Raw genomic sequence first — 226,782 nt, forward strand, 5'->3', positions numbered from 1 at the left:
GTTGGCGCGGTCGAGCAGGAAGGAGAAGTAGTACTCCTCGGCGATGTCGGACGCGGGGGTCACCAGCACGCGGTGAACGACGTGCCCCTTGATGTCCAAGCCGAGGATCGCGTCGGCCTTGACCTCGGTCTCGGCCGGGGTCTCGGCGAGCTTGACGCCGCCCGCCTTGCCGCGGCCACCGGTCTTGACCTGGGCCTTGACGACGACGGTCTGCCCGAAGCGCTCGGCGATGGCCTTGGCTTCGGCGGGGGTGCTGGCCACGTCGCCCGGCAGCACCGGGACATCGTGGGCGGCGAAGAGGTCCTTCGCCTGGTACTCGTACAGGTCCACTCGGGTCTCCTGCGACGTCGGTGTCGGACGCCGCGTCCTGGTGCGGTCCTCGATAGGTCCGGCGCTCCAGGCCGGAGCCTGGTGCCCACACGTACCAGGCATCACCTGGAACGCCGGCACAGCCGTGGGGGGACCGGCTCGACGCGGCTGCGCAGAACACTATCGACCTGCGTGGACCAGTCCGCACCCCCTACCCGTGAGGTCGGTCATAAAGGTGGTGAGGTCGATCACCACACCGATTCAGCCTCACCCGTTCCGGCGAGCGTTTCGCACCCTCCCGTGATCGTGGCGACGACTCCGGCACCATTCATTCCGCTGTTTCGACGGAAGGCGAATCGCAATGGTGTGGCGTTCCGCCGATCCGCCGAAAGGGATCAGGAGCGGGAGGTGCGGGCGACCGCGGCGATCAGCAGGGCGGCGGTGGTGGCCAGGGCCAGCCACAGGCCGGGGCCGGGCGCGGTGCCGGCCACCCGGGACTCGCTCAGCGGGTACTCCAGCGCCCGGGTCGCGGTCACGCAGGCCGCGCCGAGCAGCAGCGCCGCGCCCCGGCCGGGCCGGGAGACCAGGGCGAGCCAGACCGCGCCGAGCACGGTCACCAGCGCGATCAGCAGCCCCCAGGACCCGACCCGCAGCCCGAACGCGGTGATCGGCACGAAGTCCGGGGCCTTGAGCACCGGCAGCGCGAACGCGCCGAGCGCGAGCAGCCCGGCCACCAGGCCCGCCGCGAGCAGCGGCAACGGCGGCGTGGCGCGTTCCACGCCCTCCTCGTCCCGCTCCACGGCCCCGGCCAGCGCGGCGGCGACCGCCGCGGCCGCCGCGAGCAGCACGGCCAGCGCGGTGAACCAGACGCCGGCGGCGGGTTCGACCGACGGGACGCGGGTCGCGTTGAGCGCGGCGTCCAGCGCCGGCCCGGCGGCCAGTGGCACGGTCGCGGTGGCCACGATGAACGCGGGCCGGGCCTTCGGGAGCAGCGCGAGCAGGGTCACCGCGATCGCGGCCGGCCACAGCAGGCGGGCGGCGTAGTCGGTGGGCGCGGCGACGCCGGGGACGTGCAGGTGGTCGACCAGGGCGCCGAGCGCGGCGGCGACACCGGTCGCGACGCCCAGCGAGGCGGCGATCAGGTGCAGCCGGCGGCGGCCGGGCAGTTCGAGGTCGTGCTCCTTCTTGTCCGTCGTGGACCACGCGAGCGCCGCGGCGGCGGCCAGCACCAGGAACGGGCCCGGTGCCACGTCCACCTTGTCCACGGCGATCGCGGTCGCCAGGCCGGGCACGGCGAGCGCGACCAGCACGGCGGCGATGCCGAGCAGACCGCCCCGGCGCGCCTCGGGGTCGCCGGTGCTCGCCGCGAGCACCGCCAGGACCGGCACGGCCAGCAGCACCAGCAGGCCGCCGAGCAGCGGCAGCGGCGGGGCGTCCAGCGGGCCGGCGGCCGGGATGAAGGCGTCGGTGGAGGAGTAGGGGGCGCTGAACAGGCCCACGGCCGCGACCACGCCCGCCGTGGTGGGCAGCCCGAACCGCTGGGACCGGTCGCCGTCCTGGTCCGCTCGGCCGGCCGCGACGACACCGGCGGCCAGCGCCAGGGCGTGCCCGGCGAGCAGCAGCCACGCGCCGGCGGTCGGCGTCGGCGGGACGAGGCTGTCCGGCCGGAACAGCTCGGGGCGCGCGGCGACCAGCGGGTCGCGCACGACCTGGAGGTCGATCAGGAACCGGCCGACCGCGAACACCCCGGCGGGCACCAGCACGGCGGCGGCGGTGATTTCCCGGCCGCGGCGCAGGAAGTAGCCGGACACCGCCGCGGGGAGCAGCGCCAGGACGGCCAGCAGGGGCCACGCGGTGTACGCGGGCGGGGCGCTGCCGTCCACGACGGAGATGGCGGGTCCGACCGCGCCGCACAGGCCGCCTGCCGCGGCGAGCCCGACCGCGAGGCGGAGCCTGGTGTGCGCGGGGGAGGTCAGGTCAGCGGTTCGCGTCATCGGGGGCGACGCTAGCAGGGCGCGCACCGGCCACCGGGGGTGTCCGCCGGCCCGCAGCGGGTAGTCCACTTTCGTGGAGCTTTCACCTACCTTCGGCCCCATGGGTGAAGTCGGGACGCGGCCGACCGGCTGGGCGGGGTTCGGCCTGGACGCGGTCCGGGCCGGGGTCGACGCGGTGCGCACCGCCGTCGACGCGGGCGTGGACCGGGTCGGTGTCGCGTTGCGTGACGTCGCCGGGGCCGGTGCCGGGCTGGTCGAGAGCGCGGGTGACGCACTGCGCACGGCGACCGGGACGGGTGCGGGGCTGGTCGGCGGCGTGCTGCGGGACGTGGCCGGGACCGGGGCCGGGTTGGCCGGCGGCGTGGCCGGGGTGGCGCGCGCGGTGGCGACGCCGGGCGGCGCGCGCGGGGTCGTGGTCGAGGCGGCCTGGCTGACCGCGCACACCGTCCTGTACCCGTGGGGTGCGATCGAGCAGCAGTTCCGGCCCGAGGGGCACCTGCGGCACTACCGGACCGACCGGCTCCCGCTCCGCCGGCGCGGCTTGGTTGTTTCGGCGATGGACGCCGCGGGCACCCCGATCGTGCTGGTGCACGGCATCGGGGACAACCGATCCACCTTCGCAGTGCTGTCGGGGGCGCTGCGCAGGCGCGGGTTCGGAGTCGTGCACGCGGTGAACTACAGCGTCCTCACGGCGCTGACCGGCGACGTCAGGCGCTCGGCCGCCCTGCTGGGCGAGCACGTGGAGCGGATCTGCGAGCAGACCGGGTCCGACCGCGTGCACGTGATCGGGCATTCGCTGGGCGGGCTGATCGCCCGTTACTACGTGCAGCGGCTGCACGGGGACGCCCGCGTCAAGACCCTGGTCACGCTGGGCACGCCGCACGGCGGGACGCTCGCCGCCTACCTGTTCCCCACCTCGCTGACCCGCCAGCTGCGCCCCGGATCGGACCTGCTGGCCGAGCTGTCCGAACCGTGCCGGCCGTGCCGCACGAAGTTCGTGGTGGTGTGGAGCGGGATGGACCAGGTGGTGATCCCGCAGCGGCACGCCCGGTTGGAGCACCCCTCGTTGCGCGTGGAGGAGTACCGGATACGTGATTCAGGTCACCTTTCGCTATCGGTCGACACTCGCGCTCTGCAGGTGGTTGTGACTGCCGTCACTCGAACGGATGACGCTACAGACCACCCCATCGTGCCTGTACGTGAGGGGTTTAGTAGCTCCGAAGTGACGTAGCGTCACCGCTCTCACGGCGGGTCCGCGCGCCGACCGCTAATCGGTAGACAAGCTCGCCGGGGATTGCCTACGAGGCTTCCGCGCCGTTACTGTCCCCGGGTCCGTTGTCACGGTCTGGTCACAAGCAAGAGAACGAGCCGGTACCCCGACTGGCTCAACCGGGATCCCCCGCCCGGTGTCGACCGGACTCCCCGAAGACGGAAGGCCAGGTTTTGTCTTCTCGACACCGCTCCCCCGGCGGCCACAGCAGTACCGACGTGCTCGAAAAAGCGGTCGACCGCGCCTCCACGCGTGACGTGGGGTCGCACCGGCTGCCGCCACCGCCCTCGGCGCTGCGCGGCCGGATCGTCGTCGCCGCCGTCGCGGTCGGCGCGTTCGCCGCCGCCGGCGCGGGCCAGACGCTGCACGCACTGGGCTCCGGCTCGGACAGCCCCGCCCAGGACGAGGTGACGCCGCTCGCGGCGGCCTCCGAGGGCGCGGCCGCGTTCGGAGTCGGCGGCAGCGGTCCCGCCGCGCCGCACGTCCTGCCGGTCTCCAAGACCACCGACCCCGCCGCCGAGGCCCAGAAGCTCACCAAGAGCGCCCGGATCTCCGAGGACCGCGAGGCGGCCGAGGCCGAGTCCAAGCGCCCCAAGTACGCCCGTCCCGCCGCCGGTGACTTCACCTCCGGCTTCGGCGGTCGCTGGGGCGAGATGCACTACGGCATCGACATCGCGGGCCCGATCGGCACCCCGATCCTGTCCGCCGCCGACGGCGTCGTGATCGAGGCCGGCCCGGCCAGCGGCTTCGGCCTGTGGGTCAAGGTCGAGCACTCCGACGGCACGGTGACCGTCTACGGCCACGTGGACACCTACTCGGTGCGCAAGGGCCAGCAGGTCCGGGCCGGCGAGCAGATCGCCCGGATGGGCAACCGAGGCTTCTCCACCGGTCCCCACCTGCACTTCGAGGTCTGGAACCCGGGCGGGATGAAGATCAACCCGCTGAGCTGGCTGAACGCCAAGGGCATCAGCGTCTGATCCGGCCCGGCGCCCGACCCGGCCCGCCGGACCCGCGACGCACCGACGCCGCACGCCTCGACGTGCCGTCTGGCGGTGTCGCCGGGCCCTGTCGCCGGGCCCTGTCGCCGGGCGCGGTCCCGTCCTGGGCGCGCGGTGCCGTCACGTGGACGTCCGCCACCGGTGAGCCGACCGCTGCCCGCGCCGCGCGGTCGTGGTGCCGCCGGTTCGCGAACGAAGAGAAAAGGGCGGGTCGCGTGTGCGACCCGCCCTTCTGCAACTACCCCCTGGACCGCCCCCGCGGTGTTTCCCCTCGCGCTTCCGCCGCCCCCGAAGCGGCTTCCGCGTGCTGCCCGCAAGCGGTCCCTCTGCCCGGATCACCCCGAATGCCCCGGTCATCCCGCTTGTGACACCCCTTAAGACGCCCATCGCGGGTTCGGGTTGCGCACGGGTTCGGGATGACTTCGAACGGGTGAGATCTCAGGCCGCGCCGGCCCGCTCGTCGAACGCCGCGCGCGCCGCCGCGATCTCCGCCTCGTGCTCCTCGGCCCAGGTCACGAGGCCGCGCAGGGTCACGTGCAGGGTCTCGCCGAGCGGGGTCAGCGCGTAGTCGACGCGGGGCGGCACGGTCGGGTGGACGGTGCGCAGCACCAGGCCGTCCCGCTCCAGCTGCCGAAGTGTGACGGTGAGCACCCGGCGGCTGACGCCGTCGATCCGGCGCCAGAGCTCGCCGAACCGGTGCCCCCGCTCGGCGAGGTAGGCGAGCACGAGCACCGACCACTTGTCGCCGATCCGATCGGCGACCTTGCGGACCGCGCAGTCCGAGCGCGCGTCCCACTGCCGCGCGTCCTCGTCGGTTTCGTCGCAGTAACCCGGTGACTTGAAAGTGCCGTCTTCCACGGTTCCGCATCCTCCCGCAGGATTGCATGCACATGCAAGAAGAAAGGTGGGGTTGTGGCGACAACGGAAACCACCGCGCGGTTCAGCGGGCGCGAGTGGAGCCTCCTGCTGGTGCTGTGCGGCGCGATCTTCCTGGAGGGCATCGACGTCGCGATGATGGGCGTGGCGCTGCCGTCCATCCAGGCGGAGCTGGGCATGTCCGCCGGCGCCCTCCAGTGGGTGGTGAGCGCGTACGTGCTCGGCTACGGCGGCTTCATGCTGCTGGGCGGCCGGGCCGCGGACCTGCTCGGCCGGCGGCGGGTGTTCCTGTTCTGGCTGGCGGTGTTCGTGGTGTTCTCCGGGCTGGGCGGGCTCGCCCAGGACGGCTGGGTGCTGATCACCGCCCGCTTCGTGACGGGCCTGAGCGCCGCGTTCCTCACGCCGGCGGGTCTTTCCATCATCACCACCACCTTCACCGGCCCACGGCGCGATCAGGCGCTCCTGGTGTACGGCGGGATCGGGGCGGCCGGCTTCTCGCTCGGCATGGTGGTCGGCGGGCTGCTCACCGTCGTGGGCTGGCGGTGGGTGTTCTTCGCGCCCGTCGTGCTCGCGCTGCTGATCCTGGTGGCCTCCCTGAAGGCCATCCCGAAGAGCGCCGACCGGGCGACCGGGCGGTTCGACCTGGCGGGCGCGGTCACCGTCACCGGCGGCATGGTGCTGCTGGTGCTGGCCATCGCCGAGGGCGTCTGGCCCGCGCTGGTCGGCGGCGTGGCGCTGCTCGCGGCGTTCGTGGTGATCGAGCGGCGGACCGCGGACCCGCTGGTGCGCCTGGGCATCCTGCGCTCGGGCCCCCTGCTGCGGGCCAACGTCTCGGCGCTGCTGCTCGCGGCCGCGTTCTTCGGGTTCCAGCTCGTCGCCGTGCTGTACCTGCAACAGGTGCTCGGCTGGTCGGCGTTGGAGACCGGCCTGGCCCTGCTCGTGGTGGGCATCGACTCGGTGCTCGCGCCGACGCTCACCCCGCGGCTGGTCGCCCGGTTCGGCCTGGCCCCGGTGGTCACCGCCGGGCTGCTGCTGGCCACCGCCTCGTTCACGCTGTTCCTGCGGATCGACCACGGCTGGGGCTACTGGCAGCTCTTCCCGACCGTGCTGCTGCTCGGGCTCGCGTTCGCGCTCGCCTACGGGCCGCTGACGATCATCGCCACCGACGGGATCGCCGACGCCGAGCAGGGCCTCGCGGGCGGGCTGCTCAACACGTCGTTCCAGTTCGGCGCGGCGCTCGGGGTGGCCGGCGTGACCGCCGTGGCGGCGCTGGGCGACACGCCGCTGGAGGGCTACCGGCTGGCGGTGCTGTTCCCGGTCGCCGCCGCGCTGGTCGCCGCCCTCACAGCTTCACGAGGGGCACGCCGCCGATCAGCATGAGCCGGACCTTCCCCGCGCTGCCGAAGTCGATCGTGGCGGTGGCGCGGGGACCCGACCCGTCCACCGCGACCACGTTGCCCAGCCCGTACTTGTCGTGGCTGACCCGGTCGCCCACGTCGAGCTTGAGCGAGGGCGTGTCCTTCCACTGGTTGTTCACCGGCGCGGGCCGCGCGGGGCCGTCCGAGCGGCGGCTGCCCCACGTGGTCGCGGTGGACGGGCCGGAGCGCTGCGGCTCCACCCGCCGCCACTCGACCAGCTCGGCCGGGATCTCGTCCAGGAACCGCGACGCCGGGTTCGCCGAGGGCTGGCCCCACGCCGAGCGCACCAGCGCCCGCGACAGGTACAGCCGCTGCTGCGCGCGGGTGATGCCGACGTACGCGAGCCGGCGCTCCTCGGCCAGCTCGACCGGGTCGCCCAGGGCCCGCAGGTGCGGGAAGACGCCGTCCTCCCAGCCGGTGCCGAACACCACCGGGTACTCCAGGCCCTTCGCGGTGTGCAGCGTCATCAGGGTGACCACGCCGTCGGACTCCGCGTCCGGCACCTGGTCGGCGTCGGCGACCAGCGCCACCCGCTCCAGGAACGCGGCCAGCGAGCCCTCGGCGGGCAGCCCCTCGTCCTCGGTCGGGCCCTGCGCCGCCGCGCCCAGGTCGGTGAACTCGCGGGCCACCGTGACCAGCTCGTTGAGGTTCTCCACCCGGGTGTGGTCCTGCGGGTCCTCGCTGGCCTCCAGCTCCGCGCGGTAGGCGGTGCGGTCCAGCACGGCCTCCAGCACGTCGGCCACGTCGTCGCCGCGCTCGACCAGCGCGCCCAGCTCGTCGAGCAGCTCGACGAACCCGGCGATCGCCCTCTGCGAGCGGGGGTTGAGCAGCGGCACCTTGCCGCGCACGGCCTCCCGCAGCGCCGCCGCGAAGCTGATCCGCTCCCGCTCGGCGTAGGTCGACACGCACGCCTCGGCGCGGTCGCCGATGCCGCGCTTGGGCACGTTGAGGATCCGCCGCAGCGAGACCGTGTCGTCCGGGTTGGCCAGCGTGCGCAGGTAGGCCAGTGCGTCGCGCACCTCGCGCCGCTCGTAGAACCGCACGCCGCCGACCACCCGGTAGGGCAGGCCCAGCCGGATGAAGATCTCCTCGAACACCCGGGACTGGTTGTTGGTGCGGTAGAACACCGCGATCTCGCCGTTGGTCGCGTCGCCGCCGTCGACCAGCCGGTCGATCTCGCGCGCCACGAACGCGGCCTCGTCGTGCTCGTTGTCCGCGACGTAGCCGACGATCTTCTCGCCGTCGCCCAGGTCGCTCCACAGCCGCTTGTCCCGGCGGTTCGGGTTGCGCGAGATGACCGCGTTCGCGGCGGTCAGGATCCGCTGCGTGGAGCGGTAGTTCTGCTCCAGCAGGATGGTCGTCGCCTGCGGGTAGTCGCGCTCGAACTCCACGATGTTGCGGATCGTCGCGCCGCGGAAGGCGTAGATCGACTGGTCGGCGTCGCCCACGACGCACAGCTCGGCCGGCGGGACGCCGCCCTCGCCGGTGCCGACCAGCTCGCGGACCAGCGTGTACTGCGCGTGGTTGGTGTCCTGGTACTCGTCCACCAGCACGTGCCGGAAGCGCCGGCGGTAGTGCTCGGCCACCGCCGGGAAGTTCTGCAGCAGCTCGACCGTGCGCATGATCAGGTCGTCGAAGTCCAGCGAGTTCGACTCGGTGAGCCGGCGCTGGTAGCTCTCGTAGACCTCGGCGACCCGGCGCTCCAGGTCGTTGCCCGCCTGGGCCTTCGCCGTCTCGACGTCCACCAGCTCGTTCTTCAGGTTCGAGATGTGGATGGCCAGCGTGCGGGCCGGGTAGCGCTTCGGGTCCAGGTCGAGGTCGCGCGCCACCAGCGTGATGAGCCGCCGGGTGTCGTCGGAGTCGTAGATGGAGAAGCTCGACGACAGGCCGAGGGTCTTGCCGTCGCGGCGCATCACCCGGACGCACATCGAGTGGAACGTCGACACCCACATCGACCGGGCGCGCGCGCCCACCAGGTCGGCGACCCGCTCCTTCATCTCGGCCGCGGCCTTGTTGGTGAAGGTGATGGCCATGATCTCGCCGGGGTGCACCTTGCGCTCACCGAGCAGGTAGGCGATCCGGCGGGTGAGCACGCGGGTCTTGCCCGAGCCCGCCCCCGCGACGACCAGCAGCGGCGAACCGGCGTGCTCGACGGCCCGGCGCTGGGCCGGGTTGAGGTCGTCCAGCAGGCGGGAGGACCGGGAATCGGGGGGACTTGGCGGCAAGTCGAACAAGGCGCTCATCGTGGATCCACGTTACCCGGTGGCACCGACACTCCCCCGCGCGATCCGCCGGCTGTGGCATGATGGGCCCATGCGCTCGGTCACCTTCGAGTTTTTCTACGGGACCCGGACTCCGGCTCCCGTGGACCGCTAGCGCGTCAAGCCACCCACGAAGCCCCGGAGTCCTCGGATTCCGGGGCTTCGACGCTTCCGGACCGGGACTCACCAGCCAGAGTCGAGAGGTCACCCGCGATGAACAGCACCGACACCGCACCCGCCAACGAGGACATCGACGCGCTGCGCCAGGAGATCGACTTCCTGGACGCGGAGATCCTGCGCCTGGTCAAGCGGCGGGTGGAGATCTCCCGGACGATCGGCGCCGCCCGGATGGCCGCCGGCGGCACGAAGATCGTGCACAACCGGGAGATCGACGTGCTCAACCGCTACAAGGAGCTCGGGCCGGAGGGGCGCGACCTGGCGATGATCCTGCTCAAGCTGGGCCGCGGGCCGCTCGGCCGCTAGCCGCGCGGGCCAGGTCGCGGTCCACCGGCCGCGCGTCGTCGGGCAGGTACGCGAGGGGGTCGTCCAGCAGCGGCCCGACCCCCACCAGCCCCTCCACCAGGGCGTGCAGGCACAGCGCGGAGTAGCCGCGCAGGTAGCCGCCCTCCTGGGTCAGCACGGTCGGGAGGTCCAGCGCCGCCACCTTCCGGCCGATGTCCCGGTACCCGGCGGCGGTCAGGTTGTGCCGCCCGTTCGGGTCGAACGCCGAGCCGTCGAACCCGGACGCGCAGACCAGGAAGTCCGCGCCGTGCGCGCGGATGGCGGGCACCGCCAGCTCGTCGAGCGCGCGCCGGTACGCGGTGTCGCCCGCGCCCAGCGACAGCTCGACGTTGAGGTTGCCGGGGCCGCTCTCCTCCGGGCCGCCGGTCTGGACGTGGTTCGCGCCCCACGGGCCGTGCCGCATGTGCACGGAGATCGTCAGCACCTCGTCCACGTCCCGGAACACGTCCTGGGTGCCGTTGCCGTGGTGCACGTCCCAGTCCAGCACCGCGACCCGCCGCCCGGCGCGCCGGGCCGTCTCGGCGACCAGCGCGGCGTTGTTGACCATGCAGTAGCCGTCCGGCAGGTCCCGCTGGGCGTGGTGACCGGGCGGGCGGACCAGCGCGTAAGCCATGCGGGTGCGGCCCTCAGCGACCGCTTCCGCCGCGGCCAGCGCGGTGCCGGCCGCGGCGCGGATCGCGTCCCACGAGCCGGGACCGACGACCGTGTTCGTCTCCAACGAGACCTGACGGCCCGCGTGACAGTCCTTATATAGAGAAGACAGGTAAGCGGGCGCGTGGACGCGCGCCAGCTCCTCGTCGGTGGCGAACCGGCCCTGCGACCACGTGAGGTGCGGGGCGATCGGGCCATGCGTCAGGGCGTGCCGGAACGTGCGCAGTCGGGCGGCGTTCTCGGGGTGCGGCTCGGCCGCGTCTAGCCACTCCGGGGTGCCCGGCAGCTCCCACAGCCCTTCGCCGGTGTCGTGCTCCAGGCAGGCGTCGTGCCAGAAAAACTCCACCCCAGGGGGATATCAGGGCGATCACCCATGGGCCAAACCGAAAAAGCCCAGGCACACTGGACACATGGGCGGAGTCATCGGTCTCATCACGGGCCTCATCGCAATCCTCGGCGTGCTCGCCACGCTCGCACACGACGGCTACCTGGCCATGCTGGGTTCGGCCGCCAAGTCCAAGCGGGCGGCCGGCGCGCCGATCGCGCAGTACGTGCGCAGCCGCTGGACGGTCGCCGGCGTGACCACGGTCGTGGGACTGGTCGGTCTGCTGATCACGTCCGGTGAGAGCGTCTCGGGCGACGTCATCGGCGCGCTGATCGCCGGCGGCGCGGGCCTGGCCGCGACGAACGCGCTGCAGAGCAGCCGCAAGAAGCTCAACAGCGGGAACTGAAGCGGTAATCGAGAGGTTCACCCGGCCGTGTGGCACGTGGTGCCATCCGGCTGATCCGTCCAGCCACTCCCGAACCCTGCACCTACCCTGGGGTAGGCGCAGGGTTTTCGTCGTCCCACCCCCGGTTTCCCTGCCCCTGAACAGGTGAACTGCGGCCTGACCGACGTCAGGCCCGGGGGTGTGAGGGATCACAACAGGTATGGACATCCGGGAATCGGAGCGGTCGGGCAGGCACCGGCTGGAGCACGAGGGCGGGGCCATCTGGCTGCCGCTGGACGGGGGTCCCGAGCGCACCCCGGCACCGCACGTCAAGCCGGCCCTGGGGCCCGGCGCGCTCCCGGCCCAGCGCACCCGCGACCCGCTGGTCGACACCGACGCGGTCGGCCTGCGCAAGTTCAACATCGGCCTGGTGCCCGCCTCGGTGACGCCGCCCCGCACGTGGAAGCGGGCCGCCTGGTTCGCCGTCGTGTCGTCGGCCGCCGTGCTGGTGGGCCTGGCGTACGCGGCGGCCAAGCTGGTCGGTGCGGACTCGCCGGAGGACCGGATCGGGATGCCCGGCTACCCCACCGCGAGCCCGCTGATCACCGGCTTCGGCACCACCTCCGCGACCCCGCCGCCGAGCGGCGCGGACCGGCCCGAGCAGCGGCGCGCCGACCAGGCCGCGGCGATCCGGGCGGGCGGCGAGGGCCGCACCGGCACCGGGGGCGCGGCCACCGACCCGACGTCGGCCGGGAGCACCGGCGGCACGTCGACCGGCGGCGACACCGGCGGGAAGCCGAGCGGGAAGCCGGGTGGGAAGCCCGGCCGGTCGACCACCACCACCACCGGCCCGTCCTCGTCGCCGACCGTGACCACGGTGCCCGGCGAGTCGGCGCCGCTGGTGGACGCGGCCGCGATCGCGTTGCGCACCGAGCAGTTCTTCGAGGAGGCGGTGGCCGACGCGGACAAGGCGATGGCGATGGTGGCCGACGTGTTCCGGTCGGACGCCGAGGCGCTGCTGGAGCGGCGCTTCTCGGACGTGTCGCTGGTCCAGGTCACCGCGATCACGGTGGACCCGGCCTCGGGGGTGACGGTGAGCACGCTGAACGTGACGAAGGACGACGGCAGCACGACCACCGAGCGGCGCGAGCTCGTCTTCACCACGGCGGGCGAGCCGTTGATCAACGCCGAGCGGCTCGTCGGCGGCGCCTGACCGGCGACCCGCCCGGCCACCGCCCACCCGGCCACCTCCCGCCCGCCTGGCGGGTCCGGTGGGCGACGCCGAACGGCCCGCCGGCGACGCCCAACGGTCGTTCGCAAACGTACAGCCGGATGCCTCTCCGTACTTGATCACCTGAACGAGGGACAGCGACACACCGCTGAACGCCACGAAAGGGTGAACCCGGCGGTTCCACTGGCTTTTCGCTGGTGAAGCACGGTACGAGTTCTCGCTGACGACACAGGTGCGAGGGAGTCGCCAGTGCAACGCCCTACGACGAGCGGTCGCCGGCACAGCCGCGCGGGGTCGGTCTCGGTGGCCGAACTCATCCGCAGGCAGCGCACCCCGCTGCGCTCCCCGACCCGGGAGCAGACCGCGGCCGGACCGGTCGCCGAACCGCTCGGCGAGCCCGGCCACCAGGCACCACCCCGACCGTCCAACCGGGCGGCCCGGATCGCGAGCCTGAGCACCGGCGCGCTCGTGCTGCTGGTGTCGATCGCGGCGGCCTCGATCATGGTCGGCAACCGGGACAGCGGCCCCCTCCGGCCGACGCCCGCCCCGCCCGCCGAGATAGCCGGGTCCGCCGCGCTGCGCCCGGACGTGCTGTCCGCGCAGCTGGCCGGGCCGCGCGACGCGCCGGCCACCCCCGTTCCGGAGCCCTCGCCGATGGGGATCGACCTGCCGCTGGACGTCGCGGCGGAGCCGGACAGCCACGTGGTGCCACCCAGGGAGGCCGCGACCCGGTCCAAGCCGCAGGTCGACGTGGTGCGCCACTTCTACGAGCTGCTGCCCGCCAAGCCCGCGGAGGCGGTGCTGCTGCTGACGCCGGGCCTGGTCGGCGGGAACGCGCGGGACTTCGTCACCTCGTGGGGCGGGGTCCAGGCCATCACCATCGAGTCGACGACCCTGCGGCCGGACGGCACGGTGCTCGCCGCGGTGTCGATGCAGGAGCGCTCCGGGCGGTGGTTGCGGGTCGAGCAGCGGTTCTGGCTCAGCGACACCAGCCCACCGCGCATCGTCCGGACAGACGTCCTTTCGGCCCAACGTGGTTGACACTGAGTGACTACCTTCGGGTCGAATCTCACTCAGCGTCGATGAGTAAAGTTCTTGACGAGGAAAGTTCCCCCAAAGGGGTTACGCAGTCGGTCACGATTCGGTATCCATGTTCCCGGTTGGTAGCTCAACGCACACTTCCGGGAAAGGTGAACTCCGGTGTCGAACGACGACAACCGCCGTCGACAGGATGGCTCGACGGCCAAGCTGTCGGTCGCCGACCTGCTCGCCAGGCGCGAGGCGGAGACGCAGCCGATCCCGCGGATCACCGACGAGGAGACGATCCGGTTCACGCCGGCGACGAACCTCTCGGGTCGCGAGCTGCACATCACCGAGCTGCTGCGCCGCGAAGGCCGCGCCGGCGAGGAGGAGCGCGGCGGCGGGCTGTCCGTGCCGAAGCTGGTCGCGATGGCCAGTGGTGGTGTGGTGCTGGCCGGCGCGGTCGCCTTCACCGCCACCAACCTGCTGTCCTCGCCGGACGAGCGCCCGCTGGCCGAGGTGCGGTACGACAACCGCCAGGCCGCCCGCAGCACCAACACCATCGGCAACGACCTGGCCGCGGCCGCCGCGAAGCAGCAGCAGGCCCAGCCCGCGGCCGACGAGACCACCGAGGCGCCGACCACCGCCGCGCCCACCCAGACCACCACCCAGCGCCCGCGGGCCACCCAGCAGCCGGCCCCGCCGCCCACGACCACCACGACCGAGCAGGCACCGCCGCCGGTCGAGCAGCCGCCCACCACGACGGTCCCGCCGACCACCGAGGTGCCGCCGCCGCCCACCACCACCCCGCCCACGACGTCCGCGGCCCCGCCGCCGGCGTCCGGCAGCACCACCCCGGCCCCGTCCTCCGGCGAGAGCACGACTCCCACCACGCCCACGACCCCCACCGCGCCCACCACTCCCGGCGTGGACCTCGGGCTCGACCTCGGCGGCATCCTCGACCCGCTGGGCGGGTTCGACTTCTTCTCGCCCGCCGCGTAGTCCCGCCCGGTCCGGCACGCCCACCCGGTCCGGCACGCCCGGCCGTGCTTCGGCGTGCGAGCCCCGTCCGGCCGGTACCGGCCGGACGGGCACCCCGTCCGGTGCGGAGGCGTTTCGCAATGCGGAGCCGCTCGGTGCGCCCGGAATGGGCCGTTCGGACCCAAATGGCGCGATCTTCACCCGAACAGGTGGCTTCACCGAGCGGATTCAGGTATCCCTTCCCGGTCCGGACGTAGCTCGCGTGACCTGCGCAACGGTCCGAAAGCCGTAGTCACCGCCGGGGTAGTCTGTCCGCGCACCGATCCGCACGACGAGGAGCCCGAGCGTGAGACCTGCTGCCCTTGCCGCGGTCCCGCAGCGCCCCAGCGAGGTCGCCCGGTGAGCTCCGACGAACGGCTGATCGCCGAGCGCTACCGCTTCCTGGACCGGATCGGCAGCGGTGCCATGGGCATCGTCTGGCGGGCCCAGGACGAGCGCCTGGGCCGGATCGTCGCGATCAAGGAGCTGCTGCTCCAGCCCAGCCTCGACGCCACCGAGCGGGACGAGGCGATCCAGCGCGCCATGCGCGAGGGCCGGATCGCGGCCAAGCTGCACCACCCCAACGCCATCGCGGTCTACGACGTGGTGGAGGAGAACGGCGCTCCGTGCCTGGTCATGGAGTACCTGCCGTCCAGCAGCCTGGCCGACACGATGGCCGAGCACGGCCCGCTCGAACCGGTCGAGGTCGCCCAGATCGGCGCGCAGGCCGCCGCCGCGCTGGCCGCCGCCCACGCGGCCGGGATCGTGCACCGGGACGTGAAGCCGGGCAACGTGCTGCTCGCCGACAACGGCCTGGTCAAGATCACCGACTTCGGCATCTCGCGGGCCAGCGACGACGTCACGGTCACCAAGACCGGCCTGATCGCCGGCACGCCCGCCTACCTCGCGCCGGAGATCGCGCGCGGCCAGGACCCGACGCCCGCCTCGGACGTGTTCTCGCTGGGCTCGACGCTGTTCGCGGCCGCCGAGGGCGAGCCGCCGTTCGGGCTGAGCGAGAACACCCTGGGCGTGCTGCACGCCGTCGCGGCCGGCCGGATCAACCCGCCGACCATCGACGGCCCGCTGGCCGACGTCCTGCTGGTGCTGCTCAACTACGACCCGGCGGACCGGCCGACCATGGCCCAGGCCCGCGACATGCTCAACGCGGTGGCCCACGGCCGCAACCCCAGCCTCGGCGGCATCGCGCCCGCGCCGATGCCCCTGGCCGGCGCGACGACCGTGCTGGACGCCGACCGCACCCGGGTGGTCCGGCCCGGACCGCGCACGGTCGGCCCGACCGCACCGGTGGCCCCGCCGGCCGAGCCGAGCAACACCCGGCCGCTGGTGATCGCGGCCGTGGTGCTGGGCGGGCTGCTGCTGATCGGTTTCCTGATGGTGCTGCTCGGCGTGTTCAAGGCCAAGGAGCCGACGGTGCCGCCGGTCACCAACAGCACCTCCACCACGGCGCCCACGACGACCACGACGCCTCCTGTGACGACTACCACAGAGCCGCCGCGCACCACCACCGAAGAACCGACGACCACCACCACGACCACCACGACGACAACGACCACGACGACCACCACGACGACGACTACCACCACGCCGAAGCCGACGACGACGCCGCCGACCACGACGACGCCGCCGGTCACGAGTACGACGATGCCGGCCCAAGGCGGGTAGCAAACCTCGTAAGGTGGACGACGAACCCGATCGGGTGACGAAACGTCCTGGAGTCGTAGTGGGCGCTGTCACCGGTGTTCGCCCCTGACCAGCCCGAGCTAGCTTTGGAGCACCTGTGACCGACGATGGCCGCCTGGTTGCCGGCCGCTACCGACTGGGCCACCGGATCGGCAGCGGAGCGATGGGCATCGTCTGGCAGGCGCACGACGAGCGCCTGCACCGCACCGTCGCGGTGAAGCAGCTGCTGCTCCAGCCGGGCCTCGCCGAGGCGGACACCGACGAGGCGAAGCGGCGGGCGATGCGCGAGGGCCGGATCGCGGCCCGCCTCCAGCACCCGCACGCCATCGCGGTCTACGACGTGGCCGAAGACGACGGCCAGCCGTGGCTGGTGATGGAGTACCTGCCGTCCAAGAGCCTGTCGACGGTGCTGTCCGAGCGCGGCACGCTGCCGCCGCGCGACGTGGCGTCGATCGGCTCCCAGGTGGCGTCGGCGCTGGCCGCCGCGCACATCGCGGGCATCGTGCACCGCGACATCAAGCCCGGCAACGTGCTGCTCGGCAACGAGGGCACGGTCAAGATCACCGACTTCGGCATCTCCCGGGCGACCGGCGACGTCACGGTCACCGCGACCGGGATGCTCGCGGGCACGCCCGCCTACCTGGCCCCCGAGGTCGCGAAGGGCTACGACCCGGGCCCGCCCTCGGACGTGTTCTCGCTGGGTTCGACGCTGTACGCGGCGATCGAGGGGATGCCCCCGTTCGGCCTGAACGAGAACACCATCGCGCTGCTGCACCAGGTCGCGTCGGGCAAGGTCACGCCGCCCAAGCAGGCCGGCCCGCTGACCGCGCTGCTGATGCGCCTGCTGCGCGCCGAGCCGGAGGACCGGCCGACCATGGCCGAGGCCAAGGAGGCCCTGGCGGCGGTGGCCGCCGGCCGGGCCGCGCCGGAGTTCCCGGTGGCGCTGCCGCAGACGCACCCGCCGTCGTGGCAGGGCGCGCCCGTGCAGCAGCAGGCCGCGGCGACCCGGTCGCACGCGCCCGCACCGGCCGCGACCCGGGTGGCACCGCCGGTGTCGACCCCGCCGCGCCCGGCCAACGCGCTGCCGCCGCCCCAGCGCCCGGCCGCCGCGCCGCGCCGCGACCCCAAGCCGCCGGGGCGCGGGCCGATGAAGAGCAAGCGCTCGACCGTGGTGACGGCGCTGGCGATCGCGGCCGCGGCCGTCGTCGGCATCCTGCTGGCGAGCATGTTGACCAACGGCAAGGCCAACGACCAGGCCGGCCAGACCACGACGGTCACGCAGCCCGCGGCGGGCGGCGAGCCGTCGGTGTCGACCACCAAGAAGGCGTCCACCCCGCCGCCGAAGATCACCACCGACCCGACGCCGCAGCAGCAGGAGCAGGCGATCCGCGACTACTTCGCGCTGATGCCCGGCAACGTCGAGGACGGCTTCAACCGGCTGACCGCCGAGATGAAGAACGGCAACGGCGGGTTCGAGGGCTACAAGGGCTGGTGGAGCCAGATCAAGTCGATCGAGCTGGACAGCGTGAAGATCAACGAGCCGTACGCCTACGAGATCGAGATCACCTACACGCTGAAGGCCGGCTCGGTGTCCCGCGAGCGCAAGCTGATCGTGCTCAAGTGGGAGAACCAGGGCCTGTTCATCGCCAAGGACCAGTCGCTGGGCAAGGCCTAGACCGCCGGTCCCACCCGAATCCACGTCCCGGGGCCCACGTCGTCCCGGGGCCCACGACGTCCCGCGGCTCACGTCCTGCGATTCACGCCTTGCGGCCCACGACGTCTTGCGGCCCACATCTTGCGGCTCACGACGTCTTGCGGCTCACGTCCTGCGGCTCACGTCCCGGAGCCCGGCCGGGTACCGGCTCGGACTCCGCCGCCGACCGCCCGGCAGCCGCCGGGGCCGGCCTGACCGCGTCCTCGCGCCGATCAGCGCGGGGACGGTGTGACGTCCCGCCGCGGCGACCCCGGTCGTCCTCGACCCCCGTCGAAGACCGCGATCACGCGCGGGTGGTGCGTGTGGGCCGCGTGGCACACCTCGCGCGGCCCCGGCCCCCCGGTCGTGCGCCCGCCGGGCGACGCCTGTCGCGCCGCCGCCGGTGCGCCCGGCCGGTACCGGTCGCCCGCCGTCCCCCGGGACCCCCGTCGACCCTGGTGGAGGGCAAGCGACCGGGTCAGTTGGTGGAGACCAGCTTGGCCAGCTCGCGGTCGAAGTCGATCCACAGGTCCTCCTCGCCGGGCTGGACCACGTCGTAGGTGAGGTCCAGGAACTCGGCGATGTCCTCGGCCTGGGCCGACAGGATCGCGAACCCGGTGGGCGCGTTCAGCTCCAGCAGGACCCGCTCCGGGTCGTCGGCCGCCGGCCGGACCAGGATGTCGCCCTCGCCGGAGGGCGTGAGCAGGCCGTCGGCCAGCAGGTCCCGGGCGAAGATCCACTCGACCTTGCCCTGCCCGGTGTGGAAGAGCACGGCGACCGCGTACGGGTCCTCCGGCTCGTAGTGCAGCTCCGCTTCCACCGGTGCCGGCGCGACCCCCGGAACCAGGAGGTGGAACGTGGTACTCGCGGTGATGCTCTCGGCGCTCATGGTTGTGGTCCTTCCCGTGTTCATCCCTCTCTTGGAGAGGAGACGTCCGAGAAGGCCGAACGGGACGTGGTTCGGGCCAATACCACGCTATCGGGGGAGACCTGGGTCTCAGGTCCACCCGTTTGCCCAGTTCGGCTGTCTCAGTTGGCCGATACCGGCGGGTAACCCAGCGTTATCGCAGGTCACTTGTGCGTAGTCGCCGGCTCCGGGTCGACCGGGATGATCGCCGTCGCGGGCTGCCGGCGGGTCAGCGCGACCCCCACCAGCACCACCACCATGCCCGCCACGACCCTCAGGTTGAGGTCCTCGCCGAGGAACGCCGCGCCCAGCAGCACCGACACCACGGGCAGCAGGTAGCCGACCGTCGTGGCGTTGGTGGGGCCCTCGTCCTCGATCAGCCGGTAGTTGAGGACGAAGGCCGCGCCGGTGCCGAAGACGCCCAGGATCCCGACCGCCACCAGGGCCTGCCAGCTCAGGTGGGTCTCGTCCAGCCCGCCCGCCGGCAGCACCAGCACGGTGAGGCCGGTCGCGGTGACCAGCTGCGCGGAGGAGAGCTGGATGGACGACAGGCCGCGCCCGGAGATCGTGCGGCCGATGTAGGTGTAGCTGACCGCGTACGAGGCCGCAGCGGCCAGGCACGCCAGCGCGCCCCAGCTCGCCAGACCGGCCTTCTCCCACGGCGCGAAGATCAGCAGGGTGCCCGCGAAGCCCAGCACGAGCCCGACCAGCCGGGCGCTGTTGCGCCGCCGCTCGAAGCCCAGCAGCAGGCCCAGGGCGAGCGCCCACAGCGGTGTCGTGGCGTTCAGCACGCCCGCGACGCCCGAGTCGACGGTCTGCTCCCCGATCGCGAACAGCACGAACGGGATGACGTTGCCGAACACCGCGGCGACCGCCAGGTGGCCCCAGATGCCCTTGCCGGCCGGCAGCCGCTGACCCCTCGTGTAGAGCAGCACGACCAGCACCGCCGCGCCCAGCAGCGTGCGGACCAGGGCGATCTGGACCGGGGAGAGCCCGGTGAGGGCGATCTTGATCCACAGGAAGCTGGAACCCCAGAGCAGCGCGAGGACACCCATCCTGACCAGCGTGCCGGGTCTGTTCACGGACATACTCTGCGCTACCCGAAGCATCAGGACAAGTGAATAGAACTGCACGACGCTTAAGCTGAGCTGTACGATCGGGCGATGTTGGACGTGCGACGCATGCAGGTGCTCCGGGCCGTGGTCAGCACCGGTTCCATCACCGCCGCCGCGGTGAACCTCGGCTACACCCCGTCCGCGATCAGCCAGCAGGTGGCGGCCCTGGAGAAGCAGGCCGGGCTGCCGCTGCTGGACCGGGTCGGGCGGGGCGTGCGGCCCACCGCGGCGGGCCGGATGCTCACCGAGCACGCCGCCCACATCACCGACCGGCTGGTGGAGGCGGAAGCGGCGCTGGCCGACCTCCGGGAGGGCCGCACCGGGCGCCTGCGGGTCCGGTACTTCGCCACGGCGGGCGCGGCCCTCGTGCCGCCGGCCGTCGCCGCGTTCAAGGCCCGGCACGCCGACGTGCAGCTGGACCTGAAGCTGATCGAGCCGGACGACCCGATGGTCGAGGTCGAGGCGGGCCGCGCGGACGTGGCGCTGTCGGTGTCCGCGCGGGTGTCCGAGGCACCGCGCGGCGTGCACCTGGTCCACCTGCTCGACGACCCGTACCTGGCCGTCCTGCCGCGCGGCCACGACCTGGCCCGCAAGCGGGTGCTCGACCTGGCCGACCTGGCCGACGAGCCGTGGGTCGACGCGGTGAACCCGCCCGGCCCGTGCCGCGACATCGTGCTCAACGGCTGCGCGGCGGCCGGGTTCGCGCCGAACTTCGTGCTGGAGTCCGACGACTACCCGACCGCGCAGGGCTTCGTGGCGGCGGGCCTGGGCGTGACCATCGTGCCGAAGCTGGGCCTGGGCGTGATCCACCCGGGCGTGGTGGTCCGCAAGCTCCGCCACCCCGAACCGACCCGCGCCATCTGCGCGGCGATCCGCGAGGACGGCATCACCTCGCCGGCCGTGCAAACCCTGCTCAACGCCCTCAAGGCCGCCATCGCCTGACCTGGGCCCCACGCCGACCCGTCCCGACCCCGGCGACACGCCTGGTGCGCTCGGGCCGCGCGGTGTGGCGGGTCGACGGCCCTTTGCGGCGGCCTGAGGGCGCGCCTGAGCCCTTCCGGCCACGCGGCAGTGCAGCGCACCCGCTCCGGCGGCGTGCTTGCGTCAGGCGGCCGGTTCCGGCGGCGCAGCGGGGCGTCCCAGGGCGGTGGTGGTCAGACCAGGCGGCGGTCGGAGGCCCAGCGGGAGAGTTCGTAGCGGTTGGAGAGCTGGGTCTTGCGCAGCACGCTCGACACGTGCGTCTCGACCGTCTTCACCGAGATGAACAGCTCGGACGCGATCTCCTTGTACGCGTACCCGCGCGCCAGCAGGCGCAGCACGTCGCGCTCCCTGGGCGTGAGCAGGTCCAGCTCCGGGTCGCTGATCGGGGCCGCGCCGGGGCGGTCGGCGAACGCGTCGAGCACGAAACCGGCCAGCCGGGGGCTGAACACCGCGTCGCCGTCGGAGACCCGGACCACCGCGCGCACCAGCTCCTGGCTGGAGATGGTCTTGGTCACGTACCCGCGCGCGCCCGCCCGGATGACCGCGATCACGTCCTCCGCCGCGTCCGACACCGACAGCGCCAGGAACACCACGTCCGGCAGCGCCGTGCGGACCTGCCGCAGCACCTCCGCGCCGCCGCCGTCGGGCATGTGCACGTCGAGCAGCACCACGTCCGGCTTCAGGTGGCCGATGCCGACGACGGCCTCGGCCACCGAGCCCGCCTCGCCGACCACGTCCACCTCCGCGGTGATCGAGTCCAGCTCGGCGCGCACCCCCGCCCGGAACAGCGCGTGGTCGTCCACCAGGAACACCCGCACCGGCGCCTTCTCGGTTGTCACGTCCTGGCCTCCGTCTTCTGGTTTCCGGCGGTCTTCCTCGGCATGTACAGCTGCACCTCGGTGCCCTCGCCGGGCGTGGTGCGCAGCCGGACCTCCCCGCCGTGCCGGTCCATCCTCCCCCGGATCGAGTCGGCCAGACCATGCCGGTCCTCCGGGACCAGGTCGGGGTCGAAGCCCTTGCCCCGGTCGCGCACGAACACGGTGACCCGCTCGGGCTCGACCTCGCCGTACACGCTGATCTCGCCGACGCCCGCGTGCTTGGCCGCGTTGACCATCGCCTCGCGGGCCGCCTGCACCAGCGCCAGCAGGTTGTGGTCCAGCGCGCAGTCGCCCACCACGACCTGCTGGACGGCGATGGCGAACTGGTCCTCGACCTCGCCGGACGCCTTGGCGATCGCGGCGGACATCATCGTCGGCTGGCCGTCCTCGCCCATCGCGGGCCCGTACAGCCAGTCCCGCAGCTGCCGCTCCTGGCCGCGCGCCAGCCGCTTGACCTCGCGCTGGTTGTCCGACTGCTTCTGGATCAGCGCCAACGTCTGGAGCACCGAGTCGTGCAGGTGCGCGGCGATCTCGGCGCGCTCCTCGGTGCGGATGCGGACCCGGCGCTCCTCGCCCAGGTCGTTGATCAGCTTGATCCACAGCGGCACGGTGAGCACCGCCACGCCACCCAGCGTGGCCACCACCGCAAGCAGCGCGAACCGCAGCTGGTCGATGCCGTAGCTGCTGATCAGCAGCACGCCGATGCCGATCGCGACCAGCGCCACCCCGGACAGCACCCGGACCAGCGCGGCCCGGCCGGTGCCGAACAGGCCGGACCGGGCACCGTCGCGCCACCGCCTGCGCTGCGCCTCGTCGGCCTCCCGCCACACCACGGCCGCGCCGACCAGGGCGACCGCGAGCGGACCCACGATCCAGCCGCTGACCGGCCCGGACAGCAGCCCGCTGATCACCGCCGCGGCGATGCCCAGCGCCACCAGGCCGAGCGCCTGCTGACGCTCCTGGGGCTTCGGCGGCTTCTCCGGGGTGTCCACCGCGCGTTGCGGCACGAACAGCCACAGCAGGCCGTACGCCACGATCCCCACGCCATTGAGGGCGGTGAGCGCGGCGAACACGGCGCGCACCCAGAACACCTCGATCCCGAGGTGGTCGGCGACACCGCCCGCGACGCCCGCGACGACCCGCCCGGCCCGCCGCCGGCGCACCGGCTCGGCCCCGCGCCCGGCCTTGGCCGCCAGGGTCGCGGTCGACAACGCCGGGTGCGCGCCCGTCGACTGCGCGCCCGCGGGCTGTGCCGCCGTCGGGTGTGCCGTCGTCGGGAGTGCCACCGTTGGGCGTGCCACCGCCGGGTCGGACGCGGTCTGGTCGGGCGTGGCCGGTTTGGGCGTGGAATCCACCTGCGAGCTCACCTCCTGATGGTCACACGTGCGGGTGGCCCTTCCATCAGGGTTCCACCCGATGCGCGGATCAGGGTGGGTCCCCGATGTGCATCGTCCCCCGGACAACCATGCTCGACATCGTGAGCGGGAACCTGAGCACAGCCGGCGTCGAAGAGACGCTGAAGGACTTCTGGGTCAGCCGACCCAGGCGGCCGCACGAGGGGCGGAAGATCGCCGGCGTCGCCGCCGGTATCGCGCAGCGGTACCAGATCGACCCGGTCGTCGTCCGAGTCGCGTTCGTGGCCATGGCCCTGTGCAACGGCGCGGGCTTCCTGATCTACCTGCTGGGCTGGCTGTGGCTGGCGCAGGACAACGACGAGGTGTCCGCCGCCGAGGCCCTGATCGGCCGCGGCCGCAGCTCCACCCCGGTGCCGCTGACCATCCTGCTGGGCCTCGCGGTGCTGCCCGCGACCGGCTTCTTCGTGGACGGCGGCTTCACCATGGTGGGCGGCGTGCTGCTCTCCGTCGGGGCGGTCTACCTGCTGCACCGCGGCCGGGGCTCGCTCAACCGTCCGCCCTCCGCACCCGAGGTGAGGCCCGTGGATACCGCCGAGTCCCCCACCACCCGCGTGACGCCGCCCGCGTGGGACCCGCTGGGCGCCGCGCCCTTCGCGTGGGACCTGCCCGAACCGACGCCCACGACCGCGGTGCCGGCCGAGCAGCCGTCCCGGCCGCCGCACCGGCGGCGCAGGTCCCGGGTGGGCGCGGCGACGTTCGGGCTGTCGCTGGTGGTGCTCGCGGGCGCCCTGGTGGCGTCCTCGTACAGCGCCTGGTTCACCGCCCAGCACATCATCGGGCTGGTCGTGGCGACCCTGGGCCTGGGGCTGCTGGTGGGCGCGTTCCGCGGCGGCGGACGCGGGCTGATCGGCCTTGTCGTGCCGCTGAGCCTGGCGGGCGCGGTGCTGACCAGCGCGGACTTCTCGACCTTCGACGGCTCGGAGCACGTCGGTGACGTGGACGCGCGGCCGGTCACGATCGAGCAGTTGCAGTCGCGGTACGACACCAACGCGGGCACCGTCGACCTGGACCTGACCGGCCTGCCGGCGTCCGGCACGGCGACGACCGCGGTGGAGGTGGGAGTGGGCAGCGTGAAGGTGCGGGTGCCGGCCTCCGCCGACGTGACCGTGACCTGTCACACCGGGCTGGGCTCGGTCGAGTGCCTCGGCCCCGAGAAGGGCGGCCGGAACAACACCGCGACGGTGACCGACGGGGGCACCGGCGAGGGTGGTCTGAAGTTGGAGCTCGATGTCCGTGCGGGAGTGGGAGAGGTGGTGGTGCGCCGTGGCTGACCAGGGATCGATCGAGAAGCGAGGGGTGGACGTCGTGGGCCTGGTGTTCGGGGCGGCAGCCCTGGTCGCCGCCGCCTACATGCTCTCCGACGGGGCGTCGTGGCCGGCGTTCCTGGACGTGCGGTGGGTCCTGGCGGGCGGGGCGATGCTGATCGGCCTGGGCCTGCTCGCCGGCTCGGCCCGCCGGAGGCGCTAGCCGGAGGGGGGCCCAGGGAAAGGGCACCGGGAACGGGCCCAGGTCAGGGGAACGGGGAAGAGCGGGGAACCGGGGGTCGGGGAACCGCAGGGGGAGATCGGGGAGAAGCGCCGGCAGGGGTGTAGGCGCTGGGGGAAGTCCGGGGGTCGGAAAGGCCACCTCGCGGTCCGCGAGGTGGCCTTTTCGCGTGCCTGTGCCGCCGTGGGGCGGGTCAGGCCGGGGTCACTCCCACTCGATGGTGCCCGGCGGCTTGCTCGTCACGTCGAGCACCACGCGGTTGACCTCCGCCACCTCGTTGGTGATCCGGGTCGAGATGCGCTCCAGCACGTCGTAGGGCAGACGGGTCCAGTCGGCGGTCATCGCGTCCTCGCTGGACACCGGCCGCAGCACCACCGGGTGGCCGTACGTCCGGCCGTCGCCCTGCACGCCCACGCTGCGCACGTCGGCCAGCAGCACCACCGGGCACTGCCAGATCGTCCGGTCCAGGCCGGCGCTGGTCAGCTCCTCGCGGGCGATCGCGTCGGCCTTGCGCAGGATCTCCAGCCGCTCGGCGTCGACCGCGCCGATGATCCGGATGCCCAGCCCCGGCCCGGGGAACGGCTGGCGCTGCACGATCGTCTCCGGCAGCCCCAGCTCGGTGCCGACCCGGCGGACCTCGTCCTTGAACAGCGCGCGCAGCGGCTCGACCAGGGTGAACTGGAGGTCGTCGGGCAGGCCGCCGACGTTGTGGTGGCTCTTGATGTTCGCCGTGCCGGCGCCGCCGCCGGACTCGACCACGTCCGGGTAGAGCGTGCCCTGCACCAGGAACTCGTAGTCGCCCTCGGCCTTGAGGTCCCGCTCGGCCTGCTCGAAGACCCGGATGAACTCCCGGCCGATGATCTTGCGCTTCTCCTCCGGGTCGGTGACGCCGGCCAGCGCGCCGAGGAACCGCTCGCGCGCGTCGACGGTCACCAGGCGCACGCCGGTCGCCGCCACGTAGTCCCGCTCGACCTGGGCCCGCTCGCCCGCGCGCAGCAGCCCGTGGTCGACGAACACGCAGGTCAGCCGGTCACCGATGGCGCGCTGCACGAGGGCCGCGGCGACCGCCGAGTCGACGCCGCCGGACAGGCCGCAGATCGCCTTGCCGTCGCCGACCTGCTCGCGGATCCGCGCGACCTGCTCGTCCACGATGGACGACGTGGTCCACTGCGGCCGGATGCCCGCGATCTCGTGCAGGAACCGGCGCAGCACCTCCTGGCCGTGCGGCGAGTGGCCGACCTCGGGGTGGTACTGGACGCCGGCGAAGCGGCGCTCGCGGTCCTCGAAGGCGGCCACCGGCGCGCCGTCGCTGGACGCGGTCACCGTGAAGCCCTCGGGGGCGGCGGTGACGCAGTCGCCGTGGCTCATCCACACCGGGTGGGTGCCGGGCAGCTCCTCGTGCAGCAGGCCGGACTCGGTCACGGCCAGGTCGGTGCGGCCGTACTCGCGGGTGCCGGTGTGCTCCACGGTGCCGCCCAGCACGCCCGCCATCGCCTGGAAGCCGTAGCAGATGCCGAACACCGGGACGCCGAGCTCGAACACCTTCGGGTCGACCTGGGGCGCGCCCGGCTCGTACACGCTCGACGGCCCGCCGGACAGCACGATGGCCGCCGGGTCCCGCTCCACCAGCTCCGCCACCGACGTGGTGTGCGGCACGACCTCGGAGTACACCTGCGCCTCGCGGACCCGGCGGGCGATCAGCTGCGCGTACTGCGCCCCGAAGTCGACTACCAGAACTGGGCGGTTGCTGCTCTCAGACACGGCCGACATCGTCTCAGACCTGCACCGGGTGCGCGGAACGGCCTAGGTTGGGCGCATGGACGCGACCACCCCGCAGCCACGTCCCTGCTGGATCGCCGGACACGCCGAGCAGGGCACGCAGGCCATCACCGTGTACCACCCGTTCGACGGCACGGAGGTGGCGTCGGTCGCGGTACCGGGCCCCGAGCAGGTGGAACGGGCGATCGCGACGGCGGCCGCGGTCGCCAAGGAGTTCCGCCGCACCCCGGCGCACGTGCGCGCGGAGGCGTTGCTGGCGGTGTCCCGGGCGCTGGCCGACCGCGCCGAGGAGATCGCCGAGACGATCACCGCCGAGAACGGCAAACCGCTCAAGTGGGCGAACATCGAGGTCACCCGGGCGGTGAACACCTTCCGGTTCGCCGCCGAGGAGGCCCGGCGGTTCACCGGGGACCTCCAGCGGCTGGACACCGACGCCACCGGCGAGGGCCGGCTCGCGCTGGTCCGCCGGGTGCCGCGCGGTCCGGTGCTGGCCGTCGCGCCGTTCAACTTCCCGCTGAACCTGGTGGCCCACAAGGTGGCCCCGGCGCTCGCGGTGGGCGCCCCGGTGATCGTCAAGCCCGCGTCGGCCACGCCGCTGTCGGCGCTGCTGCTGGGCGAGCTGCTGGCCGAGACCGACCTGCCCGAGGGCGTGTTCTCGGTGCTGCCGGTGCGCGGCGCGGACATGAAGGCGCTGGTCACCGACGAGCGGCTGCCGGTGATCTCGTTCACCGGGTCGACCTCGGTGGGCTGGTCGCTGACCGACGACGCGCCGCGCAAGCACGTGCTGATGGAGCTGGGCTCGAACTCGGCCGCGATCGTCTGCCCGGACTGGCCGGACCTGGACCGGGCGGCGTCCCGGATCGCCACGTTCGGCAACTACCAGGCCGGCCAGTCCTGCATCGCGGTGCAGCGGGTGATCGTGCACCAGGACGTGGCGGAGGAGTTCGTGCCCAAGCTGGTGGCCGCCGTGCGCGCGCTGCGGACCGGCGACCCGCACGACCCGGAGGTCGAGGTCGGGCCGCTGATCGACGAGGACAACGCGCGCCGGGTCGAGCAGTGGGTGGCCGAGGCGGTCTCCGCCGGGGCGACGCTGCTGGTGGGCGGCGGGCGGGACGGGACGACGGTGCAGCCGACCGTGGTGCGGGACGTGCCGGCGTCGGCGAACCTGTGGCGCGACGAGGTGTTCGGGCCGGTGCTGACGGTGTCCGTGGTGGCGTCCACGGCGGAGGCGTTCGAGCTGGCCAACGCCACCGACTACGGCTTGCAGGCCGGGGTGTTCACCCGGGACGTGGCGGTGGCGTTCCAGGCGGCGGCCGAGCTGGAGGTCGGCGGCGTGATCATCGGCGACGTGCCGTCCTACCGGGCCGACCAGATGCCCTACGGCGGGGTGAAGGGGTCCGGGACGGGCCGCGAGGGCGTGCGGTCGGCGATGGACGACTTCACCGAGGAGCGCACGATGGTGCTCACCGGCATCACCCTCTAGCCGGGCTCCCCCGCCGGCCGGACGGGCTCGCCCGCCGCCGACCCGGCACCGCCGGCCGGCTCGGCACCCCGGGTCAGCATGAGCAGGGCGTCCACCAGGTGCTCGGCGTCGGAGCCGGTCGCCAGGGCCCGCAGCTTCAGGCCCATCACCAGGCCGACCACGGCACTGGCGACCTTCTCCGGCTCCGCCACGCCGAGCGCGGTCAGCACGGTGGCCGCGAGCCGGTCGTAGGCGGCGAAGCACTCGGCGGCGGCGGTCCGCAGCTCCGGGTCCCGGCCCGCGTGCAGGTAGAGCTCGTAGGGCGCGATCCGCTCGCTGTCCGGCGGCATCGCGCCGGCGACCTCGCCGACCAGCCGGACGACCTGCCGGAGGTCGGCGAACTCGCCCTCCGTGCGCCGGGCCAGTTCACCGATGTGCCGGGTCTCCTCGCTGACGAAGTGCAGCAGGCTCTCCCTGAGCAGGTCCTGCTGGGTGGCGAAGTGGTAGGTCACCGACCCGAGCGAGACGCCCGCCTGCTGCGCGATGCGCCGATTGGTCACGCCCGCCACGCCGTCGTCGCCGATGATCCGCAGCACGGCCGCGATGATCCGCTGCCGGGTCTCGGCGGGTCTGGTCATGCCGCCATTGTCCCCTGCCTGCCGAGGGCGACCTCCACCCGTGCGACCAGGCGCGACGGTGCGAGGCCGAACGGCCGCACGCCGGGCAGCGCCGGCCGCTCCCGGTGGACGGCGGCGTCGGCTTGGTCCGGTCTCGACGTGAGACTCCCTCGATACGGTACTGTTCGTTCGAACGAACAACTACCCGGCCGACCACGGTCACGGGTATCCGTTGATCACACCTGGGAAGCGTCCATGCAGGTCAGAGGAGCAACCGTGTTGTTGACCAGCGCGACCGGCGGCCTCGGGCACGCCATCGCCCGCGCGCTGCACCGGCGCGGCGCGAAGCTCGTGCTCACCGGCCGCAAGGTCGCCGAGCTGGAGGCGCTCACCGCCGAGACCGGGGCCCGCGCGATCGTCGCCGACCTGGCCGACCCGGACGACCTGCACCGGCTGGCCGGCGAGGCCGGCGAGGTGGACGTGCTGGTCGCCAACGCCGCCCTGCCCGCCAACGGCGAGCTACTCGACTTCACCGCCGAGCAGGTCCGCCGCGCACTCGCGGTCAACCTCGACGCGCCCATCGCCCTCACCCACGCGCTGCTGCCCGCGATGCTCGACCGGGGGCGCGGGCACGTGGTGCTGATGGGCTCGCTCGCGGGCAAGGTCACCTCGGCCCACGCCTCACTCTACAACGCCACCAAGTTCGGCCTGCGCGGTTTCGGGCTGGCCCTGCGGCAGGACCTGACCGGCACCGGCGTGGGCGTGTCCGTGGTGCAGCCGGGGTTCGTCCGGGACGCCGGCATGTTCGCCGAGACCGGCCAGAAACCGCCCTCCGGGTTGCGGACGGTCTCGCCCGGCCAGGTCGCGGCGGACGTGCTGGACGCCGTCGAGCGCGACCGCGGCGAGGTCGACGTGGCTCCCGTCGAGCTGCGCGTGGCGAGCACCCTGGGCAGCGCGTTCCCGGGCTTCGCGGCGGCGTTGCAGCGCAGGCTCGCCACCGAGGACGTGATGGGGCGGATGTCGGCCGCGAACCGCGCCAAGCGCTGAGGTCCGCGCCCGACCAGGTCAAGGCCAGCCCGCGGACCCCTACCGGCTGCGGATCGCCGAGGTGCTCACGCCCGAGCCCCGGGGGCCCCGGCTCGCGCCACGCCGGCGGTGAACCCCTTGGCGCGGCGCAGCGCGGCGTCCGGGTCGCTCGGGGCGACCGCCGCGAGGTGGCCGTCCGGGCGGATCAGGACGCCGTCGACCACGGTGAAGTCCGGGCCGAGCCGGGCGCTGTCGGCGACCAGCTCACCGGTGCAGCCGGGGCTGGTCAGCGGCGAGTCGCGGTAGGCGAACGGCTCGAACAGCCGCCCCGAGTCGATCTCGGCGGTGCGGCCGTGCTCCAGCACCTCCCGGCGGCGCTCGCGCTCCTGCTCGGTGCGCGGCACCAGGAACCGCATGGTGTCGCCGGTGACCCGGAGGTTCTCGTCGGCCGCCGCCGCGCGTTCGCGCTCGTAGGAGGGCAGCAGGTCCGGGCCCGCCTCGCCGCGGCGGTCCAGCACGACCTTCCACACCGCGTTGTCGGCGTCGCAGATCCCGGAGTTCAGGCCGCGCGCGCCGAACGGGCTCATCACGTGCGCCGCGTCGCCCACCAGCAGCACCCGGCCGTCCCGCAACGCCGTGGCCCGGCGCTGGTGGAACCGGTAGGTGGACTGCCAGCGCACCTCGTACGGGCGGTCGCCGGTGATCTCCCGGATGTGCCCGTCGGTCAGCCGGAAGCCCTCGGGCACCTGCCAGTCGATCCGGTAGACGCCGCCGGGCTGCGGGTGCAGCAGCACCTGGCGGCCGGGGTTCCAGTGCGGGTCGAAGTAGAACAGCCGCTCGGGCTCCGGGAGGCCCAGGTCGACCGCGATGTCCGCGATGACGAACAGGTCGTCGAACGAGTGGCCGGGAAAGCCGATCCCGAGCAGGTCTCGCACCGCCGAGCGGGATCCGTCGGCGGCCAGGCAGTGCGTGCCGCGGAACGTGTCGGTGTCCGTGGTCAGCTCGACGTGGTCGCCCTGCGAGAGGGCCACCACCCGCTGCCCGCAGCGCAGGTCGATCAGCGGCTCTTGGCGGACCCGGTCCTCCAGGATGCGCTCGACGTCGGTCTGCGGCGTGTTCACGAACGGCGGGAACCCCTGGCGGCGCGGCAGTTCCATGGTGGCGATCTCGCGGCCCCGGTAGAACGTCCGACCCCGGTACCAGGTGACGCCCGCGTCCGCGACGGCCCGGCCCGCGCCGACCCGCTCCAGGATGTTGAGCACGTCGTGCTGGAGGCAGATGGCCCGGCTGCCCACGGCCGTGCGCCGCCCGGCGGCCTCCAGCACCACGCTCGGCACGCCGGCCCGCGCCAGCAGCAGCGCCGCCGTCATGCCGACCGGTCCCGCGCCCACCACCAGCACCGGGTCTTCGCGGCCCGAGCGGCGCGCCCGCCGTCCCGGCCACGACCCCGCCGCGGCGGTCACCGGCTCCGGGCCCAGGGCGGCACGGGCGAGCGCGTCCGGGTAGGGCCGGCCGCCGGGAGCCCGGACCGAGGTGACCTCGCCGCCGATGGGAGCGGGGCTCACGTCAGCGCCGCCCACACCTCGCGGTCCCGTTCGGCCGTCCAGACCCTCGGCCAGTCCACGCCCGAGCACTCGTCCCAGTACCGCTGCACGTCGAAGGGCAGGCAGTGCTCGAAGATCGGCCAACGCCCGTAGCGCGGGGCCAACGCCTTGTGCGCGGCCGCGAACGCCTGCGCCACCGTGCCGCCGCCGACGTGCACCGAGCCGACCGTGCGGCGCAGCTCGTCCAGGAAGTGCCGGGACTGCGCGATCGCCGCGTCCACCTCGGCCCGGTCCCGCGCCACCGCGCCCCGCCCGCCGACCAGCTGCTCCGCGCCCAGCGCACGCACGTTGTCCAAAGTGGACGTCGCCCAGTCGTCGTGGAACGCGTCGCCGGTGTAGAGCGCGGCCTGCGACTCCACCAGGTCGCCGGCGAACAGGATGCGCTGGTGCGGCAGCCACGCCACGATGTCGCCCGCGGTGTGCCCGCGCCCGCAGTAGCGCAGCTCCAACTCGCCCCGGTCGCCGCCGAGCGGGATGGTGAGGCGGTCGGAGAAGGTGAGCGTCGGCCAGGTCAGGCCGGGGATCGAGGCGGGTTCCTCGAACAGCCGCGGCATCCGCCCGTACTCGCTGGCCCAGTCCTGTTCGCCGCGCTCGGCGATCAGCGTCCTGGTCAGCTCGTGGGCGATGACCTCCTGCGCGCCGAACGCGCTCGCGCCCAGCGTGCGCACCGCGTGGTAGTGGCTCAGGACCAGGTAGCGCACGGGTTTGTCGGTGCGCTCGCGGAGCAGGTCGAGCCAGCGCCGGGCGGCCACCGGGGTGGCTCTGGCCTCGATGCAGACCAGGAAGTCCTCGCCCTCGACGGCGCCCACGTTCGGGTCGCCCTCCGCGGTCAGGGCGTAGACGCCCTCCGCGAGTTCGACGAACACCTCGTCCTTCGGAGCGAGGTCGGCACTGGACGCAAACGGCTTCGCTGCCACGACCCCACCATAGGACCGGCACGGCGAGAGCGCGCCCACCAGCTTTTGACCTCAACACATATGCACCCCATGAGGAATGTGGCAGGGGAATGTGGCAGCGGTGCGCGGCAGCGGTGCGCAGAGGTGCGCACGACCGAAGGCCCGGAAGCTCTGCTCCGCGCCGACGTCGGCACGGGCCTGCGCGACCTGCTCCGCCGACCCGCCGGACTAGGAGTTCCTGACCTCCACGATCGGCAGCCGGAGCGCGCCCGGCGCGGACGTCGGCACGGCGGGCTTCGCCGGGGCCACCGCCGGCACCCGCCGGTAGCCCGCGCCCTGCTCCGGCCGGCCGTCGGCCTCGCCCTTGTTGGGCCACAACGAGAACGCCCGCTCGGCCTGCGCGGCGATGGTCAGCGACGGGTTCACCCCGAGGTTCGCCGAGATCGCCGCGCCGTCCACCACCGACAGGCCCGGGTAGCCGTAGACCCGGTGGTAGGGGTCGATCACGCCGGCCGCCGGGTCCGAGCCGATCGGGCAGCCGCCGATGAAGTGCGCGGTCAGCGGGATGTCGAACAGCTCGCCCCAGGTCCCGCCGGCGACGCCGCCGATGTGCTTGGCCGCCGACTGGTTCGCCGCGTGGCCCGCCGGGATGAACGCCGGGTTCGGCTCGCCGTGGCCCTGCTTCGAGGACAGCTTGCGGCCGAACAACCCCTTGCGGCTGAACGTGGTGATGGAGTTGTCGAGGCTCTGCATCACCAGCAGGATCACCGTCCGCTCGCTCCACCGGTGCACCGACAAGATCCGGAAGAACCGCACCGGGTGCCGCACCGCCTGCGCCAGGAACTGCACCACCCGCGGCGTGCTCTTCGCGCCGTCGGTGGACAGCGTCTGGAGCAGGCCCATGGCGTTGCTGCCCCGGCCGTAGCGCACCGGCTCGATGTGGGTCTGCTCGTCGGGGTGGATCGACGACGTGATCGCCACGCCCTGGCTGAAGTTGCGGCTCTCGTCCACGGTGAACCGGCCCGCGCCGATGATCGACTCGGAGTTGGTCCGGGTCAGCTCGCCGAGCTTGGCCGACAGCCGGGGCAGCACGCCCTCGGCCTTCATCCGGTGCAGCAGCTGCTGGGTGCCCCACGTGCCGGCGGCCAGCACGACCTGGCCCGCGGTGATCGTGCGCTGGCCCTTGCGCAGCCGGCCGCCGGTGCGCCGGGTGGCCACCGCCCACGTGCCGTCCGGGGCCTGCCGCAGGTCGGTGACGGTGGTCAGCGGCAGGACCTCCGCGCCGTTCCGCTCGGCCAGGTACAGGTAGTTCTTGACCAGGGTGTTCTTCGCGCCGACCCGGCAGCCGGTCATGCACTCGCCGCACTCCACGCAGCCGGTGCGGTGCGGGCCCGCGCCGCCGAAGTACGGGTCCTCGGCGGTCTTGCCCGGCTCGCCGAAGAACACGCCGACCGGCGTCGCGCGGTAGGAGTCAGCGACGCCCAGGTCCGCCGCGACTTGCCTCATGACCTCGTCGGACGGCGTGGTCGTGGGGTTGTCCACCACGCCCAGCATCCGGCTGGCCTGGTCGTAGAACGGCGCCAGCTCGGCTTCCCAGTCGGTGATGTGCGCCCACTGCCGGTCGTTGTAGAACGGCTTGAGCGGCCGGTAGAGGGTGTTCGCGTAGACCAGGGACCCGCCGCCGACGCCCGCGCCGGCCAGGATCATCACGTTGCGCAGGGCGTGGATGCGCTGGATGCCGTAGCAGCCCAGGGCCGGTGCCCACAGGTAGCGCCGCAGGTCCCACGAGGTCTTGGCGAACTCGTCGTCGGCGAACCGCCGACCCGCCTCGACCACCGCGACGCGGTAGCCCTTCTCGGTGAGCCGGAGGGCCGCGACGCTGCCGCCGAAGCCCGAACCCACGACCACGACGTCGTAATCGGTCTTGTTACCGACGAGTTCACCCATGCAGCGAGATTAGGCGTAACTTCGAGTAACAGCTAGGGGCTGTCGGGCTGTTGTCCCGGATGGCCGGACTCCGACGAGGCCGACCGGCGGCACGCACCACGCGTGGCCACGTCGGAGCCTGGCGATCCGACTCAACCCCGTACGGTCAGGCCGACCTTCTGGAACTCCTTGATGTCGGAGTAACCGGTCTTGGCCATGGCGCGGCGCAGCGAGCCGAACAGGTTCGTCACGCCGCGCGGGTCCACCGACGGGCCGAACAGCAGGCTGCGCAGGTCCACCACCTGGTCCACGCCGGTCGAGACGTGGCTGCGCGGCACCGACGGGTGCGCCGACGACGACGTCCAGTACAGGCCCTGGCCCGGCGCCTCGGAGGCGGCGGCCAGCGGCTCGCCGAGCATCACCGCGTCCGCGCCGCAGGCGATCGACTTCGCCACGTCGCCGCTGGTCAGCACGCCACCGTCGGCGATCACGTGCACGTACCGGCCGCCGGTCTCGTCCAGGTAGTCCCGGCGGGCCGCCGCCGCGTCGGAGATGGCCGTGGCCATCGGCACGCCGATGCCCAGCACCGCGTCGGTCGTGGTGACGCCCGGCGTGTAGCCGTAGCCGACGATCACGCCCGCCGCGCCGGTGCGCATCAGGTGCATCGCCGTCCGGTAGTCGCCGACGCCGCCCGCGATGACCGGGATGTCCAGGTCCGCGATGAACGACTTCAGGTTGAGCGGCTCGCCGTCGCGCGACACGTGCTCGGCGGAGATGATCGTGCCCTGCACGACCAGGATCTCCACCCCCGCCGCGATCAGGTCCGGGGCCAGCTCGGCGGCCCGCTGCGGGCTGACCCGCACCGCGACCGTCACGCCCGACTCGCGCACCTGCTTGATCGCCTCGGCGACCAGGTCCAGCCGGACCGGCGCGGAGTGCAGCTCCTGGAGCACCTTGACCGGCGCGGCCGGGTCGTCGGTGTCCTCCACCGACTGCACCAGCCGGAACAGCGCCTCGTCCACGTCGCCGTGCCGCGCCCACAGGCCCTCGGCGTTGAGCACGCCCAGCCCGCCCAGCTCGCCGACCGCCACCGCCGTGCCGGGCGAGACGATCGCGTCCGTCGGGTGGGTGATCAGCGGGATCTCGAACCGGTAGGCGTCGATCTGCCAGGCCGTCGAGACGTCCTTGGACGACCGGGTCCTGCGGGACGGGATGATCTCGACGTCGTCCAGCTCGTAGGCCCGCCTCGCGGTCCGGCCCATGCCGATCTCGACCAGATCGCGCACCTTGTTACGTCCTCTCGTGGAGCGGGCTTACCCGTGGAACCTAGCTCAGCGCGTGGTGTAGTTCGGCGCTTCCACGGTCATCGTGATGTCGTGCGGGTGACTTTCCTTCAGCCCGGCTGCGGTGATCCGAACGAGCTGCTTGAGCTGGAGGTCCGAGATCGTCTTCGAGCCGGTGTAGCCCATCGCCGCGCGCAGGCCGCCGACGAGCTGGTGCACCACCGACGACAGCGGCCCGCGGAACGGCGTGCGGCCCTCGATGCCCTCGGGCACGAGCTTGTCCTCGGAGAGCACGTCGTCCTGGAAGTAGCGGTCCTTCGAGTACGACTTCGCCTCGCCCCGGCCCTGCAGCGCGGCCAGCGAGCCCATGCCCCGGTAGGTCTTGAACTGCTTGCCGTTGACCAGGACCAGCTCGCCCGGCGCCTCGGCGGTGCCCGCCAGCAGGCTGCCGAGCATGACCGCGCTCGCGCCCGCGGCGATCGCCTTCGCGATGTCGCCGGAGTACTGGATGCCGCCGTCGCCGATCACCGGCACGCCCGCCGGCGTGCAGGCCAGCGACGCCTCGTAGATGGCCGAGATCTGCGGCACGCCCACGCCCGCGACCACCCGGGTGGTGCAGATCGAGCCGGGGCCGACGCCGACCTTCACGCCGTCCGCGCCCGCGTCGACCAGCGCCTGCGCGCCGGCCCGGGTCGCGACGTTGCCGCCGACCACGTCGACCTCGTCGCCGAGCTCCTTCTTCACCCGGGCGACCATCTCCAGCACGTTGCGCTGGTGGCCGTGCGCGGTGTCGACCATGATCACGTCGATGCCGGCCTCGGCCAGCGTCATCGCGCGGGTGAAGCTGTCCGCGCCGACGCCGATCGCGGCCGCGCACAGCAGCCGGCCGTCCGGGTCCTTGGACGCGTTGGGGTACTGCTCGGTCTTGACGAAGTCCTTGACCGTGATCAGCCCGCGCAGCCGGTTGTCGCCGTCCACGATCGGCAGCTTCTCGATCTTGTGCCGGCGCAGCAGGCCCAGCGCCGCGTCGGCCGAGACGCCGACCTGGGCGGTGACCAGCGGGCCCTTGGTCATGACCTCGCTCACCTTGCGGGAGTGGTCCACCTCGAACCGCATGTCCCGGTTGGTGATGATGCCGACGAGCTTGCCCTGCGCGTCGGTCACCGGCACGCCGGAGATCCGGTAGCGGGCGCACAGGTCGTCCACGTGCTTGATGGTGTCGTCCGGGGTGCAGGTCACCGGGTCGCTCACCATGCCCGCCTCGGACCGCTTCACGGTCTCCGCCTGGCGGGCCTGCTCCTCGACCGACAGGTTGCGGTGCAGGACGCCGATGCCGCCCTGGCGGGCCATCGAGATGGCCATCCGGCCCTCGGTCACGGTGTCCATCGCGGCGGAGGCCAGCGGGACCCGGAGGGTGGTGTTGCGGGAGATCCTGGTGCTGGTGTCCACGCCGCTGGGCACGATCTCGGATTCGGCGGGCAGCAGCAGGACGTCGTCGAAGGTCAGTCCCAGCATGGCGAACTTGGGCGGGACTCCGTCAGCGTTGAGCTCGCTGGTCATGGCGGCTGGCTTGCCTTCCGTCGTGCGGTGATCCCGCCGCGCGCGGAGGGGGTTTTCCGCAGGCGGCGATGGGTTCAGCCCATGGTATCTGGACGTGGTCGGGGGTCTGCCCGGTACCGTGCGTGGTCGTGCCGCACGACGCGTTGCCACCAGACCCGTTCGCGGGCGACCCCGAGGACCCGGCGCGGGCCCTCGGTCAGCCCGACGACGACCACGACCACCCCCCGATGGACGACGTCGAGCGGGCCGAGTTGGTCGGCGACCTGAGCGACCTCGCCGTCTACCAGGCGCTGCTCGAACCCCGCGGGGTCAGAGGGATCGTGGTGGACTGCGGCGAGTGCCAGGAGCCGCACTACCACGACTGGGCGCTGCTGCGGTCGAGCCTGGAGCAGCTGCTGGCGGACGGCCGGATGCGCCCGCACGAGCCGGCCTACGACCCGGACCCGGGCTCCTACGTCAGCTGGGAGTACTGCCGCGGGTACGCCGACGGCGTGACGGCGACCGAGAGCGCCCGCTGACCCGATCGCCGCAGATGTGACGGATCACTCGTCACACCCGCCGCGCGGAACCGGACTTCCACCCCGTTCCGGACACCCGGGCACCCCGACCCCGGCCGCACCGACCGGCGCGAGTGCCGAGCGGATCGTCAGGCGGCACCTGGTCGGCCCGGCCCGGCCCGTCAACGGCGGATGCCGCTGGCCGCCCGCACCGACCGGGGCGGGTCGCCAGGCGAACACCCGGCCGGTCGGCCCGACAACGGCGGATGCCCGCCGCCTCGGGTGAGGTGACGGGCATCCGGTGCGGTCGAGCCGGGGTCAGTTGCCCCCGGTCGTCACCGGGTCGAGGGTGCCGGGTTCGGCGGCGGTGGTGCCGGCGTTGCCCGGGTCGTTGCGGGGCTCGCTGCCGCTGGGCGCCTCGCCGCTGCCGGTCGGCGGCGGCGCGACCGAGCCGCCCGTGGTCGGCGGCGGTTCGGTGGTCGTCGTGGTGGTCGTCGTGGTCGTCGTCGGCTGCGTCGTGGTCGTCGACTGCGTCGTGGTCGACGGGACCGGCGGCGTGGTCGTCTGCGTCGTCGTGGCCGGCGGGGTCGACGCGGCCGGCGTGTTCGTCGGCGACGGCGTGGTGCTGGTCAACTCGCGCATCAGCGAGTCGTGCCGCTCCTTGAGGTCGGCCTTGCCGTCGTCCACCGAGATGGAGGGCAGCACCTCGCTCGCGCGGTTGAGCAGGTCGCGGGCCTCGTTGTACCGGCCGGCGCTCAGCGCGGCGCGCGCGGTCTCCAGGTCGGTGCGGACCGTCACGGCGGCTTCCACCGACCGGGCGTGGTCGGAGTAGAGCACCCTGGTCAGACCCCAGAGGGCGTCGCCCGGCTGGGCGTCGCGGGCGACCAGGCTGACCCCGGTGAACGCGATGGCCAGCACGGCGGCGGCACTCGCCAGGGGGATCAGGAAGCGGTGGCGCCCCCGCTGTTGGGGGCGGGCCGCGGCGATCGTCGCCACGGCGGTGTCGGTGTCTACCAGCTCACCCATCGGACGACTGTCGACTTCGCGCCGCCACGCCAGCAGCAGCGCGTTCAGCTCGTCGTCGACCAACGCGTCGGTCTGGCCACGCCCGCCGAGCGCGTCCAGCAACACGTCATCCGCCCGGATGCCGGCGAGGTCGTCGCCGGGCTCAACCAGGGGGTCATCCGAGGTGAGCGGGGTTCTCTCGTCTCGTCCGCGCACGACTTGTCCATCGCCCTTCTCGTGCTGGTCAGCCACTCAGACCACCTCCTCCGCTGCCAAGGTCTTGCGGAGGCGGGCCAAGGCGCGGTGTTGCGCCACCCGTACCGCGCCCGGCGTGGAGCCGACCGCGTCGGCGGTCTCTTCGGCCGACAGGCCGACGACCACTCGGAGCAGCAGGATTTCCCGCTGCTTCTCCGGCAGGATCTTCAGGAGCTGGGCCATCCGCCCGGACAGCTCGCCCTGCATGGCGCGCTGCTCCGGTCCGGCTTCGGTCTCCGGGGCGTCCGGCACCTCCGGGACCGGTTCGGACCGGTTCCGGGCGGCTGAGCGATGCGCGTCGGCGACCTTGTGCGCTGCGATTCCGTAGACGAACGCCAAGAACGGCCGACCCTGGTCGCGATAGCTGGGCAGGGCCGTCAGCACCGCGAGACACACCTCCTGGGCCACGTCGTCCGCCGAAGCGAAAGACCTCTCCTGCCTTCCGACTCGGGCGCGGCAGTACCGCACCACCAGGGGACGTACAGACGCCAGCAGTCGCTCGATCGCGTGGCGGTCGCCATCGACGGCTGCGCCCACTTCGGCGTCCAGTCCGTCCCCCAAGTTGGTCATCGCAGACAACAGCCCTGGTGTTACGTGTAGGCGTACCGACAACGAACGGCACGGGACGATCGACGTCGCCCGTACCGGTGACACTCACCGTACCGGTCCGGGGACCGGATGTTCGCAAAAGGGGCCGAAAGACCCGCCCCGACCTGCCGACACGCCCAGCACGACGAACCAGCCCGGCGACGATTGCGTCACCGGGCTGACCGGAGGAAGGAGTGCCGGTTGGGGTGACCGGCGTTACGACACGAGGCCGCGCCGGAAGCCGTGCGCGACGGCCTGGGCGCGGTCACGAACGCCGAGCTTGCGGAACAGCCGGCGGGCGTGGGTCTTGACGGTGTCCTCCGACAGGTAGAGCTCGCGCCCGATCTGCCCGTTGCTCTTGCCCTGGCTCATCCCGCGCAGCACCTGGAGCTCCCGCTCCGTGAGCTGGACGCCCGGGTCGGACGGTTGCCGCGGTGCGGGCACCGAGGTGCTCGCCAACGTGTGCGCGAGCGCGGCCACCAGTTCCGGGCGCGAGGCGTCCCAGCGGAGTTAGCCCCGGGCGCCGCCGGCGATCGCCGCGGCGATGCTGCCCGCGTCGTCCGGTGCGCCGAACACGATGACGTTTGCCTGCGGGTTGGCCGAGACGAGTCGCCGGGTCGCTTCGACCCCGGTCGGGACGGCGCGCTGGGTTCCCACCAGCACCACGTCGACCGGCTGCCGAGAGAACCGTGCCAACAACTCGTCACCGTGCGCTACGCAGTCGATGCGGCTGACCCCTGGGACAGCCGACATCACGCGGGTGAGACCCTCCCGCACACTGCGCCGGTCGTCGCAAATAAGGACCGTGGTCACGGGGACTCCTTCCTGCAGCCGAGTGACGTTCCACTTCCCCTATCGGACGCTAGGGGCCGAACCTTGACACGATCCGGTGCTTAATCCGTCAAGAAGTTCGGCTGGGCGTCTGCGTTCGGGGGTTCCCCGGAACGGAGCAGCGCCGTCGGGATCCACGGAGAGTGGGCCGCGAGTCGTCGGCTGATCGGATCAGCTCTGCGTAACACGCAGCTCAGAGCGTTGACGGCGGATTTCCGGATCCGCTCGGTCTCCGCATCATTGCGGACAACAGGGCTGGTCAGGAGCACAAGTGCCGTCGGCCAGGACAACGAGAGAAGCCCGTGGCGGTCAGTGTGAGTTAGGTCACACTGTAGCAAACGGACGCCCCGATCGACGCTTTCGGGTGTCCCCCACACCACTGAGGCAGTCCCCAGGACGAGGCCGGACTTGAGGATGTGTCGCGTTGCACCGACCGCCTCGGCGTGCTCCAGCGCCCGTTCGGCGGGCTCGACCGCTCGCTGCGGGTAACCGGCCGCGAGTTCGATCTCGGCCGCCACCCAGTGCTTGCGGACGGTGCCGCGCCAACTCGGCGTGACCACCCGGGCGTGCAGCCGGCGGGCCTCCCGGAGCCGGCCCGCGCCCAGCGCGTCCGCCGCCAGGCCCAGCAGGGCGTCCGCCCGCGCCCCCGCCGCGTCGACCCCGTCGTGGTCCGGGGCGGAGTCCGCCGGCGCGGCGGCCAGCGCCAGCGCGTCGAAGCGGCGGGCGGTGGCGTGCGAGCCGAGCTGGCGGCGGTGCGAGGCGAGCGTCGAGGCGGCCAGCGACGCGATCAGTCGATCACCGGACCGGACGAGCGGGTGCAGGAGGGTGGCGGCGGCGGCGTAGTGGCCCTGGCCGCCCAGCGCGACCGCCGCGAACCAGCGCTCCCGGGGCGGGCCGGCCGCCGCGCGCCGGACGTCCGCCCCGGGCCGGTCGCCGAACGCCGCCGCGCGCGCTGTGTCCACCCGGCCATTGTCCGCCCGGTCGCGGCGGTGCTCGACGGCGCGGTGGCGGCGATCAGCGGCCGGTGGCGGTGCTCGGCGGCGCGGTGGCGGTGATCAGCGGCGGTGCTCGGCGGCGCGGTGGCGGGGCTCGGCGGCGGGGCGCTCAGCAGACGGCGCGCTCGATCACGTCGGCCGCGTCGGCGAGGTCGTTGATCCGCTCGGCGGGCGAGGGCACCACACCACGCGCCCAACCCGGCCCCCCGACGAACACCCGCACCTGCTGGCGCGTCCGGGGCAGGGCGGACACCGCGCCCGGATCGGCGTAGCGCGGGAGCTGCGCCCACAGCACGACGGCGGCCGGCGCGGTCCGGCGGACGGCGGCGGCCAGGGCGTCCAGCGGGAGGGCCGCGCCCAGCTGCCGGATCCCCACCCCGCGCCCGGCGAGCACCGCGGCCAACGGGTAGAGCGCCAGGTTGTGCCGCTCCTCGGGCATGCACGCCAGCAGCACCGGCCGGTGGTTGCGCGGCTGCGTGACGACCGGCGTCGCCCGCACCATCGCGGCCAGCACGCACTCGTCGAGCAGGTGCGACACCTCGACCCCGGCGCCGGAGTGCTCCCAGCGGGCGGCGATCGCGGTGAGCACCGGGCGGACCACGTCGTCCCAGGTGGCGATCACGCCGTCCTGCGCGATCGAGTCGGCCAGCAGCAGCTGGACGGCGGCCGAGTCCATCGCCAGCGCGGCCCGCCCCACCCCGCGCGCGAGCCGGCTCGCCCCCGGCAGCTTGAGCCCGCGCCCGCCCGCGGGCGGTGCCGAGACGTCGAACTCGCCCCCGGTGAGCACCGGCGGCCGGACCGGGGTGGCGCTGACCAACCGCGGCTGCGGGACGGGCGCGGACAGCGCGTACTTGGCCGCCTCGGCGCTCGACGCGCCCCGCAGCAGGGCCCGCTGCATCAGTTCGAGCCGGGCCACGTCCTTCGGGCCGTACTTCCGGTGTCGCCCGGTGGTGTGATCACTGGGTCCGAGGCCGTAGCGGCGGTCCCACGTCCGCAAAGTGGCGGGCGCGACGCCCAGCCGGCGAGCCACCGCGGCCACCGACAAGGTCACGATATGCGCAGGATCATCTTCTGCCGCAACGGTTTCCCGCTCGCCGTCCGGCGTCGCCGCAGTGTGCTCGGGGGGCGTCATCACGCTGACATCGTCCGTTCACCAGCCGTCACCGGCAACTCCTGAGGTGTCCTCGACTGATCACCCATCGAATGAATTGGCATCTTTCTGAGGTCGACCCCCTTGAACAAGTTTTGGCGCGGTTCTACGGTGGATCATCGTTAAGCCGAATGGAGCAGTTCACGTCAGTGGGCCAAGGAGGCGGTCTCGATGGCGGACACCCGAAGGCTTCCCGGTCCCAACGCCGATCTCTGGGACTGGCAGATGCGCGGCTCCTGCCGCGGGATGGACAGTGCGTTCTTCTTCCACCCGGATGGAGAGCGAGGACCTGCGCGGGCGAGGCGGGAGGCACGGGCAAAAGCCGTGTGCCTGTCCTGTCCCGTGCTGGAGATGTGCCGGCGGCACGCGCTGGCGGTACAGGAGCCGTACGGAATCTGGGGCGGGCTCTCGGAATCCGAACGCGACAGCATCATCAAGGCCCGCAAGCGACAGCCGGTGCCGGCCTGACCCGAGCAGGTCTCGGGGCTCTCGGCGAAGGGGCGGCATCCTCCGCAGGTGCCGCCCCTTCGCCGTGCTCCGGCCCAGGTCAGCACGCCGGCGACGGCGGTCGACGGCCCGACACCGGACGGCGGCCGGGAGCCGGTCGGGAGCCGGCCGGGAGCCGGGGAGAGGTCCCGGGGACGCGGAGAGGGGCGGTGCCGTGGCACCGCCCCTCCCGACGTGCGTCGGCGTGCGGTCCCCGCTCGGGTTACCCCGGTCGGGGGGATCGACGCCGGATCCCGCTCGACCTCAGTGGCCGTGCCCGTGGCCGTGGCCGTGACCGGCCGAGGCGGACTCCTCTTCCCTCTTCTCCACGACGGCGCTCTCCGTGGTGAGCACCATGCGGGCGATGGAAGCGGCGTTCGAGACGGCCGACCGGGTGACCTTGACCGGGTCGATGATCCCGGCTTCCAGCAGGTCGCCGTAGACCAGCGTGGCCGCGTTGAGGCCGAAGCCCCACTCGCCCTCGCGGACCTTGTTCACCACGACCGCGCCTTCCAGGCCCGCGTTCGCGGCGATCCAGAACAGCGCCGAGCCCAGGGCCTCGCGGACGATCGCGACACCGGTCGCCTCGTCGCCGGACAGGCCGAGCCCGCCGTCGAGCACCTTGGCGGCGTGGATCAGCGCCGAGCCGCCGCCGGGGACGATGCCCTCCTCGACCGCGGCCTTGGTGGCGGCGACCGCGTCCTCGATGCGGTGCTTGCGCTCCTTGAGCTCGGTCTCGGTGGCCGCGCCGACCTTGATCACCGCGATGCCGCCGGAGAGCTTCGCCAGCCGCTCCTGGAGCTTCTCGCGGTCCCAGTCGGAGTCGGTGGCCTCGATCTCGCGGCGCAGCTGCTCCGCGCGACCCGCCACGTCGGCCTTCGCGCCGCCGCCGTCGACGATGGTCGTGTTGTCCTTGGACACCACGATCCGCCGCGCCGAGCCCAGCACGTCGAGGTTGGCCTCGGACAGCTTCAGGCCCACCTCGGCGGCGATGACCTGGGCGCCGGTGACGACACCGAGGTCGTCCAGGAACGCCTTGCGGCGGTCGCCGAAGTACGGGGCCTTGACGGCCACGACGCGCAGCGTCTTGCGCAGGGCGTTGACCACCAGGGTGGACAGCGCCTCGCCCTCGACGTCCTCGGCGATGATGACCAGCGGCTTGCCGGCCTCGGCCACCTTCTCCAGCAGCGGGAGCAGGTCGGCCAGGGCGCTGATCTTCTCGCGGTGCAGCAGGATGCGGGCGTCCTCGAACACCGTCTCCTGGGCCTCCAGGTCGGTCGCGAAGTGCGCCGAGATGTAGCCCTTGTCGAACTGCACGCCCTCGGTGATCTGGAGCTCGGTGGCCAGCGTCGAGGACTCCTCGACGGTGATCACACCGTCCTCGCCGACCTTCTCGATGGCCTCGCCGAGCAGCGCGCCGATCGACTCGTCCCGGGACGAGACGGTGCCGACCTGGGCGATGTTGTCGCGGCCCTTGACCGGGGTGGCCTTGCCCTTGAGCGCGTCCACGACGGCGTCGGCGGCGGCCTGGATGCCCCGGCCCAGCGACGTCGGGTTGGCGCCCGCGGCGACGTTGCGCAGACCGACCCGCACCATGGCCTGGGCCAGCACGGTCGCGGTCGTGGTGCCGTCGCCGGCCACGTCGTTGGTCTTGGTCGCGACGCTCTTGGCGAGCTGCGCGCCCAGGTTCTCGAACGCGTCTTCCAGCTCGATCTCGCGGGCGATGGTCACACCGTCGTTGGTGACCGTCGGGCCGCCGAACTTCTTGTCGAGCACGACGTGCCGGCCGCGCGGACCGAGGGTCACCTTGACCGTGTCCGCCAGCTTGTTCACGCCGCGCTCAAGGGCCCGACGAGCGTCCTCGTCGAAGCTGATCTGCTTGGGCATTGCCTGAGCCTCTCCTCATGATGCGCGAAACGCCCCGGAACCCCCGGTGTCGGTGGGTTCGCCGGGGCGTCTTGCGTGTCGGCCGAAAGTCAGTTGATGACGGCCAGCACGTCGCGGGCGGAGAGGATCAGGTACTCCTCGCCGTTGTACTTGACCTCGGTGCCGCCGTACTTGGAGTAGATGACGACATCGCCGACAGCCACGTCCACGGGGACGCGGTTGCCCTTGTCGTCGATCCGGCCGGGGCCGACCGCGATGACCTTGCCCTCCTGGGGCTTCTCCTTCGCGGTGTCCGGGATCACAAGGCCGGAAGCCGTCGTGGTCTCGGCCTCACTGGCCTGCACGACGATCTTGTCCTCGAGCGGCTTGATGTTCACGCTCACCGGGCTGACCTCCACGGTCGTCGAAAGCGTTGGCAGGTTGCGTTACGGCTCCTGCCACCCCGCCGTCGCGGGGGTCGGGGCGGTTGCTGGTGCCGTGCAGCTAGCACTCTACCCATGCGAGTGCCAACGCTTCAACGAACCCCCGCCCACTCGTCCCGGACGGTGAGCAGCGCCACTTCCCGGAGCCCGCCCACGCCCCCTTCCACCGCCCGCGAGCCCAGCCGCGATGACGCCCGACGGGCGTGATGACCGGCCACGCAAGGAGTCCCCGCCGAAGGGCTTCAGCACCACAACGCCGATCCGGGCACGCCGACCACCCGCGCGTGCAACAACCGGGCCGCCACAGCACGCGGGTCCCGCAACGCCCGGGAACACCGGCGTTGCACTCGCCTTTTTCCGGTACTCCCGAGTTCACCCGGAGGCCACCCGGGTCCGCGACGGTGACCGACCATGACCTCCCTGACCCGACGGACCCTGTTGATCGGCGGCGCGGCGGCCGGTGCCGTCCTGGCCACCACCGGGGCCGGCTCCCCCCGCCTCGACAACCCCTTCACGCTCGGCGTGGCCTCCGGCGACCCGAGCCACGACGGCCTGGTCCTGTGGACGCGCCTCGCGCCGAAGCCGCTGACCGAGGACGGCCTGGGCGGCATGCCGAACCGCGTGGTGCCGGTGCACTGGGAACTCGCCGAGGACGAGCGGTTCCGGCGGGTGGTGCGGCGCGGCGTGGAGATCGCCCGCCCGCAGTCCGGGCACAGCGTGCACGTCGAGCCGTTCGGGCTGCGCCCCGGTCGCGAGTACTTCTACCGCTTCCGGGTCGACGGCCACGTGTCGCCGACCGGCCGCACCCGCACCGCGCCCGAGCCGTGGTCGATCGGCCAGGACCTGACCATGTGCTTCGTGTCCTGCGCGCACTACGGCGAGGGCTACTTCACCGCCTACCGCCGGCTGGCCGAGGACGACCCGGGCCTGGTCCTGCACCTGGGCGACTACCAGTACGAGTACGCGGCGAAGGCGGCCGACGTGCGGACCGTCGTCGGCCCGGAGACCCGCACGCTGGCCGACTACCGGCTGCGGCACGCCCTGTACAAGACCGACCCGGACCTCCAGCTCGCGCACGCCGTCGCGCCCTGGGCCGTCGTCTGGGATGATCATGAAATCGAGAACAACTGGGCCGACGAGGTGCCCGAGCAGCCCGACCCCGACTTCCTCCAGCGGCGCGCGGCGGCGTTCCAGGCGTACTACGAGAACATGCCGCTGCGGCGCGGTGCCCGGCCCAACGGCGTCGACCTTCAGCTCTACCGCCGGCTCCGGTGGGGCAACCTGGCCACGTTCCACCTGCTCGACACCCGCCAGTACCGCGACGACCAGGCGTGCGGCGACGGCTGGAAGACCTGCGCGGAGGCCGGCACGCCGACCCGCACCATCACCGGCGCGGAGCAGGAGCGGTGGCTGCTCGACGGGTTCCGCCGGTCCCGGTCGCGCTGGGACGTGCTGGGGCAGCAGGTGTTCTTCGCCGAGCGCGACCGCAAGGAGGGCCCGGACAAGGAGCTGTCCATGGACTCGTGGGACGGCTACCTGGCCTCGCGGGACCGGATCACCCGGGGCTGGGTGGACGCGCGGGTGCGCAACACCGTCGTGCTGACCGGTGACGTGCACGCCGCCTACGCGGCCGACGTGAAGGCCGACTGGAACGACCCGGCGTCGCGGACCGTCGGCACCGAGCTGGTGTGCTCGTCGGTCACCTCCGGCGGCGATGGCAACGACACCGTCGACGAGGTGCAGTTGCGGCTCAACCCGCACATCAAGCTGCACAGCCGGCGACGCGGGTACGTGCGCACCCGGTTCTCCGCCCGGCAGCTGCGGGCCGACTTCCGCGCGCTGCCGCACGTGCGGACGCCGGGCGCGCAGGCCACCACGCTGAAGTCGTTCGTGGTCGAGGACCGCAACCCGGGCCTGAACCCGGTCTGACGGCCGAGGCGGGGGCGGACCGGCGGACCGCCCCCGTCGCCCGGCTACTTCGCGGGCTTGATCACCTCGTAGAGCGCGGTCCAGCTCTCCTGCCCGTGCCCGGCCTCGATCGCCCGCCGGTACATGTCCTGCACGGCCCTGGGCAGCCCGGCGTCCACCCCGGTCGCCTCGCTCGCGCCGACGACGTGGTCGGCGGTCGCGCCCATCATCACGATGTTGGCCAGGTCGCCGGGGTGCTCGCCGCGGTCGACGGCGGTGATCGTCTCCTCCAGGTACATCCAGATCGACTCGGCGTTGTCCTTCAGGTACGGCGCGAACTGCGCGGCGGTCACGCCGGCCGTGCGGACCAGGGCGACGCTGTGCAGCGTGGCGGCCAGCGTGGTCAGGAAGAAGTCCAGCTGGGCCTGGTAGAACAGCTGCGCCAGCGCGTGGTCCTCGCCGAGGTACTCGGTGCGGCCGATCACCGCCAGGACCTCCGCGTGCTGCTCGAACACGGCCTTCGGGCCGCTGTAGAAGACGTACGCGGCTTCCTCGCCGACCAGCGGCGCGGGCACCATCACGCCGCCGACCACCAGTTCCGCGCCCCGTTCGGCGAGCCACGCGGCGGCCTTGAGGGTCTTGTCGGGGGTGTCGGAGCTGAGGTTGACGACCGTCTTCCCGGCCAGTTCGGCGTCGCCCAGGACGTCGTACATGGCCTGGTAGTCGGTCAGGCTCAGCACGACCAGGCGGTTGGCGGCCACGGCGTCACGCGGGGTGTCGGCGCGCACCGCGCCCCGGGCCACCAGGTCGTCGGCGCGGCTCGCGGTCCGGTTCCACACCGTGACCGGGTGGCCGTGCTCCAGGTACTTCGCGACCATGGCCTGCCCCATCGGGCCCAGGCCGATCAGCGTCAGCGGCGTGCTCATCAGTGGTTTCTCGCTTTCCTCGAATCAGCTGTGGCCGAGGTTGCCGGCGGCCGCTGCGGGTTCGCTGCGGGTCGGCTGCGGGTGGCCGGCTAACGTCGTGGTGTGCGATTCGGCGTGTTGGGGCCCTTGGCGGTGTGGGCGGCGGACGGGACCCCGGTCCGGGTGCCGGAGGCGAAGGTCCGGTTGCTGCTCGCGCACCTGCTGGTCGCCGAGGGCCGGCCGGTGCCGGTGCAGCGGCTGGGCGCGGCGCTGTGGGGCGAGCGGCCGCCGGGCAACCCCGGGAACACGTTGCAGACCAAGGTGTCCGCGCTGCGCCGGGTGCTCGGCCGGGACGTGGTGACGTGGCAGCCGCCGGGCTACGCGCTGCGGGTCGACGCGGCGTCGTCGGACCTGCTGGACTTCCGGGCCCGGGTGGCGGCGGGCGACCGCGCCGGCGCGCTGGCGCTGTGGCGCGGCGAACCGCTGGCCGAGTTCGCCGACGAGCCGTTCGCGGTCGGGTTCGCGCGGCGGCTGGAGGACGAGCGGCTGGCCGTCGTGGAGGACTGGGCGCAGGCCCGGCTCGCCGCCGGGCAGCCGGTGTCGCTGGCCGACGAGGTGGCCCGGCACCCGCTGCGGGAGCGGCTGCGCGGCCTGCACATGCGAGCGCTGTTCCTGGCCGGGCGGCAGGTTGAGGCGCTGGAGAGCTACGCCGGGCTGCGCCGCCTGCTCGCCGAGGAGCAGGGCCTGGAGCCCGGCCCGGACCTGGTCGAGGTGCACCGCGAACTGCTCAGCCACGAGGTGGCGCGACCGCGCACGAACCTGCCCGCGCCGGTGACCGAACTGCTCGGCCGGGCCGACGCGGTGCGCGCGGTCCGGGCCCTGCTGGGCACGTCCCGGCTGGTCACGCTGACCGGGCCGGGCGGGGTCGGCAAGACCCGGCTGGCCGTGGCGACCGCCCGCGCGGTGACCGCCGCGGACTGCGTGTGGCTGGTGGAACTGGCCGGTCTGGAGCGCGCCGACCGGTCCGGGCGGGCCACCGTCACCGACGCGGTGGCCGACGTGCTCGGGCTGCGCGAGGACGCCGCCGAGGACCCCGTCGAACGGCTGGTGGCCGCGGTGCGGGGCCGGGACGTCCTGCTCGTGCTGGACAACTGCGAGCGCCTGGTCGAGCCGGTCGCCCGGCTGGTGTCGGACCTGCTGCGCGCCGCGCCGGGCGTGCGGGTGCTGGCCACCAGCCAGGAGCCGCTGGGGCTGGCCGCCGAGACCGTGTGGTCGGTGCCGCCGCTGGACCTGCCCGACGCGGTCCGCCTGTTCGCCGCCCGCGCCGCGGCCGCCGCGCCGGGCTTCGCGCTGACCCCGGACAACGCGGACACCGTGGCCGCCGTGTGCCGCCGGCTCGACGGCCTGCCGCTCGCCCTCGAACTGGCCGCCACCCGCGTCCGCGCCCTGGGCGTGCGGGCCCTGCTGGCCCGGCTGGACGACCGGTTCCGGCTGCTCGCGGGCGGCCACCGGGACGCGCCGGCCCGGCAGCGCACGCTGCGCGCCATGATCGACTGGAGCTGGGAGCTGCTCACCGACGCCGAGCGGATCATCCTGCGCCGGCTGTCCGTGGTGGTCGAGGGCTGCGACCTGGCCGCCGCCGAGGCGATCTGCGGCGGCGGGGACGTGCCGCCGCACGACGTCGCGGACGTGCTCGCGGGATTGGTGAACCGCTCGCTCGTGGTCGCCCCCGACCAGACCGGCCCGGCCCGCTACCGGCTGCTCGAATCGGTGTCGGACTACGGCCGGGAACGGCTGCGCGAGGCCGGTGAGTCGGCCGAGGTCCGCCGCCGGCACGCCGCGCACTACCGATCGCTGGCCGAGCGCGCCGACCCCGGGCTGCGCGGCCACGACCAGCTCGACTGGCTGGCCCGGCTGGACGCCGACACGGCGAACCTGCGCGCGGCCCTCGACCTCGACCCCGGCCTGGCCCCGCACCTGGCCTGGTACTGGTTCCTGCGCGGGCGCATCCAGGAGGCCCGGCGGCACCTGACCGGGGCGTGGCAGGCCGCGTTCACCGTGCTCGCCGGGCACGCGGCCCAGGTCGTGGAACCGGTGGACGACCCGCGCGCCGACTGGTTCCTCGGGTACGTGCTGTCCACGGTCGGCGACATGGCGACCGGCGAGCGCCACACCGAGCGCGCCTACACCCAGGCCAAGGCGCGCGGCGACGACTGGGGCATGGCGGCGGCGCTGAGCGACCGGGTCAGCCAGGCCATGCACCGGGGCGACCTGGACCGGGCCCGCGACGCCGCCGAACGCGCCCAAGAGCTGTTCACCGCGCTCGGCGACCGCTGGGGCCTGCTCCAGTCGTCGTTCGCCCTGGGCACGCTCGCGCAGCTGCTGGGCGACTACCCGCAGGCCACCCGGCTGCACACCGGCGGCCTGCGGTTGGCCGAGGAGCTCGAATCGTGGCCGGAGGTGTCGTTCACGCTGTCCTGGCTGGGCCGGGTGGCCTTGCTGACCAAGGACTTCACGGCCGCGCGGGCGTACCACGAGAAGGCCCGCCGGCTCGCCGCCGACCGGGGCTTCTCCCCCGGCGAGATGTACGCCGAGACCGGCCTGGCGCTCGGCGCGCGCCAGGAGGGCGACCTGGCCGAGGCGGAGCGGATCCTGTTGCGCATCCAGGACTGGCACCGGCAGGTCGGCTTCGAGGCGGGCGCGACCCTGGTGCTCGCCGAACGCGGGTTCGTCGCCGAGCTGCGGGGAGATGTCGACAAAGCGCTCAAGCTCCAGGAGGAGGGCCTGCGCCTGGCCCGGCAGACCGGCGACCCCCGAGCCGTCGCGCTCGGGCAGGAGGGGCTGGCCGGGGCGCGGGCGCTCGCGGGCGACCACGAGGAAGCCGCCCGCCTGCTCGGCCGGGCCGCCGCCAACCGCCTGTCGGTCGGCGTCCCGCTGCCCGCCGCGCAGCGCTACGACGTGGACCGGATCACCGCCGCGGCCCGCGAAGCGCTGGGCGCGGACCGGTTCGAGCGGTCCTTCGCCGAAGGTCTCGCCGACCGGGACGCGTCCTAGCTCCCCAGACCGGGAGCCGGACCCGGGGAGCCAGGACCGGGGGCTCAGACGATCTGGATGGTGCCGACCGGCAGGCCGGGCGTCGTGGACAGGTCCATCCGGGACGGTTCCGCGCCCGCCGCCACCAGGTGCGCGCCCAGCGCGGCGATCATCGCGCCGTTGTCCGTGCACAGCCGGGGCCTGGGCACCCGCAGCTCGATCCCCGCCTCCGCGCACCGCTGCGCCGCGAGCCCGGAGAGCCGCGAGTTCGCCGCCACCCCGCCGGAGATCACCAGGGTGTCCACGCCGAGGTCCTTGCACGCCCGGATCGCCTTGGCGGTCAGCACGTCGGCCACCGCCTCCTGGAACGACGCGGCCACGTCCGCCAGCGGGACCTCCTCGCCGGCCCGCTCCTTGCGCTCCACCCACCGCGCCACGGACGTCTTCAACCCGGAGAACGAGAAGTCGTACTTCGAGTCCCTCGGCCCGGTCAGCCCGCGCGGGAACGCGATGGCGCACCCGTTGCCCCGCTTGGCGAGCTTGTCGATCGGCGGGCCGCCCGGGTACGGCAGGTCCAGCAGGCGGGCCACCTTGTCGTAGGCCTCGCCCGCCGCGTCGTCCACCGTGGACCCGATCTCGGTGATCTTGTCCGCCAGCCCCTCGATCAGCAGCAGCTGCGAGTGCCCGCCGGACACCAGCAGCGCCACGCACCGCTGCGGCAGCGGGCCGTGCTGGAGGGTGTCCGCGGCCACGTGCCCGGCCAGGTGGTTCACGCCGTAGAGCGGCTTGCCCAGCGCCGCCGCGTACGCCTTGGCCGCCGACACGCCGACCAGCAGCGCGCCCGCGAGCCCCGGACCGGCGGTGACCGCGATCGAGTGCACGTCCGACAGCTCGATCCCGGCCTGCTCCACGGCCCGGCGCATGGTCGGCACCATCGCCTCCAGGTGCGCCCGCGACGCCACCTCGGGCACCACGCCGCCGAACCGGGCGTGCTCCTCCACGCTGGAGGCGACCTCGTCGGCGAGCAGTTCCAGCGCGCCGTCCGGGCCGAGCCGGACGATGCCGACGCCGGTCTCGTCGCACGAGCTCTCGATACCGAGGATGAGCCGGTCAGTCACGGTTCGCGGGCCTTCCCATCGTGTACGCGTCGGCACCCGACGGCTGGTAGTAGCGGCGGCGCAGGCCCAGGTGCTCGAAACCGTGCGCGAGGTAGAGCGAGATCGCGGGCACGTTGTCCGTGCGGACCTCCAGGAACACCGGCAGGCCCAGCTCGTCGGCCTTGGCCAGCAGGGTCCGCAGCAGGGTCTTGCCGACCCCGCCGCGCTGGTGCCCGGAGACCACGGCGATGGTGTGCACGCTCGACTCGAAGTCCGTCAGGCCCAGCCCGGCGTACCCGATCAGCTCGCCGTTGACGTGCGCGCCGACGTAGAAGTTGCCGCCGTCGAGCTCGCTGTGGAACGAGTTCTCGCTCCACGGGTCGTCACCGGGGAACAGCTCGTGCTCGATCTCGGCGCACCGCGCGACGTCCTCGTGCCGCAACGGCCCCACGGTCAGCTCGCTGGGCCTCACCTGATCACCCGCTTGCGCCCGGTGGGCTCCACGGCGTCCGGCCGGCGCAGGTAGAGCGGGGTGAGCGCGGCCGGACGGGCACCCGCGAGCAGCTCCTCGGCGGCCGCGGCGACCAGCGACACCGGCGACGGGTGCACCGCGTCCACCAGCGGCAGCTCCAGCACGTCGGCGTAGATCCGGGCCCCCTCGCCGGCCGCCTGCCGGGGCCGGTTCGGCAGCTTCGCGAGCACTTCGGCGGGCCGGTCCACGTGCGGCCCGTCGGTACGGCGGCCGGCGGCGTCGTAAGCGGCCCAGTAGACCTCTTTGCGCCGCGCGTCCGTCGCGACCAACAACGGCGCTCCGGTGTTCGCGTCCAACGCGATCGCATCAGGCGTCGGGACGGGGTACACAGGCCGGTTCAACGCCTGGCCCAGCGCAGCGGCGGTGACCAGCCCAACTCTCAGGCCGGTGAACGGCCCCGGGCCCGCTCCACAGACGATCGCGTCCAGATCGGACAACGAGTAGCCGGCTTCGGCCATGGCTTCCTGCACGTGGGGCGTCAGCAACTCGCCGTGGGCTTTGGCGTTCACCGTCACCCGCTGCGCCAACAAGCGCGGGGGCGAATCAGCGGTCAGTTCGACCACCCCGGCGGTCACGGCGGGCGTAGCGGTGTCCAATGCGAGCACGAGCACAATCGTCAAGAGTACGGCGTTGAACGGCCTCGACTCCGTCGAGGCGGCTCGCCGCCCGGAAGTCGGTCGGTCGTGCCCGCGGTCACACTGGACTTGACGTCGACGTCAAGTCGGAGGATCTGCATCGTGCGCATCGGTGAACTGGCTCAGCGGGGTGGGACGACCACCAGGGCGCTGCGCTACTACGAGTCCCTGGGTCTGATCACCGCGCGGCGGACCGCCAACGGGCAGCGCGAGTACGACGAGGACGACCTGCGGCTGGTCGCCGAGATCCGGTCGCTGGCCGACATCGGCTTCGCGCTGGAGGACACCCGGCCGTTCGTCGAGTGCCTCCGCGACGGCCACACCAGCGGCGACGCGTGCCCCGCCTCGGTGGCGGTGTACCGGCGCAAGCTGGCCGAGCTGGACGAGTGCATCGCCCGGCTGGCGACCGCCCGCGACCGCGTGCGCACGCAACTGGAGCAGGCCGAGCAGAGGAGACGCCCGTGCGCACGCTGACCGACGAGACGTTCACCGAGGGGGTCCGCTCCGGGGCGGTGCTGGTGGAGTTCACCGCGAGCTGGTGCCCGCCGTGCCGGATGATCGAACCGGTCCTGGCCGAGCTGGACCGGGAGCTGGCCGCGGTCGACTTCGCCAAGATCGACACCGACGCGAACCCGCGCACCGCCCGTGACCTCGGGGTGATGGGGATGCCGACGCTACAGCTCTACCAGGACGGCGAGCTGCGCGCCCAGATCGTCGGCGCGCGGCCGAAGCAGCAGCTCCTGGCGTGGCTCGAAGCACACTTGTGATGCGCGTCGCGGGCGGTCCGGCCAAGGTGGGCGGATGCTGCTGCCCGCCCTGGCGACGACGCCCGCGAAAGTGGCCCTGCGCTTCCCCGGCCAGGAACTGACCTACGCCGAACTGGCCGACCGGGCCCGTGCCGTCGCCGCCGGCCTGGTGGGCGTGCGGCGGGTCGCGGTGTGGGCACGGCCGGACGTGCGGACCTGTCTGGCGGTGGTGGGCGCGCTGCTCGCCGGGGTGCCGGTGGTGCCGCTCAACCCGAAGCTCGGGGAGCGCGAGCTGGCGCACATCCTCACCGACAGCGCGCCCGACCTCGTCGTGGACGACGTGCTGCCGTCCGGAACACCGGTCGACCTGCCCGAGCCGGACGGCGAAGCGCCCGCGCTGATCGTCTACACCTCGGGCACGACCGGGCCGCCGAAGGGCGTCGTGCTGCCGCGCCGGGCGCTGGCGTCGAACCTCGACGCGCTGGCCGCGGCGTGGGAGTGGACCGCCGACGACGTGGTGGTGCACGGCCTGCCGCTGTTCCACGTGCACGGTCTGGGCGTGGGCGTGATCGGGCCGCTGCGGCGCGGCGGCACGGTGCACCACCTCGGGTCGTTCAGCGTGGCGGCGGCGGCCGAGGCGCTGGACACCGTCGGCACGATGATGTTCGGCGTCCCGACCATGTACCACCGGATCGCCGCCGCGCCCGAGCACGCGCCGGCGTTCGCGAAGGCCCGGCTGCTGGTGTCGGGCTCGGCGCCGCTGCCGGTGACCGTGCACCGGCGGCTGGAGGAGCTGACCGGGCAGCGCGTGGTCGAGCGGTACGGCCTGACCGAGACCCTGATGAACACCAGCGTCCGCGCGGCCGGCGACCGCCGCCCCGGCACGGTCGGCCCGCCGCTGGACGGCGTCGAGGTCCGGGTGGTGGGCGACGAGCCGGGCGAGGTCGAGGTGCGCGGCCCGAACCTGTTCCTGGAGTACCTCAACCGCCCGGACGCGACCCGCGAGGCGTTCGCCGACGGCTGGTTCCGCACCGGCGACCTGGCCGTGGTGGAGCCGGACGGCGCGCTGCGGATCGTCGGCCGGCGGGCCACCGACCTGATCAAGAGCGGCGGCTACAAGATCGGCGCGGGCGAGGTCGAGAACGCCCTGCTGGAGCACCCCGGCGTGGCCGAGGTGGCGGTGACCGGCGAACCGGACGAGGACCTGGGCGAACGGGTCGTCGCGTGGGTGGTGCCGACCGCGACCCCGGCCACCGAACGGGACCTGGCCGACCACGTGGCCCGCCTGCTCACCCCGCACAAGCGACCGCGGGTGGTGCGCTTCCTCGACGCGTTGCCGCGCAACGACATGGGCAAGGTGCTCAAGCGCGAACTGCGGTGACCCCGCCGAACCACCGACCACCCCGCGCCGAACCACCGGCCGCCCCGCCAGGCCACCAACCGCCGCGCACCGAACCACCGGCCACCGCGCCAGGCCATCACCCGCCGCGCCGACTACCGAGCGACGCGCCGAACTACCGAGGGACGCGCCGGGCACCGGGGGACGCCCGGTGCGGCGACCGGGCGCTTCAGACCGGCAGTTCGCGCTCCGACCACGTCCCGTGCGGCTCCAGGCGGGCGGTGCGCACGTCGTCGTCGTGCCGTTCCAGCGTGATCAGCAGGTGGTCCTCGGACAGCCGCTCGGCGACGCCCTCGCCCCACTCCACCGCCACCACCGCGTCCACCAGGTCGGTGTCCAGGTCGAGGTCGTCCAGCTGGTCCAGGTCGCCGCCCAGCCGGTAGGCGTCGACGTGCACCAGCGGCACGCCGCGACCGCCGGGCGCGGGGTCGTGCACGCGCGCGATCACGAACGTCGGCGAGCTCACCCGCCCGCGCACGCCCAGGCCGGCCGCGAGCCCGCGCACCAGGGCCGTCTTGCCGGCGCCCAGCGGGCCGGCCAGCAGCAGCAGGTCGCCGCCGCGCACCAGCCCGCCCAGCCTGCGCCCGAACTCCTCGGTGTCCTCCACCCTGGGGAGGGTCACGCTCGTCGCCACCACCGCCGCCTGTTCTCCGTCCGTTCCACGGCACTGCGCCGGAGCAGGCCCACCAGGTGCCCGGTGACCAGGTCCGGCTGTTCCATCATCACCATGTGCCCCGCGCCGGGTGCCCGGACCAGCTCGCCGTGCGGCATCTCCTCGGCCATCCGCTCGGCGTGCGAGAACGGGGTCAGCTTGTCGGCGTCGCCGCTGATCACCAGCACCTCGCAGTGCCGCAGGCCGACCAGCGCCTTGTACCGGTTGTGGGTGCCGAGCGTCTCCAGGAACTCGGTGAGCACCTGCACGGTCGTGCCGTTGATCATCTGCTCCATCAGGTCGACCAGCGACGTGCTGGCCTTGCCGTCGCCGAACGCCAGTGCCCGGATCCCGGTCCAGGTCAACGTGTTCGCCCGCCGCCGCACCCACTCCACGAACCCCGGCTGGAGGCCGGCGAGCCGACCCACGCCCAGGGTGACCGGGTTGTACCGGGACAGCACCGAGCGGGGCAGCCCGGCACCGCCGACCGCGCCCGCCGCCGTGCCGACCAGCGCCACGCCGCGCACCCGGTCGGCGAACAGCTCCGGCTGCTCCTCGGCCAGCGCCATGATCGTCATGCCGCCCATCGAGTGCCCGACCAGCACCACCGGCCCGTCGGGCACCACGGCCCGCAGCACCGAGTCCAGGTCGTGCGCGAGCTGCTCGATCGTGCTCGACTCGACCGCGCCGCGACCGGACCGGCCGTGACCGCGCTGGTCGTAGAGCACCAGGCGGACCCTCGGCCCGGTCAGCGCGGCCAGGTCGCGCCGCTGGAAGTGCCAGCACCGCCGGTCCAGCGCGAAGCCGTGCACCAGCACGACGGTCAGCTCGGGCTCGCCGCCGTCGGCCGGGTCGACCTCCTCGACCGAGAGCGGCACGCCGTCCTCGGCGGCCACGGTCGACTCGCGGGTGGGCGTGAGCCGGCCCAGCGGCTCGTCGGCCAGCGGGTCGTCGGCCTGGCGGTCGTCGGCGACCTTCTTCTGGTTCGCGGCCACGCCGACCGCGACGCCGGTGGCCGCCGCGCCCAGGATCCCGCCGGCCCAGCCGACGGCCTTCCACAGCGTGTTCACCGGTAGGTCCTGGTCACCCGGGGCCGGTACATGCCGGTGACGATCTCGTAGTCGATGGTCCCGGTGATGTCGGCCCACTCCCGGGCGGTCGGCTCGCCGTGCGTGCCCGCGCCGAACAGCACCACCTCGTCGCCCTCGGCCACCGGGTCGTCGCCGCAGTCCACCACCACCTGGTCCATGCACACCCGGCCGACCACGGGCCGTCGCGCGCCGGCCAGCCACACGTGCATCCGGTTGGACAGGGTGCGCGGCACGCCGTCGGCGTACCCGACGGGCACCAGCGCCACGGTCGTCCCGGTCTTGGCCGTCCAGCTCATCCCGTAGGACACCGACTCGCCGGCCGGGATGCGCTTGGCCAGCGCCACCGACGAGCGGAACGTCATCACCGGCCGCAGGTCGAACGGCTCCGGCACCGGGTTCAGCCCGTACGCCGCGATCCCCGGCCGGACCAGGTCGAAGTGCAGGTCGGGGCGGGTCAGCACGGCCGCCGAGTTGGCCAGGTGCCGGATCGGGTCCAACCCGGCCGCCACCGCCTCGCGGTAGGCGTCGTCGAACCGCTCGGCCTGCGCGTCGGTCGCCGGGTGCCCGATCTCGTCGGCGACCGCCAGGTGCGACCACACCGCGTGCACCCGCACCTCGGGCGTGGCCGCGGCCTTCTCCACCAGCGCGCCCCACTCGTCGGGCCGGGACCCGTTGCGGGACAGCCCGGTGTCGATCTTGAGGTGGACCCGGGCCGGCCGGCCGACCCCCCGCGCCGCCTCGGCCACGGCGGCCAGCTGCCGCAGCGAGGACACCGACAGGTCGACGCCCGCCTCGACGCCCGGCGCGTAGTCCGTGCCCGCCGGGTCCAGCCAGGACAGCACCGGCGCGGAGATCCCGGCGGCGCGCAGCACCAGCGCCTCGGCCAGCGAGCACGAGCCCAGCCAGGTCGCGCCCGCCTCCAGGGCGGCTCTGGCCACCTCCACGGCACCGTGGCCGTACCCGTCGGCCTTGACCACGACCATCGTCTCGGCGCGGGACGCCAAGCGGGCCAGGTACTCGACGTTGTGCCGGAGGTTGTCGAGGTCGATCACGACCTCAGCGCGAGGAGCGGCCATAACACCGTTCATGGTGACACAGGGTGGGTGCGGCGGGCGCGCGCGGGCGCGGGTCAGGACGCCTCCCGCCGCGCGGCGCGGATCGCGTCCGGCACCGCCGACAGCAGCGCCGACGCCGGGATCGGCGCGCCGTCGGCGGCCAGCTCGGCCGCCAGGACGTGCACCCGGGCGGCGCAACCGGCCGCGAGCAACGGGTCCAGCCCGGCCGCCAGCAGCGAGCCGATCAGGCCGGAGAGGACGTCGCCGGAGCCCGCCGTGGCGGCCCACGACGTGCGGGCGCGGTTGACCAGGACCCGGCCGTCCGGCGCGGCGACGACCGTGGCGTGCCCCTTGAGCAGGACCACGGCGTCGAACTTCCCGGCGGCGCGCCGGGCCGCCGCCACCCGGTCCGGCCCCACCTCGCCGGCCAGCCGCTCGAACTCGCGGTCGTGCGGGGTGAGCACGACCGGGGTGTCCGGGTCGCGGGCGTCCCACAGGTCCGGGTTGTTGGCCAGCATGGTGATCGCGTCGGCGTCCGCGCACACCGGCACCCCGGCCTCCAGCACCGTGCGCAGCACGTCCTCCGCACCGAGCCCGGTGCCCAGGCCCGGCCCGACCACCCAGGACTGCACGCGGCCCGCGTCGGTGATCGACCCGGTGCAGATCGCCTCCGGCCACTGCGCCCGGACGCCCTCGGCCGCCGCGCCCGCGTACCGGACCATCCCGGAGGTGGCCAGCAGCGCCGACCCGGTCGCCAGCACGGCCGCGCCGGGGTAGGTCGCCGAACCGGCGGCGACGCCGGTGACCCCCTGGGTGTACTTGTCGTCGTCCCGACCGGGCACCGGCCAGGCCGCGCCGACGTCCGCGAGGTCGAGCTCGACCAGGTCCGGCCCGCCGAGCTCGGGCTCCAGCCCGAGGTCGACCAGGCGCACCTCGCCGCAGTCGGCCAGCGCGTGCACGGGTTTGAGGCAGCCGAACGTAACGGTGACGTCGGCCCGCACGGCGGGCCCGTCGACCGCCCCGGTGTCCGGGTCGACGCCGCTGGGCGAGTCGACCGCGAGCACCGGCGCGTCGAGGTGGGCGACGTGCTCGGCCGCGGCGGGCCGCAGCGGGCCGCGCCCGGAGAGCCCCACGATCCCGTCCACCACCAGGTCGACGTCGCGCAGCCGGTCGACCACCCGCCCGCCGGCCCGGCGGAACGCGGCGAGCCCCTCGGCGTGCGCCCGAGCCGGGTCGAGCAGCACCGCGGACACCGCGATCCCGCGCCGCAGCAGGTAGTACCCGGCCCACAGCGCGTCGCCGCCGTTGTTGCCCGCGCCGACCAGCAGCCCGACCCGCCGCCGGCCGTCGAGCAGGTCCACCGCGGCGACGGCCACGCCGAACGCCGCCCGCCGCATCAACGACCCGGCGGGCACCCGCGCCAGCACGCGCTCCTCGGCCGCCCGAACCCGATCAGTGGTCCACAGTCCCCGCATAGCGCGACAGCCTGCCTCCTCGCCGCGGTCGGCGCACCGCCAGGGGGCGGGCTGATCGCCGCGGGCTGATCCGCCGGGTGGCGGACTACTCGACCGTCACGGACTTGGCCAGGTTGCGCGGCTTGTCCACGTCGTAGCCCCGGCTGCGGGCGATCTCGGCGGCCAGCACCTGCAACGGCACGGTGGAGATCAGCGGCTGGAGCAGCGTCGGCACCGCGGGCACCTCGATGAGGTGGTCGGCGAACGGCCGGACCGTCTCGTCGCCCTCCTCGGCGATCACGATGGTCCGCGCGCCGCGCGCCTGGATCTCGCTGATGTTGGACACCAGCTTGGAGTGCAGCACCGCGCGGCCCTTGGGCGAGGGCATGACCACCACGACCGGCAGCCCCTCCTCGATCAGCGCGATCGGCCCGTGCTTGAGCTCGCCCGCCGCGAAGCCCTCGGCGTGCATGTAGGCCAGTTCCTTGAGCTTGAGCGCGCCTTCCAGCGCCACCGGGTAGCCGACGTGGCGGCCCAGGAACAGCACGGCCTTCGAGTCGGCCAGCTCACGGCCGAGCGCGCGCACCTGCCCGACGGTCTCCAGCACCCGCTGCACGGCGTGCGGCATGGCCTCCAGCTCGTGGAACTCGCGGGCCACCTCGTCCGGGTACTTGGTGCCGCGCGCCTGCGCCAGCGCCAAGCCGACCAGGTAGTTCGCCGCGATCTGGGCCAGGAACGCCTTGGTCGACGCCACGCCGATCTCCGGGCCGGCGTGCGTGTAGAGCACGGCGTCGGATTCCCGCGGGATCTGCGCGCCGTTGGTGTTGCACACGGCCAACACGCGCGCCTTCTGCGCACGGGCGTGCCTTACGGCTTCCAGGGTGTCCGCGGTCTCGCCGGACTGCGACACCGCGACGACCAGCGTGTCCCGGTCCAGCACCGGGTCCCGGTAGCGGAACTCGGAGGCCAGCTCCACCTCGACCGGCAGCCGGGTCCAGTGCTCGATGGCGTACTTGGCCACCAGCCCCGAGTGGTAGGCCGAGCCGCAGGCCACCACGAACACCTTGTCGACGTCGCGCAGGTCCTGGTCGGACAGGCGCTGCTCGTCCAGCACGATCCGGCCGTCCCGGAAGTGGCCGCGCAGCGTGTTCGCGAGCGCTTCGGGCTGCTCCTCGATCTCCTTGAGCATGAAGTACTCGTGGCCGCCCTTCTCGGCGGCCGAGAGGTCCCAGTTGACCGTGAAGGGCTTGGCCTCGGCGGCCTCGCCGTCGAAGTCGGTGACGGTGTAGCCGGACCGGTCGATCACCACGACCTGGTCCTGGCCCAGCTCCACGGCCTCGCGGGTGTGCTCGATGAACGCCGACACGTCCGAGGCGACGAACGTCTCGCCCTCGCCGACCCCGACCACGAGCGGGGACGAGCGGCGCGCGGCGATCACCGTGTCCGGCTCGTCGGCGTGCGTCACGACGAGCGTGAACGCGCCTTCGAGGCGGCGGACCACGGCGCGCACGCTGGCCGCGAGGTCGCCCTTGGTGTCGCCCTCGGCGTAGGCGAACGCGATCAGGTGGGCGGTGGTCTCGGTGTCGGTGTCGCTGCTCATCTCGACGCCGCGCGCTTCGAGCTCGGCGCGCAGGGCGGCGAAGTTCTCGATGATCCCGTTGTGCACCACGGCGACCCGGCCGCTCACGTCGCGGTGCGGGTGGGAGTTGCGGTCGATCGGCGCGCCGTGCGTCGCCCACCGGGTGTGCCCCATGCCCGCGGTGCCCGCGAACGCCTCGCGACCGACCTCGTCCAGCCGGGCCTCCAGGTTGCCCAGCCGACCCGCCTTGCGCTCCACGGCCAGGCCGCCCCCGCCGTCGAGGACGGCGACGCCCGCCGAGTCGTAGCCCCGGTACTCCAGCCGCCGCAGCCCGTCGAGCACTACGTCCAGCGCCGAGCGGTGGCCCACGTATCCCACGATTCCGCACACGCCGCACAGAGTAACCAGACCAGCGGCGTCACCCGATAGGGCCACTGGAGGATGTTTACCCAGGTCACAGCTCCAAGTGGTGTAGACCAATCGGGACGCGCGGACCCGGTGCCCGATCGACTACCGTTGCGCCGGTGAGCGGCTACTCGGCGAAGCAGGTGCTCGACCAGCTCAGCAGGCCCGGCGAGCACCCGGTCCTGCGCGGTGACCTGGCCCTGGTCGGGCTGCCCGGCCTGGTCTACACCCCGGCGGCGGGCCTCGGCCTGCCCGCGGTGGCCTTCGGGCACGGCTGGTTGCAGCCGGTCGAGCGGTACCGGGCGCTGCTGCGGCACCTGGCGTCGTGGGGCGTCGTCGCCGCCGCGCCGGGCACCCAGCGCGGGCCGCTGATGTCGTCCCGGCTGCTCGCCGGGAACCTGCGCACCACCCTCGACATCTGCACCGGCGTGCGCTTGGGCGACGGCGACATCAGCGTCGACTCCGAGCGGCTCGCGGTCGCCGGGCACTCGATGGGCGGCGGCGCGGCCGTGCTCGCGGCGACCGAGGACGAGCGGGTGCGGGCGGTCGTGACGTTCGCCGCATCGGAGGCCCGCCCGTCCGCGCTGGACGCGGCCCGCCGGGTGCGCGTGCCGGGCCTGCACCTGGCCGGCGGCGAGGACCGAATCGCCCCGCCGGTCGGTCACGCGGAGGCGATCGCCGAGGCGTGGGCCGGGCCGGTGCAGCTGCGGATGCTGCCGAAGACCAGCCACCTCGGGTTCGCCGAGGGCCGGCACTGGAGCGAACTCCTGCTCGACGGCAAGGGCGAGCGCGCGGCCCAGAAGCTCGCCAGGGCCCTGACCACGGCGTTCCTGCTGCGGGTGCTCAAGGGCGACAAGCGCTGGGACGCCCTGCTGGACAACGACGTCAAGGGCGCGCCCCTGACCTACCAACGCAGCGCCTCCGGCGCCATCGCCGCCACCCAAACGCAACACGTGTCGCGCTAAGCGACGAACACCGGCCAGCCGTCCCCACAAACGCGACACGTGTTGCGCTAAGTGGCAGACAGTCAACCGCCGCCCCTCCTAACGCGACACGTGTTGCGGTAAGCGCTTTCCCCTAACGCGACACGTGTTGCGTCAGCCGATGCGGTCGTGACGCAGGGGCGTGGGCCCCGGTCCCGGGAGTCCGGGGTCGAGGCCCACGTCCGTCAAGCCGTCAACGGGGTCAGGTGAGCCAGCTCTGGCCGCCGAAGTCGTCGTCATCGTCGACGGGCGCGCGTCGGCGGGGTGCCGGGCGGACCGGGGGCGGGGACGGGACCGCCGGGGGTGGCGGCGGTGGGGTGACCGGGGGCTGCGGCGGGGGCGGGGTGGCCGTCGGCGGGCCCGCGGCCCAGCCGGTGCCGGGGGCCTGGGCTTCGTAGGTCGGCTCGTCGTCCTCGCTGCCGAAGCGGAACTCGCCGCTCTTCTTCTCCGTCGCCGCCGCGGTGCCCCAGCCGCCGGCCGCCTTCTGGCGCTTGCCGGCCTCCTGGATCCGCTCGATGGTCTTCTCGGCCACCGCGGCCTGCTTGTCCAGGCTCGCACCCGCCTTGTCCCGGGCTTCCCGGGAGTGGCGCTCCCGCAGCTCGCGACGGTCCGCGTGCTCCCGGGAGATCTCGTCCATCCGGCTCTTCGCCGCCGCCAGGCGGTCGGACGCGACGCTCATCGGCCCTCCTCACCCAGCACGCCCTGCACGCGGCTGAGGCTCACGTCGTCGTCGAACAACGACCCGGTGGTCCGCCACTGCCCGGGGCTGCGCTCGCTGTCGCCGCCGCCCTGCTGCTGGCCACCGCCGGCCATGCCGCCGCCCATCATGCCGCCCCCCATCATCCCGCCACCGGGGGACGACGTCGCCTGACCGTGCTGGTCCTGCATGGACGGCAGGGACGCCGATCCGGCCTGACCGGCGTTGGACGCGCTGGTGTCCGCGTTCAACCCCTGGTCCGCGCTGCCCGACGGGCTGCTCCACGTGCTGTCCGACCCGGCCGAACCGCCGAGCACGGAGTCCGCGCCGTTGAAGCCGCCCGAGCCGCCGCCGAACACCGACGCGCCGGACGCGCTGGTCGTGCCGCCCGAGTCGGACGCCGCCGCGAAGCCCTGGTCGAACTGGCCGGCGAACGGCTGGCCCCCGAACTGGCCCCCGAACTGCCCACCGAACTGCTGCCCCGGGAACTGCTGGCCGTGCTGCACCGGCACGCCCTGCGGGGGCGTGAAAGCGGCGGTGTCAGGCGCGGGCATGGCGGTGAACGCGGGTGCGCCCGGACCGACCGGTCCGCCGCCCACCCCGACCCCGACGCCGCCCGCGGGCGGACCAGCCGCACCACCGGAGGGCTCGGTGAAGCCACCCGGCGCGGCGGCGGGCTCGGTGAACCCGACCGGAGCGGCGGCCGGCTCGGTGACGCCGGGCGCGAAGCCCGCGTCCGCACCGGGGACGGCCGCGGCCGGCTCGGTGAAGCCCGGCGTGAAGCCCGCGTCGGCACCGCCCGAGGCCGCGGGGTCCGGGGAGCCGGACGCGCCCTCGGCGACGTTCGGCGTGCCCGGGTCGACGCCGAACGCCGGTTCGGTCTGGGCGATCAGCGGGTCGGCGGGCGCGGGCATGGTGGTGACCGGCTCGTCCAGGCCCGGCAGCGGCGGCAGCTCGTCCTTCGGCGAGTCCTCGCCGAACTCGACGCCGTACTCCTCCGGGCTGCCGTCGCCGTTGTCGACGGACAGGCTGATCTCACCGGTCAACGGGTCGACCTCGGCGGTGATGGCCAGGCCGTCGAGCTCGATCAGGGCCTTGCCGTCCGCGCCGGCCTCGACCGGGATCGCGTTGTCCACCGCGCCACCGCCCGCGGTGACCGCCGCGCCGGGAGCGCCCGGGGTCGCGCCCGGGGTCGCCGTGGCACCGGGGGTCGCGGTCGCGCCGGCCAGCGCCGACGCGAGCGCCGCGCCGCCGTTCTGGCCGGTCAGGGCCTGGAGGGCGTCGGGGTTCTTGCTGAAGTCGACGTCGTAGGTCTTCGGCTCGCTGGTGGGCGTGTCGACGGTGATCAGCACGTGGCCGTTCTCGTCCGGCTCGGTGACCTTGATCTCGTTGTCGCCGCTCTTGATGGTGACGGTCTCGGGCTCTTCCTCACCCTTCACGCCGTCCGGCTTGCCGTCGCCGTCCAGGTCGCCAGGCTTGCCGTCGGGCTTGCCGTCACCGTCGAGGTCGTCCGGCTTGCCGTCGCCGTCGAGGTCGTCGGGCTTGCCGTCGCCGTTGGTGTCGCCGGGGATCTTGACGTCGTCGGGCTTGCCGTCGCCGTCCTTGTCCAGCGGGTTCTCCGGCTTCGGGATCTCGGGGACGGGCGGGGTGCCGCCGCCGGGGCCACCACCACCGGGACCGCCACCGCCGGGGCCACCGCCACCAGGGCCGCCGCCCTTCTCGCCGCCGCCCTTGTCCCCACCCTTGTCGCCGCCCTTGTCCCCGCCCTTGTCATCGCCGCCCTTGTCGTCGGCGACGGCGGGGAACGGGTTCTCGAACCCGGCCATGTAGGACGCCAGGGTCTCCCACTTGGCGTCCACCGAGGTCTTGGTGTCCGAGCAGCAGGTCTTGAGCTGCTGGTACAGACCCCAGAACTCGACGTTGAACGACTGCTGGATCCACCGCTTGCACTGGTTGATCGCGAACTCTTTGTTCTCGTCGTTCAGGCTGCAGTCGTCGTCGTTGAGGCGTTCGGCGATGTTGCTGCCGGGCACCACCGAGTCGACCCAGCCGGCGATCTCGCGCACCCGGTCCTTGCCGTAGTCGCCCTCGCCGCGGGCGAACGAGACGACTTTCTCGGCCATGAACGTGTCGGCCTTGGCGACCCGTTCCCGGTACATCTCCAGGACCTCGTCGGCCTTGCTCTTGCACAGCGCGTAGACGCCGCTGACGGCGGTCCGGGTGAGTTCGGCCGCACCGTTGAGCCCATCACCCAGTTCGGTGATCTTCGGGACGATCTTGTCGGTGTAGTGCTCGTAGGACTTGGTGGCGGCCTTGCCCTCCCACTCGCCGTAGAGCGTCTTGAGCTGACCGTCGACGTCGGCCTTCAGCTCGTCGATCTTCGACTTGGCGGTGCTGAACTCGTCGGCTTCGGCGAGGAACTTCTGGAAGTTGATGCCGCGCTGCTCGTTGTACGGCGTCTGGATGTGCTGGCCGAAGTCGAGGTTCGTGGTGCTGCCGAGGCAGTCTCCGGGCCGGTTGTTCCAGATCGGCAGGAACTTCTCGAAGACCTTCAGACCCGCCTGACCAGCGTCGAACAGCTCGTCGGAGGTCTTGGTGCCGGAGCCGGACGCGGTCGGCGGCTGCTTGCCGTCCAGCGTCGTCTGGCCCTGCTGGACCGCCTTGGTCTGCTCGCGGCTGTTGTAGCCCTTGGTGTCGCTCTCGGCCTTCGCCTCGTCGAGGCGGTCCTGCAGGTCCTCGTCGGAGCCGGCGCCCCAGTCCCAGAAGCTGGAGGTGTCGTAGCGCTCCTTGTACGCGTCCGCGCCGTCCGGGATGTCCCACGGCGGGGTGGAGGCGACGTAGGAGTACATCAGCTCCGACTTCTTGTCCTCCGACACGTTCGGGTCGTCGAGGACCGCCTTCACGTCGTCCCAGCTGGGCCCGGCCATCAGTACTGGCTCCCCACGTTTTGCGCGTTCGTCGCCTCGACGTCACCGTACGTCGCGGCTCCGGAGGCGATCTTGCCCGCGAACGCCCCGAGGGTGCCCGCCATGTTCGTGATGCCCTTGCCGAAATTCTCGATCCCGGACTTGTACTTGCCGAAGTGCTGTTTGTGCGCCTGGCCGAATTCGCCTTCGGTGGTCTCGGTCTGGCCGACCTTCTTCAGATCGTCCGCCGTGTCCTTGGCGGCGTCGGAAATGCCCTTGGAGGCTTTTTGCATGGCCTCGGTGCTGGTGCCGTAACCGGCCACGGCGCTTCACTCCCCTCCGTGGCGCGACGGCCACGACCTTCTGCCGAACTCGTCCGTTGTGACGCGACGCTCCGGCGCCCGGTTCCCATCGTGGCACCCGGTGCGGAGGTCCGACGGCTTTTCCGAACGGCTCCTTGCAGGTGTAAACGGCCGACCGGCGAAGGGGTCACGCCTGCCGGGGCGGCTGTCCGGGTCCGGGCGGCGGCGGGGAGTACCCCTGCGGCGGGCCCGGCGGGAACTGCGGCTGCCCCTGGGGAGCCGGGCCCGGCGGGAACTGGCCGGACGGGAACTGGCCCTGCGGCGAGTGTCCGTAACCGGGCTGGCCGTAACCGGCCTGACCGGGCTGGGCCTGGCCGGGCGGGAGCTGACCGGGCGGGACCTGACCGGGAGCGCCGTGAGGAGCCTGGCCCGGCTGGCCGTAGGGGTTCTGACCAGGGGGGACCTGGCCGGGCGGGCCGTAGGGGTACTGGCCCGGCGGCGGCGCGCTGCTCTTGTTCTTCTTCACCAGCACGACGATCACCACCACCAGCGCGGCGACCACCAGGACGAACAAGGTCAACGGGATGATGCCGATACCCATTTCCAGAACCCCCGACAGTCGGCCGTCAGCCCACCGAGGAAACCACACCCGCCAGCCGGCGCGCCGCCGACTCGGCCAGTTCGTGCGTGGGGGCCTCCACCATCACGCGGACCAGCTGCTCGGTGCCCGACGGCCGGAGCAGCACGCGGCCGGTGTCGCCGAGCTCCTCGGTCACCGACGCCACGGCCTCGCTCACCGACGCGTCCCGCGCCACCGCGGCCTTGTCGCCCACGACGACGTTGACCAGCACCTGCGGCAGGCGGCGCATCACGCCTGCCAGCTCGGCCAGCGACTTGCCGGTCTCGGCCATCCGGGACATCAGCCGCAGCGCGGTCAGCAGGCCGTCGCCGGTGGTGGCGTGCGCGGGTAGCACGACGTGCCCGGACTGCTCGCCACCGAGCGCGTACCCGCCCGCGTGCAGCTCCTCCAGCACGTACCGGTCGCCCACGGCGGCAGTGCGCAAGGTCACGCCGTGCTCCCGCATCGCCAGGTGCAGCCCGAGGTTGCTCATCACGGTGGCGACCAGGGTGCCGTCGGTCAGCTCGCCGGCGTCCTTCATGGCCAGCGCGAGCACGGCCATGATCTGGTCGCCGTCGACGTCGTTGCCGGCGGCGTCCACGGCCAGGCAGCGGTCCGCGTCGCCGTCGTGCGCGATGCCCAGGTCGGCCCCGTGCTCCAGCACGGCCGCGCGGACCAGGTCGAGGTGGGTGGAGCCGCAGCCGTCGTTGATGTTCAGGCCGTCCGGGTGGGCGTGGATCTCCACGACCTCGGCCCCGGCCCGGCGGTAGGCCTCCGGGGCGGCGGTGGAGGCGGCGCCGTTCGCGCAGTCCACGACGACCTTGACGCCGTCCAGGCGGTGCGGGGTGACCTTCAGCAGGTGCTCGACGTACTGGCTCTCGGCGTCGTCGATGTCGCGCACCCGGCCGATGCCCGCGCCGGTGGGCCGGTGGCCGACCTCGTCCATCTTGCGCTCGATCTCGTCCTCGACCGCGTCGGCCAGCTTGTGCCCGCCCGCGCCGAACAGTTTCACGCCGTTGTCGGGCATCGGGTTGTGCGAGGCGGAGATCATCACGCCCATGTCCGCGCCCAGCGCGGCGACCAGGTGCGCCACGGCCGGCGTGGGCAGCACGCCCGCCCGCAGCACGTCCGCGCCGGCGGAGGTGAGGCCCGCCACCACGGCGGCCTCCAGCATCTCGCCGCTGGCCCGCGGGTCGCGGCCGACCACGGCGACCGGTCGGTGCGAGCGGTCGTGCTCGGCGAGCACCCGGGCGGCCGAGGCGGCCACCGAGAGCGCGAGTTCCGGGGTCAGGTCGGCATTCGCCAGACCACGTACACCGTCAGTGCCGAACAGCCGACCCATGATCGCCATGACCTCCGTGATGAACCACACACTTCGAGCGGAAAGCACTGCGGGAGCAGCAGTTCGACGAAGAACTGGCTGCTCCCGCAGGGTGGTGCGAAATCTCGACCGTGAGGTCAGCGCTTGCTGTACTGAGGCGCCTTGCGGGCCTTCTTCAGGCCGTACTTCTTGCGCTCCTTGACCCGGGGGTCACGGGTGAGGAAGCCGGCCTTCTTCAGCACCGGGCGGTCCTCGGAGTCCACGGCGATCAGCGCGCGGGCGATGGCCAGGCGCAGCGCACCGGCCTGGCCGGTGGTGCCGCCGCCGCCCAAGGTCGCGATGATGTCGAAGGTCTCGGGCTTCTCCGTGGTCACCAGGGGCTCGCGGATGAGCTGCTGGTGCACCTTGTTCGGGAAGTAGTCCTCGAGGGACTTCCCGTTCAGGGTGAACTTGCCGGTGCCGGGCAGCAGGCGCACCCGGACGATGGCCTGCTTGCGGCGACCGACGGTCTGCGCCAGGTGGTGCGCGCCCGCGCTGAGCACGGGGCGGGCCACGGGAGCGGGGGCCGGCTCGGCCTCGTCGCCCTCGGCGTCGGTGGCGTCGACCTCGGTGGCCTCGGCGTCGGGAGCCTGGGTGGCCTCGACCTCGGTCGCCTCGGCCGCGGGGGCGTCAGCGGCGTCGGTGGCCTCGACTGCCTCGGTGGTCTCGGCCTCGGGGGCCTCGGTCACCTCGGTGTCGGCGGTCTCGGTGGCCTCGACGTCGGCGGTCTCGACGGCGTCGACCTCGGCCTCGGGGGTGGTCACGGCGTTTTCCTCGGTCACTGGGCGACCTTCTTGATCTCGAACGGCTGCGGCTGCTGCGCCGTGTGCGGGTGGCTCGGGCCCGTGTAGACCTTGAGCTTGCCGGCGATCACGCGGCCGAGGCGGTTCTTGGGCAGCATGCCCTTGATCGCCTTCTCGACCAGCCGGTCGGCACGGGTGTCGAGCACCTCGCCGAACGACCGCTGGCGGAGGCCGCCGGGGTGGCCGGAGTGGCGGTACACGAACTCCTGGTCGCGCTTCTTGCCGGTCAGCGCCACCTTGTCCGCGTTGATGATGATGACGAAGTCACCAGTGTCAACGTGGGGGGCGTAAGTCGGCTTGTGCTTGCCGCGCAGCAGCGTCGCGGCCTGGGTGGCGAGCCGACCGAGCACCACGTCCTGGGCGTCGATCACGTGCCAGGCTCGGGTCACCTCGCCGGGCTTCGGGCTGTACGTGCGCACGGGTCTACCTCGTCGTCACTTGCGTCTGGGGTCATTGCGGCGGCTGCTCAGGCCAGACACCCCAGGTGGGCAAGTGGACCAGAACGAGGCACGCGAGGGCGCACCGGGTACCGCACAACAACGTAGGAAGATACCGGTTGGGTCGTGGCCGGGTCAAAACGACCCCCGCCAACCGGGTCGGAGCCCTCGCCGCCGAGACGACGTGGACACCGGACGGGAGGACCCGTCAGAACGCCCGTAACGCGACGTTCAGGTCCCCGAGAGTACGCACCCCCGTCGGGAGCGCCGCACCCGGGGAACATCCAGTGGGCGCGAGGCCCGGTGGAACACGTACGCGGGCCCCGGCAGCCTTGGAGGAGGCTCCGGGGCCCGCGAGGGTCACGCGGTGACGCTGTTCACCAACGCGCGGTGTTCTTGGACTCCGCGGCGGAGTAGGCGTCGTTGGCCGAGGCGACGGCGGTACCGATCGCGGCCAGGACCTGCTGGAGGTCGGCGGCGGAGGTGTCCCACTTGTTCTGGACCTCCTGGTAGGCGCCGGAGGTGGCACCTTCCCACTGCGCGATGACCGGCGCGATGCGGGACTTCAGGTCCTCGAGCTCCTGCTGGACCTTGTTCGCCTGGCCCTGGATGTCGCCGGCGGCGGAACCGAGAGCGCTGAAGTCGATCTTGATCTCGTCGTTCATGACGTCCCCTTGGAGGTGAATTCAGAATGTACAGGAAGATAATTCGAACAAAGCCGTGGAGCGGGCGACAGCGAATTCGCCGTCACGCACCGCCGCCGAGGCGACCGAGGATGGTCGACATCTCGGAGGACTGCTCCTCTTCCTGCTGGACGTAGGTCTGGACGCTGCCGGTGATCTGCTCGGCGATCGCGACCAGGGCTTCCTGGAGCTTCGCGGCGTCGTCGTTGAAGCGGGCCATCAGGTTGTTGAACGCGTCCGCGGCGGAGCCCTTCCACGCCGGCGCCAGACCGTCGATGGTGTTCCGCAGGTTGTTCAGGATGCCCTGGACGTTGCCGTTGGTGCTCATGATGTCCTTGGCGGCGTTCTCGAGCGCCGGAACTCCGGTTGCGTAACCAGCCATTGGGTGGAACCCCCTATGTAGGCGAGACCAGGCGTGCTTGCCTTCTCGGTTCGTTCAAGACTTCTGACGCAGACCTTGCCACGGTCGGTTCCACGCTGTCGCGACTTCTCCGGAAGTAGTTGCGCTAGTAAACGACCGGGCACCCCGGCGCGGGGTCAGTACAGGATTCGCGCTTGCGAAAAGTCCTCGTCATCGGCCACTTCGGCGGGCAGCCGGCCACTCGGACCGGCTACCGGCCGGGCCCCTGCGGAAGTCCGCCGAGTTGCGGTATTTGCATTCGCGTCCGTTTGCTCATGCGATTTCCCGGGCTGCGGCGCGAGCAGTTCCGCACCGGTCGGCAACCGCTCGACCGGAAGGCCCCGGTGCGCCCGGAACCCGGTCGCCACCCGCTGGAGGTCGGCGGAGGTCGGCGCGTGCCCCTCCGGCTTCACGTCCCGGGCCTTCGCCCGGTCGGCCAGGTCCCGGTTGCGCCCCCGCTGCGCCGCGGTCTTCGCGCCCGCGTCGGCGGCGGCCCGCCGGCCCCTGGTCACCGCGGCGTCGAGGTCCGAGCGGAACCGGGCGAAGGCCTCCGGGATGCCGGTCATCGTCTGCTGTCCCCACTCCCGACTCGGGTCGACTTCAGTTGGTCACGGTCAGCGTGCGCACCACCTGCTCGCACGCGGCGCGGACGCGGTCCTCGCCGGACTCCGGGAACTGGCAGCCCACGCTCACCTGGGCGTCGCGCTGGAACAGCACGTACCAGTCGACGGTCGCGGTACCCGCCCGCTCCCGGTAGTAAACGACATCCTTGCCGCCGAAGCTGCGCGAAGCGTCGAAATCGGACAGATCACGGCCGCGGTCGTACTTGTCCCGCAGCTCGGTCTCGGCCCGCGACCGGTTCACCGACGAGTCGTAGGTGAGCTTCTGCTCGGTCACCGTGATCACGTCGTCCGGCGAGACCGGCGACGACGGCTTGAGGAACACCTGCCGGGTCTCGGCGACCCCGCCGGTCTGGTCCCAGCCGGCCGGCGCGGTGAACCGGTAGTCGTACTGGGCGATGGTCTTGCCCGGCTCGCCGCTCGACGTCGTCGTCTCGGCCTCGCCGCCGCGCACGGCCAGCGCGTACGCGACTGACCCGCCGACCACCACGGCGAGCCCGAGCGACACCCCGACGACCAGCGGCGCTCGGCTGCGCGGTCGGGGCGGCGGGGGCGGTGGCTGCTGCGGGAAGTACGGCGGCCGGGGGAAGCCCGCCGGCGGTGACGGGGCGCCGGCGGCGATCCGCCGGGTGAGCTTGCGGGTGGAGTCGTCGGTGATCTTCCGCGTCACGGCCTGCTCGGGCAGCGCGCCGGTGCGCAGCGGGTCCGCGCTCACCGCCCGCAGCGCGCCCCGCGCCACCACGGTCTCGGGCTGGTCGATGCTGGTCGGCACCACGCCGGTCTGCTCCAGCACCAGCCGGGCGACCAGCGGGATCCGGCTGGAACCGCCGACCAGGAACACCCCGGCCAGCCCGCGCGGGTCCAGGCCCGCGTCCCGCACGGCGGTCGCCAGCAGCCCTGCGGCCCGGGTCAGCGGCGGGCCGATCAGCCGCTCCAGGTCGGTCCGGGTGACGTGGGCGTCCGGGAACGGCGGCGGCATCGGCACGTCGGTGTAGGAGTGCCGGGACAGCGTCTCCTTCGCGCCCCGCACGTCCTGGCGCAGCACCCGGCGCTTGCGCCGGTCGGCCAGGCCGCGGCCCTCCACGAGCTCGCGCCACGCCTGCGGGTCGCCCGGCGCGACCAGCGAGCCGACGTGCTCCAGCAGCACCTGGTCGACGTCCGCGCCGCCGAAGGTCGGGTCGCCCTTGGTGGCCAGCACCCGGAACGAGCCGCCCTGGCGGACCACGACGCTCGCGTCGACCGTGCCGCCGCCCAGGTCCAGCACGGCCAGCGCCGAGCCGTCCTGCACGGCGTGCGTCGCCGAGTGGAACACCGCGGCGGCCACCGGCTCGGGCACCAGCCGCAGCTCCTGCCCCAGCCCGCGGCCGGCGTCGAGGAGCACCCTGGTCCGGATCGCGCCCCAGTCCGCCGGGTGGGTGAGCACCAGCAGGTCGACGGGTGCGCCGCCGGCCACGTGCCGGGCCTCGTTCACCACCCGGGTGAGCACCGCCCGCACCACGTCCACGACCTTGAGCACGCTGGTGCCCAGCAGCAGCTCGCCCTCGTCCACCCGGCGCTTCGGGTTCGGCTCGTAGCGGGACGGGTCGACGGCGGCCTGCCGCTCGGCCTCCTGCCCGACGAACAGCGCGCCGTCGGCCGCGGCGAACACCGCGGAGGGCAGGATCGGCTGGCCGTCGACCACGACGACCTGCGGCTCCCGGCCGTTGACCGAGATCGCCACGCAGGTGCTCGACGTCCCGAAGTCGACCGCCACGCGCAAGCTCATCGGGCATCCCCTCGTCACCGGCTGCCTGGAGGGTATCCGGACCGGGCGGTCCGGACGGCGGATCCCGGGACACACCGGCGGGGCCGGCAGCGGCGGTGGTCCGCACGCCCCGGCGTGGGTCGACCGGGCGCGTCCCGGTGACGCGGGGTGTGTGGAGTCCCACTCCGGGGTAACCCACCGTTACGACGTCGCGGGTCGTCCACTCATCCCGGCCCAGTCGCCCGGACGTGGCCGAACACCACCCGTCACCGCCTCCGACCAGGCACGACCTCGTCGTGACCGGACGGCGCGGACCGACCCGGACGGGTCTCGCAGCGCCCCCACCGGGGGAGAACAACCCGGTACGGGGGGCGATCTGTTGCCCGAGGTTCACATAATGGACTGAACGATGTCCGGAGGCGGGGCACGGCGACCCCCCGACCCCACGTCCCGCAGCCGGGCTGAACGGAGCCGACCATGTCCGCGATCGAGGTGTTACCCGGTCCGCACGCGCTGACCGGCGAACGCGCCCTCCGGCACGCCGCCCGGTGGACCGACGCGCTGCGCGGCGTCGCGTCCGTGCGCCACCTGCCCGCGCCGGACACCCCGGCCGACCACGACCTGCGGCTGCTGGCCGGGATGCTCGGCGGCGACCGGCTGCTGGACCTGCCGGTGCCCTTACCGCTGCCCGACACCTCCGCGATCCGGGCCGACGCCGACCGGATGCTGGCCCGCTACGGCCGCGACGGCGACGGCGCCCGGCACGCCCACATCGGCGACGACACCCTGGCCGAGGTGCGCGGCTGGGACCTGCCCGCGCTGGTCGCCACCGCCACCGGCCTGCGGGTCAGCCCCCGGTTGCGGCTCTACTTCGCCCGCGACGACGTGGACGGCGTCGGGTTCCGGCTCGACTCGCGGCGGTTCGGCGACCTGCGCCTGGTGGTGCCGCTGGACCCGGCGGGCACCACGCTGATCGCCGGGCCGGGCGGCGTGCGCGGCTACCGCGGCCCGGTCCTGTTCGACGGCGTGTGCGTCCCGCACGGCCGCGCCCCCGACACCTCCGCCCGCACGCTCAACATCGGTCTGCGCCGGCTCGGCCCTCACCGCTCCCCCGACTCCGCCGGGCTGCACCGGATGCGCTGCGCCTCCTCGTAGGCCGACCGCCGGGGCGCTCCGCACGCCCCCACCCGCGCAGGACGCGAAGGGCCCCGCCGGTTCGGCGGGGCCCTTCGCGCGTGCCGGGGTCAGTCCGGCTGGATCCAGGCGACCTGGATGCGCTGCTGGCCGAACTTGCGGGTGACCAGCGTGCCCCGGCCGGGCGGCTGCGGCGACGGCTTGAGGGTGCCCACGATCGCGCCCTCCTCCTTCGACCCGGAGCCGACCAGGATCGGGGCCGAGATCTCCTTGAGCTTGCCCAGGATCGGGTCGTACATGGCCCGCGACGCGCCACCCATCCGGCGCACCGCGATCACGTGCAGGCCGACGTCCTTGGCCTGCGGGATGAACTCGGCGAGCGGCTGGAGCGGGTTCTGCGCGCCCTGCGGTGCGACCAGGTCGTAGTCGTCCACGATGACGAACAGCTCGGGGCCCTTCCACCAGGAGCGGTTGCGCAGCTGGTCCTGGGTGACGTCCGGGCCGGGCAGCCGGCCGGTCATCGAGCCGCGCACGTCCTTGACCATGTCGGTGAGCTGGGTCGAGGACACCGCGTAGGCCAGCAGGTGGTCGGTGTCGACGAAGCCGAGCATGGTGCGCCGGTAGTCGACCAGCATGATCAGCGCCTCGGACGAGGTGTAGCTGGTCATGATGCCGCGCACGATCGTGCGCAGCAGGTTCGTCTTGCCGGACTCGCCGTCGGCCAGGCACATGAAGTGCGGGTCGGCGTCGAAGTCCAGGTAGACCGGGGCGAGCTCGTCCTCGTTGACGCCCACCGGCACCAGGTGCCCGCGGTTGGGCTTGAACTGCTGGACCTGGCCCATGAAGTCGGCGTACTGGAGCAGGTCGGGCAGCAGCCGGACCTGCGGGGCACGCCGGCCGCGCCACGCGGCGGACACCTTGGCGATCATGTCCTGCACGCCCGAGGCCACCGTCTCGGCGTCCGAGGACGCGTCGACGCGCGGCAGCGCGGTGAGGAAGTGCAGCTTCTGCGGCGACAGGCCCCGGCCCGGCCGCCCGGCCGGGATGTTGACCGCGACCTTGCGGTCCACGTCGGACTCGGACGGGTCACCCAGGCGCAGCTCGAACCGGGTGCCCAGCAGGTCCTTCATCGCGGGCCGGATCTCCGCCCACCGGTTGGCCGCCACGATCACGTGCACGCCGTAGGACAGGCCCTGCGCGGCCAGCGCCTGGACCTGCGGCTCCAGCACCTCGAACTCCTGGCGGAAGTTCATCCAGCCGTCGACCACCAGGAAGGCGTCGCCGAAGTCGTCGTCGCGGATCTCGCCGCGCCGCTTCCGGTTGCGGAACTCCACCATCGAGTCGATGCCCTGCGCCCGGAACCGGAGCTCGCGCTCGGAGATCAGGCCGGACAGCTCGGCCACCATCCGGCGCGCCTTGTCCACGTCCAGCCGCGACGCGAACCCGCCGACGTGCGGCAGGTTCTCCAGCGAGGCGAGCGTGCCGCCGCCGAGGTCGAGGCAGTAGAACTGCACCTCCTCGGCGGTGTGCGTCAACGCCATCGAGGTGATCATCGTGCGCAGCATCATCGACTTGCCCGACTGCGGACCGCCGACGATCGCGCCGTGGCCGGCCGCACCGGAGAAGTCCGCCCACAGCAGGTCGCGGCGCTGCTCGAACGGCTTGTCGACCACGCCCAGCGGCACCTGGAGCTTGCCGTTGGAGAAGAAGCCCGGCGAGGTCAGACCGCGATCCTCGGTCGCCTGGAGCGGCGGGAGCAGGGTGTCCAGCGACGGCGGCTCGTTCAGCGGCGGCAGCCACACCTCGTGCGCGGGGGGACCCTGCCCCACCAGGCGCTCGACGATGACCTCCAGCTCGCTGGGCTCGTTGCTGTCCTCCTTCTGCTTCTCCTGCTTGACCGGTTCGACCGGCTTGACCGGTTCCTTGGGGATCTCGACGTAGTCCGGCACGAAGAACCGCGGCCGCTTGTCGCTGGAGACCACGGCCGACGGGCCGGCCACCTGGATGCCGGCGGGCCGGTACGGGCCGGAGACGTAGAGCGCCTTGAACCGGGTCAGCGGCGAGCCCTGCACGCCCAGGTACCCCGAACCCGGGATGGGCGGCAGCTCGTAGGCGTCCGGCACGCCGATCGCGGCCCGCGACTCGGCGGCGGAGAACGTCTTCAGACCGATCCGGTAGGACAGGAACGTGTCCAGACCGCGCAGCTTGCCCTCTTCGAGGCGCTGCGAGGCGAGCAGCATGTGCATCTGGAGCGACCGGCCGACGCGGCCGATCTGCAGGAAGATGTCGATGAAGTCCGGCTTGGCGGTCAGCATCTCGGAGAACTCGTCGATGCAGATGAACAGCGCGGGCAGCGGGTCGAGGTCGGCGCCGTTCTCGCGGGCCTTCTCGTAGTCCCAGACGTTCTTGTAGTTGCCCTTGGCCAGCACTTCCTGCCGCCGGGACACCTCGCCCGCGATGGCGTCCTTCATCCGGTCGACCAGGGTCAGGTCGCCCGCCAGGTTGGTGATCGTCGCGGCGACGTGCGGGGCCTTGTCCAGGCCGAGGAACGTCGCACCACCCTTGAAGTCGACCAGGATCATGTTCAGCGAGGTCGAGGAGTGCGTGGCCAGCAGGCCGAGCACCAGCGTGCGCAGGAACTCCGACTTGCCGGAACCGGTCGCGCCGATGCACAGGCCGTGCGGGCCCATGCCCTCCATGGCCGCTTCCTTGATGTCGAGCTCGACCTGCTGGCCGAACTCGCCGATGCCGAAGGGCACCCGGTAGCGGTCGCGCACCGGCCGGGGCCGCCACGCCTGCTGCACGTCGAAGGTCAGCGGGTCGCCCTGCAGGCCCAGGAACTCGATCAGCGGCGGGTTGTTGGACATCGACAGCGGGTCCTCGTCGCTGCCGCCGGCCTCCACGCCACCGACCCGGTACGGCGCGATCCGCCGGGCCAGGGCCTCGGCCTCCACCACGCTGAGCCAGTCCGGCCCGCCGAACCACTCGACGCCGCCGGCGCTGCGCGCGCCCAGCTTGCCGTCCTCGATGACCAGCCGCAGGCCGCGCCGCGCGGTCAGGTTGCCCAGCGACTCGGACAGGTCCAGCAGCGTGACGCCGACCAGACCCTCCTCCAGGATGATCTGCTCTTCCCTGGTCACGTCGCCGTCGTCGATCAGGATCACGATGTGCGGCTGGTCGGCGGGCGGCGGCGCGTTGCGGGTGAACCGCTGCCGGTCGCGCAGCTGCTCGTCGAGCATCTGCTCGACCTCGGTCAGCGAGCCCGCCATCATCCGCATCTGGCCGATGCCGTCGACGATGTTCGGGTGCTGCACGTGCGGCAGCCACTTCAGCCACTCCCACTGGGCCTTGGTGCGGCCGGTGGTGACGACCGCGATCAGCAGGTCGTCCGGGGAGTGGAAGGTCGCCATCTGGGCCAGCAGCGCGCGGGCCAGGCCGCGCTTGACCTCGATGTCGCCGAGCAGGCCGACGGCGGCGAAGCCGCGCAACGCGATCGAGATCGGCAGCTCGGGGACCAGCGAGTGGGCGCGCACGAACCGGCGCAGCGCCAGCGTCGCGATCGGCTCCAGCTCCTCCACCGGGCCGGTCTGCGGCGGCACCAGGCGGGTGGCCAGCCGCTGCGAGCCGCGGCCCGCGCGCAGGTGGCAGAAGTCCGGGTCGTTCTGCCGGCGTTCCCACATCCGGCGGGTGGTGGCCAGCGACCACAGCATCTGCGGGTCCGGGTGCACCCACTCGCGCTCGGCGCGCTGCTCGTTGGCCGCCTCGCGGGCCCGGTCGCGCATCTGGCCGAGGTACCGCAGGTAGTCCTTGCGGTCCTCGTTCATCTCGGCCTTCTTCTGGCCCTTGCCGGAGCCCATGCCGCCCGCCATCATGCCGATGGTGGAGATCATCATCATGCCCGGCATGATCATCGCGGCGGGGTTCTTGTTGCTGTAGCTGAACATCAAGACCATCATCCCGACGGAGGACACGATCATGACGGCCGGCATCGCCTTCATCATGACGTTGCCGGGGATGACCCGGGGCACCTCGGGCGGGGGTTCGAGGTGGACCTCACCGCCCGGCGGACGGGGAGCGGCGAGGCGTGCCGTGCGCTTGAACTGCAACGTGCTCACCTAACAGGCACCTCTTCACACTCTCGAACCAACGCACGCGGGGTGCGCCCACCAGTCGCAACCGACACTATGGCGCATCGGTGGAACGGGCGGCGGTGGGTCCGGGAAAATCGCCGGCGGACGTGTTGTGCCGAACCGCCCTGTCGGGACGCCCGTTGAGTCCATACTTGGGGCCGCCCGAGGGGCCTCCGAGCAGACCAATAAGGTCGACGCGGCCCACAAGCACACGAGTGATCAGGACTTAGGGGGCGCTGGTGGCGACCGGTACGACGGTGTTCAGCCGGGTGACGGTGGTTGCGCCGCGGACGCGTATCGACGTCGCGCTGCCCGCCGACGTCGCGGTGGCCGACCTGCTGCCGATGCTGCTGGACATGGCCAAGGAGGCCACTCCGGACGGCGGCGTGCGGCACGGCGGCTGGACCTTGGCCAAGCTGGGCGACAGCCCGCTGGACCCGAGCCGCACGCTGGCGTCGCTGGGCGTGGTGGACGGCGAGCTGCTTCAGCTGCGCAAGCGGAACGAGAACCCGCCACCGCCGCTGTACGACGACGTGGTGGACGCGATCGCCGAGTCCGACCCGGACAGCTTCCGGCCGTGGACGAAGGACACCGCCCGCCGCTACGGCCACCTGGCCGGCGCGCTGGCGCTGATCGCCGCCGCCGTGGCGGTCCTGCTGGCCGGTCCGCTGGTCGGCGGCGACGGCCTGTGGCCGGCGATCTGCGCGGGCGCCGCGGCCATCGTGGCGCTGGCGGCCGGCGCGGTCATCGCGCGGTCCTACGACGCGACCGGCACGGGCGTGCTGATCGCGGCCGCGGGCGGTCTGCCGATGGCCTACGTGGCGGGCCTGTACACCGTGCCGGGCGAGATCGGCCGGCCGAACCTGCTGCTGGCCAGCGTGCTGGTGCTGATCTTCGCCTCGGCCGCGATCCTGCTCATCGGGCGCGGCATCACGGTGTTCATCGCCGCCGCCACGGCCGGTGCGCTCAGCGGCATCGCGTTCCTGATCGGGATCTTCGTCGACCACCCGGTGGTGGGCATCGCGGCGGCGACCGCGGCGGTGTCGCTGGCGGCGCTCTCGGTGCTGCCCCGGCTCACCATCCAGCTCGCGAAGCTGCCGCTGCCGACCGTCCCGGGCAGTGCCGAGGACCTCAAGGAGGACACCGGCTTCCCGGAGTACGCGGTGATCGAGCGGCGCACCGCGAACGCCCACGAGTACCTCACCGGCATGATCATCGGCTGCGGCGGGATCGCCGCGGTGTTCTCGGTGATCGCGGCCGGCGACGGCACGGTCTTCGGCCCGATCCTGGCGGTCGTGGTGGCCCTGGTGCTGCTGCTGCGCGGCCGCGCCTACGCCAACGGCGCGCAGGCCGTGGCGCTGCTGGCCTCGGGCATGGTGGCCGCCGCCGGCGTGCTGGTCGGCTGGCTGGTGGCGGCCAGTGCCGCGAACCGGCTGCTGTTCGTGTTCGGCACCCTCGTGGTGGTCGGCGCGGGCGCGCTGGTGCTCGGTGTGATCTTCCCCAACCAGAAGTTCTCCCCGGTGCTGCGCCGCACGGTCGACGTGCTGGAGGCCATCCTGATCGCCGCGGTCCTGCCGCTGGCGCTCGCCGTGATGGACCTCTACGTCGCCATGCGCCAGCTGATCCCGGCCTGACCGACATGAACCGCACCGCACGCAGCATCGCCGCGGCGGCCGCCGCGGCGCTGATCCTGGTGACCACGCCCGGCGCGTGGGCGCAGCAGCCGACCTCCGCCGCGTCGACCCGGCCGAACTCGGTCCCGCCGCCGGTGGACCTGGGCAAGTACCTCAAGCCGTTCAAGCCGCCGGCCGAGGACGTCGACTACAAGCCGAGCAAGCTCTGCTTCCAGTCCAACACCGGCAACCAGCCGATCCCGAACAAGCCCTGGGGCCAGATGCAGCTGCGCCTGGAGGAGGCGCACCGCTTCGCCACCGGCGCGGGCGTGAAGCTGGCCATCATCGACACCGGCGTCAACGCCGGGCACCCGCGGCTCAAGGGCCGGGTGACCAGCGGCGGCGACTACGTCGAGACGGAGAAGGGCGGCACCACCGACTGCGACGGCCACGGCACCGAGGTGGCGGGCGTCGCGGCGGCCAGCCGGGACGAGCAGACCGGGTTCATCGGCGCGGCCCCGGAGGCGGAGATCATCGCCTACCGGCAGACCAGCGACCACTTCAAGTTCGAGGACCCGGCCAAGGTCGACAACCGGGCCTCGGCGGGCAAGGTGCGCACCCTGGCCGAGGCGATCGTGGCCGCCGCGACGGTCGGCGCCAAGGTCATCAACATCTCGCTGACCTCCTGCGAGCAGCCGCACGAGCCGAGCGACCAGGAGCGCGAGCTGCAGGCCGCGATCCACTGGGCGGTCAACGAGAAGGACGCCGTCATCGTGACCGCCGCGGGCAACATCGGCGGCGACGGCAAGGGTTGCAGCGTCCAGAACGACAACCAGAACACCGACACGGTCAACGTCGTCGCGTCCCCGCCGTGGTACGCCGACAACGTCCTGTCGGTGGCGTCGATGAGCCAGCGCGGCGAGGTGTCGGGGTTCTCGGTGTGGGGCCCGTGGATCAGCGTGGCCGCGCCGGGCGAGGAGATCACCACGCTGGACCCGGCGGGCCAGGGCTTGGCCAACGTCCACGTGGACGAGCGCGGCGCGCCCAGCCGCATCCAGGGCACCAGCTACGCGTCGCCGTACGTGGCGGGCGTGGTCACCCTGGTGCGCCAGCGCTTCCCGGACCTGGACGCGCGCCAGGTGATGGACCGGATCAAGGCCACCGCCCAGCACCCCGGCAACCCGGGCGGCCGGGACCACAAGGTCGGCGCGGGCATGATCAACCCGGTGGCCGCGCTCACCGCCGAGCTGCCGGCCGAGAAGGGCCAGAAGGCGGCGAACCCGACCCAGGTGATGACCAACCTCGACCCGATCAACCCGCCGGACCACACGCCGCTGATCGTGGCGCTGTCCGGGACCGGCGCGGGCGTGACCCTGCTGCTGCTCACGCTGTTCACCGTGCACACGGTCAACCGCAACCGGGCCCGCCGGGTGGCCACCCCGGTCAAGCGCAGCGTCTTCTGACCTGAACCGCGAACGGGCCGCACCCCACGCCGGGGTGCGGCCCGTTCGTCGTCCGGGGTCGGGCGGGATCAGTCCTCGCCGACCACCTGGGGTGCGGTCTTCTTGGGCTTGCCGAACAGCTCCTCGGTCGTGCCGGTGATGCGGACCTTGGACTTGTGCTCCTTGTCACCGCCCTGCTGACCACCGGCACCGGCACCGGCCATGCCGCCCATCATCCCGCCGGCCATCCCGCCACCGGCCGCGCCGGTCGTCGGACCGCCACCGCCGCCACCGGCCGTCGCCGCAGGGCGCGGCGCGGCCTCGGAGGGCTGGGGTTCCTGCACCATGGCCGCGCCACCGGGCGCGAGCTGCGGCTCGGGGGTGGCGCTCGCGGGCACGCTCCCGCCGCCACCGACACCACCGCCTGGCGTTCCGCCACCGGGTGTTCCGCCACCGCCACCGCCGCCGGGCTTGGGCGCGTCACCCGCGCCACCACCAGCGGCACCAGACGCTGCGGCCGCACCGGGACCGGCCGCACCGGGGCCGCTGGTGCCGGGGCCGCTGGTGCCGGGGCCTGGGGTTCCGGGGCCTGGGGTGCCGGCGGGCTTGGGCTCGGTGAACGCCCAGTTCTGCTCGGGGTACTTGTGCTCCATCCGCACCTCGGCGAAGTCCGAGGCCCCGGACACGCCGTCGCAGAGCTGGAGGAACGCCTCCAGGACGTCCCGGACGGACTCGTAGAACTCCTTCGCCGGGCCCTTCAGCTCGTCCAGCGCCTCGATCACCCGCCGGTCGCCGTCCAGCGGCAGCGCCGCCGCGGTCGACACGGTGTCGGCGGCCTCGGCGAACACCCGCGACATGTCCGAGACGATGTCCCGGAGGCCCTCGGCGGTCTGGTCCAGCGCGTCGCCCATGGCGTGCATCGCGTCGGACAGGTCGTGGCCGGCCAGTCCCACGGTCTGCATGTGCGCCACGAACGAGTCGGCGTCCCGGCCCTGCCACGCCGAGTCCAGCCGGCCCAGCGGCTTGGTCAGGTCGCGCGTCACGTGCTCGGCGACCAGCCCGGCCGCGCGCCAGCGCTCCGCCTCCTCGTGCAGGTCGTTCCACGTCCCGACGACCGGCGTGAAGTACTCCTCGACCAGGTCCAGCACGCCGAGCCGGCGGCTGATCCCGGACAGGTAGTCCAGTTCCGGCCCGACCTCGGCGGCGATCTGCCGCCCGTCCCTGCCCCGCACCACGCCCCCTACCGCCGGTCCGCGTTCTTGATCAGCGCGACGGCCTCGTCCTCCTGGGAGCCGTAGTGCTCGGCCACCGCGTGCAGGCCGTGGGCCGCGGCCGTGAGCACCTCGCAGGCCCGGTCCAGCTGCCCGTTGAGCATCGCGGCGGCGCGGCCGTACGCCTCGGCGCTGCGCAGCGAGCGGCCCAGTTCGCCGAAGCTCTGCGCGCGCACCGGCTCGGCCCGCAGCTCGGTGCGGGCCCGGGACAGCTCCTCGGCCGCCTCGTCCACCCGCTTCGCGTACAACTCGACCCAGCGCGCGTCGACCGCGATCCGACCGGTGCGCGCCGGAGCGGCAGTTCGTGGCACCTCGTTCACCCGGACACCTCCTACCGTTCTCCGACGGCGTCCGGGCCACGGCGGTTCCGCCGAAGGGGCGTGCTCAGCCCCCGGCCGCCTTCTTCTGCTGGTCCTCCGGCAGCTGGCCGAGGTTCTTCGGCACCGGGATCGAGTCCCAGCTGCGCACCGCGTCGGTCCGGTTGAGCTGCGGGCCGTTGGGCAGCAGCCGCAGGATCGATTCGGGCCCCGGGGTGAACTGCTCGCCCAGCCCGAGCGCGCCGCTGACCACGGTGTCCGGGATGCCGTACTTCACACCGCGACCGGAGACCAGGTGGATGGGCCCGCTGCGGAAGTCCTGGGTGGACGTCGCCGACCGCACCACGGCCGACTTCCCGGACGCCATCATGAACTTGCCGACCACCTCGCCGGTCGCGCCGACCTGGTTGATGTCGACCGCGACCGCGTCGGCGGGCACCGGCAGCGACGGCGCGATGGTCACCTGGGTGTGCTGGGAGCGGTTGTCCGCGTTGGGGTTCTCGGCGCGCCAGTTCAGGCACACCACCCGGTTGTTCTGGTTGGGCTCCAGCACCTCGGGCACCTCGGACGGGTAGTCCAGGAAGTCCAGCGGCTGCGCGGGCTTGCGGGTGTCGATGCTGGCGATGTCGACCCGCTTGGCGTCCGCGCCCTGCGCGTAGGCGGCGCGGATCAGGTCGCCGGCCGCGCGGCTGATCTCCTGCAACGCGTCCTCGAGCGCCACGTAGACCACCGGGGTGGAGCCCGTGCGGACGACCTCGATGACGTCACCGACCTCCAGCTTCACCCCGCTGAGGTAGGTGACCGGCTCGCCCAGGCCGGGGATCTCCGGCGCGCGCAGCGGCTTCGCCTCGGGGATCGCGTTGAGCAGGCCGGAGCTGATCGCGCGGACCGTCTTGCCGCGCAGGTTCAGCGCGGTCTGCACGTCCGCCTTGGTCAGGTCCACCTTGGCCCGCACGGTCGAGGTGGAGGTGATCTTCGAGTTCACCGGCGCCTTGTAGATCAGGTACGCCTGCTTGTCGTCGGTGCCGGTGCGGACCAGCAGCGCCTTGTTGCCGTCGAGGAGCTGGCCGCCGCTCATGCCGGCGAGCACCGTGGTCTCGAACTTGCCCTTGGCGGTGGGGTTGTTCAGCGTCTCGTCCAGGTCGAGCGTGTCGCACACCGACCACTCCGGACCGATCCGGTCCTCGGCCTTGGCGGGCAGCATGTCCGGGCCGTCCGGGATGCCGGTCAGCCGGCCCTTGGGCAGCTTCGACAGGGCCTTCTCGCTGACCAGCTTGGGGTCGCCGCCCGCGACCTGGGGCGCGGCGTTGACCTGGCCGGCCTGCGCGTCGCCGCCGCCGACCGCGCTCTGCGCCTTGTCCGGGTTCTGCTGGTTGAGGATCAGCAGCCGCGCGGAGGCCAGGTTCGTCATCGGGATGAGCTGGTCGGGGTCCTTGCGGACCACGTAGACCTGGCCGGTCTCCTTGCTGATGGCGATCTGCGTCTCACCGTCGATCTTCGGGTCCGGCGAGAAGAAGCCGAACACCAGGAAGCCGATCAGGCCGATCACCCCGAGGATCACGCCCACCGCCGTCGCCCGCGAGTGCGTGCGCATCGGGTCGTGCAGCATCACCGCGTCTCTGCGCACCAGGGCGGACTGCATCCTGCGCAGCACGAAGCGGTAGGCCTGGACCTGTGACTTGGTGGTGGGTGTTGATGCCATTCGAGGCTCGCTGCTCTCCCAGTCGCGGTACGGTCTGCACGATAGCCGGACGGCGGGTGGCGCGTGTGCGGGTTGGTCAGACCCGGGTCGGTCCGCCCGCCGAACGCCGACGGAAAGAGAACCAGATCGGATGTCCGTGACCACCCCACATCCGGGCCCGCCCAACCCCGCCACGGCGCGCGCGCAAGCCTCCGGGGGCGCCGTGCGCGCCGCGCTGCTCCGGGCGCGCCGCCGCGCCACCGGGGCCGGCCTCGGCTCGCTGCCGGTCGCCAACCTGGTGGTCCTGGAGGTCGGCGTCGCGGTCGGCCTGATCCTGATCGCGATCGGGACGACCGGCGACCGGATCGCCCCCGCCCTGCTCTACCCGGCGGGCGGGATCGTGCTGATCTCGCTGGTGCTGGCGTTCACCCGCTCCCGGGGCCGGTGGCTGACCCAGTGGATCGGCCTGATCGTCCGCTACAACTTCCGCGGCCACACCCGGACCGCCAAGCGCTCCGGCCCGGTGGAGATGAAGCCGCCGTCCGAGGAGGAGACCTCGGTCATCGGCCCGGACGACCCGCGCGTGGCGCTGCTGCGGCTGGCCGTGCCGGACCTGGTGGTGGCCAAGGGCGTGGACCACGAGCGCCGCCCGCTGGGCATGGCCTGGCACCAGGGCGCGTGGACCGCCGTGCTGCTGGTCGACCCCGCGCCCGGCCTGATCACCGCCGTGGGCAGCGCGCCGGCCCTGCCGCTGGGCGCGCTCGCGCCGACCCTGGAGGACCGGGGCGTGGTGCTGGACGCGATCTCGGTGATCTGGCACTGCTACCCGGGCAGCGCGGCGCTGCCCGCGAACTCCCCGGCGCTCAACTCCTACATGGAGGTGCTCGGCCCGCTGCCCGCGGCGTCGCGGCGCACCACGTGGATCGCGGTCCGGCTGGACCCCAAGCGCTGCGCGGCGGCGATCCGGGAGCGCGGCGGCGGCGTCGTCGGCGCGCACCGGGCGCTGATCGGCGCGCTGTCGCGGGTGCGCAACGCGCTGGAGTCCGCGGGCGTGGCGATCCGGCCGCTGGACTCCGACGAGCTGATCCGCGCGGGCATCTCGGCCGCCGAGCTGACCGCGGTGGCGGGCGCGAACAACTCGGTGTCGCTGCGCGAGAAGTGGTCCGGTGTGACCGCCGGCGGCGTCGGCCACGCCTCCTACGCGATCACCGGCTGGCCCGCCAAGGGCATGCGCAACAACCTGAACGCGCTGACCGGCGTCCGGGCGCTGTCCTCCACGCTGTCGATGACCATCTCGCCGAGCAGCGAGCAGGGCCAGGTCGGGTTGCGCGGCCTGGTGCGGGTGTCCGCCCGGACACCGTCCGAACTGGACCGCGCCGACGACCGGCTCAAGGCGTTGTCGGACAAGCTGGACATCACGCTCACCCCGTTGAACGGGCTGCAGGCCGCCGGCCTGGCCGCCACCCTGCCGCTGGGAGGTGTCGCGTGACGAACTCGCGGCTGCTCGACACCCGCGGCCAGGGCCGGGGCGTGGCCCCGGAGTTCCTGGTCTCGCCGCAACTGCTGGACGTGGTCTCGCCGTCCGGCGACCGCGGCGGCATGGTGCTCGGCTCGGGCCCCAAGGGCGAACCGCTCACGATCTCCGTGCTGCGGTCCGCGCCGACCCGCATGGTCGTGGTCGGCGGGCTGTACCTGGCCCGGCAGATCGCGCTGCGCGCCATGGCGACCGGGGCGTGGATCACCATCGCCACCGGCCGGCCGCAGGCGTGGCAGCCGGTGGTGCGCGCGGCGGGTTCCGGCCAGGACGGCCGCCCCTCGCCGCTGGTGCAACTGCGCCGGCTGAGCCCGGTGGAGCTGCCCCGGCCGTCCGAGGACAGCCCGCTGCTGGTCGTGCACGACGGCGGCCACGTGCCGCAGGAGCTGTTCCCGCCGCGGTCGCCGTGGCAGACCACGATGTACGTGCTGCCGTACCTGCACCCGCAGGCGGCCACCACCGCCAACACCGCGGACCTGGTGCTGCTTCAGCGGCTGCCGGTCGGCCAGGCCCAGCTGGCGAGCCAGATCTGGCGGCTGCCGCCGCAGATGGCGCACCAGCTGACCACGTTGAAGGACGACCAGGTGATCGCGCTGGGCGCGAACCTGTGGCTGCCCCTGCGACTGGTCACCACGCCCGGTGAGCAGCAGATCCTGGGTGCCGTCCGACGCGGCGACTGACCCGCCCGACCCGCTCTGACCCGTGCCCCGGACCCGAGGTCCGGGGCACAGTCGTGCGCCCGCTGTCCAGTCACTCTCCGTACCTGTTCATTCACAGCGCGAATAATTCTGTGGACGGGCCATTCGCCGCATATTCCCGGTGAATCGTTGCGTGGGCCCCTCGCCGCGAACTAGGAAGTGACTCACCGTGTCCGACCGGTTTCGGGGGACGAACCCGGGGGGCGCGCACTTGCGAAGAGGGGAACCCCTGCCATGGGAGACGTTCACGGGTCCAGATCGAAGCGCTTGGCCGGTGCCGCGCTGGCCACCGGCACCGTCTTGGTGATGACGGCCGCGCTCACCAGTTTCACCGCCACCGCGCAGGGCGACATCCGAGGCTCAGGCGCGGAGAAGGCGATCGAGGACAGCTACATCGTCGTCCTCAAGGACACCGGCGCCGGCAGCGTCGGCGCGCTGAGCGCCAAGTACCAGGCGAACGTCGAGCACACCTACACCAGCGCTCTCCGTGGTTTCTCCGCGACCATGTCCGAGGCGCAGGCCCGCAAGCTCGCCGCCGACCCGGCGGTGTCCTACGTCGAGCAGGACGCCCGGGTCACCATCTCCGCCACCCAGACGCCCACTCCGTCCTGGGGCCTGGACCGGATCGACCAGGCGGCGCTGCCGCTGGACAACTCCTACACCTACCCCAACGAGGGCGAGGGCGTCACCGCCTACGTCATCGACACGGGCATCCGCTTCTCGCACACCGACTTCGGGGGCCGCGCCACCTCCGGGCGCGACACCGTCGACAACGACAACGACGCCACCGACTGCAACGGCCACGGCACGCACGTCGCCGGCACCGTCGCGGGCACCAAGCACGGCGTGGCCAAGAAGGCCAAGCTGGTCGGCGTCCGGGTGCTGGACTGCGGCGGCTCCGGCAGCTACGCCGGCGTCATCGCGGGCATCGACTGGGTGACCGCGAACGCCGTCAAGCCGGCCGTGGCGAACATGTCGCTCGGCGGCGGCGCGAACGCCACCGTCGACCAGGCGGTCGCCAACTCCATCGCGTCGGGCGTGACCTACGGCCTCGCGGCGGGCAACGACTACGGCCTCAACGCGTGCAACACCTCGCCGGCCCGCACCCCCGAGGCCATCACGGTCGGCTCGACGACCAGCACCGACGCGCGTTCGGGCTTCAGCAACATCGGCACCTGCCTGGACATCTTCGCGCCGGGCACGGGCATCACGTCGGCCTGGTACACCGACGACAACGCCACCAACACGATCAGCGGCACGTCGATGGCGACCCCGCACGTGGTCGGCGCGGCGGCGGTCTACCTGTCGTCGAGCCGGACCTCCACGCCGCAGCAGGTGCGCGACGCACTGGTCAACGGCGCGACGAGCAACGTGGTCGGCGACCTGGGTGCCGGCTCGCCGAACAAGCTCCTGCGCGTCATCGGCAGCACCGCCGCGGGCTGCCCGCCCAAGACCAACGCCACCGACGTGAACGTGCCCGACCGGGGCGTCGGCACCAGCACCATCGCGGTCACCGACTGCGCGGGCCGCGCGGGCACCGCCGTGACGATCGAGATCCACGTCAAGCACCCGTACCGGGGTGACCTGTCGGTCGACGTCATCACGCCGAGCGGCGCGGTCAGGCAGCTCAAGGTCCAGAGCGGTTCGGACGGTGCGGCGAACATCGACGCCACGTACACGGCCAACTTCCTGACCGAGAACGCGAACGGCAACTGGCAGCTCCAGGTCCGCGACTGGTACGCCCAGGACACCGGCTTCATCGACAGCTGGACGATCGACCTGTAACCACGCCCGGTCGGCGATCACCAGGACCGACTCCGCGCACAGCGGCCCCTCACCCCCGGCACGACGGTGAGGGGCCGCTTCACACCCTCACCCGTTTGGTGGACCATGGAACACTGAGGTCAGCGTCAAGCCGAGAGGTGGGAACCGTGTCCGCAGCACCAGAACACGGGTACGAGCCGCACCAGGACCGGCGGTACCCGGCAATCGGCCCGCACACCGTCGAGGACTGGTTGGACCTGCCGCCGACAGCGGACGGTTCACGCATCGAGCTGATCCTGGGGTACCTGACCGTGACTCCCGCACCAACCGGCGACCATCAGATGGCCGCATTCAACCTCGCGATCCTGGTTCGAGAGGCCCTGCGCGCCGCCGGAATGACAGACCTCCACGTCGCGCCTGCGGTGAACGTGCGGATCTCCACGGCGTTCCGCGCGGCGCTCATCCCCGACATGGTCGTGTTGGACCGGAAGCCGACCGGGGTGAGTTTCCCCGCAGAGGCCCTGAAGCTCGCCGTGGAAGTGTGGTCGCCGGGCAACACGCTCGCCGAACGCGAGTTCAAGATGCTCGGCTACGCAGGGGCGGGTGTGCCGCACTTCTGGACCGTCGATCTACCTGGCAGGCTCAACGACCTCCGCCTGACCGCCTACCGGCTCGACAACGGCACGTACGTCGAGGAGAACGTCCTCAAGCCCGGCGAGGAGACCACCATCACCGCCGCACCATTCCCCGTCACGCTCGACGTGGCCGAACTCGCCGTCTAGGCAGCCGGCGTGCGGCACTGGGCCTTGTCGGCGCAGGCGCGCAGCGCCTCCAGCACCCGGGGCCACGTGCAGTTCGGCTCGGTCTCCCGGTTGTGCTGCGCGATCCGCCGCCGCTCGGCGTGGTCGCCCGCCAACCGGACCACCCCGCCGACCAGGTCGTCGGTCAGCACGCCCTCGACACCGTCGCGCACGAAGTCGGTGACCCCGGTCCCCGGCCGGGCCACCACCGGCACCCCGGCGGTGCGGGCCTCCAGCGTCGCCAGGCCGAACGCCTCGGCCACCGTCGGGTTCACGAACACGTCCGCGCCGGCCAGCAGCCGCGAGATCCCGGCCCGGTCCAGCCGGCCCGGCAGCGACACCCAGTCCATCCCGTGCCGGCGCAGGTAGCGCCGCATCGACGCCATCTCCGGTCCGTCCCCGGCGATCGTCGCACGCAGGTTGCCTACCTGGCGCTGGGCCTCGCGCAGCACCTCCAGCAGCCGCATCGGCTGCTTGCGCGGGGCGAGCCGGCCCACCGACACGACGTGCACCGAGTCGTCCGGCCGCGGGTCGGCCCCGCCGCGCCACTGGGTGGGCGTGATCCCGTTCGGCACCACCGAAACCTCGACGCCGGGCAGCGCCGCGCGCATCCGGTCGGCGGCGGCCGTGCTCACCGCGCCCAGGACCAGCGGCGTGCGGGTCCAGCCGCCCACCCGGTCCAGCCAGCGGTAGGCGCGCTGCACCGACGGGTCCCACATGCTGTGCACCACGGCGACCGTCGGCAGCCCCAGCCGCAGCGACGTGCGGATGCCCGACCAGGCGAACGGTGAGATCGCGCCCACATGCGCGTATACGACGTCCGGACGCACTTCGGACAGGATTCGATCAATGTGCTTGCCCGCGCGCGGGTGCACTGGCAGGTTCCACGGCAAGCGCATGGCGACCCGGTGCACCTGGTACCCGGGTGGCTGTTCGGCCAGCCGGGTCGCCGTCACGACGTGCACCTGTTCGCCGGCCTCGCGCTGCGCGCCGGCGAGGCCGGCGACCTGCACCTCGATCCCGCCCAACCGCGGGAGGAAGCAGTCGGTGACGTGGATGATCGACACATGGACTCCCGTCAAGCCGCCGAACAGACCAACTGACACTCTTACACCTGTGAGCCGTACCTGCGTGTTCTTTCACGCCCACCCAGACGACGAAGCCCTGCTGACCGGCGGGACCATGGCCCGCCTCGCCGCGGAGGGGCACCGGGTCGTGCTCGTCGTGGCCACCGCGGGCGAGCGCGGGCTGGCGTCGGACCGGCACGACCTGGGCGCGGTCAGGACACGGGAGGCCCACGTCTCGGCGAAAGCCCTGGGTTGCTCACGTGTCGAGTTTCTCGGCTACGAGGACTCCGGCCTGGACGGTTCGGCAGGATTCGCCCAAGCGGACGTGTCGGAAGCGGCCGGACGCCTCGCGGAGCTGCTCCACGAGGAGAAGGCCGACCTGCTCACGACGTACGACCCGACCGGAGGATACGGGCACCCCGATCACGTCCAGGTGCACCGGGTCGGCGCGCTCGCCGCGGAGCTGGCAGGCACACTGAGGGTGTGGGAGGCGACGGTCGACCGGACTCTGCTGCTGCGCGGGCTGCGCCTGGCGCGGCTGGTGCGCGACTTCGACCTGACTCCGTTCAAGTCGGCTTACACGCCGCGCGAGGAGATCACCCACAGGGTCAACGTACGCCGCTACCTGGACCAGAAGAGGGCCGCGCTGGCGGCGCACGCGACGCAGACCACGGGCGGCGAGGACCCGCGCACCCTGACGGCCCTGCTCAGCCTGCCGAAGCCGTTGTTCAGGCTGGTGATGGGGACGGAGTGGTACGTGGAGCGCAAGCGCTTGCGAGCCCGGTGACCACGACGGCGCCCGCCCGCCCCGGCCCGCCCCGGTGGCGCACCTGGCTGCGGCTGGGCGCCTCGGTCGCGTCGCTGGCCCTCGCGGTCTGGCTCGTCGTGGCCATGGTGCCGACGGTGAGCGGCGTCGACTGGGCGTCCATCGGCGCGCAGATGTCCGACGTCGGCCCGGTCGCCCTGCTCGGCCTGACCGCGCTGTGGCTGGCGGGCCTGTGGGCCTACACCTACGTGCTCACCGGCTCGATGCCCGGCCTGCGCAACACCCAGGCGTTCAGCCTCAACGCGGCGGGCAGCGCGGTCAGCAACCTGATCCCGTTCGGCGGCGCGGCCGGCGTGGCGGTGACGGCGGTGATGGCGGCGAGCTGGGGCCACTCGGTGCGCGCGATCACCACGTCCACGATCGTCAGCGGCCTGTGGAACGCGCTGGGCCGGGTCGCCCTGCCGCTGGTGGCGCTGGCCATCCAGGGCGCGGCGGTGTTCGGCCAAGGCGTCCTGGCGGCCACGCTGGGCACCGCGGCGGCCCTGGCGGCCGTGGTGATCGGCCTGACCCGGCTCCGGTGGCTCAGCGGCGTGCTCAGGGGTCGTGCGCGGCGGTTCGTGGTGCGGCTGCGGCGGCAGAACGCGGCGGTCGTCCGCAACGGCTGGTCGAAGATGACCCTGGGCATGGTCGCCTACCTGCTGCTCCAGGCCCTGCTGATGTGGTGCTGCCTGGCGGTGACCGGCACCGAGCTGTCGCTGCCCGCGCTGATCGCGGCGTTCGCGGTGAGCCGGCTGCTGACCCTCGCGGTGATCACGCCGGGCGGCTTCGGGGTCAGCGAGAACGGCACGATCGCCCTGCTGGTGGCGCTGGGCACGCCCGCCGCGCCCGCCGTGGCCGGGGTGCTGCTGTTCGCGGTCTTCACGTTCCTCGCCGAGATCCCGCTGGGCGGTGCGGCGTGGCTCAACTGGTCGGTCCGCCGCGCCCGCACCTGACCGTCGGGGTTGTGGCGGACCCGAGAGCACAAGGCGAAGTGCGAAAGTGCACAGAGCGGGCACGCCTGGTCGACGTGCGGTCCAAGACCGCCGCCTCCGGCCGCGCGCGGCTCAAGGGGTCGGCGCGACCCGCACGTTCCGGGTGACCAGGGCGCGCTCGGCGAGCAAGGCGTCCTCCGGGTAGTCGACGCGCACCAGCGACAACCCGTGCGCCGGCGCGACCGTCACCGCGCTGGACCTCGCCGTCAGCGACAGCAGCGACGCCGGCCACGGGACGGGCTTGCGCCCCTCGCCGACCGCCAGCAGGGCCCCGACCAGGCTGCGCACCATCGAGTGGCAGAACGCGTCGGCCGACACGAACGCCGTCAGCACGTCCCCCGAGCGCTCCCACGACAGCCGCTGCAACTCGCGGATCGTCGTGGCCCCCTCACGCCGCTTGCAGAACGCGCAGAAGTCCTTCTCCCCCAGCAACAACGCCGAAGCGTCGTTCAACGCGCCCAGGTCCAGCGGGCGCGGCCAGGCCAGGGTGTCCGACCGCCGCAGCGGGTGCGCGCCGAACGGGGCGTCGGTCACGCGGTACTCGTAGTGCCGCCGCAGCGCGGAGAACCGGGCGTCGAACTCGACCGGCACCACCCGCGCGGAGAACACCCGCACGTCGGCCGGCAGCGCGCGGGCCAGCCTGCGGGGCAGCCCGGCGACGTCCACACCGGACGGCAGGTCGGCGTGCGCCACCTGACCGGCGGCGTGCACCCCGGCGTCCGTGCGGCCCGCCACGGTCAGCGTCACGTCCTCGCGCAACACGGTGGACAGCGTGTCCTCCAGCACCCCGCACACCGTGCGCCGCTCCGGCTGCCGCGCCCAGCCGGAGAACCCGGTCCCGTCGTAAGCCAGGTCCAGGCGCACACGAACGAGCCCGTCGCCCCCAGCGGGGACGACGGGCTCGTCGGCGGACGGTTCCGTCAGGACCCGTCCTTCTTGCTCTCGGCCTTCGGCGCGTCCTCGGACGCGTCGGCGGCGGTCTCCTCGGTCTCGGCCGCGTCAGCGGCCTCGTCCTTGGTGTCGACGTCCTTGGTGTCGGCGTCCTCGACCTCGTCGTCCTTGACCTCGGTGGCCTTGGGGGCCTGGTCCTTGGCGAACTTGGTCTTGCGGGCGCGCTCCGCCTCGGAGGTGACGGTCTGCTCCTGCACCAGCTCGATCACGGCCATGGGGGCGTTGTCGCCCTTGCGCGCCAGCGTCTTGGTGATGCGGGTGTAGCCGCCCAGGCGGTCCGCGAACTGCGGGCCGATCTCGGCGAACAGCTTGTGCACGATGTCCTTGTCGCGGATGACCTTGAGGATCTCGCGACGGTTGTGCAGGTCGCCGACCTTCGCCTTGCTGATCAGCTTCTCGGCGTACGGGCGCAGGCGCTTGGCCTTGGCCTCCGTGGTCGTGATCCGGCCGTGCGTGAACAGCGAGGTGGCCAGGTTGGCCAACATCAACCGCTCGTGGGCCGGAGAGCCCCCGAGACGGGGTCCCTTCGTGGGGGTAGGCATCGTATTGCTCCTCGGATTACTTGCTGATCCTCTGCTCCGGCCCGGCCGTCAGACGGCCTCAGAGCTGCTCGGTCTCCGCGTAGTCCTGGCCGTCGTCGTGGCTGTCCACGGTCGTGTCCGCGCCCCAGCCCTCGGCGGGGTAGTCGGACGCGGCGGCCGAGGGGTCGAACCCAGGGGGGGAGTCCTTCAGCGCGAGGCCGAGACCGACGAGCTTCATCTTGACCTCGTCGATCGACTTCGCACCGAAGTTGCGGATGTCCAGCAGGTCCGCCTCGCTGCGCGAGACCAGCTCGCCCACCGTGTGGATGCCCTCGCGCTTGAGGCAGTTGTAGGACCGGACGGTGAGGTCCAGGTCCTCGATCGGCATCGCGAACGCCGCGATGGTGTCGGCCTCGGCGGGCGACGGTCCGATCTCGATGCCCTCGGCGTCGACGTTGAGCTCGCGCGCCAGACCGAACAGCTCCACCAGGGTCTTGCCCGCGGACGCGACGGCGTCGCGCGGCGTGATGGAGGGCTTGGTCTCGACGTCGAGGATCAGCTTGTCGAAGTCGGTCCGCTGCTCGACACGGGTGGCCTCGACCTTGTAGGTCACCTTCATGACGGGCGAGTAGATCGAGTCGACGGGGATGCGGCCGATCTCGGCACCGGCCTGCTTGTTCTGCACGGCGGGGACGTAGCCGCGACCGCGCTCGACCACGAGCTCGATCTCCAGCTTGCCCTTGCCGTTCAGGGTCGCGATGTGCAGGTCGGGGTTGTGCACGGTGACACCGGCCGGGGGCACGATGTCGCCTGCGGTCACCGCACCGGGCCCCTGCTTGCGCAGGTACATGGTCACCGGCTCGTCCTCCTCGGAGCTGACGACCAGCTCCTTGAGGTTGAGGATGATGTCGGTGACGTCTTCCTTCACACCGGGGACGGTCGTGAACTCGTGCAGCACACCGTCGATGCGGATGCTGGTCACGGCCGCGCCGGGGATGGACGACAGCAGGGTGCGGCGGATGGAGTTGCCGAGGGTGTAGCCGAAGCCCGGCTCCAGCGGCTCGATGACGAACCGGGAGCGGGTCTCGTTGACCGCTTCCTCGCTGAGCGAGGGGCGCTGGGAAATCAGCACTGGGTTCTTCCTCTCTCAAACCCGACGACCGCTATTTGACGCCGGGAGTGCCGGTCGCGGAGACCGGCGAACGCGTGCGGCACACCATTCCGTGCCGTCGCGGGACCCGACTGGAGGGCGAACCCCCAAGAAGAAGACTTGAGTGGGCCGCCCTCCAGGAGGATCACTTCGAGTAGAGCTCGACGATGAGCTGCTCGGTGACGGGCGTGTCGATCTGCGCCCGCTCGGGGAGCTGGTGCACCAGGATGCGCAGGTTGGACTGCACGACCTGGAGCCACGCCGGGATCGGGCGGTCGCCGAACGACGCACGCGCGGCCTCGAAGGGCAGCGTGGGCAGCGACTTCGGCTTCACGTCGATGATGTCGAACTTCGACACCCGGAAGCTCGGGATGTTGACCTTGTGGCCGTTCACGATGAAGTGGCCGTGGCTGACCAGCTGGCGCGCCTGGCGACGGGTGCGCGCGAGACCCGCGCGGTACACCACGTTGTCCAGCCGCGACTCCAGGATCTGCAGCAGGTTCTCACCGGTCTTGCCGGTGCGGCGGACCGCTTCGTCGTAGTAGCGGCGGAACTGCTTCTCCAGCACGCCGTACGTGTAGCGGGCCTTCTGCTTCTCCTGGAGCTGGGCCAGGTACTCGGTCTCCTTGATCCGACCGCGGCCGTGCTGGCCGGGCGGGTAGGGACGGCGCTCGAACGCCTGGTCCCCACCGACGAGGTCGACCTTGAGCCGGCGCGAGATACGGGTAGCCGGTCCGGTGTAGCGAGCCATGAGTTCTTACTCCTCCCCGTGCCTCAGACCCGGCGCCGCTTGGGCGGGCGGCAGCCGTTGTGGGGCTGCGGGGTCACGTCCTGGATGGTGCCGACCTCGAGGCCGGCGGCCTGCAGCGAACGGATCGCGGTCTCGCGGCCGGAGCCGGGACCCTTCACGAACACGTCCACCTTGCGCATGCCGTGCTCGGCGGCCTTGCGGGCGGCGTTCTCGGCGGCCATCTGCGCCGCGAACGGCGTCGACTTGCGCGAGCCCTTGAAGCCCACGTGGCCGGCGGACGCCCAGCTGATCACGTTGCCCAGCGGGTCCGTGATGGACACGATGGTGTTGTTGAACGTGCTCTTGATGTGCGCCTGGCCGTGCGAGACGTTCTTCTTTTCCTTGCGCCGGACCTTCTTGACCCCGGCGCCCGTGCGGGACTTGGGTGGCATCTCTGGGTGATCTCCTACTTAAGTTCGCGAGGTCTTACTTCTTGCCGGCCTTCTTCTTGCCCGCCACGGTCTTCTTCGGACCCTTACGAGTGCGCGCGTTCGTCTTGGTGCGCTGCCCGCGGACGGGCAGGTTGCGACGGTGGCGCAGACCCTCGTAGCAGCCGATTTCCATCTTGCGGCGGATGTCGGCCTGAACCTCACGGCGGAGGTCACCCTCGACCTTGAAGTGGTTCTCGATGTACTCCCGCAACTTCGCGAGGTCTTCGTCACCCAGGTCCTTGACACGCAGGTCAGGGGAGATCTCGGTGGCGGTCAGCAGCTCCTTCGAGCGCGTGCGACCAATGCCGAAGATGTAGGTGAGCGCGATCTCCATCCGCTTCTCGCGGGGGAGGTCGACGCCAGCGAGTCGTGCCATACGGCGCTTGCTCCTGTCGGTGTCGCTCCAGGTCTGCTCCTCGCCCGATTCCGGGACTGACTCGCTGTGTCAGTTCCGCCCGCTCTCACGGTCGGTGTCCCGGCCCCGGCCTGGAGTCCGGGGGTGCGCCCGCGCGCGACGGTGCGCGCGTGGGCAGGTGCGAAGAGGCTTGCTGTTGTCGCGTCGGGTGAGGACCGCGACGGAGTGCTAGGCGTTGATCAGCCCTGGCGCTGCTTGTGGCGCAGGTTCTCGCAGATCACCATGACCCGGCCGTGACGGCGGATCACCTTGCACTTGTCGCAGATCTTCTTGACGCTCGGCTGGACCTTCACGCCTGAGCTCTCCTGCTGCTAGCCAGGTGTCCCCGAGGCATCGTGAACACCGTGGAGGTCACTTGTAGCGGTAGACGATGCGCCCGCGGGACAGGTCGTAGGGCGAGAGCTCCACGACTACCCGGTCCTCGGGGAGGATACGGATGTAGTGCTGACGCATCTTGCCGCTGATGTGTGCCAGGACCTTGTGCCCGTTCTCCAACTCGACGCGGAACATCGCGTTGGGGAGCGGCTCGACTACGCGGCCCTCGACCTCAATGGCCCCGTCCTTCTTGCCCATGTCCTCCGCGTTTCGTGACGGTGGGTACTTCCTCTTGGGGGTGCGGGCACGCATGACCCCGACTCCTTCAAGGCCCTTGCGAACCCTGCCGGCCGCGACGAGAACGTCACAGGCATGGCGGAACCGGCGCTACGTGTGCGCCACCCGTCCATAGTACGCGCGTCTGCGGGTAACCCCAAATCGCCCCTGCTGGCGACCGGTTCACCGTGCTCTGAGGGTGTCCGTGCGGGGTGTCACGCCTGGTCCGTGCGGTGTGCGGCGGTGTGCGGCGGCAGCCTTGTGTTCACACGATGGGGTGACGGGGTGCGCTGCGGGGTCGCGGGACGTACGGGCGGACGTCGGTCGGCACGGGCGCATCGCAGGGTGGCGGCGTGGCGTGGCGGCGGGCGTGGCGTCTGGGCGGGCGGGCAGCTCAAGGGAGGACGAGCAGGAGGAGGCCCCAGAAGAGGAGCCACACCCACCAGGGGTGGAGGGCTTCGCCGAGGCTCAGGCTGATGATCGCCCACACCAGGAAGTTGACCGAGAGGACGGTCAGGAACAGCGCGTACATCCGCCGCTTGGACCGGCGGGCGGGTGGGGCGGGGGCGGCGTCCTGGGGCAGGTCCGCGGTGAGCGCGGCCAGTTCGGCGTAGCTGTCCGCCGCCGCGACCAGGTGGATGCGCTGCTCGTACTCGGCCTCGGTCAGCCTGCCGTCCGCTCTCGCCTGGGCCAGTTCCCGGGCGATGAGCGCGCGGTCGTTGCGCTGGAAGTCCGTCACTTGTCCCGGCCGAGCGCGAGCCAGACCACGCCCAGGACCGAGCCGGTCGGCAGCGCCACCCACAGGAACCACGGGTGCACGAAGCCCGCGCCGCCGAGCAGGCTCACCAGCAGCCACAGGGCGAAGTTCACCGCGCTGACGCTCAACCAGATGGTGGTGAGCACCCTCATCGCCGTCCGGCCGCCACCGCGCTTGGCCACGACCGGCAGCGGCGGGGTCGGCTGCCGCGGGACGGGGCTCTGGGTCAGCGCCGTCCGCGGCAGGTCGGCGGTCAGCAGGGCCAGGTCCCCGCGGGTCTTGGCCTGCCAGGCGCGCGACACCCGGAGGTCGAACTCCGCCAGGTCGAGGCTGCCGTCCGCGTGGGCCCGGTGCAGCCACTGCTGCACGAGTTCGCGTTCGGCGTCGGAGGCCCGCATGTCCTCGGGCCGCACAGGCTGCGTCACGCCCTCAATGGTGGCGTGATCTTCGCCCGACAAGAAGGGGGCTAACCCCACGCTTGCCCGTGGTGCCACCCCGACGTCAGTCCTCCAGCGCGGTGAGCACCCACGGACCGTCGGCCGTGATCGCCACGCTGTGCTCCCAGTGCGCGGCGCGCGAGCCGTCCGCGGTGATCACGGTCCAGCCGTCGTCCAGCTCCACGGTCCGCTCGCTGCCCAGGGTCAGCATGGGCTCGATCGCGATCGCCATGCCGGTCTTGAGCCGGGGGCCCTTGCCGGGCTTGCCGTAGTTCGGCAGGAACGGGTCCATGTGCATCTTGGTGCCGATGCCGTGGCCGCCGTAGCCGTCGACGATCCCGTACTCCACGCCGTCGCGCTCGCCGGCCAGGATGGTCGCCGACTCGATCGCGAAGGAGATGTCGCTGAGCCGCCCACCGGGCAGCGCGGCCTCGATCCCGGCCAGCATGGACGCGCGGGTGGCGTCGGACAGCTTGGCCTCGGCCTCGGTCACCGCGCCCACCGCGAGGGTGACCGCGGAGTCGCCGTGCCAGCCGTCCAGGATCGCGCCGCAGTCGATCGAGATCAGGTCGCCCTCGGCCAGGACCTGGGTCTTGCTCGGGATCCCGTGGACGACCTGCTCGTTGACGCTGGCGCAGATGCTCGCCGGGAACCCGTGGTAGCCCTTGAAGCTCGGCACCGCACCCGCGTCGCGGATGCTCTGCTCGGCCAGCTCGTCCAGTTCGGCGGTGCTCACACCGACCTTGGCGTGCTCGGTGAGCAGCGCCAAGGCCCGCGCCACGACCAGGCCGGCGGCCCGCATGGCCTCCAGCTGGCCGCGGCTCTTGATCTCGATCATGCGGTCGCGACCGCCGGGCAACGCGTTGCGCAGAGCATCGAGCAGTCCGTTCACTCGCTCGCGCGCAGCGCCTTGAGCGCGCGCTCGGTGATCTCGTCGACCGAGCCCACGGCGTCGATCGTCAGCAGGATGTCCCGGTAGTAGTCCAGCAGCGGGGCGGTCTCCGACCGGTAGACCTGCTGCCGGTGCCGGATCACGTCCTCCTTGTCGTCCTCCCGACCGCGCGCGAGCAGCCGGCCCACGACGACGTCCTCGGGGACGTCGAGTTCGAGGACGGCGTCCAGGCGTTGGTCGGTGGACGTCAGCAGGGCGGTGAGCACGTCGGCCTGGGCCGTGGTGCGCGGGAACCCGTCGAGCAGGAAACCGTTGCCGGTGTCCTCCTCGGCGAGCCGCTCGCGCACCATGTCGATGGTGACCGAGTCGGGCACCAGCTTGCCTTCGTCCAGGTACTTCTTGACTTCCCGGCCGAGCTCGGTCTGCCCGCTGATGTGGGCGCGGAAGAGGTCTCCGGTGGAGATGTGCGGCACGCCGAGCTGGGTGCTGAGGACCTGGGCCTGCGTGCCCTTGCCCGCTCCGGGCGGGCCGACGAGAACGAGTCGCACTAGCGGAGGAACCCTTCGTAATTGCGCTGCATGAGCTGGCTCTCGATCTGCTTCACAGTGTCGAGGCCGACGCCGACCATGATCAGCACCGCCGTACCGCCGAACGGGAAGTTCTGGTTCTGACCCTGGTCGGTGATGTCCAGGAAGAAGTTCGGCAGGATGGCGACGATGCCCAGGTAGATCGAGCCAGGCAGCGTGATCCGCCCCAGGACGAAGCGGAGGTACTCGGCGGTGGGTCGACCCGGTCGGATACCCGGGATGAACCCGCCGAACTTCTTCATCTCGTCCGCGCGCTCGTCCGGGTTGAACGTGATGCCGACGTAGAAGTACGTGAAGAAGACGATCAGCAGGAAGTACAGCGCGATGTGCACCGGGCTGGACTGGGACACCAGGTGCGTCGCGACGAAGGTCGCGAACCAGCCGGGCGCCGACCCGTCGGTCGAGGCGGTCAGCCGCGAGACCAGGTCGGGGAGGTAGAGCAGCGACGAGGCGAAGATGACCGGGATGACGCCGGCCTGGTTCACCTTGAGCGGCAGGTAGGTCGAGGTGCCGCCGTACATCCGGCGGCCGATCATGCGCTTGGCGTACTGCACCGGGATGCGGCGCTGGGCCTGCTCGACGTAGATGACGCTGGCGATGATGAGCAGCGCCGCCACGCAGACCAGGAAGAAGGTCAGGCCGCCGCGGCTCCAGATGATCTGGCCCTCGGCCGGGATGCGCGCCGCGATGCCGGTGAAGATCAGCAGCGACATGCCGTTGCCGATCCCCTTCTCGGTGATGATCTCACCGAGCCACATGATCACGCTGGTGCCGGCGGTCATGGTGACGACCAGGACGACCAGGTTCCACACGCTCTGGTCCGGGATGACCGGGACCTCGCAGTTGGCGAACAGCTGGCCGCGCACCGCGAGCGCGATGATGCCGGTCGACTGGAGCACCGCCAGCGCGATGGTCAGGTAGCGGGTGTACTGGGTCAGCTTGCCCTGACCCGCCTGACCTTCCTTCTTCAGCTGCTCGAACCGCGGGATGACCACGGTGAGGAGCTGGATGATGATGCTCGCGGTGATGTAGGGCATGATGCCCAGCGCGAAGATCGACAAGTTGAGGAGCGCGCCGCCGCTGAACAGGTTGATCAGCGAGTAGATGCCCTGCTGGTCGACCGAGTCGATGCACTGGCGGACGTTTTTGAAGGAGACGCCCGGCGCGGGCATGGTCGCGCCCAACCGGTACACCACGATGATCCCCAGCGTGAAGAGGATCTTCTTCCGTAGGTCCGGCGTCGCGAGAGCCGAGCGGAATGCGCCGAGCACGCGAACCTCCATCAGCGTTGCCGCCCCGCCGGGGTCGGCATCCTGCGGTACCGGCTGTGTTGCCGGCACAGTCTTGCGGGCACAGTCTTGCGTCTGTCCTAGCTGCGGTTCCACCGGCCCGGCCGGGCCGCCAGCCGGGGCTGGACCGTGACCGGTGGTGGCGGACGCGACGGGGTAGCCGCGACCGACCCGGAGGACATCCGGGTTCAGCCCGCGACTTTAACAGCCGCGAGGCTGATCGCCGTAGCCAGTCGTCCTTCACACTTCGTACTTGATCGACTACGCCGGTGCGCAAGCCCCCGAACGGATCAAGTTCGACCGGTCGCGCTGGTGGCGAGCAGACCCGCCATGCCGAGCAGCAGGGTGCCGGTGCCCTGGTCGAGCCGACGCCGGGCGCGGGCCGTCAGGTCGGCTCGTCGGATGATCGCGCCGATGGTCGCGCAACCCGCGCCGGCCGGCGTTTCCGCTGCCAGGTAGACGAGTCCGAGCATCGCGAGCTGCGCGGCGGGGTCGCCCCGGGCGGGGTCCACGAACTGCGGGACGAAGGCCGTGAAGATCAACAGCACCTTCGGGTTGGTGATCGCGGTGAGGAACTCCTCGCGGAGCGGGTGACCCGGTCTTGGTGCGGTTTCGCGGTGTGTAGGTGTGAAGAAGACGCGCGCGGCGAGGTAGGCGAGGTAGGCGACGCCCAGCCACTTGATCACGGTGAGGGCGGTGGTCGACGCGGCGAGGATCGGCCCGAGCCCGGCCACCACGGCGGCGATCATGATCGCGAACGCCGCCAACCGGCCGACGAGGGCGGTGATGGCCGTCCTGGGGCCGTGGTGCACGGCGTGGTGCGTGCCGAGGAGGTTGTTGGCCCCCGGAGTCAGAGCGACCAGCACGGCCGCTCCGAAGAAGACTGCCGGCCACATGTGGAGGACGGTAGTTCTTCAGCGTGGCGGAGCAAGCGGTTCGTCCGTGGTGGGGGGTGACGGGGAGTGGCGAGACTTGCCGGAGCTTCGCGCCTCACGGATGGGTGGTTACGCCCTGCGCGAACGGGGTCTCGAATGGGGGATTTCTGCGGGCCAGCCCTGCCGGCTCGGCCCTGCCCGGCCCGACGGGTCCCGAGGCCCGGCTCGCTGAGATCAGAGGGCGGGGGTTTCCGGGTCGGCGCGGTTGCGGGGTAGGCGGGGAGCGGCGAACCGGCGGGAGCGGCCGGGGCAGTGGAGGCACGGCGGCGGGGGCAAGACCGCTCCCCTGCGCTCCTGAGTTCCGGTCAGCGGGCCGGCTCAAGGACCGCTTCCGGGGTTTGTCGGTGGGGCGTGGGATAATGGTGATCGGGGGCCGGCGGCCGCGCCTGGGTGGCTTTGCGGGTGGGTTGACCTGGGGGAACAAGCTAAAAGTGTCCTCGCCGGACGGGCGAGCCGCCAAGGATGACGGCGGTGGTGCGGTGGGTGTCGTGTCATCCCCGTATGGCCCGGTCGGAGACAACCACCCTTGGGCAGTGAGGGCAAGCGAAGGGCGTGCTTGCCCTCACTGCCCAAGCGCGGTTCGCTGGCGCGCGGGCCATACGGGGATGACACGACGCGGCAGGTGGATTGTGCGCTGCGCGCACTGGTGGGTGCGGTGGCGGTGTGGGGGGTTCTTCTTTGTTGTGCGAAAGGCCCCCGAAGCGGGAGGCTTCGGGGGCCTTTCGGGTGTTGCTTGCGGTCAGAGCACCGTGTGGGTGCCGCCAGCCGCCGCGATCTTCTCGACGGCGCTGCCCGAGAACTTGTTGGCGACGACGTCCAGCTTGACGCCGTTCAGGTCGCCGTTGCCGAGGACCTTCACCAGCTCGTTCTTGCGCACCAGGCCCGCGTGGATCAGTGCGTCCACGTCGACCCGGCCACCGTCCGGGAACACCCGGGCCAGGTCGCCGACGTTCACGACCTGGTACTCGGTGCGGAACGGGTTGCGGAAGCCCTTGAGCTTCGGCAGGCGCATGTGCAGCGGCATCTGGCCACCTTCGAAGCGCGGGGAGACGTTCTTCCGCGCGCCGGTGCCCTTCGTGCCTCGACCGGCCGTCTTGCCCTTGGAGCCCTCACCGCGACCGACACGGGTCTTCGCGGTCTTGGCGCCGGGGGCCGGACGCAGGTCATGGATCTTGATGGTCACGACTGGACCTCCTCGACGACCACCAGGTGGCGCACGGCGTGGATCAGGCCGCGCACCTGCGGCGTGTCCTCACGGACCACCGACTGGCGGATCTTGCGCAACCCCAGAGTCCGCAGGGACTCGCGGTGGTTGTGCTTGGTACCGATGCTGCTCTTCACCTGGGTGACCTTGACCTGGGCCATGGATCACACCGCCCCTGCGCGAGCGCGGAGCATACCGGCGGGAGCGACGTCCTCCAGGGGGAGACCGCGGCGGGCCGCGACTTCCTCCGGACGCTGGAGACCCTTCAGGGCCGCCACGGTGGCGTGCACGATGTTGATCGCGTTGTCGGAGCCCAGCGACTTGCTCAGCACGTCGTGGACACCGGCGCACTCGAGCACCGCGCGGACCGCGCCACCGGCGATGACGCCGGTACCGGCCGAGGCCGGGCGGAGCAGGACGACGCCCGCCGCCTTCTCGCCCTGGACCGGGTGGGGGATCGTGCCCGCGATGCGGGGGACGCGGAAGAAGTTCTTCTTCGCCTCCTCCACACCCTTGGCGATCGCGGCCGGAACTTCCTTGGCCTTGCCGTAGCCGACACCGACCATGCCGTCGCCGTCGCCGACCACGACCAGAGCGGTGAAGCTGAAGCGACGACCACCCTTCACGACCTTGGAGACGCGGTTGATCGCAACCACGCGCTCCAGGTGCGGGGTCTTCTCCTGGGCCGCGCCGCCGCGGCCGCCGTCACGACGGTCGCGACGCTCTCCGCGCTCGCCCCCGCCGCCTTCGCGACGCGTGCGTCCTGGCATCAGGCGTCCCTCTCAATTCGGATGTTGTGCATTGTCAGAACTCCAGCCCTGCCTCGCGGGCGGCGTCGGCCAGGGCGGCGATCCGGCCGTGGTACCCGTTACCACCGCGGTCGAAGACGACCTTGGTGATGCCGGCGTCCTTGGCACGGGCCGCGGCGAGCTGGCCCACCTTCGCGGCGCGGGCCTTCTTGTCGCCCTCCACCGCGCGGACGTCCGCCTCGACCGAGGAGGCGGCCGCCAGGGTGTGGCCGGCGAGGTCGTCGATGATCTGCACGGTGATGTGCTTCGACGACCGGTGCACGACCAGGCGCGGACGCTCGGCGGTGCCGCTGACCTTCTTGCGCAGGCGGAAGTGACGGCGGGTCTTGGCGATGCGGCGGGTGGTCGAGATGTCCTTGCCCACCGGCTTGCGCCGAGAAGAGGACGGCACGGTTGCAGTCTCGCTCATGTCACTTACCCGTCTTTCCGACCTTGCGGCGGATCTTCTCGCCTGCGTAACGCACACCCTTGCCCTTGTACGGGTCGGGCTTGCGCAGCTTGCGGATGTTCGCGGCGACCTCGCCCACGAGCTGCTTGTCGATGCCCGACACGGAGAACCGGGTCGGGGTCTCCACCGCGAAGGTGATGCCCGCGGGGGCCTCGACCTTCACCGGGTGGCTGTAGCCGAGCGCGAACTCCAGGTCGGAGCCCTTCAGCGCGACGCGGTAGCCGACCCCGTGGATTTCCATCTTCTTCTCGTAGCCCTGGGTCACGCCGATGACCATGTTCTGCACCAGGGTGCGGGACAGGCCGTGGAGCGAACGGCTGCGACGCTCGTCGTTGGGACGCTTCACCTCGAGGGTGCCGTCCTCGACCTTCTCGATGATGATCGGCTCAGCGATGGTCAGCGAGAGGGTGCCCTTGGGCCCCTTCACGTTGACGTCCTGGCCCGCGATGTTCACGTCGACCCCGGAAGGGACGGTGATCGGCAGCTTTCCGATGCGCGACATACCTAATCCCCCTTCCTCACCAGACGTAGGCGAGGACTTCTCCGCCCACGCCCTGCTTGTTGGCCTGACGGTCGGTCAGCAGACCGCCAGAGGTCGAGATGATCGCCACGCCCAGGCCACCGAGGACCTTCGGCAGGTTGGTCGACTTCGCGTACACCCGGAGACCGGGCTTGGACACGCGACGCAGACCGGCGATGCTGCGCTCCCGGTTCGGGCCGTACTTCAGCTCGACCACCAGGTTCTTCGCAACGTCGCCCTGCTCATCGCGGTAGCTCGCGATGTAGCCCTCGCGCTTGAGGATCTCGGCGATGTTGGCCTTCAACTTCGAGTGCGGCATCACGACCTTGTCGTGGTAAGCCGAGTTCGCGTTCCGCAGACGCGTCAACATGTCTGCGATCGGGTCGGTCATCGTCATGGTGACCTGGTCAACCTTTCTCGCTGCGGTTCCCCAGTCAGGGTCCGAGCCGGCCTTGCGGCCGGCTGGTCGTGAGCGGGCCTACAGCGAAGTGGAGTTCAGAAAAGAGGTGTGCCGCCGGGCTGGTGCTACCAGCTCGACTTGCTCACACCGGGGAGCTCGCCGCGGTGGGCCATCTCGCGCAGGCAGATCCGGCACAGGCCGAACTTGCGGAACACCGAGTGCGGACGACCGCAACGCTGGCAGCGGGTGTAACCCCGCACCTTGAACTTCGGCTTGGCCGCGGCCTTGTTGACCAGCGCCTTCTTGGCCATTCTCAGTTCTCCTTGAACGGGAAGCCCAGGAGCTTCAGCAGCGCCCGGCCCTCGTCGTCGTTGGTCGCGGTCGTCACCACGGTGATGTCCATACCACGGGGACGGTCGATCGCGTCCGGGTCGATCTCGTGGAACATCGACTGCTCGTTGAGACCGAACGTGTAGTTGCCGTTGCCGTCGAACTGCTTCGGCGACAGGCCGCGGAAGTCACGGATACGCGGCAGCGCGATGGTCAGCAGCCGGTCCAGGAACTCCCACATGCGGTCGCCGCGCAGCGTGACGCGCGCGCCGATCGGCATGCCCTCGCGGAGCTTGAACTGCGCGATGGACTTGCGAGCCTTGCGGACCTCGGGACGCTGGCCGGTGATGATCGACAGGTCCTTGACGGCACCCTCGATCAGCTTGCCGTCGCGGGCGGCGTCGCCGACACCCATGTTGACGACGACCTTCACCACGCCGGGCGTCTGCATGACGTTGGCGTACTCGAACTGCTTGCGCAGCTCCGCGGCGATCTCCTCGCGGTAGCGCGTCTTCAGCCGAGGCGTGATCTTCTCAACCGTGGTCATCAGATGTCCTTCCCGTTACGACGGGAAACGCGGACTCGCTTGCCCTCGTCGTTCGTCCGGTAGCCCACGCGGGTCGGCTTGCCGTCGGAGTCGACCACCATCACGTTGGACACGTGGATGGAGGCCTCCTGGGTCACGATGCCACCCGACTGCGCACCGCGCTGGGTCTGCGTGATCCGGGTGTGCTTCTTGATCCGGTTGACGCCCTCGACCAGGACGCGGTCGGTGGCGGGGTAGGCCTGGATGACCTTGCCGCGCGCACCCTTGTCCTTACCGGCGATGACGACGACCGTGTCGCCCTTCTTCACCTTCATGGTCAGAGCACCTCCGGGGCCAACGAGATGATCTTCATGAACTTCTTGTCGCGCAGCTCGCGGCCCACCGGGCCGAAGATGCGCGTGCCGCGCGGCTCGTTGTCGTTCTTGATGAGCACCGCGGCGTTCTCGTCGAACCGGATGTAAGAGCCGTCGGGACGGCGCTTCTCCTTGACGGTGCGGACGATGACGGCCTTGACCACATCGCCCTTCTTCACGTTCGCACCGGGGATGGCCTGCTTCACCGTGGCGACGATGATGTCCCCGATACCCGCGTAGCGGCGGCCCGAGCCACCGAGAACACGGATGCAGAGGATCTCCTTCGCACCGGTGTTGTCGGCGACGCGCAGCCGCGACTCCTGCTGGATCACTTACCTACTCCTTGACCATTCCTGGCCCGTCAGATTTCCGACCTGGCGGGCTCGGTCGCTTGGGTTTTACTTGGCCTTCTCGAGGATCTCGACGAGGCGCCAGCGCTTGGTGGCCGACAGCGGCCGGGTCTCCATGAGCAGGACGCGGTCGCCGACGCCGGCGGTGTTCTGCTCGTCGTGCGCCTTCACCTTGGTGGTGGAGCGCAGGACCTTGGCGTACCGGCGGTGCTTCTTCCGGTCCTCCAGCGCGACGACGATCGTCTTGTCCATCTTGTCGGACACGACGTAGCCCTCGCGGACCTTGCGGTCGTTGCGAGTCTGGGTCTCAGTCACTTCAGCGTTCTCGCTCATGCGGCACCTTCACCAGTGGAAACAGCGTCGGGAGAGGTCGACAGACCCAGCTCCCGCTCCCGCATCACGGTGTAGATCCGGGCGATCTCGTGCCGGACCGTGCGGAGCCGGCGGTTGTTGTCCAGCTGCCCGGTGGCCATCTGGAAGCGGAGGTTGAACAGCTCCTCCTTCGCCTCCCTCAGGCGCAGCACGAGCTCTTCCTCGGTGAGCTCACGCACCTCGGAGGCGGTAGTACCCGCTGCCATCAGAACTCACCACCCTCACGCGTAACGATGCGGCACTTCATCGGGAGCTTGTGGATCGCGCGGCGAAGGGCCTCGCGAGCCACCGTCTCGTTCGGGAAGCTCATCTCGAAGAGCACCCGACCCGGCTTGACGTTGGCGACCCACCACTCCGGCGAACCCTTGCCGGAACCCATGCGGGTCTCGGCCGGCTTCTTGGTCAGCGGGCGGTCCGGGAAGATGTTGATCCAGACCTTGCCACCGCGGCGGATGTGCCGCGTGATCGCGATACGAGCCGACTCGATCTGCCGGTTGGTCACGTAAGCCGGCTCCAGGGCCTGGATGCCGAACTCACCGAAGGTGACCCTCGTGCCGCCCTTGGCAGCACCGGACCGACCGGGGTGGTGCTGCTTGCGGTGCTTAACCCTGCGCGGGATGAGCACGACTCAGCCCTCCGTCTTCTCTTCGGTCGCGACCGGAGCGTCCGTGGCCTCGGCCGCTGCGCGGCCGGCCTCGGTGCTCGTCGCCGTGGTGCCGCTGGCGCCCGAACGACGCGCCCGGTTCGGGCGGTCGCCGCGGTCGCGCCGCGGGGCCCGCTCGGCCGAGGGCGCGGCGTCGCGCTCGCGCTTGGCGTTGATGCCGCCGACCACGTCACCCTTGTAGATCCACACCTTCACGCCGATCCGGCCGAACGTGGTGCGGGCCTCGAAGAAGCCGTAGTCGATGTCGGCGCGAAGCGTGTGCAGCGGCACGCGGCCGTCGCGGTAGTGCTCCGAACGGGACATCTCGGCGCCGCCCAGGCGGCCACCGCACTGCACGCGGATGCCCTTCACCTGCGGCGAGCGCATGGCCGACTGGATGGCCTTGCGCATCGCACGGCGGAACGCCACGCGGTTGGACAGCTGCTCCGCCACGCCCTGCGCGACGAGCTGCGCGTCCGACTCGGGGCTCTTCACCTCGAGGATGTTGAGCTGCACCTGCTTCTTGGTGAGCTTCTCCAGCTCACCGCGGATGCGGTCGGCCTCCGCGCCGCGACGGCCGATGACGATGCCCGGCCGGGCGGTGTGGATGTCGACGCGAACCCGGTCGCGGGTCCGCTCGATCTCCACCTTGGAGATGCCGGCCCGCTCCATGCCCTTCGAGAGCAGCTTGCGGATCTTGACATCCTCGGCCACGTACTCGGCGTACTGCTTGTCGGCGTACCAGCGGGACTTCCAGTCGGTGGTGATCCCGAGTCGGAAGCCGTGTGGGTTGATCTTCTGGCCCACTACCGAGCCCCCTTCCTGGAGTCTGCGCCGGCCTTCGCGCTGGTCTTCTTGGGACGGCTCTCCACCTCGACGGTGATGTGGCTCGTCCGCTTGCGGATCCGGTACGCACGGCCCTGTGCCCGGGGGCGGAACCGCTTGAGGGTCGGACCCTCGTCCACGTAGACCTTCGACACCCACAGGGTGTCGGGGTCCAGGGACAGGTTGTTCTCGGCGTTGGCCACGGCGCTCGCGAGCACCTTGCGGACCGGCTCACTTGCCGCCTGAGGCGCGAACTGGAGCACGGCCAAGGCTTCGCTGGCGCTACGGCCCCTGATGAGCTCGACGACGCGGCGCACCTTCATCGGCGTGTCGCGGACGTAGCGAGCCCGAGCCACGGCGCGCGGGAACTCCGGCGCTTCGGCTTCGTTACGGGCGTTCATCGCTGCTTCCCCTTGCTCTTCCTCTAGTTCGTCGCCCTAGCGGCGGCGCGACTTCCGGTCGTCCTTGATGTGGCCCTTGAACGTGCGGGTCGGCGCGAACTCGCCGAGCTTGTGCCCGACCATCGCCTCCGTCACGAACACCGGCACGTGCTTGCGGCCGTCGTGCACCGCGATCGTGTGGCCCAGCATGTCGGGGATGATCGTCGACCGGCGGGACCAGGTCTTGATCACGGTCTTCTTGCCCGACTCGTTGAGCACGTCCACCTTCTTGAGCAGGTGGTCGTCCACGAAGGGGCCCTTCTTAAGGCTCCGAGGCATCCTTCACTCCCTCCCTGCTCAGCGCTTCTTACCGGTGCGACGACGCCGGACGATGAGCTTGTCGCTTGGCTTCTTGCGGCGGCGAGTACGGCCTTCCGGCTTACCTGCCGGGTTCACCGGGTGGCGACCACCGGAGGTCTTGCCCTCACCACCACCGTGCGGGTGGTCGACCGGGTTCATGGCCACACCGCGGACGGTGGGCTTGCGGCCCTTCCAGCGCATCCGGCCGGCCTTGCCCCAGTTGATGTTCTGGTGCTCGGCGTTGCCGACCTCGCCGACCGTGGCGCGGCAGCGCACGTCCACGTTGCGGATCTCGCCCGAGGGCATCCGCAGCTGGGCGTACGGGCCGTCCTTGGCCACGAGCTGCACGCTGGCGCCGGCCGACCGCGCGATCTTCGCGCCGCCGCCGGGGCGGAGCTCGATCGCGTGGATCACCGTGCCGACCGGGATGTTGCGCAGCGGCAGGTTGTTGCCCGGCTTGATGTCGGCCTTGGGGCCGTTCTCGATCCGGTCACCCTGCTGGAGCTTGGCCGGGGCGATGATGTAGCGCTTCTCGCCGTCGACGTAGTGCAGCAGCGCGATGCGGGCGGTCCGGTTGGGGTCGTACTCGATGTGAGCGACCTTGGCCGGGATGCCGTCCTTGTCCGTGCGGCGGAAGTCGATCAGGCGGTAGGCCCGCTTGTGGCCGCCACCCTTGTGCCGCGTCGTGATCTTGCCCGACGCGTTGCGGCCACCACGGCCGTGCAGCGGGCGGACCAGCGACTTCTCCGGCGTCGTCCGAGTGATCTCGGCGAAGTCGGAGACGCTCGCACCGCGACGACCGGGGGTCGTCGGCTTGTACTTGCGAATGCCCATCTCTACGCAGTCCTCGTCGTCATCAGGCGGCCGGGCCGCCGAAGATCTCGATCGGCTTGCTCTCGGCGGACAGCGTCACGATGGCGCGCTTGGTGTCCTTGCGCTTGCCGAAGCCCGTCCGGGTGCGCTTGCGCTTGCCCTGGCGGTTGATCGTGTTGACGCTGACGACCTTGACGCCGAAGACCTTCTCCACGGCAATCTTGATCTGGGTCTTGTTCGAGCCGGGGGCCACCACGAAGGTGTACTTGTTCTCCTCCAGGAGCCCGTAGGACTTCTCGGAGATGACCGGCGCGAGCAGGATGTCCCTGTGGTCGGGGATCACTTCTCGTCCTCCACTTCGGACGAACCGGCGACCGCCTCGGCCGAGCCCTTGCCCTGCTGGGCCTTGCTCGCCAGGAACACGTCCAGAGCGTCCTTGGTGAACACCACGTCGTCGTTGACGAGCACGTCGTAGGTGTTCAGCTGGTCCGGGGCGATGATGTGCACGTGCGTGAGGTTGCGCAGGCTGACCCACGACACTTCCTCGGTGCGCAGCAGCACGACCAGCACCCGACGGGCCTCGGTCACCGACTCCAGGACCTTGCGGGCGGTCTTCGTCGACGGGGTGTCACCCGAGACGAAGCCGCTCACCACGTGGACCTGGCCGGCGCGCGCCCGGTCGGAGAGGGCACCGCGCAGGGCGGCGGCCTTCATCTTCTTGGGGGTGCGCTGGCTGTAGTCGCGCGGCTGGGGGCCGTGCACGACGCCACCACCGGCGAACTGGGGCGCGCGGGTCGAACCCTGGCGGGCCCGGCCGGTGCCCTTCTGCCGATACGGCTTCTTGCCACCGCCGGACACCTCGCCGCGGGTCTTCGTGGAGTGCGTGCCCTGGCGGGCCGCGGCCAACTGGGCCACGACGACCTGGTGCAGCAGGGCCACGTTCGCCTGCGCGTCGAAGACGGACGGGGGCAGCTCGACGTTGCCGTCGGTCTTGCCGTCCGGGGTGCGGACCTCAACGGACGTCATGATCAGGCACCACCCTTCGCAGCGGTCTTGACGAACACGGTGCCGCCCTTGGGACCGGGCACCGCGCCCTTGATGAGCAGCAGGCCCGACTCGACGTCGACCCGGTGCACCTTCAAGTTCTGGGTGGTCACGCGCACGTGGCCCATGCGGCCCGCCATGCGCAGGCCCTTGAACACGCGGCCGGGCGTGGCGCAGCCACCGATGGAGCCGGGCGAGCGGTGCTTGCGCTGCGTGCCGTGGCTCGCGCCCAGGCCGTGGAAGCCGTGCCGCTTCATGACACCAGCGGTGCCCTTGCCCTTGCTCGTGCCGACCACGTCGACCACCACGCCGGCCTCGAAGACCTCGGCGGTGATTTCCTGGCCGACCTGGTACTCGGACGCGTCCGTGGTGCGCAGCTCCGCCAACTGCCGGCGGGGCGTGACGCCCGCCTTGGCGTAGTGGCCCGCGACGGGCTTCTTGACCTTGCGCGGGTCGATCGCGCCGAAGGCCAACTGCACGGCCGAGTAGCCGTCGTTCTCCTGGGTCCGGATCTGGGTGACCACGTTCGGCTCTGCCTTGACGACGGTGACCGGCACGATCCGGTTGTTCTCGTCGAAGACCTGAGTCATTCCGAGCTTGGTGCCCAGGAGGCCCTTAACCTGCCTGTCAGACATTGGTCTCGTTACTCTCCGCGTCCAACGCTTACTGGATGTTGACGTCGACGCTCGCCGGCAGGTCGATGCGCATGAGCGCGTCCACCGTCTTCGGCGTCGGGTCGAGGATGTCGATCAGACGCTTGTGCGTGCGCATCTCGAAGTGCTCGCGCGAGTCCTTGTACTTGTGCGGCGAGCGGATGACGCAGTAGACGTTCTTCTCAGTGGGCAGCGGCACAGGCCCGACGACCCGAGCGCCGGTGCGCGTCACGGTCTCGACGATCTTGCGCGCAGACGCGTCGATCGCCTCGTGGTCGTAGGCCTTGAGCCGGATGCGGATCTTCTGTCCCGCCATGATGGCTTGCCGTTCCTCTGCTTCTCGATACCGCTGCGGTGCGGGCAACCGGAATGAGGCCGCGAAGCCTCCGGCGCGTACCGCCCCCTATTCAGGACTGACACCTCAGCGGTGTCACGGTGCCCGGTCCACGCGGTCGGGCGTGTCGCGCCCTTGGCCACAGACCGGTCCCACTGATGAAACCTTGTGGGATTTGTCGTGCTGTTCGATCCCCTCGTGACGGAGCGGCCGGGTTCCGATGGAACCGGCCGCCCCGTGACGAGCAACCCGTCAATGGTCGCACACCGGGGTGCGCAGACCAAATCGGGGGTCGAGAAACTAGAGCGAGGTCACTTGAGGATCTTGGTGACCGAGCCCGCGCCGACCGTGCGGCCACCCTCGCGGATGGCGAACCGCAGGCCCTCGTCCATGGCGATCGGCTGGATCAGCTTCACGGCCATGGTCGTGGTGTCGCCCGGCATGACCATCTCGGTGCCCTCGGGGAGGGTCACGACGCCGGTCACGTCGGTGGTGCGGAAGTAGAACTGCGGGCGGTAGTTGTTGAAGAACGGCGTGTGGCGGCCGCCCTCGTCCTTCGACAGGATGTAGACCTGCGCGTCGAACTCGGTGTGCGGGGTCGTGGTGCCCGGCTTCACGATGACCATGCCGCGCTCCACCTCCTCGCGCTTCACGCCACGCAGCAGCAGGGCGGCGTTGTCGCCGGCCTGGCCCTCGTCGAGGAACTTCTTGAACATCTCGATCGAGGTGACCGTGGTCTTCTTCGAGGTCTCCTTGATGCCGACGATCTCGACCTCTTCGTTGACCTTGACGATGCCGCGCTCGATACGACCGGTGACCACGGTGCCGCGGCCGGTGATCGTGAACACGTCCTCGACCGGCATCAGGAACGGCCGGTCGACCTCGCGCTCGGGCTCCGGGATGTTCTCGTCCACGGCGGCCATCAGGCCGAGGAGCGCCTTGCCCCACTCGGCGTCGCCCTCGAGCGCCTTCAGCGCCGAGACGCGCACGACCGGCAGGTCGTCGCCCGGGAACTCGTACTCGGAGAGCAGCTCGCGGACCTCGAGCTCGACGAGCTCCAGGATCTCCTCGTCGTCCACCATGTCGGCCTTGTTCAGGGCCACCACGATGTAGGGCACGCCGACCTGGCGGGCCAGGAGCACGTGCTCCTTGGTCTGCGGCATCGGGCCGTCGGTCGCCGCGACCACCAGGATGGCGCCGTCCATCTGCGCCGCACCGGTGATCATGTTCTTGATGTAGTCGGCGTGACCGGGGCAGTCGACGTGCGCGTAGTGCCGGTTCGCGGTCTGGTACTCGATGTGCGCGATCGAGATCGTGATACCGCGCTGCTTCTCCTCCGGCGCCTTGTCGATCTGGTCGAACGGCGTGAAGGGGTTCAGGTCCGGGAACTCGTCGTGCAGGACCTTGGAGATCGCTGCGGTCAGCGTCGTCTTGCCATGGTCGATGTGACCGATGGTGCCGATGTTGACGTGCGGCTTCGTCCGCTCGAACTTCGCCTTCGCCACTGGATTGTCCTCCTGGACTTCTATTGCTTAGCCCGACGGGTGAGTTGCCACCCGCCGGGCGTCACGTCAAGGGTTGTGCGGACCCCAGGGACGAGACCCCGGAGAGCCCGCGTGGTGCTGCGGTGCTCCGGTTGGGGTTACTCGCCCGTCGCCTTCGCGATGATCTCCTTGGCGACGTTCGCGGGAACCTCGGCGTAGGAGTCAAAGGTCATCGAGTAGTTCGCGCGACCCTGGGTCCTGGACCGCAGGTCGCCGACATACCCGAACATCTCCGACAGCGGGACCAGTGCCTTCACGACACGGGCACCGCTGCGCTCCTCCATGGCCTGGATCTGGCCACGGCGGGAGTTCAGGTCGCCGATCACGTCGCCCATGTAGTCCTCGGGCGTGGTGACCTCGACGGCCATCAGCGGTTCGAGGATCGCCGGGCTCGCCTGGCGGGCGGCCTCCTTGAGCGCCATGGAACCGGCGATCTTGAAGGCCATTTCCGACGAGTCGACCTCGTGGTAGGCGCCGTCGAGCAGCGTCAGCTTCACGCCCACCAGCGGGTAGCCGGCCAGCACGCCGTACTGCATGGCGTCCTGCGCGCCCGCGTCGACCGACGGGATGTACTCCCGCGGGATGCGGCCACCGGTGACCCCGTTGACGAACTCGTAGAGGGCGCCGTCTTCCTTCTTCTCCAGCGGCTCCAGGTCGATCAGGACCTTGGCGAACTGGCCGGAACCACCGGTCTGCTTCTTGTGCGTGTAGGAGTACTTCTCCACCTTGCGGCGGATCGTCTCCCGGTACGCGACCTGGGGCTTGCCGATGTTCGCCTCGACCTTGAACTCGCGGCGCATGCGGTCCACCAGGATGTCCAGGTGGAGCTCGCCCATGCCGGCGATGATGGTCTGGCCCGTCTCCTGGTCGAGGTTGACCCGGAACGTCGGGTCCTCCTCGGCCAGCTTCTGGATCGCGGTGCCCAGCTTCTCCTGGTCCGCCTTGGTCTTCGGCTCGATCGCCACCTGGATGACCGGCTCCGGGAACGTCATCGACTCCAGCACGATGGGGTGCTGGGGGTCGCAGAGCGTCTCACCGGTGGTCGTGTCCTTCAGGCCGATCACGGCGTAGATGTGGCCCGCGATGGCCTCGTCGACCGGGTTCTCCTTGTTGGCGTGCATCTGGAAGATCTTCCCGATGCGCTCCTTGCGGTCCTTGGTCGAGTTGATGACCTGGGAGCTCGCCGCGACCCGACCCGAGTACACCCGGATGTAGGTCAGCTTGCCGAAGAACGGGTGCGACGCGATCTTGAACGCCAGGGCCGCGAACGGCTCCTCGACGGAGGGCTTGCGGAAGGCCGGCGTCTCGCCGTCCTGCAGCGTGCCCTCGACCGGCGGGAGGTCGAGCGGGGCCGGCAGGTAGTCGATGACCGCGTCGAGCATGGGCTGGACGCCCTTGTTCTTGAACGCGGAACCGCACAGCACCGGGTAGGCGCTGCGGTTCTTCACGATCGCGCGGATGCCGGTCTTGATCTGCTCCGTGGTCAGCTCTTCGCCGCCCAGGTAGAGCTCCATCAGGGCGTCGTCGGTCTCCGCGACGGCCTCGACCAGCTGCTCGCGGAACTCCTGCGCCTTGTCGACGAGGTCGGCCGGGATGTCCTCGACCGTGTAGTCCTCACCCTTCTGGACCTCACCGCGCCAGGTCAGCGCGCGCATCTCGACCAGGTCGACCACGCCGATGAAGTCGCTCTCCGCTCCGATCGGGATCTGGATCGGCAGCGGCTTCGCGCCCAGGCGCTCCTGGATGGTGCGCACGGTGAAGTAGAAGTCGGCGCCCAGCTTGTCCATCTTGTTGACGAAGCAGATGCGCGGGACGTCGTACTTGGTGGCCTGCCGCCAGACCTGCTCGGACTGCGGCTCGACACCTTCCTTGCCGTCGAACACCGCGACCGCGCCGTCGAGCACGCGGAGGTTGCGCTCCACCTCGACGGTGAAGTCCACGTGACCGGGCGTGTCGATGATGTTGATCTGGTGGTTCTTCCAGAAGCAGGTCGTCGCGGCCGACGTGATCGTGATGCCGCGCTCCTGCTCCTGCTCCATCCAGTCCATCACGGCCGCGCCGTCGTGGACCTCGCCGATCTTGTAGCTGATCCCGGTGTAGAACAGGATCCGCTCGGTCGTCGTGGTCTTGCCCGCGTCGATGTGGGCCATGATCCCGATGTTGCGGACCTTGGCCAGGTCGGTGAGCACATCCTGTGCCACGGGTGTTTCCCCTGTCTTGAGCTCGCAGGCTCACTAGGGCCGGGAGAGCCCGGCGGGCGGTTCGCAAGTGGATCTTCCGGACGCCCGCCGGGCGTCACATCACCAGCGGTAGTGGGCGAAGGCCTTGTTCGACTCGGCCATCTTGTGGGTGTCCTCGCGGCGCTTGACGCTCGCGCCCAGGCCGTTGCTCGCGTCGAGCAGCTCGTTCATCAGGCGCTCGACCATGGTCTTCTCGCGGCGCTGCCGGGAGTAGGTGATCAGCCAGCGCAGCGCCAGCGTGGTCGAGCGACCGGGCTTGACCTCGATCGGCACCTGGTAGGTCGCACCACCGACGCGGCGGCTCTTGACCTCCAGGGCGGGCTTGACGTTGTCGAGCGCGCGCTTGAGCGTCACCACGGGGTCGGTGCCGTTCTTGTCGCGGGCGCCTTCGAGGGCGCGGTACACGATCCGCTCGGCCACGGAGCGCTTGCCGTCGACCAGCACCTTGTTGATGAGCTGCGTCACCAGCGGAGAGCTGTAGACCGGGTCGGTGATCAACGGCCGCTTCGGGGCCGGTCCCTTGCGGGGCATCAGCTCTTCTCCTTCTTCGCGCCGTAACGGCTACGGGCCTGCTTGCGGTTCTTCACGCCCTGCGTGTCGAGGGAACCGCGGATGATCTTGTACCGGACGCCGGGGAGGTCCTTCACACGACCGCCGCGCACGAGCACCATCGAGTGCTCCTGGAGGTTGTGACCCTCACCCGGGATGTAGGCCGTGACCTCGATGCCGCTGGTCAGCTTCACGCGAGCGACCTTGCGGAGCGCCGAGTTGGGCTTCTTGGGCGTGGTCGTGTAGACGCGGGTGCACACACCGCGCCGCTGCGGGCTGCCCTTGAGCGCCGCGGTCTTCTGCTTCGCGACCTTGTCCTGCCGGCCCTTTCGGACCAACTGCTGGATCGTTGGCATTCGCCGACTGCTTCTTCCGTTCGAGTGCCCGCCGCCTTGCCGACGTCGAGCACTGGTTACCTGGTCCCTCTCTGCACCCGAGGTCGGGCGTGTCGCGCCCGTAGACCTCAGGTCCGCAGGCAACATCCCAGGATGCCCCTACGAGTGGAGGTCACCGCGGCCGGCTGTCCAGCACCACTGGCGCGTAGGCACGCGGAGCGGCCCGACATGGGTCGGGCACGAGTACCAAAGATACCCCGGCCGGTTCCCACTGGTCAAAACGGGGGGTCGCACGACCCGACCGGACCCGCGCGGGTACCCGGCGGTTCACCTGCCGTTTCCTTCCAACACCGTCGACCTGCGCGGAATTCCCCGCCGGGGACCACCTCCGGCCCGGTTCCGGGCGGCGGTCACACTGGTGCGCGTGGACCCCGTCACGCCCGGCCCCGACCCGCTGCGCCGCCGCAAGGTGGCGACCGTCCTGGTGATCGCCTCGGTGGTGGTGCTGGTCCTCGGCGCGGGCGTGGTGTTCGTGCTCGGCCGGACGTCGAACCCGGCGGCGGGCGACTGCGTGGTCACCTCCGGCGGACCGTCGAACGCGATGGCGGTGCGGAAGATCGACTGCGGCGCGCCCGAGGCGACCTACCGGGTGTCGTCCGGCCCGTGCCCGGAGGGCGACCACCTGACCGCCGGGGACCTCTGCCTGGCGCTGGACGTGGCGCCCGGCGACTGCCTCAAACCCGTTGAGTACCAGGGTGTTTCGGCGTTCCACAGGTGGCCGTGCGACCAGGCCGACGTGCGGCGGGTGACCCGGGTCGCCGACACGGCCGACCGCGGCGGCTGCGACGGCGGGCCGGCCCACGTCTACGCCACTCCCCCGCGAACCGTGTGCCTCGACCGGTGAGCCGTGCACGCGATTGGACCCGCGAGCCGCGCGTGTGTGGACGGGTGAGCCGCGCGTGAACGGACGGGCCATTTGTGCGCACGCTTGGACCTGCGGGCCGCGCGTGCATGTCGGACCGGCGAGCCGGGCGTGCTGGGGCAGGTGAGCCGTGCGCGTACTGGGCCGGTGGGGCGGGAGCACACTGATCGGGTGAACTCGGATCTCGTCGCGGGCATGGCCGCGCTGGTCGCGGCGGACGTACCGGCCGAAGTGCTCGCGGTGCGCGGGGACGTCGTGGTGGTGCGGGTGGGCGACGTGGTGCTGAAGGCCCACGAGCGCGGCACCGACCGCGCGGTGCTCGCCGCCCGGCTCCGGGTTGCCGGCGACCCACGTCTGGGTGAACTCCTGCTGGCACCCGCCGGTCCGCCGGCGGAGGTGCTGGGGCGGGTGGTCACGGCGTGGCCGCTGGGCGTTCCGGTGCCGCAGGACGTCGACGCGCTGCCGCTGGAGGCCGCCGGGCGGCTGCTGGCCGACCTGCACCGGTTCGGGCGGGCGGACTTCGCCGGGCCGGTACCGCCCGCCGGCGCGCGCCCCCGGATGGAGCGGGCGGTGCACGACCTGCCGGCCGGTCCCCGGTCGGCGGTGGTGCGGCAGGCGTTCGACACGCTCGTGCCGGTGCTCGGGGACGCCGACGGCGACACCCTCATCCACGGCGACTGGCACCTCGGCCAGCTGGTCGAGCACGGCGGCTGGCGGCTGATCGACGTGGACGATCTGGGGCTGGGCGACCCGGCGTGGGACCTGGCCCGGCCCGCCGCGCTGTTCGCCGCCGGCGTGCTGGACCCGGAGTCGTGGAGCCGCCTGCTGGACGCCTACCTCGACGCCGGCGGGACGGCCGTCGAGCGCGCCGACCCGTGGGCCCGGCTGGAGGTGCCGGCGCGGGCGCTGGTGGTGCAGATGGCAGCGCGTGCGCTCTCGGCTGCGGAGCGCGACGACAAACCGCTCACCGAGGCACAAGAGGCACTGCTCGACGCCTGTGCTCGGATCGTGTCGGAACACGAACCCATTCCGCGCGGCTAATATCGCGCGTATCGCACCGAGAGCAGGAGGCTCACACGATGCAGTGTCCCAAGTGTCATGCGAACATGCGCACCTTCGACCGCATGGGTGTACACATCGAGCAGTGCGACGGCTGCCGCGGCGTCTTCCTGGACTACGGCGAGCTGGAGGCCATCACCCGGTTGGAGACCCAGATGGCCGCGCCGCCGCCCCCGCCGCCCGTCGCGCCGGCTCCCGCCCAGGTGCACTACGTGCAGCCGGTGCAGCAGCCGGGCTGGGGCGCGCAGCCGCACTACGGCCACGGTTACGGCCACCGCAAGCACCGCGGTCTCGGCGGGCTGTTCTTCTCGTCCTGAGCCGGCCCGCGATCTGATCCGGTCCGCGCTGTGCGTCGGTCCGTGATTTGAGTCGGTCGTCGAGCCGGTCCCGGCAGGGCCGGGCCCGGTTTCGCCGACCCCGCCGCGGCCGCCGTGGTGCGGTCCCGGCGCGCCGACTGTTGCGACTACCGAAAAACTGGGTGATACTCGGTAGTGACTGAGGGAGGTCGCCATGTCGGTCGCGACGGAGGCCGCGCTGATCCGGGATCTCTTCGACCAGATCGAGGAGATCGAGGAGGTCGCCTCCAGCCTGTCGGAGGACGACGAACGGCGGCACAAGCTCGACGGCGTGGTGGCGCGCGCGCTGCGCAAAGCCCCGCCGGTCCGGCCCGTGGTGGCCGGTGAACTGCTCGACCTGACCGAGAAGACGGTCAAGGCGTGGGCCCGGGAAGGCGTGCTGGCGATCCACAGCCGGGAACCCAGGATGCTCCTGGACACCGTGCGGCTGCACGAGGTGCTGCACCTGGTGGCGGAGCTGCGCCGGGCCGGCCGCACCCGCGGCCTGCTGGACGAGGTGCACCGCCGGTTGAGCGACCGGGCCCTGCTCGACCGCGAGGACCTGGCGACGAGCCTGGCGCAGTTGCGCCGGGGCGAAGGACGGGTAGTCCGCTCAGCTTGATCACCGTCGTGGAGACGCCGCTGGCCGGCGTCCAGTCCGCCCACCTGCGCGGCCCCGCCCGCCAGGCGTACGACCGCTTCCTGGACGAACTCGCGCACAGCGGCTGCGCCGCGCTCGGCTACCGGGTGACCGGGCCGGAGCCGCTGCCCCGCCTGTGCGTGAAGCACCTGCGCGGCACGGACCGGGTGATCGTGGCGTTCCCGGACCCGGCGACGGCCTGGGTGCTGCTGGTCGGCACGCACGAGGACGACCCGGGCCGCAACCTGTACGACGCGCTGTACGAGCTGGCGGGCGTCCGGCCCCGGCTCAACGAGCGCCGCACCAAGCCGCCGTGCTGCGCGGACGGCACTCCCCCGGCGGCCGACGCCGACCTGGTGGACGAACTCGTGGCCAGGGCCCGCGCGTTGGCGAAGTCCCGCCGGAGGCCGTGACCCGACGCCCGGTCCGGCTGTGGACCGGGCGCGTCGGATGCCTGGCCGGGTTGCCGGATGCGGGGCCGGGCTCACGGGTGCGTGGCAGGGCTCGTGGGTGCGGAAGCCGGGGCTGGTTCGGCCGTTTCCGGCTGACGGCGGTTCGTGGTGGTGCGGCGGGGGTGGAAAAGCCCCCGCCGCACGGTCGGACGGTCAGCCCGTGACGGCCAGGTGGCCTTCCACAGCGGTCGGGCGCGGTGCCTTGCCCGGGGCGGAGGCGGCGGAGGAGGCCGGGCCGGTGGTGACCGCGCCGGCGGGGCCGGTCGGGCCGGCCGGTGCGGTCGTGGTCGGCTCGGCCCGGCCGACGACCTTGGCGCAGGTCGCGGACGCGATGTCGATCTTCTGCAACCCGGCGACCTCGACCGCGATCCCCACCACGGTGAGCGTCCCGTCGGCGGCCCGGGTCTGCTTGTTGAGCACCACGGACGCCACGCCGGGCACGGTGATCCCGGTGTTCGCCGGGGGCTGGACCTGTAGCGGCACCGCGCCCGCCTTCGCGCCGGCGAGCACCACCGAGCCCTCGCCGTCCACGCAGGACGCGCTGACGGCCTCGGCGGTCACGGCGCTGACGCCGCCGGGGAGCTTGAGCAGTCCCAGCTGCGCCACGAGGTCCGCGACGCTCGCCCGTGCTCTGCCCTTGTCCGCCTCGGAGTTGAGGACCCCGGTGGACAGGACCGGCGCGGTGGCGTCCGGGAGCCGGGTCGACGACGCGGACGTCTGCCGGAAGCCGTTGCGGCTGTCCAGTGCCGCCTGCGGCTCGACGGCGAGCGCGCCGACGGCGGACAGCGCGAAGGCGGAGCTCACGCCGGAGGCCGCCGGGGCGGCGACCGCCGCACCGGAGGTGACCAGCGCCAGCGCGGCGGCGGTGAGGACGGTCAGGATCTTCTTACCGGACAAGGCAGTGCCTTTCTGGGTCATTTGACGATCACCACGGTCCCCAGCGGGAGGGTCAGCAGCAGGTCGAGGGCGTCGTCGGGTACGCGGATGCAGCCGTCGCTGGTCGCGGTGCCGAACGGGCTGGCGTCCGGCCAGCCGTGCAGCGCGACCGTGCCAGGCCCGCCGCCGAACGTCTCGTGGCTCTCGGAGTGGGCACCGAGCGGGAGGATGTGCGGGCTGAAGGTCGTCACCGTCTCCTTGATCGAAGCCAGGAGGTAGGTCCGACCGGTCGGGGTCGGGTACTCGGGCTTGCCGGTGCCGACCGTCCAGGCCGAGAGCGGCTTGCCCTTCTCGGACACCTCCAGCCGGAACGCGGCCAGGTCGACGGTGACCAGGAAGTCGTTCTCGGCGCGCTCGAAATCACCGGAACCGGTGAACACCCAGCCGCTGGAGCGGTTGGGGCGGGACGGCAGCAGCACCTGCGACCACCCGTCCTGGCGGGCGATCTCGGGTACCCAGGTGGGTGAACCGAGCTGGGTGCCGGGCAGCCGGGCGACGGCCTTCCCGTCGGGCCGGTCGTAGACGGGCACGGCCTTGTCCGGCCGCAGCACCTGGCCCGCGGTCGGCGACGTCCCGTCGTCCCGGGGCAGGGCGTCGATCTTGGCGAAGGTCGTGGCTTCCGGCAGCGTCTCGAAGGACTGCACGTCGACCGCGGCCGGCGTGGGCCGGGGCGGTGGATCCGGGGCGGCGGCGCAGGACGTGACGGCGAGCGCCGAGACGGCTGCGAGCAGCAGCGAACGCAACATTCGTGGGTGCCGATCAGGTCGAGGGCAAGGGGCGGCGGAGGTGCCCGGACACGGCCTGCGATCGGCCGGACGGCACAGGGTCACGCCTGACGGGGAAGCTATCCACTTCCGAGAATCACTCGCAAGCGGCCCAACGCCATGCCACCTGAATGCCACAGCGCAGTACCCCACCGGTTGTAATTTGCGCCATGACCGCTACTAGAGGTAACCGACAGCTACGCAGTGCTATAGCTCGGCCGGTATCCCCCGGCCGGGGATGGGGCGTGGCGGAGGCTGGGTTGGAGCCGCCTCCGCAACACCGGCGACCGCGCGATCAGCCCGTCCGGGTAGGTGGTCACACGGGAGTCGGACGCGGTGCCTTGCCCGTGGTCGGTCTGCGGCCCAGTGCGGAAGAAAGAAGAACGGCCCCCGGAGCGGAAGGCTCCGGGGGCCGTTCTGAGGGGACTGCGGTCAGCGGTAGTCGCGGCCGAAGTCGTAGTCGTCCAGCGGAACGGCAGCGCCGGTCCCGGTGCCGAAGACGTCCGGCGTGTAGTAGCCGTCGTCGTAGGACGGGATGGCGTACGCCGCCGCGCGGGCTTCCTCGGTCGGCTGAACCTGGATGTTGCGGTACCGGTTGATGCCGGTGCCGGCCGGGATCAGCTTACCGATGATCACGTTCTCCTTGAGACCGATGAGCTTGTCCGAGCGGCCGTTGATGGCCGCGTCGGTCAGCACCCGGGTGGTCTCCTGGAACGACGCCGCCGACAGCCACGAGTCGGTGGCCAGCGACGCCTTGGTGATACCCATCAGCACGGGACGGCCGGCGGCGGGCTCGCCACCCTCCGCCACGACGGCGCGGTTGCCGCTCTCGAACTCCGCGCGCTCGACGAGCGAGCCCGGCAGGAACTCGGTGGCACCCGAGTCGATGATCGTCACCCGGCGCAGCATCTGCCGGACGATGACCTCGATGTGCTTGTCGTGGATGGCCACGCCCTGGGCCCGGTAGACCTTCTGGACCTCTTGGACGAGGTGCAGCTGGGCTTCGCGGGGACCCATGACGCGCAGGACCTCGTGCGGGTCCGGCGTGCCCTCCAGCAGCTGCTGGCCGACGTGCACGTGGTCGCCGTCCTGCAGCGGGCCGGTGGCCGTGTTGGCCAGCCGCTGGCGCTTGGACAGCTTCTCGAAGATGATCTCCTCGGACCCGTCGTCCGGGATGAGGGTGATCTTCCAGAAGCGGTCGCCGTCCTCGATCCGCACGCGGCCGTCGACGTCCGCGATGGGCGCCTTGCCCTTGGGCACGCGGGCTTCGAAGAGCTCCTGCACCCGGGGCAGACCGGTGGTGATGTCGTCGCCGGCCACACCACCCTGGTGGAACGTGCGCATGGTCAGCTGCGTGCCGGGCTCACCGATCGACTGCGCGGCCACGATGCCGACCGCCTCGCCGACGTCGACCAGCTGGCCGGTCGCCATCGAGCGGCCGTAGCAGGACGCGCACACGCCGACCGCGGACTCGCAGGTCAGCACGGAGCGGACCTTGACCCGGGTGACGCCCGCCTCCACGAGGGTGGCCAGCGCCGGGTCGCCCAGGTCGTCACCGCGGTTGAGCACGGTGTTGCCGTTGGCGTCGGTGATGTCCTCGGCGATGGTCCGCGCGTAGACGGAGGTCTGCGCGAACTCGGCCAGGCCGACCTTGTCGCCCAGCTTCTCGCCGACCGTCATGTTCACGCCGCGGGTCGTGCCGCAGTCGACCTCGCGGATGATGACGTCCTGCGAGACGTCCACCAGACGACGGGTCAGGTAACCCGAGTCGGCGGTGCGCAGCGCGGTGTCGGCGAGGCCCTTGCGGGCACCGTGGGTGGCGATGAAGTACTCCAGCACCGACAAGCCCTCGCGGAACGAGTTCTTGATCGGACGCGGGATGTACTCGCCCTTCGGGTTGGTGACCAGGCCACGCATACCCGCCAGGGAGCGGACCTGGGTCATGTTGCCCGCCGCCCCGGACTTCACGATCATCCTGATCGAGTTGTCCTCGGGGAAGTTGGCCTCCATGACCTCGGCGACCTCCTCGGTCGCCTTGGTCCAAACCTTGACCAGCTCGTTGTTGCGCTCGATGTAGGAGAGCTGACCGCGCTGGTAGCGCTTCTCCACCGCGTCGGCGAGCTTCTCGTACTCGTCCAGGATGCCCTGCTTGGCCTCCGGCACGAGCACGTCGGAGATCGCGACCGTCACGCCGGACCGGGTGGCCCAGTAGAAACCGGCGTCCTTGAGCTTGTCCAGCGTCCGGGCGACGGTGACCATCGGGTACCGCTCGGCCAGGTCGTTGATGATCGTGGCCTGCCGCTTCTTGGGCATGACCTCGTTGATGAACGCGTAGTCCTGCGGCAGGACCTCGTTGAACAGCACCCGACCGAGGGTGGTCTTGGCCAGCCACGGCTGACCGGGCTCCCAGCCCTCGGGCTCCTCGCCCTTGGGCGGGTTCTTGTCCGAGATCCGGATCTTGGCCATCGCCTGCAGGCCCAGGGCCTTGCGGTCGAACGCCATCAGCGCCTCGGCCGGCGACGAGTAGGCGAGACCCTCGCCGATGTCGCCTTCCTTGTGCCGGGTCAGGTGGTACAGGCCGGTCACCATGTCCAGCCGCGGCATGGCCAGCGGCTTGCCCGACGCGGGCGAGAGGATGTTGTTCGAGGACAGCATCAGCACGCGCGCCTCGGCCTGCGCCTCGGCGGACAGCGGCAGGTGGACCGCCATCTGGTCACCGTCGAAGTCGGCGTTGAACGCCTCGCAGACCAGCGGGTGCAGCTGGATGGCCTTGCCCTCGACCAGCTGCGGCTCGAAGGCCTGGATGCCGAGGCGGTGCAGCGTGGGTGCGCGGTTGAGCAGCACCGGGTGCTCGGTGATGACCTCTTCCAGCACGTCCCACACGGCGGGGCGCGCGCGCTCGACCATCCGCTTGGCGGACTTGATGTTCTGCGCGTGGTTGAGGTCGACCAGCCGCTTCATCACGAACGGCTTGAACAGCTCCAGCGCCATCTGCTTGGGCAGACCGCACTGGTGCAGCTTGAGCTGCGGGCCGACCACGATGACCGAACGGCCGGAGTAGTCGACGCGCTTGCCGAGCAGGTTCTGGCGGAACCGGCCCTGCTTGCCCTTGAGCAGGTCGGACAGCGACTTCAGCGGCCGGTTGCCCGGACCGGTGACCGGACGACCGCGGCGGCCGTTGTCGAACAGCGCGTCGACGGCCTCCTGGAGCATCCGCTTCTCGTTGTTGACGATGATCTCGGGCGCGCCGAGGTCGATCAGCCGCTTGAGGCGGTTGTTCCGGTTGATCACCCGGCGGTACAGGTCGTTCAGGTCGGACGTGGCGAAGCGGCCACCGTCGAGCTGCACCATCGGGCGCAGGTCCGGCGGGATGACCGGGACGCAGTCCAGCACCATGCCCTGCGGGTTGTTGCGGGTCGCCTGGAAGGCGGCCACGACCTTCAACCGCTTGAGGGCGCGCAGCTTCTTCTGGCCCTTGCCGCTGCGGATCGTCTCGCGCAGGACGTCGGCCTCGGCGTCCACGTCGTAGTCGCCGAGCAGCTTCTGGATGGCCTCGGCGCCCATGGCACCGGTGAAGTAGTCGCCGTAGCGGTCGTACAGCTCGCGGTAGAGCATCTCGTCCGCGATGAGCTGCGCGCGCTCCAGCTTGGTGAAGGTGGACCAGATCTCGTCGAGCCGGTCCAGCTCGCGCTGCGCCCGGTCGCGGAGCTGGCGCATCTCGCGCTCGCCGCCCTCCTTGACCTTGCGGCGGACGTCGGACTTGGCGCCCTCGGCCTCCAGCTCGGCCAGGTCGGCTTCCAGCTTCTGCGCGCGGCCCTCGACGTCGGCGTCGCGCTTGTTCTCGACGCGCTTGCGCTCGACCTGCATCTCGTTCTCGAGCGTGGGCAGGTCGTTGTGGCGCAGCTCCGCGTTGACACCCACGATGACGTAGGCGGCGAAGTAGATGATCTTCTCGAGGTCCTTGGGGGCCAGGTCGAGCAGGTAGCCCAACCGGCTGGGGACGCCCTTGAAGTACCAGATGTGCGTGACCGGGGCGGCCAGTTCGATGTGGCCCATCCGCTCGCGGCGCACCTTGGCGCGGGTCACCTCGACGCCGCAGCGCTCGCAGATGATGCCCTTGAACCGGACGCGCTTGTACTTGCCGCAGTAGCACTCCCAGTCCCGGGTGGGACCGAAGATCTTCTCGCAGAACAAGCCGTCCTTCTCCGGCTTGAGCGTGCGGTAGTTGATGGTCTCGGGCTTCTTGACCTCGCCGAAGGACCACTGGCGGATGTCGTCCGCGGTCGCGAGACCGATGCGGAGCTCATCGAAGAAGTTGACGTCGAGCACGTCTACTCTCTTCCCCTTTTGATTCGGTTGCCCGGTGACCGGGCGGTGCTTGGGAGCTGGTGGCTCGGCGGTCGGGGGAGTGCGGGAGGCAGTCCCCCGACCGCCGGCGAGTGTCAGTTGACGACGTCGTCCACGGACGGCGACTCGGACCTCGACAGGTTGATGCCGAGGTTCGCGGCCGCGCGCTCCAGGTCTTCGTCGTCGCCGTCGCGCATCTCGATCGCGGCACCGTCCGAAGACAGCACCTCGACGTTGAGGCACAGCGACTGGAGCTCCTTGAGCAGCACCTTGAAGGACTCCGGGATACCCGGCTCCGGGATGTTCTCGCCCTTGACGATGGCCTCGTAGACCTTCACGCGGCCGAGCACGTCGTCGGACTTGATGGTCAGCAGCTCCTGGAGCGTGTACGCCGCCCCGTAGGCCTGCATCGCCCAGCACTCCATCTCACCGAAGCGCTGGCCACCGAACTGGGCCTTACCGCCGAGGGGCTGCTGGGTGATCATCGAGTACGGGCCGGTGGACCGGGCGTGGATCTTGTCGTCGACCAGGTGCAGCAGCTTCAGGATGTACATGTAGCCGACCGACACCGGGAAGGGGTACGGCTCGCCGCTGCGCCCGTCGAAGAGCTGCGCCTTGCCGTTCTCCTTGACCATCCGCTCGCCGTCGCGGTTCGGGACCGTCGAGCCGAGCAGGCCGGTGATCTCGTCCTCGCGAGCGCCGTCGAAGACCGGGGTGGCGGTCTTCGTGCCGGGCTCCACGTCGTAGAGCTCGCCGGGCAGGTTCTTCGCCCAGTCCGGGTCGCCGTTGATGCTCCAGCCCTGCTTGGCGATCCACCCGAGGTGGGTCTCCAGCACCTGGCCGATGTTCATCCGGCGCGGCACGCCGTGCGTGTTCAGCACGATGTCGACCGGGGTGCCGTCCTCCAGGAACGGCATGTCCTCGACGGGGAGGATCTTGCCGATGACACCCTTGTTGCCGTGCCGGCCGGCGAGCTTGTCGCCGTCCTGGATCTTGCGCTTCTGGGCGACGTAGACCCGGACCAGCTCGTTCACGCCGGGGGGCAGCTCGTCGTCGTCCTCGCGGCTGAACACGCGGATGCCGATGACCTTGCCGTACTCGCCGTGCGGCACCTTCAGCGACGTGTCGCGCACCTCGCGGGCCTTCTCGCCGAAGATCGCGCGCAGCAGGCGCTCCTCCGGGGTCAGCTCGGTCTCGCCCTTGGGCGTGACCTTGCCGACCAGGATGTCGCCCGGCTGGACCTCGGCGCCGATGCGGATGATGCCGCGCTCGTCGAGGTCGGCCAGGACCTCCTCGGAGACGTTCGGGATGTCCCGGGTGATCTCCTCGGCGCCCAGCTTGGTGTCCCGCGCGTCGATCTCGTGCTCCTCGATGTGGATCGAGGTCAGGACGTCGTCCTGGACGAGGCGCTGCGACAGGATGATCGCGTCCTCGTAGTTGTGGCCCTCCCACGGCATGATCGCGACGAGCAGGTTCTTGCCCAGCGCCATCTCGCCGTTCTCGGTGCACGGCCCGTCCGCGAGGACCTGGCCCTCCCGCACCCGGTCGCCCTCGTTCACGATGGGCTTCTGGTTGATGCAGGTGCCCTGGTTCGAGCGGCGGAACTTGTGCAGGCCGTAGGTCTGCCGCGAGCCGTCGTCGGCCATGACCGTGACGTAGTCGGCGGAGATCTCCTCGACCGCACCGGTCTTCTTGGCCACCACGACGTCACCGGCGTCGACCGCGGCGCGCAGCTCCATGCCCGTGCCGACCAGCGGCGACTCGCTGCGCAGCAGCGGCACCGCCTGGCGCTGCATGTTCGCGCCCATCAGCGCGCGGTTGGCGTCGTCGTGCTCCAGGAACGGGATCATGGCGGTCGCCGCCGACACCATCTGGCGCGGGGAGACGTCCATGTAGTCCACGTCGAGCGGGTCGATCTGCTCGACCTCGCCGCCCTTCTTGCGGACCAGGACCTTGGCCTCGAGGAAGTTGCCCTCGTTGTCGATCTTCGCGTTGGCCTGGGCCTTCACGAAGCGGTCTTCCTCGTCCGCGGTCAGGTAGTCGATCTGGTCGGTGACCCGGCCCTCGATGACCTTGCGGTACGGCGTCTCGATGAAGCCGAACGGGTTGACCCGGCCGTAGCTCGACAGCGAGCCGATCAGGCCGATGTTCGGGCCTTCCGGCGTCTCGATCGGGCACATCCGGCCGTAGTGCGACGGGTGGACGTCGCGGACCTCCATGCCGGCCCGCTCACGGGACAGACCGCCGGGACCGAGGGCGGAGAGGCGACGCTTGTGCGTCAGACCCGCCAGCGGGTTGGTCTGGTCCATGAACTGGGAGAGCTGCGAGGTGCCGAAGAACTCCTTGATCGCCGCCACCACGGGGCGGATGTTGATCAAGGTCTGCGGCGTGATCGCCTCGACGTCCTGGGTCGTCATCCGCTCGCGCACGACGCGCTCCATGCGGGACAGGCCGACCCGGATCTGGTTCTGGATCAGCTCGCCCACGGTGCGCAGGCGGCGGTTGCCGAAGTGGTCGATGTCGTCGACCTCGACCGGGACCTCGGTCTCGCCCGGCTTCATGGACGTCTCGCCGGCGTGCAGGCGGACCAGGTACTCGATCGTCGTGACGATGTCGTCCTCGGTCAGCACGCCCGTGGCGATCGGGGAGGCCAGGCCCAGCTTCTTGTTGATCTTGTAACGACCGACCTTGGCCAGGTCGTAGCGCTTGTCCTTGAAGAACAAGTTCTCCAGCAGCGCCTGCGCGGACTCCTTCGTCGGCGGCTCGCCCGGACGCAGCTTGCGGTAGATGTCGAGCAACGCCTCGTCGGTGCCCGCCGTGTGGTCCTTCTCCAGCGTCGTCAGCAGCGTCTCGGAGAACGAGAAGCGCTCGCGGATCTGCTCGGTGCTCCAACCCAGGGCCTTCAGCAGCACGGTGACCGGCTGGCGGCGCTTGCGGTCGATCCGGACACCGACGGTGTCGCGCTTGTCGACGTCGAACTCCAGCCAAGCACCCCGCGAGGGGATGATCTTGACGCTGAAGACGTCCTTGTCGGTCGTCTTGTCGATCGCCGTGTCGTAGTAGACGCCAGGCGAGCGGACGAGCTGGGATACCACGACCCGCTCGGTGCCGTTGATGATGAACGTGCCCTTGTCGGTCATCATCGGGAAGTCACCCATGAACACCGTCTGGCTCTTGATCTCGCCAGTGGTGTGGTTGGTGAACTCCGCCGTGACGAACAACGGGGCGGCGTACGTCATGTCCTTGTCCTTGCACTCCTCGGTCGAGGCCTTGACCTCGTCGAAGCGCGGGTCGGAGAAGGAGAGGGACATCGAGCCCGAGAAGTCCTCGATCGGGGAAATCTCGTTCAAGACCTCTTCGAGGCCGCCCGTCGGCGTCTCGTCGCCCTCGTCGACGCGGCGCTGGAACCACGCCTCGTCGCCGGTGAGCCATTCGAACGACTGGATCTGGAGGTCGAGCAGGTTGGGCGTCTGAAGCGGTTCGTGGATCTTCGCGAACGAGACGCGCTTCGGCGCTCCGGGAATCCCCGACGTGGAGTTGGTCGCAGCAGTGGCCTTGGTCGCGCGAGAGATCGCCAAGATGCGTCCTTCCAGGGACAGGTAGCTGGCTAGTCAGCGGAACTAGCACGGCTGTCAAGGGTGCGGCGATGCCCGGCAATCCAGCTCTCGGCGAAGGGCAAACGGAAAGAGGGCAGCGCAAAGGGGCAGTCTAGCCACGCGCACGCCAACTGTCGAGAGGCACCTGGAAGGACCTTTCTCGTCGTCACCGACAGAGTGACCCTGCCGACGCCCACAGTCAAGATGCCACGCGGCGATCACCCTCGTGGCGCAAGCCGCGTTCACTCGCGGTTACCGCCCTGACCTGCGGAATTACACGGTTGTCGGCTGGGGGTGAACTGTTGGCGGGTGTTCGTGGTCCACCGGCCGACGCCTGCGGCTCCGCTCAGTTACGGGGCCTGGAGTGTGGCGGAGATCACTCTTCTGGGAGTTGCTTTTGGGTGTGTTTCGTCCACTTGGGACGTCTGAGCTGGGGTTGGGCGGCTGGCGTGGGCGGGGGCGGGGGCGAGGGGGCCGAGAGTCAGCCGGAGGGTGGATCGGAGGTGGTGGGAGGCCGGGTCGGTGAGTTGATCTTTGAGCGGAGTGATCGAGATACTGGGTGTGCTCGCGTGCCTACGCAGCGTTTGAAGTGGCGTGGGTTCGTGGTGGGTGGTGTGGTGGGTGGCAGGCGGCGGTGTGGCGGGGTGCGGTTGAGGGTGACAGCGGGCGGGTAAGGGATTGAGCACGTCGCAGGTACTCGGGGTGTGGCGTAGCGGGGCGGTGTCGCTGGCGAGGCGGCGCGGTCTGGTGCGGTGCGGGCGGTGCGGTGCTGAGCTGGCCCGGCGAGGTCGGAGCAGGCGTGGAGGCGGGGGAATGTCGTACCCCGCTGCTTGGATGTGTGTCGGGGGGACCTTCGCGCGGGAGTACCCCTGGCTGGCCTTGGGCGGCGAACCTCGGGCGGCCTCGAACAGCGGGAGTCAGCGGGGCGTGGGCCAGGCGACGTCCGGGGCTGTGCGGTGGCGAGCGGACGTCCGGGCTGTGCGGTGGCGAGCGGGGGTGCGGGGGGTGCGGGGGTCAAAGCTAAAAGAGTCCTCGCCGGACGGGCGAGCCGCCAAGGATGACGGGCAGTGCGGTGGGCGTCGTGTCATCCCCGTATGGCCCGGTCGGAGACAACCACCCTTGAGCAGGTAGTGCAAGCGAAAGGCGTGCTTGCACTACCTGCTCAAGCGCGGTTCGCTGGCGCGCGGGCCATACGGGGATGACACGACGCGGCAGGAGGATTGTGGGGTGCGCGTTTAGTTGCACTTCGCCAGTTCTGTCGATTGGTCGCCGGTCTGGCCGAACATCTCCATGTTGTCGACCTTCCAACGACCGTCCGCCTTGTGAGCGCCCGCCCTCATCATGGCGATTCCGCCGCCGGACTGGTTGTCCGTGGTCCGGGTGGTGACCTGGTCCAGGAACAGCAGGACGGTCGCCCGGTCGTTGTCGAGGCTGGTCACCCCGCTGGACACGGCCTTCACCGTGACCACGAGCTTCTGCTCCGGCGCCAACGTCTTCACCGGACCGAAGATCGCGTTGTACTGGCACTTCGCCTTGCCCAGGAGCAGTTCGTTGGCGGCCTTCTCGGTCGACGCCACGTCCGCGAAGTTGTACGAGAAGGCCTTCTCCACGGCCTCCCTGACCTGGCCTGACACCTCCGTCGTGCCCCCGCTGTCGACCAGGGCCCTGTTGTACCTGGCGTTGCCGGCCTGCGCTTGCAGCCACACGCCCAGACCGACCAGGACCGCCGCAACGACGACCAAGCCGATCGGCAGCAGGATCTTCGACTTGACCGGTTGCGACTGGGATTGGACTGGTTCGTGCTGGTCAGGGGCCGGTTCCGGCTGCTCGGGGGATGGGTGTGGGGTCGATCGGCGCTGGGTTGCCTCGCGTTTGCGCCTGGGGGTGGGGCGTGGCGTCGGAGGGTCATCGGGGGTGTGGAGGGCGTCAGGGGTGTCCGCCACGTCCTCTACGAACGGTGGTGCGTCAGGTTCGGAGGTCGGTCGGTCGAGGGTGGTGGGGGCACGGGGCGGCGTGTCCTGGGCCGGAGCGTCAGGGGGTGGGGCGTGGGGGGTGGGGGTGTCGGTGGGTCGGGGGGTGTCGGGCGTGGGTCGGGGGGTGTCGGTGGGTCGGGGGGTGTCCGGGCGTTTGCGCAGGCCGGCTACGCGGGGGCGGCCGGGGGTCGTCGGGGCGGACGGGAGCGGGCGGCGGCGGGTGGGGGGCACTGGTTCTCCTCCTCCGGTCACGCGCCGCCGGCGGCTACGGGGCCCAGGGCGCTGAGCTTCCAGCCTGCGTCGGTGCGGGTCAGGTTGGTTTGGTAGCGGTTGACCTTCTTCACCGGTTGGGCGCCTTCCGGGGTCACCGTGGTTTCCACCACGGCGATCAGGTGGGCTTTGCCGGCTCGGTCGTCCAGGTCGGTCACGGCGGCGTCGAGGACTTTGCTCACCGTGACGGTCTTGGCGTCGGTGATCTGCTTCTTGCGGGTTTCGCGGCCCGTTTCCACTTCGGTGCGGAGATCCCCCGTGGACGAGTCGAGCCAGCGGTTCAGGTCGTCGTCCACCTTCTTGTAGTCCAGGGTGGTGAAGTTGGCTATGCCCACCTGACCGACCCGGAGCACTTCTTCACGTTCTTCCGAGAAGGACACCGAGTCGCTGGTCGCCGAACTCCACCAGGACACCCCCGCCCAGATCGCGTAGCCGGCGGCCAGCACCACCAGTACGGCGGCGGCGGGCAGGAAGTAGCGCTGCATCGGGTTCCTCCAACTCAGCCCGGCAAGCCGAGCAGCTGTCCCAGGCTGGTCAGGACGGGTGCGTCGGGCCGCTGTCGGGCCGCTTGCTCCCGTCCGGGCTGGGAAGTCTCGTTGCCGACGGGCGTCGTAGGTGTGCCGCCGTAGGGCGCGTTCTGCGCTCCACGCACGGCGGTGGCGCTGCCGCGCGCCAAGGCGCAGTACGCCTGGCTGTTCAGCGTCGTGGGGGTCGTGTCGGTGCCTTGCCGGATCTTGGTTCCCTCGTACCCGACCGTGCACGGGGGCGGGTCGAAGACGTTGATCGCGAGGCCGAAGTGGGCTCCGGTGCCGTCGCCCTTGGCCACGCTGAACCCGCCGCCGACGGCGATCGGGTACGTCACCGCGATCTGCTCCAGGCCGTCGAGCCTGGTCACCAGGATGTTCCCGGTGGTCAGGAGGTTGGCCATCACCACACCCAGGTTCGGGCCGGTCTCCTCGAGCAGGGCGGAGACCTGTTCGGCGGCCTGCGGGGAGATGCCGATCAGGGTGCGGAGGTCGCCGTCGGAGTTCTTGAGCTGCTCGGCCAGGGCCTTGAGGTCCGTGCTGAACGAGCGGATGGCGCTGCCCTGCGCCGCCTGGGTGTTGAGCACCACCAGGCCGTCGTTGATCAGGGCTTTCGTCTGCGGCAGGTGCTCGGTGGCGGCCTGGGTGAACTGCCTGGTGTTGTCGAGCAGCACCTGCAGGTCGGGTCCGGTGCCGTTGAACGCCTTGTCCAGCTCGTCCACGACGGTGCGCAGCGAGTCGGTGGGCACCGATTTCGCGAAGCCGTCGAGGTTGGTCAGCAGGCCGTCGACGGGGGGCGGGGTCCTGGTGTCGGCCCGGTCGATGGTGGAGCCGGCGGCCAGGTACGGGCCCTCGTCCGTGCGGGGGCGCAGGTCGACGAACTGCTCGCCGACGGCCGAGCGGTGGGCGACCACCGCTTCGAGGTCCGCGGGGATGTCGGGGGCGTCCGAGTCGATGTCGAGGTCCACGTCTAGGCCGTCCGCGGTCAGCCGCATCTGGCCGACCCGGCCGACGGTGACGCCCCGGTAGGTGACCTCGGCGTTGGTGAACACGCCGCCCGAGTCGGCCAGGTGCAGGGTCACCACGTAGCCGGACGAGCCGAACAGCCTGCCCAGCCCCGCGTAGCGCGCGCCGACGTAGCTGACGCCGACCAGGGCGATCAGGACGAACACGCCGATCTGGAGCTTGATCTTCCGGGGGATCATCGGCGACCGCCTCCCAGCAGTCCGCCCAGCAGGTCGCCGAGGCCGGTGGTGCCGCCGACGTTCGGCAGCGGCAGGTTGGGCAGCGGCAGCGGCAGGGACGGCGCGTTGCCGGTGATGCCGGGAATGGCGGGCAGCGGGCTCTGCCGGGACCGGCCCAGGTTGTCGACGATGTTGCCCAGGTTCAGGTCGATGTCGGCGTAGAGGTTGGTGTAGTCGCCCTTGATGCCGTCCACCGCCGAGTCCGGGAACGGGTAGGTGAGCAGCAGCTCCAGGGCGTTGGGCAGGTTCGTGCCCGCCTCGGCCAACTTCTTGAGGGTCGGCTGCAACGCCTTCAGGTCGGCCACGATGTCGTCCTTGGACCGGTTGACGGTGTCCACGGCGACGTCGGAGAGCGCGTCGAGGGACTGCAGGAGCGTGACGAGCTGGGTGCGCTGCTCGCTGAGCACCCTGAGACCGGGTTCGAGGTTGTCCAGCACGCCGGTGATCTGCTGGTTCTGCGCGCTGAGGGTGCCGCCGAGCCGGTTGACGCCGTCCAGCGCGCGGGTGATCTCGGCCTTGTGGCCGTCCAGCTCGCCGACCAGGGTGTTCAGGTTGCCGAGCAGCGAACGGATCTCGGGCTCGTTGCCCTCCAGCGCCGCGCTGAGCTCCCGGCTGATGTTCTGGAGTTGGGCGACTCCCCCGCCGTTGAGCAGCATGGACAGCGCGCCGAAGACCTCTTCGACCTCGGGGTTGCGGTTGGTGCGCTCCACCGGGATGGTCGCGCCGTCCGCGAGCGTGCCCTCCTCGCGCCCCTCGGCGGGTTTGGCCAGTTCCACGAACTTCTCGCCGAGCAGCGCCGACTGGCGCAGCTTGGCGATGGCGTTGGCGGGCAGCTTCACGCCGCCGTTGACGACGACGGTCACCTCGGCGGTCCAGCCGTCGGGGGCCAGGTCGATCCGGTCGACCCGGCCGACCGGCACGTCGTCGACCTTGACACCGGCCTGCGGGACGAGGTCCAGGACGTCGTTGAACCGGACCTTGACGGAGTACGGGTGGTCACCCAGGTCCGCGCCGCCGGGGAGGGGCATGGTGTAGATGCCCTCGAAGCCGCCGGAGCCGCAGGAGGTGAGCAGGAGTGTGGTGATGAGGGTGGTGAGGGTGCGGCGGGTTGTTCTGGGGTTGTGGTTTTTCACTGGGGCACCCCCGCCAGTGGGAGGGGCAGGGGGATCTTGCCCTGGGTGAGGTCGCTGATCACTTCGGCGGGGGTCTTGAGGGGGACGGCGCCGGAGAGGATCGGAGCCAGTTGTCGGCACGTCTGGGAGAGCGCCAGGGGGATCTTGCCCGGCTCGACGGACTGGATGAGCTTGCAGACCAGCACGATGGGGGGCTGGTTGAGCTCGTTCAGGTCGGCTCGGGTGTCGAGGGTGCCGGACGCGGCGTTGTACGCGTTCTGGAGGTTGCCCAGCGCGAGCGGGGCGACGTCCAGGGTCTCGGCCAGGGACGCCCGCTGGTCCACCAGGATCTGGGTGATGCCGGTCAGCTTGTCCACATTGGACTTGATGATCGCGCGGTTGTCCTTGATGAAACCCTGGACCTGGCCGAGTGCACCGGCCAGTTCGGTGAGGGCTCCGGCGAGGTTCTCGCGTTCGTCGGACAGGAAGCCGGCGACGTCGGCCAGCTGGCGGTTGAAGTCGCGGACCTGGCTGTCGTTGGCGGCGAGCATCCCGGTGAACTTCTGGAGGTTGTCGACCGTGCCGAACAGGTCGTCCTTGGAGCCGGAGAGGGTTCGGGTGGCGTCGCCCAGTTGGCGGATGGTGTCGCCGAGGGCCTGGCCGTTGCCGTCGAGGTTCTTCGCCGCTGACGTGAGGAGGTCGGAGAGGGCGCCGTTCTTGTTGGCGCCGTTGGGGCCCAGGGCGGTGGTGAGCTTGTCGAGGCTGGCGTACAGCTCGTCCAGCTCGACGGGGGTGGCGGTGCGCTCACGCGGGATCGTCGCGTTGTCGCCCATGGCCTGGCCGGTGGTGTAGACGGGCGCCAGCTGCACGTAGCGGTCGGAGACGACGCTCGGTGCGACGACGACGGCCTGCGCGTTGGCGGGCACCTTGACCGTGCGGTCGATGGACATGGTGACCTTGACCAGCGGGCCCTGTGGTTCGACGTCCTCGATGGAGCCGATCCGGACCCCCAGGACGCGGACGTCGGATCCCGGGTAGACGCCGACCGCGGCACCGAACATCGCGGTCACCTTGCGGCTGTTGACGCCCGCGAACGCCCACCACATCGCGGCGGCGGCGAGGAGCGCCAGGACGCACGCCATCGCCACGGCCCGGCCGACCCGACTGGTCGCCATCTCAGTTCCCCCTCTGCACGCCGGGGGGCAGGCAGCCCTCTTCGGTGAAACCGACCACGCCGAGGTTCACCGCCGGCGGCAGCAGGCCGCAGATGTAGACGTCGAACCACCGGCCGTTGCCCAGGGTGTTGGCGAACACCCGGTAGAACGGGGCCATCAGCGCCAGCCCTCGGTTGAGCGAGTCCTGGTTGCGCTGCAACATCGTCGACACCCGGTCCAGCTGCTCCAGCGCGGGCTTGAGCTGCGCGCTGTTGTCGGCCACCAGGCCGGAGAGCTCCTTGGACAGCTCGCGGGTGCCGGTGAGCAGCGCGCCGATGGCGTCCTTGCGCTTGCGCAGCTCGCCGAGCAGCAGGTTGCCCTCCGCCAGGAGCTTCTCGAACTGCTCGTTGCGCTCGGACAGCGTCTTGGTGACCTGGTTGGTGTTGGCCAGCAGTCGGGCGAGCTGGTCGTCGCGCGACGAGATCGTCTTGGAGAGGGCGGACAGGCCGTCCAGCGCGCCGCGCACGTGCTCGGCCGAGCCCTCGAACGTCTCGGACAGGACCTGGAAGCTGTCCGCGAGCTGCTCGGTGTCGATCTGGCCGACCGTGGACGCCAGGCCGTTGAAGGCTTCCTGCACGTCGTACGGCGACAGCGTGCGCTCGCGCGGGATCGGGTCGCCCGGGTCGAGCGGCTGCGAGCCCTGCGGGTCCAGCGCGAGGAACTTCTGGCCCAGCAGGGTCTTGATCCGGATCGTGGCCGTGGTGCGGTCGCCGACCCAGGCGTCCTTCACCCGGAACGACACCCGCACCTTGTCGCCGTCGAGCCGGACCTTGGTCACCTTGCCGACCTTCACCCCCGCGACCCGCACCTCGTTGGCCGGGACCAGGCCCGCCGCCTCGGTGAACTCGGCGGAGTAGGTGGTGCCGCCGCCGACGATCGGCAGATCGTCGGAGTAGAACGCGGCCAGCAGCAGCAGGGCGATGACGGTCAGGCCGACCGCGCCGGTGGTGACCGGGTTGCGCTGTGTCTTCACGGGCGGCACCTCGGTTGCGTGACGGGCAGCGCCGTGATCGGGATCGGGGTGGTGATGATCGGCGGGACGGCGACCTGGCCACCGGCCTCGCAGAGGAAGAAGTTGAACCAGGAGCCGTAGGACGCGGTGCGCGCCATGGCCTCGATCTTGTTCGGCAGGCGCTGGATGACGCCCTCCACGATCGCCTCGTTGTCCGCCAGCGTCTGCGAGACCAGGCCGAGCTGCGAGATGTCGTCCTTGAACGGTTGGCGCGCCTCGCCCAGCAGGCCGGCGGTGGTGTCGGTCAGGTCGCCCAGGGCGCTGATGGCGTCGCCGATCGGCTGCCGGTCGCCCGCGAGGCCCGTGGTCAGCTCCTGGAGCGTGGTCACCAGCGTCGACACCTGGTCGGTGCGGCTGTTCACGGTGTCCAGCACGGAGTTCAGGTTGTCGACGACCTCGCCGATCACCCGGTCCCGGGCGGCCAGCGTCTCGGTGAGCGACGCGGTGTGCCGCAGCAGGCTGTCGATCGTGCCGCCTTCTCCTTGCAGCACCTGGATGATCTCGTTCGACAGCTTGTTGACGTCGTCCGGGTTCAGCGCCTGGAACAGCGGCTTGAAGCCGTTGAACAGGACGGTCAGGTCGAGCGCGGGTGTGGTGCGCTCCACCGGGATCACCTCGCCCGGCGGCAGCGCGGACGCGTCGCCGGTGCCGTGCTCCAGCGAGATGTACCGCTGCCCCACCAGGTTGCGGTACTTGATCGTCGCGAGGACCGACCGGGGCAGGCTGCGCTGCCGGTCGACGCTGAACTCCACCTCGGCGAGCCGCCGGTCCACCACCCGGATCCCGGTGACCTGACCGACCCGGACGCCCGCGATGCGGATGTCGTCGCCCTCGTTGAGCGCGGTCACGTCGGTGAACCGGGCGCTGTAGGTGTCCGAGTCGGCGAAGTCGGTGTTGGCGATGGTGACCGCGAGCAGCGTCGTGGCCAGGATCGTCACGGCGGCGAAGATGCCCAGCTTGACCAGGGGCGCGACCAGCGACCTCACACCCGCACCTCCGCTCCGCGGTAGAGGGGCCCGAGCAGGAGAGCGGTGAAGCTCGGCATCTCCTGCTCGCGCACACCGAACTGCGGCGCGAGCAGCGCGGCCAGGAAGTCCTGCTCCTCCGGGGAGTTCGCCAGGCTCGGGGCCTGGAACAACGACGACGGGGACGTGGTGCCCATGCCGTTCACGCCGGTCGCGGGCGGGAGGACGCCGTCGGCGGCGACCCGGGCGGGCGGCGGCGACGTGGAACCGTCCTTCACCGCGCCCTCCGGCGGGTACTGCGGGAACGGGTCCGGCCTCGGCACGATGTCGTAGCAGCGCGGGCCGCGCTTGTCGGCGTACTCCGGCTCGTCCTTGCCCGGCTCGTACTTGCCGCGGTTCGCGGTGATCTCCAGCGTGATGTGCAGGCCCGGCTCGTCGGTGCCCTTGCCGAAGACCTGGTCCATGATCGGCTTGAACTCGCTCAGGCCCTTGAGCAGGCACGGGTACTCGGGCGCGTACTTGGCCAGCAGCTCCAACGTCGGCCGGGACACGTCGGCGAGCTGGATCAGGTTGTTCCGGTTCACCGCCAGGAAGCTGTTCACGTCGATCGACGTCGTGGTCAGCGATCCGTACATGGCCAGCAGCTTGTCCCGCTGGTCCACCAGGGTCCGGCTGGTGACGGTGGCGTCGCTGAGCGCCTGCACCAGGTCGGGCGCGGCGTCGGCGTAGACGTTCGAGACGTCCGCGAGCCGGCTGATGCCCTCTTTCAGCTGCGGGAGCTGGGGGTTGAGCTGACCGAGGTAGGCGTCGAGCTGGACGAGCGTCTCCCCCAGCGGCTTGCCCCGGTTGTCCAGCGCCTGCGACATCGCGGTGAGCGTGGTCGCGAGCTTCTCCGGCTGCACCGCCTGGAGCACGGGCATCAGGTCGTCGAGCACCCGTTCCAGCTCGATCGCGCTGCTGGAGCGGTCCTGCTCGATGACGTCGCCGTCGGCCAGGTGGTCGGACAGGTCGGCCTCGCGCGGCACGACCAGGTTCACGTACCGCTCGCCGAAGAGGGTTTTCGGGAGCAGGCGGGCGGAAACGGTGCCGGGGATGAACTCCACCTGGTCCGGCCTGATCGCCAGCTCCAGCTCCGCGCCGTCGCCGGCGGTGCGGATCCGCTTGACCTCGCCGACGATCATCCCCCGGACCTTGACGTCCGAGGCGACCAGGAGCTGGTTGCCGATCCGGTCGGTCTTCAGCGTCACCTTCACGACCTTGGTGAAGGCGTCGTTGTACAGGGCCACGGTGAGGGTGAGGAAGAGGGCGATCACCGCGAGGAACACGACGCCCAGGAGTCGTTGGCGCAGCATCACACCGCCCGGGAGGTGGGAGTCATCCGGCGATCCTCACTGTGGTGGTGGTGCCCCAGATCGCCATGCTCAGGAAGAAGTCGAGCAGGCTGGTGGTGACGATCGCGGTGCGCACCGCGCGGCCGACCGCGACGCCCACGCCCGCCGGGCCGCCGCTGGCGCGGTAGCCGTAGTAGCAGTGGGTCAGGATGATCACCACGGCGAACACCAGGACCTTGCCGAACGACCACAGCACGTCCACCGGTGGTAGGAACAGGGTGAAGTAGTGGTCGTAGGTGCCCGCCGACTGGCCGTAGAACTCGACGGTGATCACCCGGGCCGCCAGGTACGAGGTGAGCAGGCCGATCACGTACAGCGGGATGATCGCGATGAACCCCGCGATGATCCGCGTGGTGACCAGGAACGGCATGCTCGGGATGCCCATGACCTCCAGCGCGTCGATCTCCTCGGAGATCCGCATCGCGCCGAGCTGCGCGGTGAAGCCGGAGCCGACCGTGGCGCTCAGCGCGAGACCGGCGACCAGGGGCGCGATCTCGCGGGTGTTGAAGTAGGCCGACACGAACCCGGCGAACGCCGACGTGCCGATCTGGTTGAGCGCCGCGAAACCCTGGAGGCCGACGACCGTGCCGGTGGCCAGGGACAGGCCGACCATCACGCCGATCGTGCCGCCGATGACCGCGAGCGCGCCCGAGCCGAAGCTGACCTCCGCCAGCAGCCGCAACGTCTCCCGCAGGTACCGGGTCAGCGTGCGCGGCGTCCACGCGAGGGCGCGCAGGTAGAACCAGAGCTGGTCGCCGAGCGTGTCCAGCACCGACAGCGGCGCGTTGGCCGCCTTGCGGAGCTTGTCGGTGATCGCGGCCATCTCAGCTCCCCTTCGCCGGGACGACCTGGAGGTAGATCGTGGTGAGCACGAAGTTCACGAAGAACAGCAGCAGGAACGTGATCACCACGGCCTGGTTCACCGCGTCGCCGACCCCCTTCGGGCCGCCCGCCGGGTTCAGGCCCCGGTAGGCCGCCACGATGCCCGCGATGAACCCGAAGATCAGCGCCTTGATCTCGGAGATCCACAGGTCCGGGAGCTGGGCGAGGGCGGCGAAGCTGGCCAGGTACGCGCCGGGCGTGCCGTCCTGAAGGACCACGTTGAAGAAGTAGCCGCCCATCACGCCGACGACGCTGACCATGCCGTTGAGCAGCACGGAGACCAGCATCGCGGCCAGCACGCGGGGCACCACCAGGCGCTGGATCGGCGAGACGCCGAGCACCTCCATGGCGTCGATCTCCTCGCGGATCTTGCGCGACCCGAGGTCCGCGCAGATCGCCGACCCGCCCGCGCCCGCGATCAGCAGCGCCGTGACGATCGGGCTGGCCTGCTGGATGATCGCCAGCACGCTGGCCGCGCCGGTGAACGACTGCGCGCCGATCTGCCGGGTCAGCGACCCGATCTGCAGCGCGATCACCGCGCCGAACGGGATCGAGACCAGGGCCGTGGGCAGCACCGTCACGCTGACCACGAACCAGCACTGCTGGATGAACTCGCGGACCTGGAACGGGCGGCGGAACGCGCTGCGCACGACGTCGATGCCCAGCGCGAACATCCGGCCCGTCTCCCGCAGCGCGCCCGCGCCGGGGAACGTCGCGGGTGGGTTCACAGCACGCCCCCCTGCCTCGGCCACGGGCTGGGCGTCGGGTGGGCGGTCGCACCCTGGTGCGCGCCGGCGAGCACCCGGTAGTGCCGCTGCTCGTCGGGGGTGAGGCTGGCGATGATGCCCTGCCGGGCGTCCGGGGACAGCGTGTGGATGATGCTCATGACCCGGTCCTTGCGGCGGCGGACCGCGCCGCGCGGCGGCAGGCCGGGCGTGGGTTCGAGCTGCGGGACCACGCCGCGGACGTCCTCGTCCGGCGAACCGTCGGAGTGGCCGGCGTCGCGGTGCGCGAGCTCGGCGGCCATCGTCGCCTGGTCCTTCTCCTCCGACATCCCGATCGGGCCGATGCGGCGGCCGTTGAGGAACTGCTCGACGACCGGTTCGTCGCTGGTCAGCAGCACCTCGCGGGGACCGAACATGACCAGTTCGCGGCGGAACAGCATGCCCAGGTTGTCCGGGACGGTCCGGGCGACGGTGATGTTGTGCGTGACGATCAGGATCGTCGCGTCGATCTGCGAGTTGAGGTCGATCAGCAGCTGGCTCAGGTACGCGGTGCGGACCGGGTCGAGGCCCGAGTCCGGCTCGTCGCACAGGATGATCTCCGGGTCGAGCACCAGCGCGCGGGCCAGCCCGGCCCGCTTGCGCATACCGCCGGAGATCTCGCCGGGCAGCTTCTTCTCCGCGCCGACGAGGCCGACCATCTCCATCTTCTCCAGCACGATCCGCCGGACCTCGGCCTCGGTCTTGCGGGTGTGCTCGCGCAGCGGGAAGGCGACGTTGTCGAACAGGTTCATCGAGCCGAACAGCGCGCCGTCCTGGAACAGGACGCCGAACAGCTTCCGGATCTCGTAGAGCTTGTGCTCGGAGCAGCGGACCAGGTCGGTGCCGTTGATGGTGATCTTGCCGCGTTCGGGTTTCAGCAGACCGACCAGCGACTTGAGGAACACCGACTTGCCGGTGCCGGAGGGGCCGAGCATCACGCTGACCTCGCCCGGCGGCAGGGTGAGCGTGACGTCACGCCAGATGGTCTGCTTGCCGAAGGACTTCGTCAGGCCCTCGACGACCACCTCGACGCCCATCGCACCTCCAGGTCACCGGCCACCTCGCCAGGGCGCGCCCCGCGCGGCGGGACGCCATACACCTGCAACGAGCCCGCAGCGTCGTGGTTACTCCCCAGTTGGGTTAGCGCCGGTCACGGAAGGGTAACGGTGCCACGTGCGTCACGGTGAGTCGGCGGCACCGCGGCTAGCTGCGGAAACCGGCCCGCGCCGGGTGGCGGACAGGCGAAAGGGCGGGCACCCGTGATGGGTGCCCGCCCTTTCGAGCGTCCAGCGCGAGCGCCCGGAGGCGCTCAGCTCACTTGAGCGAGATCTTGGCGCCGGCGGCCTCGAGCTTCTCCTTGGCGGCGTCGGCGACGTCCTTCGCCACGTTCTCCAGCAGCGGCTTCGGAGCGGCCTCGACCAGCTCCTTGGCCTCCTTCAGGCCCAGGCCCGAGACGACCTCGCGGACGACCTTGATGACCTGGATCTTCTTGTCGCCGGCGCCCTCGAGAACGACGGTGAACTCGTCCTTCTCCTCCTCGGCGGGGGCGGCAGCGGCGGCCGGGCCGGCAGCGGCGACGGCGACCGGAGCGGCGGCGGTGACCTCGAAGGTCTCCTCGAAGAGCTTCACGAACGCCGACAGCTCAAGGAGGGTCATGTCCTTGAAGTTCTCGATCAGCTCGTCGGTGCTGAGCTTCGCCATGATCGGCGGTCCTTTCTTGTCAACGCCCGAACTGGACGCGGATGTCGGTGATCAGCTTTCGGCGGGAGCGTCGGCGGCGGGGGCTTCTTCCGCCGTCTTCTTCTCCACCAGGGCAGCGGCCAGGCGAGCGACCTGGGAAGCCGGGGCGTTGAACAGACCCGCGGCCTTGGCCAGGTTGCCCTTCATCGCGCCCGCCAGCTTGGCGAGCAGCACCTCACGGCTCTCGAGGTCCGCGATGCGGTTGACCTCGTCGACCGAGAGCGGGCGGCCTTCCATGAAGCCGCCCTTGATGACCAGGGCCTTGTTGTCCTTCGCGAAGTCACGCAGCGCCTTGGCCGCGTCGACCGGCTCGCCTTCCACGAAGGCGATGGCGGTCGGGCCGACGAGCAGCTCGTCGAGGCCCTCCACACCGGCGTCCTGGGCGGCCCGCTTGACCAGCGTGTTCTTCGCAACGGTGTACGTGGTGCCCGCGCCGAGAGCGCGACGCAGCGTGGTGAGCTGCGCCATGGAGAGGCCACGGTACTCGGTGACGACGGCGGCCGAGCTCCCACGGAACTTGTCCGTGAGCTCGGCGACGGCCGAAACCTTGCTGGGCTTCGCCATGATCGCCTCCTCTCTGGGCTAGGGGGTGACCACCGGCCATACCGAGGAGAAGGCATGAAAAACGCCCCGGCGCACAGCAGCACGGGGCGGTCGGGACGCGGAACGTCCTGGGAACCTCGTCCTCCTGCGCGGGCCGTTCGCCGTGCGAACCCTTCGTCCCCACGCCCGGAGGCGGGAGGAGACCAGCGGTCTTCGGTGGAACCACCGCAGACAGTACGGGATGTGTCCCGCGCCTTCCAAATCGGCATGATGTGACCTGTGACCGAAGAGCCCCCGCGGAACCCGCCGCCCCCGGACATCGACCCGGAACAGCTCCGGCAGTTCCAGGAGTTCCAGCGGTTCCAGGAATTCCAGCGGTTCCAGCAGCAGGCGCAGGGCCCGCAGGCCCTCCCGCCGGCGTCCGGCACCCCCGCCCTGCCGCCCGGCACCACCCCGCCGCCGATCGCACCGCCACCGCCGGCCAAGCCGAGGGGCACCCCGCTGTGGCGGGTCCTGTTGGGCAGCAAGCTGTTCCGGCGGTTGATCTACGTGCTGGTGGTGCTGCTCATCGTCGGCTACTTCTACGACAAGTACTTCGGCGGCGAGGACACCGGCTCGATCGCGAAGGACAGCGGCGGCGACAAGGGCAACGTGATCGCACCGCAGAGCCCGTACGGCCTCCAGGGCACCGTCGCCATGCTGTACAAGCACGTCATCAACGACGACACGGGCCGCGCCTGCCTGTTGTTCAGCGAGGACAGGGCGCGGCAGGACTTCGCGGCCGCGTTCCAGGCCAAGGACTGCGAGAGCGCCGTCCACGCGCTCTCGGCCAAGGTCGTCAACGGGGCCCAGTACCGCCAGGTCGGCTTCCCGGTCGACATGCGCGAAACGCCGAGCACCGGCCCGGTCACGGTCAGCTCGTGCAAGCTCCAGGTCACCGGCGGCCCGCGGCTGGGCCAGTTCGTGCTCTCCATGCAGGAGAACAAGACCTGGGTGATCACCGGCTACCGGGCCGAGCCCGCCGACTGCCTGCCGGGCTGACCGGCGACCCGGGCGTGGTCGGACATGCGACGAGCCCCCCGGCGGGAGGCCGAGGGGCTCGTCGAGCTGAGCGGAAGCCGGATCAGGCGGTGGCTTCGTCGGACAGCAGGTTGCGGGTGCGGTTCGGGTCGACCGGGATGCCGGGGCCCATCGTCGTGGAGACGGTGATCTTGCGCAGGTACCGACCCTTGGCGGCGGACGGCTTCGCCCGCAGGATCTCGTCCAGCGCGGCGGCGTAGTTCTCCACCAGCTTGTCCTGGTCGAACGACACCTTGCCGATGACGAGGTGCAGGTTGGCCTGCTTGTCGACCCGGAAGTTGATCTTACCGCCCTTGATCTCCGTCACGGCCTTGGTGACGTCGGGCGTCACCGTGCCGGTCTTCGGGTTCGGCATCAGGCCGCGCGGGCCGAGGATGCGGGCGATGCGGCCGACCTTGGCCATCTGGTCCGGCGTGGCGATCGCGGCGTCGAAGTCGAGCCAGCCACCCTGGATGCGCTCGATCAAGTCCTCCGAGCCGACCGCGTCCGCACCGGCGGCCTCGGCCTCGGCGGCCTTGTCACCGGTCGCGAAGACGATCACGCGGGCGGTCTTGCCCGTACCGTGCGGCAGGTTCACGGTGCCGCGGACCATCTGGTCGGCCTTGCGGGGGTCGACGCCGAGCCGGATGGCGACCTCGACGGTCGCGTCCAGCTTGACCTTGGACGTCTCCTTGGCGAGCTTGGCGGCCTCCAGCGGCGAGTACAGCCGCTCCCGGTCCACCAGCTCAGCCGCGTTCTTGTACGCCTTGCTGCGCTTCATTCCTCTGTCCTTAACCCACAGTTGTGGTAGCGAGCCGAAGCGACGGCTCTCCCACGAGAGATCGGTGAACTATCAGCCTTCGACCGTGATGCCCATGGAGCGGGCGGTGCCGGCGATGATCTTCGCGGCCTGGTCGACGTCGTTCGCGTTCAGGTCGACCATCTTGACCTGCGCGATCTCGCGCACCTGGTCCATGGTCACCTTGGCGACCTTGACCCGGTGCGGCTCGCCGCTGCCCTTCTCGACACCGGCGGCCTTGAGGATCAGCTTCGCGGCCGGCGGGGTCTTGAGCTTGAAGTCGAACGAGCGGTCTTCGTACACGGAGATCTCGACGGGCACCACGGTGCCGCGCTGCGACTCGGTCGCGGCGTTGTACGCCTTGCAGAACTCCATGATGTTGACGCCGTGCTGACCCAGCGCGGGACCAACGGGCGGCGCGGGGTTAGCGGCCCCGGCCTTGATCTGCAGCTTGATGATCGCTGCGAGCTTCTTCTTCTTGGGTGGCATCTCTAGCTTCCTTTATTGCGGTGTCCGCGCGCGGCCCTGCCAGCCGCAGCGTGGCTGCCGGTCCCGCGTGGGGACCGGTCAGATCTTGGAGACCTGGCTGAACGACAGCTCGACCGGAGTCTCGCGGCCGAAGATCGACACCAGGACCTTCAGCTTCTGGCCGTCCGCGTTGACCTCGCTGATCGTCGCGGGCAGCGTGGCGAACGGGCCGTCCATGACGGTGACCGACTCGCCGACCTCGAAGTCGACCTCGACGGTCGTCTTCGCGGGCGCGGAGGTGGCCTTCTTGCCGGCGGCCGGCTTCTCCCGCTCGACCTGCGGGAGCAGGAACTTGAGCACGTCGTCCAGGGTGAGCGGCGACGGCTTCGAGGTCGCGCCGACGAACCCGGTCACGCCCGGCGTGTTGCGCACCGCGCTCCACGAGGCGTCGTTGAGCTCCATCCGGACCAGGATGTAGCCGGGCAGCACCTTGCGCTGCACCTGCTTGCGCTGGCCGTTCTTGATCTCGGTGACTTCCTCGGTCGGCACCTCGACCTGGAAGATGAAGTCCTCCATGTCGAGGGTCTGGATGCGCGTCTCGAGGTTGGTCTTGACCTTGTTCTCGTACCCCGCGTACGAGTGCACGACGTACCAGTCACCGGGCGCGTACTTCAGGGCTTCGCGCATCTCGGCGGCCGGGTCGGCGGGCTCTTCGTCGATCGGCGTCGGGTCGAGCGCGATGACGTCGACCTCGGCGTCGTCACCGGCGGAGCCGTCCGAGTCGTCGGAGCTGCCCGCGGCGGCCTCGGCGTCGGTGTCCAACGGGTCGGCCTCGACGTCGGCGGAGCCGGAGTCGTCGGCGGAGTCGGAGTCGTCGGCGGAGTCGGAGGCGGTGACTTCCTCGGTGTCCTCCGCCGCCTCGTCCTGCTCGACGTCCTCGACGCCACGGTCGAGGTCCTGCTCGTCGGTCAGGTCGGTCAGCTCCTGGGCGTCAACGCCGTTCTCGGAGGTCACTGTGGGTCTCGCTTCCTTTCATGCATCACGTGCTCCCGCCGCCGCCCGCGGGCGGCGGCCGGGGTGTTCGACTCTAGGCGAACACCTTGAACACGCCCCAGGCGAAGGCCGAATCCAGGCCGAACACCAACGCCACCATGAAGGCAACGAAGACCAACACGACCGAGGTGTAGGTGACCATCTGCTTGCGGGTCGGCCAGATGACCTTCCGCAGCTCGCTGACCACCTCGCGGATGTAGCGGACGAGCCTCGCGAAGACGCCGACCCGCTTCTCCTGGTCACCCCGGGCCCGCGTGGGACGACCCTTCTTGTCCTCCGCGGCGTCGGCGTCGGCCTCGGCCGACTTCTTCGCCTCGGGACGCGCGCTGGAGTCCTTGCGGCCCGCCGGGCGCGCGGAGCCCCGACGCTCACGACGTGCAGCGGCGGTGACCGGCCGGGACGCGCTCTCGCGCTCGTCCGGCTGATCCTGCTCGCGGCCCTCGCTCATGCCGTCCTCCGCTTCACCATCGCGATCGCACGTCGCGCTTCGACGCAGGGGCGACAGGACTTGAACCTGCAACCTGCGGTTTTGGAGACCGCTGCTCTGCCAGTTGAGCTACACCCCTTTGGGATCCCCCGGAGGAGAACCCCTGGCTGAGGACGCCTTGCACTCTCCTCACGTGGCTCGTGAGGCAGCGACCGGACGTTCCGGAGTCGAAGCATACGGCACCGGGGGGCACTGTTTCCAACTGGCCCGGTCAGAGGGGGTGCCGGCAACTCCCACCGCTGTGCCGTCTGCCACGATTGGGGCATGGCATCACCTGAGACGACCTCCGCCCCCGGCACCCCCGACCTCCCCCGGATCTCCCAGCGGATCTCCGGCATCGCCGAGTCCGCCACCCTGGCGGTCGACGCGAAGGCGAAGGCGCTCAAGGCGGCCGGTCGACCGGTGATCGGCTTCGGTGCGGGCGAACCCGACTTCCCGACCCCGGACGCGATCGTCGCCGCTGCCCAGGCAGCGTGCACCGACCCGCGCAACCACCGCTACACGCCCGCCGCGGGCCTGCCCGAGCTGCGGGAAGCCGTAGCCAGGAAGACCGAGCGCGACTCCGGGTACGTCGTGCCCGCCTCGCGGGTGCTGATCACCAACGGCGGCAAGCAGGCCGTCTACCAGGCGTTCGCCACGGTCTTGGACCCGGGCGACGAGGTGCTGCTGCCGGCGCCGTACTGGACCACCTACCCCGAGGCGATCACCCTCGCGGGCGGCGTGCCGGTGCAGGTGACCGCGGACGAGGCGACCGACTACCTGGTGTCGGTGGACCAGCTCGAAGCCGCGCGGACCCCGAGGACCAAGGTCCTGCTGCTGTGCTCGCCGTCCAACCCGACCGGCTCGGTGTACTCCCGCGAGCAGATCACCGCGATCGGCGAGTGGGCGCTGGCGCACGGCCTGTGGGTGATCACCGACGAGATCTACGAGCACCTGGTGTACGACGGCGCCGAGTCGGTGTCGCTGCCGGTGGCCGTGCCCGCGATGGCGGACCGCACGATCGTGCTCAACGGCGTGGCCAAGACCTACGCGATGACCGGCTGGCGGGTGGGCTGGCTGATCGGCCCGGCCGACGTGGTGAAGGCCGCCGCGAACCTCCAGTCGCACCTCACCTCGAACGTGTCCAACGTGGCGCAGCGCGCCGCGCTGGAGGCCGTGTCCGGCCCGCTGGACGCCGCGCACGAGATGCGCGAGGCGTTCGACCGCCGGCGGCGGACGATCGTGGACCTGCTCAACGCCATCCCCGGCGTGCACTGCCCGTCGCCCAAGGGCGCGTTCTACGTGTACCCGTCGGTCAAGGAGCTGGTCGGCAAGACGCTGCGCGGCGCGGAGATCACGGACACGGTGCAGCTGGCGGCGCTGATCCTGGAGCACGCCGAGGTGGCCGTGGTGCCCGGCGAGGCGTTCGGCACCCCCGGTTACCTGCGGCTCTCCTACGCCCTCGGCGACGACGACCTGAAGACCGGCATCACCCGAATGGCGGAACTGCTCGGCGAGATCAAGTTGTAGATATTCACAACCCCATTCGAAAGGCACCTCCAACCGGGGGTGCCTTTCGTCGTGTTCGGACCCGTACGGGCACTCGGCGGCCCCCGCGTCGTGCACCCGCCCGTCCGTCCGAACGTCCGGCTCGCCGAGCCGCATCCCCCCGAGGAGCGCACATGGCCTTACCCCAACCGCCGACCACGCAACACCACCAGCACGCCGCACCCGCCCCTCCGCGCAACGGGTTCGGCATCGCGGGTTTCGTGCTCGGGCTGCTCGGCCTGGCCACGAGCTTCGTCCCGCTGATCGGCGTCGTCGCCTGGCCGCTGGTGATCCTCGGCCTGGTGCTCGGCGGCGTCGGGATCGCGCGGGCGCGCCGGTCGGGCGGCAAGGGGCTCGCGGTCGCGGGCGTCGTGCTGTCCGCGGCGGGCCTGGTCGTCTGCGTGCTCTGGGTGGCGGTGTTCAGCCAGGCGCTTAGCGACGCCACCCCGCAGCTCAACGACCTCAAGGGCCAGGCGGGCAAGGAGTCCAGGGTGGTCTACGAGATCAGCGGCACGGCCGCCAGGGCGTCGGCCACTTACACCACCTACAGCGGCGGCGACAGCTCGTCGAACAAGGAGGAGATCACCAAGCTGCCGTGGACCAAGGAGGTCACGGTGACCGGACTGCTCAGCGGCGCCGGCCTGGCCGCCATGACCGGCCCCGAAGGGGGCTCGGTGACCTGCAAGATCAGCGTGGACGGCGTGGAGAAGAAGACCGCGACCGCCACCGGGGCCTCCGCCGTGGCGGCCTGCAACTTCTGACCTCCTCCGCACGGAAGGCCACCCCGGCGATCCCTCCGCACCCGCCGGGGTGGCCTTTTGCACGCACCCAGCATAATCCGTATGGGTGAATCGAGTAACCGTCGGTAGAACTACACCGATGGTCTATTCAGATCAACGGATCTTCGCCCGAGGAGAGCTGCGCATGACGGAGTCCGCCCTACCGGAGCCCCCTGAACGCCCGACCCGCCACTGGCCGGTGATCACCGGATCGGCGGTGCTGGTGCTGGGCGCGCTGGTCCTCGCCCTGTGGGTCGCCAGACCGGAGGAACCGTCCGTGGTGGTCTACGAGGTCTTCGGCGAGGCGAAGAGCGCCACCGTCACGTATTCCACGTTCGACCGGAACGGCAGCACCACCCAGGAGGTGGAGCTGACCTCGTTCCCGTGGTCCCGGGAGCTGCGCGTGGTGCGCGACGACGTGCGCGGCGGCGTGCTCACCGTGACGATCGGCCCGGACGGCGGCTCGGTGGGCTGCAAGGTCGGGGTGGACGGCGTCGAACGCCGCTCGGCCACCGCCACCGGACCGTTCACCAGCGCCCTGTGCGGCGGCTTCTAGCCGCGTTCGGCGGCTCGCGGGCAGGTGGGTCGCCGCCCGGTACCGCAGCACGATCTTGTCGGAGCCGCGGTACCGGGACGGGGTAGGTGTCCCGGCGGGGCGTCCGTGGGCGTCCCGCCGGGGCATCCGTGAGCGTCCCGGCGGAAGCGTTCCGGCGGAGGCCGTTCCAGCCGGGGCGTTCCGGCGGCGGGCCGGGTGGCGCGCCGCCGGTGCGCGGGGCTAGCGCAGGCGGACCCGGGCGGACGCGCCGCCGAGCACGGACTTGCCCTCGAACGAGGCCGTCACGTTGACCTTGAACGTCCCGTCCTCCAGGACCTTGGTCACCTTGCCGGTGACCTCCACGAGCGCGCCCTCGTCGTCGTCGGGCACCGGGACGGGCCGGCCGAAGCGGACGCCGTACTCCACGACCGCGCCGGGGTCGCCCGCCCACTCGGTGACGATCCGGCCGGCCAGGCCCATGGTGAGCATCCCGTGCGCGATGACGCCCGGCAGCCCCACCCCGGTGGCGAACCGCTCGCTCCAGTGGATCGGGTTGAAGTCGCCGGACGCGCCGGCGTAGCGGACCAGGTCGGCCCGGGTGATGCGCAGGGACAGCGGGGGCAGTTCGTCGCCCACGGAGACGTCGGCGGCGCGGATCACGCGTCCTCCCCGCGGACGACGAGCGTGCAGCGGCCGGTGCAGACCGGCTCGCCCTGGTCGGTGCCGACCTCGGCGCGGATGGCGAGCATGTCGTTGCCCATCCGCGAGGTGATGCCGTCCACGTGCAGCTCGACCACGAGCCGGTCGCCGGCGGTGATCGGGCGCACGTGGGTGAAGGTCTGGTCGCCGTGCACCACGCGGGTGTAGTCCAAGCCCAGCTCCGGGTCCTCGACCAGCACGTCGTTGGCCTTCAGCGACACGATGACGGCGAAGGTCGGCGGCGCGATGACGTCCGGGTAGCCGGCCGCGCGGGCGGCCTCCGGGTCGCGGTGCACCGGGCTGGTCTCCCCGACGGCGTCGGCGAACTCGCGGATCTTCTCGCGGCCGACTTCGTAGGGCGGTGACGGCGGGTACACCCGGCCGATGAACGACTGGTCGAGAGGCACCGCAGCAGGTTACGCGACGAGGCCCGCCCCCGGATCGGGGACGGGCCTCGTCGAACGCCTGGCGGGAACCCTCAGCGGGTTTCCTTGTGCGCCCGGTGGGTCTTGCAGTTCGGGCAGAACTTCTTGATCTCCAGGCGGTCCGGGTCGTTGCGCCGGTTCTTCCTGGTGATGTAGTTCCGGTGCTTGCACTCCTCGCACGCGAGGGTGATCTTCGGGCGTACGTCGGTTGCAGCCACGGTCCTTGCCTTTCTAGAGCGCGCGTACCCCGGAGCGTCCAGTGCGGGCTTACCGCCTGGCGGGGATCGATCTACGAGTAGCGGTGGCCGGACTTGAACCGGCGACACAGCGATTATGAGCCGCTTGCTCTACCAACTGAGCTACACCGCTGTACACGACAGCTGGCCGCAGATGCTTGTGCACCGCGGCCAAGTCGTGGAGCCCCTTTACGGAATCGAACCGTAGACCTTCTCCTTACCATGGAGACGCTCTGCCGACTGAGCTAAAGGGGCTTGCTCTTTCGTTCCTTGCGGAGCGAGTAGAACTCTACACAACCTCCCCGCGAGAGTGAAATCCGGGGGGCGGATCAATGCACGAGGGTGAGCACCGTCTCATCCCGCGCACCCCTGACCTGCACGGTCCGCGCCCGCAGCCACGCCTCGAAGCGCTCCTCGGACAGCGGGCGGGAGATCAGGTAGCCCTGCGCCACGTCGCAGCCCATGGCCACGAGCTGGTCGCGGGCGGCGTCGTCCTCGACGCCCTCGGCGACCACGATCAGGCTCAGCGAGTGGCCCAGCTCGACGATCGAGCGCACCACGGCCATGTCGCCGAGGTCGGTGCCCATGCCGAGCACGAACGACTTGTCGATCTTGACCTCGTCGACCGGGAGCTGCCGCAGGTAGGCCAGCGACGAGTAGCCGGTGCCGAAGTCGTCCACGGCCAGCACCACGCCCATGGTGTGCAGCCGGCGCAGCACCGGCAGCGCCCGCTCCGGGTCGGCCATGACGCCGGACTCGGTCAGCTCGAAGGTCAGCAGCTCCGGCGGCACCTCGTGCTTGACCAGCGCGGCGGCCACCCGGTCCGGGAACTCCTCGTCGGCCAGCGTCCGCACCGACAGGTTCACCGCGATGGACATCCGCAGGCCGCGGTCGATCCACCGGCGGACCCGCTCCAGCGCCTTGTCCATCACGAAGTCGGTCAGCACGTCGACCAGGCCGGTGGCCTCGACGGCGGGCACGAACTCGTCCGGGTCGACGCGGCCGAACTCCGGGTGCTTCCAGCGCACCAGCGCCTCCGCGCCGACCACCTGCCGGCTGGGCAGCGCGACCTTGGGCTGGTAGTGCACCGACACCTGGCCGTTCTCCAGCGCCGACCGGAACTGGGTCACGAGCTGGAAGCGGCGCAGGAAGATCTGGCCCATCGACGGCGCGTACGCGCGCAGCGGCTCGGCCTCGCTGGTCGCCCGGACCGCCACGTCCGCGCGCTGGAGCAGCGCGTCCGGGTCCGGGTCCTCGATCTCGCAGTCGGCCGTGGACGCCCAGCCGACGACCGCGCCCGCCTCGACGGTGAGCCGGTCCACCGGGTAGGGCACCGACAGCGCGGCGCGCAGCCGCTCGGCGATCTCCCGGATCCGCTCGGCCTGCCGGTCCAGCAGCAGCGCGGCGAACGCGCCGCCCTCCAGCCGGGCCAGCGGCACCTCCGGACCGAGCTCGTCGCGCAGCCTGCGGCCGGCGGCGACCACCATCCGGTTGCCCCACGCCTGGCCCAGCGCGTCGGACACGGTGGACAGCACGTCCAGGTCGATCCGCACGACGACCGACGTGTCGGCCTGCCGCATCGGCTCGTTGCCGGCCTCCCGGAAGCCCGGCCGGTTGAGCAGGCCGGTCAACGGGTCGTGGTAGGCGTCGTGGCGCAGCCGGGCGAGCAGCCGCCGGTTGTCCACGGCGGTCGACAGGTGGCTGGCCAGCGTGCGCAGCAGTTGCAGGTCGGCCTTGCCGAAGCCGCGCCACCGGCTGAGCCGGTCGTGCACCTCGACCGCGCCGAGCAGCTGGGTCGCGCCGCGCAGCGGCACCACCAGCGCTTCCTGCGCGTCGCGGCGGGCCAGCGCCTCGGACACGTCCTCGCCGGCGTCGACGACGCGGAAGTACCGCACCTGCGAGCCGGGCAGTTGCAGCATGGCGTCCTCGCGCAGTTGGCGCGGGTCGTCGCGGCGCATCCCGGGCGGCAGCGGCTCACCCGCGACCAGCATCCGCATCGGGGCCTGCGGGTCGGTGCGCAGCCGCAGCACCACCCGGTTGGCGTTGAGCTGCTCGCGGATCCGCTCGGCGATCAGCTGCCACTCGTCGTCCTCGGCCTGCCCGTCGCCGTCCTCGGCGGACGCGCCGCGCGGGCCGGTGGCGTGCCGACCGGACCGGGCCACCCGCAGCGAGACCTCGCTGAGCGCCTCCAGGTCGCGCTGCTCGCGCAGCAGGCCGGAGTAGGCCAGGTAGATGGCGGTGATGCCGGCGAACACCAGGGCGATCAGCAGCCCGCCCCACGGGGCCTTGGTCGCGATCTCGTAGCCGGCCAGGCCCGCGGAGGTGTTCAGCAGGGCCACGACCAGGGTCTGGAGCACCAGGCGCAGGCTCGGCGCGACCCGCATGCCCTTGCCCATCAGCCGCAGCGCGGTCAGGCCGAGCACGCTGGCCAGCAGCGGCACGGCGATGGTGCCCAGGAACGCGCCCGCCCAGAACGGCCCGCCGTCGCCGACGAACTCCTTCACCGAGTAGGCGACCGCGAAGGCGACCGAGATCTCCATGAACATCAGGCCGGCGTTGTAGACGGCCCGGTCCAGCACGCGCCTGCCCAGCAGGGTGCCGACGCCCGCGACCACGTGCGCGGCGAGCACCACCTCGAACGGCGCGACGAGCAGCCCGAGCACGAGCGGGATCTCGGTGAACGAGATCGTCCACGCCACCCCGCTGCGGACGTCGACGTTGATGGCGAGCTGTTCGGCGAGCAGGAACCCGACCACGAGCAGCGGCCCGGCCCACAACAGGTCGAACCGGTCGTCGTCCTTCGGCAGCCACGAGCCGACGGCGAACGCGGACAGCGCGCCCGCCGCGAGGAGAAGGACCGCGAACACGCTGAACGCGCGGTTCGTGGACCGGGTCGGCGCGCCCGGCGCCGTGACCGACGCGTGGTCGGACATCCAGCCTCCTCGTCGGCCTGCGTCGCGGACGGCCGGGTAACGGCCTACGAGCTCCTGGCGTGACTGAGGGGTCCCGAACACCGACCGAGACCCCTCCAGGGGTGCCAATGTACCCCGGTTGGGCGACGAAATGGCAGGTCGATGAGCCGATTACCACGAGAAGTAACAGAACGGCTCACACGATCAGCTCTCCTGCCAGCACCGTCACCGCCCGCCCGGCGAGCCGCACCCGATCACCGGTCAAGGTCGCCCGGACCTGCCCGCCGCGCGGCGACGCCTGCTCGGCGAACAGCTCCGCGCGACCGAGCTTCGGAGCCCACCAGGAGGCCAGGGTGCAGTGCGCCGAACCGGTCACCGGATCCTCCGGAACCCCGTAGGACGGGTAGAAACAGCGGCTCACGACGTCCAGCCCGGGTCGGTCGCCGGGCGCGGTGACGATCACGCCGCGGCCGGGCACCTCGCTCAGCGCGGCGAGGTCGGGGGTCAGCGCGCGGACCTGCGCGGCGGAGGCCGCCTGCACCAGGACGTCGGACACGGCCCGTGCCGCGGCGGTGATCGTGACGCCCGGCAGGCCCGCCCGCAGCGGCGGTGTGATCTCAATCGGCTGGGCCGGATCGGCCGGGAAGTCCATCTCCACCCAGCCGTCGCGGGCGGTGCACGTGAGGATGCCGCTGCGGGTGTCGAACCGCCGGTCGCCGCCCAGGACGTGCGCGGCGGCGAGGGTGGCGTGGCCGCACAGGTCCACCTCTTTGAGCGGCGTGAACCAGCGCAACTTCAGCGGGCGGTCGCCTGTGTCGTCGGCGTGGTCGGTCTCGGCGGTGTCGGCGGGGAGGTGCACGAACGCCGTCTCTGCGTGCTTCATCTCCGCCGCGACGGCCTGCATCCACGCGTCCGGCGCGGGTTCTTCGAGCAGCACCACGCCCGCGGGGTTGCCCGCGAACGCCCGGTCGGTGAAGGCGTCGACCACGTGAATACGCACGGGACGAGGTTACTTTCGGGCATGGACTCATTGCTGCCCGCTTTTCCGGCCGAGGGCTCGCCGTACTCGTACGGCGAACTGTCGGCCGATGAGCTGAACGCGACCTGGGGCGCGTTGCGGGCCCACTCCCTGAAGTGGCACCCGGACGTCGACCTGGAAGACCGGTTGCGGCGCTGGGAGCTGACCGGGGCGGGCGATCCGGACACGGCGGCCGTGGTGACCGTGCCCAGCCGGGCCGTCGACGCGGCCGCCGTGCTGGCCCGGCACGGCTTCGCGCCCCTGATGGTGACCGCCGCGCGGCCGGCCGGACGTGGTGACGGGCGGCCGGCGTCCGACGTGGCGGTCCGCCCGGCGACCGCCGCCGACGTGGACTTCGTGGCTGAGGTCAACCTGGAGACGACCCGCTACGACGCCTGGTTCGGGATGGTCACCGAGCGGGCGTCGACCGGCGAGCGGCTGCGCGAGCACGTGGCGCAGCGGATGACGTGGGACGTGCCCGGCGTCCTGGTCGCCGAGCGGGACGGCGAACGGCTGGGTGCCCTGTACTACGACCTGCCGCCGCGCTCGGACTGGATCGCGGGGCTGACGTCGGCGTCACCGGTCGCGTACCTCGGGCTGCTCGGCGTGCCCGAGGCGGCGCGCGGCACCGGCGTGGGCAGCGCGCTCGCCGCCCACGCGCACCGCGAACTGGACGAGGCGGGCGTGGCGCTCACAATGCTGCACCACGCGCTGCCCAACCCGCACTCGACGCCGTTCTGGTACTCGTGCGGCTATCGGCCGCTGTGGACGACCTGGCAGCGCAGGCCCGCGCTAGGCGGCCACTAGCTCCTGCCGCACGTCGAGGTGACTGCCGGAGGTCGGCGCGGGTCCGGGCCGAGAGGTCGACCGGACCCCGGCTGGACCGAACAGCCCAACCGGTCGGCGTGGCGGCGTGATCCGGACGGCCGCGCGGGGGAAGGTGGGTCACGTCGACCCGCGTCGGCCGCGGTGAACCACCCGTTCGGGCGGTACTCAGCGGGTGGGTCGGGGCCTCCTACAGGAACGAGGGGTACCGGAAGGACGGGCGAGGGGGTCGCCATGACCATTGCGAAGGAACTCTCCGGCAGGGCCAAAGCGATGCTGCGGGCCGTGGCCGCGGGCAGGGGCGAGTTGTCCGGCGGGAGGGAACCGGACCTCTACGTCGACGGCCTGCCGTGCTGCGACCAGATGGTCACCCACGACCTGGTGCGCGCCGGGCTGCTGCGCGCGAGACGCGCGGTGGGGCTGGACGAGCGCTCGGACGCGGAGCTCACCGACGCGGGCAGAGCCGCTATCGCGTAACCCTCGAACACACGTTCGATATGGGTTATGCTGTAGTCGTGGGGCCGGCACGCAAGCGAGAGGAAGCGCTTGCGCGTCGGCCCCATCTTTGAGCAGCTCCACTCCCCCGCGAACACCCGCTGCGGCCACCTGACGGCGTACGCACTGATGCTGGGCGGGCGTGGCGCTGCCGGCCTGCGTCCTGAGCCCGAACGTCAACCGACCCGCGCGGCGGAGGGCGGGCCCGTTGACCCCCCGCGTTCGAGGACATCGGCGCAACCGATGCTCCGCGACACGCCCTGGCGTGAGTGCTGAATCACATCCGGTCAATCGGCCCGGCGAAGGTGCCAGTGGGCCAAGACACTGTTTCGGTCGCCCGAGACCGGCTCGCGGAACTACGCCTGCAAGACCGCGCACCCGACGTCGGATCGCATTGATGGGCAGCACCGGTTCCGGTCGGACATACGAGAAGACCCCCGTGACCGGAACTCACTGGTCACGAGGGTCTTCTTGCTCGCGTGGCGGGTAGAGGATTCGAACCTCTGTAGCTTTCGCGACGGATTTACAGTCCGCTCCCATTGGCCGCTCGGGCAACCCGCCCCGCGCCCGGCATCACCGGGTGCGGAGGAGAGAATACATAAGCCCGCACGGGGGTTCGCAACCGGGATACCCCGGTAGGCTCCCGGGCGGTTCCAGACCCACCGACGCGGAGGTACCGGGCACGTGGCAGACCCGTCGTTCGACGTGGTGAGCAAGGTTGACCGGCAGGAGGTCGACAACGCTCTCAACCAGGCCGCCAAGGAGCTGAGCACCCGCTTCGACTTCCGGGGCACCGGCAGCGAGGTGTCCTGGGCGGGCGAGGAGGCGATCACCTTCCAGTCCGGGACGGAGGAGCGCTGCCGCGCGGCGATCGACGTCTTCCAGGAGAAGCTGGTCAAGCGCGGCATCTCGATGAAGGCCTTCGAGATCGGCGACCCGGTCCTGTCCGGCAAGGTGTTCAAGGTCACCGGGACCCTGGTGCAGGGCATCAGCTCGGAGAAGGCCAAGGAGATCGCCAAGAAGGTCCGCGACGAGGCGCCCAAGGGCGTCCAGGCGCAGATCCAGGGCGACCAGCTGCGCATCTCCGGCAAGAAGAAGGACCACCTCCAGGACGTCATCGCCCTGCTGAAGAGCTCCGACTTCGGGATCGCCCTCCAGTTCACCAACTACCGGTGAAGGGCATCATCCTGGCCGGCGGGAGCGGCACGCGGCTGCACCCGATCACCCAGGCGGTGTCCAAGCAGTTACTGCCCGTCTACGACAAGCCGATGATCTACTACCCGCTGTCGGTGCTGATGCTCGCCGGCATCCGGGACGTGCTGCTCATCTCGACGCCGATCGACCTGCCGCTGTTCCGCCGGCTGCTCGGCGACGGCACGCAGTTCGGCCTGCGGATCTCCTACGCCGAGCAGGCCCAGCCCAACGGGCTGGCCGAGGCGTTCGTGATCGGCGCGGACTTCGTCGGCGACGACGACGTGTCGCTCGTCCTGGGCGACAACATCTTCTACGGCCAGGGCTTCTCGAAGGTCCTCCAGCACCACGTGGCGACGCTGGACGGCTGCGTGCTGTTCGGCTACCCGGTGCGCGACCCCGAGCGCTACGGCGTGGGCGAGGTCGACGCGGACGGCAAGCTGGTCTCCATCGAGGAGAAGCCGGCCAAGCCCAAGTCGAACAAGGCGATCACCGGCCTGTACTTCTACGACAACCAGGTCGTGGACATCGCGCGCCACCTCAAGCCGTCGGCGCGCGGCGAGCTGGAGATCACCGACGTGAACCTGGCCTACCTGCGGGAGGGTCGGGCGCAGCTGGTCGACCTGGGTCGCGGGTTCGCGTGGCTGGACACCGGCACGCACGACTCGCTGCTGGAGGCGGGCCAGTTCGTGCAGGTGCTGGAGCACCGCCAGGGCGTGCGGATCGCGTGCCCGGAGGAGATCGCGCTGCGGATGGGCTACATCACCGCGGACGAGTGCTACGCGCTGGGCGAGAAGCTCGCCAAGTCCGGCTACGGCCAGTACCTGATGAACGTGGCCCGCGAGTCCCGCTAGGGACCCCGCCCGCGACCGGGGTGGTCAGGAGCGGGCCAGTTCCTCCAGTCGGCGCACGCGGTCGGCGATCGGCGGGTGGGTGGAGAACAGCCTGGTCAGGTTCTCCCCCGCCCGGAACGGCGACGCGATCATCAGGTGCGACTGGGCCACCACGGCGGGTTCGGGGGCCAGCGGCGCGGCGCGGGTGCCGTGCTCCAGCTTGCGCAGCGCCGACGCCAGCGCGAGCGGGTCGCCGGTGAGCTGCGCGCCGGACGCGTCGGCCTGGTACTCGCGGGACCGGCTGACCGCCATCCGCACGATGCCGGCCGCGATCGGTCCGAGGATCGCGATGAGCAGCAGCGCGATCGGGTTGGGGCGCTCCTCGTCGTCGCCGCCGAAGACGCCCGCGAAGATCGCCAGGTTCGCCAGCATGCTCACCGCACTGGCCAGCGCGCCCGCGACGCAGGAGATGAGGATGTCGCGGTTGTACACGTGCGACAGCTCGTGCCCGAGCACGGCGCGCAGCTCGCGCTCGTCGAGCAGCTCCAGGATCCCGGTGGTGCAGCACACCGCCGCGTTGCGCGGGTTGCGGCCGGTCGCGAAGGCGTTCGGGGCAGCGGTGGGGCTGAGGTGGAGCCGGGGCATGGGCTGCCGGGCCGCCATCGCCAGTTCCCGCACGATCCGGTACATCGCGGGCTGCTCGACCTCGGACACCGGGCGCGCACGCATCGCCCGCAGAGCGAGCTTGTCGGAGTTGAAGTACGCGTACGCGTTCACCCCGAACGCCAGGAGCACGCCGATGATCAGGGCGGTCCGTCCGAAGAACGAGCTGATCCCGATGATCAGCGCGCTCATCGCGCCGAGCAGCAACGCGGTCTTCAAACCGTTGTAGTGCTTGTGCACGTTGCTTCGCCTCCGGTGCCTTACGTACTCCCCCTCAACGCGCCAGGACGCCCCGGGGTTCCGGAACCCCCACGTGCAGGGCGTGCGGTCGTGCTCTCCGGGGCGGGTTCGGCGGCCGGGTCGAGGGCGGGCGGCGGCGGCACGTGGGCCACCCAGGTGCCCAGGACGTCCCGCTCGTGGACGAGTTCGGCGACCGCACCGGCACCGTCGGGCGTGCCGGTGCCGGGGTAGGAGAAGTCCGGGGCCCAGTGCAGGGCGTCGAACGGGCACGCCTCGACGCAGATCCCGCAGTACAGGCACTGGCCGTAGTCGATGGCGAACCGGTCGAGCACGTTGCGCGCGCGGGGCCGGGCCGAGCCGGGCTGCTGCTCGGTCTCGGTGTGCGAGTCGATGTGGATGCACCAGTCGGGGCACTCGCGCGCGCAGATCATGCACACCGTGCAGTTGGCTTCCAGCAGCGCGATCACGCCCCGGGTGCGTGGCGGCAGGTCAGGCATGGTTCTCACCTTCACGTCGGGGGCCCCACGAGGGGTCGGGGACGCCGGGCGGCGCGGTGCGCCGGCGGCTGGGCGCGGACGTGCCGTCCTCGCCGGGTTCGAGCCGGCCGGGCCACGGCCGGACCACGCGGGAGGCCAGCACGAAGTCCTTGCGCAGCGGGTGGCCGGCGAACGAGTCGGGCAGCAGCAGCCGCGGCGCGGGCTCGACCAGGGCGATGCCGAACATCTCGGCGGCCTCCCGCTCGTGCCAGGCCGCGCCCGCCCACAGGCCCGCGACGCTGGGCAGCGGCTCGTCGCCGACCTCGGTGCGCAGCAGCAGGCCCTGGCGGGTGCCGGGGTGGACGACGTGCAGGAGGACCGCGTGGCGCAGGCCGGACGCGCCGGGCCGGCCCGCGTCCTCGACGCCGAGCCAGTCGAACGCGGCGCAGCCGAGCACGTCGTGCGCGTGGCGGGCGGCGGCGAGCCAGTGCTCCACGGCGACGTGCGCGGTGGTCTGGCCGAACGCGGTCTTGGGCTGCGCGTCGGGGACCAGCGCGGCGAATTCGGCGGACGCGGCGGTCACGAGACGAGCCGGTGGAGTGCGGCGAGGCCGTCGAGCAGCGCCTCGGGGCGGGGTGGGCAGCCGGGCACGGCGACGTGCACCGGGAGGACCTGGTCGATGCCCTTGGTCACGCTGTAGGAGTCCCAGTACGGGCCGCCGGTGTTGCTGCACGCGCCGACCGACAGCACGTAACGGGGTTCCGGCATCTCCTGGTACGTGGCGATCACGGCGGGCAACATGACGTCGGTGACCGTGCCGGAGACGACGAGCACGTGGGCCTCGCCCGCGGCGTGCGCCACGTCCACCCCCAGCGCCGCCAGGTCGTGCGGCCGGTCGCCTTCGAGCGCGGCCATGACCTCGACGCCGCAGCAGGCGAGTCCGAGGTCGAGCACGGTGACCCGGTATGTCGTACCCCAGTCGAGCGTGGAAACCGTCACACCGGATGAGGCTAATACGTGGGGGCCCGCCCGGCTCACGCCCGGCGGGCCCCCAACCCCCCAATACTCCCCCTGATTGCTCCCACGCGAACTACCACCTGGTTGCGGCAGAAGTCTCTTACGGATCGCGTATACCTGTCCAGAGAAATCCACCAAGATCTTGGGATAATTTCACGACAAACTGCGGTCAAGTTCAGTACAACTAATCGGTAGATCACTTCGTTCCGACCCGAGAGGCCCCGATGTCCACCTCGGCCCGGCTGCTGCTCCCCGCGGGCAACCAGCTCAGCAGGCTCCTGCACGCCTCGCCACTGCTGCTGGACACGACGTTGGACCAGCTCAGGACGTTGATCGCGGTGCACGAGACGCGCTCGGCCCTGCGCGCCGCGCGGGTGCTCGGCCGCGAGCAGTCGAGCGTGCAGAAGCAGATCGACACGTTGAACCGCAGCTTCAAGTCGCTCTGCGGCGAGCCCCTGGTCGTCAAGCAGGGCCGGGGGAAAGACGTGCTGATCACCCCGACCGGCGAGACGTTGGTGGAATTGGCGAAGGAGACGCTGGGGCACTGGCTGGATTCGATTCACGAGTGCCGGCGCAAGCTCGGCACGACGCTCACCGTGGGCACGACGCGGTTCATGCTGGACTCGCTGGCGAAGGCGTGGCACCACGTCGCGGACGACTTCCGGCGGCGGGACGTGGAGCTCAAGGTCGTGCACATCCGGACCAAGGACATCTGGCACAAGCTGGAGAGCAAGGAGGTCGACATCGTCTGCGGGTCGGTGGTGACCCCGGCCGGCGGCGGGTCGGACTTCGCCGACTTCGACGTCATCGAGTGGCGGCGCGGCGGGTTGGCGCTGCTCACGAACCTGCCCGAGCATCGGTTGGGGGACAGCGTCGGCACCGGGGAGTTGCCGAAGCTGCCGCTCGTCGTGCCGGGTGACGGGCTGATCGCGGAGTTCCTGCGTGGCTGGTTCGGACCGGACTACCAGAACGAACTGGACATCGCGGCCGAGATCGACGAGATCCAGTACGGGATGTCGCTGCTGCGGTCCGGCCTGGTCGAGGGCTGCATGATCGTCACGTCGGGGCTGGGCGTGGTGGCCGCGAACAACGAGCTGCGCGAGGGGTCGGGGCTGCGCGTGGTGGCGCTGAAGAACGACCGCAAGCCGGTGCTGGAGCGGTTGGTCGGGGTGTTCGCGCGCAAGGAGGAGCGGGCCAAGTTCCCGGCCGACCACCCGCTGAACCTGCTGTGGGCGGCGTTCCAGCGCGAGGTCTCCGACTGAAGCGGGTGCTCCCCGAGGATTTCACCCGGATGCCGACCGCGCCCGCCCGTGCCGCCCCGGCCCGAGTCCGCGCCCGCCCGCGCCCACGGGCCCGCCCGCCACGGCGGACGGGCCCCGCGCGGCCTAGTCCTTGCGCTGCCGCTTCGCCTGCCGCACCAGCCACTCCAAGCCGGTGAGCTGCTGGGGAACCTCTGTCTGGTCGCGTTCCACCCGGTCCTCCTCCGGTCGCTGCTGAGGCGACGGCACCCGGTCTTCGAGGTCGTTCATGGCGCGGCTCCCTACCTTGGTCGACAGCGAGTGCCGTCGATCGGAGCACTGTCTGGGGTCGACCCGCCAGCCCGATCAGCCCTATGGGTGAAGGACCGCACGATCCCGTCGTTTCCTGGTAGACGAACTCAGCCGCCTCCACCCCCACCGGACGTCTCGGGCCCAGGCGTGTCGTACTCCGACGCCGGCTTCGTGGACCGCCGGTCCACCACCACGAGCACGAGCAAGCCGACCAGAACAAGACCGGTCGCGCCCACCGACACCACCAGACCGACATCCATGCCACCCATCATGGCCGTCGGCCGGCCGAGCCGGACACCCCCGAATCGACATCCCTCAGGCAGCACGAACACAAAGGCCGGGCAACGCTGCACGGCTGTTCCAAGCTGACCAGCGCGAAACGAGAACGTCCGGATGGTCGGGTTTCAGTCCCGCAGTTCCATCGTGCAGCGTTGCGGCGCTGACCGTTTGCGCAGCTAGAGGCCGGTTTGAGGTGCGCAACCACAGCGCCGTTCCGTCCATGTTCCGTAAGCGCTGTGGCTCGCCTCGGAGTTCAACTAGGCAGTGACAGGAAGGGCTCGCGCCGCTGCTCGGCACTGGGCGCGCAGCGCTGTCAACGCCTGGCGGTGCGGGCTGTGGCCGTTGTGCTCCAGGTTCAACAGCAACGTCTCGTTGGTGATGAGGTGGTGTTCAAGCGTCCAGGCTCGTCCTCGACCACGAACGCCACCTGGGCGTGCGCGTCCATCCACTCACTCAACTTGGCCTCGCCGGCCTTGGTGAAGGTCAGCCGATCGCGGTGGTACCGACCCGACGAAGCTCGATCCCCAACCGCTCGGCCAAGTGGCACCCCAACGTCAAGCCGAACCACGTCCACCAACACCACCCAACCTAACGACCCACACCGACAACCCGACCCAGTGCGAACCACCAGGTCCACGTAGCTGCGCCCATACCTTCAACCTGCGGATTCTCCGCTGATCTTTGCGGTTGCTGGCCATATACCTCCACGCCCTTTCTCACTTGCACGGATACGACGACAGAGTCACCACTGTGGACAGTGGCCGATCACCGTCTGTCGTCGATTTGCGGGTGGGATGAGGCGTTGATCTTGTAGGTCGGGAGTCGGGACTGGACCAGCACTACCGCAGCGTCAGGCCGCACAGGGAATCGGTGCTCCGAGTCTCTTCGCTGCGGACTGTCGGCAGCAAGGTCTTCTAAGACTTTCCTGAGGTCGTACGGTCGATCCAGGTTCCTCGTGGCCTCCTCCGACCGATGCGGTTGCTGTACTTCGCTGCTGTACGAGGACAGTCGGAAGTCGAGCGCGCAACCGCCATCACATCGCCAGCAGGCGCAAGCTCTCGCTCTCCCCGCCTGTTCCGGCCCCACCACAGGGGTGGTGCTCGTCGTAACGGCCGATGCGGTCAACGTTTCGGCAGATGATTCGCCCAGGCGATGCACTCTCACTTGCTTCTGTGCTCGCCAGCCAAACTCGATCGATGCCTGCTGCCCCAACAAGGTGAGCTGCACCCCGCAAGTTCAGCAAACACGAGTGCCGATCACGTATGAGCCTGCGTGCTCGCTAGTAGCCCTCGCCAGGGATTGATCATGATCTCAGATCGCTGTGCTCTTGCAACGACTGGCAGGACCACATCATGCAAGGAGCTCGATCACCACACCATGCGGGGGGGCACCCATCACCCTCAACGCGTACCCTGCTTCCGTGGACCAGATCACCGTTGACACGGCAGCTGTCGTAGTTCTCGCGGAGGGCTCATCGACTAGCGATCTATCTAATAAGCGCGGTCACCTCTTCGAAAAATTCATTGCAAAGCTTCTCGCAACGCAAGGCTACGGTGATCCCCACCCGGAATCTTTAAACATAACCAGCGAAGGCGTCGAGCTCGACATTGCAGCTCGCCACACCGTCACCGGTGAGCGACTTATTTGTGAGTGCAAAGCATACACTTCCAACGTCCGAGTACCATTGCTGAAGTCATTCCTAGGCAAGTTCGCGCTTGCACGAGCCGATGATGAGCGAATTCACGGCCTGTTTGTCGCACTGCCTCGGTTGACCGCCGATGCGAAAGAAACGGCAGACGCCGCCCAGGTCAAATTACCTGGTTTTCGATACCTAGGCTCATACGAAATATGTGAATTGCTGCAGAAGGCAAACTTGCTGCCCAATTGGGACGAAGGTCCTAGGATCCGGTCAGAACCGACTGTCGTCGTTACAGAGCACGGGATTGCACTGGCTGCGTGCGAGCTTGACACTCACACCCGCAGGGCCTCCCGATGGGTTGTATGGGCACGCGGACAGGACGTTCCATCTCCCGTAATCCGCTTGATTGAACGCCACCTTTCGAAAGGGCTTTCGGTTGTCGCCTCAGGTCGCGAGGTGGGGGCGGTCCCTATGCATGTACCATCGCTTCCCAAGATTGTTGAGGTGCAAGGAAGCACCTCCGACTTCGAGTATCAGCTTCCTGCGGCACCAGAATTTTTCATCGGTCGCAAAGTTCTTACTCAATCACTGTTGGAGAAACTTGTAGGCCGTCGCACGGCCGGATCGATGGTCATCAATGCCAAGTCCGGTTGGGGCAAAAGTTCCCTTGTACTGCATCTTCAGAAGGAAGTGGAGAAGGCTGGCGGCGTCGGGACGGTGATCGATTCGAGGACGGCAGAGCGATCTGACTTCGTTTCCGCCGCAATGGAAAGAATTATCCAGAAAGCAGTCGAGAAGAAGGTACTCGAACTCCCACCAGAGGCCGCCTTCAGCAGTCTTCACAGCATCGTAGAAACACTCAAGCGCGCCAAATGGCCATCGCCGCTCAGGCCAGTATTTCTCGCTTTCGACCAGTTTGAAAACATCTTCCGAGACCCCGATCTGACGCGCGAATTCCGCGACTTGTCATTTTTGATCCGCGAAGTCAAAGCGCCGTTTACGATCAGCTTTTCTTGGAAGACGGACGTTGTTGCATGGACCGAAGGCTACCCTTTCGGGTTGCGAAATGATATTCGAGACGCATCGGTAGTGTCCCTTCTGGACCCCTTTGGCCCACGTGAAGTTGAAGCACTGCTGCGACGACTTGAGAAATCGGTCGGCGGCAAACTAAATCGCGACCTACGCCAACGGTTGCGCGAATATAATTCACAAGGCTTGCCATGGCTATTCAAGAAATTCGGTGCACATATAATTGCCGAGATCGATGGCGGAGTGTCCCAGGATGATCTTGCCAAGCAGGCATTGAACGCTCGCAGCCTTTTCGAAACAGACTTGGCGCGACTAAGCCCGAGTGAGCAAACCGTTCTTCGGACCATCGCGCGAGCAGCACCGGTTGCCATAGCGGATCTCGATTTCGATGTTTCTACCGGGACAGTATTAGATAGCCTGCTTCACCAACGGCTAGTGGTGCAGGTGGGTCACACTATCGATATCTACTGGGACACCTTCCGGGACTATCTGAATAACGGTAGCGTAGCGATCGAGGATTCGTATGTAGTTCGTTATGCACCGCTCGGCGCTAGCCGCCTTCTACGCGTAGTCATCGCCCAAGGCGGAAGCATATCAGTTCCAGATGCCGCCACTCAGCTCGATACAACGGCTACGGTAGTCTTTAACTACTCCCGGGAACTTCGCCTTTTCGGTGTTCTGAATGCCGAGCCGAATCGCGTCACGCTTGAGGCAGACCTCCTCACCTCCCCCGACAAGGAAGAAGCTATTAGGGCGCGCGTCTCCCAGGCGCTGCGGAGGCACAAGATGTACAAACTCGCAGCCGACATGCTTGCCCGTGAAGACATCGTATCCATCCAACAGTTTGCGTCTACCCTGGCGGCCGAATTTAGAGCCGTTACGGCAAAGAGCGATAGCTGGATTACTTATGCTCGCTCTTTTTGCCAATGGCTGGAATATGCCAGTTTGGTCCGGCTTCTGCCGAACGGCATGAGCAGAATGGTGGACGGCGATAGCGAACCTCCTGGCCGTCTCCTGAGCGGAGCGGTACCGATTCGAATACGAGGTGCCTTTCCTGCCGCCAGCCCTGGCCCCGCCCTTCAGCTTCTGCTGCATCTCTCCGACCCCTCAACGCACGTCCGACCGTTGCGTCGAGGCTTTGGGACTGCCGTTCGAAACCTAATGGCATTAGGCTTGGTGGATACCGATGACGGTGAACGCATTTCCCTGTCCGACAGAAGCATCCTCTCCAGTGGTGCAGTAGATGTGGAGCGACTCCGGGAAGTCGTCGAACGGCAGAGGGGCATGCGCGAAGCTTTTGCAGCACTGGAAGCATCACCCGGCCTTTCTCCACTGTCACTCGGAACCGCCCATCGGAATGCGCTTGGAGCTGAATGGGCAGAGACTACTACACTCTCGGTGGGCAAGTTTATTCGTGCATGGGCGCGAGCTTGTGGGATTCACACTAAGATACGCTCTACAGATTAGCAATGTTGATCAGTTTGACCTGAACTGTAGTTTGAAATGCACGTTGGCAAGGCTGTGGGCTGGTCGATGCCGTCAAGGCGTCGAGCTGTCCACAGGTGCGGCAGCCGAGCGCCAAGACCAGCCCGACCAAGCCAACCCCTCGGCGCTCGTCCCAAGCCCAAGAGCCGGAAGCAACACCCCCAACACAAGCGGACGAGCCGGTCAAAGCGGATCCCTGTGGGGGTTGCTGGCCGTAGCCTCCGGCTGTTGCGGGCAGGCTCCGGTGCCTCGCGTGTCGCGCCCGTGGGCCGCCAGGCCCACGTTGGCGCGACCGACAACACCGCCGGAGCCTGCCCGCAACAGCCTGAACAGACACGAACGGCCAGCGGCCCCCGCAGGGGGCCGCCTTGACCAAGAAAAGAAACTCTGAACACGACGGCCGCGATCGGCGGATTTATGCAGGCCAGGCCTGCGGCCGGGGTGGAGGGGAGAGCTGCGGGCTGAGTCCAGCATTCATGCGGTGCGGGTGGGAGAGCTGGAAGCATGGGCTGGCAACCTCTAGCCGACGAGGAGCGCTATGCCTGAGCAGAGCACCGAGACCGTCATCCGTACCCTGGACGGTCTGAAGCTTCGCGCCACCGTGACCGCGCCGCCCACACCGGTAGAGCAAGCCGTGCTTCTGGTCCACGGTGGTGGTGTGACTCGGGAGGAAGGTGGCTTCTTCGGCCGGCTCGCTGACGGGCTCGCTGAGGCTGGTGTGGCGACGTTGCGCTACGACCTGCGTGGGCATGGTGAGAGCGATGGACGGCCTGAGGAGTCGTCGCTGGCAGCCCACTTGAACGACATCCGTGTGGCGCGGGACCACCTCAGGGAAGTGTCCGGTGCGCAGGTGGTGAACCTGCTTGGCACCAGCTTCGGCGGCGGTCTGGCGGCCTACTACGCGGCGAAGCGGCCGGAAGGGTTGACGCGGCTCGTTCTGCTGAACCCGCAGCTCAACTACAAGAACCGCTACATCGACCAGAAGCCGTACTGGTCGGGAGACTTCCTCGACGCGGCCAAGGCCCAAGAGCTGGCGGACCGCGGCTTCATCGACCACTCGCCCACCGTGCAGCACAGTCGGGCGTTCCTGAACGAGGTCTTCTGGATCCGGCCCAATGAGGTACTGGGCGAGATCACGGCCCCCACGCTCATCGTGCACGGCACCAAGGACACGTTCGTCCCGATCGAGGCGTCACGGGCCGCTGTACGTGAGTTCCGAGCTGAGCGTCGGCTTGTCGAGATCGAGGGCGCGCAACACGGCTTCGCGGTCCACGAAGATCCCGAGTACCGCGACCCGCAGACCCAGGAGTGGCAAGCCTTCGTGATCCGAACCGTGGCCGAGTGGTTCACCGAAACCCCATGAGTGCTTGGTCAGGACCTCACGGCTTCACGCAGAGCCCGCGGGCCTGACCGGTTCGCCCACGGGGTCAGGGTTTCGAGGACTCGGGTGAGTTCGCGCTTGGTGCGACTAGAACCCAGCTCCGCGACCAACCCCATGGCCGTCAGACCTTCCTGAGCGGCGTCGTCCGGTTCGCCGCTGAGTGCCAGGGCGCTTGCACGTCGGGCGCGGAAATAGCCTTCGTCGCGCCGCGACAGTGCCTGGGTGTTCAAGACATCCGCGAACAGGGCGGCGGCCTGGGCGGGCTTGCCTGCTTCGACGTAGCAACTCGCCACACGGAGCGTGTGCGCACCTTCGTCGTAGTACATCCCGAGGTGGGCATGTCGCTCGTCACCGGTATCGGCCACGTCGACCAGGCGGCGCGCGTCATCGAGCTTCTGCTGCACCGCACTGAACGGTTCGCCGAGCATCGCCATGCCGCGCGCCTCCTGCTGCGTGACCTCGGCGCGCACCTTCGGCGGCAGCTGCCACGGGCCGTACTGGGCGGCTTGTGCCAACGTGAGGACGCGTAGCCCGTCACGCTCCTCGTAGGCCATCTGAGACTTCTTCAGCAGCACGTAGCCCTGCATCGGCATGTCGCCAGCTTCCTGCGCCCACTCAATCGCCCGGTCGTGCCAGAAGCCCGCGGTCGCGGCGTCGTGGGAGTCGCGGTACAGCCAGCCGGCGAACTCGGCGGCGTCAGCGCCGACCAGGAGCAGAGACCGGCGCACGTCTGGCGTGACTTCGCGGGCGTGAGTCTCGATCGCCCCGAGGATGCCCAGCACCACGGGCAGCACCGCGGCCGGTCCCAAGCTCCCGTCATCGGTCTTGCACAGGACCAGTTGGCGACGGAAGTAGTCGATCACCGGCCCGTCCAAGTACCGGCGTGGATCTTCCATCGCGCTCGCTACCCGTTGCAGCTCGTCCAGACCGAGTCTGGGCAACGCGGCGATCGCAATCCCGCGTGCGAGAAGAGACCGCCGGTTCACGGTGCTCACGACCTCTGACAGGGAGCCCGTCTGATTGACCGGACCGTCGTCCTCGGGGTGCTGGCCTTCGAGCAGTGTGCCTAGTTCGCTGTTCGCCACGGTCTTGGCGGCCAGCGGGATGAGAACACGTCGGCCACCTACGACAACCGGCAACAGCACGCCGCTCGTCTTCCCTGGTGAGGGTGCTGGTTCGACGTCCGCGACGGTCAGCAGTTCGTCCAGCTTGGCCATGTCGATCTTGAGCAGCCTGGCCAGCATCGACCGCTTGTAGGGTCGCGGCGAGCGCTCGCCGGCTTCCCATCGTGCGATCGTCGCCCGATCCACGTGGGCAGCTTCGGCGAACGACTCTTGGGTGTAGCCGGCCGCTTTCCGGGCCTTGGCCAGTCCAGTGCGCCGTACTGCCATCGGGTGACCTCCTGGCCCGGCTTGCGGTGTGCTGCGGATCACGTTCCCACAGGTCAAGCATAGCTTGGCGACAAAAGTGCGTAGTTATTGCGACATATCTGCCCTTTTCAGGGGTTAGCGGGCCGGATTGAGTGGCGCGGAATGAGGAATTTTAGCCGCTTGTCGTCCGCAAGGCGAGGATGTGAACGGACATGACATCTGATCCGTGGTGGTTCGACCAGTGGGGACTGGTTGCGTGTTTGCTCGCCTTGGCGGGACTGGGGCGGGTCCTGTTCATGCTGTACGGGCCCACGAAGTAGCAGGGCGGCCAAGACATGTCGTTCACCGTAAGGCTCGATGTGGCCAAGCTGATCCGGTCCGCCCGGCTGGCCGGCCTGAACTCGGACTACGCGCTGGCCAAGAAGATGGGCATCAACCGGTCGACGCTGAGTCGTGTCATCGACTCCGAACTCCAGCCCGGACCTGCGTTCATCGGCGGTGCCCTGGTCGCGCTGGACCCACTGCGGTTCGAGGACCTTTTCGTGGTCGTACCGGACCAGAAGTCGGAGCGAACTCCATGACCAGGGATGAGTTGCTGTTCAACGCCTGGCTGACGAGCGTCAACCATCGTCTGGGCCGCTACGTCGTCCGACGTCTCGATGAAGCCAACCCCCTGGCCACCACCAGCTACACCGCTGCCCTGCCCGACGTGGAGACCCAACTCGGGAACGAACTGGTCGAGCTGGGCACCGCGTTGCTGCGCAAGGCGGCCGGACTGGCGTTTCCCGTCGAGTCCTCGGCGGTGCAGCCGCGTACCCCGAAACCAGAGATCCCAAATTTCTGAAGCGAGGTAAGGAAATGACAGAAAACATGCTTACGGATGACACCCTGCCGACAGTCGCACAGGCCGCTGTCAGCTACGCCAAACTCGGATGGCCTGTGCTGCCATCTGCGGTATGGCATGACGGTGCGTTTGTCCATCCGGTGACCGGCGAACCGGTGGACGATGTGCCATTGCGGCCACGGGAGGAAGCGACCACTGACGTGGCCCTGGTTCATCAGTGGTGGAACGCCGGAGGGGACTTCAGTCCCGCGATCCTCGGCGTGACCGGGCCGGCGTTCGGCGTCGTCTCCGTAAGCGCCGACCGGACAGAGCAGATCATGGTCCATCGGTGGTTCACCACCAGGCCGACGCCCGTATTGGTCATGCCAGGAATGCCCATCGCGCTGTTCGTCGTCCGGCCGCCGTTCCCGGCCGGTTTCGGCCAGGACGAGATCCGCCGGTTCAGTGACGGCTCGTTGGTCCCACTCCCCCCGACCACCGCCGGGGAGACCACCGCGACCTGGCTGGTTTCGCCCTGGGAGACCGAGGGCAAGTTGCTCGTGGCACGTGAGTTCGCCGAACTCTTGAACAACCTGGAGAAGGCCGGAGCATGAGTAGCCACACCACGAGCCCGTTGTGGGACGAACAGGGGTTCGCGGCCTTCCTCCGGGGCCTGGCGGAGGACGACGCGCCGCGCCTGTTCGCGGTTGGCCTGGAGTACGGCGAACGCCATGACGCGCACGTCGCCGCCTACGGCATGGCCTTCGACGGGTACACGGAGGCCATCTCCCGCGACGGGACCTTCCGCGTGCAGACCACCAGCCCCGAGGACGTCTTGCGCTACTTCGATGACGAGAGCGTGAGCGCCCACGTCGTGTGGCTGTCCGGGCCGTCTACGGCCAACCTGGACTCGGCAGGTGAGACTTCGTGCGTGAAATGATCGACAACGACGACCAAGACGAGAGGTCCGGGGCCTTGGCGGCAGGGTTCGATGAGCAGGCGGCACGTGCCGCGCTGGTCCGCGCCTGTGCGGCGGCGAACTTGGAAGTTGCCGACCCCCAACTCCTCCGTCTGGGCGAGAACGCCATCTTCCGTCTGAACGGCACCGGGACCGTCGTCCGAATCGCGCGGAACGACACGCATTGGGATGACGCGGTCAAGGAAGTGAACGTCGCGAAGTGGTTGGGCCGCAACGACTTCCCGAGTGCACGCACGACCGATGTGCCGCAACCGCTCCTGGTTGACGGCGGCTACCCAGTGACGTTCTGGGCGTTCATCGATGGCAGGAACGGCCAGCCGGGGGACGTCGGGACGTTGGGGGCGCTGCTGCGGCGGCTGCACGCACTCCCCCGGCCTGGCTCGTTCGAGCTTCCGCAACAGGACCTGCTGGCAAGGGTCGAACCGCGGATCGAGTCGTCTCCGATCGACGCCGGCGACAAGGACTTCCTGCTGGAACTCTGCGATCGGCTCGGCTCGGAGATCGGCGGGTTGAACTATGAGCTTCCGGTCGGTCCCGTGCACGGTGACGCGCACGTGCAGAACCTCATGTTCACGGGGTCCGCACCGACGTTGATCGACTTCGAGGCGTTCTCGTGGGGGCATCCCGAGTGGGATCTCGGCGTGACGGCCACGGAGTACATGACGGCGGGTTGGTGGACGGCCGACCAGTACCGCGAGTTCGTGGACGCGTACGGCTTCGACGTGACGTCGTGGGACGGGTTCGGAGTGGTGCGGGCTACCCACGAGCTGAAGATGACGACGTGGCTCATGCAGAACGTCCAGACGTCGCCGAAGATCGCTGAGGAGTACGCGCTCCGCATCGCGACGCTGCGGGACCGCGAGAACATCGGCGGGTGGAACACCTTCTAGGGGCTCACGCGACGCGCGACAGGACCACGGCGGTGCCCAGCGTGACCTCCGGGTAGGTGCCGATGATCCGTTCCGCGAGCTGGCCCACCAGCGGGTGGCGGCTGTGGGCCTCGGTGAGCGCCTGGTGGAAGTCCAAGAGGTAGCGGACGTAGCGGCTGGACTGGAGTGCGCCGGCGGTGTCGATGGCGTTGATCGCCAGCTCTACGGCCTGGTCCACGTCGCCATTGGTCAAGGCTCCGGCTGCGGACACCATCCCGATGAACGCCCTGGTGCGCGGCGGAGTGTCGGCGGGCGCTACGGCGAGGGTCGCGAACTGGCTGACCTCGGCGGGCTGCCCCAGGTCGCGGAAGCCGTGGGCGGCCTCGCCGGCGAGTTCGGCGGCGTTGAAGTAGCTGATCCACTTGGGTTCGTTGGCGGGGTCGAACTTGCTGAACGCGAGTTCGGCCTTGGCCAGCACGCGGGCGAACTCCTGGCCGTCGCCACCGCCGGCCAACGCTCGCGCCTCCATCGCCAGCAGCATCGATTGCACGGCGGGCGTGGCGACGCCCTGTGCGGCGGACTGGGCGGCGCGGGCGAACTGGACGGCGTCGTTGTGGCGTCCGAGGTAGTTGGCCTGGTGGCTGAGGTTGGACAGCAGTCGTGCGCCGGTCACCGGGCTCTCGGCCTCTCTGGCGAGGCGTAGGCCCTGGATGAAGTAGCGCTGAGCGGCAGCGTGTCGGCCGGCGTCGTAGGCGCTCCAGCCGAGTAGCTGGGCGACGTCTGCGGCGGCGCTGAACAGTTCTCGCCGGACCGGCGCGGGGTGGTCCTGGCGGAGCAACGGCGTGATCTCGGTCTTGAAGTAGAACAGGAGCATTCGGCGGACGTGCCCGCCCCCGAACTTGAAGTCGAGGTCCATCAGGTGCGCGGCGGTCGTGCGGATCGCCGTTGCGGCCGTGACCCCGGAGTGCATCGCGGGGTCGTCCGCCACGATCTCCAGCCGATCGCCGAACAGGTAGCCCGTGATGGCTCCGGGGGTTGATGCCGGGTTCCACGTGGCGGTGATCAGGCTTGGTTGGTCTTCGAGGTCGGCCGCGGTGAGCCTGCCTAGCTGGTCAAGTGCTTCGGTCGGGGTTGCGGAGTACTCGACGGCGTCGGCTGTGGTGTCCATGCCCACGGCCTGGAGGTTCGCGGTGAACCCGAGGTCAGCGGGCTTGATCGGCCTGCCCAGCTTCGCGCCCAGGGCCAGGGCTATGTACTGCTGCGTGGTGGCCTTGGGGCTGGTGCCGTCGAGCCACCGCTTAACCGACACGTGGTCGGCTGCGATCGACTCGCCGTCGCGTGCTGCTAGTTCGCGCACCCGTGCGGCCAGGCCCTTGTTGCTGACGCCTGCTTCCTGCATCACCGCAGATAGGAGGCGGTTCGGCTCCTTCGTCACGGCCATGTGATCACCCTGGACACGTAGGTGCGCACCCCATCAGGCACACCCCGTGCACCCCCTTCATGTCCCAATGCACCCCTTTGAGCACACTGTTACACACCCCGTGACCTGGCGTTTGCTGTTCCTATGACAGACAAGCCAAGCGAGTTGGAAATCATCCGGGACCGGCTCCGGTCCCTGGCCGCTGAGGTGGCGGGTGTCAGTGAGGCTGTCGGCCGGCTTGAACGACGCCGTCGCCTTCGAGTCGTTCGACCCGTTGACGCAGGTCAGCCACTGCGGCCCCAAGATCCTCAAGAGCCCGCATGACCTCGGCGGTGGTTGCCGGGGTCGTGGCATCGGGGTTGCGCACGAACACCCCCACGTTGGGGACGCGGGTGATCCAGCCATCGTCGGCCAGTACCGCCAACGAACGCTGCATCGTGGCGTTGGTGGTGCCGTACTCGGCCGCGAGCTGCCGGATCGGGGCCAGCCGCTCCCCCGGTTGCAGGTCACCGCCCGCGATCTTCGCCGCGATCTTGGCCGCCACCTGCTGGTACGGGTGGCCGGACGACTCAAGGTCCATGCAGGCAGGTTAGCGAGGTCGTACTAGTACGTGCGAGCACCACACAAATGGAGTAGTGACGTACTAGTACGTATCAAGGTTTACTTGTGCTAGTACGTATCAGGATCGACGTGGAGGTTCGGATGGCTTTGCAGGATCTGCCGGTGATGCTGGGTGGCTTCAAGCTGATGATCACTGAAGCGCCCTCGGTGAAGCTCAAGGAGCTGGAAGACGGCTCGATGACGCCGGTCGTGGACCGGGTGTCGGGTGAGGAGCAGTACGTGGTGACGCTGTTCGCCAAGCCCTTGCCGGTCGACGGCCGCCGGGCGGGCAAGGGGGAGGAGATCCGCGTCAACCTGCCCGGCGACCCCGGTGAGGGGTTCGAGGAGGGGATGTACGTGGAGCTGGTGAACGCGGTGGTGAACACGTACGAGATTCCGGACCGCAACAACCCGCGCGTGATCGCGTCGGCGGGTCTGTGGTTCAAGGCGGCCGGACTGAAGCCGGCGGCACGCCCTTCGGTGGTGCCCAACGCGGCCTGACGGCCGTTCTCGTATCCGACTCCAATGAATTGACCCTATAAGCCGGTTTACTGGACTGCTTGTTCTTTGAGAATTACACAGTGGGTAGAGCCATGCCTAAATCCGGCGCGCTTAAGCGGTGCGCCGGGATGTTCGGCGGTGCCAGGACGTGCAGAACGGTCCTGGCATCTGCCGTGCGTCCCGTTCAGGTTGGAGGTTTGATGAAAGTTCTGACACGTCTCGACATTGCACTCGGCAATGAACTGGGCAAGATCATGAATGCGCTTTCCAGCAAATGCAGACCGCTCACGTGGTCCGTAGATGAATTGGACTGGCTCGCCGGTCGACTACGGGTTTCAGCCTTTCCCGGATCGGATTACTCCGACGACGAGGGCTTGACGGTGGTGAACGAGTGGGTGGACGCCTTCGGCCTCGTTGTGACCCAGGGAAGTACATGTCCGGGGGTGATCGAGTACGTGGGAGTCATCGGCGACATCCCGGTGAAGCTTTGGGGCGTGGTCGATCGCGACGTGTTCGAGCGTCTGGAGGTGACACATGGGCAGGAGCGCTGAGCAGCGCTACGGGAACTTGGTCAACTCGATGGACTTCGTGACTGACCAGCTCGGGCCGGTCGGGAAGTTGGTCGACAAGATGCGGGACAACCCGGCCCCGCCCGGTTCGTGGCGGGTGACACCGCCGGACGAGTTGAAGAAGATGCTCGCCGGCGTTCTGGAGAAGTTGAGCGCGTTGAAGGACTCGGCGGTCAGGTACGAGACCGAGTTGAAGACCCGCGAGTGGAAGGTCTGACCGGCATGTCACAGCAGTTGAACATCGTGTTGGAGTCCTTGGACAAGGCCATGTTGCAGCTCCGTCTTGCGCTGCGAGATGTGCCGTATCGGCGTGAAGGGTTTCGTTCGGACCACTTGGCGTTCGTCAAGTCGGTGGCTCGGCTGAGGGTTGCGTTGTCTTACTCGCGGTCCCAGCTCGAACCGCGGCGACGTCGGCGCGCATAGGCGCAATCAGAGAACGTTCCGCAGCGGCCGGTCACTTATGTGGTGGTCGGCCGCTGCCGTGCGGGAAGGAGGGATCGGGGATGTCGAATTCGGTGGTGGGAACGTCTCGGCGGTCGGCGGGATGGGAGTTCCGCACGGTGCGGTGGTTTGTACGTCATCCCGGCGCGGTGGCCGGCGGTGGCGGGCTGGGGGCGTCGCTGGCCGAGCTCGGCCCGACCGTGACCGGCGGGATTGTCGGCGGGGCCGTGGTTGGCACGGCGGCTTGGTATCGCGGGCACCCCGACACCTTCGACGCCTGGGCGGCTCCGGTGCTGCGGGCGTGGCGACGTCGGTGGGCCGGTGCCTACACCGGGCGTCGCTGGGTGAGCCTGATGGGCTCGTGCGGGCTGACCAAGCCGCACCACAAGAACGGTGAACTGCTGGTGCCGCGTGTGCTGCGGGTCCGGTCGTGGTCGGCGTCGATCGACACGGTTCGGGTGCGCATGGTGCCTGGTCAGGCGTTGCGGGCCTTCTCCGCTGTGCTGCCGGAGTTGGCGGCGACGTTGAAGGCCGAACGGGTCGCGGTCGAGCAGGGGCGGCCTGGTGAGGTCGTGTTGATCGTGCAGCGGGACGAGCCGTTCACGCAGGTAATCCCGGCTCCGGAGATGCCAGAGTCCTCTGAGGCGGTCGACCTGCGGTCGTTGTGCCTCGGAGAGACGGAGCTGGGCGGGGAGTGGCGTGAACCGCTGATCGGTACCCACCACCTGACGGCCGGTGCTACCGGGGCGGGCAAGAACTCCGTCGTGATGGCGAAGCTGCGGGCGGTCGCGCCGATGATTCGTGACGGGTTGGTGCGGCCGTGGGTGTGTGACCCGAAGCTGTTCGAGTTCGTGGCCCTGCGGCCGATCCTGGATGGTCGGTACGCGGACACGCCGGAGGACTGCGCCGAGTTGATCGCGCGGTTCGTGGAGAACATGCAGCGCAAGCAGAAGCGGTTGCAGCGCAAGAAGAAGCGCGGCCTGCCGGTGTCGCGGGAGAACCCGTTGGACTGGCTGATTGTCGATGAGGTGGGGTTCCTGCTCGCCTACAACGCGGAGCACGCGCACGAGATCACCTCGGCGTGCTCGGTGATCTCCAGCATGGGGCGCGCTACCAACGACATTCTTGATGTCTACGTGCAGGAACCGTCCAAGGACGTGGTTCCGATCCGGGACCTGCTGCCGCACAGGGTGTGCCTGCGGGTCACCAGCGAACGGCACCCGGACATGGTCCTGGGCGACGGTGCCCGTGAGCGCGGCGCTATCGCGGATGAGATCTCTGCCGACGAGTCGAGCGCCGGTATCGGCTTCCGGGTCGACCCGCGTTCGCGCGTCCCCCGGCGGGTGCGAGCTGCCTACACGTCCGATGCGGACGTTGACGAGCTCGTGGCGTTCGTGAAGGCCGGTCCCGCCGATGGCGGCTCGGGTCTGCGCGCTGTCGCCTGAGTCTTCTTCATACACACCGCCACCTTTGCCTTACGTAGGGAGATTTGCCATGCCTTCAAACAGCCCTCGATCCCTCGACCGGATCGTTCGCACGCTGCTGTCCCTGATCCGCTCGTACCGGCTGCCACGTCCGGACCGCTTGGTCGTGTCGACGTCGTCGGGGTCGGTGCACGCGGAGTTCAGCTCCGGCACAGCACCGGATCGGCTCGCGGCGCTGCTGCTGTGGGTCACCCGACTAGATGGCGTGCGGCTGACCTGGACGCTGCGGCCGGACCGGACCTTGACCGTGGCGGCGACCGCTCGCAACGGCTCGGGCCTGGTGTTCGGCCTGACCGCGTCGGCTGCGGTCGCGGACCTGGGCGGCGTCCCGGCCGGTGACGTTGGCAGCGGCCTGGTGGTCCTCGCCGGTGTCTTCCGCGTCGCGCCCATGGTCGTGGAGCCGGTGACGTTCGAGGAGGTGGCCCGTCTGGTCCACGTCGGTCGCGCGGTGGTCCGACCTCGTCAGGCCGCTTCCGGGGCGGTGGCGGCGTGAACGGGCTCGCAGACCCCGGCTACCACGGATACCGCGCTCTGATGCTCGCGCTGTTCGGCACCAGCGGCCAGCCGTCAGGTTGGCGTACCTCGGCGGCCTGCGGCGGGCAAGACACCGAACTGTTCTTCGATGCCAGCCACCCCGAACGCGCTGCGGAGGTGTGTGGCGGCTGCCCAGTGCGGGAACAGTGCCGAACCGATCAGCTCGCTTGGGAGCGACACGGCTCGGCGGCCCGCCGCTACAGCCCGGCTGGGTTTGTCGGCGGACTGACCGGCCGTGAACGCAAAGCCATCCACTACCCGCGCTCGGCCGCTCGTGACGAGTAGACGGAGGCCGCGTGTCTGACGAGTCCAACGAGAGTCAGCCATCTGGCGAGACCCGGGCGGTAAGACGGCTGCGTGCCCGGCTTGCCGAGTCTAGGCAGCTCCACGAGTTGACCGATGATCCGCTGTTGCAAGCGGTGCACCTGGAACGCTTCCGGACCTCCGTCACCCGGTCCATGTGGTTCTTCCTCGCCCTCGGGTTGGGCTTCACCACCACCGGTGTGCACGAGTTCCTGGCGGGCCACCTCACGCCGGCGGATCCGATGTGGTGGGGTGCCTGGCTGGTAGAGCCCGGATTGGCGGGAATCCTGGTCACCCTGCTGCGCTGGGAAGCCGAGATGCTCTCCCGCGGCCTGGCCGTCGACGCCAAGCCCGTGTTGTGGCTCAAGCGCCTGTTGCTTGGCGCAACTCTCATCACCAACGTATGGGCGTCGCTTCGACCGGCGTCCGGCGAGGTCAACAGCGGGATGGTCTTCCTGCACGTCGTCATCCCGCTGGTGGTGTTCTTCATCGCCGAAGTGATGCCGGTGATCCAACACCGTTGCAACAACGCCCGAGATCAAGCCTTGGCAGTCGCACAACCAGCCGCTTCGCCAGCCCTGCGGCCGACTCCTTCGACCTCGACGGCTGAACGACCCCCGGCCGCGCCACGGACGCCCGTCAAGCTTCCCGCCCACCTGCAACAGCAGCTCGCGGAGAAGGCGGCACAGGTCCGCAAGGAAGGCCGCGACGTCACCTCTGCCGATGTCCAGGCCGCGGTCAACGTCCCGGACGCCTACGCGGTCCGTCTGGCCGACCAGCTCAACGCAGCCTGATCCATCCCTAGTTCGTCACGCGGGGGCATGACCAGCACCACCGGGTCATGCCCCCGCCATTTCGTCGTTCTCCACCACTACCGGAAGGGGAAGCCTCTTGGTCCTCACACTCAACGACCGCATCGCAGACAGGGTCCGGCGGGCCGACTACCGGGACTGGCGCAACAAGGTCACCGCCACCGGCGGGTGCGCCCAACCGATCCGGCTGTTCGGCTCCTGGCAGCTCCACCACCACGACACCAACCAACTCCTGGCCCAGCTCGGCGGGGACGTCATGGTCCCCTGCGGCAACCGGCGGGCCTCGGTCTGCCAAGCCTGCTCCGACCGGTACTCAGCCGACGCCTACCACCTGATGAGGGCGGGCCTGACCGGTGGCAGCAAGGGTGTACCGGTCACTGTCGCCGAGAAACCACGGGTGTTCGCCACCCTGACGGCCCCCTCGTTCGGCCCGGTCCACAACCGGCCCACCACCAAGACCGGCAAGGCACGGCCGTGCACCGGGTGCCAGGGGTTTCACCACCCCGACGACCCTCGGCTCGGCGGGCCGGTCGACCCCGGCGGCTACGACTACGTGGGCGCGGTGCTGTGGCAGGCCCACGCGGGCAAACTGTGGCACCGGTTCACCATCGCCCTCCGACGCCACCTGGCCCGTGCGGCGGGGCTGACCGTGCGGGAGTTCCGGCACCATGCCCGGATCTCGTACGCGAAGGTCGCCGAGTACCAGCGGCGCGGCCTGGTCCACTTCCACGCCGTCATCCGCGTCGACGGACCGGCCGGCTCTACCGACCCGGCCCCGGCCTGGGCGACCGTGGACCTGGTCGACCACGCGGTGCGCCAAGCGGCCCGGTCGGTCCTGGTGGTCACGCACCGACCTGACGGAGTGGTGCTCGACCTCGCGTGGGGCGACCAGGTCGACGTCCGGCCCATCCGGGCCAGTACGGCGGCGGAGCTGGAGGACCAGGCGGGCGCGGTCAGTGACGCACGACTCGCCGGCTACGTCGCCAAGTACGCCACCAAAGGCACCGGAGCGCGGGACACCCCAGACCGGCCGATCAGGTCGCAGCTCGACATCGACCACCTGCGTGTGTCGACCCACCACCGCCGCATGATCCAAACGGCATGGGACCTCGGTGGCCTGGGGTTCTACGCGGAGCTGAACCTGCGGAAGTGGGCTCACATGCTCGGATTCCGCGGCCACTTCCTCACCAAATCCAAGCACTACAGCGCCACCTTCAAACGCATCCGCGAAGACCGCCGGGCGTTCCGCGCGGCCGAAGTCCTCGAACGGCTCGGCCTCCAAGTCGAATCGGTGGTCGTCGTCAACGACTGGGCCTTCAGCGGCTCGGGCTACGCCAACGACGCGGAACGCGAACTGGCGACCGCGCTCGGCGAACGACTCCGCAACCAACGACAACGCACGTACGCACGAGAGGGGGAACCCGATGGACCTGTCGCCGCTACCTGACCCGGACACCTTCCTGACCGTGGTCGAGTTCTGCGCCAAGCTCCGCATCTCCAAAGACACCTTCTACAAGTGGCGGCAGATCCCCGGAGCCGCCCCCATCGCCCACAAGCTGCCCAACGGGTCACTGCGCATCTCCGGCACCGACTTCAACGCCTGGCTGACCACGCTGAGGAGTGAGGCCGCGTGAACCTCACCTACAAGGTCAACATCTGGGAGCTGAAGACCCTCAAGCCAGGCAAGGACGGGCGAAAGCGGCCCAAGCCCTACGGGGTCCGCTGGATCACGGCTGGTCGTGAGCACTCCGAGTGGTACCGGACCAAGACACTCGCCGATCGGCGGCGGAACAAGCTGATTAGCGCCACTGAAGCCGGTGAGCCGTTCGACGTCGAGAGCGGCCTGCCGAAGTCAGAAGCGGAGAAAGCGGCGGCTCGGTCGCTGCTGCGGCTCGCACAGGAGTTCATCAATCACGAGTGGGAGGGCGCGGCACCGAACACCCGGAAGCGGAACGTGGACACCTTGGCCATTCCCGTGGCCGCGTTCGTCAGCTCGGCCAAGGGTGCGCCGGACATCGCAACGTTGCGGCGGACGTTGACGGGCTATCTCCTGGTCCCGCCTAACGCACGTAACCGTGAACTCACAACGGAGGAGGAAGCGGCGGCGCGGTGGATCGAGGCGGCCTCACGGCCGGTCCGCGAGCTGGACAAGATCGAAACGGCTTCGCTCCTACGCACGCTCGGTCGGAACCTCAACGGCAAGCCAGCGGCCGATTGGACCGTGCGAACCCGGCGCGGAACGCTGCACAACCTGCTGAGCTACGCGGTCGACGTCGGCGAACTCGGGTTCAACCCAGTGGTGGGTAGCCGGGCTGCACTTCAGCGCGGGAACAGCGAGGTGGATCCACGCGTCGTGCTGAATCCGGCGCAAGCGCGGAACTGTTTGGCGGGCGTGACGTACGCGGGTGGCAGGCCAGGCAGGTTCGACTACCTGTACGGCTTCTTCGCCTCGATGTACTACGCGGGTCTGCGGCCGTGCGAGGTGAACCGGGTCCGTGAGGAAGACTGCAAGCTGCCCGACTCTGGTTGGGGCGAGTTGCTGTTGGAGAAGTCGGCGTCACGCGCGCCCAGTCGCTATGTCGACTCCGGACAGACGTGGGAGGCGCGCAACCTCAAGCGGCGGGCTCAGGGCACAGTGCGGCCTGTTCCGATCCCGCCCCACCTGGTCGTGATCCTTCGCGAGCACATCGAGAGGTTCGGGGTCACCTCGGACGGGCGGCTGTTTCGCGGCCTCAAGAACGGTGACCCGGTGGGCGCGTCGGTGTACTGCGACGTGTGGCGCAAGGCCCGGCTGGTCGGTCTCAGCCCTCAGCAGGCCCGGTCACCCTTGGGCGAAGACCCGTATGACCTTCGTCATGCGGCGGTGTCGACCTGGCTCACCGCCGGGGTCTCCCCCGCTGAGGTCGCGGAGCGGGCCGGGCACACCGTGGAGGTGTTGCTCAAGGTCTACGCGAAGGTGCTCGACGGCCAGCGGGAGCCGTCGAACCGCAAGATCGAGGGCCTGTTGAACGACGACGGGTGACGGTCATGGGTGGCAAGACCAGCGAAAAGGCCTCCGGAAATGATCTTTCCGGGGGCCTTCGCTGTTCCGTGCATGTTCCGTGAGCCCTGGCAGATCGCCGCAGTAAGTGACAGCCACTCACCTACCGCCGAGCTGGCGAACCAGCCGTTTGCGCTGGTCGGCATGGCTATTCCACGCTGACCAGCGCGAACCACGGGTGTCCGAATAGTCGGGTTTCAGTTCCGCAGTTCCATCGTGCAGCACTTGGGGCCGCCGCCGGACTTGCGGAGTTCGGAGATGTCCACGAAAACGGGGTCGAAGCCGCGGCGGGTCAGTTGGTCGGCCAGGGCGGTCGCCTCCACGGGGAGGATCACGTTGCGGCCGTCCGAGACGGCGTTGAGGCCCAGGCAGGCGGCGTCTTCGGCGGTGGCGATGACGGCGTCGGGGAACAGCCGGCGGAGGACTTCGCGGGTGCCCGGGGAGAAGGCTTCCGGGTAGTAGGCGATCAGGTCGTCGGTCAGCACGAACAGGGCCACGTCCAGGTGGTAGTAGCGCGGGTCCACCAACTGGAGGGAGATCACCGGCACGCCCAGGACCTCCTGCGCCTCCGAGTGGGCCAGGGGGTCGGTGCGGAAACCGGTGCCCGCCAGGAGGTACTTGCCGGTCCACGTGAAGTCGCCTTCGGCTTCGTTCGTGCGCTCCGGCATCACCACGGACTTGTAGCCGTTGGCCAGGAACCACCGGCGGAAGTGGTCGGCTTCCGGGCCGCGCTGCTCGGCGCGGAACCGGGAGCCCAGGACCCGGCCGTCGACGACGGTGCCGGAGTTGGCCGAGAAGACCATGTCGGGCAGGCCCGGGACGGGCTCGATCAGCTCGACGCGGTGGCCCAGGCGCTCATAGGTCTCCTTGAGCGCGTTCCACTGCTCGACCGCCAGCCCGGTGTCGATCGGCCGGGTCGGGTCCATCCACGGGTTGATGGCGTACTCCACCGTGAAGTACTCCGGCGGGCACATGAGGTACCGGCGCGTGGTCGGCACGCGCACGGGGGCGGCGGGCGTGGTGACGCCCAGCACGATCGGCTCGTCGCCGGGGCCCAGGAGGGAAACCGAGGTCATGGATCGAAGGGTAAATTCCCATCTGACCAGCGAACAACGCCGCAGTATTGCGTCTGTTGGTGCAGAATGTTGCGTGTGGACTCGATCGACCAGCGAATCATTTCGTGCCTGATGGCCAACGCCCGCTCCAGCTACGCCGACATCGGCAAGGAGGTGGGCCTGTCCGCCCCGGCCGTCAAGCGCCGGGTGGACAAGCTGCTGGACACCGGCGTGCTCCGCGGCTTCACCGCCGTCGTGGACCCTGAGCAGCTCGGATGGGGTACCGAGGCCTTCGTGGAGGTGCACTGCCGGGGCAACGTCGCCCCCCACGACATCCAGCAGCGGCTCGAACCGATGGCCGAGGTGCTGGCCGCCTACACCGTCTCCGGGGCGGCCGACGCGATCGTCCACCTCCGCGCGGCCAACATCCACCACCTGGAGACCGCCCTGGAACGCCTGCGCGCCGTCGAGATCATCGACCGGACCGTCTCCACGGTCGTGCTCTCCCGCCTGCTCGACCGGCCGCCGGCACCCTGACCGACCGGCGGCGGGACCGGCCGGCGCGACCGCGCCCTAGAGTCGCGCCATGTCCGAGGTGCTGCTGGAGCGTTCCGACCGGGTCGGCGTGATCACCGTGCACGACCCCGAGCGGCGCAACGCGTTGACGCTCGACCTGTCCGACCAACTCGTCGCGGCCGTCAAGACCTGCGAGCAGGATGCCGATGTCCACGCCGTGGTGGTGACCGGCGCTCCCCCGGCGTTCTGCGCGGGAGCCGATCTGACGGCCCTGGGCGAGGCCCGGGAGCAGGGGCTGCGGCGCATCTACGCCGGGTTCCTCGCGGTGGCGGACTGCGCGCTGCCGACGATCGCGGCCGTGGGCGGCGCGGCGGTGGGCGCGGGGCTGAACCTCGCGCTGGCCTGCGACGTGCGGCTGGCCGGCCCCAAGGCGCGGTTCGACGCGCGGTTCCTCCAGCTGGGCATCCACCCCGGCGGCGGGATGACGTGGCTGCTGCAACGCCTGGTCGGCCCGCAGGCGGCGACCGCGATGACGCTGTTCGGGCAGGTCCTGGACGCGGACGCGGCGGTCCGGCACGGGCTGGCGTGGGACCGGGTGGACGGCGGGCACGACGAGCTGGTCGCCTCGGCGGTCGAGTTCGCGAGGGCTTCGGCCGAAGCTCCGCGGGACCTGGTCCGCACCATCAAGGCCACGATGAGGACGACGGCGGTCCTGGACGCCCACGCGGACGCCGTGGACACCGAGGTCGTCCCGCAGGTCGCCTCGATCGAGACCCCGGAGTTCGCGGCCAGGCTGGCCGCGATGAAGGCCCGGATCAGCGGGCGGCCGTGAACCTGGACAGGGCCGGACGCTACCTGTAACTTCCGGTAACAGTTACTAACCGGTACATCCGAAATTGCGGCGATTACCGCCTGGTTGGCCCTTGTCACACCAGGTGGGACGAACCGTCCCGCAGAGTGGTACAGGAGAAACCGGCCCGTGCGCGGGCACGACTACCCTCGCGGAGGGGAGGGGCGACTTGCCCTCAGGCGGGCGTGAAGAGAGGGATCGGCGTAGGACATGACTACCGACGTTGGTAATGGCCCCGCGCCAGGTGGCAACGCCAAGGACCGCGGCACCGGCACCGTCCGGAAGCTCGACCGCGTGGTGATCCGGTTCGCCGGCGACTCCGGCGACGGCATGCAGCTCACGGGCGACCGGTTCACCTCCGAAGCCGCGGCCTTCGGCAACGACCTCGCGACGCAGCCGAACTTCCCGGCCGAGATCCGGGCGCCCCAGGGGACGCTGCCCGGGGTCTCGAGCTTCCAGCTGCACTTCGCCGACTACGACATCCTGACCCCCGGCGACCGCCCCGACGTGCTGGTGGCGATGAACCCGGCGGCGCTCAAGGCGAACATCGGCGACCTGCCCAAGGGCGGGATGCTGATCGTCAACACCGACGAGTTCAGCAAGCGCAACCTGGTCAAGGTCGGGTACGCCGCCGACCCGCTGGAGGACGGCTCGCTGGAGACCTACCAGGTGCACAAGGTCGCCATGGCCACCCTGACCATCGGCGCGCTGGAGAACACCGGCCTGGGCAAGAAGGACGCCGAGCGGGCCAAGAACATGTTCGCGCTCGGCCTGCTGTCGTGGATGTACCACCGGCCGACCGAGGGCACCGAGCGGTTCCTGCGGGAGAAGTTCGCCAAGAAGCCGGACATCGCCGAGGCCAACGTGCTGGCCTTCCGCGCGGGCTGGAACTACGGCGAGACCACCGAGTCGTTCGCGGTCACCTACCAGGTCGCGCCCGCCAAGCTCAACCAGGGCACCTACCGGCAGATCACCGGCAACACGGCGCTGGCCTACGGGCTGGTGGCCGCCGGCCGGCTGTCCAAGCTGCCGGTCGTGCTGGGCACCTACCCGATCACCCCGGCCTCGGACATCCTGCACGAGCTGTCCAAGCACAAGAACTTCGGCATCACCACGCTCCAGGCCGAGGACGAGATCGCGGGCATCGGCGCGGCGCTGGGCGCCTCCTACGGTGGCGCGCTGGGCGTGACCTCGACGTCCGGTCCCGGTGTGGCGCTCAAGTCCGAGACCATCGGCCTCGCGGTGATGACCGAGCTGCCGCTGGTCGTGGTCGACGTGCAGCGCGGTGGCCCGTCCACCGGCCTGCCGACCAAGACCGAGCAGGCCGACCTGCTGCAGGCGATGTTCGGCCGCAACGGCGAGTCGCCGGTGCCGATCGTCGCGCCGCAGTCCCCCGCGGACTGCTTCGACGCCGCGCTGGAGGCCGCCCGGATCGCGCTGGTCTACCGGACGCCGGTGCTGCTGCTCTCCGACGGCGCGATCGCGAACGGCTCCGAGCCGTGGCTGGTCCCCGACGTCGAGGACCTGCCGGACCTGACCGTCGAGTTCGCCACCGAGCCCAACGGCCCGGACGGCGAGTTCTGGCCGTACCTGCGCGACCCGGAGACGCTGGCCCGCCCGTGGGCGGTGCCCGGCACCGCCGGGCTCCAGCACCGCATCGGCGGGCTGGAGAAGGCCGACGGCGACGGCAACATCTCCTACGACCCGGCCAACCACGACCACATGGTGCGGCTGCGGCAGCGCAAGGTCGACGGCGTCGAGGTGCCCGACGTCGTGGTCGACGACCCGTCCGGCGAAGCGCGGGTGCTGGTCGTGGGCTGGGGCTCGTCCTACGGCCCGATCGGCGCGGCGGCGCGCCGGGTGCGCAAGCTCGGGATGCCGGTGGCGCACGCCCACCTGCGCCACCTCAACCCGTTCCCGAAGAACCTCGGGGACGTGCTCGCCCGGTACGACAAGGTCGTCGTGCCGGAGATGAACCTCGGTCAACTGGCGTTGTTGTTGCGAGCGAAGTACCTGGTGGACGCGATCAGCTACACCAAGGTGCAGGGCCTGCCCTTCAAGGCGGAGGAGCTCCAGGACGTGCTCGCCGATGTGATCAAGGGAGTGTCCGCGTGACGGCCATCGAATTGGGGCTGCCGGGCCTGGGGGGCCTGGTCGGCGTTCCCACCTCCGACGAGCCGCAGAAGGCCAAGGACTACAAGTCGGACCAGGAGGTCCGCTGGTGTCCCGGGTGCGGCGACTACGTGGTGCTCAACGCCGTGCAGTCGTTCCTCCCGACCCTGGGCCTGAAGCGCGAGAACATCGTGTTCGTCTCCGGGATCGGCTGCTCTTCCCGGTTCCCCTACTACATGAACACCTACGGGATGCACTCGATCCACGGACGGGCGCCGGCCATCGCGACCGGTCTCGCCGTGGCCCGACCCGACCTGTCGGTGTGGGTGGTGACCGGTGACGGCGACGCGCTGTCCATCGGCGGCAACCACCTCATCCACACGTTGCGGCGCAACGTGAACCTCAAGATCCTGCTGTTCAACAACCGGATCTACGGCCTGACCAAGGGCCAGTACTCGCCCACCTCCGAGGAGGGCAAGGTCACCAAGTCCACCCCGCTCGGCTCGCTGGACCACCCGTTCAACCCGGTGTCGCTGGCACTGGGCGCGGAGGCCACGTTCGTCGGGCGCGCGGTCGACTCGGACCGGGCGGGGCTCACCGAGGTGCTGCGGCAGGCCGCCGAGCACCGCGGGACGGCCCTGGTCGAGATCTACCAGAACTGCCCGATCTTCAACGACGGCGCGTTCGACGTGCTCAAGGACGCCGACGAGGCGGCCCGGCGGATCATCAACGTCGTGCACGGGGAGCCGATCACCTTCGGCGGCGGCGAGTTCGCCGTCGTGCGCGACGGGTTCGGGCTGGGCGTGGCCAAGACCGCGGACGTGGCGGCGGAGGACGTCGTGGTGCACGACGCGGCCGACCTGAACCTGGCGTTCGCGCTGTCCCGGCTCTCGACCCAGGACCTCCAGCACACCGTGACCGGGGTGTTCCGCAACGTCGCGCGGACCACGTACGACGACGCGGCGCGGGCGCAGGTGGAGGCGGCCAAGGCGGCCAAGGCCCCGGACCTGGGCGCGCTGCTGCGCGGCAAGGACACCTGGACCGTCGTCTAGCCGAACCTGCCGGACACACGGAAGGGCCCCTGTTCCGCCTCCCGGAACAGGGGCCCTTCGCGTTCCCTCCCCAGGGAGCTCTTGTGCGCCGTGGAGGACTATCCCACGCGGCACTTGTGGTCCGGGTGAAAACGAGACCCCCCGGTCCCCGCCGGGACCGGGGGTGTCACGGCGCGGGCCGGAAGCCCGCCTTCTCGGCGTCGGACGTGGTGCGGAACCAGACGTCGGCGCGGGTCTCGCGGAAGTTCGCGGACTCGCCGGTGTAGTAGCGGCGGCCGGTGAGGGTCGCCTTGACGTGGAAGTCGGGGGCGGGCGCCATCCCGTCGGACTTGGGCAGCACCGAGCCGGGACCGAACGGCGAGCGCGGGTTGAAGCCCTCGGGCTGCTGGTAGCGGGTGGTGCCGGCGGCGGGGCGGCCGCCCGTGCTGGGGCTGAAGCCGACCGGGCGCGGGCGGACCGGGCGCTGCGGGGGCGGACTGGCCGGCTGGGGCGACAGCGGCGCGGGCGGTGGCGTGCGCGGGCTGTTGGCCGGGCGGGTGGGGCGCTGCGGCAGGCCGCCGCCGCTGGAGGCCAGCAGCTCCGGGGCCAGCGTCGGGACGAACGGCTGGTCGTTGCCGGGCGCCGAGGGGCGCGGCGTGACCGGCGGGATCGGCGGCTCGTCGTCGATGTCCTCGGGGGTGAGCAGCGGCTCGAACAGCGAGCGCGGCCGGCCGGGCTCGCGCGGCTCGCGGGGCACCTCGGGCTTGGCCGGACGCGGCGCGGGCCGCTCGCGGGCCGGGCGCTCGATGGGGGCGGGAGCGTCGCCGTGGGCCGGTGACCCGCCGTTCTCGGGCTCGAAGTCCGGTGCGGTGAACATCGACACCGGTTCGGCGGGCGCTTCGCGGTCGGGCTCGGTGAACAGCGAGACGGCCGGCTCCGGCTGTGCCACCACCGGTTCGGGTTCGGTGGCCACCGGCTCGACGTAGGTGGTCTCGGCGTGGGCCGGTACGACGTGCTCGGGCTCGGCGTGCTCGGGCTCCGCGTGCTCGGGCTCGGTGTGCTCGGGCTCGGCATGCTTTGGCTCGGCATGCTTCGGCTCGGCGCCCTGGGGCTCGACGTGCTGGGGCTCGACGTGCTGGGGCTCGACGAACTCGGGCTCGGTGCGCTCAGGCTCGGAGTACACGGGCTCGCTGTGCGCGGGCTCGGCGTGCCGGGGTTCGAAGTGCAGGGGCTCGACGTGCACCGGCTCGAAGGGCTCGGGCTCGATGTGCCGGGGCTCGGGCTGGGGAGTGAACGGCTGCTGGGTGAACGGCTGGGGGGTGAACGGTTCCGGGCCGACGGACAGGTCCGCGCCGAACGGCGAGATGTACTCGGTGCGCGGCGAGAGCCGGTCGGCCTTCGAGCGCGTGGGCTCCGGCTCCGAGAACTCCGACGGCGGCAGGTCGGGCCGGATCGCCGGGTACTCGCCGGTCAGGTCGTGGTCCGGCCAGCGCTGCGCGTCCTCGGAGCGCCACGCGGGCCGGGGGTCCTCGGTGTGCCAGGTGTTGCGCGGCTCGGCGACCGGCTCACGGGTCTCGTCCTCGCGGGCGCGGGCGAGTTCGGCGTGGAAGTCGTCGGCGCGGGACTGCTCGTCGGCGTGCAGGTCGTCGGCGCGGGAGTGCTCGGACCGGGAGCGGTCGTCGGACCGGCCGTCGACCTCGGCGATGGCCTGGGCCAGCGCGGTCGCCGGGATGAGCGTGGTGGTCTCGGACGGGCGCTCGGGCTCGTCCTCCTCCTCGTGCGAGGCGGAGTCGCCGGGCTCGTCGGCGTCCTCGCCGTACACCTCGGGCACGCCGGGCTCCTCGCGCCACACCTCGCGCGGCTGGAACGCCTCGACCTCGGGCGGCGCGGTCGGCTCGGGCTGCGGCACGGCGGGTTCGGCCGCGACGGCGGGCGGCAGCAGCCGGGTCTGCTCGGCCGCGTGCCCGGCGTCCTCGGCCGGCCGGCGCGCGGGCTCCGGCTCGACCTCGGGGGTGAGCCGCTCGAACAGGCTGCGCGGGCGCTCCTCCTCCTGCCCGGGAAAGGACTGGTCGGGGAAGGGCTGCCCGGGGAAGGACTGGTCGGGGGAGGACCGGTCGGCGGACGATCGCCCCGGCGAGGGCTGGTCGGCGTAGGGCCGCTCCTCGAAGTCCGACAGCGGGCGGTGCTCGTCGTCCAGCTCGTCGCGGTGCTCGTCACGCCGGTCGAGCTCCAAGCCCGCCACGTCGTAGCGCGGCGGTTCGTCGCGCACCAGGGCGTCGACCGGCGAGCGGGGCTCCTCCGGCCAGTCGTCGTAGTCCTCGCGCACGGGGACCGGAGCCGGGGCCGGAGCGGGGCGCGGGGAGGTGAGCAGGCGCTCCTCCAGCTCCTCCAGCTCCTTCTTCGCCGGGCGGACCAGGACCAGCCAGGTCAGCGCGACGCCTGCCACGAACGACAGCAGGCTCCACAGCCAGACCTGTCCGAACAGCGAACCCACGGGAGACCCTCCCACTGCGACGTCCTGTCACACCCCGACACGCTCCGCTGCCAGGTTCACCCGGTAGTGGAGCGGCTGCAAAACTACCCTGACCACCCGTCCGCGCGCGCTTTGCCGCCCCGACGTCGGCCGCTGGTCGAATAATAAGCCACGTGGACCGACTGACCTGGCAAAACGGCAGCGTAGAGTGACCGCTGTGCCGCCGTTGACGAACTCTTCCGCGATCTCGGCGGAAACCAACCACACGAACCGGGGCGTCGCCTTCGGCATCGGCGCCTACGTCCTGTGGGGCATCGTGCCCGCCTACTGGCCGCTGCTGGCCCCGGCCGGCGCGGTGGAGATCCTGGCCCACCGGATCGCCTGGTCGCTGGTGGTGATGGTGCTGCTCACGGCGGTCCTGGGCCGGTGGGCGGGGCTGCGCGGGCTCTCGCTCAAGGGCTGGCTGATGGTGGCCGCCGCGTCGGTGCTGATCGCGGTCAACTGGGGCGTCTACATCTACTCGGTGAACGCCGGCCACGTGGTCGAGGCCGCGCTCGGCTACTTCATCAACCCGCTGGTCAGCGTCCTGCTCGGGGTGGTCGTGCTGCGCGAGCGGCTGCGCCGCGCCCAGTTCGCGGCGATCCTCATCGCGCTGGTCGCGGTGGTCGTGCTGGCCGTGGACTACGGGCAGCCGCCGTGGATCTCGCTGGTGCTGGCCTGCTCGTTCGGCCTCTACGGCCTGCTGAAGAAGACCGTGCCGCTGGACGCCACGGCCAGCCTCACCGCGGAGAGCGTCGTGCTGGCCCCGATCGCGGTGGGCTACCTGGTCTGGCTGGGCCCGGCGGGCACCTTCACCGACCACGGCGTCGGCCACGCGCTGATCCTGGTGTCGGCGGGTCTGGTCACGGCGATCCCGCTGGTGCTGTTCGGCGCCGGGGCCCGGCTCATCCCGCTGATCACCATGGGGATGCTCCAGTACATCGCGCCGATCCTGCAGTTCTCGTGGGGCGTGTTCGTCATGCACGAGCCGATGCCGCCGTCGCGGTGGTTCGGGTTCGCGCTGGTGTGGCTGGCGCTGGTCGTGTTCACCGTCGACGCGCTGCGGATCCGGCGCAGGCCGCGGCTGCTCGCGCCGGTCGAGTAGGCCACCGGCCGGACGCGGTCAGGCCGCCGAGCGGCCGGAAGCCACCCGTCAGCGCTCAACGGGAACGGGTCAACGGGAACGGGTCAACGGGAGCGGGTCGCGGGTCAACGGGAGCGGGTCACGACGTACTCGCTGACCGATTCCAGCGCTTCCCGGGCCGGTCCCGCCGGCAGGTCGGCCAGCGCGGCACGGGCCCGCGCCGCGTAGTCGTCCAGCGTCCGCCGGGCGCGCTCCAGGCCGGCCGACGAGCGCAGCAGCTCCAGCGCCTCGGTCACCTCGGCGTCGTCGGTCAGCGGCTGGGCCAGCAGCTTCGCCAGCCGCGAGGCCGGCTCGTCCTCCAGCGCGTAGAGCATGGGCAGCGTCTTCACGCCCTCGCGCAGGTCCGTGCCCGGGGTCTTGCCCGACTCGGACGAGGGGCTCGCGATGTCGATGACGTCGTCGGAGATCTGGAACGCCGCGCCGATCACCTCGCCGTACCCGCGCAGCGCCTCCACCTGCGCCGGCGTGGTGTCGGAGAACATCGCGCCGAACCGGGCGGCGGTGGCGATCAGCGAGCCGGTCTTCTCGGCGATCGTGGTCAGGTAGTGCGCGACCGGGTCCTCGTCCCCGCGCGGGCCCATCGTCTCCCGCATCTGGCCGGTGACCAGCTCGGAGAACGTCTCGGCGATGATCCGCGCGGCCCGCGTGCCCAGGTCCGCGACCAGCGCCGAGGCGTGCGCGAACAGGTAGTCGCCGGTCAGGATCGCGATGCTGTTGTCCCACTTCGCGTTGGCCGACTCCGCGCCGCGGCGCATGGTGGCCTCGTCCATCACGTCGTCGTGGTACAGCGTCGCCAGGTGGGTGAGCTCCACCACGGCCGCGGCCTTGATGACGCTGTCCCGGTCCCAGGAGGAACCCAACTGCGCGGACAGGATGGTGAACAGCGGCCGGATCCTCTTGCCGCCCGCCTCCACCAGGTGCAGGGAGGTCTCCATCACCGGGTGGAACTCGCTCTGCACGACTTTGTGCAGCAGCTCCTCCACCTCGGCCAGCCCGGCCTGCACCACCTCCGCGAGCACGGGGTCCGTCAACCGGAACCCCGTCCCCGCCTGCTCGCTACTGGTCACTCCTGAAGCCTACGTACCGCTAGAAGGCGAACCCGCCGGCACCCGCCCAATCGAGGGCGAAAGCCGGCCAGACGCCCAGCACGAGGGTGATCGCCGCGCCCATGGTGATGGCCACGGTGGTGAACGCGCCGGGCACGGTCACCGTCGGGCCGTCCGGCGCGGGCTCGCTGAAGTACATCAGCACGATGACCCGCAGGTAGAAGAACGCCGCCACCGCGGAGGCGACCAGGGCGATCACCACCAGCGGCGCCATGCCGCTCTGGATCGCCGCCGCGAACACCACGAACTTGCCGATGAACCCGCTGGTCAGCGGGATGCCCGCGAGCGCGAGCAGCAGGAAGGTGAACACCGCGGCGGTGATCGGCGAGCGCTTGGCCAACCCGGCCCACTGGGACAGGTGGGTGGCTTCGCCGTCCGCGTTGCGGACCAGCGACACGACGCCGAACGCGGCGATCGTGGTGAAGCCGTAGGCCATCAGGTAGAACATCGTGCCGGACAGGCCCTCGCTGGTCAGCGTGATCGACCCGACCAGCAGGAAGCCCGCGTGCGCGACCGACGAGTAGGCGATCATCCGCTTCACGTCGGTCTGGGTGAGGCCGAGCACCGCGCCGATGACCATGGACGCGATCGCCACGCCCCACAGCACGCCGTTCCACTCCCAGCTCGACTTCTCGAACGCCACGAACAGCACCCGCAGGATGCCGCCGAACGCGGCGACCTTCGTGCAGGCCGCCATGAACGCGGTGATCGGGGTCGGCGCGCCCTGGTAGACGTCCGGGGTCCAGGCGTGGAACGGGCCGACCGACGCCTTGAACAGCAGGCCGACCACGAGCAGGCCGAAGCCCGCGTAGAGCAGCGTGTCGGAGCGGTCGGTGCCGGCCGTCGCGGTGGCGATGTCGGCGAGCTTGACCGAGCCGGAGTAGCCGTAGAGCAGGGCCACGCCGTAGAGGAAGAACGCCGACGCGAACGCGCCGAGCAGGAAGTACTTGACCGCGGCCTCCTGCGAGAGCAGGCGACGGCGGCGGGCCAGGCCGCACATCAGGTACAGCGGCAGCGACAGCACTTCCAGCGCGATGAACATGGTCAGCAGGTCGTTGGACGCGACGAAGACCATCATGCCGCCGAGCGCGAACAGCGTCAGCGGGAACACCTCGGTCTGCATCCCGAACCGGCCGGCCTGGGCGCGGTCCTGGACGGTGCCGGGCCGGATGGCGGCGTCGGCGACGAACGCGCCGCCGGGCTCCACCGAGCGGTCCGCGATGAGCAGCACCGCGCCGAAGCCGAGCACCAGCAGCGTGCCCCACAGGAAGATCACCGGCTGGTCGACCGCGATCGCCCCGGAGAGGGTGGTCTTGCCCTGCGCGGGCGTGTCCTCGGCGCTGCCGTACGCGGCCAGCGCCACGCCCGACGCGAGCAGCGTCGCCAAGGTCAGCACGACCTGGCTGGACCACCGCTGCTGCTTGGGCAGGAAGGCTTCGACCAGCACGCTCAAGCAGGCCGCGCCGAGCACGATCAGGATCGGCGCGACCGCGAGGTAGTCGATCTCGGGGGCCTGGAGCCGCTGGGTCTGAGCGAGGAACGTCTCCACGTCACTTGCCTTCCTGCGTGACCGGGTCCGCGACCCCGACCTCGCTGAGCGTCGCCCCGACGGACGGGGTGATCACGTCCAACACCGGCTTCGGGTAGAACCCGAGCACCAGGATCAGCGCGACCAGCGGCGCGAGCACCGCCAGTTCCCGCTTGTCCAGGTCCTTCACCGGGGCGCGCCGCGGGTCGACCGTCGCGCCGGGCCCGCCGGTCGCGCCGATCAGCGCCGTGCCGCGCACCGGGCCCTGGAACACCCGCTGGTAGAGCCACAGGATGTAGAGCGCGGCCAGCACCATGCCCAGCGCGGCCAGGATCGTGAAGACCGGCTGGGTCGGGTAGGAGCCGACCAGCACCAGGAACTCGCTGACGAACGAGTTGGTGCCGGGCAGCGCCAGCGACGACAGGCCGGCCACGAAGAACAGGCCGCCGAGCACCGGCGTCAGCTTCGCCATGCCGCCGTAGTCCTCGATCAGCCGCGACCCGCCGCGGGCCATCACCATGCCGACGACCAGGAACAGCATGCCGGTCGAGATGCCGTGGTTGACCATGTAGAGCACCGCGCCGGCCCCGGCCTGCGAGCTGAACGCGAAGATGCCCAGCGCGATGAAGCCGAAGTGCGCGATCGAGGTGTAGGCGACGAACCGCTTGAGGTCGGACTGGCCGACCGCGAGCAGCGAGCCGTAGAGGATGCCCGCCACGGCCAGCACCAGCACCAGCGGCGCGAGCTCCTGGCTGGCCAGCGGGAACATCGGCAGGCAGTAGCGCAGGAACCCGAACGTGCCGATCTTGTCCAGGATGCCGACCAGCAGCACGCCCGCGCCGACCGGCGCCTCGGCGCCGGCGTCGGGCAGCCAGGTGTGCAGCGGCACCAGCGGGGCCTTGATCGCGAAGGCGACGAAGAACCCGAGGAACAGCCAGATCTGGTGCGACAGCGGCAGCTCGCGGGTGACCGTGACCAGCGTCGCCCAGTCGAACGTGCCCGAGCCGAGCTTGTCGGCGGCGGCCACGTACACGCCGATCACCGAGGCCAGCATGATCAGGCCGCCGAGCAGCGAGTAGAGGAAGAACTTCATCGCCGCGTACTGCCGGTTCGGCCCGCCGAAGCGGCCGATCAGGAAGTACATCGGGACCAGCACGGCCTCGAAGAACACGTAGAACAGGAACACGTCGGTGGCGGCGAACACGCCGACCATGCCGGTCTCCATGACCAGCAGCAGCGCGAAGAACCCGCCCGCGCTGCGGCCCTCGGGCAGCTTGTCCGCCCACGAGCCGCCGATGACCACCGGCACCAGGAAGGCGATCAGCGCGATCATCACCAGCGCGATGCCGTCCACGCCGAAGGACAGGTGCACGCCGAAGGACGGGATCCAGTCCGCCGAGCTGGTCAGCTGGAGCCGCTCGGTCGACGAGGTGTCGTAGCCGACCCACGCGACCACCGCGATCGCCAGCTCGGCCAGCGACACGGCCAGCGCGACCACCTTGGCCAGCCGGTCGTTGCCCCGCAGGAAGGCCACCACCACGCCGCCCACCAGGGGCAGCAGGAGCAGCGCGATCAGCGTCCAGCTCACGAGAACCTCACCATCAGCAGCGCGCCCAGGACGAAGATCGCACCCAGGAGCATGGAGAGCGCGTAGGAGCGCACGAACCCGGTCTGCAACCTGCGCAGCCGGCCCGAGCTACCGCCGAGCAGCGCGGCCGACCCGTTGACCAGGCCGTCCACGCCCTTGTTGTCCACGAAGACGAGCGCGCGGGTGAGCCAGGTGCCCGGCCGCGCGAACAGCGCCTCGTTGAGCGCGTTGCCGTACAGGTCGGCGCGCGCCGCGCGGACCGGGAACGACACCCGCGCGGGCCGCTGCACCGGCTGCGGCTTGCGGCCGAACAGCAGCCACGCCACCAGCACGCCGAGGGCCGACAGGCCGAGCACCAGGAAGTTGACCGCGTTGTGGTCCAGCACGCCGTGCTGCTCCCGCAGCTCGCCCAGCGACGGGGTGAGCCAGCCGGCCAGGTTGTCGCCGGAGGCGAAGAACGCGCCCGCGCCGACCGAGCCGAACGCCAGCACGATCATCGGCACCGTCATCGACAGCGGCGACTCGTGCGGGTGGTACGCGCGGCCGTCGGCGGACTTCAGGTCGGTCCACCGGGCCTTGCCCAGGAACACCAGGAACAGCAGGCGGGTCATGTAGAACGCGGTCAGACCCGCGCCCAGCGCCGCCACGCCGCCGAACACCCAGCCGCGCCAGCCCTGCTCGCTGAACGCCGCCGCGATGATGGCGTCCTTGGAGAAGTAGCCGGAAAGGAACGGGAAGCCGATCAGCGCGAGGTAGCCCAGCGTCCAGGTGACGAAGGTGACCGGCATCTTGCGCCACAGGCCGCCCATCCGGCGGATGTCGCCCTCGTCGTTCATGCCGTGCATGACCGAACCGGCGCCGAGAAACAGCCCGGCCTTGAAGAAGCCGTGCGTGAGCAGGTGCATGATGCCCAGCGCGTAGCCGACCGGACCGAGGCCCACGGCCAGGATCATGTAGCCGATCTGGGAGACCGTCGAGTACGCCAGGACCTTCTTGAAGTCGTCGTACGCGCAGCCGATGACGCAGCCGATGAGCAGCGTGAACGCGCCGATGCACATCACGACCAGCCGGCCGTCGCCCGAGAGGTTGTAGATCGGGTTGGACCGGGCGATCAGGTAGACGCCGGCGGTGACCATGGTCGCCGCGTGGATCAGGGCGGACACCGGGGTCGGGCCGGCCATCGCGTCCGGGAGCCACGCCTGGAGCGGGAACTGGCCGGACTTGCCGCACGCGCCGAGCAGGAGCAGCAGCGTCACCGCGGTCACCGTGGCCGGCGACAGCTCGCCGACCCGCGCGAACACCTCGGTGTACTGGGTGGTGCCCAGCTCCTTGAACAGGATGAAGATCGCGATCGCCAGCCCCAGGTCGCCGACCCGGTTCATCAGGAACGCCTTCTTCGCCGCGGACGCGGCCTCCGGCTTGTGCTGGTACCAGCCGATCAGCAGGTACGAGGCCAGGCCGACGCCCTCCCAGCCGAAGTACAGGGTCACGAAACCGTTGCCCAGCACCAGCAGGAGCATCGCGGCGACGAAGAGGTTCAGGTAGGCGAAGAACTTCCGCCGCCCGGCCTCGTGCGCCATGTAGCCGATCGAGTAGATGTGGATCAGCGCGCCGACACCGGTGATCAGCAGGACGAACGTCAGCGACAGCGGGTCCAGGCGCAGCGCGAACTCGACGGTGAGCGCGTTGACCGACACCCAGTCGAACAGGTGCAGCTCACTGGTCCGCTCGCCGGACCGCGCGATCGTGTCGAAGAACAGCGCCACGCCGTAGCCGAACGCGGCGACGACCGTCGCGGTGCCGAGCAGGTGGCCCCACTTGTCGGTGCGCTTGCCACCGATCAGCAGCACCGCCGCGCCGAACGCGGGCAACGCCAACAACAACCAGGCGAGACCGCCGATCCCGCTGGCGGCAACAGGTTCCGTCACCGGTGACCTCTCAGTACTTCAGCAGGTTGGAATCGTCGACCGAGGCCGAGCGACGCGTCTTGAAGATCGCCATGATGATCGTCAGGCCCACCACGACCTCGGCGGCGGCGACGACCATCACGAAGAACGCCATGACCTGGCCGTCGAGCGCCCCGTTGATCCGGGCGAACGTGACCAGGCTCAGGTTCACCGCGTTGAGCATCAGCTCCACGCACATGAACACGACGATGGCGTTGCGCCGCACCAGGACGCCCACCGCGCCGAGGCTGAACAGCAGGGCGGACAGCAGCAGGTAGTAGGTGGGGGTCACGACTGCACTCCCTCGATCGCACGGGCGTTGGCCGGCACGGCGCGCGGCCGGCCGAACCGGACCTCGGGGCGGGCCGAGGCCCGCTCGGCGAACCGGGCGGCACCGACCGCCGGGCGCACGGTGAACCGGAGGAACCCGGCGGGCCGGGCGGTCCCGGTGAGCCGGGCGGTCACGACTGGTCCCCCTTGAGGGCGTGCGCGTCGGCCTCGGGACCGGTGCCGGCGACCTCGGCGACGTCGCCGTCGAGGGTCTCCTTGGCGGTGGTCTCGATCAGCTCGGACAGCGACTCGGCCGCGACCGAGCCGTCGGGCAGCAGGGCGGGCGTGGCCACCGAGTTGGCGGTGGCGAACACGCCGGGGCCGGGCAGCGAGCCGACCCGGTCGCCGCGGAAGCGCTCCTCGACCAGTTCCTTCTGGGTCTTCTTGCGGTCCTTGCCGACGTTCTGGGTGAACGCCAGCACCATCGCGCCGACCGCCGCGGTGATCAGCAGCGCCGAGGTGAGCTCGAACGGGAACAGGTAGTCGGTGAACAGGGCCTCGCCGATGTTCGCGACGTTGCCGCCGTTCTGGGTGTTCTGCTGGGCCAGGCCGACCGGCTCGACGTCGGTCAGCGCCCGCGCCAGCGAGCCCACCACGAGGCCGGCGAAGCCGACGCCGAGCACGCTCGCCGCGAGCCGCTGCCCGCGCAGCACCTCGACCACCGAGTCCGAGCTGTCCCGGCCGACCAGCATCAGCACGAACAGGAACAGCATCATGATCGCGCCGGTGTAGACGATGATCTGCACGAAGCCCAGGAACGGGGCCTGCTGCACCATGTACAGCACGCCGAGGCTGAGCATCGCCAGCACCAGCCACAGCGCCGAGTGCACGGCGTTGCGGGCGAACAACATGCCCAGCGCGCCGGCCAGGGCCAGCGGGCCGAGGACCCAGAACGCGACGGCCTCGCCGGTGGTGACGACGTCGACCACGCGTGCGGCGTCCTCGGGCTGGAGCAGCAGCATCATCGCCCGGCCTCCCGCGCCTCGTGCTCGGCGGCCAGCCGGGGCCCGTTGACGTAGTAGTCCTGCTCGTTCTCGCCCAGCCGCATCGGGTGCGGCGGCTGCTCCATGCCGGGCAGCAGTGGCGCGAGCAGGTCCTCCTTGGTGAAGATCAGCTTCTGCCGGTCGTCGTCGGCGAGCTCGTACTCGTTCGTCATGGTCAGCGAACGGGTCGGGCACGCCTCGATGCACAGGCCGCAGCCGATGCAGCGCAGGTAGTTGATCTGGTAGTCGGCGCCGAACCGCTCACCGGGCGAGAAGCGCGCCTCGTCGGTGTTGTCGCCGCCCTCGACGAAGATCGCGTCCGCCGGGCAGGCCCACGCGCACAGCTCGCAGCCGACGCACTTCTCCAGCCCGTCCGGGTGCCGGTTGAGCTGGTGGCGCCCGTGGAACCGGGGTGCGGTGACCTTCTTGACCTCGGGGTACTCCTCGGTGACGACCTTCTTGAACATCGTCCCGAAGGTGACCCCGAAACCCTTGACGGGATCAAACATCCCCATCGCCGGCCTCCTTAGCTGACACACTCGCGGGTGCGGGCGCGGTTGTCCGATCGCCGTCGGAGGACGGCGGTCGCGCACTGCCGTCGGAGGACGGCAGCTGCGCCACCGGGACCTGCCGGCGCGGCGGCGACTTGGGCACTTGCAGGTCCAGCGGCGGCACCGGGTACCCGCCGCCGGTGACCGGCACGGCGTTCGGGTCGCGCTGCTCGCGCTGGTCCGGCAGCAGGAACGCGACCAGCACGATCACCGCCAGCACGACGCCGAAGACGGCGAGCAGCACGCCGGTGCTCAACCGGTCGGCCTCGCGCTCCAGGTTGAAGTAGCGGGTGAAGGCGACCGCGACGAACCAGAACAGGGCGATCGGGACCAGGAACTTCCAGCCCAGCCGCATGAACTGGTCGTAGCGCAGGCGGGGCAGCGTGCCGCGCAGCCAGATGAACAGGAACAGGAAGCCCAGGGTCTTGATCACGAACCAGATCAGCCCGAGCCAGCCGTTGGAGTTGAGCACGTGGTCGGGGCCGACGAACGGGAACTGCCAGCCGCCCAGGAACAGCGTGGTGGCCAGCGCCGACACGGTCACCATGTTCACGTACTCGGCGAGGAAGAACAGCGCGAACTTCAGCGAGCTGTACTCGGTGTGGAAGCCGCCGACCAGCTCCGACTCGGCCTCGGGGAGGTCGAACGGGGCGCGGTTGGTCTCGCCGACCATGGAGATGACGTAGATGACGAAGCTGACCGGCAGCAGGATCGCGTTCCACGCCGGTAGCGCGCCCCACGCGATCGTGCCGGACTGGCTGCCCACGATGTCCGCGGTGGACAGCGAGTGCGAGCTCATCACCACCGCGACGATCGACAGGCCCATCGCGATCTCGTAGGAGATCACCTGCGCGGCCGACCGCAGCGCGCCCAGCAGCGGGTACGGCGAGCCGGAGGCCCAGCCGGAGAGCACGATGCCGTAGACGCCCAGCGACGAGCAGGCGAGCACGACGAGCACGCCCACCGGCAGGTCGACCAGCTGCAGGACGGTCTCCTCGCCGAAGATCGAGACCTTGCCGCCGAGCGGGATCACCGAGAACGCGACGAACGCCGGGATGCAGGAGATCACCGGGGCCAGGAAGAACACCCACTTGTCCGCCAGGACCGGGCGGATGTCCTCCTTGAACGCCAGCTTCAGCCCGTCCGCCAGCGACTGCAGCCAGCCGTTGGGGCCGACCCGGTTGGGGCCGGGCCGCTGCTGCATCCGGGCGACGACCTTGCGCTCCCAGTTGATCATGAACAGGGTCATCACGACGAGGAACGCGAAGATCCCCACGACCTTGATGACGACCAGCCAGAACGGGTCGTCCGCGAGCAGCTGTCCCGCGTTCATGCCTTGCCTCCGCGCGAGGTGAGTTCGGGCGCGTTCGCCACGGCCACCACGGAACCGTGGCCGGCGGCCAGGTTGCGCCGCACGGTGACCGCCCCGGAGTTGCCGGGCAGCCACACCACGCCGTCGGGCAGGTCCGCCGCCTCGACCGGCAGCGACACCTCGCCCCGGTCGGTCGACACCGTGATCAGGCCGCCCGGCTCGACACCGAGGTGCCGCGCGGTGGCCTCGGACAGCTTCGCGACCACCGGCCGCGCGGTGCCCGCCAGGTTCGGCTCGTCGTCCTGCCCGGACCCGTTGTCCAGCAGCCGCCGCCAGGTCGCCAGCACGGCCTGGCCGGGCTTGGGCTGGGACAGCAGCGGCGCGGGCACGGTCGGCGCGGCGGCGGTGAGCGTGCCGCGTCCCAGGCGCTCGAAGTCCGCCATCGCGGCGGCCGGGGTCTGGGTGAACAGGTCGGCGTCCATCTCGACGGCCAGCGTGTCCAGCACCCGGCCGTCCGGCAGCGCGCTGGTGCCCTCCAGGGTGAGCGGGAACGGGCGGTGCCGGCCCTCCCAGTTGAGGTAGCTGCCCGCCTTCTCCACCGCCGGGGCGACCGGGAGCACGACGTCGGCGTGCGCGGTGACCGCGCTGTGCCGAAGCTCCAGGCTCACCACGAAACCGGTCAGCTCCAGCGCGCGTTCGGCCAGCCCCGGGTCCGGCAGGTCGAACGGGTCGACCCCGCCGACCACCAGCGCGTCCAGCCCGCCGCTCGCGGCGGCGACCAGGATCGCGTTGGTGTCGCGGCCGGGCTTCGCGGGCAGCGCGTCGGCGGCCAGGCCCCAGGCCGCTTCGACCTCGGCGCGCGCGGCGGCGTCGGACACCAGCCGGCCGCCGGGCAGCAGCGTGGGCAGCAGACCGGCTTCCAGCGCACCCCGCTCACCGGCGCGGCGCGGGATCCAGGCGAGCTTCGCCCCGGTCCGGCCGGCCAGCGCGGCGACCGCCGAGAACAGGCCCGGCACCTCGGCGGCGCGCTCGCCGACCAGGATCACCGACCCCGGCTTGGCCAGCTCCGCCACCACGTCGGAGGCGTGCTCGGGCAGCGCGTTGAGCGCGGCCGGCTCGCCGCCGGGCACGCACGCGAGCAGCGTGCCGTAGGTCTTCTCCACCGCGGGCGTCGTGAACTGGCCCAGGTGGAACACCTTGGTCTTCTTCGCGCGGGCCGCCTTGCGCAGCCGCAGGAAGACGATCGGGGCCTCTTCCTCGGGCTCGAAGGCCACCAGCAGCGCGGCGGGCGCGGCCTCGATGCCCCGGAACGTCACGCCGTCGGCCGGCGTGGTGCCCAGCACCGACGAGGTGAGGAACTCCAGCTCCTCCGCCGAGTGCGGCCGGGCCCGGAAGTCGACGTCGTTGGTGCGCAGGGCGATCCGGGCGAACTTCGAGTACGCGTAGGCGTCCTCGACGGTCAGCCGGCCACCGGCCAGCACCGCCGCGCCCTTGCCGTCCCGGGCCTTGGCCAACCCGGCCGCGGCGACCTGCAACGCCTCGGTCCACGACGACTCGCGCAGCTCGCCGGACTCCTTGTCGCGCACCAGCGGCCGGGTGATCCGGTCGTCGGCGGTGGCGTAGCGGAAGGCGAAGCGGCCCTTGTCGCAGATCCACTCCTCGTTGACCTCGGGGTCGTCGCCGGCGAGCTTGCGCTGCACCTTGCCGCGCCGCCAGTCGGTGCGCTCGGCGCAGCCCGACGAGCAGTGCTCGCACACGCTCGGCGTCGACACCAGGTCGAACGGCCGCGCCCGGAACCGGTAGGCGGCCGAGGTCAGCGCGCCCACCGGGCAGATCTGGATGGTGTTGCCGGAGAAGTACGACTGGAACGGCTGCTCCTGCGCCACGCCGACCTGCTGCTGCGAGCCGCGCTCCAGCAGTTCGATGAACGGGTCGCCCGCGATCTGCGCCGAGAACCGGGTGCAGCGCTGGCACAGCACGCACCGCTCGCGGTCGAGCAGCACCTGGGTGCTGATCGCGATCGGCTTCGGGAAGGTCCGCTTGTGCTCGTGGAAGCGGGAGTCCGCGCGGCCGTGCTTGAGCGCCTGGTTCTGCAACGGGCACTCGCCGCCCTTGTCGCAGATCGGGCAGTCCAGCGGGTGGTTGATGAGCAGCAGCTCCATCACGCCCTGCTGCGCCTTGTCCGCGACCGGCGAGGTGAGCTGGGTCTTGACCACCATGCCGTCGGCGACGGTCATCGTGCAGGACGCCTGCGGCTTCGGCATCGGCCGGCCGCCCATCTCCACCTCGACCAGGCACTGCCGGCACGCGCCCGCGGGATCCAGCAGCGGGTGGTCGCAGAAGCGCGGCACGACGATGCCGAGCCGCTCCGCGGTCCGGATCAGCAGCTCGCCCTTGGGCGCGACGACCTCCAGGCCGTCGATGACCAGCTTGACGTGGCCCTCGGGCACCACGAGTTCGGCGGTGGGTTTGTCCGGTGCGATCGTCATGCGCTTGCTCCCGCCAGGGCCGCGGCTTCCTTGTTCGTGGGTGAGTTCTGCTCGCACAGGGCCAGGAACTCGTCCTTGAAGTACTTGATGCCGCTGGTGATCGGGCTGACCGCGCCGTCGCCGAGCGCGCAGAACGAGCGGCCCAGGATGTTGTCGCAGATGTCCAGCAGCGTCTCGATGTCGGCGGCGGTGCCCTCGTTGCGGTTCATCCGCTGGAGGATCTGGACCAGCCAGTAGGTGCCCTCGCGGCACGGCGTGCACTTGCCGCACGACTCGTGCTTGTAGAACTCGGTCCACTTCATGACCGCCCACGGCACGGACACCGTCTCGTTGAAGATCTGCAGCGCCGTGGTGCCCAGCATCGACCCGGCCTCCGCCGCACCCTCGAAGTCCAGCGGGACGTCGAGGTGCTCGGCGGTGAACAGCGGGGTGGACGAGCCGCCCGGCGTCCAGAACTTCAGCGGGATGCCGTCCTTCATGCCGCCCGCCAGGTCCAGCAGCTCGCGCAGCGTGACGCCCATCGGGGCCTCGTACTGGCCGGGCCGCTCGACGTGGCCGGACAGCGAGTAGATCTTCGGGCCCGGCGACCGCTCGCGGCCCATCGTGCGGAACCAGTCCGCGCCGCCGTTGACGATGTAGGGAACCGAGGCGATCGTCTCGACGTTGTTCACCACGGTGGGCGAGGCGTAGAGACCGGCGGTCGCCGGGAAGGGGGGCTTGAGCCGGGGCTGGCCGCGCTTGCCCTCCAGCGAGTCGAGCAGCGCCGTCTCCTCGCCGCAGATGTACGCGCCCGCGCCGGCGTGCACGACGAGGTCGAGGTCGAACCCGGAGCCGAGGATGTCCTTGCCCAGGTAGCCCGCCGCGTAGGCCTCCCGCACGGCCGCGTCGAGCCGCCGGATGCAGTGCAGCACCTCGCCGCGCACGTAGATCGCGGCGAAGTTCGCCCGGATCGCGTACGAGGTGATGATGATGCCCTCGATCAGCGAGTGCGGGTCCGCCATCATCAGCGGGATGTCCTTGCAGGTGCCCGGCTCGCCCTCGTCGGCGTTGATCACCAGGTAGTGCGGCTTGCCGTCGCCCTGCGGGATGAAGCCCCACTTCAGGCCGGTCGGGAAGCCCGCGCCACCGCGACCGCGCAGCCCGGAGTCCTTGCACTGCTGGATCAGCTGGTCCGGGTGGGCGGTCAGCGCCTTGCGCAGCGCCGTGTACCCCTCCAGCTGCTCGTAGGTCTTCAGCGTCCACGAGCGCGGCGACAGCCAGCGCTTGGTGAGGACGGGAGTCAGTTGGTCGACCATCGGTGCCTCCCCCTACTTCTTTTCCGGCAGGGCGGGGAACTCGGCGTTCTCCGGCATCGCCGGCGCGGTCCAGCCCCGGTCCGCGGCCAGCGCCGCGCCGCGCACCGTCTCGGGCGCGGCCGACGGGCCGTCGAGGTCCGCCTCCCGGCCCTCGAAGAAGCCCGCCAGCTGCAGCTCCGCCTGCCGGAAGTCGGTCAGCGGCGCGCCGCGCGTCGGGTCGGGCTTCTGCCCGGCCTGCAACGACTTCACCAGCTCCAGCGCCTGCTCCGGGGTCTGGTTGTCGTAGAACTCGTAGTTCACCTGGAGCACCGGGGCCAGGTCGCAGGCCGCCAGGCACTCGGCGTGCTCCAGGGTGATCGACCCCGGCGCGCCCGGCTCGCCGGCGGTCTCCTCGTGGCCCAGCGGCTTGCCGTCGGTGCCCAGGTGCTCGCGCAGCTTCGCGTAGATGGCGTCACCGCCCAGCGCGGCGCACAGCGTGTTCGTGCAGACGCTCACCAGGTGCTCGCCGCACGGGCGGCGCTTGTACATGGTGTAGAACGTCGCGACCGCGCTGACCTCGGCGTTGGTCAGGTCGAGCTGGTCGGCGCAGAACGTGATGCCCGCCTGGCTGACGTAGCCCTCCACCGACTGCACCAGGTGCAGCATCGGCAGCAGCGCCGACCGGGGCTGCGGGTACCGCGCGATCAGGTCGCGCGCGCGGGCCACCGTGTCCGCGCCGAACACCTCGGCGGCCTGGCTCGGGTTTTCCTGGGTCTGCGTCATCGGTCACAACCACCCATCACCGGGTCGATAGAGGCCACCGACGCGATGACGTCGGCGACCATGCCGCCCTCGCACATCGCGGGCATCGACTGGAGGTTCACGAAGCTGGGTTCGCGCACGTGCACGCGCATCGGCCGGGTGCCGCCGTCGGAGACCACGTGGTAGCCCAGCTCGCCGCGCGGCGACTCGATCGGCACGTACACCTGGCCGGCCGGCACCTGGAAGCCCTCGGTCACCAGCTTGAAGTGGTGGATGAGCGACTCCATGGACTGGCCCATGATCTTGCGGACGTGCTCCAGCGAGTTGCCCATGCCGTCCGCGCCGATGGTGAGCTGCGCGGGCCACGCGATCTTGGCGTCCTGCACCATGACCGGGCCCGGCTCCAGCCGGTCCACCGCCTGCCGGACGATCTTGAGCGACTGGTGGATCTCCTCGACCCGCAGCCGGTAGCGGGCGAACGAGTCGGCCTCGTTCGCCGTCGGCACGTCGAACCGGTAGTTCTCGTAGCCCGAGTACGGCTCGATCTTGCGCAGGTCCCAGGGCAGGCCCGCGGAGCGCAGGATCGGGCCGGTGATGCCCAGCGCCAGGCAGGCGTCCACCGGCAGGTAGCCGACGCCCTCCAACCGGTTGCGCCAGATCGGCTGGCCGGTCAGCAGCTTGTCGTAGTCCGGCAGCCGCGAGTCCATCACCTTGATGAAGTCCCGGATCTTCTGCGGCGCGTCGACCGGCAGGTCCTGCGCCAGGCCGCCGGGCCGGATGAACGCGTGGTTCATCCGCAGCCCGGTCAGGAACTCCAGCAGGTGCAGGACCTCCTCGCGCTCGCGGAAGCCCGCGGTCATGCCGGTCAGCGCGCCCAGCTCCATGCCGCCGGTCGCCAGGGCGACCAGGTGCGAGCTGATCCGGTTGAGCTCCATGAGCAGCACGCGGATCGTCTGCGCGCGCTCCGGGACCGTGACGCCGAGCAGCTTCTCCACCGCGAGGCAGTACGCGGCCTCGTTGTGCAGCGGCGCCAGGTAGTCCATCCGCGTCACGAACGTGACGCCCTGGGTCCAGTTCCGGTACTCCAGGTTCTTCTCGATCCCGGTGTGCAGGTAGCCGATGACGCTGCGGGCCTGGGTGACGGTCTCGCCCTCCAGCTCCAGCACCAGGCGCAGCACGCCGTGCGTCGACGGGTGCTGCGGGCCCAGGTTCATGACGATGCGCTCGTCACCGGCCGCGTCGGCCAGCACCTCGTCCCAGTCGCCGCCGGTCACCGTGTAGACGGTGCCCTCGGTCGTCCGGCGGGAGTCGGCGTACGGGTCGGACGTCTCGCGCGGGTCCGTGCGCGGGACGCTGTCGCGGCCGGCCGGGGACGTGTCGGTGCCGGTCGTGACGTCGGAAAGCCGTTCGGTCATGAGTAGGACCGCCTCTGGTCTGGCGGGGGGATCTCCGCGCCCTTGTACTCCACCGGGATGCCGCCGAGCGGGTAGTCCTTGCGCTGCGGGTGGCCGTCCCAGTCGTCCGGCATGAGGATCCGGGTCAGGCCGGGGTGTCCGTCGTAGACGATCCCGAACATGTCCCAGGTCTCGCGCTCCTGCCAGTCCGCGGTCGGGTACACCGAGACCACGCTGGGCACGTGCGCGTCCTCGACGTCGACCGCGACCTCCAGGCGGATCCGCCGGCGGTAGGTCATCGAGGTCAGGTGGTAGACCGAGTGCAGGCGCTGCGCGGCGGCCTCGCCGTAGTCCACACCGGACACCGAGCTGCACAGCTCGAAGCGCAGCGCCGGGTCGTCGCGCAGCACCCGGGCCACCTCCACCAGGTGCTCGCGGCGCAGGTAGAACGTGATCTCGCCGCGGTCCACGGTGATCTGCTGCACGGTGTCGGCGGGCAGGTCCTTCTCGTGCAGCGCGGCCAGCAGCTCGTCGGCGACCTCGTCGAACCAACCGCCGAACGGGCGCTCGCTGGGCGCGGCCACGTGCGCGGGCAGCCGCAGGCCGCCGAAGCCCGACGTGTCGCCGGAGCCGGACGTGCCGAACATGCCCTTGCGGGCCTTGCCCGCGACGACCCCGCCGCGTGCCTCGTGCTCCTCGTGCTCGGCCTCGCTCATGCTCGCCGAGCTCAACGCCCCGTTGCCGGGGGAGGGGTTGTCCGCGCCGGGGGTCTTCTCGACCTCGCGCTTGTCGTCAGCCATACCGCTCACTTCTTCGCGAACCGCTGGGAGGACGGGATGAGATCCGTGGTGTGGCCCTGCTCGGCCAGCAGCGCGGCCCGCGTCGGGCCCAGCGGCTCGTCCATGATCTTCGCGTGGATCTTGAGGATCGCGTCGATCAGCATCTCCGGCCGCGGCGGGCAGCCCGGCAGGTACATGTCGACCGGCACGACGTGGTCCACGCCCTGCACCACCGCGTAGTTGTTGAACATCCCGCCGCTGGACGCGCACACGCCCATCGCCAGCACCCAGCGCGGCTCGGGCATCTGGTCGTAGATCTGGCGCAGCACCGGGGCCATCTTGTTGGTCACCCGGCCCGCCACGATCATCAGGTCGGCCTGGCGCGGGGACGCGCGGAAGACCTCCATGCCGAACCGCGCCAGGTCGTAGCGCGGACCGCCGGTGGTCATCATCTCGATGGCGCAGCAGGCGAGACCGAACGTGGCCGGCCAGAGCGAGGACTTGCGGGTCCAGTTGACCAGCTTCTCCACGCTGGCGAGCAGGATGCCGTTCGGGAGCTTCTCTTCGAGACCCACGGGTCTTCCCCCTCAGTTCCAGTCGAGGCCGCCGCGCCGCCACACGTAGGCGTACGCGAAGCCGACCGTCGCGACGAACAGTGCGATCTCCACCAGGCCGAACAGGCCCAGCCGGTCCGCGGAGACCGCGAACGGGTAGAGGAACACCATTTCGATGTCGAACAGGATGAACAGCATCGCCGTGAGGTAGTAGGCGACCGGCATCCGGCCACCGCCCACCACGGGCTGCGGTGACGGCTCGATGCCGCACTCGTAGGCGTCGAGCTTCGCCCGGTTGTAGCGGCGGGGGCCGATGTACGGCGCGGCCGTCACGGAGAACAGGGCGAAGGCGCCGGCGAGGGCGAACATCAATACGAGGGGGAGGTAAGGGTCCAGCACTCTCCGTCGTCCTTTCCTCGCGTGTCGCGGTGGTGGTGCACCGCCGACCGTTGCGCACCCTAAGGGTGTTCTTGCCCCCTTCGGAAGTTAGGCGCACCTAACTTTCCGCAGGTCGCTTGTGAAACACTTCACAAGGCATCTCAGCCGGTTGTGAACTGATTCACAAGACCTGGGGGCCAGTGTAGAACGTCACACACAGCCGCCACGGGCACCCCCCACACACCTGCTGACCTGGTCTTACTCGGTGCAGATCAACAGCTTTGCGGCCCTGGGGTGAACGGGAGCACACCCAAAACGAAACAGCACCGGCCCACAAGCCGGTGCTGCGACGGATAGCCGGTAGCCGATTAGGCCGTTGGGGTGAGCTTCGTGGCCGCGGTGATGATGCGGTCGAACGAGTCGCCGTCCTTCGGGTCGTAAAGCCCAGCGAGCAGCTTCAGCACCAGTTTCATCAACGTCTTGCGAGGTAGACCGTACTTCGTCGCGGTGCGCATGATGGTCGGGTGGCCGATCAGCCGGCTGAACAGGTTGCCCATCCGGAAGTAGCTGCCCAACGCCTGCTCGATGCGCACCGGGTAGCCGTGCAGCGCGCGCTCCCGGCTCGGACCGGTGCGGGCCAGGGCCTGCACCACGCACTCCGCCGCGATCCGCGCCGACTCCATCGCGTAGCCGATGCCCTCGCCGTTGAACGGGTTCACCATGCCGCCCGCGTCACCGACCAGCAGCAGGCCGTCCCGGTAGTGCGGCTTGCGGTTGAGGCCCATCGGCAGCGCCGCGCCGCCGATCTTCCCGGTGGCGTTCTCCTCGCGGAAACCCCACTCCTCGGGCGTGCCGTCCAGCCACGACTTCAAGAGGGCTCGGTAGTCCGTAGTCCCGTAGGCCTTCGAGGTGCTCAGGATGCCCAGGCCGACGTTCACCGTGCCGTCGCCCATGCCGAAGATCCAGCCGTAGCCGGGCAGCAGGACGTCGTTCTCGCGGTCCCACAGCTCCAGGTGCGACTCCAGGTAGTCGTCCTTGGTGCGCGGGCTGGCGTAGTAGCGGCGGACCGCCACGCCCATCGGCTTGCCGTCGTCCTTCTGGATGCCGACGCTGAGCGCGAGCCGCGCGGACACCCCGTCGCAGCCGATCACGATCGGGGCCCGGTAGGTGACCTCGCGCTTGTCCGGCCCGGTCTTGGCGGTGACGCCGACGACCCGGCCGCGCTCGGTGATCGCGCCGGTGACGGTGGTCTGCTCGAACAGCCGCGCACCCGCCTGCTGGGCGGTCCTGGCGAGCATCTCGTCGAAGTCCTGGCGCGGGCGGACCACGCCGTAGGGCGGGAACGTCGCCAGGTCCGGCCAGTCCAGTTCGAGCGTGACACCCCCGCCGACGACCCGCAGCCCGCGGTTGTGCAGCCAGCCGGCCTCCTCGCGGGTGTCGATGCCGAGGTCGACCAGCTGCTTGACGCCGCGCGGCGTCAGCCCGTCACCGCAGACCTTCTCGCGGGGGAACTTGGACTTCTCCAGCAGCAGCACGTCCAGGCCTGCGCGGGCCAGGTACGTGGCCGCGGTCGAGCCCGCCGGACCCGCGCCGACCACGATCACCTCGGCGTCCTCGCCTGCCTTGCGGCGGCTGGGAGTCGTCATCCCCGCTCCTTGTGCGTCAGTTCACAAAGTCCGTGCCGAGTCTACTTGCGGGGAGCTGAGACCCTCGCCGTCGGCCGCCGGGACCACGCCCCGGTTCCGCTCCGCCTCCGCCTGCGGGCACCGCTTCACTCGCCGGGTTCCGGCTCACCCACGGTCGCCGTTTCGCCCGCCGGTTCGGGCTTGATCGCCCGGTGCAGCGCGACCATGCCCCCCGTGAGGTTCATCCAGGCGATGTCGTCCCACCCGGCGCGGGCGATGATCTCGCCGAGGGCGCGCTGGTCGGGCCACGTGCGCATGGACTCGGCGAGGTACTTGTACGCGTCGGGGTTGGACGAGACGAAGCGCGCGATGAACGGCAGGATCTTCAGCAGGTAGCGCATGTAGACGAACCGGAAGGGCCGGAACGTCGGCGTGGACACCTCGCAGATCACCAACCGGCCACCGGGCCGGACCACCCGAGCCATCTCCCGCAGGGCGGCCTCGGTGTCGCTGAAGTTCCGGATCCCGAAGGAGACGGTGACGGCGTCGAAGGAGTTGTCGGCGAACGGGAGGTGCAAGGCGTCGGCGGCCACCTTGGGCACCGGCCGGTGCGCGCCGCCGAGCAGCATGCCGAGCGAGAAGTCGGCCGCCACGCACCAAGCGCCGGACGCGGCGTACTCCACCGTCGACACCGCCGTACCGGCCGCGAGGTCGAGCACCCGCTCCCCCGCACGGGCGTCGAGCACCCGCCGACTCCACTCCCGCCAGCGCCGGTCGAACCCCAACGTCATGACGGAGTTCGTGCGGTCGTAGCCCTTGGCCACGCCGTCGAACATCTCGGCGACCTCGCGGGGGTTCTTGTCCAGACCGGCACGCGACATGGACGAAAGCCTAAGTGACGCCCCCCAACCCCCCGACCCCATCCTCACCCGCGCGCGAATGGACATGCCCTGAACAGCGGAAACGCCTGAATTACGCGCCTCGAAAACGGTTGTCACCCCGTACGAAGATCACCAGATGTGACGAATGGCAGAGGATCCGGGCACTATCCGCCCCCGGCTTTCGTTGCCGTAAAGAAGAGGAGGCGGCACGGCGGGAGGCACTGAGGCACCAGGCACACGCATCACCAGGCTGAAGCCTGCCCAAATCCAGGCCCTCCACTGCGCGCCCCACCATCGCGCCACGCGGAACCCGCCACGCGCGTCCACGCGCGACCCGCGCCACCCGCGCCACCTGGGACACCCGCGTCACCCAGGGCACTCGGGGCACCCGCGGGCCACCCGGGCACGGAACACGGGGCACGGGACCGCACCTGCCTAGTGCGCGCGACGCGGCTGCGCGGGGTGTGGACGCGGGGTGTGGACGCGGGGTGTGGACGCGGGGTGTGGACGCGGGGTGTGGACGCGGCGCCCGTCACGCGGGACGCGAGCTACGGGACCCGCTGCCCGTCATTCGCCCATGCAGCCGACATCAGGCTCCCCTCGCCACGCACGCACGCGCGCCACGCAGCCCTGACCTCTGCGCCCCGGCAGGCCGCACGCAGGACCTGCCGCCGCACTCGGGACCGCTGGTCGCCACGCACTGCCCGCCGCCCACCACGTGTGGCCTGCTCCCCACCACGTGCGGCCTGCCGTTCGCCGCGCGCCAGCTCACCTCACACCAGCCCGCCGCGCGCTGCGCGCCGGACCGGCCACACGCGCCTCGGCCGTCGCGTAGTGGCCAGGGGAGGCATCGCGGGCTACGGGATGCGGAGGGCGGTGAGCATTCCTTCTACGGCTGCCTGCCACGGGTAGTGCTCGGCTCGGGCTCTGGCGGCTGTGCGGCGCGTTCGTTCCGGGTGGTCCAGCAGGGCGTTCACGGCTCCCGCGAACGCCGGGGCGTGGTCCGGGACGGCGGCTCCGCAGTCCGGGCGCACGATCTCGCGCAGGGCCGATGACGCCGACACCACGATCGGCGTGCCCGACGCCAGCGCCTCCAGCGCCGCCAGGCCGAACGTCTCGTGCGGGCCCGGGGCCAGGGACACGTCGGCCGTCGCCAGGAGGGTCGCCACGTCGGTCCGCTTCCCGACGTAGCCCAGGAACGTCACCGGCAGGCCGGCCGCCCGGCGTTCGAGCGCCTCGCGGCGCGGGCCGTCGCCGGCTATGACCAGGCGCACCCGGTGGCCGGCGGCGTGGAGTTCGGCGGCTGTGTCGACGCTGCGCTCCACGTGCTTCTCCGGCGACAGCCGCCCGCAGTGCACCAGCAGCGCGTCCGCCCCGTCCGCCAGGCTCGCCTTCAGCCCCCGGTCGCGCCTGCTCGGCGTGAACGTCCGCAGGTCCACGCCCAGCGGCACCCGTGCGACGTTGCGCGCACCGATCCGGTCGAACTCCTGGTGGGCGAACTCCGTCGTGCACACGACCGTGTCGTACGACGCCGCCATCCGCCGGTTCGCCCGGTCCGCGACCCGCGCGGCCAGGCCCGGCGGCAGCAGGAACTGCTCCAGCAGGCGGTCCAGCCGCTCGTGGGAGATCACCACGCTCGGCACGCCGCGTGCCGCCGCCCAGCGCCCCATCCCGCGCAGGGTCACCCGGTCCGACACTTCCAGGCGGTCGGGGCGCAGGTGGTCGAGCAGGGCCCGCACCCGCCACGGGTCGACCGCCCGGTACCCGCCGGTGCCGGGGATGCCGGCGGCGGTGAGGGTGATCCGGCGGACGTTCGGGGCCAGTCGCTCGTCGGCGTGCCGGCGGCCGGGCACGACCAGCGTTACCTGGTGGCCGGCCGCCGCGTACCCGCTGCCCAGGTGGTGCAGCGCGGTGCGCAGCCCTCCGGATCGCGGGCCGTAGAAGTTGGCCAGTTGGACGATCCTCATCACCGGCCCCACACCGCCCTCATCACCGGTCCCACACCGCGCGCCCCGCTGCGGGGGTCATGCCGCGCGTCGCTCCGGCAGGCCGAGCACGGCGGCGTAGTGGCCCAGCAGCTCGTCGCACACGGCCGCCCACGTCCGTCCCCGGACCCACCGCCGCGCCGCGTTGCCCAGCCGCTTGCGCCGCAACGGGTCGCGCAGTTCCAGCACGGCCGCGCACAGCTCGTCGTCGTCGCCGAACAGGTACCCGGTGTCGGGCTGGACGAGGTCGCGCGGTCCGCCCGCGTTCGGCGCCACGACGGGCACCCCGCTGGCCAGAGCTTCCTGCACCGCCTGGCAGAACGTCTCGTGCGGCCCGGTGTGCACGAACACGTCCAGCGACGCGTACGCCGCCGCCAGCTCGACCCCGCCCCGGAACCCGAGGAACGCCGCTGTGGGCAGTTCGCGCAGCAGCACGGCCTCCTCCGGTCCCTCCCCCACGACGACCAGCCGCACCCCGGGCACGTCGTTGAGCACGCGCAGCCGCTCGACCTGCTTCTCCGGCGACAGCCGCCCGACGTACCCGACGAGCAGCTCGCCGTCCGGCGCGAGCGAGCGGCGCAGGGCGTCGTCGCGGCGGGAGGGGTGGAACAGGTCGACGTCGACGCCGCGTCCCCACCGGTGCACGCGCGGCACGCCGTGCTCCCGCAACGCCTCGACGGCCCAGGTCGAGGGGGCGAGCGTGCGGTCGGCCTGGCTGTGCAGCCGTCTCGTCCACCGCCACGCGGCCCGCGCGGTCAGCCCGAGCCCGTAGTGGCCGGCGAACCCGGCGATGTCGGTCTGGTAGACGGCGACGGTGGGCAGCCCCAGCCGCCGCGCCGCCGACACCCCACGCGCGCCCATCACGAACGGGCTCGCCAGGTGCACGACGTCGGGCTGGAAGTCGGCGAGGGCGGTCAGCACCTTGCGGGTCGGCACCCCGACCGGCAGAGAGCTGAACCGCGGCAGGTCGACGGCGGGGACGCGCACCACGGGGGTGCCGTGGTGCTGGTCCTCGCCCGCTCCGGGTGCGACGACCAGGGCCTGGTGGCCGTGCGCGCGCAGGTGTTCCAGCACGCGCAGGACGGAGTTGCTCACCCCGTTCACCTGGGGCAGGAAGCTCTCGGTGACGATCGCTACTCGCACGCCGAGAACCATGGGCCGCCAAGGACACGGGGGCGTGACGGATCGAGGAACGAAGGTCGAACTCCTCGCGTCACGGTTGACGTGCACCCGGAGATCGTCATCGCTTCACCTGGTGGACGTGTCGCGGTCACCGGGAGCGGTGACACTAGTGCGGCATGACCGTCTTGTCGTCCCGGCCCGCCCAGCCCGTCGATCCCGGACTGGTGTCGATCGCGCTGGAGATAGCGGGCCGCCTCGCCAACGACGCGTCGGACGTCATCATGGCGACGGCGGGCCGCGGTGCCCAGCCCGATGACGACACCTACCCGTTCGACTGGGTGACCGACACCGATCGCACCCTGGAGCGGCACACCCGGCGGGTGCTGACCGCGGAGTTCCCCGACATCCCGGTGTTCTGCGAGGACACCGACGTGGACGTGTCGTCGGACGCCGAGTTCCGCTGGGTGGTGGACCCGGTGGACGGCACGGCGAACTACGTGGCGGGGGTTCCGTGGTGCGCGTACAGCCTGGCGCTGGTGGACCGCTGGGGCCCGGTGGTGGGCGTGGTGGCGGACCCGTACCGGGCGCAGATCTACGCCGCCGCGCGCGGGCGCGGGATGCGGGCTAACGGGACGCCGGTGAAGCTCGGCGGCCAGGCGGTGAGCTCGATCGTGTGCACGGAGATGACGCGAACGGGTCCGTGGCCGGGGATGGGCGAGTTCATCTCGCGGGCGGCGGTGTCCGGGACGGGCGTGCGGGTGCTGGGGTCCAAGGCGCTGGCGGTGGCCCAGGTGGCGTTGGGGCACGCGGCGGCGGCCGTGCTGCACAGCTACCACGAGTGGGACGTGGCGGGTGCGGTGGCGCTGGCGGTGGAGTCGGGGGCGGCGGTGCTGGACCGGCGGGGCGAGGACGCGCCGCTGCCGGTGGACGGGCTGCTGGTGGCGATGCCGCAGGTCGCCGAGGAGGTCCTGGAGTGGTGGCAGTCCTCGATGGTCCGCTGAGCTCTGAGCTCTGAGCCCTGGGCCCCAGGCCCGCGCGGGCTAGCTGTTGCCCAGGTGGGGCAGTTGTTGTTCGAGCACTTCGAGGTGGACGCGGGCCGCGTCGAGTGACGTGTGGTCGACCATGCGCAGCGCGACGCCGCCCACCTGGTCCTCGAACGCGGTGAAGTCGCGCACGGCGGCGTGCAGCCGCTTGCCGACCGGGTGGTCGTGGTCGGCGTCGAGCGCCCGGCCGAGGTCGGCGATGCGCCGGACGTTGCCCAGTTCGGCTTCGAACTGCCCGGCGATCCGGCTCATCCAGTCCCGCGCGGGCGACGGCGGCACGGTCTCGACCACCGCGTACACCCGCCGCACGGACAGTTCGGCGCGGCCGACCGCCCCCGCCCAGCGGTCCCGTCCGACGGGCGGGGGCGGCGGTGGCGGCAGCACCATCGGGCGGATCAGGGTGGGCGGCGGCAGGGCCTGGGCGCGGCGGTTCTTGGCGGCGCCCACGACGACCCCGATCAGCGTGCCGGGGATGCCGCCGCCGAACAGCGACACGATCCCGACCGCGATCAGCTGGGCCAGCGGCGACCCGCTCGAACCGCCCGTCGAGGCACCCATCACGAGCATGAGGAACATCGCCACCGACAAAGTGCCGATGATCAGGCCCGCGAGCACCGATCTCCCCATGGCACCCATCGTGCCAGATGCTCCGGACTAGGCGTCGTAATCGATCGTCACCGAGGGCGTCACGGGCACGGACTGGCAGGTCAGGACGAAGCCCGCCGCGACTTCGCGGGGTTCCAGGGCGTAGTTGCGGCGCATGTCGACCTCCCCGGACACGACCAGCGCGCGGCACGTCCCGCACACCCCGCCCTTGCAGGCGAACGGCAGGTCGGAGCGCACGCGCTGGGCGGCGTCGAGGATCGGCGTGTCGGGCGGCAGCGGCACGGTCGTGGTGCGGCCGTCGAGGATCACCGTGCCTTCGGCGGCCGATTCCAGCACCTCTTCGGCCCGGCGGGGCGGGGGCGGCGGCTCGTCGACGTAGAACAGCTCGTGGTGCACGGCCGAGGCGTCCACGCCCCGTTCCGACAGCACGTCCTGCGCGTCGCGCACGAGCCCGTAAGGCCCGCACAGCCACCACTGGTCGATGAAGTCGAACGGCACCACGGTGTCGAAGAGCGCACGCAGCTTCTCGGCGTCCAAACGCCCGCTGAACAGCTCCACGTCGCGTGGTTCGCGGGACAGCACGTGCACGAGCTGGAACCGCGACGGGTAGCGGTCTTTCAGATCGGCCAGTTCCTCGGTGAACATCACGGTGTCCGCGCGCCGGTTGCCGTAGAGCAGGGTGACGCGCGCGCCGGAGGCCAGCACGGTGGCGGCGATGGACAGCGCGGGCGTGATGCCGGACCCGGCGACGACCAGCCCGTGGTGCTCGCCGGCTCCGGGCGTGAAGTTGCCCAGCGGCGGCAGCACTTCGAGCACGTCACCGCGCTGGACGCGGTCCACGAGGTGTTCGGAGAACAGGCCGCCGTCGACCCGGCGCACGCCGATCCGGGGCGCGGCCCCGACCGGGGCGCAGATGGAGTACGAGCGGCGTTCCTCGCCGAGCTTCACCGTCAGGTACTGCCCGGCGCGGAACGCGAACTCGGCGACCGAGCCCTCGGGCACGTCGAACGTGACGGCGACCGCGTCGTCGCACAGCCGGTCGACGGCGGCCACGGTCAGCTTGTGGAACACCGGCCGCGCCATCTAGATCTCCTTGATGTGCTCGAAGGGCTCGGCGCAGTCCTCGCAGCGCCGCAGCGCCTTGCACGCGGTGGAACCGAACCGGGACAGCTCGACCGTGCGTGGCGACCCGCAGCGCGGGCACGCGACCCGCGACGGCGGCGGCGTGAGCCGCAACGGCACCGGGCCCACCGCGACCGGGCCGAGCCGGGACGGTGGCGCGATGCCGGCGTCGGCGAGCTTGCGGCGGCCGTCGTCGGTGATCCAGTCGGTGGTCCAGGCGGGCGAGAGCGACAGCCGCACCTCGACCTGCTCGAACCCCGCCGCGCGCAGGGACCGCCGCAGGTCGGCGCCCATCTCGTCGACGGCGGGGCACCCCGAGTAGGTGGGGGTGATGGTGACCAGCACCCGGCCGTCCTCGACCGCCACGTCCCGCAGCACGCCCAGGTCGGCGAGCGTCAGCACGGGCAGTTCCGGGTCCCTGACCTGCGCGGCGACCTCCAGCGCGGTCCGCACGTCCGACGCGGTCCGCACGGCTGGCGCGGTCCGCACGGCTGGCGCGGCGCGTTCGACCGGCGCGGCACCTTCGGCGAACGCGGCGCGTTCGGCCGGCGCGGTCACCACGTGGCACCCGGCAGGGAGCGGTGCAGGTGCTGCAACTCGGCGAGCAGGTAGCCCATGGCCTCGGTGTGCACGCCGTCGCGCCCCGCGCGGCCGTTGACCCGCGCGGCGGGCACCGGGTCGGGCCGGTCGAGCCCGGCGGCGGCGAACACCGCGTCGAGCACCTGGTCCACCTCGGCCCGCGTCGCGGCCGGGTCGACGCCCAGGCGCAGCTCGACGGGGTGCGCGGTGAACAGTTCGTCCAGGTAGGGCCACACGCGCAGGACGCCGGCGCGCATCCGCTCGTGCGATTCGGGGGTGCCGTCACCGAGCCGCACGACCCACTGGGCGGCGTGGTCGCGGTGGTAGGCGAGTTCCTTCAGGCCCTTGGCGGCGATCGCGGCGACCACGGGGTCCGCGAACGAGAGCAGCCGCTGGTACTGCGCGACCTTCCACGACGAGAAGACCAGCAGGCGCGCCATGGTCGTCGCGAAGTCGCCGCCCGCGAACGGGCCGCACTCGATCTCGGCGAGGTGCACGTTGCGGAAGTGGCGTTCGTCGCGCAGGTACGCCAGGGCGTCCTCGTCACGGCCCGCGCCCTCGGCCTCGCCGGCCCGGGTGAGCAGCAGCCGGGCCTGGCCGAGCAGGTCGAGGGCGATGTTGGCCAGTGCCACGTCCTCCTCCAGCTCGGGCCCGCGGGAGCACCACTCGGCCAGCCGCTGGGACAGCACCAGGGCGTCGTCGCCGAGCATCAGGCAGTACTCGAACAGGTCGCCGGCGTCCACTGCGGACGGGATCTCCCGGTCGACGCCGGCCAGCGGCTCGGCGAACCCCGTGCCGAACGCCCAGTGCTCGTCCTCGTGGTCGACCAGCGACTCGTACGCGTTGTCGAAGCTCATAGGTGCGGCACGTCCTCGGGGATCGCGTAGAACGTCGGGTGCCGGTAGACCTTGTCGCCGCTGGGTTCGAAGAACGGGTCCTTCTCGTCCGGCGAGGACGCGGTGATCGCCGACGCGGGCACGACCCAGATCGACACGCCTTCGTTGCGGCGCGTGTAGACGTCACGCGCGTTGCGCACGGCCATCTCCGCGTCAGGGGCGTGCAGCGATCCGACGTGCACGTGGTTGAGGCCGCGCTTGCCGCGCACGAACACTTCCCACAACGGCCAGGAAGAACTCACGCCGCACCCTCCTCTGCCCGGACTTCCGAACGACCTTCGTCGCGAGCGCGCTTCGCGGCGTGGGCGGCGGCTGCGGCACGCACCCATTCGCCGTCGTCGTGCGCCTTGCGCCGGTGCGCCACGCGCTGCGCGTTGGTCGGCCCGTTGCCGCCGACGACCTGCCAGAACTCGTCCCAGTCGGGCCGGCCGAAGTCGTGGTGGCCACGTTCGGCGTTCCACGCCAGCTCCGGGTCGGGGAGGGTGACGCCGAGCTTCTCGGCCTGCGGCACGGTCATGTCCACGAACTTCTGCCGCAGCTCGTCGTTGGTGTTGCGCTTGATCCGCCACGCCATGGACTGCTCGGTGTTGGAGCTCTCGGCGTCCGGCGGGCCGAACATCATCAGCGAGGGCCACCAGAACCGGTCGACGGACTCCTGCACCATGGCGCGCTGCGCGTCCGTGCCGCTCATCATGGTCATCAGCAGCTCGTAGCCCTGCCGCTGGTGGAAGGACTCCTCCTTGCAGATGCGGATCATGGCGCGGGCGTACGGGCCGTAAGAGGTGCGGCACAGCGGCACCTGGTTGCAGATCGCCGCGCCGTCCACGAGCCAGCCGATGGTGCCGACGTCGGCGTAGGACAGCGTCGGGTAGTTGAAGATCGACGAGTACTTCTGCCGGCCCTCGATGAGCTTCTCGGTGAGGTCGCCGCGGTCCGCGCCCAGCGTCTCGGTCGCGGCGTACAGGTAGAGGCCGTGACCGGCTTCGTCCTGGACCTTGGCCAGCAGGATCGCCTTGCGGCGCAGCGAGGGCGCGCGGCTGATCCAGTTCCCCTCCGGCTGCATTCCGATGATCTCGGAGTGCGCGTGCTGCGCGATCTGCCGGATCAGCGTCTTGCGGTAGCCGTCGGGCATCCAGTCGCGCGGCTCGACGCGGTGCTCCGCCGCCACGGTGCGCTCGAACTCCGCCTCCAGGTCCATGCGAGCGATGTTACACCTGGTGGCGGTTTTCGGGAACAAGTGTCACAAGCGCCGGCGGACCCACCAGACCAGCGGCAACAGCACCGCCCAGACGGCGATCAGGAACGTCGAGATCGGCAGGACGGCCAGCGTCCAGGTGCGCTCGGCGACCCGCGCCAGCTCCGGGTCGGCGGTGTCGTACTCGATGCGGACCAGCTGCCCGCGCTCCAACCCGGCCGGGTACAGCACGCCCTGCTCGGGGCTGTGCACCGCGCCGTCCGGGGTCGCGAAGCGCACCACCGTGCGCTGGAAGTCCACCGACACCACCTCGGCGGTCGCCTTGCCCAGCCGCTTCTCGATCGTCAGGTCGTCCTTCAGGCACGCGGCCAGCAGGACCACCCCGATCAACGTCACGATCCCGCCGAGCACCAGCAGCGACCGGGCCAGCAGCCTGATCTTCCGGCGACCGCCGACCCGCACTGCGTTGTCCACCACAGCTGAGGAGTCTAGGGCCGACCCGGCGCGGGATCTCAGCCACGAGTCCATACCCTCGACCTCGTGACCTCAGCCCCCGTCTCCCGGACCCGACACCGGCTGCGCGTGCGCACCGAGCGCGCCACCGACGCCGGCCTGCTGGGCAGGCTGCCCGCGCCGACCGGCGCGCTGGCCTGGGTGCGGGACGGATCGGGCCTGGTCGGGTGGGGTGAGGCGGCGCGGTTCGAGGTGTCCGGGCCGGACCGGTTCGCCGCCGCCGACCGGTGGTGGCGCGAGTTCACCGCGACGCTGGAGGTCGAGGACGGGCTCGGCGTGCCGGGCAGCGGGCCGGTGGCGTTCGTCTCGCTGGCCTTCGCCGACCGCCCCGGCCGCTCGGTGCTGGTGGTGCCCGAGGTCGTCGCGGGCGTCCGCAACGGGCAGGCGTGGCTGACCACGGTCGGCGACGGCCGGTCCACCGAGGTGCGGCCGGTCCGCCGGCCCCGGACCGTCCGGTACTCCGACGGCGAGCTGTCCGTGCCCGCCTACCGGGAGGCGGTCCGCGCGGCCGTGGCCCGGATGCGGGCGGGCGGGCCGGCCAAGGTCGTCCTCGCGCACGACCTGCTGGCCGTCGCCGACGAGCCGATCGACCACCGCTTCGTGCTGGAGGGCCTGGCCCGGCGCTACCCCGAGTGCTGGGTGTACGCGGTGGACGGGCTGATCGGCGCGACCCCCGAACTGCTGCTGCGCCGGTCCGGCCGGGTGGTCGACTCGCGGGTGCTGGCCGGCACGACGTGGCCGCACGACGGCGTGCCGGACGACGACCTGGCCGCCGCGCTGCTGTCGTCGGCCAAGGACCGCGAGGAGCACGAGTACGCGGTGGCCTCGCTGACCGGGGCCCTGCGGCCGTTCTGCGCGTCGCTGTCGGTCGAGGGCCCGTCGGTGCTCCGGCTGCCCAACGTGTCGCACCTGTCCAGCGACGTGATCGGCACCCTGACCGGCACCCCGTCGCTGCTCGCGCTCGGCGCGGCCCTGCACCCGACGGCCGCCGTCGGCGGCACGCCCCGCGCGGACGCGCTGGCCGTGATCGAGGAGCTGGAAGGCATGGACCGGGGCCGGTACGCGGGCCCCGTGGGCTGGATCGACGCCAACGGCGACGGAGAGCTGGGCGTGGCGCTGCGGTGCGCGCAGGTCGAGGGGGCCACCGCGCGGCTGTTCGCCGGCTGCGGCCTGGTCGCCGAGTCCGACCCGGACTCCGAGGTCCGGGAGGCGCACGCCAAGCTGCGCCCGTTCCGCGAAGCGCTGGAAGGTATGTGACCGTGGGGCTGTGACCGGGGACACGGGGACGCCGGCGGACCCAGCGGCCAATCGGTACGTGACCACAGCATTGGACAAACCTCCGGACCTTCGCGGGGCGGACGTCACGGCCGTGTTCGCCGAGCTGTTCGACACGCACGCCCGGCAACTGCGCGGCTACCTCGCCGGCCGCGTCGGCGAGTCGACCGCCGACGACCTGGTCGCCGAGACGTTCCTGGTGGCCCTGCGGCAGCGGCACTCCTACGACCCGGAGCGCGCCCCCATCAAGGGCTGGCTGTACGGCATCGCGACCAACCTCGTGCGCGAACACCTGCGCAAGGAGAGCCGGGGCCGCCGGGCCAACCTGCGCGCCGTGGGGCGGCCCGAACCCGACCACGACGCGGTGGTAGCCGACCGGGTCGACGCCGAACGGGCGTCGCGGGTGCTCAAGCAGGCCCTCGCCGAACTCCGCGACGAGGACCGGGACGTCCTGCTGCTGACGTCCTGGGCCGGCCTCACCCCCGCGGAGGTCGCCGAGGCGCTCGGCGAACCCGCCAGCACGATCCGCTCCCGGCTGCACCGGGTGCGCACCAGACTGCAAGCACTGCTCACCGAGGAGTCCCGCTGATGCGCGATCTCGACGAAGCCCTCGACCAGCTCGAACGCACCGCGCGCACGGCGAACGCGCCGCTGGACGACGTCCGCGCCCAGGTGCTGGCCGCCGCTGCCGCCGAGGAGTCCCCGCGGCGCTCCCGACGCACCGCCCGGTGGTTTCTGCCCGTCGCCGTCGCGGCCGCGGCGGCCCTCGTCGTGGGGGTCGTGGTGACCCGCCCGGACGGCGCGCCGCAGCCCGGCACCACGGCGCAGGCGCAGCCCGGCACCGACGCGGCCACCACCACGCCGTCGCAGCCGAAGGTGTCGCTGCTGTCCGCGAAGCAGGTGCTGGACGACGCCGCCGCCGCGATCAACACCGTCGACCCGGTGCTCGCCCCGGGCCAGTACCGGTACATCGCCGAGCACGCCTGGTACTCGCGCGGCCAGATGTTCGGCGTCTCCCAGGAGAACCCGGACCAGACCATCAAGGGCTGGACCTACCTCAAGGAGACCGCCCGCGAGACGTGGATCCCGCAGGACCAGTCGCAGGACTGGCTGGAGAAGCGCAGCTGGCTGCCCGGCGTGAAGTGGCTCGGCGGTTCCGTGCCGCAGTCCGAGGCCCCCGAGCCGCAGGCGATGGACACCGACACCGGTGAACGGCGCGGCAAGTGCGGCAACTTCTTCCCGGAGTCGCGCGGCACCACCCAGTGCGGCGACCCGAGCGACTGGAACCACCCGGAGTTCTACGTCGGGCTGCCGCGCGACCCGCAGGCGATCGTGGAGTACCTGCGCACCACCACCGCGCACCGCGGCTCGACCCCGCCGGTGATGTTCCACTTCGGCGTGGAGATCCTGCGCGCCGGCCTGATGCCCGCCGACCTGCGCGCCGGCTGGTACCGGGCGCTGGCCACGCTCGACGGCGTGAAGGTCTACGACGAGGCGGCCACGCTGGACGGCCGCACCGGCATCGCGATCGGCCTGGAGGACGAGCAGGAGCGCCGCGACCTGATCGTGGACCCGGCCACCGGCGACTTCATCGGTGAGCGGTCCGTGGCCGGCCCGAAGCCGAGCGGGGCGTGGATCCCGCCCGGCACGGTCACCGGGTTCAGCTCCATCACCACCAAGGTCGTGAACGGGATCGGCCAGACCGGCTGACCTGCCGAGGGACCTGAGGCCGCCTTCACGGGGGAAGGCGGCCTCGGGGCGTTTTCGGGTTTTCCGGGTTTCGGGTTCTCCGGTTTTCGAGGTCAGTGCTTCGAGCGGTCGAGCAGGACGTGCGTCTCGCGGATCTTCTGGAACGACTTCGGCTCGGCCACCGAGGCGGTGGCGAGCGCGGAGCCGCCCGGTGCCGCCGCCGGCTTGCCCTTGGTGAACAGCCAGGTCGTGAACAGGTCGTCGAGCTGCTTGCCCGACACCCCCTCGGCCAGCGCGATGAACTCCTCGATGGTGGCGTCGCCGTAGCGCTTGGTCTGCGTCCACTTCTTCAGGATCGTGAAGAAGGTGTCGTCGCCGACCGCGACCCGCAGCGCGTGCACGGCCAGCGCGCCCCGGTCGTAGACCGCGCCGTCGAACTGGTGGTCCACGCCCGGGTCACCGGGCAGGACCTGCCAGAACGGGCTGTCCGCCGGGTACAGGTCGTAGGTGTACTGGGCGTTCTCCTGCGCGGTGCCCTCGCCTACGTGTTCCGACCAGAGGAACTCGGCGTAGCTCGCAAAGCCCTCGTTGAGCCAGATGTCGCGCCAGTTGTGCACCGACACGGAGTCGCCGAACCACTGGTGACCGTTCTCGTGCGCCACGACGTAGGTGTTCGCGCCGCGCCGGAAGAACGCCGGGTCGTACGTCGAGCGGGTCTGGTTCTCCAGCGCGAAGCCCAGCAGGCCCGGCCCCACGACCACGCCGCCCTCGGCCTCGAACGGGTACGGCCCGAAGCTCTCCTCCAGGAACTCGACCACCTCGGAGGTCCGCTCGATGCTGGCCTTCGCGGCCGCGTCGTCGGCGCCCAGGTTCGGCGCGTAGGCGTTGACCACCGGCCGGCCGCCGGGCGCGCTCGACTGGCGGATGTCGAACTGGCCGATCGCGACGAACGCCAGGTAGCTGGCCTGCGGCTTCAGGCTGCGCCACCGCCACCAGGTCCGGCCGTTGATCAGCTTCGTGGTGCCCAGGAACAGGCCGTTGGACAGCACCTCCAGCCCGTCCGGAACCGACAGCGAGACGTCGTAGGTGGCCTTGTCCCGCGGGTGGTTGTTGCTCGGGAACCACCAGGGGGCGACGTCCGGCTCGTTGATCGCCAGAGCGCCGTCGGCGGTGCGCTTCCACGCCGTGAAACCGTCCACCGAATGGCTGGACGGCACGTCCGAATAGGTGACGACGATCGTCAGGTCGGCACCTTTGCGGAGGGTGCCCCTCGGGTCGACCACCAGTTCGCCGGCCTGCTGGGAGAACGCGGCGACTTTGTTGTTCACCCGGATGGAACTCACCTTGAGCAGGAAGTCCAGGTTGAACCTGGTCACGTCCTGGGTCGTTTTCGCGAGGATCGTGGTGGTGCCGGAAAGGCGGTCGCCCGCCGGCTGGTAGTTGAGCCGGATGTCGTAGTGGGAAACGTCGTAGCCGCCGTTGCCCGCATTCGGGTAGTAGGGGTCACCGATGCCCGGCGCGCCCGGTGTCGCAGCGGTCGCGGTACCGGCCAGCAGCAGCAGAGAAGCCGCGACGGCGGTGCCTAGCGTGAGCTTCGCTCTGAGGGACATGGGCCGAAACTGCCACGCCCGGGGGTGCCGCTGTACCCCCGTCCGTAGGTTCCTGGTTATTGGAACGCGGTTGACACGGCGACCTTCAACCGGGCATGCAGATCACGCAATTCGGCACGTTCCGCCCGAATTTCCAGCACCCGGATTCCGTGCGGCGCGGTGAGCGCCCGGCTCAGCTGGTCGGCGTTCTCGATCATTGTGTGCGGCACCCGGTAGGCGGCGCACAACGCGGCCAGGTCGGTGCCGTGCGGGGTGCCGAAAACCCGCTCGAAAGCGTCCGAGTGCTCCGGCGCGCCCTGCTCCAGCAGGGTGAAGATGCCGCCGCCGTCGTCGTTGAGCACGACCACGGTCAGGTCCGGGCGCGGCTCGTCCGGGCCGATCAGCAGGCCGTTCGCGTCGTGCAGGAAGGTCAGGTCGCCGATCAGCGCGAACGCGTGGCCCGCGGTCAGCGCGACACCGGCGGCCGTGGAGACGCTGCCGTCGATGCCCGCCACGCCGCGGTTCGCGTGCACCCGGACGTCGTGCCGGGACTCGGCGACCAGGTCGACGTCGCGGACCGGGTTGGACGAGCCGAGGAACAGGTTCGCGCCGACCGGCAGGTTCGCCACCAGGTCGCGGGCGACCTGGAGCCCGGTCGGCCACGGCTGCCGGGCCAGCAGCTCGTCCACCACGTCGGCGGCGGCCTTGTCGGCGTGCTGCCACGCGGTGAGCCAGCGGTCGTCCACCTCGTGCTCGCCCAGCACCAGGCCGCTGGAGGCGTGCGTGGCGGCGAACTGCGGGTCCGGCCAGTCCGGGTCGTCGGAGAGCACGTGCACGACACCCGTGGAGGCGATGAGCTTCATGACGCCGCGGGAGAGCGTGGGGCGGCCCACCACCACCACGGCGTCCGGTTTCAGCTCCGCGGGCAGTTCCCCCGCGTTGAGCAGCAGGGTGCCGTGGCGCAGGCCGTGCGCGGTCGGCTCGGCGACCACCGGCCAGCCCGCGCGTTCGGCCAGGTCGGTGATGTCCTCGCGGGTGTCGCCGACCACGACCAGCGTGCGCGGGCCGAGGTGGTCCGCGGGGTGCAGCGAGGTCGTGGCGCGGGTCGCCACGCGGGTCCACGGCATGTCGAACGGGCGGCCGTCGAGCGGCTCGACCCACTGGCCGCCGCTTTCGGGGCCGCCCTCGGGCACCAGGGGCTCCCGGAACGGGACGTTGACGTGCACCGGGCCGTGATCGCGGGCGTCCGCGACGGCTCGGCAGACCAGCGAGCGCCACAGGCCGTTCTGGCCCGCGCGGCGTTCGGCGATGGGGAACTGGAGGGTGTCGATGCCGAACACCCGCTGCTGGTCGACGGTCTGGCTGGCGCCGGTGCGGTAGAGCTCGACCGGGCGGTCGGCGGTGAGCGCGATCAGCGGGACCTTCGCGTGCCGGGCCTCCAGGACGGCCGGGTGCAGGTTGGCCACGGCGGTGCCGGACGTGCAGGTGACCGCGGTGACCTCGCCGCTGCCGCGGGCCAGGCCCAGGGCCAGGAAGCCGGCGGTCCGCTCGTCGATCCGGACGTGCAGGGTGAGCCGCCCGGCAGCCGCGGCCTCGGCCAGGGCGAACGACAGCGGAGCGTTGCGCGATCCGGGGCTCAGCACGACGTGCCGGACGTCGTTGCGGAGGAGCTCGTCGACGAGCACCCTGGCCTGCGCGGTGGACGGGTTCACCTGAACATTGTCGCCTAGTCCACGAACAGGTGATTCCCCTTGCTGAGTCGAACACATGTTCGGATCATGGACACATGGGCATCACACTGCGTCAACACCCCGTCCCGACCATCGGGCGGCCTGGGCCGTTCTCAGCTTCCGCGCGGGCATATTGTCCGTGCCGTGGCAGATCACGGCGTCTCCGAGCTGTTCGACCCCTCCCGCTGGAAGCCGGTCGAAGGCTTCGACTTCACCGACATCACCTACCACCGCGCGGTGGACCAGGGGACGGTGCGCATCGCGTTCAACCGCCCTGAGGTGCGCAACGCGTTCCGCCCGCACACCGTGGACGAGCTGTACCGGGCGCTGGACCACGCCCGGATGAGCCCGGACGTCGGGTGCGTCCTGCTGACCGGCAACGGCCCGTCCCC

The 226,782-nt window shown here is 70.9% G+C and carries 224 protein-coding genes, 4 tRNA genes and 3 pseudogenes (2 of these 231 running past the window's edge); 73 read left to right on the forward strand and 158 right to left on the reverse strand.

Annotated features, from left to right (window positions below; translation table 11 throughout):
* Both sucC and BN6_RS37840 read right to left on the reverse strand, forming a co-directional pair.
* Window positions 1-330 carry the start of an ADP-forming succinate--CoA ligase subunit beta gene (gene sucC / locus BN6_RS37835; RefSeq protein ID WP_041315518.1) on the reverse strand. 840 nt of this gene lie to the left of the window's left edge, so 330 of the gene's 1,170 nt are visible here — the first part of the coding sequence; the start codon lies at window positions 328-330; its stop codon lies beyond the left edge, outside the window.
* 374 nt (window positions 331-704) lie between these two features.
* Window positions 705-2,303, reverse strand: coding sequence for a hypothetical protein (locus BN6_RS37840; RefSeq protein ID WP_148303167.1), 1,599 nt, complete (start codon window positions 2,301-2,303; stop codon window positions 705-707).
* 100 nt (window positions 2,304-2,403) lie between these two features.
* On the opposite strand from BN6_RS37840, the gene BN6_RS37845 reads away from it, so the two are divergent.
* Entirely contained in the window at window positions 2,404-3,534 is a 1,131-nt protein-coding gene (locus tag BN6_RS37845) for an esterase/lipase family protein (protein ID WP_148303168.1), read from the forward strand.
* A 257-nt stretch (window positions 3,535-3,791) separates the two neighbouring features.
* Complete coding sequence (locus tag BN6_RS37850) at window positions 3,792-4,550, forward strand: M23 family metallopeptidase (RefSeq protein WP_231904851.1); 759 nt, start codon at window positions 3,792-3,794, stop codon at window positions 4,548-4,550.
* A gap of 459 nt (window positions 4,551-5,009) precedes the next feature.
* Here the strand turns inward: BN6_RS37850 and BN6_RS37855 are convergent, their stop codons facing one another.
* Window positions 5,010-5,429, reverse strand: coding sequence for a winged helix-turn-helix transcriptional regulator (locus tag BN6_RS37855; protein WP_015105156.1), 420 nt, complete (start codon window positions 5,427-5,429; stop codon window positions 5,010-5,012).
* Window positions 5,430-5,483: 54 nt separating this feature from the next.
* On the opposite strand from BN6_RS37855, the gene BN6_RS37860 reads away from it, so the two are divergent.
* On the forward strand, window positions 5,484-6,827 hold the full coding sequence (locus BN6_RS37860) for an MFS transporter (RefSeq protein WP_015105157.1): 1,344 nt from the start codon (window positions 5,484-5,486) through the stop codon (window positions 6,825-6,827).
* Here BN6_RS37860 and pcrA read toward each other — a convergent pair.
* Window positions 6,790-9,108 (reverse strand): DNA helicase PcrA, encoded by a 2,319-nt coding sequence (gene pcrA, locus BN6_RS37865; protein ID WP_015105158.1) that lies wholly within the window; start codon window positions 9,106-9,108, stop codon window positions 6,790-6,792. The two genes, BN6_RS37860 and pcrA, sit on opposite strands and share 38 nt — an antisense overlap.
* A gap of 231 nt (window positions 9,109-9,339) precedes the next feature.
* On the opposite strand from pcrA, the gene BN6_RS37870 reads away from it, so the two are divergent.
* Window positions 9,340-9,609: a chorismate mutase gene (locus BN6_RS37870; RefSeq protein ID WP_015105159.1), complete on the forward strand. Its 270-nt coding sequence runs from the start codon at window positions 9,340-9,342 to the stop codon at window positions 9,607-9,609.
* Here BN6_RS37870 and BN6_RS37875 read toward each other — a convergent pair.
* Entirely contained in the window at window positions 9,578-10,645 is a 1,068-nt protein-coding gene (locus BN6_RS37875) for an arginase family protein (protein ID WP_015105160.1), read from the reverse strand. The two genes, BN6_RS37870 and BN6_RS37875, sit on opposite strands and share 32 nt — an antisense overlap.
* Before the next feature lie 64 nt (window positions 10,646-10,709).
* Between BN6_RS37875 and BN6_RS37880 the strand changes: the two genes are divergently transcribed.
* The 6 genes from BN6_RS37880 to BN6_RS37905 all read left to right on the forward strand — a co-directional run bounded on the left by BN6_RS37880 (window position 10,710) and on the right by BN6_RS37905 (window position 17,656).
* On the forward strand, window positions 10,710-11,030 hold the full coding sequence (locus BN6_RS37880; RefSeq protein ID WP_015105161.1) for a hypothetical protein: 321 nt from the start codon (window positions 10,710-10,712) through the stop codon (window positions 11,028-11,030).
* A gap of 199 nt (window positions 11,031-11,229) precedes the next feature.
* Entirely contained in the window at window positions 11,230-12,222 is a 993-nt protein-coding gene (locus BN6_RS37885; protein ID WP_015105162.1) for a hypothetical protein, read from the forward strand.
* Between the two features lie 321 nt (window positions 12,223-12,543).
* On the forward strand, window positions 12,544-13,281 hold the full coding sequence (locus BN6_RS37890; protein ID WP_041315522.1) for a hypothetical protein: 738 nt from the start codon (window positions 12,544-12,546) through the stop codon (window positions 13,279-13,281).
* Between the two features lie 159 nt (window positions 13,282-13,440).
* Window positions 13,441-14,262, forward strand: a complete 822-nt coding sequence (locus BN6_RS37895; protein ID WP_015105164.1) for a hypothetical protein — start codon at window positions 13,441-13,443, stop codon at window positions 14,260-14,262.
* Window positions 14,263-14,640: 378 nt separating this feature from the next.
* The gene (locus BN6_RS37900) at window positions 14,641-15,963 is read left to right on the forward strand and encodes a serine/threonine-protein kinase (protein WP_015105165.1); all 1,323 of its coding nucleotides are present in this window, start codon (window positions 14,641-14,643) and stop codon (window positions 15,961-15,963) included.
* 115 nt (window positions 15,964-16,078) lie between these two features.
* Window positions 16,079-17,656: a serine/threonine-protein kinase gene (locus BN6_RS37905; protein WP_015105166.1), complete on the forward strand. Its 1,578-nt coding sequence runs from the start codon at window positions 16,079-16,081 to the stop codon at window positions 17,654-17,656.
* Window positions 17,657-18,152: 496 nt separating this feature from the next.
* Here the strand turns inward: BN6_RS37905 and BN6_RS37915 are convergent, their stop codons facing one another.
* Together BN6_RS37915 and BN6_RS37920 are read right to left on the reverse strand one after the other, a co-directional pair.
* Complete coding sequence (locus BN6_RS37915; RefSeq protein WP_015105167.1) at window positions 18,153-18,563, reverse strand: SsgA family sporulation/cell division regulator; 411 nt, start codon at window positions 18,561-18,563, stop codon at window positions 18,153-18,155.
* Window positions 18,564-18,745: 182 nt separating this feature from the next.
* The gene (locus BN6_RS37920) at window positions 18,746-19,669 is read right to left on the reverse strand and encodes a DMT family transporter (RefSeq protein WP_015105168.1); all 924 of its coding nucleotides are present in this window, start codon (window positions 19,667-19,669) and stop codon (window positions 18,746-18,748) included.
* A 75-nt stretch (window positions 19,670-19,744) separates the two neighbouring features.
* Here BN6_RS37920 and BN6_RS37925 point away from each other — a divergent pair, with 75 nt between their 5' ends.
* Window positions 19,745-20,638 carry a LysR family transcriptional regulator gene (locus tag BN6_RS37925; RefSeq protein WP_015105169.1) on the forward strand — a complete coding sequence of 298 codons (894 nt, stop codon included), beginning with the start codon at window positions 19,745-19,747 and terminating at the stop codon, window positions 20,636-20,638.
* A gap of 212 nt (window positions 20,639-20,850) precedes the next feature.
* Here the strand turns inward: BN6_RS37925 and BN6_RS37930 are convergent, their stop codons facing one another.
* Complete coding sequence (locus BN6_RS37930) at window positions 20,851-21,516, reverse strand: response regulator (RefSeq protein WP_015105170.1); 666 nt, start codon at window positions 21,514-21,516, stop codon at window positions 20,851-20,853.
* A complete protein-coding gene (locus tag BN6_RS37935; RefSeq protein ID WP_015105171.1) occupies window positions 21,513-22,910 on the reverse strand; it encodes an ATP-binding protein in 1,398 nt (465 codons plus the stop codon). The genes BN6_RS37930 and BN6_RS37935 overlap by 4 nt, the downstream gene beginning before the upstream one ends.
* A gap of 122 nt (window positions 22,911-23,032) precedes the next feature.
* Between BN6_RS37935 and BN6_RS37940 the strand changes: the two genes are divergently transcribed.
* On the forward strand, window positions 23,033-24,241 hold the full coding sequence (locus BN6_RS37940) for a PspC domain-containing protein (protein ID WP_231904853.1): 1,209 nt from the start codon (window positions 23,033-23,035) through the stop codon (window positions 24,239-24,241).
* Complete coding sequence (locus BN6_RS37945) at window positions 24,234-24,437, forward strand: hypothetical protein (protein WP_041315526.1); 204 nt, start codon at window positions 24,234-24,236, stop codon at window positions 24,435-24,437. Before BN6_RS37940 ends, BN6_RS37945 begins: the two co-directional genes overlap by 8 nt.
* A gap of 222 nt (window positions 24,438-24,659) precedes the next feature.
* On the opposite strand, the gene guaA is transcribed toward BN6_RS37945, so the two are convergent.
* Complete coding sequence (gene guaA, locus BN6_RS37950; protein WP_015105174.1) at window positions 24,660-26,225, reverse strand: glutamine-hydrolyzing GMP synthase; 1,566 nt, start codon at window positions 26,223-26,225, stop codon at window positions 24,660-24,662.
* Window positions 26,226-26,271: 46 nt separating this feature from the next.
* On the opposite strand from guaA, the gene BN6_RS37955 reads away from it, so the two are divergent.
* Window positions 26,272-27,717 (forward strand): aldehyde dehydrogenase family protein, encoded by a 1,446-nt coding sequence (locus BN6_RS37955; RefSeq protein ID WP_015105175.1) that lies wholly within the window; start codon window positions 26,272-26,274, stop codon window positions 27,715-27,717.
* Here the strand turns inward: BN6_RS37955 and BN6_RS37960 are convergent.
* Complete coding sequence (locus BN6_RS37960) at window positions 27,714-28,334, reverse strand: TetR/AcrR family transcriptional regulator (protein ID WP_015105176.1); 621 nt, start codon at window positions 28,332-28,334, stop codon at window positions 27,714-27,716. The two genes, BN6_RS37955 and BN6_RS37960, sit on opposite strands and share 4 nt — an antisense overlap.
* 255 nt (window positions 28,335-28,589) lie before the next feature.
* Between BN6_RS37960 and BN6_RS37965 the strand changes: the two genes are divergently transcribed.
* Window positions 28,590-29,360 (forward strand): SDR family NAD(P)-dependent oxidoreductase, encoded by a 771-nt coding sequence (locus BN6_RS37965; protein WP_197540224.1) that lies wholly within the window; start codon window positions 28,590-28,592, stop codon window positions 29,358-29,360.
* Window positions 29,361-29,425: 65 nt separating this feature from the next.
* Here BN6_RS37965 and BN6_RS37970 read toward each other — a convergent pair whose 3' ends face one another.
* The 5 genes from BN6_RS37970 to guaB all read right to left on the reverse strand — a co-directional run bounded on the left by BN6_RS37970 (window position 29,426) and on the right by guaB (window position 36,608).
* Window positions 29,426-30,904 (reverse strand): FAD-dependent monooxygenase, encoded by a 1,479-nt coding sequence (locus BN6_RS37970; protein WP_231904855.1) that lies wholly within the window; start codon window positions 30,902-30,904, stop codon window positions 29,426-29,428.
* Window positions 30,901-31,860: an MBL fold metallo-hydrolase gene (locus tag BN6_RS37975; RefSeq protein ID WP_041315528.1), complete on the reverse strand. Its 960-nt coding sequence runs from the start codon at window positions 31,858-31,860 to the stop codon at window positions 30,901-30,903. Before BN6_RS37975 ends, BN6_RS37970 begins: the two co-directional genes overlap by 4 nt.
* A gap of 207 nt (window positions 31,861-32,067) precedes the next feature.
* On the reverse strand, window positions 32,068-33,786 hold the full coding sequence (locus BN6_RS37980) for an FAD-dependent oxidoreductase (protein WP_015105180.1): 1,719 nt from the start codon (window positions 33,784-33,786) through the stop codon (window positions 32,068-32,070).
* A 131-nt stretch (window positions 33,787-33,917) separates the two neighbouring features.
* Window positions 33,918-35,051, reverse strand: coding sequence for a GuaB3 family IMP dehydrogenase-related protein (locus tag BN6_RS37985; protein ID WP_015105181.1), 1,134 nt, complete (start codon window positions 35,049-35,051; stop codon window positions 33,918-33,920).
* A 45-nt stretch (window positions 35,052-35,096) separates the two neighbouring features.
* Window positions 35,097-36,608 carry an IMP dehydrogenase gene (gene guaB, locus BN6_RS37990; RefSeq protein WP_015105182.1) on the reverse strand — a complete coding sequence of 504 codons (1,512 nt, stop codon included), beginning with the start codon at window positions 36,606-36,608 and terminating at the stop codon, window positions 35,097-35,099.
* Between the two features lie 68 nt (window positions 36,609-36,676).
* Here guaB and BN6_RS37995 point away from each other — a divergent pair, with 68 nt between their 5' ends.
* Window positions 36,677-37,126: a DUF5319 domain-containing protein gene (locus tag BN6_RS37995; RefSeq protein ID WP_051075881.1), complete on the forward strand. Its 450-nt coding sequence runs from the start codon at window positions 36,677-36,679 to the stop codon at window positions 37,124-37,126.
* Between the two features lie 297 nt (window positions 37,127-37,423).
* Here BN6_RS37995 and BN6_RS38000 read toward each other — a convergent pair whose 3' ends face one another.
* From BN6_RS38000 to BN6_RS38020, 5 genes and pseudogenes are all read right to left on the reverse strand, one after another.
* Window positions 37,424-38,362 carry an anti-sigma-D factor RsdA gene (locus BN6_RS38000; protein WP_015105184.1) on the reverse strand — a complete coding sequence of 313 codons (939 nt, stop codon included), beginning with the start codon at window positions 38,360-38,362 and terminating at the stop codon, window positions 37,424-37,426.
* Window positions 38,363-38,935: a sigma-70 family RNA polymerase sigma factor gene (locus tag BN6_RS38005; protein WP_015105185.1), complete on the reverse strand. Its 573-nt coding sequence runs from the start codon at window positions 38,933-38,935 to the stop codon at window positions 38,363-38,365.
* Window positions 38,936-39,169: 234 nt separating this feature from the next.
* Window positions 39,170-39,766 (reverse strand): annotated as a pseudogene (locus BN6_RS38010) (response regulator transcription factor).
* Window positions 39,767-39,846: 80 nt separating this feature from the next.
* Complete coding sequence (locus BN6_RS47555; RefSeq protein WP_015105188.1) at window positions 39,847-40,746, reverse strand: hypothetical protein; 900 nt, start codon at window positions 40,744-40,746, stop codon at window positions 39,847-39,849.
* A gap of 142 nt (window positions 40,747-40,888) precedes the next feature.
* On the reverse strand, window positions 40,889-41,833 hold the full coding sequence (locus tag BN6_RS38020; RefSeq protein WP_148303506.1) for a MerR family transcriptional regulator: 945 nt from the start codon (window positions 41,831-41,833) through the stop codon (window positions 40,889-40,891).
* A gap of 267 nt (window positions 41,834-42,100) precedes the next feature.
* Here BN6_RS38020 and BN6_RS38025 point away from each other — a divergent pair, with 267 nt between their 5' ends.
* Window positions 42,101-42,397 (forward strand): WhiB family transcriptional regulator, encoded by a 297-nt coding sequence (locus BN6_RS38025; RefSeq protein WP_015105190.1) that lies wholly within the window; start codon window positions 42,101-42,103, stop codon window positions 42,395-42,397.
* A 282-nt stretch (window positions 42,398-42,679) separates the two neighbouring features.
* Here the strand turns inward: BN6_RS38025 and groL are convergent, their stop codons facing one another.
* Both groL and groES read right to left on the reverse strand, forming a co-directional pair.
* Window positions 42,680-44,302, reverse strand: coding sequence for a chaperonin GroEL (groL, locus tag BN6_RS38030; protein ID WP_015105191.1), 1,623 nt, complete (start codon window positions 44,300-44,302; stop codon window positions 42,680-42,682).
* 89 nt (window positions 44,303-44,391) lie between these two features.
* Window positions 44,392-44,685, reverse strand: coding sequence for a co-chaperone GroES (groES, locus tag BN6_RS38035; protein ID WP_015105192.1), 294 nt, complete (start codon window positions 44,683-44,685; stop codon window positions 44,392-44,394).
* A gap of 450 nt (window positions 44,686-45,135) precedes the next feature.
* Here groES and BN6_RS38040 point away from each other — a divergent pair, with 450 nt between their 5' ends.
* The gene (locus BN6_RS38040) at window positions 45,136-46,653 is read left to right on the forward strand and encodes an alkaline phosphatase D family protein (protein WP_015105193.1); all 1,518 of its coding nucleotides are present in this window, start codon (window positions 45,136-45,138) and stop codon (window positions 46,651-46,653) included.
* A 44-nt stretch (window positions 46,654-46,697) separates the two neighbouring features.
* Here BN6_RS38040 and BN6_RS38045 read toward each other — a convergent pair whose 3' ends face one another.
* Complete coding sequence (locus BN6_RS38045) at window positions 46,698-47,558, reverse strand: NAD(P)-dependent oxidoreductase (RefSeq protein ID WP_015105194.1); 861 nt, start codon at window positions 47,556-47,558, stop codon at window positions 46,698-46,700.
* Between the two features lie 102 nt (window positions 47,559-47,660).
* On the opposite strand from BN6_RS38045, the gene BN6_RS38050 reads away from it, so the two are divergent.
* Complete coding sequence (locus BN6_RS38050; RefSeq protein WP_015105195.1) at window positions 47,661-50,591, forward strand: BTAD domain-containing putative transcriptional regulator; 2,931 nt, start codon at window positions 47,661-47,663, stop codon at window positions 50,589-50,591.
* Between the two features lie 44 nt (window positions 50,592-50,635).
* Here the strand turns inward: BN6_RS38050 and tsaD are convergent, their stop codons facing one another.
* Genes tsaD through tsaB form a run of 3 tightly spaced genes read right to left on the reverse strand, consistent with a single transcriptional unit; the run spans window position 50,636 to window position 52,810 of the window.
* Complete coding sequence (gene tsaD / locus BN6_RS38055; RefSeq protein WP_041315531.1) at window positions 50,636-51,688, reverse strand: tRNA (adenosine(37)-N6)-threonylcarbamoyltransferase complex transferase subunit TsaD; 1,053 nt, start codon at window positions 51,686-51,688, stop codon at window positions 50,636-50,638.
* Window positions 51,681-52,124, reverse strand: a complete 444-nt coding sequence (rimI, locus tag BN6_RS38060; RefSeq protein WP_041319392.1) for a ribosomal protein S18-alanine N-acetyltransferase — start codon at window positions 52,122-52,124, stop codon at window positions 51,681-51,683. Before rimI ends, tsaD begins: the two co-directional genes overlap by 8 nt.
* Before the next feature lie 11 nt (window positions 52,125-52,135).
* Window positions 52,136-52,810 (reverse strand): tRNA (adenosine(37)-N6)-threonylcarbamoyltransferase complex dimerization subunit type 1 TsaB, encoded by a 675-nt coding sequence (gene tsaB, locus BN6_RS38065; RefSeq protein WP_015105198.1) that lies wholly within the window; start codon window positions 52,808-52,810, stop codon window positions 52,136-52,138.
* A gap of 126 nt (window positions 52,811-52,936) precedes the next feature.
* Between tsaB and BN6_RS38070 the strand changes: the two genes are divergently transcribed.
* Genes BN6_RS38070 through BN6_RS38080 form a run of 3 tightly spaced genes read left to right on the forward strand, consistent with a single transcriptional unit; the run spans window position 52,937 to window position 54,961 of the window.
* Window positions 52,937-53,308, forward strand: coding sequence for a MerR family transcriptional regulator (locus tag BN6_RS38070; protein WP_015105199.1), 372 nt, complete (start codon window positions 52,937-52,939; stop codon window positions 53,306-53,308).
* Window positions 53,296-53,601 carry a thioredoxin family protein gene (locus tag BN6_RS38075; protein WP_015105200.1) on the forward strand — a complete coding sequence of 102 codons (306 nt, stop codon included), beginning with the start codon at window positions 53,296-53,298 and terminating at the stop codon, window positions 53,599-53,601. Before BN6_RS38070 ends, BN6_RS38075 begins: the two co-directional genes overlap by 13 nt.
* Before the next feature lie 34 nt (window positions 53,602-53,635).
* On the forward strand, window positions 53,636-54,961 hold the full coding sequence (locus BN6_RS38080; protein WP_015105201.1) for an acyl-CoA synthetase: 1,326 nt from the start codon (window positions 53,636-53,638) through the stop codon (window positions 54,959-54,961).
* A 187-nt stretch (window positions 54,962-55,148) separates the two neighbouring features.
* On the opposite strand, the gene tsaE is transcribed toward BN6_RS38080, so the two are convergent.
* From tsaE to glmS, 5 genes are all read right to left on the reverse strand, one after another.
* A complete protein-coding gene (gene tsaE, locus BN6_RS38085; protein ID WP_231904856.1) occupies window positions 55,149-55,601 on the reverse strand; it encodes a tRNA (adenosine(37)-N6)-threonylcarbamoyltransferase complex ATPase subunit type 1 TsaE in 453 nt (150 codons plus the stop codon).
* Window positions 55,598-56,701: an alpha/beta fold hydrolase gene (locus BN6_RS38090; protein ID WP_041315533.1), complete on the reverse strand. Its 1,104-nt coding sequence runs from the start codon at window positions 56,699-56,701 to the stop codon at window positions 55,598-55,600. Before BN6_RS38090 ends, tsaE begins: the two co-directional genes overlap by 4 nt.
* Window positions 56,698-57,810, reverse strand: a complete 1,113-nt coding sequence (alr, locus tag BN6_RS38095; protein WP_015105204.1) for an alanine racemase — start codon at window positions 57,808-57,810, stop codon at window positions 56,698-56,700. Before alr ends, BN6_RS38090 begins: the two co-directional genes overlap by 4 nt.
* A gap of 41 nt (window positions 57,811-57,851) precedes the next feature.
* Window positions 57,852-59,252 carry a bifunctional ADP-dependent NAD(P)H-hydrate dehydratase/NAD(P)H-hydrate epimerase gene (locus BN6_RS38100; RefSeq protein WP_015105205.1) on the reverse strand — a complete coding sequence of 467 codons (1,401 nt, stop codon included), beginning with the start codon at window positions 59,250-59,252 and terminating at the stop codon, window positions 57,852-57,854.
* Window positions 59,253-59,337: 85 nt separating this feature from the next.
* On the reverse strand, window positions 59,338-61,200 hold the full coding sequence (gene glmS / locus BN6_RS38105) for a glutamine--fructose-6-phosphate transaminase (isomerizing) (RefSeq protein WP_041315537.1): 1,863 nt from the start codon (window positions 61,198-61,200) through the stop codon (window positions 59,338-59,340).
* Between the two features lie 134 nt (window positions 61,201-61,334).
* Between glmS and BN6_RS38110 the strand changes: the two genes are divergently transcribed.
* Window positions 61,335-62,180, forward strand: coding sequence for a dienelactone hydrolase family protein (locus BN6_RS38110; RefSeq protein WP_015105207.1), 846 nt, complete (start codon window positions 61,335-61,337; stop codon window positions 62,178-62,180).
* Between the two features lie 220 nt (window positions 62,181-62,400).
* Here the strand turns inward: BN6_RS38110 and BN6_RS38115 are convergent, their stop codons facing one another.
* The 11 genes from BN6_RS38115 to BN6_RS38165 form a co-directional block, all read right to left on the reverse strand.
* Window positions 62,401-62,877, reverse strand: coding sequence for a hypothetical protein (locus BN6_RS38115; RefSeq protein ID WP_015105208.1), 477 nt, complete (start codon window positions 62,875-62,877; stop codon window positions 62,401-62,403).
* Window positions 62,874-65,822 carry a WXG100 family type VII secretion target gene (locus BN6_RS42775; protein WP_015105209.1) on the reverse strand — a complete coding sequence of 983 codons (2,949 nt, stop codon included), beginning with the start codon at window positions 65,820-65,822 and terminating at the stop codon, window positions 62,874-62,876. Before BN6_RS42775 ends, BN6_RS38115 begins: the two co-directional genes overlap by 4 nt.
* Window positions 65,822-66,124, reverse strand: a complete 303-nt coding sequence (locus tag BN6_RS38125) for a hypothetical protein (protein ID WP_015105210.1) — start codon at window positions 66,122-66,124, stop codon at window positions 65,822-65,824. The genes BN6_RS42775 and BN6_RS38125 overlap by 1 nt, the downstream gene beginning before the upstream one ends.
* 166 nt (window positions 66,125-66,290) lie before the next feature.
* A complete protein-coding gene (locus tag BN6_RS38130) occupies window positions 66,291-66,704 on the reverse strand; it encodes a hypothetical protein (RefSeq protein WP_041315540.1) in 414 nt (137 codons plus the stop codon).
* A gap of 25 nt (window positions 66,705-66,729) precedes the next feature.
* Window positions 66,730-68,064 carry a phosphoglucosamine mutase gene (glmM, locus tag BN6_RS38135; protein WP_015105211.1) on the reverse strand — a complete coding sequence of 445 codons (1,335 nt, stop codon included), beginning with the start codon at window positions 68,062-68,064 and terminating at the stop codon, window positions 66,730-66,732.
* A gap of 116 nt (window positions 68,065-68,180) precedes the next feature.
* On the reverse strand, window positions 68,181-68,846 hold the full coding sequence (rpsI, locus tag BN6_RS49400; protein WP_051076100.1) for a 30S ribosomal protein S9: 666 nt from the start codon (window positions 68,844-68,846) through the stop codon (window positions 68,181-68,183).
* A 14-nt stretch (window positions 68,847-68,860) separates the two neighbouring features.
* The gene (gene rplM / locus BN6_RS38145; protein ID WP_015105213.1) at window positions 68,861-69,304 is read right to left on the reverse strand and encodes a 50S ribosomal protein L13; all 444 of its coding nucleotides are present in this window, start codon (window positions 69,302-69,304) and stop codon (window positions 68,861-68,863) included.
* 395 nt (window positions 69,305-69,699) lie between these two features.
* The gene (locus BN6_RS38150) at window positions 69,700-69,987 is read right to left on the reverse strand and encodes a WXG100 family type VII secretion target (RefSeq protein WP_015105214.1); all 288 of its coding nucleotides are present in this window, start codon (window positions 69,985-69,987) and stop codon (window positions 69,700-69,702) included.
* 82 nt (window positions 69,988-70,069) lie between these two features.
* Complete coding sequence (locus BN6_RS38155) at window positions 70,070-70,387, reverse strand: WXG100 family type VII secretion target (protein WP_015105215.1); 318 nt, start codon at window positions 70,385-70,387, stop codon at window positions 70,070-70,072.
* 155 nt (window positions 70,388-70,542) lie between these two features.
* Window positions 70,543-70,971, reverse strand: a complete 429-nt coding sequence (locus tag BN6_RS45160) for a hypothetical protein (RefSeq protein WP_015105216.1) — start codon at window positions 70,969-70,971, stop codon at window positions 70,543-70,545.
* Window positions 70,972-71,005: 34 nt separating this feature from the next.
* Window positions 71,006-72,790 carry a type VII secretion-associated protein gene (locus tag BN6_RS38165; RefSeq protein ID WP_015105217.1) on the reverse strand — a complete coding sequence of 595 codons (1,785 nt, stop codon included), beginning with the start codon at window positions 72,788-72,790 and terminating at the stop codon, window positions 71,006-71,008.
* A 456-nt stretch (window positions 72,791-73,246) separates the two neighbouring features.
* On the opposite strand from BN6_RS38165, the gene BN6_RS38170 reads away from it, so the two are divergent.
* Window positions 73,247-73,924, forward strand: a complete 678-nt coding sequence (locus BN6_RS38170; protein WP_015105218.1) for a hypothetical protein — start codon at window positions 73,247-73,249, stop codon at window positions 73,922-73,924.
* Between the two features lie 89 nt (window positions 73,925-74,013).
* Here BN6_RS38170 and BN6_RS38175 read toward each other — a convergent pair whose 3' ends face one another.
* Window positions 74,014-78,018 (reverse strand): type VII secretion protein EccC, encoded by a 4,005-nt coding sequence (locus BN6_RS38175; protein ID WP_015105219.1) that lies wholly within the window; start codon window positions 78,016-78,018, stop codon window positions 74,014-74,016.
* Window positions 78,019-78,272: 254 nt separating this feature from the next.
* Here BN6_RS38175 and eccD point away from each other — a divergent pair, with 254 nt between their 5' ends.
* Window positions 78,273-79,667: a type VII secretion integral membrane protein EccD gene (gene eccD, locus BN6_RS38180; RefSeq protein WP_015105220.1), complete on the forward strand. Its 1,395-nt coding sequence runs from the start codon at window positions 78,273-78,275 to the stop codon at window positions 79,665-79,667.
* A gap of 5 nt (window positions 79,668-79,672) precedes the next feature.
* Window positions 79,673-81,109: a type VII secretion-associated serine protease mycosin gene (gene mycP / locus BN6_RS38185; protein WP_015105221.1), complete on the forward strand. Its 1,437-nt coding sequence runs from the start codon at window positions 79,673-79,675 to the stop codon at window positions 81,107-81,109.
* A 68-nt stretch (window positions 81,110-81,177) separates the two neighbouring features.
* Here mycP and BN6_RS38190 read toward each other — a convergent pair whose 3' ends face one another.
* The 3 genes from BN6_RS38190 to eccB all read right to left on the reverse strand — a co-directional run bounded on the left by BN6_RS38190 (window position 81,178) and on the right by eccB (window position 84,378).
* The gene (locus BN6_RS38190) at window positions 81,178-82,323 is read right to left on the reverse strand and encodes a WXG100 family type VII secretion target (protein WP_148303169.1); all 1,146 of its coding nucleotides are present in this window, start codon (window positions 82,321-82,323) and stop codon (window positions 81,178-81,180) included.
* Window positions 82,324-82,328: 5 nt separating this feature from the next.
* Window positions 82,329-82,679, reverse strand: coding sequence for a hypothetical protein (locus tag BN6_RS38195; RefSeq protein WP_015105223.1), 351 nt, complete (start codon window positions 82,677-82,679; stop codon window positions 82,329-82,331).
* Between the two features lie 64 nt (window positions 82,680-82,743).
* Window positions 82,744-84,378: a type VII secretion protein EccB gene (eccB, locus tag BN6_RS38200; RefSeq protein ID WP_015105224.1), complete on the reverse strand. Its 1,635-nt coding sequence runs from the start codon at window positions 84,376-84,378 to the stop codon at window positions 82,744-82,746.
* A gap of 130 nt (window positions 84,379-84,508) precedes the next feature.
* Here eccB and eccE point away from each other — a divergent pair, with 130 nt between their 5' ends.
* From eccE to BN6_RS47170, 4 genes are all read left to right on the forward strand, one after another.
* A complete protein-coding gene (eccE, locus tag BN6_RS38205) occupies window positions 84,509-85,846 on the forward strand; it encodes a type VII secretion protein EccE (protein WP_015105225.1) in 1,338 nt (445 codons plus the stop codon).
* The gene (locus tag BN6_RS38210; RefSeq protein WP_015105226.1) at window positions 85,843-86,571 is read left to right on the forward strand and encodes a hypothetical protein; all 729 of its coding nucleotides are present in this window, start codon (window positions 85,843-85,845) and stop codon (window positions 86,569-86,571) included. The genes eccE and BN6_RS38210 overlap by 4 nt, the downstream gene beginning before the upstream one ends.
* A 252-nt stretch (window positions 86,572-86,823) precedes the next feature.
* Window positions 86,824-88,374, forward strand: coding sequence for a S8 family peptidase (locus BN6_RS38215; protein ID WP_015105227.1), 1,551 nt, complete (start codon window positions 86,824-86,826; stop codon window positions 88,372-88,374).
* A 230-nt stretch (window positions 88,375-88,604) separates the two neighbouring features.
* Complete coding sequence (locus tag BN6_RS47170) at window positions 88,605-89,135, forward strand: Uma2 family endonuclease (protein ID WP_158509485.1); 531 nt, start codon at window positions 88,605-88,607, stop codon at window positions 89,133-89,135.
* Here the strand turns inward: BN6_RS47170 and BN6_RS38225 are convergent.
* The gene (locus tag BN6_RS38225; RefSeq protein WP_015105229.1) at window positions 89,132-90,220 is read right to left on the reverse strand and encodes a glycosyltransferase family 4 protein; all 1,089 of its coding nucleotides are present in this window, start codon (window positions 90,218-90,220) and stop codon (window positions 89,132-89,134) included. The genes BN6_RS47170 and BN6_RS38225 overlap by 4 nt on opposite strands.
* A 49-nt stretch (window positions 90,221-90,269) precedes the next feature.
* Here BN6_RS38225 and BN6_RS38230 point away from each other — a divergent pair, with 49 nt between their 5' ends.
* Together BN6_RS38230 and BN6_RS38235 are read left to right on the forward strand one after the other, a co-directional pair.
* Entirely contained in the window at window positions 90,270-91,007 is a 738-nt protein-coding gene (locus BN6_RS38230; protein WP_015105230.1) for a PIG-L deacetylase family protein, read from the forward strand.
* Window positions 91,004-91,978: a lysylphosphatidylglycerol synthase transmembrane domain-containing protein gene (locus BN6_RS38235; RefSeq protein WP_051075884.1), complete on the forward strand. Its 975-nt coding sequence runs from the start codon at window positions 91,004-91,006 to the stop codon at window positions 91,976-91,978. The genes BN6_RS38230 and BN6_RS38235 overlap by 4 nt, the downstream gene beginning before the upstream one ends.
* A 111-nt stretch (window positions 91,979-92,089) precedes the next feature.
* Here BN6_RS38235 and truA read toward each other — a convergent pair whose 3' ends face one another.
* The 39 genes from truA to rpsL form a co-directional block, all read right to left on the reverse strand.
* Complete coding sequence (gene truA, locus BN6_RS38240; protein WP_015105232.1) at window positions 92,090-92,881, reverse strand: tRNA pseudouridine(38-40) synthase TruA; 792 nt, start codon at window positions 92,879-92,881, stop codon at window positions 92,090-92,092.
* 56 nt (window positions 92,882-92,937) lie between these two features.
* Window positions 92,938-93,510, reverse strand: a complete 573-nt coding sequence (gene rplQ, locus BN6_RS38245; protein ID WP_015105233.1) for a 50S ribosomal protein L17 — start codon at window positions 93,508-93,510, stop codon at window positions 92,938-92,940.
* Window positions 93,511-93,568: 58 nt separating this feature from the next.
* The gene (locus tag BN6_RS38250) at window positions 93,569-94,621 is read right to left on the reverse strand and encodes a DNA-directed RNA polymerase subunit alpha (RefSeq protein ID WP_015105234.1); all 1,053 of its coding nucleotides are present in this window, start codon (window positions 94,619-94,621) and stop codon (window positions 93,569-93,571) included.
* Between the two features lie 163 nt (window positions 94,622-94,784).
* A complete protein-coding gene (rpsD, locus tag BN6_RS38255) occupies window positions 94,785-95,390 on the reverse strand; it encodes a 30S ribosomal protein S4 (protein ID WP_015105235.1) in 606 nt (201 codons plus the stop codon).
* Window positions 95,391-95,413: 23 nt separating this feature from the next.
* Window positions 95,414-95,821 carry a 30S ribosomal protein S11 gene (rpsK, locus tag BN6_RS38260; protein ID WP_015105236.1) on the reverse strand — a complete coding sequence of 136 codons (408 nt, stop codon included), beginning with the start codon at window positions 95,819-95,821 and terminating at the stop codon, window positions 95,414-95,416.
* A 34-nt stretch (window positions 95,822-95,855) separates the two neighbouring features.
* The gene (rpsM, locus tag BN6_RS38265; protein WP_015105237.1) at window positions 95,856-96,236 is read right to left on the reverse strand and encodes a 30S ribosomal protein S13; all 381 of its coding nucleotides are present in this window, start codon (window positions 96,234-96,236) and stop codon (window positions 95,856-95,858) included.
* 218 nt (window positions 96,237-96,454) lie between these two features.
* On the reverse strand, window positions 96,455-96,568 hold the full coding sequence (gene rpmJ / locus BN6_RS38270) for a 50S ribosomal protein L36 (protein ID WP_010148647.1): 114 nt from the start codon (window positions 96,566-96,568) through the stop codon (window positions 96,455-96,457).
* Between the two features lie 58 nt (window positions 96,569-96,626).
* Window positions 96,627-96,848 (reverse strand): translation initiation factor IF-1, encoded by a 222-nt coding sequence (gene infA / locus BN6_RS38275; RefSeq protein WP_005166804.1) that lies wholly within the window; start codon window positions 96,846-96,848, stop codon window positions 96,627-96,629.
* A 412-nt stretch (window positions 96,849-97,260) separates the two neighbouring features.
* Window positions 97,261-97,605 (reverse strand): DUF1707 SHOCT-like domain-containing protein, encoded by a 345-nt coding sequence (locus tag BN6_RS47175; RefSeq protein ID WP_015105239.1) that lies wholly within the window; start codon window positions 97,603-97,605, stop codon window positions 97,261-97,263.
* Entirely contained in the window at window positions 97,602-98,048 is a 447-nt protein-coding gene (locus BN6_RS38285) for a DUF1707 SHOCT-like domain-containing protein (protein ID WP_148303170.1), read from the reverse strand. Before BN6_RS38285 ends, BN6_RS47175 begins: the two co-directional genes overlap by 4 nt.
* A 76-nt stretch (window positions 98,049-98,124) precedes the next feature.
* Window positions 98,125-98,898 carry a type I methionyl aminopeptidase gene (gene map, locus BN6_RS38290; RefSeq protein WP_041319406.1) on the reverse strand — a complete coding sequence of 258 codons (774 nt, stop codon included), beginning with the start codon at window positions 98,896-98,898 and terminating at the stop codon, window positions 98,125-98,127.
* A 50-nt stretch (window positions 98,899-98,948) separates the two neighbouring features.
* Window positions 98,949-99,500 carry an adenylate kinase gene (locus BN6_RS38295; protein ID WP_015105242.1) on the reverse strand — a complete coding sequence of 184 codons (552 nt, stop codon included), beginning with the start codon at window positions 99,498-99,500 and terminating at the stop codon, window positions 98,949-98,951.
* Complete coding sequence (secY, locus tag BN6_RS38300; protein ID WP_041319408.1) at window positions 99,500-100,810, reverse strand: preprotein translocase subunit SecY; 1,311 nt, start codon at window positions 100,808-100,810, stop codon at window positions 99,500-99,502. The genes BN6_RS38295 and secY overlap by 1 nt, the downstream gene beginning before the upstream one ends.
* A 308-nt stretch (window positions 100,811-101,118) precedes the next feature.
* Entirely contained in the window at window positions 101,119-101,724 is a 606-nt protein-coding gene (locus BN6_RS38305; protein WP_041315551.1) for a LysE family translocator, read from the reverse strand.
* Between the two features lie 778 nt (window positions 101,725-102,502).
* The gene (gene rplO, locus BN6_RS38310; protein ID WP_015105245.1) at window positions 102,503-102,946 is read right to left on the reverse strand and encodes a 50S ribosomal protein L15; all 444 of its coding nucleotides are present in this window, start codon (window positions 102,944-102,946) and stop codon (window positions 102,503-102,505) included.
* Entirely contained in the window at window positions 102,943-103,128 is a 186-nt protein-coding gene (gene rpmD / locus BN6_RS38315) for a 50S ribosomal protein L30 (RefSeq protein ID WP_015105246.1), read from the reverse strand. Before rpmD ends, rplO begins: the two co-directional genes overlap by 4 nt.
* A gap of 3 nt (window positions 103,129-103,131) precedes the next feature.
* Entirely contained in the window at window positions 103,132-103,737 is a 606-nt protein-coding gene (gene rpsE / locus BN6_RS38320) for a 30S ribosomal protein S5 (protein WP_015105247.1), read from the reverse strand.
* Window positions 103,738-103,771: 34 nt separating this feature from the next.
* Window positions 103,772-104,185 (reverse strand): 50S ribosomal protein L18, encoded by a 414-nt coding sequence (rplR, locus tag BN6_RS38325; protein WP_015105248.1) that lies wholly within the window; start codon window positions 104,183-104,185, stop codon window positions 103,772-103,774.
* A gap of 1 nt (window position 104,186) precedes the next feature.
* Window positions 104,187-104,726, reverse strand: a complete 540-nt coding sequence (gene rplF, locus BN6_RS38330; protein WP_015105249.1) for a 50S ribosomal protein L6 — start codon at window positions 104,724-104,726, stop codon at window positions 104,187-104,189.
* Between the two features lie 16 nt (window positions 104,727-104,742).
* Complete coding sequence (rpsH, locus tag BN6_RS38335) at window positions 104,743-105,141, reverse strand: 30S ribosomal protein S8 (RefSeq protein WP_015105250.1); 399 nt, start codon at window positions 105,139-105,141, stop codon at window positions 104,743-104,745.
* A 128-nt stretch (window positions 105,142-105,269) separates the two neighbouring features.
* Entirely contained in the window at window positions 105,270-105,455 is a 186-nt protein-coding gene (locus BN6_RS38340; protein WP_015105251.1) for a type Z 30S ribosomal protein S14, read from the reverse strand.
* 2 nt (window positions 105,456-105,457) lie between these two features.
* Window positions 105,458-106,021: a 50S ribosomal protein L5 gene (gene rplE / locus BN6_RS38345; RefSeq protein ID WP_015105252.1), complete on the reverse strand. Its 564-nt coding sequence runs from the start codon at window positions 106,019-106,021 to the stop codon at window positions 105,458-105,460.
* A complete protein-coding gene (gene rplX / locus BN6_RS38350; protein WP_015105253.1) occupies window positions 106,021-106,335 on the reverse strand; it encodes a 50S ribosomal protein L24 in 315 nt (104 codons plus the stop codon). Before rplX ends, rplE begins: the two co-directional genes overlap by 1 nt.
* Window positions 106,336-106,337: 2 nt before the next feature.
* Complete coding sequence (rplN, locus tag BN6_RS38355) at window positions 106,338-106,706, reverse strand: 50S ribosomal protein L14 (RefSeq protein WP_015105254.1); 369 nt, start codon at window positions 106,704-106,706, stop codon at window positions 106,338-106,340.
* 66 nt (window positions 106,707-106,772) lie between these two features.
* Window positions 106,773-107,057: a 30S ribosomal protein S17 gene (gene rpsQ / locus BN6_RS38360; protein WP_015105255.1), complete on the reverse strand. Its 285-nt coding sequence runs from the start codon at window positions 107,055-107,057 to the stop codon at window positions 106,773-106,775.
* Window positions 107,054-107,302 (reverse strand): 50S ribosomal protein L29, encoded by a 249-nt coding sequence (gene rpmC / locus BN6_RS38365; protein ID WP_015105256.1) that lies wholly within the window; start codon window positions 107,300-107,302, stop codon window positions 107,054-107,056. The genes rpsQ and rpmC overlap by 4 nt, the downstream gene beginning before the upstream one ends.
* A complete protein-coding gene (gene rplP, locus BN6_RS38370) occupies window positions 107,302-107,721 on the reverse strand; it encodes a 50S ribosomal protein L16 (protein WP_015105257.1) in 420 nt (139 codons plus the stop codon). The genes rpmC and rplP overlap by 1 nt, the downstream gene beginning before the upstream one ends.
* Before the next feature lie 3 nt (window positions 107,722-107,724).
* Window positions 107,725-108,546, reverse strand: a complete 822-nt coding sequence (rpsC, locus tag BN6_RS38375; protein ID WP_015105258.1) for a 30S ribosomal protein S3 — start codon at window positions 108,544-108,546, stop codon at window positions 107,725-107,727.
* Window positions 108,546-108,965, reverse strand: a complete 420-nt coding sequence (gene rplV / locus BN6_RS38380) for a 50S ribosomal protein L22 (RefSeq protein ID WP_015105259.1) — start codon at window positions 108,963-108,965, stop codon at window positions 108,546-108,548. Before rplV ends, rpsC begins: the two co-directional genes overlap by 1 nt.
* A 36-nt stretch (window positions 108,966-109,001) precedes the next feature.
* Window positions 109,002-109,283 (reverse strand): 30S ribosomal protein S19, encoded by a 282-nt coding sequence (rpsS, locus tag BN6_RS38385; protein ID WP_015105260.1) that lies wholly within the window; start codon window positions 109,281-109,283, stop codon window positions 109,002-109,004.
* An 18-nt stretch (window positions 109,284-109,301) separates the two neighbouring features.
* Window positions 109,302-110,138, reverse strand: coding sequence for a 50S ribosomal protein L2 (gene rplB / locus BN6_RS38390; RefSeq protein WP_015105261.1), 837 nt, complete (start codon window positions 110,136-110,138; stop codon window positions 109,302-109,304).
* Between the two features lie 22 nt (window positions 110,139-110,160).
* Window positions 110,161-110,460 (reverse strand): 50S ribosomal protein L23, encoded by a 300-nt coding sequence (gene rplW, locus BN6_RS38395; RefSeq protein ID WP_015105262.1) that lies wholly within the window; start codon window positions 110,458-110,460, stop codon window positions 110,161-110,163.
* Window positions 110,457-111,143, reverse strand: a complete 687-nt coding sequence (rplD, locus tag BN6_RS38400; RefSeq protein WP_015105263.1) for a 50S ribosomal protein L4 — start codon at window positions 111,141-111,143, stop codon at window positions 110,457-110,459. Before rplD ends, rplW begins: the two co-directional genes overlap by 4 nt.
* Window positions 111,144-111,145: 2 nt before the next feature.
* Complete coding sequence (gene rplC / locus BN6_RS38405; RefSeq protein ID WP_015105264.1) at window positions 111,146-111,796, reverse strand: 50S ribosomal protein L3; 651 nt, start codon at window positions 111,794-111,796, stop codon at window positions 111,146-111,148.
* Window positions 111,797-111,824: 28 nt separating this feature from the next.
* Window positions 111,825-112,130 carry a 30S ribosomal protein S10 gene (rpsJ, locus tag BN6_RS38410; protein ID WP_003938093.1) on the reverse strand — a complete coding sequence of 102 codons (306 nt, stop codon included), beginning with the start codon at window positions 112,128-112,130 and terminating at the stop codon, window positions 111,825-111,827.
* Between the two features lie 329 nt (window positions 112,131-112,459).
* Entirely contained in the window at window positions 112,460-113,653 is a 1,194-nt protein-coding gene (gene tuf, locus BN6_RS38415; protein ID WP_015105265.1) for an elongation factor Tu, read from the reverse strand.
* 137 nt (window positions 113,654-113,790) lie between these two features.
* A complete protein-coding gene (gene fusA, locus BN6_RS38420) occupies window positions 113,791-115,893 on the reverse strand; it encodes an elongation factor G (RefSeq protein WP_015105266.1) in 2,103 nt (700 codons plus the stop codon).
* Between the two features lie 99 nt (window positions 115,894-115,992).
* A complete protein-coding gene (gene rpsG / locus BN6_RS38425; protein WP_015105267.1) occupies window positions 115,993-116,463 on the reverse strand; it encodes a 30S ribosomal protein S7 in 471 nt (156 codons plus the stop codon).
* Entirely contained in the window at window positions 116,463-116,837 is a 375-nt protein-coding gene (gene rpsL, locus BN6_RS38430) for a 30S ribosomal protein S12 (RefSeq protein ID WP_030473471.1), read from the reverse strand. The genes rpsG and rpsL overlap by 1 nt, the downstream gene beginning before the upstream one ends.
* A gap of 403 nt (window positions 116,838-117,240) precedes the next feature.
* On the opposite strand from rpsL, the gene BN6_RS38435 reads away from it, so the two are divergent.
* From BN6_RS38435 to BN6_RS38455, 5 genes are all read left to right on the forward strand, one after another.
* Window positions 117,241-117,720, forward strand: a complete 480-nt coding sequence (locus tag BN6_RS38435; protein WP_148303171.1) for an LppU/SCO3897 family protein — start codon at window positions 117,241-117,243, stop codon at window positions 117,718-117,720.
* A gap of 189 nt (window positions 117,721-117,909) precedes the next feature.
* Window positions 117,910-118,779 (forward strand): aminoglycoside phosphotransferase family protein, encoded by an 870-nt coding sequence (locus tag BN6_RS38440; RefSeq protein ID WP_015105270.1) that lies wholly within the window; start codon window positions 117,910-117,912, stop codon window positions 118,777-118,779.
* A 38-nt stretch (window positions 118,780-118,817) separates the two neighbouring features.
* Window positions 118,818-119,114: a TFIIB-type zinc ribbon-containing protein gene (locus tag BN6_RS38445; protein WP_015105271.1), complete on the forward strand. Its 297-nt coding sequence runs from the start codon at window positions 118,818-118,820 to the stop codon at window positions 119,112-119,114.
* Between the two features lie 193 nt (window positions 119,115-119,307).
* The gene (locus tag BN6_RS38450) at window positions 119,308-119,754 is read left to right on the forward strand and encodes a hypothetical protein (protein ID WP_015105272.1); all 447 of its coding nucleotides are present in this window, start codon (window positions 119,308-119,310) and stop codon (window positions 119,752-119,754) included.
* Window positions 119,751-120,185, forward strand: a complete 435-nt coding sequence (locus BN6_RS38455) for a hypothetical protein (RefSeq protein ID WP_015105273.1) — start codon at window positions 119,751-119,753, stop codon at window positions 120,183-120,185. Before BN6_RS38450 ends, BN6_RS38455 begins: the two co-directional genes overlap by 4 nt.
* A 192-nt stretch (window positions 120,186-120,377) precedes the next feature.
* Here the strand turns inward: BN6_RS38455 and BN6_RS38460 are convergent, their stop codons facing one another.
* The 17 genes from BN6_RS38460 to rplJ all read right to left on the reverse strand — a co-directional run bounded on the left by BN6_RS38460 (window position 120,378) and on the right by rplJ (window position 143,522).
* Window positions 120,378-121,142, reverse strand: coding sequence for a choice-of-anchor P family protein (locus BN6_RS38460; RefSeq protein ID WP_015105274.1), 765 nt, complete (start codon window positions 121,140-121,142; stop codon window positions 120,378-120,380).
* Window positions 121,139-121,906, reverse strand: a complete 768-nt coding sequence (locus BN6_RS38465) for a L,D-transpeptidase (RefSeq protein WP_051075887.1) — start codon at window positions 121,904-121,906, stop codon at window positions 121,139-121,141. The genes BN6_RS38460 and BN6_RS38465 overlap by 4 nt, the downstream gene beginning before the upstream one ends.
* A gap of 450 nt (window positions 121,907-122,356) precedes the next feature.
* Complete coding sequence (locus BN6_RS38470) at window positions 122,357-126,253, reverse strand: DNA-directed RNA polymerase subunit beta' (protein ID WP_015105276.1); 3,897 nt, start codon at window positions 126,251-126,253, stop codon at window positions 122,357-122,359.
* A 113-nt stretch (window positions 126,254-126,366) separates the two neighbouring features.
* The gene (gene rpoB, locus BN6_RS38475; protein WP_015105277.1) at window positions 126,367-129,849 is read right to left on the reverse strand and encodes a DNA-directed RNA polymerase subunit beta; all 3,483 of its coding nucleotides are present in this window, start codon (window positions 129,847-129,849) and stop codon (window positions 126,367-126,369) included.
* A 1,253-nt stretch (window positions 129,850-131,102) separates the two neighbouring features.
* Window positions 131,103-131,609: a hypothetical protein gene (locus BN6_RS38480; RefSeq protein WP_051075888.1), complete on the reverse strand. Its 507-nt coding sequence runs from the start codon at window positions 131,607-131,609 to the stop codon at window positions 131,103-131,105.
* Window positions 131,610-132,088: 479 nt separating this feature from the next.
* On the reverse strand, window positions 132,089-132,595 hold the full coding sequence (locus BN6_RS38485; RefSeq protein WP_015105279.1) for a hypothetical protein: 507 nt from the start codon (window positions 132,593-132,595) through the stop codon (window positions 132,089-132,091).
* 14 nt (window positions 132,596-132,609) lie between these two features.
* The gene (locus tag BN6_RS38490; RefSeq protein WP_015105280.1) at window positions 132,610-133,839 is read right to left on the reverse strand and encodes an MCE family protein; all 1,230 of its coding nucleotides are present in this window, start codon (window positions 133,837-133,839) and stop codon (window positions 132,610-132,612) included.
* Window positions 133,836-135,011 carry an MCE family protein gene (locus BN6_RS38495; RefSeq protein WP_015105281.1) on the reverse strand — a complete coding sequence of 392 codons (1,176 nt, stop codon included), beginning with the start codon at window positions 135,009-135,011 and terminating at the stop codon, window positions 133,836-133,838. Before BN6_RS38495 ends, BN6_RS38490 begins: the two co-directional genes overlap by 4 nt.
* Entirely contained in the window at window positions 135,008-136,165 is a 1,158-nt protein-coding gene (locus tag BN6_RS38500; RefSeq protein WP_015105282.1) for an MCE family protein, read from the reverse strand. The genes BN6_RS38495 and BN6_RS38500 overlap by 4 nt, the downstream gene beginning before the upstream one ends.
* A 1-nt stretch (window position 136,166) precedes the next feature.
* Window positions 136,167-137,177, reverse strand: a complete 1,011-nt coding sequence (locus BN6_RS38505) for an MCE family protein (RefSeq protein WP_015105283.1) — start codon at window positions 137,175-137,177, stop codon at window positions 136,167-136,169.
* A complete protein-coding gene (locus tag BN6_RS38510) occupies window positions 137,174-138,202 on the reverse strand; it encodes an MCE family protein (RefSeq protein ID WP_015105284.1) in 1,029 nt (342 codons plus the stop codon). The genes BN6_RS38505 and BN6_RS38510 overlap by 4 nt, the downstream gene beginning before the upstream one ends.
* Entirely contained in the window at window positions 138,199-139,533 is a 1,335-nt protein-coding gene (locus BN6_RS38515) for an MCE family protein (RefSeq protein WP_015105285.1), read from the reverse strand. The genes BN6_RS38510 and BN6_RS38515 overlap by 4 nt, the downstream gene beginning before the upstream one ends.
* Before the next feature lie 22 nt (window positions 139,534-139,555).
* Window positions 139,556-140,395: an MlaE family ABC transporter permease gene (locus BN6_RS38520; RefSeq protein WP_015105286.1), complete on the reverse strand. Its 840-nt coding sequence runs from the start codon at window positions 140,393-140,395 to the stop codon at window positions 139,556-139,558.
* Window position 140,396: 1 nt separating this feature from the next.
* Complete coding sequence (locus BN6_RS38525) at window positions 140,397-141,128, reverse strand: MlaE family ABC transporter permease (protein WP_084672970.1); 732 nt, start codon at window positions 141,126-141,128, stop codon at window positions 140,397-140,399.
* Window positions 141,129-141,178: 50 nt separating this feature from the next.
* Window positions 141,179-142,255 carry an ABC transporter ATP-binding protein gene (locus BN6_RS38530; protein ID WP_015105288.1) on the reverse strand — a complete coding sequence of 359 codons (1,077 nt, stop codon included), beginning with the start codon at window positions 142,253-142,255 and terminating at the stop codon, window positions 141,179-141,181.
* A 277-nt stretch (window positions 142,256-142,532) separates the two neighbouring features.
* Window positions 142,533-142,919 carry a 50S ribosomal protein L7/L12 gene (gene rplL, locus BN6_RS38535; RefSeq protein ID WP_015105289.1) on the reverse strand — a complete coding sequence of 129 codons (387 nt, stop codon included), beginning with the start codon at window positions 142,917-142,919 and terminating at the stop codon, window positions 142,533-142,535.
* 51 nt (window positions 142,920-142,970) lie between these two features.
* Window positions 142,971-143,522 carry a 50S ribosomal protein L10 gene (gene rplJ / locus BN6_RS38540; protein WP_015105290.1) on the reverse strand — a complete coding sequence of 184 codons (552 nt, stop codon included), beginning with the start codon at window positions 143,520-143,522 and terminating at the stop codon, window positions 142,971-142,973.
* 258 nt (window positions 143,523-143,780) lie between these two features.
* Between rplJ and BN6_RS47180 the strand changes: the two genes are divergently transcribed.
* Window positions 143,781-144,542 carry a hypothetical protein gene (locus BN6_RS47180; protein ID WP_015105291.1) on the forward strand — a complete coding sequence of 254 codons (762 nt, stop codon included), beginning with the start codon at window positions 143,781-143,783 and terminating at the stop codon, window positions 144,540-144,542.
* Between the two features lie 82 nt (window positions 144,543-144,624).
* Here BN6_RS47180 and rplA read toward each other — a convergent pair whose 3' ends face one another.
* From rplA to BN6_RS38570, 5 genes are all read right to left on the reverse strand, one after another.
* Window positions 144,625-145,341, reverse strand: coding sequence for a 50S ribosomal protein L1 (gene rplA / locus BN6_RS38550; protein ID WP_015105292.1), 717 nt, complete (start codon window positions 145,339-145,341; stop codon window positions 144,625-144,627).
* 72 nt (window positions 145,342-145,413) lie between these two features.
* Window positions 145,414-145,848: a 50S ribosomal protein L11 gene (rplK, locus tag BN6_RS38555; RefSeq protein ID WP_015105293.1), complete on the reverse strand. Its 435-nt coding sequence runs from the start codon at window positions 145,846-145,848 to the stop codon at window positions 145,414-145,416.
* Between the two features lie 78 nt (window positions 145,849-145,926).
* Window positions 145,927-146,841, reverse strand: a complete 915-nt coding sequence (gene nusG, locus BN6_RS38560) for a transcription termination/antitermination protein NusG (protein ID WP_015105294.1) — start codon at window positions 146,839-146,841, stop codon at window positions 145,927-145,929.
* A gap of 73 nt (window positions 146,842-146,914) precedes the next feature.
* Window positions 146,915-147,328 (reverse strand): preprotein translocase subunit SecE, encoded by a 414-nt coding sequence (gene secE, locus BN6_RS38565; RefSeq protein ID WP_015105295.1) that lies wholly within the window; start codon window positions 147,326-147,328, stop codon window positions 146,915-146,917.
* Window positions 147,329-147,373: 45 nt separating this feature from the next.
* Window positions 147,374-147,446 (reverse strand) — tRNA-Trp (locus tag BN6_RS38570).
* Window positions 147,447-147,631: 185 nt separating this feature from the next.
* On the opposite strand from BN6_RS38570, the gene BN6_RS38575 reads away from it, so the two are divergent.
* The 3 genes from BN6_RS38575 (at window position 147,632) to BN6_RS42780 (ending at window position 150,229) form a co-directional block, all read left to right on the forward strand.
* Complete coding sequence (locus BN6_RS38575; protein ID WP_015105296.1) at window positions 147,632-148,876, forward strand: pyridoxal phosphate-dependent aminotransferase; 1,245 nt, start codon at window positions 147,632-147,634, stop codon at window positions 148,874-148,876.
* A gap of 152 nt (window positions 148,877-149,028) precedes the next feature.
* Window positions 149,029-149,655 (forward strand): MmpS family transport accessory protein, encoded by a 627-nt coding sequence (locus BN6_RS38580; RefSeq protein WP_015105297.1) that lies wholly within the window; start codon window positions 149,029-149,031, stop codon window positions 149,653-149,655.
* A gap of 163 nt (window positions 149,656-149,818) precedes the next feature.
* A complete protein-coding gene (locus BN6_RS42780) occupies window positions 149,819-150,229 on the forward strand; it encodes an MmpS family transport accessory protein (protein WP_015105298.1) in 411 nt (136 codons plus the stop codon).
* A 219-nt stretch (window positions 150,230-150,448) separates the two neighbouring features.
* Here BN6_RS42780 and BN6_RS38590 read toward each other — a convergent pair whose 3' ends face one another.
* From BN6_RS38590 to BN6_RS38620, 7 genes are all read right to left on the reverse strand, one after another.
* A complete protein-coding gene (locus BN6_RS38590; protein ID WP_015105299.1) occupies window positions 150,449-150,868 on the reverse strand; it encodes a MaoC family dehydratase in 420 nt (139 codons plus the stop codon).
* Entirely contained in the window at window positions 150,865-151,314 is a 450-nt protein-coding gene (locus BN6_RS38595; protein WP_015105300.1) for a MaoC family dehydratase N-terminal domain-containing protein, read from the reverse strand. Before BN6_RS38595 ends, BN6_RS38590 begins: the two co-directional genes overlap by 4 nt.
* Window positions 151,315-151,385: 71 nt before the next feature.
* Window positions 151,386-151,550: a 50S ribosomal protein L33 gene (gene rpmG, locus BN6_RS38600; RefSeq protein WP_015105301.1), complete on the reverse strand. Its 165-nt coding sequence runs from the start codon at window positions 151,548-151,550 to the stop codon at window positions 151,386-151,388.
* A gap of 78 nt (window positions 151,551-151,628) precedes the next feature.
* Window positions 151,629-151,701 (reverse strand) — tRNA-Met (locus BN6_RS38605).
* A 46-nt stretch (window positions 151,702-151,747) separates the two neighbouring features.
* Window positions 151,748-151,823, reverse strand: a tRNA-Thr gene (locus BN6_RS38610).
* A 74-nt stretch (window positions 151,824-151,897) separates the two neighbouring features.
* Window positions 151,898-154,501 (reverse strand): putative bifunctional diguanylate cyclase/phosphodiesterase, encoded by a 2,604-nt coding sequence (locus BN6_RS38615; RefSeq protein WP_015105302.1) that lies wholly within the window; start codon window positions 154,499-154,501, stop codon window positions 151,898-151,900.
* 175 nt (window positions 154,502-154,676) lie between these two features.
* Window positions 154,677-155,480 (reverse strand): PhzF family phenazine biosynthesis protein, encoded by an 804-nt coding sequence (locus BN6_RS38620; protein ID WP_015105303.1) that lies wholly within the window; start codon window positions 155,478-155,480, stop codon window positions 154,677-154,679.
* Between the two features lie 21 nt (window positions 155,481-155,501).
* Between BN6_RS38620 and BN6_RS38625 the strand changes: the two genes are divergently transcribed.
* Together BN6_RS38625 and BN6_RS38630 are read left to right on the forward strand one after the other, a co-directional pair.
* The gene (locus tag BN6_RS38625) at window positions 155,502-156,305 is read left to right on the forward strand and encodes a GNAT family N-acetyltransferase (protein WP_051075890.1); all 804 of its coding nucleotides are present in this window, start codon (window positions 155,502-155,504) and stop codon (window positions 156,303-156,305) included.
* Window positions 156,306-156,557: 252 nt separating this feature from the next.
* Window positions 156,558-156,800 (forward strand): hypothetical protein, encoded by a 243-nt coding sequence (locus BN6_RS38630; protein ID WP_015105305.1) that lies wholly within the window; start codon window positions 156,558-156,560, stop codon window positions 156,798-156,800.
* 498 nt (window positions 156,801-157,298) lie between these two features.
* On the opposite strand, the gene BN6_RS38635 is transcribed toward BN6_RS38630, so the two are convergent.
* Window positions 157,299-157,379, reverse strand: a tRNA-Tyr gene (locus BN6_RS38635).
* Between the two features lie 123 nt (window positions 157,380-157,502).
* Here BN6_RS38635 and BN6_RS38640 point away from each other — a divergent pair.
* The gene (locus BN6_RS38640) at window positions 157,503-157,994 is read left to right on the forward strand and encodes a YajQ family cyclic di-GMP-binding protein (protein ID WP_015105308.1); all 492 of its coding nucleotides are present in this window, start codon (window positions 157,503-157,505) and stop codon (window positions 157,992-157,994) included.
* Window positions 157,991-158,863 (forward strand): glucose-1-phosphate thymidylyltransferase RfbA, encoded by an 873-nt coding sequence (gene rfbA / locus BN6_RS38645; protein ID WP_015105309.1) that lies wholly within the window; start codon window positions 157,991-157,993, stop codon window positions 158,861-158,863. Before BN6_RS38640 ends, rfbA begins: the two co-directional genes overlap by 4 nt.
* 24 nt (window positions 158,864-158,887) lie before the next feature.
* On the opposite strand, the gene htpX is transcribed toward rfbA, so the two are convergent.
* From htpX to BN6_RS38665, 4 genes are read right to left on the reverse strand one after another with little or no spacing between them, the layout of a single operon-like run.
* The gene (gene htpX / locus BN6_RS38650; protein ID WP_015105310.1) at window positions 158,888-159,745 is read right to left on the reverse strand and encodes a zinc metalloprotease HtpX; all 858 of its coding nucleotides are present in this window, start codon (window positions 159,743-159,745) and stop codon (window positions 158,888-158,890) included.
* 20 nt (window positions 159,746-159,765) lie between these two features.
* Window positions 159,766-160,242: a 4Fe-4S binding protein gene (locus BN6_RS38655; RefSeq protein WP_015105311.1), complete on the reverse strand. Its 477-nt coding sequence runs from the start codon at window positions 160,240-160,242 to the stop codon at window positions 159,766-159,768.
* Window positions 160,235-160,804 (reverse strand): NADH-quinone oxidoreductase subunit C, encoded by a 570-nt coding sequence (locus BN6_RS38660; RefSeq protein WP_041315567.1) that lies wholly within the window; start codon window positions 160,802-160,804, stop codon window positions 160,235-160,237. The genes BN6_RS38655 and BN6_RS38660 overlap by 8 nt, the downstream gene beginning before the upstream one ends.
* Window positions 160,801-161,220 (reverse strand): NADH-quinone oxidoreductase subunit B, encoded by a 420-nt coding sequence (locus BN6_RS38665; protein ID WP_041315569.1) that lies wholly within the window; start codon window positions 161,218-161,220, stop codon window positions 160,801-160,803. Before BN6_RS38665 ends, BN6_RS38660 begins: the two co-directional genes overlap by 4 nt.
* Window positions 161,221-161,462: 242 nt before the next feature.
* Between BN6_RS38665 and BN6_RS38670 the strand changes: the two genes are divergently transcribed.
* The gene (locus BN6_RS38670; RefSeq protein WP_015105314.1) at window positions 161,463-162,500 is read left to right on the forward strand and encodes a LysR family transcriptional regulator; all 1,038 of its coding nucleotides are present in this window, start codon (window positions 161,463-161,465) and stop codon (window positions 162,498-162,500) included.
* Window positions 162,501-162,623: 123 nt separating this feature from the next.
* Here BN6_RS38670 and BN6_RS47185 read toward each other — a convergent pair whose 3' ends face one another.
* The 3 genes and pseudogenes from BN6_RS47185 to BN6_RS50345 all read right to left on the reverse strand — a co-directional run bounded on the left by BN6_RS47185 (window position 162,624) and on the right by BN6_RS50345 (window position 163,704).
* Window positions 162,624-162,767 (reverse strand): hypothetical protein, encoded by a 144-nt coding sequence (locus BN6_RS47185; protein ID WP_158509486.1) that lies wholly within the window; start codon window positions 162,765-162,767, stop codon window positions 162,624-162,626.
* 128 nt (window positions 162,768-162,895) lie between these two features.
* A complete protein-coding gene (locus BN6_RS47190; RefSeq protein WP_158509487.1) occupies window positions 162,896-163,048 on the reverse strand; it encodes a hypothetical protein in 153 nt (50 codons plus the stop codon).
* Window positions 163,049-163,324: 276 nt separating this feature from the next.
* Window positions 163,325-163,704, reverse strand: a pseudogene (locus tag BN6_RS50345) (GIY-YIG nuclease family protein).
* Between the two features lie 783 nt (window positions 163,705-164,487).
* Between BN6_RS50345 and BN6_RS44660 the strand changes: the two are divergent.
* Together BN6_RS44660 and BN6_RS38680 are read left to right on the forward strand one after the other, a co-directional pair.
* The gene (locus BN6_RS44660) at window positions 164,488-167,202 is read left to right on the forward strand and encodes an nSTAND1 domain-containing NTPase (RefSeq protein WP_158509488.1); all 2,715 of its coding nucleotides are present in this window, start codon (window positions 164,488-164,490) and stop codon (window positions 167,200-167,202) included.
* A gap of 556 nt (window positions 167,203-167,758) precedes the next feature.
* On the forward strand, window positions 167,759-168,583 hold the full coding sequence (locus BN6_RS38680) for an alpha/beta hydrolase (RefSeq protein ID WP_015105319.1): 825 nt from the start codon (window positions 167,759-167,761) through the stop codon (window positions 168,581-168,583).
* Window positions 168,584-168,591: 8 nt separating this feature from the next.
* Here the strand turns inward: BN6_RS38680 and BN6_RS38685 are convergent, their stop codons facing one another.
* A complete protein-coding gene (locus BN6_RS38685) occupies window positions 168,592-169,992 on the reverse strand; it encodes a helix-turn-helix domain-containing protein (protein ID WP_015105320.1) in 1,401 nt (466 codons plus the stop codon).
* A 314-nt stretch (window positions 169,993-170,306) separates the two neighbouring features.
* Here BN6_RS38685 and BN6_RS38690 point away from each other — a divergent pair, with 314 nt between their 5' ends.
* From BN6_RS38690 to BN6_RS38710, 5 genes are read left to right on the forward strand one after another with little or no spacing between them, the layout of a single operon-like run.
* Window positions 170,307-170,552, forward strand: coding sequence for a hypothetical protein (locus BN6_RS38690; RefSeq protein ID WP_015105321.1), 246 nt, complete (start codon window positions 170,307-170,309; stop codon window positions 170,550-170,552).
* A complete protein-coding gene (locus BN6_RS38695; protein ID WP_015105322.1) occupies window positions 170,549-170,815 on the forward strand; it encodes a hypothetical protein in 267 nt (88 codons plus the stop codon). Before BN6_RS38690 ends, BN6_RS38695 begins: the two co-directional genes overlap by 4 nt.
* 14 nt (window positions 170,816-170,829) lie before the next feature.
* Window positions 170,830-171,408 (forward strand): bifunctional DNA primase/polymerase, encoded by a 579-nt coding sequence (locus BN6_RS38700; RefSeq protein ID WP_015105323.1) that lies wholly within the window; start codon window positions 170,830-170,832, stop codon window positions 171,406-171,408.
* Entirely contained in the window at window positions 171,405-171,734 is a 330-nt protein-coding gene (locus BN6_RS38705) for a hypothetical protein (RefSeq protein ID WP_015105324.1), read from the forward strand. Before BN6_RS38700 ends, BN6_RS38705 begins: the two co-directional genes overlap by 4 nt.
* Window positions 171,731-172,663: a phosphotransferase enzyme family protein gene (locus BN6_RS38710; RefSeq protein WP_231905476.1), complete on the forward strand. Its 933-nt coding sequence runs from the start codon at window positions 171,731-171,733 to the stop codon at window positions 172,661-172,663. Before BN6_RS38705 ends, BN6_RS38710 begins: the two co-directional genes overlap by 4 nt.
* Before the next feature lie 4 nt (window positions 172,664-172,667).
* Here BN6_RS38710 and BN6_RS38715 read toward each other — a convergent pair whose 3' ends face one another.
* A complete protein-coding gene (locus BN6_RS38715; protein WP_015105326.1) occupies window positions 172,668-174,083 on the reverse strand; it encodes a hypothetical protein in 1,416 nt (471 codons plus the stop codon).
* A gap of 196 nt (window positions 174,084-174,279) precedes the next feature.
* Window positions 174,280-174,642, reverse strand: a complete 363-nt coding sequence (locus BN6_RS42785) for a GntR family transcriptional regulator (RefSeq protein WP_015105327.1) — start codon at window positions 174,640-174,642, stop codon at window positions 174,280-174,282.
* A 122-nt stretch (window positions 174,643-174,764) separates the two neighbouring features.
* Here BN6_RS42785 and BN6_RS38725 point away from each other — a divergent pair, with 122 nt between their 5' ends.
* The 10 genes from BN6_RS38725 to BN6_RS38765 all read left to right on the forward strand — a co-directional run bounded on the left by BN6_RS38725 (window position 174,765) and on the right by BN6_RS38765 (window position 182,328).
* Window positions 174,765-175,163 (forward strand): hypothetical protein, encoded by a 399-nt coding sequence (locus BN6_RS38725; protein ID WP_015105328.1) that lies wholly within the window; start codon window positions 174,765-174,767, stop codon window positions 175,161-175,163.
* A gap of 200 nt (window positions 175,164-175,363) precedes the next feature.
* Window positions 175,364-175,714 carry a hypothetical protein gene (locus BN6_RS46340; RefSeq protein ID WP_148303172.1) on the forward strand — a complete coding sequence of 117 codons (351 nt, stop codon included), beginning with the start codon at window positions 175,364-175,366 and terminating at the stop codon, window positions 175,712-175,714.
* Window positions 175,698-175,949, forward strand: coding sequence for a hypothetical protein (locus BN6_RS38730; protein ID WP_015105330.1), 252 nt, complete (start codon window positions 175,698-175,700; stop codon window positions 175,947-175,949). Before BN6_RS46340 ends, BN6_RS38730 begins: the two co-directional genes overlap by 17 nt.
* Window positions 175,950-176,235: 286 nt before the next feature.
* On the forward strand, window positions 176,236-177,618 hold the full coding sequence (locus BN6_RS38740; protein ID WP_015105331.1) for a cell division protein FtsK: 1,383 nt from the start codon (window positions 176,236-176,238) through the stop codon (window positions 177,616-177,618).
* A 49-nt stretch (window positions 177,619-177,667) separates the two neighbouring features.
* The gene (locus BN6_RS38745; RefSeq protein WP_015105332.1) at window positions 177,668-178,150 is read left to right on the forward strand and encodes a hypothetical protein; all 483 of its coding nucleotides are present in this window, start codon (window positions 177,668-177,670) and stop codon (window positions 178,148-178,150) included.
* A gap of 41 nt (window positions 178,151-178,191) precedes the next feature.
* On the forward strand, window positions 178,192-178,476 hold the full coding sequence (locus BN6_RS44665) for a WhiB family transcriptional regulator (RefSeq protein WP_148303173.1): 285 nt from the start codon (window positions 178,192-178,194) through the stop codon (window positions 178,474-178,476).
* 11 nt (window positions 178,477-178,487) lie between these two features.
* Window positions 178,488-179,288 (forward strand): hypothetical protein, encoded by an 801-nt coding sequence (locus BN6_RS38750; protein ID WP_015105334.1) that lies wholly within the window; start codon window positions 178,488-178,490, stop codon window positions 179,286-179,288.
* A gap of 97 nt (window positions 179,289-179,385) precedes the next feature.
* The gene (locus BN6_RS38755) at window positions 179,386-180,753 is read left to right on the forward strand and encodes a replication initiator (protein WP_015105335.1); all 1,368 of its coding nucleotides are present in this window, start codon (window positions 179,386-179,388) and stop codon (window positions 180,751-180,753) included.
* Window positions 180,731-180,940 (forward strand): helix-turn-helix transcriptional regulator, encoded by a 210-nt coding sequence (locus BN6_RS38760; RefSeq protein WP_015105336.1) that lies wholly within the window; start codon window positions 180,731-180,733, stop codon window positions 180,938-180,940. Before BN6_RS38755 ends, BN6_RS38760 begins: the two co-directional genes overlap by 23 nt.
* Window positions 180,937-182,328, forward strand: coding sequence for a tyrosine-type recombinase/integrase (locus BN6_RS38765; RefSeq protein WP_015105337.1), 1,392 nt, complete (start codon window positions 180,937-180,939; stop codon window positions 182,326-182,328). The genes BN6_RS38760 and BN6_RS38765 overlap by 4 nt, the downstream gene beginning before the upstream one ends.
* A gap of 215 nt (window positions 182,329-182,543) precedes the next feature.
* Here BN6_RS38765 and ddaH read toward each other — a convergent pair whose 3' ends face one another.
* A complete protein-coding gene (ddaH, locus tag BN6_RS38770) occupies window positions 182,544-183,422 on the reverse strand; it encodes a dimethylargininase (RefSeq protein ID WP_015105338.1) in 879 nt (292 codons plus the stop codon).
* 75 nt (window positions 183,423-183,497) lie between these two features.
* Here ddaH and BN6_RS38775 point away from each other — a divergent pair, with 75 nt between their 5' ends.
* From BN6_RS38775 to BN6_RS38790, 4 genes are all read left to right on the forward strand, one after another.
* Window positions 183,498-183,938, forward strand: coding sequence for an Lrp/AsnC family transcriptional regulator (locus tag BN6_RS38775; RefSeq protein ID WP_015105339.1), 441 nt, complete (start codon window positions 183,498-183,500; stop codon window positions 183,936-183,938).
* Window positions 183,939-183,987: 49 nt separating this feature from the next.
* A complete protein-coding gene (locus BN6_RS38780) occupies window positions 183,988-184,749 on the forward strand; it encodes an enoyl-CoA hydratase (protein ID WP_015105340.1) in 762 nt (253 codons plus the stop codon).
* Window positions 184,750-184,977: 228 nt separating this feature from the next.
* Window positions 184,978-186,882, forward strand: coding sequence for a 2-oxoacid:acceptor oxidoreductase subunit alpha (locus BN6_RS38785; protein WP_015105341.1), 1,905 nt, complete (start codon window positions 184,978-184,980; stop codon window positions 186,880-186,882).
* Window positions 186,879-187,931 (forward strand): 2-oxoacid:ferredoxin oxidoreductase subunit beta, encoded by a 1,053-nt coding sequence (locus BN6_RS38790; RefSeq protein ID WP_015105342.1) that lies wholly within the window; start codon window positions 186,879-186,881, stop codon window positions 187,929-187,931. Before BN6_RS38785 ends, BN6_RS38790 begins: the two co-directional genes overlap by 4 nt.
* Before the next feature lie 166 nt (window positions 187,932-188,097).
* Here the strand turns inward: BN6_RS38790 and BN6_RS38795 are convergent, their stop codons facing one another.
* Window positions 188,098-190,404, reverse strand: a complete 2,307-nt coding sequence (locus tag BN6_RS38795) for a sunset domain-containing protein (protein WP_015105343.1) — start codon at window positions 190,402-190,404, stop codon at window positions 188,098-188,100.
* A 196-nt stretch (window positions 190,405-190,600) separates the two neighbouring features.
* Here BN6_RS38795 and rarD point away from each other — a divergent pair, with 196 nt between their 5' ends.
* On the forward strand, window positions 190,601-191,527 hold the full coding sequence (rarD, locus tag BN6_RS38800) for an EamA family transporter RarD (RefSeq protein ID WP_015105344.1): 927 nt from the start codon (window positions 190,601-190,603) through the stop codon (window positions 191,525-191,527).
* Window positions 191,528-191,631: 104 nt separating this feature from the next.
* Here rarD and BN6_RS38805 read toward each other — a convergent pair whose 3' ends face one another.
* From BN6_RS38805 to BN6_RS38895, 20 genes and pseudogenes are all read right to left on the reverse strand, one after another.
* Window positions 191,632-192,597, reverse strand: coding sequence for a polyprenyl synthetase family protein (locus BN6_RS38805; RefSeq protein WP_231905478.1), 966 nt, complete (start codon window positions 192,595-192,597; stop codon window positions 191,632-191,634).
* Between the two features lie 55 nt (window positions 192,598-192,652).
* Window positions 192,653-194,221 carry an NADH-quinone oxidoreductase subunit NuoN gene (gene nuoN / locus BN6_RS38810; protein ID WP_015105346.1) on the reverse strand — a complete coding sequence of 523 codons (1,569 nt, stop codon included), beginning with the start codon at window positions 194,219-194,221 and terminating at the stop codon, window positions 192,653-192,655.
* A 1-nt stretch (window position 194,222) separates the two neighbouring features.
* Complete coding sequence (locus BN6_RS38815) at window positions 194,223-195,788, reverse strand: NADH-quinone oxidoreductase subunit M (RefSeq protein WP_015105347.1); 1,566 nt, start codon at window positions 195,786-195,788, stop codon at window positions 194,223-194,225.
* Window positions 195,785-197,716 carry an NADH-quinone oxidoreductase subunit L gene (gene nuoL, locus BN6_RS38820; protein WP_015105348.1) on the reverse strand — a complete coding sequence of 644 codons (1,932 nt, stop codon included), beginning with the start codon at window positions 197,714-197,716 and terminating at the stop codon, window positions 195,785-195,787. The genes BN6_RS38815 and nuoL overlap by 4 nt, the downstream gene beginning before the upstream one ends.
* A 10-nt stretch (window positions 197,717-197,726) precedes the next feature.
* Entirely contained in the window at window positions 197,727-198,026 is a 300-nt protein-coding gene (nuoK, locus tag BN6_RS38825) for an NADH-quinone oxidoreductase subunit NuoK (RefSeq protein WP_015105349.1), read from the reverse strand.
* The gene (locus tag BN6_RS47195) at window positions 198,023-198,199 is read right to left on the reverse strand and encodes a hypothetical protein (protein ID WP_158509489.1); all 177 of its coding nucleotides are present in this window, start codon (window positions 198,197-198,199) and stop codon (window positions 198,023-198,025) included. Before BN6_RS47195 ends, nuoK begins: the two co-directional genes overlap by 4 nt.
* A complete protein-coding gene (locus BN6_RS38830) occupies window positions 198,196-199,029 on the reverse strand; it encodes an NADH-quinone oxidoreductase subunit J (protein WP_015105350.1) in 834 nt (277 codons plus the stop codon). Before BN6_RS38830 ends, BN6_RS47195 begins: the two co-directional genes overlap by 4 nt.
* Window positions 199,026-199,562, reverse strand: a complete 537-nt coding sequence (gene nuoI / locus BN6_RS38835) for an NADH-quinone oxidoreductase subunit NuoI (RefSeq protein WP_015105351.1) — start codon at window positions 199,560-199,562, stop codon at window positions 199,026-199,028. Before nuoI ends, BN6_RS38830 begins: the two co-directional genes overlap by 4 nt.
* Window positions 199,549-200,931 carry an NADH-quinone oxidoreductase subunit NuoH gene (gene nuoH, locus BN6_RS38840; RefSeq protein WP_015105352.1) on the reverse strand — a complete coding sequence of 461 codons (1,383 nt, stop codon included), beginning with the start codon at window positions 200,929-200,931 and terminating at the stop codon, window positions 199,549-199,551. Before nuoH ends, nuoI begins: the two co-directional genes overlap by 14 nt.
* Complete coding sequence (locus tag BN6_RS38845; RefSeq protein WP_015105353.1) at window positions 200,928-203,399, reverse strand: NADH-quinone oxidoreductase subunit G; 2,472 nt, start codon at window positions 203,397-203,399, stop codon at window positions 200,928-200,930. Before BN6_RS38845 ends, nuoH begins: the two co-directional genes overlap by 4 nt.
* Window positions 203,396-204,694, reverse strand: coding sequence for an NADH-quinone oxidoreductase subunit NuoF (nuoF, locus tag BN6_RS38850; RefSeq protein WP_015105354.1), 1,299 nt, complete (start codon window positions 204,692-204,694; stop codon window positions 203,396-203,398). The genes BN6_RS38845 and nuoF overlap by 4 nt, the downstream gene beginning before the upstream one ends.
* Before the next feature lie 12 nt (window positions 204,695-204,706).
* Window positions 204,707-205,456 carry an NADH-quinone oxidoreductase subunit NuoE gene (gene nuoE / locus BN6_RS38855; protein WP_015105355.1) on the reverse strand — a complete coding sequence of 250 codons (750 nt, stop codon included), beginning with the start codon at window positions 205,454-205,456 and terminating at the stop codon, window positions 204,707-204,709.
* On the reverse strand, window positions 205,453-206,850 hold the full coding sequence (locus BN6_RS38860; protein ID WP_015105356.1) for an NADH-quinone oxidoreductase subunit D: 1,398 nt from the start codon (window positions 206,848-206,850) through the stop codon (window positions 205,453-205,455). The genes nuoE and BN6_RS38860 overlap by 4 nt, the downstream gene beginning before the upstream one ends.
* On the reverse strand, window positions 206,847-207,629 hold the full coding sequence (locus BN6_RS38865; RefSeq protein WP_015105357.1) for an NADH-quinone oxidoreductase subunit C: 783 nt from the start codon (window positions 207,627-207,629) through the stop codon (window positions 206,847-206,849). Before BN6_RS38865 ends, BN6_RS38860 begins: the two co-directional genes overlap by 4 nt.
* A gap of 8 nt (window positions 207,630-207,637) precedes the next feature.
* Window positions 207,638-208,183 (reverse strand): annotated as a pseudogene (locus tag BN6_RS38870) (NuoB/complex I 20 kDa subunit family protein); the annotation flags it as partial.
* A gap of 12 nt (window positions 208,184-208,195) precedes the next feature.
* Entirely contained in the window at window positions 208,196-208,561 is a 366-nt protein-coding gene (locus BN6_RS38875) for an NADH-quinone oxidoreductase subunit A (RefSeq protein WP_015105359.1), read from the reverse strand.
* A gap of 347 nt (window positions 208,562-208,908) precedes the next feature.
* Window positions 208,909-210,186, reverse strand: coding sequence for a geranylgeranyl reductase family protein (locus BN6_RS38880; protein ID WP_015105360.1), 1,278 nt, complete (start codon window positions 210,184-210,186; stop codon window positions 208,909-208,911).
* Between the two features lie 125 nt (window positions 210,187-210,311).
* Window positions 210,312-211,046, reverse strand: a complete 735-nt coding sequence (locus BN6_RS38885; protein ID WP_041315582.1) for a demethylmenaquinone methyltransferase — start codon at window positions 211,044-211,046, stop codon at window positions 210,312-210,314.
* An 857-nt stretch (window positions 211,047-211,903) separates the two neighbouring features.
* Window positions 211,904-213,013, reverse strand: a complete 1,110-nt coding sequence (locus BN6_RS38890; RefSeq protein WP_015105362.1) for a glycosyltransferase — start codon at window positions 213,011-213,013, stop codon at window positions 211,904-211,906.
* 57 nt (window positions 213,014-213,070) lie between these two features.
* Complete coding sequence (locus tag BN6_RS38895; RefSeq protein WP_197540225.1) at window positions 213,071-214,174, reverse strand: glycosyltransferase family 4 protein; 1,104 nt, start codon at window positions 214,172-214,174, stop codon at window positions 213,071-213,073.
* A 155-nt stretch (window positions 214,175-214,329) separates the two neighbouring features.
* On the opposite strand from BN6_RS38895, the gene BN6_RS38900 reads away from it, so the two are divergent.
* Window positions 214,330-215,154, forward strand: coding sequence for an inositol monophosphatase family protein (locus BN6_RS38900; RefSeq protein ID WP_015105364.1), 825 nt, complete (start codon window positions 214,330-214,332; stop codon window positions 215,152-215,154).
* A gap of 39 nt (window positions 215,155-215,193) precedes the next feature.
* On the opposite strand, the gene BN6_RS38905 is transcribed toward BN6_RS38900, so the two are convergent.
* The 7 genes from BN6_RS38905 to BN6_RS38935 form a co-directional block, all read right to left on the reverse strand.
* Window positions 215,194-215,823, reverse strand: coding sequence for a hypothetical protein (locus tag BN6_RS38905; RefSeq protein ID WP_148303174.1), 630 nt, complete (start codon window positions 215,821-215,823; stop codon window positions 215,194-215,196).
* A gap of 27 nt (window positions 215,824-215,850) precedes the next feature.
* Complete coding sequence (gene paaE, locus BN6_RS38910) at window positions 215,851-216,885, reverse strand: 1,2-phenylacetyl-CoA epoxidase subunit PaaE (RefSeq protein WP_015105366.1); 1,035 nt, start codon at window positions 216,883-216,885, stop codon at window positions 215,851-215,853.
* Window positions 216,886-217,377 carry a 1,2-phenylacetyl-CoA epoxidase subunit PaaD gene (gene paaD / locus BN6_RS38915; RefSeq protein ID WP_041319438.1) on the reverse strand — a complete coding sequence of 164 codons (492 nt, stop codon included), beginning with the start codon at window positions 217,375-217,377 and terminating at the stop codon, window positions 216,886-216,888.
* 101 nt (window positions 217,378-217,478) lie between these two features.
* Entirely contained in the window at window positions 217,479-218,360 is an 882-nt protein-coding gene (gene paaC, locus BN6_RS38920; RefSeq protein ID WP_015105368.1) for a 1,2-phenylacetyl-CoA epoxidase subunit PaaC, read from the reverse strand.
* Complete coding sequence (paaB, locus tag BN6_RS38925) at window positions 218,357-218,641, reverse strand: 1,2-phenylacetyl-CoA epoxidase subunit PaaB (protein ID WP_015105369.1); 285 nt, start codon at window positions 218,639-218,641, stop codon at window positions 218,357-218,359. Before paaB ends, paaC begins: the two co-directional genes overlap by 4 nt.
* On the reverse strand, window positions 218,638-219,597 hold the full coding sequence (paaA, locus tag BN6_RS38930) for a 1,2-phenylacetyl-CoA epoxidase subunit PaaA (protein WP_015105370.1): 960 nt from the start codon (window positions 219,595-219,597) through the stop codon (window positions 218,638-218,640). The genes paaB and paaA overlap by 4 nt, the downstream gene beginning before the upstream one ends.
* Before the next feature lie 42 nt (window positions 219,598-219,639).
* On the reverse strand, window positions 219,640-220,071 hold the full coding sequence (locus BN6_RS38935) for a DUF3592 domain-containing protein (protein ID WP_231904858.1): 432 nt from the start codon (window positions 220,069-220,071) through the stop codon (window positions 219,640-219,642).
* A gap of 63 nt (window positions 220,072-220,134) precedes the next feature.
* Between BN6_RS38935 and BN6_RS38940 the strand changes: the two genes are divergently transcribed.
* The 3 genes from BN6_RS38940 to BN6_RS38950 are packed head-to-tail and all read left to right on the forward strand — an operon-like array spanning window position 220,135 to window position 223,092.
* The gene (locus tag BN6_RS38940; protein ID WP_015105372.1) at window positions 220,135-221,364 is read left to right on the forward strand and encodes an isochorismate synthase; all 1,230 of its coding nucleotides are present in this window, start codon (window positions 220,135-220,137) and stop codon (window positions 221,362-221,364) included.
* Between the two features lie 58 nt (window positions 221,365-221,422).
* Window positions 221,423-221,971 (forward strand): RNA polymerase sigma factor, encoded by a 549-nt coding sequence (locus BN6_RS38945; protein ID WP_041319441.1) that lies wholly within the window; start codon window positions 221,423-221,425, stop codon window positions 221,969-221,971.
* Complete coding sequence (locus tag BN6_RS38950) at window positions 221,971-223,092, forward strand: CU044_5270 family protein (protein ID WP_015105374.1); 1,122 nt, start codon at window positions 221,971-221,973, stop codon at window positions 223,090-223,092. Before BN6_RS38945 ends, BN6_RS38950 begins: the two co-directional genes overlap by 1 nt.
* Window positions 223,093-223,184: 92 nt before the next feature.
* Here the strand turns inward: BN6_RS38950 and BN6_RS38955 are convergent, their stop codons facing one another.
* Both BN6_RS38955 and menD read right to left on the reverse strand, forming a co-directional pair.
* Window positions 223,185-224,681 carry a M1 family metallopeptidase gene (locus BN6_RS38955; RefSeq protein WP_015105375.1) on the reverse strand — a complete coding sequence of 499 codons (1,497 nt, stop codon included), beginning with the start codon at window positions 224,679-224,681 and terminating at the stop codon, window positions 223,185-223,187.
* A gap of 56 nt (window positions 224,682-224,737) precedes the next feature.
* On the reverse strand, window positions 224,738-226,372 hold the full coding sequence (menD, locus tag BN6_RS38960; protein ID WP_041315588.1) for a 2-succinyl-5-enolpyruvyl-6-hydroxy-3-cyclohexene-1-carboxylic-acid synthase: 1,635 nt from the start codon (window positions 226,370-226,372) through the stop codon (window positions 224,738-224,740).
* Between the two features lie 162 nt (window positions 226,373-226,534).
* Here menD and BN6_RS38965 point away from each other — a divergent pair, with 162 nt between their 5' ends.
* Window positions 226,535-226,782, forward strand: the 5' end (the start) of a protein-coding gene (locus BN6_RS38965) for a 1,4-dihydroxy-2-naphthoyl-CoA synthase (protein WP_041315590.1). 664 nt of this gene lie beyond the right edge of the window; only the first 248 of its 912 coding nucleotides appear in the window; it begins with the start codon at window positions 226,535-226,537; the stop codon falls past the right edge of the window.

This window comes from Saccharothrix espanaensis DSM 44229 (assembly GCF_000328705.1).
Taxonomy (GTDB): Bacteria; Actinomycetota; Actinomycetes; order Mycobacteriales; family Pseudonocardiaceae; genus Actinosynnema; species Actinosynnema espanaense.

What these genes read in the sequence shown, in the direction of transcription:
- BN6_RS38905 (WP_148303174.1), bottom strand. Translation starts at nt 215,823, where the DNA reads ATGGGGAGATCGGTGCTCGCGGGCCTGATCATCGGCACTTTGTCGGTG.
- BN6_RS38625 (WP_051075890.1), top strand. Translation starts at nt 155,502, where the DNA reads ATGGACTCATTGCTGCCCGCTTTTCCGGCCGAGGGCTCGCCGTACTCG.
- BN6_RS38305 (WP_041315551.1), bottom strand. Translation starts at nt 101,724, where the DNA reads ATGTGGCCGGCAGTCTTCTTCGGAGCGGCCGTGCTGGTCGCTCTGACT.
- nuoI (WP_015105351.1), bottom strand. Translation starts at nt 199,562, where the DNA reads ATGGGGATGTTTGATCCCGTCAAGGGTTTCGGGGTCACCTTCGGGACG.
- BN6_RS37920 (WP_015105168.1), bottom strand. Translation starts at nt 19,669, where the DNA reads ATGTCCGTGAACAGACCCGGCACGCTGGTCAGGATGGGTGTCCTCGCG.
- BN6_RS38130 (WP_041315540.1), bottom strand. Translation starts at nt 66,704, where the DNA reads ATGGGTATCGGCATCATCCCGTTGACCTTGTTCGTCCTGGTGGTCGCC.
- BN6_RS38525 (WP_084672970.1), bottom strand. Translation starts at nt 141,128, where the DNA reads ATGTTCGCGCTGGGCATCGACGTCGTGCGCAGCGCGTTCCGCCGCCCG.
- rplK (WP_015105293.1), bottom strand. Translation starts at nt 145,848, where the DNA reads ATGCCACCCAAGAAGAAGAAGCTCGCAGCGATCATCAAGCTGCAGATC.
- BN6_RS46340 (WP_148303172.1), top strand. Translation starts at nt 175,364, where the DNA reads ATGAAAGTTCTGACACGTCTCGACATTGCACTCGGCAATGAACTGGGC.
- pcrA (WP_015105158.1), bottom strand. Translation starts at nt 9,108, where the DNA reads ATGAGCGCCTTGTTCGACTTGCCGCCAAGTCCCCCCGATTCCCGGTCC.
- BN6_RS38025 (WP_015105190.1), top strand. Translation starts at nt 42,101, where the DNA reads ATGGCGGACACCCGAAGGCTTCCCGGTCCCAACGCCGATCTCTGGGAC.
- BN6_RS38155 (WP_015105215.1), bottom strand. Translation starts at nt 70,387, where the DNA reads ATGGCTGGTTACGCAACCGGAGTTCCGGCGCTCGAGAACGCCGCCAAG.
- rplD (WP_015105263.1), bottom strand. Translation starts at nt 111,143, where the DNA reads ATGACGTCCGTTGAGGTCCGCACCCCGGACGGCAAGACCGACGGCAAC.
- BN6_RS38445 (WP_015105271.1), top strand. Translation starts at nt 118,818, where the DNA reads ATGCAGTGTCCCAAGTGTCATGCGAACATGCGCACCTTCGACCGCATG.
- BN6_RS38485 (WP_015105279.1), bottom strand. Translation starts at nt 132,595, where the DNA reads ATGCAGCGCTACTTCCTGCCCGCCGCCGCCGTACTGGTGGTGCTGGCC.
- BN6_RS38615 (WP_015105302.1), bottom strand. Translation starts at nt 154,501, where the DNA reads ATGTCCGACCACGCGTCGGTCACGGCGCCGGGCGCGCCGACCCGGTCC.
- BN6_RS37925 (WP_015105169.1), top strand. Translation starts at nt 19,745, where the DNA reads ATGTTGGACGTGCGACGCATGCAGGTGCTCCGGGCCGTGGTCAGCACC.
- BN6_RS38005 (WP_015105185.1), bottom strand. Translation starts at nt 38,935, where the DNA reads ATGACCAACTTGGGGGACGGACTGGACGCCGAAGTGGGCGCAGCCGTC.
- BN6_RS38150 (WP_015105214.1), bottom strand. Translation starts at nt 69,987, where the DNA reads ATGAACGACGAGATCAAGATCGACTTCAGCGCTCTCGGTTCCGCCGCC.
- BN6_RS38700 (WP_015105323.1), top strand. Translation starts at nt 170,830, where the DNA reads ATGACAGAAAACATGCTTACGGATGACACCCTGCCGACAGTCGCACAG.
- rpsK (WP_015105236.1), bottom strand. Translation starts at nt 95,821, where the DNA reads ATGCCACCCAAGTCCCGCACGGGCGCCGGGGTCAAGAAGGTCCGGCGC.
- guaB (WP_015105182.1), bottom strand. Translation starts at nt 36,608, where the DNA reads ATGACCAGCGAGCTCAACGCTGACGGAGTCCCGCCCAAGTTCGCCATG.
- secE (WP_015105295.1), bottom strand. Translation starts at nt 147,328, where the DNA reads ATGAGCGAGGGCCGCGAGCAGGATCAGCCGGACGAGCGCGAGAGCGCG.
- BN6_RS38165 (WP_015105217.1), bottom strand. Translation starts at nt 72,790, where the DNA reads ATGAGCTTGCGCGTGGCGGTCGACTTCGGGACGTCGAGCACCTGCGTG.
- rplA (WP_015105292.1), bottom strand. Translation starts at nt 145,341, where the DNA reads ATGAAGCGCAGCAAGGCGTACAAGAACGCGGCTGAGCTGGTGGACCGG.
- BN6_RS38690 (WP_015105321.1), top strand. Translation starts at nt 170,307, where the DNA reads ATGTCGTTCACCGTAAGGCTCGATGTGGCCAAGCTGATCCGGTCCGCC.
- BN6_RS37845 (WP_148303168.1), top strand. Translation starts at nt 2,404, where the DNA reads ATGGGTGAAGTCGGGACGCGGCCGACCGGCTGGGCGGGGTTCGGCCTG.
- BN6_RS38865 (WP_015105357.1), bottom strand. Translation starts at nt 207,629, where the DNA reads ATGGCTGACGACAAGCGCGAGGTCGAGAAGACCCCCGGCGCGGACAAC.
- BN6_RS38860 (WP_015105356.1), bottom strand. Translation starts at nt 206,850, where the DNA reads ATGACCGAACGGCTTTCCGACGTCACGACCGGCACCGACACGTCCCCG.
- rplX (WP_015105253.1), bottom strand. Translation starts at nt 106,335, where the DNA reads ATGAAGGTGAAGAAGGGCGACACGGTCGTCGTCATCGCCGGTAAGGAC.
- BN6_RS38745 (WP_015105332.1), top strand. Translation starts at nt 177,668, where the DNA reads ATGCCTTCAAACAGCCCTCGATCCCTCGACCGGATCGTTCGCACGCTG.
- BN6_RS38630 (WP_015105305.1), top strand. Translation starts at nt 156,558, where the DNA reads ATGACCATTGCGAAGGAACTCTCCGGCAGGGCCAAAGCGATGCTGCGG.
- BN6_RS38460 (WP_015105274.1), bottom strand. Translation starts at nt 121,142, where the DNA reads ATGACCCAGAAAGGCACTGCCTTGTCCGGTAAGAAGATCCTGACCGTC.
- rpsQ (WP_015105255.1), bottom strand. Translation starts at nt 107,057, where the DNA reads ATGAGCGAGAACGCTGAAGTGACTGAGACCCAGACTCGCAACGACCGC.
- paaC (WP_015105368.1), bottom strand. Translation starts at nt 218,360, where the DNA reads ATGAGCTTCGACAACGCGTACGAGTCGCTGGTCGACCACGAGGACGAG.
- nuoF (WP_015105354.1), bottom strand. Translation starts at nt 204,694, where the DNA reads ATGGTCGACCAACTGACTCCCGTCCTCACCAAGCGCTGGCTGTCGCCG.
- BN6_RS47190 (WP_158509487.1), bottom strand. Translation starts at nt 163,048, where the DNA reads ATGGATGTCGGTCTGGTGGTGTCGGTGGGCGCGACCGGTCTTGTTCTG.
- rpsJ (WP_003938093.1), bottom strand. Translation starts at nt 112,130, where the DNA reads ATGGCGGGACAGAAGATCCGCATCCGGCTCAAGGCCTACGACCACGAG.
- rplC (WP_015105264.1), bottom strand. Translation starts at nt 111,796, where the DNA reads ATGTCTGACAGGCAGGTTAAGGGCCTCCTGGGCACCAAGCTCGGAATG.
- BN6_RS37915 (WP_015105167.1), bottom strand. Translation starts at nt 18,563, where the DNA reads ATGAGCGCCGAGAGCATCACCGCGAGTACCACGTTCCACCTCCTGGTT.
- BN6_RS38830 (WP_015105350.1), bottom strand. Translation starts at nt 199,029, where the DNA reads ATGATGCTGCTGCTCCAGCCCGAGGACGCCGCACGCGTGGTCGACGTC.
- BN6_RS44665 (WP_148303173.1), top strand. Translation starts at nt 178,192, where the DNA reads ATGCTCGCGCTGTTCGGCACCAGCGGCCAGCCGTCAGGTTGGCGTACC.
- BN6_RS37880 (WP_015105161.1), top strand. Translation starts at nt 10,710, where the DNA reads ATGGGCGGAGTCATCGGTCTCATCACGGGCCTCATCGCAATCCTCGGC.
- BN6_RS37870 (WP_015105159.1), top strand. Translation starts at nt 9,340, where the DNA reads ATGAACAGCACCGACACCGCACCCGCCAACGAGGACATCGACGCGCTG.
- rpsS (WP_015105260.1), bottom strand. Translation starts at nt 109,283, where the DNA reads ATGCCTCGGAGCCTTAAGAAGGGCCCCTTCGTGGACGACCACCTGCTC.
- rpmC (WP_015105256.1), bottom strand. Translation starts at nt 107,302, where the DNA reads ATGGCAGCGGGTACTACCGCCTCCGAGGTGCGTGAGCTCACCGAGGAA.
- BN6_RS38115 (WP_015105208.1), bottom strand. Translation starts at nt 62,877, where the DNA reads ATGAGCGTCGCGTCCGACCGCCTGGCGGCGGCGAAGAGCCGGATGGAC.
- BN6_RS38710 (WP_231905476.1), top strand. Translation starts at nt 171,731, where the DNA reads ATGATCGACAACGACGACCAAGACGAGAGGTCCGGGGCCTTGGCGGCA.
- BN6_RS38845 (WP_015105353.1), bottom strand. Translation starts at nt 203,399, where the DNA reads ATGACGATCGCACCGGACAAACCCACCGCCGAACTCGTGGTGCCCGAG.
- nuoE (WP_015105355.1), bottom strand. Translation starts at nt 205,456, where the DNA reads ATGACGCAGACCCAGGAAAACCCGAGCCAGGCCGCCGAGGTGTTCGGC.
- BN6_RS38340 (WP_015105251.1), bottom strand. Translation starts at nt 105,455, where the DNA reads ATGGCCAAGAAGGCGCTGGTCAACAAGGCCGCGGCCAAGCCGAAGTTC.
- BN6_RS38080 (WP_015105201.1), top strand. Translation starts at nt 53,636, where the DNA reads ATGCTGCTGCCCGCCCTGGCGACGACGCCCGCGAAAGTGGCCCTGCGC.
- BN6_RS37995 (WP_051075881.1), top strand. Translation starts at nt 36,677, where the DNA reads ATGGGTTCAGCCCATGGTATCTGGACGTGGTCGGGGGTCTGCCCGGTA.
- BN6_RS38655 (WP_015105311.1), bottom strand. Translation starts at nt 160,242, where the DNA reads ATGCCTGACCTGCCGCCACGCACCCGGGGCGTGATCGCGCTGCTGGAA.
- BN6_RS38170 (WP_015105218.1), top strand. Translation starts at nt 73,247, where the DNA reads ATGTCCGCGATCGAGGTGTTACCCGGTCCGCACGCGCTGACCGGCGAA.
- groL (WP_015105191.1), bottom strand. Translation starts at nt 44,302, where the DNA reads ATGCCCAAGCAGATCAGCTTCGACGAGGACGCTCGTCGGGCCCTTGAG.
- BN6_RS38580 (WP_015105297.1), top strand. Translation starts at nt 149,029, where the DNA reads ATGGCCTTACCCCAACCGCCGACCACGCAACACCACCAGCACGCCGCA.
- BN6_RS38955 (WP_015105375.1), bottom strand. Translation starts at nt 224,681, where the DNA reads ATGTCCCTCAGAGCGAAGCTCACGCTAGGCACCGCCGTCGCGGCTTCT.
- BN6_RS37840 (WP_148303167.1), bottom strand. Translation starts at nt 2,303, where the DNA reads ATGACGCGAACCGCTGACCTGACCTCCCCCGCGCACACCAGGCTCCGC.
- nuoH (WP_015105352.1), bottom strand. Translation starts at nt 200,931, where the DNA reads ATGAACGCGGGACAGCTGCTCGCGGACGACCCGTTCTGGCTGGTCGTC.
- BN6_RS38215 (WP_015105227.1), top strand. Translation starts at nt 86,824, where the DNA reads ATGGGAGACGTTCACGGGTCCAGATCGAAGCGCTTGGCCGGTGCCGCG.
- rplE (WP_015105252.1), bottom strand. Translation starts at nt 106,021, where the DNA reads ATGACCACGGTTGAGAAGATCACGCCTCGGCTGAAGACGCGCTACCGC.
- BN6_RS38575 (WP_015105296.1), top strand. Translation starts at nt 147,632, where the DNA reads ATGGCATCACCTGAGACGACCTCCGCCCCCGGCACCCCCGACCTCCCC.
- BN6_RS38500 (WP_015105282.1), bottom strand. Translation starts at nt 136,165, where the DNA reads ATGGCGACCAGTCGGGTCGGCCGGGCCGTGGCGATGGCGTGCGTCCTG.
- BN6_RS37885 (WP_015105162.1), top strand. Translation starts at nt 11,230, where the DNA reads ATGGACATCCGGGAATCGGAGCGGTCGGGCAGGCACCGGCTGGAGCAC.
- rplR (WP_015105248.1), bottom strand. Translation starts at nt 104,185, where the DNA reads ATGAGCGAGACTGCAACCGTGCCGTCCTCTTCTCGGCGCAAGCCGGTG.
- BN6_RS38760 (WP_015105336.1), top strand. Translation starts at nt 180,731, where the DNA reads ATGGACCTGTCGCCGCTACCTGACCCGGACACCTTCCTGACCGTGGTC.
- BN6_RS38450 (WP_015105272.1), top strand. Translation starts at nt 119,308, where the DNA reads ATGTCGGTCGCGACGGAGGCCGCGCTGATCCGGGATCTCTTCGACCAG.
- map (WP_041319406.1), bottom strand. Translation starts at nt 98,898, where the DNA reads ATGATCGAGATCAAGAGCCGCGGCCAGCTGGAGGCCATGCGGGCCGCC.
- BN6_RS38695 (WP_015105322.1), top strand. Translation starts at nt 170,549, where the DNA reads ATGACCAGGGATGAGTTGCTGTTCAACGCCTGGCTGACGAGCGTCAAC.
- BN6_RS38520 (WP_015105286.1), bottom strand. Translation starts at nt 140,395, where the DNA reads ATGGCCGCGATCACCGACAAGCTCCGCAAGGCGGCCAACGCGCCGCTG.
- BN6_RS37980 (WP_015105180.1), bottom strand. Translation starts at nt 33,786, where the DNA reads ATGGGTGAACTCGTCGGTAACAAGACCGATTACGACGTCGTGGTCGTG.
- BN6_RS38680 (WP_015105319.1), top strand. Translation starts at nt 167,759, where the DNA reads ATGCCTGAGCAGAGCACCGAGACCGTCATCCGTACCCTGGACGGTCTG.
- eccB (WP_015105224.1), bottom strand. Translation starts at nt 84,378, where the DNA reads ATGGCATCAACACCCACCACCAAGTCACAGGTCCAGGCCTACCGCTTC.
- BN6_RS38950 (WP_015105374.1), top strand. Translation starts at nt 221,971, where the DNA reads ATGCGCGATCTCGACGAAGCCCTCGACCAGCTCGAACGCACCGCGCGC.
- eccE (WP_015105225.1), top strand. Translation starts at nt 84,509, where the DNA reads ATGTCCGTGACCACCCCACATCCGGGCCCGCCCAACCCCGCCACGGCG.
- BN6_RS38670 (WP_015105314.1), top strand. Translation starts at nt 161,463, where the DNA reads ATGTCCACCTCGGCCCGGCTGCTGCTCCCCGCGGGCAACCAGCTCAGC.
- ddaH (WP_015105338.1), bottom strand. Translation starts at nt 183,422, where the DNA reads ATGACCTCGGTTTCCCTCCTGGGCCCCGGCGACGAGCCGATCGTGCTG.
- rpmD (WP_015105246.1), bottom strand. Translation starts at nt 103,128, where the DNA reads ATGGCCCAGGTCAAGGTCACCCAGGTGAAGAGCAGCATCGGTACCAAG.
- rpsL (WP_030473471.1), bottom strand. Translation starts at nt 116,837, where the DNA reads ATGCCAACGATCCAGCAGTTGGTCCGAAAGGGCCGGCAGGACAAGGTC.
- BN6_RS38900 (WP_015105364.1), top strand. Translation starts at nt 214,330, where the DNA reads ATGACCGTCTTGTCGTCCCGGCCCGCCCAGCCCGTCGATCCCGGACTG.
- rplJ (WP_015105290.1), bottom strand. Translation starts at nt 143,522, where the DNA reads ATGGCGAAGCCCAGCAAGGTTTCGGCCGTCGCCGAGCTCACGGACAAG.
- BN6_RS42785 (WP_015105327.1), bottom strand. Translation starts at nt 174,642, where the DNA reads ATGGACCTTGAGTCGTCCGGCCACCCGTACCAGCAGGTGGCGGCCAAG.
- rpsD (WP_015105235.1), bottom strand. Translation starts at nt 95,390, where the DNA reads ATGGCTCGCTACACCGGACCGGCTACCCGTATCTCGCGCCGGCTCAAG.
- BN6_RS47185 (WP_158509486.1), bottom strand. Translation starts at nt 162,767, where the DNA reads ATGAACGACCTCGAAGACCGGGTGCCGTCGCCTCAGCAGCGACCGGAG.
- BN6_RS38530 (WP_015105288.1), bottom strand. Translation starts at nt 142,255, where the DNA reads ATGGGCGTCGAGGTGGTCGTCGAGGGCCTGACGAAGTCCTTCGGCAAG.
- guaA (WP_015105174.1), bottom strand. Translation starts at nt 26,225, where the DNA reads ATGTCGGCCGTGTCTGAGAGCAGCAACCGCCCAGTTCTGGTAGTCGAC.
- BN6_RS38100 (WP_015105205.1), bottom strand. Translation starts at nt 59,252, where the DNA reads ATGCGGGGACTGTGGACCACTGATCGGGTTCGGGCGGCCGAGGAGCGC.
- BN6_RS38045 (WP_015105194.1), bottom strand. Translation starts at nt 47,558, where the DNA reads ATGAGCACGCCGCTGACGCTGATCGGCCTGGGCCCGATGGGGCAGGCC.
- paaA (WP_015105370.1), bottom strand. Translation starts at nt 219,597, where the DNA reads ATGGACCTGGAGGCGGAGTTCGAGCGCACCGTGGCGGCGGAGCACCGC.
- BN6_RS38705 (WP_015105324.1), top strand. Translation starts at nt 171,405, where the DNA reads ATGAGTAGCCACACCACGAGCCCGTTGTGGGACGAACAGGGGTTCGCG.
- BN6_RS38880 (WP_015105360.1), bottom strand. Translation starts at nt 210,186, where the DNA reads ATGACGACTCCCAGCCGCCGCAAGGCAGGCGAGGACGCCGAGGTGATC.
- alr (WP_015105204.1), bottom strand. Translation starts at nt 57,810, where the DNA reads ATGAACGGTGTTATGGCCGCTCCTCGCGCTGAGGTCGTGATCGACCTC.
- paaE (WP_015105366.1), bottom strand. Translation starts at nt 216,885, where the DNA reads ATGGCGCGGCCGGTGTTCCACAAGCTGACCGTGGCCGCCGTCGACCGG.
- BN6_RS38780 (WP_015105340.1), top strand. Translation starts at nt 183,988, where the DNA reads ATGTCCGAGGTGCTGCTGGAGCGTTCCGACCGGGTCGGCGTGATCACC.
- BN6_RS38465 (WP_051075887.1), bottom strand. Translation starts at nt 121,906, where the DNA reads ATGTTGCGTTCGCTGCTGCTCGCAGCCGTCTCGGCGCTCGCCGTCACG.
- infA (WP_005166804.1), bottom strand. Translation starts at nt 96,848, where the DNA reads ATGGGCAAGAAGGACGGGGCCATTGAGGTCGAGGGCCGCGTAGTCGAG.
- rplQ (WP_015105233.1), bottom strand. Translation starts at nt 93,510, where the DNA reads ATGCCTACCCCCACGAAGGGACCCCGTCTCGGGGGCTCTCCGGCCCAC.
- BN6_RS38515 (WP_015105285.1), bottom strand. Translation starts at nt 139,533, where the DNA reads ATGCTGCGCCAACGACTCCTGGGCGTCGTGTTCCTCGCGGTGATCGCC.
- BN6_RS42775 (WP_015105209.1), bottom strand. Translation starts at nt 65,822, where the DNA reads ATGGCCGGGCCCAGCTGGGACGACGTGAAGGCGGTCCTCGACGACCCG.
- BN6_RS38785 (WP_015105341.1), top strand. Translation starts at nt 184,978, where the DNA reads ATGACTACCGACGTTGGTAATGGCCCCGCGCCAGGTGGCAACGCCAAG.
- BN6_RS38730 (WP_015105330.1), top strand. Translation starts at nt 175,698, where the DNA reads ATGGGCAGGAGCGCTGAGCAGCGCTACGGGAACTTGGTCAACTCGATG.
- rplF (WP_015105249.1), bottom strand. Translation starts at nt 104,726, where the DNA reads ATGTCGCGCATCGGAAAGCTGCCGATCACCGTCCCTTCCGGGGTCGAC.
- mycP (WP_015105221.1), top strand. Translation starts at nt 79,673, where the DNA reads ATGAACCGCACCGCACGCAGCATCGCCGCGGCGGCCGCCGCGGCGCTG.
- rpsH (WP_015105250.1), bottom strand. Translation starts at nt 105,141, where the DNA reads ATGACGATGACCGACCCGATCGCAGACATGTTGACGCGTCTGCGGAAC.
- BN6_RS37955 (WP_015105175.1), top strand. Translation starts at nt 26,272, where the DNA reads ATGGACGCGACCACCCCGCAGCCACGTCCCTGCTGGATCGCCGGACAC.
- BN6_RS38040 (WP_015105193.1), top strand. Translation starts at nt 45,136, where the DNA reads ATGACCTCCCTGACCCGACGGACCCTGTTGATCGGCGGCGCGGCGGCC.
- rpsM (WP_015105237.1), bottom strand. Translation starts at nt 96,236, where the DNA reads ATGGCACGACTCGCTGGCGTCGACCTCCCCCGCGAGAAGCGGATGGAG.
- BN6_RS45160 (WP_015105216.1), bottom strand. Translation starts at nt 70,971, where the DNA reads ATGACCGGCATCCCGGAGGCCTTCGCCCGGTTCCGCTCGGACCTCGAC.
- rplL (WP_015105289.1), bottom strand. Translation starts at nt 142,919, where the DNA reads ATGGCGAAGCTCAGCACCGACGAGCTGATCGAGAACTTCAAGGACATG.
- rplB (WP_015105261.1), bottom strand. Translation starts at nt 110,138, where the DNA reads ATGGGCATTCGCAAGTACAAGCCGACGACCCCCGGTCGTCGCGGTGCG.
- BN6_RS38885 (WP_041315582.1), bottom strand. Translation starts at nt 211,046, where the DNA reads ATGTCGCGTGCCGGTCTGGACAAGAACCCCCGCGAGGTCGCCGAGATG.
- BN6_RS38740 (WP_015105331.1), top strand. Translation starts at nt 176,236, where the DNA reads ATGTCGAATTCGGTGGTGGGAACGTCTCGGCGGTCGGCGGGATGGGAG.
- BN6_RS38490 (WP_015105280.1), bottom strand. Translation starts at nt 133,839, where the DNA reads ATGATCCCCCGGAAGATCAAGCTCCAGATCGGCGTGTTCGTCCTGATC.
- BN6_RS38715 (WP_015105326.1), bottom strand. Translation starts at nt 174,083, where the DNA reads ATGGCCGTGACGAAGGAGCCGAACCGCCTCCTATCTGCGGTGATGCAG.
- rplV (WP_015105259.1), bottom strand. Translation starts at nt 108,965, where the DNA reads ATGAACGCCCGTAACGAAGCCGAAGCGCCGGAGTTCCCGCGCGCCGTG.
- BN6_RS38890 (WP_015105362.1), bottom strand. Translation starts at nt 213,013, where the DNA reads ATGAGGATCGTCCAACTGGCCAACTTCTACGGCCCGCGATCCGGAGGG.
- BN6_RS38685 (WP_015105320.1), bottom strand. Translation starts at nt 169,992, where the DNA reads ATGGCAGTACGGCGCACTGGACTGGCCAAGGCCCGGAAAGCGGCCGGC.
- BN6_RS42780 (WP_015105298.1), top strand. Translation starts at nt 149,819, where the DNA reads ATGACGGAGTCCGCCCTACCGGAGCCCCCTGAACGCCCGACCCGCCAC.
- rpsE (WP_015105247.1), bottom strand. Translation starts at nt 103,737, where the DNA reads ATGCCAGGACGCACGCGTCGCGAAGGCGGCGGGGGCGAGCGCGGAGAG.
- rpsG (WP_015105267.1), bottom strand. Translation starts at nt 116,463, where the DNA reads ATGCCCCGCAAGGGACCGGCCCCGAAGCGGCCGTTGATCACCGACCCG.
- glmM (WP_015105211.1), bottom strand. Translation starts at nt 68,064, where the DNA reads ATGGGTCGGCTGTTCGGCACTGACGGTGTACGTGGTCTGGCGAATGCC.
- BN6_RS37960 (WP_015105176.1), bottom strand. Translation starts at nt 28,334, where the DNA reads ATGACCAGACCCGCCGAGACCCGGCAGCGGATCATCGCGGCCGTGCTG.
- BN6_RS38725 (WP_015105328.1), top strand. Translation starts at nt 174,765, where the DNA reads ATGGCTTTGCAGGATCTGCCGGTGATGCTGGGTGGCTTCAAGCTGATG.